This window comes from Pseudomonas sp. 65/3-MNA-CIBAN-0223 (genome assembly GCF_040310425.1).
Lineage (GTDB): Bacteria > Pseudomonadota > Gammaproteobacteria > Pseudomonadales > Pseudomonadaceae > Aquipseudomonas > Aquipseudomonas gregormendelii.
The window spans coordinates 1-226,895 of the sequence record NZ_JBEOPV010000007.1; the positions used below are offsets into that span (position 1 = coordinate 1).

General features: G+C 59.7%; 212 protein-coding genes, 4 tRNA genes and 3 pseudogenes (1 of these 219 running past the window's edge). 139 read left to right on the forward strand and 80 right to left on the reverse strand.

What is annotated here, in order from left to right; genetic code table 11:
* The first annotated feature begins 153 nt into the window (after positions 1 to 153).
* The 50 genes from birA (at position 154) to bfr (ending at position 36,720) form a co-directional block, all read left to right on the forward strand.
* The gene (birA, locus tag AAEZ09_RS09530) at positions 154 to 1,113 is read left to right on the forward strand and encodes a bifunctional biotin--[acetyl-CoA-carboxylase] ligase/biotin operon repressor BirA (protein ID WP_045057459.1); all 960 of its coding nucleotides are present in this window, start codon (positions 154 to 156) and stop codon (positions 1,111 to 1,113) included.
* Positions 1,103 to 1,852, forward strand: coding sequence for a pantothenate kinase (locus tag AAEZ09_RS09535; RefSeq protein WP_045057460.1), 750 nt, complete (start codon positions 1,103 to 1,105; stop codon positions 1,850 to 1,852). The genes birA and AAEZ09_RS09535 overlap by 11 nt, the downstream gene beginning before the upstream one ends.
* 7 nt (positions 1,853 to 1,859) lie before the next feature.
* The gene (locus AAEZ09_RS09540) at positions 1,860 to 2,300 is read left to right on the forward strand and encodes a hypothetical protein (RefSeq protein WP_045057461.1); all 441 of its coding nucleotides are present in this window, start codon (positions 1,860 to 1,862) and stop codon (positions 2,298 to 2,300) included.
* A gap of 142 nt (positions 2,301 to 2,442) precedes the next feature.
* Positions 2,443 to 2,527, forward strand: a tRNA-Tyr gene (locus tag AAEZ09_RS09545).
* 23 nt (positions 2,528 to 2,550) lie between these two features.
* A tRNA-Gly gene (locus AAEZ09_RS09550) sits at positions 2,551 to 2,624 on the forward strand.
* 26 nt (positions 2,625 to 2,650) lie between these two features.
* Positions 2,651 to 2,726 (forward strand) — tRNA-Thr (locus AAEZ09_RS09555).
* Positions 2,727 to 2,810: 84 nt separating this feature from the next.
* Positions 2,811 to 4,004 carry an elongation factor Tu gene (gene tuf, locus AAEZ09_RS09560; protein ID WP_007896619.1) on the forward strand — a complete coding sequence of 398 codons (1,194 nt, stop codon included), beginning with the start codon at positions 2,811 to 2,813 and terminating at the stop codon, positions 4,002 to 4,004.
* Between the two features lie 53 nt (positions 4,005 to 4,057).
* A tRNA-Trp gene (locus AAEZ09_RS09565) sits at positions 4,058 to 4,133 on the forward strand.
* A gap of 45 nt (positions 4,134 to 4,178) precedes the next feature.
* Complete coding sequence (secE, locus tag AAEZ09_RS09570; protein WP_009045851.1) at positions 4,179 to 4,547, forward strand: preprotein translocase subunit SecE; 369 nt, start codon at positions 4,179 to 4,181, stop codon at positions 4,545 to 4,547.
* Positions 4,548 to 4,556: 9 nt separating this feature from the next.
* On the forward strand, positions 4,557 to 5,090 hold the full coding sequence (gene nusG, locus AAEZ09_RS09575; protein WP_007896622.1) for a transcription termination/antitermination protein NusG: 534 nt from the start codon (positions 4,557 to 4,559) through the stop codon (positions 5,088 to 5,090).
* Between the two features lie 117 nt (positions 5,091 to 5,207).
* Positions 5,208 to 5,639 (forward strand): 50S ribosomal protein L11, encoded by a 432-nt coding sequence (gene rplK, locus AAEZ09_RS09580; protein WP_003210097.1) that lies wholly within the window; start codon positions 5,208 to 5,210, stop codon positions 5,637 to 5,639.
* Positions 5,639 to 6,334 (forward strand): 50S ribosomal protein L1, encoded by a 696-nt coding sequence (gene rplA, locus AAEZ09_RS09585; RefSeq protein WP_007896626.1) that lies wholly within the window; start codon positions 5,639 to 5,641, stop codon positions 6,332 to 6,334. Before rplK ends, rplA begins: the two co-directional genes overlap by 1 nt.
* 198 nt (positions 6,335 to 6,532) lie before the next feature.
* Positions 6,533 to 7,033: a 50S ribosomal protein L10 gene (gene rplJ, locus AAEZ09_RS09590; RefSeq protein WP_045057462.1), complete on the forward strand. Its 501-nt coding sequence runs from the start codon at positions 6,533 to 6,535 to the stop codon at positions 7,031 to 7,033.
* A gap of 80 nt (positions 7,034 to 7,113) precedes the next feature.
* Complete coding sequence (rplL, locus tag AAEZ09_RS09595; RefSeq protein WP_008145490.1) at positions 7,114 to 7,479, forward strand: 50S ribosomal protein L7/L12; 366 nt, start codon at positions 7,114 to 7,116, stop codon at positions 7,477 to 7,479.
* A gap of 220 nt (positions 7,480 to 7,699) precedes the next feature.
* Positions 7,700 to 11,773 (forward strand): DNA-directed RNA polymerase subunit beta, encoded by a 4,074-nt coding sequence (gene rpoB / locus AAEZ09_RS09600; RefSeq protein WP_045057463.1) that lies wholly within the window; start codon positions 7,700 to 7,702, stop codon positions 11,771 to 11,773.
* A gap of 64 nt (positions 11,774 to 11,837) precedes the next feature.
* On the forward strand, positions 11,838 to 16,037 hold the full coding sequence (rpoC, locus tag AAEZ09_RS09605; RefSeq protein ID WP_045057464.1) for a DNA-directed RNA polymerase subunit beta': 4,200 nt from the start codon (positions 11,838 to 11,840) through the stop codon (positions 16,035 to 16,037).
* Between the two features lie 216 nt (positions 16,038 to 16,253).
* On the forward strand, positions 16,254 to 16,625 hold the full coding sequence (rpsL, locus tag AAEZ09_RS09610) for a 30S ribosomal protein S12 (RefSeq protein WP_002555494.1): 372 nt from the start codon (positions 16,254 to 16,256) through the stop codon (positions 16,623 to 16,625).
* Between the two features lie 117 nt (positions 16,626 to 16,742).
* Entirely contained in the window at positions 16,743 to 17,213 is a 471-nt protein-coding gene (gene rpsG, locus AAEZ09_RS09615) for a 30S ribosomal protein S7 (protein WP_002555493.1), read from the forward strand.
* Between the two features lie 30 nt (positions 17,214 to 17,243).
* Positions 17,244 to 19,349, forward strand: coding sequence for an elongation factor G (gene fusA / locus AAEZ09_RS09620; protein WP_122838844.1), 2,106 nt, complete (start codon positions 17,244 to 17,246; stop codon positions 19,347 to 19,349).
* Between the two features lie 31 nt (positions 19,350 to 19,380).
* Positions 19,381 to 20,574, forward strand: coding sequence for an elongation factor Tu (gene tuf / locus AAEZ09_RS09625; protein ID WP_008145495.1), 1,194 nt, complete (start codon positions 19,381 to 19,383; stop codon positions 20,572 to 20,574).
* A 141-nt stretch (positions 20,575 to 20,715) separates the two neighbouring features.
* The gene (gene rpsJ, locus AAEZ09_RS09630) at positions 20,716 to 21,027 is read left to right on the forward strand and encodes a 30S ribosomal protein S10 (RefSeq protein WP_003186070.1); all 312 of its coding nucleotides are present in this window, start codon (positions 20,716 to 20,718) and stop codon (positions 21,025 to 21,027) included.
* A gap of 80 nt (positions 21,028 to 21,107) precedes the next feature.
* Positions 21,108 to 21,752 carry a 50S ribosomal protein L3 gene (gene rplC / locus AAEZ09_RS09635; RefSeq protein WP_205892759.1) on the forward strand — a complete coding sequence of 215 codons (645 nt, stop codon included), beginning with the start codon at positions 21,108 to 21,110 and terminating at the stop codon, positions 21,750 to 21,752.
* Positions 21,753 to 21,764: 12 nt separating this feature from the next.
* Entirely contained in the window at positions 21,765 to 22,367 is a 603-nt protein-coding gene (rplD, locus tag AAEZ09_RS09640; protein ID WP_007896707.1) for a 50S ribosomal protein L4, read from the forward strand.
* Positions 22,364 to 22,663, forward strand: coding sequence for a 50S ribosomal protein L23 (gene rplW, locus AAEZ09_RS09645; protein ID WP_002555488.1), 300 nt, complete (start codon positions 22,364 to 22,366; stop codon positions 22,661 to 22,663). Before rplD ends, rplW begins: the two co-directional genes overlap by 4 nt.
* 14 nt (positions 22,664 to 22,677) lie before the next feature.
* Positions 22,678 to 23,502: a 50S ribosomal protein L2 gene (gene rplB / locus AAEZ09_RS09650; protein ID WP_045057466.1), complete on the forward strand. Its 825-nt coding sequence runs from the start codon at positions 22,678 to 22,680 to the stop codon at positions 23,500 to 23,502.
* Between the two features lie 16 nt (positions 23,503 to 23,518).
* Positions 23,519 to 23,794: a 30S ribosomal protein S19 gene (gene rpsS, locus AAEZ09_RS09655; protein WP_003232420.1), complete on the forward strand. Its 276-nt coding sequence runs from the start codon at positions 23,519 to 23,521 to the stop codon at positions 23,792 to 23,794.
* Between the two features lie 11 nt (positions 23,795 to 23,805).
* Complete coding sequence (gene rplV / locus AAEZ09_RS09660; RefSeq protein ID WP_003103908.1) at positions 23,806 to 24,138, forward strand: 50S ribosomal protein L22; 333 nt, start codon at positions 23,806 to 23,808, stop codon at positions 24,136 to 24,138.
* A gap of 13 nt (positions 24,139 to 24,151) precedes the next feature.
* The gene (rpsC, locus tag AAEZ09_RS09665) at positions 24,152 to 24,838 is read left to right on the forward strand and encodes a 30S ribosomal protein S3 (RefSeq protein WP_003176422.1); all 687 of its coding nucleotides are present in this window, start codon (positions 24,152 to 24,154) and stop codon (positions 24,836 to 24,838) included.
* Between the two features lie 12 nt (positions 24,839 to 24,850).
* The gene (gene rplP / locus AAEZ09_RS09670; RefSeq protein WP_045057467.1) at positions 24,851 to 25,264 is read left to right on the forward strand and encodes a 50S ribosomal protein L16; all 414 of its coding nucleotides are present in this window, start codon (positions 24,851 to 24,853) and stop codon (positions 25,262 to 25,264) included.
* Complete coding sequence (gene rpmC / locus AAEZ09_RS09675) at positions 25,264 to 25,455, forward strand: 50S ribosomal protein L29 (protein WP_008030901.1); 192 nt, start codon at positions 25,264 to 25,266, stop codon at positions 25,453 to 25,455. Before rplP ends, rpmC begins: the two co-directional genes overlap by 1 nt.
* Before the next feature lie 2 nt (positions 25,456 to 25,457).
* The gene (gene rpsQ / locus AAEZ09_RS09680) at positions 25,458 to 25,724 is read left to right on the forward strand and encodes a 30S ribosomal protein S17 (RefSeq protein WP_003176419.1); all 267 of its coding nucleotides are present in this window, start codon (positions 25,458 to 25,460) and stop codon (positions 25,722 to 25,724) included.
* Positions 25,725 to 25,747: 23 nt separating this feature from the next.
* On the forward strand, positions 25,748 to 26,116 hold the full coding sequence (gene rplN, locus AAEZ09_RS09685; RefSeq protein ID WP_002555479.1) for a 50S ribosomal protein L14: 369 nt from the start codon (positions 25,748 to 25,750) through the stop codon (positions 26,114 to 26,116).
* 11 nt (positions 26,117 to 26,127) lie between these two features.
* The gene (gene rplX, locus AAEZ09_RS09690) at positions 26,128 to 26,442 is read left to right on the forward strand and encodes a 50S ribosomal protein L24 (protein ID WP_003176416.1); all 315 of its coding nucleotides are present in this window, start codon (positions 26,128 to 26,130) and stop codon (positions 26,440 to 26,442) included.
* 22 nt (positions 26,443 to 26,464) lie between these two features.
* Positions 26,465 to 27,004: a 50S ribosomal protein L5 gene (rplE, locus tag AAEZ09_RS09695; RefSeq protein ID WP_003176415.1), complete on the forward strand. Its 540-nt coding sequence runs from the start codon at positions 26,465 to 26,467 to the stop codon at positions 27,002 to 27,004.
* Between the two features lie 13 nt (positions 27,005 to 27,017).
* The gene (gene rpsN, locus AAEZ09_RS09700; RefSeq protein WP_003176414.1) at positions 27,018 to 27,323 is read left to right on the forward strand and encodes a 30S ribosomal protein S14; all 306 of its coding nucleotides are present in this window, start codon (positions 27,018 to 27,020) and stop codon (positions 27,321 to 27,323) included.
* Positions 27,324 to 27,531: 208 nt separating this feature from the next.
* Positions 27,532 to 27,924 carry a 30S ribosomal protein S8 gene (gene rpsH / locus AAEZ09_RS09705; protein WP_008065722.1) on the forward strand — a complete coding sequence of 131 codons (393 nt, stop codon included), beginning with the start codon at positions 27,532 to 27,534 and terminating at the stop codon, positions 27,922 to 27,924.
* A 12-nt stretch (positions 27,925 to 27,936) separates the two neighbouring features.
* Complete coding sequence (gene rplF / locus AAEZ09_RS09710; protein WP_003176412.1) at positions 27,937 to 28,470, forward strand: 50S ribosomal protein L6; 534 nt, start codon at positions 27,937 to 27,939, stop codon at positions 28,468 to 28,470.
* Positions 28,471 to 28,480: 10 nt separating this feature from the next.
* Positions 28,481 to 28,831 (forward strand): 50S ribosomal protein L18, encoded by a 351-nt coding sequence (gene rplR, locus AAEZ09_RS09715; protein ID WP_017341069.1) that lies wholly within the window; start codon positions 28,481 to 28,483, stop codon positions 28,829 to 28,831.
* Positions 28,832 to 28,834: 3 nt separating this feature from the next.
* Entirely contained in the window at positions 28,835 to 29,335 is a 501-nt protein-coding gene (gene rpsE, locus AAEZ09_RS09720; protein WP_003186035.1) for a 30S ribosomal protein S5, read from the forward strand.
* 2 nt (positions 29,336 to 29,337) lie between these two features.
* A complete protein-coding gene (rpmD, locus tag AAEZ09_RS09725; RefSeq protein WP_003186033.1) occupies positions 29,338 to 29,514 on the forward strand; it encodes a 50S ribosomal protein L30 in 177 nt (58 codons plus the stop codon).
* A gap of 3 nt (positions 29,515 to 29,517) precedes the next feature.
* Positions 29,518 to 29,955 carry a 50S ribosomal protein L15 gene (gene rplO, locus AAEZ09_RS09730; RefSeq protein ID WP_007896782.1) on the forward strand — a complete coding sequence of 146 codons (438 nt, stop codon included), beginning with the start codon at positions 29,518 to 29,520 and terminating at the stop codon, positions 29,953 to 29,955.
* On the forward strand, positions 29,956 to 31,284 hold the full coding sequence (gene secY / locus AAEZ09_RS09735) for a preprotein translocase subunit SecY (RefSeq protein ID WP_008073883.1): 1,329 nt from the start codon (positions 29,956 to 29,958) through the stop codon (positions 31,282 to 31,284). It abuts the gene before it with no gap.
* A gap of 27 nt (positions 31,285 to 31,311) precedes the next feature.
* The gene (gene rpmJ / locus AAEZ09_RS09740; protein ID WP_002555468.1) at positions 31,312 to 31,428 is read left to right on the forward strand and encodes a 50S ribosomal protein L36; all 117 of its coding nucleotides are present in this window, start codon (positions 31,312 to 31,314) and stop codon (positions 31,426 to 31,428) included.
* Between the two features lie 130 nt (positions 31,429 to 31,558).
* On the forward strand, positions 31,559 to 31,915 hold the full coding sequence (gene rpsM, locus AAEZ09_RS09745) for a 30S ribosomal protein S13 (protein ID WP_045057468.1): 357 nt from the start codon (positions 31,559 to 31,561) through the stop codon (positions 31,913 to 31,915).
* Between the two features lie 30 nt (positions 31,916 to 31,945).
* Positions 31,946 to 32,335, forward strand: coding sequence for a 30S ribosomal protein S11 (gene rpsK / locus AAEZ09_RS09750; protein WP_002555466.1), 390 nt, complete (start codon positions 31,946 to 31,948; stop codon positions 32,333 to 32,335).
* 18 nt (positions 32,336 to 32,353) lie between these two features.
* Positions 32,354 to 32,974, forward strand: a complete 621-nt coding sequence (rpsD, locus tag AAEZ09_RS09755; RefSeq protein ID WP_003210056.1) for a 30S ribosomal protein S4 — start codon at positions 32,354 to 32,356, stop codon at positions 32,972 to 32,974.
* Positions 32,975 to 32,996: 22 nt separating this feature from the next.
* Complete coding sequence (locus AAEZ09_RS09760) at positions 32,997 to 33,998, forward strand: DNA-directed RNA polymerase subunit alpha (protein WP_003186012.1); 1,002 nt, start codon at positions 32,997 to 32,999, stop codon at positions 33,996 to 33,998.
* A gap of 42 nt (positions 33,999 to 34,040) precedes the next feature.
* Positions 34,041 to 34,427, forward strand: coding sequence for a 50S ribosomal protein L17 (rplQ, locus tag AAEZ09_RS09765; protein ID WP_007896790.1), 387 nt, complete (start codon positions 34,041 to 34,043; stop codon positions 34,425 to 34,427).
* A gap of 224 nt (positions 34,428 to 34,651) precedes the next feature.
* Positions 34,652 to 36,106 carry a catalase gene (locus tag AAEZ09_RS09770; RefSeq protein ID WP_350599280.1) on the forward strand — a complete coding sequence of 485 codons (1,455 nt, stop codon included), beginning with the start codon at positions 34,652 to 34,654 and terminating at the stop codon, positions 36,104 to 36,106.
* 149 nt (positions 36,107 to 36,255) lie between these two features.
* The gene (gene bfr / locus AAEZ09_RS09775) at positions 36,256 to 36,720 is read left to right on the forward strand and encodes a bacterioferritin (protein ID WP_045057470.1); all 465 of its coding nucleotides are present in this window, start codon (positions 36,256 to 36,258) and stop codon (positions 36,718 to 36,720) included.
* Between the two features lie 135 nt (positions 36,721 to 36,855).
* Here bfr and uvrA read toward each other — a convergent pair whose 3' ends face one another.
* A complete protein-coding gene (gene uvrA / locus AAEZ09_RS09780; protein WP_045057471.1) occupies positions 36,856 to 39,690 on the reverse strand; it encodes an excinuclease ABC subunit UvrA in 2,835 nt (944 codons plus the stop codon).
* 191 nt (positions 39,691 to 39,881) lie between these two features.
* On the opposite strand from uvrA, the gene AAEZ09_RS09785 reads away from it, so the two are divergent.
* Positions 39,882 to 41,279, forward strand: coding sequence for an MFS transporter (locus AAEZ09_RS09785; protein ID WP_045057472.1), 1,398 nt, complete (start codon positions 39,882 to 39,884; stop codon positions 41,277 to 41,279).
* A 9-nt stretch (positions 41,280 to 41,288) separates the two neighbouring features.
* A complete protein-coding gene (locus AAEZ09_RS09790; protein ID WP_045057473.1) occupies positions 41,289 to 41,822 on the forward strand; it encodes a single-stranded DNA-binding protein in 534 nt (177 codons plus the stop codon).
* Positions 41,823 to 41,900: 78 nt separating this feature from the next.
* Here AAEZ09_RS09790 and AAEZ09_RS09795 read toward each other — a convergent pair whose 3' ends face one another.
* Entirely contained in the window at positions 41,901 to 44,105 is a 2,205-nt protein-coding gene (locus AAEZ09_RS09795; RefSeq protein WP_350599284.1) for an OsmC domain/YcaO domain-containing protein, read from the reverse strand.
* A 135-nt stretch (positions 44,106 to 44,240) separates the two neighbouring features.
* On the reverse strand, positions 44,241 to 44,795 hold the full coding sequence (locus tag AAEZ09_RS09800; protein WP_350599286.1) for a cysteine hydrolase family protein: 555 nt from the start codon (positions 44,793 to 44,795) through the stop codon (positions 44,241 to 44,243).
* Between the two features lie 101 nt (positions 44,796 to 44,896).
* Between AAEZ09_RS09800 and AAEZ09_RS09805 the strand changes: the two genes are divergently transcribed.
* From AAEZ09_RS09805 to AAEZ09_RS09815, 3 genes are all read left to right on the forward strand, one after another.
* Positions 44,897 to 45,883: a GlxA family transcriptional regulator gene (locus AAEZ09_RS09805; protein WP_350599288.1), complete on the forward strand. Its 987-nt coding sequence runs from the start codon at positions 44,897 to 44,899 to the stop codon at positions 45,881 to 45,883.
* A gap of 129 nt (positions 45,884 to 46,012) precedes the next feature.
* A complete protein-coding gene (locus AAEZ09_RS09810) occupies positions 46,013 to 47,122 on the forward strand; it encodes a DUF3182 family protein (RefSeq protein ID WP_350599290.1) in 1,110 nt (369 codons plus the stop codon).
* Positions 47,112 to 47,870 carry an alpha/beta hydrolase family protein gene (locus tag AAEZ09_RS09815; RefSeq protein ID WP_350599292.1) on the forward strand — a complete coding sequence of 253 codons (759 nt, stop codon included), beginning with the start codon at positions 47,112 to 47,114 and terminating at the stop codon, positions 47,868 to 47,870. Before AAEZ09_RS09810 ends, AAEZ09_RS09815 begins: the two co-directional genes overlap by 11 nt.
* A gap of 67 nt (positions 47,871 to 47,937) precedes the next feature.
* Here the strand turns inward: AAEZ09_RS09815 and AAEZ09_RS09820 are convergent, their stop codons facing one another.
* The 4 genes from AAEZ09_RS09820 to AAEZ09_RS09835 are packed head-to-tail and all read right to left on the reverse strand — an operon-like array spanning position 47,938 to position 51,917.
* Positions 47,938 to 48,924: a lysylphosphatidylglycerol synthase domain-containing protein gene (locus AAEZ09_RS09820; protein WP_045057479.1), complete on the reverse strand. Its 987-nt coding sequence runs from the start codon at positions 48,922 to 48,924 to the stop codon at positions 47,938 to 47,940.
* A complete protein-coding gene (gene clsB / locus AAEZ09_RS09825) occupies positions 48,911 to 50,203 on the reverse strand; it encodes a cardiolipin synthase ClsB (protein WP_205892767.1) in 1,293 nt (430 codons plus the stop codon). The genes AAEZ09_RS09820 and clsB overlap by 14 nt, the downstream gene beginning before the upstream one ends.
* Entirely contained in the window at positions 50,200 to 50,994 is a 795-nt protein-coding gene (locus AAEZ09_RS09830; RefSeq protein WP_502947570.1) for an endonuclease/exonuclease/phosphatase family protein, read from the reverse strand. The genes clsB and AAEZ09_RS09830 overlap by 4 nt, the downstream gene beginning before the upstream one ends.
* Complete coding sequence (locus AAEZ09_RS09835) at positions 50,991 to 51,917, reverse strand: DUF72 domain-containing protein (RefSeq protein ID WP_350599295.1); 927 nt, start codon at positions 51,915 to 51,917, stop codon at positions 50,991 to 50,993. The genes AAEZ09_RS09830 and AAEZ09_RS09835 overlap by 4 nt, the downstream gene beginning before the upstream one ends.
* A gap of 231 nt (positions 51,918 to 52,148) precedes the next feature.
* Between AAEZ09_RS09835 and AAEZ09_RS09840 the strand changes: the two genes are divergently transcribed.
* Entirely contained in the window at positions 52,149 to 54,272 is a 2,124-nt protein-coding gene (locus AAEZ09_RS09840) for a mechanosensitive ion channel family protein (RefSeq protein WP_045057483.1), read from the forward strand.
* A gap of 134 nt (positions 54,273 to 54,406) precedes the next feature.
* On the opposite strand, the gene AAEZ09_RS09845 is transcribed toward AAEZ09_RS09840, so the two are convergent.
* The gene (locus AAEZ09_RS09845; RefSeq protein WP_350599297.1) at positions 54,407 to 58,711 is read right to left on the reverse strand and encodes a DEAD/DEAH box helicase; all 4,305 of its coding nucleotides are present in this window, start codon (positions 58,709 to 58,711) and stop codon (positions 54,407 to 54,409) included.
* Between the two features lie 321 nt (positions 58,712 to 59,032).
* On the opposite strand from AAEZ09_RS09845, the gene AAEZ09_RS09850 reads away from it, so the two are divergent.
* Positions 59,033 to 59,917 carry a sugar nucleotide-binding protein gene (locus tag AAEZ09_RS09850; RefSeq protein WP_122838858.1) on the forward strand — a complete coding sequence of 295 codons (885 nt, stop codon included), beginning with the start codon at positions 59,033 to 59,035 and terminating at the stop codon, positions 59,915 to 59,917.
* Positions 59,910 to 60,839, forward strand: a complete 930-nt coding sequence (gene pgnE, locus AAEZ09_RS09855; RefSeq protein ID WP_350599300.1) for a UDP-N-acetylglucosamine epimerase PgnE — start codon at positions 59,910 to 59,912, stop codon at positions 60,837 to 60,839. Before AAEZ09_RS09850 ends, pgnE begins: the two co-directional genes overlap by 8 nt.
* A gap of 94 nt (positions 60,840 to 60,933) precedes the next feature.
* On the opposite strand, the gene AAEZ09_RS09860 is transcribed toward pgnE, so the two are convergent.
* From AAEZ09_RS09860 to AAEZ09_RS09880, 5 genes are all read right to left on the reverse strand, one after another.
* Complete coding sequence (locus AAEZ09_RS09860) at positions 60,934 to 61,632, reverse strand: OmpW/AlkL family protein (protein WP_350599302.1); 699 nt, start codon at positions 61,630 to 61,632, stop codon at positions 60,934 to 60,936.
* A 247-nt stretch (positions 61,633 to 61,879) separates the two neighbouring features.
* Positions 61,880 to 62,398: a DUF3299 domain-containing protein gene (locus AAEZ09_RS09865; RefSeq protein WP_350599305.1), complete on the reverse strand. Its 519-nt coding sequence runs from the start codon at positions 62,396 to 62,398 to the stop codon at positions 61,880 to 61,882.
* 11 nt (positions 62,399 to 62,409) lie between these two features.
* The gene (locus AAEZ09_RS09870) at positions 62,410 to 63,675 is read right to left on the reverse strand and encodes an ABC transporter permease (protein WP_350599307.1); all 1,266 of its coding nucleotides are present in this window, start codon (positions 63,673 to 63,675) and stop codon (positions 62,410 to 62,412) included.
* 1 nt (position 63,676) lies between these two features.
* Positions 63,677 to 64,387, reverse strand: a complete 711-nt coding sequence (locus tag AAEZ09_RS09875; RefSeq protein ID WP_045057489.1) for an ABC transporter ATP-binding protein — start codon at positions 64,385 to 64,387, stop codon at positions 63,677 to 63,679.
* 138 nt (positions 64,388 to 64,525) lie between these two features.
* Positions 64,526 to 65,128, reverse strand: coding sequence for a DUF2796 domain-containing protein (locus AAEZ09_RS09880; protein WP_350599308.1), 603 nt, complete (start codon positions 65,126 to 65,128; stop codon positions 64,526 to 64,528).
* Positions 65,129 to 65,256: 128 nt separating this feature from the next.
* Between AAEZ09_RS09880 and AAEZ09_RS09885 the strand changes: the two genes are divergently transcribed.
* Positions 65,257 to 65,601, forward strand: a complete 345-nt coding sequence (locus tag AAEZ09_RS09885; RefSeq protein WP_350599311.1) for a hypothetical protein — start codon at positions 65,257 to 65,259, stop codon at positions 65,599 to 65,601.
* Positions 65,602 to 65,697: 96 nt separating this feature from the next.
* On the opposite strand, the gene trxA is transcribed toward AAEZ09_RS09885, so the two are convergent.
* The 3 genes from trxA to AAEZ09_RS09900 form a co-directional block, all read right to left on the reverse strand.
* Complete coding sequence (gene trxA, locus AAEZ09_RS09890; protein WP_350599313.1) at positions 65,698 to 66,570, reverse strand: thioredoxin; 873 nt, start codon at positions 66,568 to 66,570, stop codon at positions 65,698 to 65,700.
* Positions 66,571 to 66,739: 169 nt separating this feature from the next.
* Positions 66,740 to 67,399, reverse strand: coding sequence for a class I SAM-dependent methyltransferase (locus AAEZ09_RS09895; RefSeq protein WP_350599314.1), 660 nt, complete (start codon positions 67,397 to 67,399; stop codon positions 66,740 to 66,742).
* A complete protein-coding gene (locus AAEZ09_RS09900; RefSeq protein ID WP_045057533.1) occupies positions 67,396 to 67,860 on the reverse strand; it encodes a YbaY family lipoprotein in 465 nt (154 codons plus the stop codon). Before AAEZ09_RS09900 ends, AAEZ09_RS09895 begins: the two co-directional genes overlap by 4 nt.
* A gap of 128 nt (positions 67,861 to 67,988) precedes the next feature.
* On the opposite strand from AAEZ09_RS09900, the gene nrdR reads away from it, so the two are divergent.
* The 12 genes from nrdR to AAEZ09_RS09960 all read left to right on the forward strand — a co-directional run bounded on the left by nrdR (position 67,989) and on the right by AAEZ09_RS09960 (position 76,776).
* The gene (gene nrdR, locus AAEZ09_RS09905) at positions 67,989 to 68,453 is read left to right on the forward strand and encodes a transcriptional regulator NrdR (RefSeq protein WP_003228656.1); all 465 of its coding nucleotides are present in this window, start codon (positions 67,989 to 67,991) and stop codon (positions 68,451 to 68,453) included.
* Positions 68,450 to 69,583: a bifunctional diaminohydroxyphosphoribosylaminopyrimidine deaminase/5-amino-6-(5-phosphoribosylamino)uracil reductase RibD gene (gene ribD / locus AAEZ09_RS09910; protein ID WP_350599318.1), complete on the forward strand. Its 1,134-nt coding sequence runs from the start codon at positions 68,450 to 68,452 to the stop codon at positions 69,581 to 69,583. Before nrdR ends, ribD begins: the two co-directional genes overlap by 4 nt.
* A gap of 46 nt (positions 69,584 to 69,629) precedes the next feature.
* A complete protein-coding gene (locus tag AAEZ09_RS09915) occupies positions 69,630 to 70,295 on the forward strand; it encodes a riboflavin synthase (RefSeq protein ID WP_045057495.1) in 666 nt (221 codons plus the stop codon).
* Between the two features lie 30 nt (positions 70,296 to 70,325).
* Entirely contained in the window at positions 70,326 to 71,417 is a 1,092-nt protein-coding gene (ribBA, locus tag AAEZ09_RS09920) for a bifunctional 3,4-dihydroxy-2-butanone-4-phosphate synthase/GTP cyclohydrolase II (RefSeq protein ID WP_045057496.1), read from the forward strand.
* A 91-nt stretch (positions 71,418 to 71,508) separates the two neighbouring features.
* Positions 71,509 to 71,985, forward strand: coding sequence for a 6,7-dimethyl-8-ribityllumazine synthase (gene ribH / locus AAEZ09_RS09925; RefSeq protein ID WP_003185938.1), 477 nt, complete (start codon positions 71,509 to 71,511; stop codon positions 71,983 to 71,985).
* The gene (nusB, locus tag AAEZ09_RS09930) at positions 71,982 to 72,482 is read left to right on the forward strand and encodes a transcription antitermination factor NusB (protein ID WP_045057497.1); all 501 of its coding nucleotides are present in this window, start codon (positions 71,982 to 71,984) and stop codon (positions 72,480 to 72,482) included. Before ribH ends, nusB begins: the two co-directional genes overlap by 4 nt.
* Before the next feature lie 18 nt (positions 72,483 to 72,500).
* Positions 72,501 to 73,466 carry a thiamine-phosphate kinase gene (gene thiL, locus AAEZ09_RS09935; protein ID WP_350599322.1) on the forward strand — a complete coding sequence of 322 codons (966 nt, stop codon included), beginning with the start codon at positions 72,501 to 72,503 and terminating at the stop codon, positions 73,464 to 73,466.
* On the forward strand, positions 73,463 to 73,966 hold the full coding sequence (locus tag AAEZ09_RS09940; protein ID WP_045057499.1) for a phosphatidylglycerophosphatase A family protein: 504 nt from the start codon (positions 73,463 to 73,465) through the stop codon (positions 73,964 to 73,966). The genes thiL and AAEZ09_RS09940 overlap by 4 nt, the downstream gene beginning before the upstream one ends.
* A gap of 23 nt (positions 73,967 to 73,989) precedes the next feature.
* Positions 73,990 to 74,715 carry a substrate-binding periplasmic protein gene (locus AAEZ09_RS09945; protein ID WP_350599325.1) on the forward strand — a complete coding sequence of 242 codons (726 nt, stop codon included), beginning with the start codon at positions 73,990 to 73,992 and terminating at the stop codon, positions 74,713 to 74,715.
* A 227-nt stretch (positions 74,716 to 74,942) separates the two neighbouring features.
* Complete coding sequence (gene ribA, locus AAEZ09_RS09950) at positions 74,943 to 75,560, forward strand: GTP cyclohydrolase II (RefSeq protein WP_045057501.1); 618 nt, start codon at positions 74,943 to 74,945, stop codon at positions 75,558 to 75,560.
* Complete coding sequence (locus tag AAEZ09_RS09955) at positions 75,557 to 75,976, forward strand: MFS transporter (RefSeq protein ID WP_350599326.1); 420 nt, start codon at positions 75,557 to 75,559, stop codon at positions 75,974 to 75,976. The genes ribA and AAEZ09_RS09955 overlap by 4 nt, the downstream gene beginning before the upstream one ends.
* Complete coding sequence (locus tag AAEZ09_RS09960; protein ID WP_350599328.1) at positions 75,976 to 76,776, forward strand: cobalamin-binding protein; 801 nt, start codon at positions 75,976 to 75,978, stop codon at positions 76,774 to 76,776. Before AAEZ09_RS09955 ends, AAEZ09_RS09960 begins: the two co-directional genes overlap by 1 nt.
* A 125-nt stretch (positions 76,777 to 76,901) precedes the next feature.
* Here the strand turns inward: AAEZ09_RS09960 and AAEZ09_RS09965 are convergent, their stop codons facing one another.
* The 5 genes from AAEZ09_RS09965 to AAEZ09_RS09985 form a co-directional block, all read right to left on the reverse strand.
* Positions 76,902 to 78,785 (reverse strand): TonB-dependent receptor domain-containing protein, encoded by a 1,884-nt coding sequence (locus AAEZ09_RS09965; protein WP_350599331.1) that lies wholly within the window; start codon positions 78,783 to 78,785, stop codon positions 76,902 to 76,904.
* A gap of 141 nt (positions 78,786 to 78,926) precedes the next feature.
* On the reverse strand, positions 78,927 to 80,825 hold the full coding sequence (dxs, locus tag AAEZ09_RS09970; RefSeq protein WP_350599333.1) for a 1-deoxy-D-xylulose-5-phosphate synthase: 1,899 nt from the start codon (positions 80,823 to 80,825) through the stop codon (positions 78,927 to 78,929).
* A 92-nt stretch (positions 80,826 to 80,917) separates the two neighbouring features.
* Positions 80,918 to 81,805: a (2E,6E)-farnesyl diphosphate synthase gene (ispA, locus tag AAEZ09_RS09975; protein ID WP_350599335.1), complete on the reverse strand. Its 888-nt coding sequence runs from the start codon at positions 81,803 to 81,805 to the stop codon at positions 80,918 to 80,920.
* Entirely contained in the window at positions 81,802 to 82,044 is a 243-nt protein-coding gene (locus AAEZ09_RS09980; RefSeq protein WP_003228627.1) for an exodeoxyribonuclease VII small subunit, read from the reverse strand. Before AAEZ09_RS09980 ends, ispA begins: the two co-directional genes overlap by 4 nt.
* Before the next feature lie 131 nt (positions 82,045 to 82,175).
* Positions 82,176 to 83,321: a Fic family protein gene (locus AAEZ09_RS09985; RefSeq protein ID WP_350599338.1), complete on the reverse strand. Its 1,146-nt coding sequence runs from the start codon at positions 83,319 to 83,321 to the stop codon at positions 82,176 to 82,178.
* A 276-nt stretch (positions 83,322 to 83,597) separates the two neighbouring features.
* On the opposite strand from AAEZ09_RS09985, the gene AAEZ09_RS09990 reads away from it, so the two are divergent.
* Genes AAEZ09_RS09990 through AAEZ09_RS10015 form a run of 6 tightly spaced genes read left to right on the forward strand, consistent with a single transcriptional unit; the run spans position 83,598 to position 93,766 of the window.
* Positions 83,598 to 84,389 (forward strand): YfaP family protein, encoded by a 792-nt coding sequence (locus AAEZ09_RS09990; protein ID WP_350599340.1) that lies wholly within the window; start codon positions 83,598 to 83,600, stop codon positions 84,387 to 84,389.
* A 51-nt stretch (positions 84,390 to 84,440) separates the two neighbouring features.
* A complete protein-coding gene (locus AAEZ09_RS09995) occupies positions 84,441 to 86,138 on the forward strand; it encodes a DUF2138 domain-containing protein (RefSeq protein ID WP_350599342.1) in 1,698 nt (565 codons plus the stop codon).
* A gap of 32 nt (positions 86,139 to 86,170) precedes the next feature.
* Positions 86,171 to 86,773: a DUF1175 domain-containing protein gene (locus AAEZ09_RS10000; protein ID WP_177328520.1), complete on the forward strand. Its 603-nt coding sequence runs from the start codon at positions 86,171 to 86,173 to the stop codon at positions 86,771 to 86,773.
* Positions 86,770 to 91,335, forward strand: coding sequence for an alpha-2-macroglobulin family protein (locus AAEZ09_RS10005; RefSeq protein WP_350599345.1), 4,566 nt, complete (start codon positions 86,770 to 86,772; stop codon positions 91,333 to 91,335). The genes AAEZ09_RS10000 and AAEZ09_RS10005 overlap by 4 nt, the downstream gene beginning before the upstream one ends.
* A gap of 1 nt (position 91,336) precedes the next feature.
* Positions 91,337 to 92,956: a DUF2300 domain-containing protein gene (locus AAEZ09_RS10010; protein WP_350599347.1), complete on the forward strand. Its 1,620-nt coding sequence runs from the start codon at positions 91,337 to 91,339 to the stop codon at positions 92,954 to 92,956.
* A 3-nt stretch (positions 92,957 to 92,959) separates the two neighbouring features.
* Positions 92,960 to 93,766, forward strand: coding sequence for a YfaP family protein (locus AAEZ09_RS10015; RefSeq protein ID WP_350599349.1), 807 nt, complete (start codon positions 92,960 to 92,962; stop codon positions 93,764 to 93,766).
* Between the two features lie 56 nt (positions 93,767 to 93,822).
* Here AAEZ09_RS10015 and AAEZ09_RS10020 read toward each other — a convergent pair.
* The 3 genes and pseudogenes from AAEZ09_RS10020 to AAEZ09_RS10030 form a co-directional block, all read right to left on the reverse strand.
* Positions 93,823 to 94,128 (reverse strand): annotated as a pseudogene (locus tag AAEZ09_RS10020) (DUF1016 N-terminal domain-containing protein); the annotation flags it as partial.
* A 196-nt stretch (positions 94,129 to 94,324) separates the two neighbouring features.
* Positions 94,325 to 95,398, reverse strand: a complete 1,074-nt coding sequence (gene darG, locus AAEZ09_RS10025) for a type II toxin-antitoxin system antitoxin DNA ADP-ribosyl glycohydrolase DarG (RefSeq protein WP_350599352.1) — start codon at positions 95,396 to 95,398, stop codon at positions 94,325 to 94,327.
* A pseudogene (locus AAEZ09_RS10030) lies at positions 95,395 to 95,574 on the reverse strand (DarT ssDNA thymidine ADP-ribosyltransferase family protein); the annotation flags it as partial. The pseudogene AAEZ09_RS10030 and the gene darG, both read right to left, overlap by 4 nt.
* A gap of 191 nt (positions 95,575 to 95,765) precedes the next feature.
* On the opposite strand from AAEZ09_RS10030, the gene AAEZ09_RS10035 reads away from it, so the two are divergent.
* A complete protein-coding gene (locus AAEZ09_RS10035) occupies positions 95,766 to 96,386 on the forward strand; it encodes a type I restriction-modification system subunit M N-terminal domain-containing protein (protein ID WP_350599354.1) in 621 nt (206 codons plus the stop codon).
* Between the two features lie 68 nt (positions 96,387 to 96,454).
* Here the strand turns inward: AAEZ09_RS10035 and AAEZ09_RS10040 are convergent, their stop codons facing one another.
* From AAEZ09_RS10040 to exaC, 9 genes are all read right to left on the reverse strand, one after another.
* A complete protein-coding gene (locus tag AAEZ09_RS10040; protein WP_350599356.1) occupies positions 96,455 to 97,207 on the reverse strand; it encodes a S24 family peptidase in 753 nt (250 codons plus the stop codon).
* 230 nt (positions 97,208 to 97,437) lie between these two features.
* Complete coding sequence (gene ppa, locus AAEZ09_RS10045; protein WP_045061525.1) at positions 97,438 to 97,965, reverse strand: inorganic diphosphatase; 528 nt, start codon at positions 97,963 to 97,965, stop codon at positions 97,438 to 97,440.
* A gap of 113 nt (positions 97,966 to 98,078) precedes the next feature.
* Entirely contained in the window at positions 98,079 to 98,891 is an 813-nt protein-coding gene (locus tag AAEZ09_RS10050) for a M90 family metallopeptidase (RefSeq protein ID WP_350599358.1), read from the reverse strand.
* Positions 98,892 to 98,897: 6 nt separating this feature from the next.
* Positions 98,898 to 99,554 (reverse strand): DedA family protein, encoded by a 657-nt coding sequence (locus tag AAEZ09_RS10055; RefSeq protein WP_350599361.1) that lies wholly within the window; start codon positions 99,552 to 99,554, stop codon positions 98,898 to 98,900.
* Between the two features lie 345 nt (positions 99,555 to 99,899).
* Positions 99,900 to 100,358, reverse strand: coding sequence for a GNAT family N-acetyltransferase (locus AAEZ09_RS10060; RefSeq protein WP_045061522.1), 459 nt, complete (start codon positions 100,356 to 100,358; stop codon positions 99,900 to 99,902).
* A gap of 118 nt (positions 100,359 to 100,476) precedes the next feature.
* Positions 100,477 to 101,301, reverse strand: coding sequence for an ethanolamine ammonia-lyase subunit EutC (gene eutC, locus AAEZ09_RS10065; protein WP_350599363.1), 825 nt, complete (start codon positions 101,299 to 101,301; stop codon positions 100,477 to 100,479).
* A gap of 8 nt (positions 101,302 to 101,309) precedes the next feature.
* Positions 101,310 to 102,704 carry an ethanolamine ammonia-lyase subunit EutB gene (locus tag AAEZ09_RS10070; protein ID WP_350599365.1) on the reverse strand — a complete coding sequence of 465 codons (1,395 nt, stop codon included), beginning with the start codon at positions 102,702 to 102,704 and terminating at the stop codon, positions 101,310 to 101,312.
* Positions 102,705 to 102,755: 51 nt separating this feature from the next.
* Positions 102,756 to 104,207, reverse strand: a complete 1,452-nt coding sequence (gene eat, locus AAEZ09_RS10075; RefSeq protein WP_045061519.1) for an ethanolamine permease — start codon at positions 104,205 to 104,207, stop codon at positions 102,756 to 102,758.
* 148 nt (positions 104,208 to 104,355) lie between these two features.
* Positions 104,356 to 105,876, reverse strand: coding sequence for an acetaldehyde dehydrogenase ExaC (exaC, locus tag AAEZ09_RS10080; RefSeq protein WP_350599367.1), 1,521 nt, complete (start codon positions 105,874 to 105,876; stop codon positions 104,356 to 104,358).
* A gap of 366 nt (positions 105,877 to 106,242) precedes the next feature.
* Between exaC and AAEZ09_RS10085 the strand changes: the two genes are divergently transcribed.
* The 4 genes from AAEZ09_RS10085 to AAEZ09_RS10100 all read left to right on the forward strand — a co-directional run bounded on the left by AAEZ09_RS10085 (position 106,243) and on the right by AAEZ09_RS10100 (position 110,591).
* A complete protein-coding gene (locus AAEZ09_RS10085) occupies positions 106,243 to 108,159 on the forward strand; it encodes a sigma-54-dependent Fis family transcriptional regulator (protein ID WP_350599370.1) in 1,917 nt (638 codons plus the stop codon).
* Between the two features lie 176 nt (positions 108,160 to 108,335).
* Positions 108,336 to 109,685 (forward strand): UDP-N-acetylmuramate:L-alanyl-gamma-D-glutamyl-meso-diaminopimelate ligase, encoded by a 1,350-nt coding sequence (gene mpl, locus AAEZ09_RS10090; protein ID WP_350599372.1) that lies wholly within the window; start codon positions 108,336 to 108,338, stop codon positions 109,683 to 109,685.
* Complete coding sequence (ubiX, locus tag AAEZ09_RS10095; protein ID WP_045061515.1) at positions 109,682 to 110,314, forward strand: flavin prenyltransferase UbiX; 633 nt, start codon at positions 109,682 to 109,684, stop codon at positions 110,312 to 110,314. The genes mpl and ubiX overlap by 4 nt, the downstream gene beginning before the upstream one ends.
* On the forward strand, positions 110,307 to 110,591 hold the full coding sequence (locus AAEZ09_RS10100) for a YceK/YidQ family lipoprotein (protein WP_350599374.1): 285 nt from the start codon (positions 110,307 to 110,309) through the stop codon (positions 110,589 to 110,591). The genes ubiX and AAEZ09_RS10100 overlap by 8 nt, the downstream gene beginning before the upstream one ends.
* A 52-nt stretch (positions 110,592 to 110,643) precedes the next feature.
* On the opposite strand, the gene AAEZ09_RS10105 is transcribed toward AAEZ09_RS10100, so the two are convergent.
* The 3 genes from AAEZ09_RS10105 to AAEZ09_RS10115 all read right to left on the reverse strand — a co-directional run bounded on the left by AAEZ09_RS10105 (position 110,644) and on the right by AAEZ09_RS10115 (position 113,600).
* Positions 110,644 to 111,285 (reverse strand): oxidoreductase, encoded by a 642-nt coding sequence (locus AAEZ09_RS10105; protein ID WP_122838921.1) that lies wholly within the window; start codon positions 111,283 to 111,285, stop codon positions 110,644 to 110,646.
* A gap of 27 nt (positions 111,286 to 111,312) precedes the next feature.
* Positions 111,313 to 113,031, reverse strand: a complete 1,719-nt coding sequence (locus AAEZ09_RS10110) for a C13 family peptidase (protein WP_350599377.1) — start codon at positions 113,029 to 113,031, stop codon at positions 111,313 to 111,315.
* Positions 113,032 to 113,144: 113 nt separating this feature from the next.
* On the reverse strand, positions 113,145 to 113,600 hold the full coding sequence (locus tag AAEZ09_RS10115; RefSeq protein WP_350599379.1) for a MaoC family dehydratase: 456 nt from the start codon (positions 113,598 to 113,600) through the stop codon (positions 113,145 to 113,147).
* Positions 113,601 to 113,796: 196 nt separating this feature from the next.
* Between AAEZ09_RS10115 and AAEZ09_RS10120 the strand changes: the two genes are divergently transcribed.
* The 3 genes from AAEZ09_RS10120 to AAEZ09_RS10130 are packed head-to-tail and all read left to right on the forward strand — an operon-like array spanning position 113,797 to position 115,474.
* Positions 113,797 to 114,159, forward strand: a complete 363-nt coding sequence (locus tag AAEZ09_RS10120; protein WP_045061510.1) for a CidA/LrgA family protein — start codon at positions 113,797 to 113,799, stop codon at positions 114,157 to 114,159.
* The gene (locus AAEZ09_RS10125) at positions 114,156 to 114,872 is read left to right on the forward strand and encodes an LrgB family protein (RefSeq protein WP_045061509.1); all 717 of its coding nucleotides are present in this window, start codon (positions 114,156 to 114,158) and stop codon (positions 114,870 to 114,872) included. Before AAEZ09_RS10120 ends, AAEZ09_RS10125 begins: the two co-directional genes overlap by 4 nt.
* Positions 114,873 to 114,883: 11 nt before the next feature.
* The gene (locus tag AAEZ09_RS10130) at positions 114,884 to 115,474 is read left to right on the forward strand and encodes an LON peptidase substrate-binding domain-containing protein (RefSeq protein ID WP_350599381.1); all 591 of its coding nucleotides are present in this window, start codon (positions 114,884 to 114,886) and stop codon (positions 115,472 to 115,474) included.
* Positions 115,475 to 115,499: 25 nt separating this feature from the next.
* Here AAEZ09_RS10130 and AAEZ09_RS10135 read toward each other — a convergent pair whose 3' ends face one another.
* Positions 115,500 to 116,816: a bifunctional DedA family/phosphatase PAP2 family protein gene (locus AAEZ09_RS10135; protein ID WP_350599383.1), complete on the reverse strand. Its 1,317-nt coding sequence runs from the start codon at positions 116,814 to 116,816 to the stop codon at positions 115,500 to 115,502.
* A 184-nt stretch (positions 116,817 to 117,000) separates the two neighbouring features.
* Positions 117,001 to 117,699, reverse strand: coding sequence for a DNA-3-methyladenine glycosylase (locus AAEZ09_RS10140; protein ID WP_350599386.1), 699 nt, complete (start codon positions 117,697 to 117,699; stop codon positions 117,001 to 117,003).
* Positions 117,700 to 117,869: 170 nt separating this feature from the next.
* On the opposite strand from AAEZ09_RS10140, the pseudogene AAEZ09_RS10145 reads away from it, so the two are divergent.
* From AAEZ09_RS10145 to AAEZ09_RS10205, 13 genes and pseudogenes are all read left to right on the forward strand, one after another.
* Positions 117,870 to 119,159: pseudogene (locus tag AAEZ09_RS10145) on the forward strand (glutamate-5-semialdehyde dehydrogenase); the annotation flags it as partial.
* A gap of 1 nt (position 119,160) precedes the next feature.
* Complete coding sequence (gene nadD, locus AAEZ09_RS10150; protein WP_177328597.1) at positions 119,161 to 119,850, forward strand: nicotinate-nucleotide adenylyltransferase; 690 nt, start codon at positions 119,161 to 119,163, stop codon at positions 119,848 to 119,850.
* Positions 119,851 to 119,922: 72 nt separating this feature from the next.
* Positions 119,923 to 120,417, forward strand: coding sequence for a ribosome silencing factor (gene rsfS, locus AAEZ09_RS10155; RefSeq protein ID WP_045062095.1), 495 nt, complete (start codon positions 119,923 to 119,925; stop codon positions 120,415 to 120,417).
* A gap of 12 nt (positions 120,418 to 120,429) precedes the next feature.
* Positions 120,430 to 120,897 (forward strand): 23S rRNA (pseudouridine(1915)-N(3))-methyltransferase RlmH, encoded by a 468-nt coding sequence (rlmH, locus tag AAEZ09_RS10160; RefSeq protein WP_003185785.1) that lies wholly within the window; start codon positions 120,430 to 120,432, stop codon positions 120,895 to 120,897.
* A 10-nt stretch (positions 120,898 to 120,907) separates the two neighbouring features.
* Positions 120,908 to 122,803: a penicillin-binding protein 2 gene (gene mrdA, locus AAEZ09_RS10165; protein WP_350599391.1), complete on the forward strand. Its 1,896-nt coding sequence runs from the start codon at positions 120,908 to 120,910 to the stop codon at positions 122,801 to 122,803.
* Between the two features lie 31 nt (positions 122,804 to 122,834).
* A complete protein-coding gene (gene rodA / locus AAEZ09_RS10170) occupies positions 122,835 to 123,938 on the forward strand; it encodes a rod shape-determining protein RodA (RefSeq protein ID WP_205893075.1) in 1,104 nt (367 codons plus the stop codon).
* A gap of 17 nt (positions 123,939 to 123,955) precedes the next feature.
* Entirely contained in the window at positions 123,956 to 124,966 is a 1,011-nt protein-coding gene (gene mltB / locus AAEZ09_RS10175; RefSeq protein WP_045062093.1) for a lytic murein transglycosylase B, read from the forward strand.
* Positions 124,966 to 125,979 carry a septal ring lytic transglycosylase RlpA family protein gene (locus tag AAEZ09_RS10180; RefSeq protein WP_045062092.1) on the forward strand — a complete coding sequence of 338 codons (1,014 nt, stop codon included), beginning with the start codon at positions 124,966 to 124,968 and terminating at the stop codon, positions 125,977 to 125,979. Before mltB ends, AAEZ09_RS10180 begins: the two co-directional genes overlap by 1 nt.
* Positions 125,980 to 126,159: 180 nt before the next feature.
* On the forward strand, positions 126,160 to 127,317 hold the full coding sequence (locus AAEZ09_RS10185; protein WP_045062091.1) for a D-alanyl-D-alanine carboxypeptidase family protein: 1,158 nt from the start codon (positions 126,160 to 126,162) through the stop codon (positions 127,315 to 127,317).
* Positions 127,318 to 127,403: 86 nt separating this feature from the next.
* The gene (locus AAEZ09_RS10190) at positions 127,404 to 127,679 is read left to right on the forward strand and encodes a DUF493 domain-containing protein (RefSeq protein WP_045062090.1); all 276 of its coding nucleotides are present in this window, start codon (positions 127,404 to 127,406) and stop codon (positions 127,677 to 127,679) included.
* A complete protein-coding gene (lipB, locus tag AAEZ09_RS10195; RefSeq protein ID WP_350599395.1) occupies positions 127,679 to 128,326 on the forward strand; it encodes a lipoyl(octanoyl) transferase LipB in 648 nt (215 codons plus the stop codon). The genes AAEZ09_RS10190 and lipB overlap by 1 nt, the downstream gene beginning before the upstream one ends.
* 1 nt (position 128,327) lies before the next feature.
* A complete protein-coding gene (gene lipA, locus AAEZ09_RS10200; RefSeq protein WP_045062088.1) occupies positions 128,328 to 129,350 on the forward strand; it encodes a lipoyl synthase in 1,023 nt (340 codons plus the stop codon).
* A gap of 172 nt (positions 129,351 to 129,522) precedes the next feature.
* Entirely contained in the window at positions 129,523 to 130,473 is a 951-nt protein-coding gene (locus AAEZ09_RS10205; protein WP_205893041.1) for a S66 peptidase family protein, read from the forward strand.
* A gap of 117 nt (positions 130,474 to 130,590) precedes the next feature.
* Here AAEZ09_RS10205 and AAEZ09_RS10210 read toward each other — a convergent pair whose 3' ends face one another.
* From AAEZ09_RS10210 to leuS, 4 genes are all read right to left on the reverse strand, one after another.
* Positions 130,591 to 131,913: a lytic murein transglycosylase gene (locus AAEZ09_RS10210; RefSeq protein ID WP_350599397.1), complete on the reverse strand. Its 1,323-nt coding sequence runs from the start codon at positions 131,911 to 131,913 to the stop codon at positions 130,591 to 130,593.
* 121 nt (positions 131,914 to 132,034) lie between these two features.
* Entirely contained in the window at positions 132,035 to 133,072 is a 1,038-nt protein-coding gene (holA, locus tag AAEZ09_RS10215; protein ID WP_045062085.1) for a DNA polymerase III subunit delta, read from the reverse strand.
* Positions 133,073 to 133,111: 39 nt separating this feature from the next.
* Positions 133,112 to 133,717 (reverse strand): LPS-assembly lipoprotein LptE, encoded by a 606-nt coding sequence (locus tag AAEZ09_RS10220; RefSeq protein ID WP_045062084.1) that lies wholly within the window; start codon positions 133,715 to 133,717, stop codon positions 133,112 to 133,114.
* Positions 133,718 to 133,804: 87 nt separating this feature from the next.
* Positions 133,805 to 136,411, reverse strand: coding sequence for a leucine--tRNA ligase (gene leuS / locus AAEZ09_RS10225; RefSeq protein WP_045062083.1), 2,607 nt, complete (start codon positions 136,409 to 136,411; stop codon positions 133,805 to 133,807).
* 279 nt (positions 136,412 to 136,690) lie between these two features.
* Between leuS and AAEZ09_RS10230 the strand changes: the two genes are divergently transcribed.
* Together AAEZ09_RS10230 and AAEZ09_RS10235 are read left to right on the forward strand one after the other, a co-directional pair.
* Positions 136,691 to 137,011 carry a hypothetical protein gene (locus tag AAEZ09_RS10230; RefSeq protein WP_045062082.1) on the forward strand — a complete coding sequence of 107 codons (321 nt, stop codon included), beginning with the start codon at positions 136,691 to 136,693 and terminating at the stop codon, positions 137,009 to 137,011.
* A gap of 106 nt (positions 137,012 to 137,117) precedes the next feature.
* Positions 137,118 to 137,879, forward strand: a complete 762-nt coding sequence (locus tag AAEZ09_RS10235) for a YdcF family protein (RefSeq protein WP_350599401.1) — start codon at positions 137,118 to 137,120, stop codon at positions 137,877 to 137,879.
* Between the two features lie 131 nt (positions 137,880 to 138,010).
* On the opposite strand, the gene lnt is transcribed toward AAEZ09_RS10235, so the two are convergent.
* From lnt to miaB, 5 genes are all read right to left on the reverse strand, one after another.
* Positions 138,011 to 139,534 carry an apolipoprotein N-acyltransferase gene (gene lnt, locus AAEZ09_RS10240; RefSeq protein ID WP_350599402.1) on the reverse strand — a complete coding sequence of 508 codons (1,524 nt, stop codon included), beginning with the start codon at positions 139,532 to 139,534 and terminating at the stop codon, positions 138,011 to 138,013.
* An 8-nt stretch (positions 139,535 to 139,542) separates the two neighbouring features.
* Positions 139,543 to 140,382, reverse strand: coding sequence for a CorC family transporter (locus AAEZ09_RS10245; RefSeq protein ID WP_045062079.1), 840 nt, complete (start codon positions 140,380 to 140,382; stop codon positions 139,543 to 139,545).
* A gap of 5 nt (positions 140,383 to 140,387) precedes the next feature.
* Positions 140,388 to 140,882, reverse strand: a complete 495-nt coding sequence (ybeY, locus tag AAEZ09_RS10250; protein WP_045062078.1) for an rRNA maturation RNase YbeY — start codon at positions 140,880 to 140,882, stop codon at positions 140,388 to 140,390.
* Positions 140,875 to 141,879 (reverse strand): PhoH family protein, encoded by a 1,005-nt coding sequence (locus AAEZ09_RS10255; protein WP_205893049.1) that lies wholly within the window; start codon positions 141,877 to 141,879, stop codon positions 140,875 to 140,877. The genes ybeY and AAEZ09_RS10255 overlap by 8 nt, the downstream gene beginning before the upstream one ends.
* A gap of 228 nt (positions 141,880 to 142,107) precedes the next feature.
* On the reverse strand, positions 142,108 to 143,436 hold the full coding sequence (miaB, locus tag AAEZ09_RS10260) for a tRNA (N6-isopentenyl adenosine(37)-C2)-methylthiotransferase MiaB (protein WP_177328596.1): 1,329 nt from the start codon (positions 143,434 to 143,436) through the stop codon (positions 142,108 to 142,110).
* 135 nt (positions 143,437 to 143,571) lie between these two features.
* On the opposite strand from miaB, the gene AAEZ09_RS10265 reads away from it, so the two are divergent.
* Positions 143,572 to 143,901 (forward strand): DUF1820 family protein, encoded by a 330-nt coding sequence (locus tag AAEZ09_RS10265; protein ID WP_045062075.1) that lies wholly within the window; start codon positions 143,572 to 143,574, stop codon positions 143,899 to 143,901.
* Between the two features lie 138 nt (positions 143,902 to 144,039).
* Here AAEZ09_RS10265 and AAEZ09_RS10270 read toward each other — a convergent pair whose 3' ends face one another.
* The 4 genes from AAEZ09_RS10270 to AAEZ09_RS10285 form a co-directional block, all read right to left on the reverse strand.
* A complete protein-coding gene (locus tag AAEZ09_RS10270; protein ID WP_045062074.1) occupies positions 144,040 to 144,588 on the reverse strand; it encodes a tetratricopeptide repeat protein in 549 nt (182 codons plus the stop codon).
* A gap of 224 nt (positions 144,589 to 144,812) precedes the next feature.
* The gene (gene hemL / locus AAEZ09_RS10275) at positions 144,813 to 146,096 is read right to left on the reverse strand and encodes a glutamate-1-semialdehyde 2,1-aminomutase (protein ID WP_350599407.1); all 1,284 of its coding nucleotides are present in this window, start codon (positions 146,094 to 146,096) and stop codon (positions 144,813 to 144,815) included.
* A gap of 31 nt (positions 146,097 to 146,127) precedes the next feature.
* The gene (thiE, locus tag AAEZ09_RS10280; RefSeq protein WP_045062072.1) at positions 146,128 to 146,751 is read right to left on the reverse strand and encodes a thiamine phosphate synthase; all 624 of its coding nucleotides are present in this window, start codon (positions 146,749 to 146,751) and stop codon (positions 146,128 to 146,130) included.
* A 32-nt stretch (positions 146,752 to 146,783) separates the two neighbouring features.
* The gene (locus tag AAEZ09_RS10285; RefSeq protein WP_045062071.1) at positions 146,784 to 147,581 is read right to left on the reverse strand and encodes a hydroxymethylpyrimidine/phosphomethylpyrimidine kinase; all 798 of its coding nucleotides are present in this window, start codon (positions 147,579 to 147,581) and stop codon (positions 146,784 to 146,786) included.
* 284 nt (positions 147,582 to 147,865) lie between these two features.
* On the opposite strand from AAEZ09_RS10285, the gene AAEZ09_RS10290 reads away from it, so the two are divergent.
* From AAEZ09_RS10290 to AAEZ09_RS10305, 4 genes are all read left to right on the forward strand, one after another.
* On the forward strand, positions 147,866 to 150,244 hold the full coding sequence (locus tag AAEZ09_RS10290) for a hybrid sensor histidine kinase/response regulator (protein ID WP_045062070.1): 2,379 nt from the start codon (positions 147,866 to 147,868) through the stop codon (positions 150,242 to 150,244).
* A gap of 75 nt (positions 150,245 to 150,319) precedes the next feature.
* Positions 150,320 to 151,969, forward strand: coding sequence for an acyl-CoA dehydrogenase family protein (locus AAEZ09_RS10295; RefSeq protein WP_350599410.1), 1,650 nt, complete (start codon positions 150,320 to 150,322; stop codon positions 151,967 to 151,969).
* A 129-nt stretch (positions 151,970 to 152,098) separates the two neighbouring features.
* Positions 152,099 to 153,598, forward strand: coding sequence for an AMP nucleosidase (amn, locus tag AAEZ09_RS10300; protein ID WP_177328595.1), 1,500 nt, complete (start codon positions 152,099 to 152,101; stop codon positions 153,596 to 153,598).
* A 71-nt stretch (positions 153,599 to 153,669) separates the two neighbouring features.
* A complete protein-coding gene (locus AAEZ09_RS10305) occupies positions 153,670 to 154,311 on the forward strand; it encodes a pseudouridine synthase (RefSeq protein WP_122838946.1) in 642 nt (213 codons plus the stop codon).
* Here the strand turns inward: AAEZ09_RS10305 and AAEZ09_RS10310 are convergent.
* The gene (locus tag AAEZ09_RS10310; protein ID WP_122838947.1) at positions 154,306 to 154,515 is read right to left on the reverse strand and encodes a DUF2788 domain-containing protein; all 210 of its coding nucleotides are present in this window, start codon (positions 154,513 to 154,515) and stop codon (positions 154,306 to 154,308) included. The two genes, AAEZ09_RS10305 and AAEZ09_RS10310, sit on opposite strands and share 6 nt — an antisense overlap.
* A 216-nt stretch (positions 154,516 to 154,731) precedes the next feature.
* On the reverse strand, positions 154,732 to 155,211 hold the full coding sequence (locus tag AAEZ09_RS10315; RefSeq protein ID WP_045062103.1) for an Lrp/AsnC family transcriptional regulator: 480 nt from the start codon (positions 155,209 to 155,211) through the stop codon (positions 154,732 to 154,734).
* Positions 155,212 to 155,625: 414 nt separating this feature from the next.
* On the opposite strand from AAEZ09_RS10315, the gene AAEZ09_RS10320 reads away from it, so the two are divergent.
* Positions 155,626 to 156,687: a DUF6515 family protein gene (locus tag AAEZ09_RS10320; protein ID WP_350599414.1), complete on the forward strand. Its 1,062-nt coding sequence runs from the start codon at positions 155,626 to 155,628 to the stop codon at positions 156,685 to 156,687.
* Here the strand turns inward: AAEZ09_RS10320 and AAEZ09_RS10325 are convergent.
* Together AAEZ09_RS10325 and pmcY are read right to left on the reverse strand one after the other, a co-directional pair.
* Positions 156,672 to 157,577: a cation diffusion facilitator family transporter gene (locus tag AAEZ09_RS10325; protein WP_205893052.1), complete on the reverse strand. Its 906-nt coding sequence runs from the start codon at positions 157,575 to 157,577 to the stop codon at positions 156,672 to 156,674. The two genes, AAEZ09_RS10320 and AAEZ09_RS10325, sit on opposite strands and share 16 nt — an antisense overlap.
* Positions 157,578 to 157,603: 26 nt before the next feature.
* On the reverse strand, positions 157,604 to 158,023 hold the full coding sequence (pmcY, locus tag AAEZ09_RS10330) for a periplasmic Zn2+ metallochaperone PmcY (protein ID WP_045062063.1): 420 nt from the start codon (positions 158,021 to 158,023) through the stop codon (positions 157,604 to 157,606).
* Between the two features lie 110 nt (positions 158,024 to 158,133).
* Here pmcY and hrpB point away from each other — a divergent pair, with 110 nt between their 5' ends.
* The 5 genes from hrpB to AAEZ09_RS10355 all read left to right on the forward strand — a co-directional run bounded on the left by hrpB (position 158,134) and on the right by AAEZ09_RS10355 (position 166,579).
* Complete coding sequence (gene hrpB / locus AAEZ09_RS10335) at positions 158,134 to 160,644, forward strand: ATP-dependent helicase HrpB (RefSeq protein ID WP_350599417.1); 2,511 nt, start codon at positions 158,134 to 158,136, stop codon at positions 160,642 to 160,644.
* Positions 160,645 to 160,703: 59 nt separating this feature from the next.
* Positions 160,704 to 162,167, forward strand: coding sequence for a site-specific integrase (locus AAEZ09_RS10340; protein ID WP_350599419.1), 1,464 nt, complete (start codon positions 160,704 to 160,706; stop codon positions 162,165 to 162,167).
* A gap of 208 nt (positions 162,168 to 162,375) precedes the next feature.
* Positions 162,376 to 164,106 carry a hypothetical protein gene (locus AAEZ09_RS10345; RefSeq protein ID WP_350599422.1) on the forward strand — a complete coding sequence of 577 codons (1,731 nt, stop codon included), beginning with the start codon at positions 162,376 to 162,378 and terminating at the stop codon, positions 164,104 to 164,106.
* Positions 164,103 to 166,151, forward strand: a complete 2,049-nt coding sequence (locus tag AAEZ09_RS10350) for an integrase (RefSeq protein ID WP_350599423.1) — start codon at positions 164,103 to 164,105, stop codon at positions 166,149 to 166,151. Before AAEZ09_RS10345 ends, AAEZ09_RS10350 begins: the two co-directional genes overlap by 4 nt.
* Positions 166,148 to 166,579 carry a hypothetical protein gene (locus tag AAEZ09_RS10355; RefSeq protein WP_350599426.1) on the forward strand — a complete coding sequence of 144 codons (432 nt, stop codon included), beginning with the start codon at positions 166,148 to 166,150 and terminating at the stop codon, positions 166,577 to 166,579. The genes AAEZ09_RS10350 and AAEZ09_RS10355 overlap by 4 nt, the downstream gene beginning before the upstream one ends.
* A gap of 355 nt (positions 166,580 to 166,934) precedes the next feature.
* Here the strand turns inward: AAEZ09_RS10355 and AAEZ09_RS10360 are convergent, their stop codons facing one another.
* From AAEZ09_RS10360 to AAEZ09_RS10370, 3 genes are all read right to left on the reverse strand, one after another.
* A complete protein-coding gene (locus AAEZ09_RS10360; RefSeq protein ID WP_350599428.1) occupies positions 166,935 to 167,849 on the reverse strand; it encodes a LysR substrate-binding domain-containing protein in 915 nt (304 codons plus the stop codon).
* 353 nt (positions 167,850 to 168,202) lie between these two features.
* Entirely contained in the window at positions 168,203 to 169,279 is a 1,077-nt protein-coding gene (locus tag AAEZ09_RS10365) for an endonuclease/exonuclease/phosphatase family protein (protein WP_350599430.1), read from the reverse strand.
* A 78-nt stretch (positions 169,280 to 169,357) separates the two neighbouring features.
* Positions 169,358 to 170,032, reverse strand: a complete 675-nt coding sequence (locus AAEZ09_RS10370) for a YciC family protein (RefSeq protein ID WP_350599501.1) — start codon at positions 170,030 to 170,032, stop codon at positions 169,358 to 169,360.
* A 178-nt stretch (positions 170,033 to 170,210) separates the two neighbouring features.
* Here AAEZ09_RS10370 and AAEZ09_RS10375 point away from each other — a divergent pair, with 178 nt between their 5' ends.
* The 6 genes from AAEZ09_RS10375 to rhlE1 all read left to right on the forward strand — a co-directional run bounded on the left by AAEZ09_RS10375 (position 170,211) and on the right by rhlE1 (position 175,999).
* Positions 170,211 to 170,957, forward strand: coding sequence for a DUF2076 domain-containing protein (locus AAEZ09_RS10375; protein WP_350599502.1), 747 nt, complete (start codon positions 170,211 to 170,213; stop codon positions 170,955 to 170,957).
* 188 nt (positions 170,958 to 171,145) lie between these two features.
* Positions 171,146 to 171,625 (forward strand): LabA-like NYN domain-containing protein, encoded by a 480-nt coding sequence (locus AAEZ09_RS10380; RefSeq protein WP_007946629.1) that lies wholly within the window; start codon positions 171,146 to 171,148, stop codon positions 171,623 to 171,625.
* Between the two features lie 22 nt (positions 171,626 to 171,647).
* A complete protein-coding gene (locus tag AAEZ09_RS10385) occupies positions 171,648 to 172,259 on the forward strand; it encodes a 3'-5' exonuclease (protein WP_045062060.1) in 612 nt (203 codons plus the stop codon).
* A gap of 593 nt (positions 172,260 to 172,852) precedes the next feature.
* On the forward strand, positions 172,853 to 173,371 hold the full coding sequence (locus AAEZ09_RS10390) for a BRO-N domain-containing protein (protein ID WP_350599433.1): 519 nt from the start codon (positions 172,853 to 172,855) through the stop codon (positions 173,369 to 173,371).
* Between the two features lie 301 nt (positions 173,372 to 173,672).
* Positions 173,673 to 174,599 (forward strand): drug/metabolite exporter YedA, encoded by a 927-nt coding sequence (gene yedA / locus AAEZ09_RS10395; protein WP_350599435.1) that lies wholly within the window; start codon positions 173,673 to 173,675, stop codon positions 174,597 to 174,599.
* Between the two features lie 65 nt (positions 174,600 to 174,664).
* Complete coding sequence (rhlE1, locus tag AAEZ09_RS10400) at positions 174,665 to 175,999, forward strand: RNA helicase RhlE1 (protein WP_045062058.1); 1,335 nt, start codon at positions 174,665 to 174,667, stop codon at positions 175,997 to 175,999.
* Between the two features lie 61 nt (positions 176,000 to 176,060).
* Here the strand turns inward: rhlE1 and AAEZ09_RS10405 are convergent, their stop codons facing one another.
* On the reverse strand, positions 176,061 to 177,302 hold the full coding sequence (locus AAEZ09_RS10405) for a TIGR03862 family flavoprotein (RefSeq protein WP_350599503.1): 1,242 nt from the start codon (positions 177,300 to 177,302) through the stop codon (positions 176,061 to 176,063).
* Between the two features lie 224 nt (positions 177,303 to 177,526).
* Complete coding sequence (locus tag AAEZ09_RS10410) at positions 177,527 to 178,447, reverse strand: histone deacetylase family protein (protein ID WP_205893058.1); 921 nt, start codon at positions 178,445 to 178,447, stop codon at positions 177,527 to 177,529.
* Positions 178,448 to 178,530: 83 nt separating this feature from the next.
* Between AAEZ09_RS10410 and AAEZ09_RS10415 the strand changes: the two genes are divergently transcribed.
* The 3 genes from AAEZ09_RS10415 (at position 178,531) to AAEZ09_RS10425 (ending at position 180,666) form a co-directional block, all read left to right on the forward strand.
* Positions 178,531 to 179,100 (forward strand): GNAT family N-acetyltransferase, encoded by a 570-nt coding sequence (locus AAEZ09_RS10415; protein WP_045062055.1) that lies wholly within the window; start codon positions 178,531 to 178,533, stop codon positions 179,098 to 179,100.
* 106 nt (positions 179,101 to 179,206) lie between these two features.
* Positions 179,207 to 180,076, forward strand: coding sequence for an acyl-CoA thioesterase II (gene tesB / locus AAEZ09_RS10420; RefSeq protein ID WP_205893059.1), 870 nt, complete (start codon positions 179,207 to 179,209; stop codon positions 180,074 to 180,076).
* Complete coding sequence (locus tag AAEZ09_RS10425; RefSeq protein WP_205893060.1) at positions 180,073 to 180,666, forward strand: HAD family hydrolase; 594 nt, start codon at positions 180,073 to 180,075, stop codon at positions 180,664 to 180,666. Before tesB ends, AAEZ09_RS10425 begins: the two co-directional genes overlap by 4 nt.
* A 28-nt stretch (positions 180,667 to 180,694) precedes the next feature.
* Here AAEZ09_RS10425 and AAEZ09_RS10430 read toward each other — a convergent pair whose 3' ends face one another.
* Both AAEZ09_RS10430 and ypfJ read right to left on the reverse strand, forming a co-directional pair.
* A complete protein-coding gene (locus AAEZ09_RS10430) occupies positions 180,695 to 181,654 on the reverse strand; it encodes an alpha/beta hydrolase (protein ID WP_350599439.1) in 960 nt (319 codons plus the stop codon).
* Positions 181,655 to 182,548 (reverse strand): KPN_02809 family neutral zinc metallopeptidase, encoded by an 894-nt coding sequence (gene ypfJ / locus AAEZ09_RS10435; RefSeq protein WP_350599441.1) that lies wholly within the window; start codon positions 182,546 to 182,548, stop codon positions 181,655 to 181,657.
* A 171-nt stretch (positions 182,549 to 182,719) separates the two neighbouring features.
* Between ypfJ and AAEZ09_RS10440 the strand changes: the two genes are divergently transcribed.
* Positions 182,720 to 183,499: an IclR family transcriptional regulator gene (locus tag AAEZ09_RS10440; RefSeq protein WP_045062050.1), complete on the forward strand. Its 780-nt coding sequence runs from the start codon at positions 182,720 to 182,722 to the stop codon at positions 183,497 to 183,499.
* A 141-nt stretch (positions 183,500 to 183,640) separates the two neighbouring features.
* On the forward strand, positions 183,641 to 184,525 hold the full coding sequence (locus tag AAEZ09_RS10445) for a DMT family transporter (RefSeq protein ID WP_045062049.1): 885 nt from the start codon (positions 183,641 to 183,643) through the stop codon (positions 184,523 to 184,525).
* A 42-nt stretch (positions 184,526 to 184,567) separates the two neighbouring features.
* On the opposite strand, the gene AAEZ09_RS10450 is transcribed toward AAEZ09_RS10445, so the two are convergent.
* The gene (locus AAEZ09_RS10450; RefSeq protein WP_236695888.1) at positions 184,568 to 185,869 is read right to left on the reverse strand and encodes an MFS transporter; all 1,302 of its coding nucleotides are present in this window, start codon (positions 185,867 to 185,869) and stop codon (positions 184,568 to 184,570) included.
* Positions 185,870 to 186,287: 418 nt separating this feature from the next.
* On the opposite strand from AAEZ09_RS10450, the gene quiC reads away from it, so the two are divergent.
* Positions 186,288 to 188,189 (forward strand): 3-dehydroshikimate dehydratase QuiC, encoded by a 1,902-nt coding sequence (gene quiC, locus AAEZ09_RS10455; protein ID WP_350599442.1) that lies wholly within the window; start codon positions 186,288 to 186,290, stop codon positions 188,187 to 188,189.
* 101 nt (positions 188,190 to 188,290) lie between these two features.
* Positions 188,291 to 188,968, forward strand: coding sequence for a TetR/AcrR family transcriptional regulator (locus AAEZ09_RS10460; protein ID WP_045062046.1), 678 nt, complete (start codon positions 188,291 to 188,293; stop codon positions 188,966 to 188,968).
* A 49-nt stretch (positions 188,969 to 189,017) separates the two neighbouring features.
* Here the strand turns inward: AAEZ09_RS10460 and AAEZ09_RS10465 are convergent, their stop codons facing one another.
* From AAEZ09_RS10465 to AAEZ09_RS10485, 5 genes are all read right to left on the reverse strand, one after another.
* On the reverse strand, positions 189,018 to 189,872 hold the full coding sequence (locus AAEZ09_RS10465; protein ID WP_205893063.1) for a shikimate dehydrogenase: 855 nt from the start codon (positions 189,870 to 189,872) through the stop codon (positions 189,018 to 189,020).
* 5 nt (positions 189,873 to 189,877) lie between these two features.
* On the reverse strand, positions 189,878 to 190,318 hold the full coding sequence (gene aroQ, locus AAEZ09_RS10470; protein WP_045062044.1) for a type II 3-dehydroquinate dehydratase: 441 nt from the start codon (positions 190,316 to 190,318) through the stop codon (positions 189,878 to 189,880).
* Positions 190,319 to 190,451: 133 nt separating this feature from the next.
* Positions 190,452 to 191,363 carry a LysR family transcriptional regulator gene (locus AAEZ09_RS10475; protein ID WP_350599444.1) on the reverse strand — a complete coding sequence of 304 codons (912 nt, stop codon included), beginning with the start codon at positions 191,361 to 191,363 and terminating at the stop codon, positions 190,452 to 190,454.
* A gap of 117 nt (positions 191,364 to 191,480) precedes the next feature.
* Complete coding sequence (trmA, locus tag AAEZ09_RS10480) at positions 191,481 to 192,560, reverse strand: tRNA (uridine(54)-C5)-methyltransferase TrmA (RefSeq protein ID WP_350599446.1); 1,080 nt, start codon at positions 192,558 to 192,560, stop codon at positions 191,481 to 191,483.
* Positions 192,557 to 193,852 carry an NCS2 family permease gene (locus AAEZ09_RS10485; protein ID WP_045062040.1) on the reverse strand — a complete coding sequence of 432 codons (1,296 nt, stop codon included), beginning with the start codon at positions 193,850 to 193,852 and terminating at the stop codon, positions 192,557 to 192,559. The genes trmA and AAEZ09_RS10485 overlap by 4 nt, the downstream gene beginning before the upstream one ends.
* 222 nt (positions 193,853 to 194,074) lie before the next feature.
* Between AAEZ09_RS10485 and AAEZ09_RS10490 the strand changes: the two genes are divergently transcribed.
* The 5 genes from AAEZ09_RS10490 to AAEZ09_RS10510 all read left to right on the forward strand — a co-directional run bounded on the left by AAEZ09_RS10490 (position 194,075) and on the right by AAEZ09_RS10510 (position 198,963).
* Entirely contained in the window at positions 194,075 to 194,521 is a 447-nt protein-coding gene (locus tag AAEZ09_RS10490; RefSeq protein WP_205893066.1) for a DUF4879 domain-containing protein, read from the forward strand.
* Positions 194,522 to 194,587: 66 nt separating this feature from the next.
* Positions 194,588 to 195,139 (forward strand): DJ-1 family glyoxalase III, encoded by a 552-nt coding sequence (locus AAEZ09_RS10495; RefSeq protein WP_205893067.1) that lies wholly within the window; start codon positions 194,588 to 194,590, stop codon positions 195,137 to 195,139.
* 106 nt (positions 195,140 to 195,245) lie between these two features.
* The gene (locus AAEZ09_RS10500; RefSeq protein ID WP_350599447.1) at positions 195,246 to 195,779 is read left to right on the forward strand and encodes a (2Fe-2S)-binding protein; all 534 of its coding nucleotides are present in this window, start codon (positions 195,246 to 195,248) and stop codon (positions 195,777 to 195,779) included.
* Complete coding sequence (locus tag AAEZ09_RS10505; protein WP_350599449.1) at positions 195,776 to 196,762, forward strand: FAD binding domain-containing protein; 987 nt, start codon at positions 195,776 to 195,778, stop codon at positions 196,760 to 196,762. The genes AAEZ09_RS10500 and AAEZ09_RS10505 overlap by 4 nt, the downstream gene beginning before the upstream one ends.
* Positions 196,762 to 198,963 (forward strand): xanthine dehydrogenase family protein molybdopterin-binding subunit, encoded by a 2,202-nt coding sequence (locus AAEZ09_RS10510; RefSeq protein ID WP_350599450.1) that lies wholly within the window; start codon positions 196,762 to 196,764, stop codon positions 198,961 to 198,963. Before AAEZ09_RS10505 ends, AAEZ09_RS10510 begins: the two co-directional genes overlap by 1 nt.
* On the opposite strand, the gene AAEZ09_RS10515 is transcribed toward AAEZ09_RS10510, so the two are convergent.
* Positions 198,960 to 200,198 (reverse strand): MFS transporter, encoded by a 1,239-nt coding sequence (locus AAEZ09_RS10515; RefSeq protein WP_205893071.1) that lies wholly within the window; start codon positions 200,196 to 200,198, stop codon positions 198,960 to 198,962. The genes AAEZ09_RS10510 and AAEZ09_RS10515 overlap by 4 nt on opposite strands.
* A gap of 482 nt (positions 200,199 to 200,680) precedes the next feature.
* Here AAEZ09_RS10515 and AAEZ09_RS10520 point away from each other — a divergent pair, with 482 nt between their 5' ends.
* From AAEZ09_RS10520 to AAEZ09_RS10530, 3 genes are all read left to right on the forward strand, one after another.
* A complete protein-coding gene (locus AAEZ09_RS10520; RefSeq protein ID WP_045059322.1) occupies positions 200,681 to 202,114 on the forward strand; it encodes a cytochrome ubiquinol oxidase subunit I in 1,434 nt (477 codons plus the stop codon).
* Positions 202,115 to 202,117: 3 nt separating this feature from the next.
* On the forward strand, positions 202,118 to 203,125 hold the full coding sequence (gene cydB / locus AAEZ09_RS10525) for a cytochrome d ubiquinol oxidase subunit II (protein ID WP_266011892.1): 1,008 nt from the start codon (positions 202,118 to 202,120) through the stop codon (positions 203,123 to 203,125).
* A gap of 94 nt (positions 203,126 to 203,219) precedes the next feature.
* Positions 203,220 to 203,387, forward strand: coding sequence for a DUF2474 domain-containing protein (locus tag AAEZ09_RS10530; RefSeq protein WP_350599452.1), 168 nt, complete (start codon positions 203,220 to 203,222; stop codon positions 203,385 to 203,387).
* A gap of 50 nt (positions 203,388 to 203,437) precedes the next feature.
* On the opposite strand, the gene AAEZ09_RS10535 is transcribed toward AAEZ09_RS10530, so the two are convergent.
* Positions 203,438 to 204,562, reverse strand: coding sequence for a methyltransferase (locus AAEZ09_RS10535; RefSeq protein ID WP_350599453.1), 1,125 nt, complete (start codon positions 204,560 to 204,562; stop codon positions 203,438 to 203,440).
* Positions 204,563 to 205,181: 619 nt separating this feature from the next.
* Between AAEZ09_RS10535 and AAEZ09_RS10540 the strand changes: the two genes are divergently transcribed.
* Complete coding sequence (locus AAEZ09_RS10540) at positions 205,182 to 205,958, forward strand: ferredoxin--NADP reductase (RefSeq protein WP_205893990.1); 777 nt, start codon at positions 205,182 to 205,184, stop codon at positions 205,956 to 205,958.
* Between the two features lie 33 nt (positions 205,959 to 205,991).
* On the opposite strand, the gene mscL is transcribed toward AAEZ09_RS10540, so the two are convergent.
* Positions 205,992 to 206,417 (reverse strand): large-conductance mechanosensitive channel protein MscL, encoded by a 426-nt coding sequence (gene mscL / locus AAEZ09_RS10545; protein ID WP_045059326.1) that lies wholly within the window; start codon positions 206,415 to 206,417, stop codon positions 205,992 to 205,994.
* A 427-nt stretch (positions 206,418 to 206,844) separates the two neighbouring features.
* Here mscL and radA point away from each other — a divergent pair, with 427 nt between their 5' ends.
* Positions 206,845 to 208,212 carry a DNA repair protein RadA gene (gene radA / locus AAEZ09_RS10550; RefSeq protein WP_045059327.1) on the forward strand — a complete coding sequence of 456 codons (1,368 nt, stop codon included), beginning with the start codon at positions 206,845 to 206,847 and terminating at the stop codon, positions 208,210 to 208,212.
* A gap of 32 nt (positions 208,213 to 208,244) precedes the next feature.
* On the opposite strand, the gene AAEZ09_RS10555 is transcribed toward radA, so the two are convergent.
* Complete coding sequence (locus tag AAEZ09_RS10555) at positions 208,245 to 208,613, reverse strand: PilZ domain-containing protein (RefSeq protein ID WP_045059328.1); 369 nt, start codon at positions 208,611 to 208,613, stop codon at positions 208,245 to 208,247.
* Between the two features lie 159 nt (positions 208,614 to 208,772).
* Between AAEZ09_RS10555 and AAEZ09_RS10560 the strand changes: the two genes are divergently transcribed.
* The 3 genes from AAEZ09_RS10560 to yjiA all read left to right on the forward strand — a co-directional run bounded on the left by AAEZ09_RS10560 (position 208,773) and on the right by yjiA (position 212,156).
* Positions 208,773 to 210,839, forward strand: a complete 2,067-nt coding sequence (locus tag AAEZ09_RS10560; protein ID WP_045059329.1) for a carbon starvation CstA family protein — start codon at positions 208,773 to 208,775, stop codon at positions 210,837 to 210,839.
* 15 nt (positions 210,840 to 210,854) lie between these two features.
* On the forward strand, positions 210,855 to 211,052 hold the full coding sequence (locus tag AAEZ09_RS10565) for a YbdD/YjiX family protein (protein ID WP_028620750.1): 198 nt from the start codon (positions 210,855 to 210,857) through the stop codon (positions 211,050 to 211,052).
* Between the two features lie 132 nt (positions 211,053 to 211,184).
* On the forward strand, positions 211,185 to 212,156 hold the full coding sequence (gene yjiA, locus AAEZ09_RS10570; protein ID WP_045059330.1) for a GTPase: 972 nt from the start codon (positions 211,185 to 211,187) through the stop codon (positions 212,154 to 212,156).
* Positions 212,157 to 212,288: 132 nt separating this feature from the next.
* Here yjiA and AAEZ09_RS10575 read toward each other — a convergent pair whose 3' ends face one another.
* The 5 genes from AAEZ09_RS10575 to AAEZ09_RS10595 all read right to left on the reverse strand — a co-directional run bounded on the left by AAEZ09_RS10575 (position 212,289) and on the right by AAEZ09_RS10595 (position 220,689).
* Complete coding sequence (locus AAEZ09_RS10575; RefSeq protein WP_205893988.1) at positions 212,289 to 212,978, reverse strand: GntR family transcriptional regulator; 690 nt, start codon at positions 212,976 to 212,978, stop codon at positions 212,289 to 212,291.
* 25 nt (positions 212,979 to 213,003) lie between these two features.
* On the reverse strand, positions 213,004 to 213,708 hold the full coding sequence (locus tag AAEZ09_RS10580) for a FadR/GntR family transcriptional regulator (RefSeq protein ID WP_045059332.1): 705 nt from the start codon (positions 213,706 to 213,708) through the stop codon (positions 213,004 to 213,006).
* A 67-nt stretch (positions 213,709 to 213,775) separates the two neighbouring features.
* On the reverse strand, positions 213,776 to 215,089 hold the full coding sequence (locus AAEZ09_RS10585; protein WP_045059333.1) for a C4-dicarboxylate transporter DctA: 1,314 nt from the start codon (positions 215,087 to 215,089) through the stop codon (positions 213,776 to 213,778).
* 257 nt (positions 215,090 to 215,346) lie between these two features.
* Positions 215,347 to 216,600 carry a serine hydroxymethyltransferase gene (gene glyA / locus AAEZ09_RS10590; RefSeq protein ID WP_045059334.1) on the reverse strand — a complete coding sequence of 418 codons (1,254 nt, stop codon included), beginning with the start codon at positions 216,598 to 216,600 and terminating at the stop codon, positions 215,347 to 215,349.
* A 240-nt stretch (positions 216,601 to 216,840) separates the two neighbouring features.
* Positions 216,841 to 220,689, reverse strand: a complete 3,849-nt coding sequence (locus AAEZ09_RS10595; protein ID WP_350599455.1) for a sensor domain-containing protein — start codon at positions 220,687 to 220,689, stop codon at positions 216,841 to 216,843.
* Positions 220,690 to 220,977: 288 nt separating this feature from the next.
* On the opposite strand from AAEZ09_RS10595, the gene ettA reads away from it, so the two are divergent.
* Together ettA and gdhA are read left to right on the forward strand one after the other, a co-directional pair.
* Positions 220,978 to 222,642, forward strand: a complete 1,665-nt coding sequence (gene ettA, locus AAEZ09_RS10600) for an energy-dependent translational throttle protein EttA (protein ID WP_045059336.1) — start codon at positions 220,978 to 220,980, stop codon at positions 222,640 to 222,642.
* Positions 222,643 to 223,013: 371 nt separating this feature from the next.
* The gene (gene gdhA / locus AAEZ09_RS10605) at positions 223,014 to 224,351 is read left to right on the forward strand and encodes an NADP-specific glutamate dehydrogenase (protein ID WP_350599457.1); all 1,338 of its coding nucleotides are present in this window, start codon (positions 223,014 to 223,016) and stop codon (positions 224,349 to 224,351) included.
* On the opposite strand, the gene AAEZ09_RS10610 is transcribed toward gdhA, so the two are convergent.
* The 3 genes from AAEZ09_RS10610 to AAEZ09_RS10620 all read right to left on the reverse strand — a co-directional run.
* Positions 224,348 to 224,842, reverse strand: coding sequence for a GreA/GreB family elongation factor (locus AAEZ09_RS10610; RefSeq protein ID WP_350599458.1), 495 nt, complete (start codon positions 224,840 to 224,842; stop codon positions 224,348 to 224,350). The two genes, gdhA and AAEZ09_RS10610, sit on opposite strands and share 4 nt — an antisense overlap.
* 70 nt (positions 224,843 to 224,912) lie before the next feature.
* A complete protein-coding gene (locus tag AAEZ09_RS10615) occupies positions 224,913 to 225,269 on the reverse strand; it encodes a hypothetical protein (protein WP_350599460.1) in 357 nt (118 codons plus the stop codon).
* 170 nt (positions 225,270 to 225,439) lie between these two features.
* Positions 225,440 to 226,895 carry the 3' portion of an Lnb N-terminal periplasmic domain-containing protein gene (locus AAEZ09_RS10620; RefSeq protein ID WP_350599462.1) on the reverse strand. The gene runs 398 nt beyond the window's last position, so only the last 1,456 of its 1,854 coding nucleotides appear in the window; its start codon lies beyond the right edge, outside the window; the stop codon is at positions 225,440 to 225,442.

Genomic DNA, 226,895 nt, shown 5'->3' on the forward strand with positions numbered 1-226,895 from the left:
TAGGTCATCGTCAAGATTAAATTCCGAAACCCCTATCTGCGTATGCAGGTAGGGGTTTTGTTTTTGTCCGCAGGAAAGTTCAGGCCTTCGTGTTTCTATGCAATCGCTCGGTGCATGGCTATCATGCGGGCCTCATTGTGAGGCGAGACTTGCATGCTGACGTTGTTGAAGCTTCTTAAGGATGGCCGGTTCCATTCTGGCCAGGCCCTTGGCATCGCCCTGGGTGTCAGTCGTAGTGCGGTTTGGAAACAGCTCCAGCTCCTGGAAGCTGAGTTGGGCTTATCCATCCACAAAGTGCGCGGTCGCGGTTATCAACTGGCTGCGCCATTGACGCTGCTCGACCCTGTCAGCATCCGCGAGGCGGCTCCTTCCTGCGAATGGCCCACCCTGGTCTTTGACTCCATAGACTCGACAAATGCCGAGGCCTTGCGCGCGATCGAGCGTGGCCAGGCCGCACCATTCCTGGTGGTTGCCGAACGGCAGACGGCCGGGCGAGGGCGTCGCGGACGCAAGTGGGTCAGCCCTTTTGCCGAAAACGTCTATTACAGCCTTGTGTTGCGCATCGACGGTGGAATGCGGCAGCTGGAAGGACTCAGTCTGGTTGTAGGCCTGGCAGTGATGCAGGCCCTGCGTGAGCTCGGAGTTTCGGCTGCAGGTCTTAAATGGCCAAACGACGTATTGGTCGGGCAGAAAAAAATCGCCGGCATACTTCTGGAGCTGGTGGGCGATCCCGCTGACGTATGCCACGTAGTGCTAGGCGTTGGAATCAATGTAAACATGCAGATGACTGATGAGGTTGATCAGCAATGGACGTCGATGCGTCTCGAGACCGGCAAGGTGTTCGATCGCAACCATCTCGTCGCAGCCCTGGGTTTGAAGCTGCAGGGTTATTTGCACCGTCATCAGACCGATGGGTTTGCTGCCATCCAGTCGGAGTGGGAGCAGAATCATCTGTGGCAGGGGCGCGCCGTATCGCTGATTGCCGGGGTCAACCAGATAGATGGCGAAGTGCTGGGTATCGATAAACAAGGTGCTTTGCGCTTGAAGGTGGGTGGTGTGGAAAAAGTCTTTAGCGGTGGTGAGCTCAGCCTGAGGTTGCGTGATGATTCTTGAGCTCGACTGCGGAAACAGTTTTATCAAATGGCGCGTGCTGGGTGTGGGCGGCGGTATGACGGTGGGAGAGGGGGTCGTTGACTCGGATCTGGCGTTGCTCGAGAGCCTGAATGCCATCGTGAGCCTGTCATTGACCTATTGCCGGCTGGTAAGCGTCAGGACCACCGAAGAAACCGGTGCATTGACCGCCTTGCTCAAGAGTGCTTATGGCGTGTCAGTTGCCTGCGCTGCGCCCTCTCGCGAAATGTCCGGTGTTCGTAACGGCTATGAAGAATACGAGCGCTTGGGGCTCGACCGTTGGCTGGCGATGCTGGGTGGATTCCATCTGGCGTCGGGCTCGTGTCTTGTGCTCGACTTCGGTACAGCCGTTACCGCTGACTTTATAGACAGCGACGGCGAGCATCTCGGTGGCTTCATCTGTCCGGGGATGCCCTTGATGCGCAATCAGCTGCGCACCCACACGCGCAAGATACGGTATGGCGACATCGCAGCCGAGCGCGCGCTGGAAAGCCTTGCTCCTGGTCGCACCACCGTCGAAGCGGTAGAGCGCGGCTGCTCGTTGATGCTCAGGGGATTCGTGCTTACGCAATTGGAGATGGCGCGCAGTTACTGGGGTGAAGACTTTGTGGTTTTTCTCACGGGTGGGGACGCAAGTCTTGTCTCGGGCGTCGTCCCTGAAGCCCGCGTGGTTCCAGATCTGGTGTTTGTGGGCCTGGCGATGGCGTGCCCTTTGAGTTGAGGTATTTATGCGTTGGTTGTTCCTGCTACTGCTAGTGCTCAATGTTTTCTATTACATCTGGCATCAACAAGAAGCCCCCTTGCGCGCCAAGGATGTGACGCCTTTGAGCCTGTATCGTGGTTCGCAGCAGGATATTCGCCTGCTGAGCGAATCCACCGATGCCGCGCGGGACAAGGCCAAGGCTGTTCAGCCTGATAGCGGGTGCCTGTATGTAGGCGGCTATTCGCGGCAGGACGTGGCTCAGGCCGTCGAGCGAAGATTGACTGGCATGGAGATCAAGTTCCAGGCCTTGCCGCGCGACCTCCCGGATGCGCCTGGTTACTGGGTGCGGATCGCACCTGAAAGCCGACGCTGGCTGGATGATGTGCAGTTGCAAAACCTTTCCAGAGAATTCAATGAGTTAAAACATAAAATAATGCCGTGCGAGGGGGTTGCACAGGCGGATTAGTTTGCATAGAATGGCGCCCGCTTCGCAGTGAAGACCTTTAAAGGTCAACGCAGCGGAACGAGGTCAACGCAGCTAACCTCAGGTTTTTAATGAGAAAATGCTTGACAGAAGGCTGGCATGATATAGAATGCCGGCTCGCTTAGGAGGGGTTCCCGAGCGGCCAAAGGGATCAGACTGTAAATCTGACGTCTACGACTTCGAAGGTTCGAATCCTTCCCCCTCCACCATTTTTAGCGAGAGTTGCAAGCTCGCGGGTATAGTTTAGTGGTAGAACCTCAGCCTTCCAAGCTGATGATGCGGGTTCGATTCCCGCTACCCGCTCCACGTTTGCAGATCTTGCACAGTGTTACGCTCTTGTAGCTCAGTTGGTAGAGCACACCCTTGGTAAGGGTGAGGTCAGCGGTTCAAATCCGCTCAAGAGCTCCATATAACAAGGCAGATATGAAAATATCTGCCTTTGTTTTAATGGCTTGTTTGACTTGTAACATTCTTCTCCTGAGGGTGATTTCGATGGCTAAGGAAAAGTTCGAACGTAATAAGCCGCACGTCAACGTAGGCACCATTGGTCACGTCGATCACGGCAAAACTACTCTGACTGCAGCCTTGACCCGCGTCTGCTCCGAAGTGTTCGGTTCGGCAAAGGTTGACTTCGACAAGATCGATAGCGCCCCAGAAGAAAAAGCTCGTGGTATTACCATCAACACCGCTCACGTTGAGTACGATTCGGCCGTGCGTCACTACGCACACGTTGACTGCCCTGGTCACGCCGACTACGTAAAAAACATGATTACCGGTGCTGCACAGATGGATGGTGCGATTCTGGTTTGCTCGGCCGCTGATGGTCCGATGCCGCAAACCCGTGAGCACATTCTCCTGTCGCGCCAGGTAGGCGTTCCGTACATCGTTGTCTTCCTGAACAAGGCTGACATGGTAGATGACGCGGAGCTGCTTGAGTTGGTTGAAATGGAAGTGCGAGACCTGTTGAGCACCTACGATTTCCCAGGTGATGACACTCCAATCATCATTGGTTCGGCGCTGATGGCGTTGAATGGTCAAGACGACAACGAGATGGGCACCACTGCCGTCAAGAAGCTGGTCGAGACTCTGGATAGCTACATTCCGCAGCCTGAGCGTGCTATTGATAAGCCGTTCCTGATGCCGATCGAGGACGTGTTCTCGATCTCCGGTCGCGGTACTGTTGTGACTGGTCGTGTTGAGCGTGGCATTGTTCGCATCCAGGAAGAAGTTGAGATCGTTGGTCTGCGTGACACGGTCAAGACTACGTGCACGGGTGTAGAGATGTTTCGCAAGCTGCTCGACGAAGGTCGTGCAGGTGAGAACTGCGGCGTATTGCTGCGTGGTACCAAGCGTGATGATGTTGAGCGTGGCCAGGTATTGGTCAAGCCCGGCACCGTCAAGCCGCATACCAAGTTCACAGCTGAAGTTTATGTTCTGAGCAAGGAAGAAGGTGGTCGTCATACGCCGTTCTTCAAAGGCTACCGTCCACAGTTCTACTTCCGTACGACTGATGTGACTGGTAACTGCGAGCTGCCAGAAGGAGTTGAGATGGTTATGCCGGGTGATAACGTTCAGATGACCGTTACCCTGATCAAAACCATCGCGATGGAAGATGGTCTGCGTTTCGCTATTCGTGAGGGCGGTCGTACCGTCGGCGCGGGTGTCGTGGCAAAAGTCATCGAGTAAGTTGTTGTAATGTCTTTTTCAGGCCGGCATAATGGTCGGCCTGATTTTGTTTTAGGTCAGTAGCTCAATTGGCAGAGCGACGGTCTCCAAAACCGTAGGTTGGGGGTTCGATTCCCTCCTGACCTGCCAGATTCACTTGGTGGGTTTGGCTTTCTTTTCACAGGATCTTCATAGATGACTCCTAAAGCTGAAGCTCAAGGCTCTCGCTTCGATCTGCTCAAGTGGCTAGTAGTAGTCGCTTTGGTGGTTGTTGGCGTTGTTGGCAATCAGTATTACTCTGCTTCGCCGATCCTGTACCGCGTACTGGCACTGCTTGCCATTGCTGCTGTAGCTGCCTTTGTAGGCCTGCAGACAGCTAAGGGCAAGTCTTTCTTTGTACTGGTAAAGGAAGCTCGCACTGAGATTCGTAAAGTCGTATGGCCAACTCGCCAAGAAACCACGCAGACCACGTTGATCGTAGTGGCTGTTGTTCTGGTTATGGCGTTGCTGTTGTGGGGTCTTGATTCCCTGCTCGGCTGGCTTGTTTCCTTGATTGTCGGCTAAGGGTGTCCCGTGGCTAAGCGTTGGTACGTTGTGCATGCTTACTCCGGTTACGAGAAGCATGTCATGCGCTCGTTGGTAGAGCGCGTAAAGCTGGCTGGCATGGAAGATGGCTTCGGCGAAATTCTGGTTCCCACTGAAGAAGTGGTTGAAATGCGTAATGGCCAGAAACGCAAAAGCGAGCGCAAGTTCTTCCCAGGTTATGTGCTGGTCCAGATGGACATGAACGAGGGTACTTGGCACTTGGTCAAGGATACTCCTCGGGTGATGGGTTTCATCGGCGGTACTGCTGATAAGCCTGCGCCGATCACCGATAAAGAGGCAGAAGCGATTCTGCGTCGCGTTGCTGATGGTAGCGACAAGCCGAAGCCGAAGACGTTGTTCGAGCCAGGCGAGTCGGTACGGGTCAACGACGGGCCGTTTGCTGATTTTACTGGCACGGTCGAAGAAGTTAACTACGAAAAGAGCCGGATCCAAGTGGCAGTGCTCATTTTCGGTCGCTCTACTCCGGTAGAGCTAGAGTTCAGCCAGGTCGAAAAGGTCTAGCTGGGCAAGCATCCCAACCCCGCAGCCTTAGGCTGTGGGGTTTTGTCGTCACTGGGATAAACGCGCAAGTAACCGGGGAGCCTTTCGAGGCGTTTGAACCCGTAATTGGAGTGCCTCATGGCCAAGAAGATTACCGCTTACATCAAGCTGCAAGTGAAGGCCGCTCAGGCTAACCCAAGCCCACCTGTTGGTCCTGCACTGGGTCAGCACGGCGTGAACATCATGGAATTCTGCAAAGCTTTCAACGCCCGTACCCAGGGTATTGAGCCAGGCCTGCCGACTCCAGTGATTATCACTGTCTACAGCGACCGTAGCTTCACTTTCGAAACCAAATCCACTCCTGCTTCGGTTCTGCTGAAGAAGGCGGCTGGTCTGACTAGCGGTTCCGCTCGTCCGAACACCGTTAAGGTTGGCACCGTGACTCGTGCTCAGCTGGAAGAAATCGCGAAAACCAAAAACGCGGATCTGACTGCAGCTGATATGGATGCGGCCGTGCGCACTATCGCCGGTTCTGCTCGTAGCATGGGCCTTAACGTGGAGGGTGTGTAATGGCTAAGTTGACCAAGCGTCAAAAGGCTATCGCCGGCAAAATCGAAGCAGGCAAGTCCTACAACTTTGTAGACGCTGCTGCTCTGCTGGCTGAGCTGTCGACTGTCAAGTTCAGCGAGTCGTTCGACGTTGCTGTGAACCTGGGCGTTGACCCGCGTAAATCCGACCAGGTCGTTCGTAGCGCTACTGTGCTGCCGCACGGTACTGGCAAGACCGTTCGCGTAGCTGTGTTCACCCAGGGTCCAGCTGCTGAGGCCGCTCTGGCTGCCGGCGCTGACCGTGTAGGTATGGACGACCTGGCTGCCGAAATGAAAGGCGGCGACCTGAACTATGACGTTGTTATCGCATCCCCGGATGCAATGCGCGTTGTTGGTCAGTTGGGTCAGATCCTCGGTCCACGTGGCCTGATGCCTAACCCTAAAGTCGGCACCGTAACACCAGACGTAGCTACCGCGGTTAAAAACGCCAAGGCTGGTCAGGTTCGTTATCGCACCGACAAAAACGGCATCATCCACACTTCCGTTGGCAAAGTCGGCTTCGACGCCGTCAAGCTGAAGGAAAACGTTGAAGCCCTGATCGCTGATCTGAAGCGTATCAAGCCAGCTTCCTCGAAAGGCATTTACGTCAAGCGCGTTACCCTGAGCACCACTATGGGCCCAGGTCTGGTCATCGACCAAGGCTCGCTCGACGCGTAAGACACAGGTTGGCGCAAGTGATTGCGCCAATTGAAAGATTGGGGTCCCTGCCTGGCGGGGGCTATCCAAGACCGTAGGCGACGCAAGTCTTAAACCTCAAGCCTACGCAGATGGTGCTCCCGGTTCCTTACCGAATCAGACACCAAAACGACATCCGGCCTCGGTTGGATGAAACGGTAACAAGCAGGAGTTAAACCCGTGGCAATTAAACTCGAAGACAAGAAGGCCATCGTCGCTGAAGTCAACGAGGCTGCCCAAGTTGCCCTGTCTGCTGTTGTGGCTGATGCCCGCGGCGTGACAGTTGGCGCTATGACCGGACTCCGTAAAGAGGCTCGTGAAGCTGGCGTTTACGTACGTGTTGTACGTAACACCCTGCTCAAGCGCGCCGTTGCTGGCACTCCATATGACGTGCTCAACGACGTGTTCACTGGCCCGACCTTGATTGCATTCTCCAAAGATCATCCGGGCGCTGCTGCTCGTATTTTCAAGGAATTCGCAAAAGGTCAGGATAAGTTCGAGATCAAGGCAGCTGCGTTCGAGGGCAAGTTCCTCGCAGCTAATCAGATCGACGTACTGGCAAGCCTGCCGACCCGTGACGAAGCAATTTCTCAGCTGATGAGCGTGATTCAAGGCGCAACCAGCAAATTGGCTCGTACTCTGGCGGCACTTCGCGACCAGAAAGAAGCAGCTGCAGCCTAAGGCTAAGCGACTCCTTTCAGCGTTTATTGTTTATTTCGATGGCCGCGTAGGCTGTCACCCCAATACAGGAATTTATAGTCATGTCTCTGACTAACGACCAAATCATCGAAGCAATCGGCGAAAAATCCGTTCTGGAAATCGTTGAGCTGATCAAGGCCATGGAAGAGAAGTTCGGCGTTTCCGCTGCCGCTGCTTCCGCTGGTCCAGCTGCTGTTGCTGCCGTTGTTGAAGAACAAACTGAATTCAACGTCATGCTGCTGGAAGCTGGCGAGAAGAAAGTTAACGTGATCAAGGCAGTACGTGAACTGACCGGTCTGGGCCTGAAAGAAGCCAAGGCAGTAGTTGACGGCGCTCCTGGCGTTGTTCTGGAAGCCGTATCGAAAGATGCAGCTGACAAAGCTAAAGCCACTCTGGAAGAAGCAGGCGCTAAAGTCGAGCTGAAGTAAGCATCGACCTTGCGTCTCCAGCCCGAGCGTTAAGCGAAAGGCTGATGGCTGGTGGCTCTTGCCACCGGCCTTTTTCCGTTATTGGCAACCGACTGGGTCGGTGCTGGTAACGAGCTGTAACCACCCGATGCGGTGGCGCAAACCATGGGGTTTGCACGATTTTCTGGCTGCTCCCGTCGGGAGGGGCCAAACAAGCAGGTGACCAAGCTGGGGAACGCTGATGGCTTACTCATATACTGAGAAAAAACGTATCCGCAAGGACTTTAGCAAGTTGCCGGACGTCATGGATGTGCCGTATCTCCTGGCAATCCAGCTGGATTCGTATCGTGAATTCTTGCAGGCGGGAGCGACTAAAGATCAGTTCCGCGACGTGGGCCTGCATGCGGCCTTCAAATCCGTTTTCCCGATCATCAGCTACTCCGGCAATGCTGCGCTGGAGTACGTCGGTTATCGCCTGGGCGAACCGGCATTTGATGTCAAAGAATGCGTATTGCGCGGTGTGACTTACGCCGTACCTTTGCGGGTAAAAGTGCGCCTGATCATTTTCGACAAAGAATCGTCGAACAAAGCGATCAAGGACATCAAAGAGCAAGAAGTCTACATGGGTGAAATCCCCCTGATGACTGAAAACGGTACCTTCGTAATCAACGGTACCGAGCGTGTAATCGTTTCCCAGCTGCACCGTTCCCCGGGCGTGTTCTTCGACCACGACCGCGGCAAGACGCATAGCTCCGGCAAACTGCTGTACTCCGCGCGCATCATTCCTTACCGCGGTTCGTGGCTGGACTTCGAGTTCGACCCGAAAGACTGCGTATTCGTGCGTATCGACCGTCGTCGCAAGCTGCCTGCATCGGTACTGCTGCGCGCGCTCGGCTATACCACTGAAGAAGTGCTCGACGCGTTCTACACCACCAACGTTTTCCACCTGAGCGGCGAAACCCTCAGTCTGGAACTGATTGCTTCGCGTCTGCGTGGTGAAATCGCTGTTCTTGATATTCAGGACGAGAAGGGCAAGGTCATCGTTGAAGCGGGTCGCCGTATTACTGCGCGCCACATCAACCAGATCGAAAAAGCCGGTCTCAAGACCCTGGAAGTGCCTCTGGACTACGTCCTGGGTCGCACTACCGCCAAGGCCATCGTGCATCCGGCAACCGGCGAAATCCTGGCAGAGTGCAACACCGAGTTGAACACCGAGATCCTGGCAAAAATTGCCAAGGCCCAGGTTGTTCGCATCGAAACTCTGTACACCAACGATATCGACTGCGGTCCGTTCGTCTCCGACACCCTGAAGATCGACTCCACCAGCAACCAATTGGAAGCGCTGGTCGAGATCTATCGCATGATGCGTCCAGGCGAGCCGCCAACCAAGGATGCAGCCGAGACCCTGTTCAACAACCTGTTCTTCAGCCCTGAGCGCTATGACCTGTCTGCGGTCGGCCGGATGAAGTTCAACCGTCGTATCGGTCGTACCGAGATCGAAGGTTCGGGCGTGTTGTGCAAGGAAGATATCGTCGCGGTTCTGAAGACTCTGGTCGACATCCGTAACGGTAAAGGCATCGTCGATGACATCGACCACCTGGGTAACCGTCGTGTTCGCTGCGTTGGCGAAATGGCCGAGAACCAGTTCCGCGTTGGCCTGGTACGTGTTGAGCGTGCGGTCAAAGAGCGCCTGTCGATGGCTGAAAGCGAAGGCCTGATGCCGCAAGACCTGATCAACGCCAAGCCTGTGGCTGCGGCGGTGAAAGAGTTCTTCGGTTCGAGCCAGCTGTCCCAGTTCATGGACCAGAACAACCCGCTGTCCGAGATCACCCACAAGCGTCGTGTGTCTGCACTCGGCCCTGGCGGTCTGACTCGTGAGCGTGCCGGCTTTGAAGTTCGTGACGTACACCCGACTCACTACGGTCGTGTATGCCCGATTGAAACGCCGGAAGGTCCGAACATCGGTCTGATCAACTCCCTGGCCGCCTATGCGCGCACCAACCAGTACGGCTTCCTCGAAAGCCCGTACCGTGTGGTGAAAGACGCTCTGGTCACTGACGAGATCGTGTTCCTGTCCGCCATCGAAGAAGCTGATCACGTGATCGCTCAGGCTTCGGCCACGATGAACGACAAGAAAATGCTGGTCGACGAATTGGTAGCTGTTCGTCACTTGAACGAGTTCACCGTCAAGGCGCCGGAAGACGTCACCTTGATGGACGTTTCGCCGAAGCAGGTAGTTTCGGTTGCAGCGTCGCTGATCCCGTTCCTCGAGCACGATGACGCCAACCGTGCGTTGATGGGTTCGAACATGCAGCGTCAAGCTGTACCAACCCTGCGCGCTGACAAGCCGCTGGTCGGTACCGGCATGGAGCGTAACGTAGCCCGTGACTCCGGCGTTTGCGTCGTGGCTCGTCGTGGCGGCGTGATCGACTCCGTTGATGCCAGCCGTATCGTGGTTCGTGTTGCTGATGACGAAGTTGAAACCGGCGAAGCTGGTGTCGACATCTACAACCTGACCAAATACACCCGCTCCAACCAGAACACCTGCATCAACCAGCGTCCGCTGGTACGTAAGGGTGATCGGGTTCAGCGCAGCGACATCATGGCTGACGGTCCGTCCACCGACATGGGTGAACTGGCGCTGGGTCAGAACATGCGCATCGCGTTCATGGCCTGGAACGGTTACAACTTCGAAGACTCCATCTGCCTGTCCGAGCGTGTTGTTCAGGAAGACCGCTTCACCACGATCCACATTCAGGAACTGACCTGTGTGGCACGTGACACCAAGCTTGGGCCAGAGGAAATCACTGCAGACATCCCGAACGTGGGTGAAGCTGCACTGAACAAGCTGGACGAAGCCGGTATCGTTTACGTAGGTGCTGAAGTAGGCGCAGGCGACATTCTGGTAGGTAAGGTCACTCCGAAAGGCGAGACCCAACTGACCCCGGAAGAAAAACTGCTGCGTGCGATCTTCGGTGAAAAAGCCAGCGACGTTAAAGACACCTCCCTGCGTGTGCCTACCGGCACCAAGGGTACCGTCATCGATGTACAGGTCTTCACTCGTGACGGCGTTGAGCGTGATGCTCGTGCACTGTCCATCGAGAAGACTCAGCTCGACGAGATCCGCAAGGATCTGAACGAAGAGTTCCGTATCGTTGAAGGCGCGACTTTCGAACGTCTGCGCTCCGCCCTGGTAGGCCACAAGGCTGAAGGCGGCGCTGGTCTGAAGAAAGGTCAGGACATCACCGACGAAGTACTCGACGGTCTTGAGCATGGTCAGTGGTTCAAACTGCGCATGGCTGAAGATGCTCTGAACGAGCAGCTCGAGAAGGCTCAGGCCTACATCGTTGATCGTCGCCGTCTGCTGGACGACAAGTTCGAAGACAAGAAGCGCAAACTGCAGCAGGGCGATGACCTGGCTCCAGGCGTGCTGAAAATCGTCAAGGTTTACCTGGCAATCCGTCGCCGCATTCAGCCGGGCGACAAGATGGCCGGTCGTCACGGTAACAAAGGTGTGGTCTCCGTGATCATGCCGGTTGAAGACATGCCGCACGATGCCAATGGCACCCCGGTCGACGTTGTCCTCAACCCGTTGGGCGTACCTTCGCGTATGAACGTTGGTCAGATCCTCGAAACCCACCTGGGCCTCGCGGCCAAAGGTCTGGGCGAGAAGATCAACCGGATGATCGAAGAGCAGCGTAAAGTTGCTGAACTTCGCACCTTCCTCGACGAGATCTACAACCAGATCGGCGGTCGTAACGAAGACCTGGACAGCTTCTCCGACCAGGAAATCCTGGATCTGGCGAAGAACCTGCGCGGCGGCGTTCCAATGGCCACTCCAGTGTTCGACGGCGCCAAGGAAAGCGAAATCAAGGCCATGCTGAAACTGGCAGACCTGCCAGAAAGCGGCCAGATGCAGCTGACTGACGGCCGTACCGGCAACAAGTTCGAGCGCCCGGTTACTGTTGGCTACATGTACATGCTGAAGCTGAACCACTTGGTAGACGACAAGATGCACGCTCGTTCTACCGGTTCGTACAGCCTGGTTACCCAGCAGCCGCTGGGTGGTAAGGCACAGTTCGGTGGTCAGCGTTTCGGGGAGATGGAGGTCTGGGCACTGGAAGCATACGGTGCTGCTTACACTCTGCAAGAAATGCTCACAGTGAAGTCGGACGATGTGAACGGCCGTACCAAGATGTACAAAAACATCGTGGATGGCGATCACCGTATGGAGCCGGGCATGCCCGAGTCCTTCAACGTGTTGATCAAGGAAATTCGTTCCCTCGGCATCGATATCGATCTGGAAACCGAATAACACGTGACGCGAATCGAGAGCGGGGCAGGATTGCCCGCTCTCTGCTCCGCCAGGAGGAAAGGCCTTGAAAGACCTACTGAATTTGCTGAAAAACCAGGGTCAAGTCGAAGAGTTCGACGCCATCCGTATTGGATTGGCATCGCCTGAGATGATCCGTTCGTGGTCGTTCGGTGAAGTTAAAAAGCCGGAAACCATCAACTACCGTACGTTCAAACCTGAACGTGACGGCCTGTTCTGCGCCAAGATCTTTGGCCCGGTAAAGGATTACGAGTGCCTGTGCGGTAAGTACAAGCGCTTGAAGCACCGTGGTGTGATCTGCGAGAAGTGCGGCGTTGAAGTCGCGCTGGCCAAGGTTCGTCGTGAGCGCATGGCGCACATCGAGCTTGCGTCCCCGGTGGCCCACATCTGGTTCCTGAAATCGCTGCCGTCGCGTATCGGTTTGCTGATGGACATGACCCTGCGTGATATCGAACGCGTTCTCTACTTCGAGAGCTATGTCGTTATCGATCCAGGCATGACCACCCTTGAAAAAGGTCAGCTGCTCAACGACGAGCAGTACTTCGAAGCGCTGGAAGAGTTCGGCGACGATTTCGATGCCCGCATGGGTGCCGAAGCTGTCCGTGAACTGCTGCACGCTATCGACCTGGAGCACGAGATTGGCCGCCTGCGTGAAGAAATTCCGCAAACCAACTCCGAAACCAAGATCAAGAAACTGTCCAAGCGTCTGAAGTTGATGGAAGCCTTCCAGGGTTCCGGCAACCTTCCAGAATGGATGGTGCTGACCGTTCTGCCGGTTCTGCCGCCAGATCTGCGTCCACTGGTCCCGCTGGATGGCGGTCGCTTCGCGACTTCCGACCTCAACGATCTGTATCGTCGAGTGATCAACCGTAACAACCGTTTGAAGCGCCTGCTTGATCTGTCCGCTCCGGACATCATCGTGCGCAACGAAAAGCGTATGTTGCAGGAAGCTGTCGATGCACTGCTCGACAACGGTCGTCGTGGCCGCGCTATCACCGGTTCGAACAAGCGTCCTCTGAAATCCCTGGCTGACATGATCAAGGGTAAGCAGGGTCGTTTCCGTCAGAACTTGCTCGGTAAGCGTGTTGACTACTCGGGTCGTTCGGTAATTACCGTAGGTCCGACCCTGCGTCTGCACCAGTGCGGTCTGCCGAAGAAAATGGCTCTCGAGCTGTTCAAGCCGTTCATTTTCGGCAAGCTGGAAATGCGTGGTCTCGCTACCACCATCAAAGCTGCCAAGAAGATGGTCGAGCGCGAGCTGCCTGAGGTTTGGGACGTTCTCGCTGAAGTGATCCGTGAACACCCGGTTCTCCTCAACCGTGCACCGACCCTTCACCGTCTGGGTATCCAGGCGTTTGAACCGGTACTGATCGAAGGTAAGGCTATCCAGCTGCACCCTCTGGTCTGTGCTGCGTACAACGCCGACTTCGACGGCGACCAAATGGCCGTGCACGTACCGCTGACGCTGGAAGCCCAGTTGGAAGCGCGTGCGTTGATGATGTCGACCAACAACATTCTGTCGCCAGCCAACGGTGAGCCAATCATCGTTCCGTCGCAGGACGTTGTATTGGGTCTGTACTACATGACTCGTGAAGCGATCAACGCCAAGGGCGAAGGTCGTGTGTTCGCGGATCTGCAGGAAGTTGACCGTGTGTTCCGTGCCGGCGAAGCCGCACTGCACGCCAAGGTCAAAGTGCGGATCCACGAAACCGTTAACGACCGTGATGGCGGCAGCGTCAAGAACACCCGTATCGTCGACACCACTGTCGGCCGTGCGCTGTTGTTCCAGGTTGTTCCACCTGGCCTGTCGTATGACGTCGTCAACCAGCCGATGAAGAAAAAAGCGATCTCCAAGCTGATCAACCAGTGCTACCGCGTGGTTGGTTTGAAAGAGACCGTGATCTTCGCTGACCAGTTGATGTACACCGGTTTTGCCTATTCGACCATTTCCGGCGTTTCCATCGGTGTTAACGACTTCGTTATCCCGGATGAAAAAGCCCGCATCATCAATGCTGCTACTGATGAAGTGAAAGAGATCGAAAGTCAGTACGCCTCCGGCCTGGTAACCCAGGGCGAGAAGTACAACAAAGTGATCGACCTTTGGTCCAAGGCGAACGACGAAGTTTCCAAGGCGATGATGGCCAACCTCTCGAAAGAGAAAGTCATCGACCGTCATGGCGTCGAAGTCGACCAAGAGTCCTTCAACTCGATGTATATGATGGCCGACTCGGGTGCACGGGGTTCTGCTGCGCAGATCCGTCAGCTCGCCGGTATGCGTGGCCTGATGGCCAAGCCGGACGGTTCCATCATCGAAACGCCGATTACTGCGAACTTCCGTGAAGGTTTGAGCGTACTTCAGTACTTCATCTCCACTCACGGTGCTCGTAAAGGTTTGGCGGATACCGCGTTGAAAACTGCGAACTCCGGTTACCTGACTCGTCGTCTGGTAGACGTGGCGCAGGATCTGGTTGTGACCGAGATCGATTGCGGCACCGAACATGGCCTGGTAATGACTCCGCACATTGAAGGCGGTGACGTTGTTGAGCCGTTGGGTGAACGCGTATTGGGTCGTGTCATTGCCCGTGACGTATTCAAGCCAGGTACCGAGGAAGTTATCGTTCCTGCCGGCACCCTGGTAGACGAGAAGTGGGTCGAGTTCATCGAGCTGAACAGCATCGACGAAGTGATCGTGCGTTCGCCGATCAGCTGCGAAACCCGCTATGGCATTTGCGCCAAGTGCTACGGCCGTGATCTGGCTCGTGGTCATCAGGTGAACATCGGTGAAGCGGTCGGCGTTATCGCTGCCCAGTCCATCGGTGAGCCGGGTACCCAGCTGACCATGCGTACGTTCCACATCGGTGGTGCGGCAAGCCGGACCTCCGCTGCTGACAGCGTTCAGGTGAAGAATGGCGGTACCGTCCGTCTGCACAACCTGAAGCACGTTGAGCGAGTGGATGGCTGCCTGGTAGCTGTGTCCCGTTCCGGTGAGCTGGCAATCGCTGATGACTTCGGTCGTGAGCGCGAGCGCTACAAGCTGCCGTACGGTGCCGTGATTTCGGTTAAAGAAGGTGACAAGGTCGACGCTGGCGCAATCGTGGCCAAGTGGGATCCGCACACTCACCCAATCGTTACCGAAATGAAAGGTACCGTGACCTACGTGGGCATGGAAGAAGGCATCACGATCAAGCGTCAGACTGACGAATTGACCGGTATGACCAACATTGAAGTACTCGACGCCAAAGACCGTCCAGCTGCCGGTAAAGATATCCGTCCTGCTGTGAAGATGGTTGATGACAACGGCAAGGACTTGTTGCTGCCAGGCACTGACGTTATCGCTCAGTACTTCCTGCCAGCCAACGCCCTGGTCGGTGTGGCGGATGGTGCGAAGATTGCGATCGGTGATGTTATCGCTCGTATCCCGCAAGAGACTTCGAAGACCCGTGACATCACCGGTGGTCTGCCACGTGTTGCCGACTTGTTCGAAGCACGTCGTCCGAAAGAAGCCTCGATCCTGGCTGAAGTCAGCGGCACCATCGCGTTCGGTAAAGAGACCAAAGGCAAACGCCGTCTGGTCATTACCCCGAACGACGGTACCGATCCGTACGAAGAGCTGATTCCGAAGTGGCGTCACCTGAACGTCTTCGAAGGCGAACAGGTAAACCGCGGCGAAGTTATCTCCGACGGCCCGAGCGATCCACACGACATCCTGCGTCTGCTGGGTGTGAGTGCGCTGGCCAAGTACATCGTGAACGAGATCCAGGACGTTTATCGTCTGCAAGGCGTGAAGATCAACGATAAGCACATCGAGACCATCCTGCGTCAGATGCTGCGTAAAGTTGAAATCGCTGAATCCGGCGACTCGACTTTCATCAAGGGCGACCAGATGGAGTTGACTCACGTTTTGGTAGAGAACGAGCGTCTGGCTGGCGACGAGAAATTCGTTTCCAAGTTCACTCGTGTGTTGCTGGGTATCACCAAGGCGTCGTTGTCCACCGAATCGTTCATCTCGGCGGCTTCCTTCCAGGAAACCACTCGTGTACTGACCGAAGCGGCGGTAACCGGCAAGCGCGATTACCTGCGCGGCCTGAAAGAAAACGTGGTCGTGGGTCGTCTGATCCCGGCGGGTACCGGCCTGGCTTACCACAGCGAGCGCAAGCGTCGTCGTGAAGCTGACAAGCCGTTGCGCGTAAGCGCCAGTGAAGTGGAAGCTGCACTGACCGAAGCGCTGAACTCTAGCGGTAACTGAGTTCTGCGATAAATGAGTGTGAGGCCCTGGTCGCTCCGTTCGTCGAATCGAGACAAATTGTCGAGATTGGATGAGCGGGGAGGTCGGGGCCTTGCCTTGACTGGGGACAAGATCCTCTTTAGACTCTTGTACCCCTAAATTTGGCGGGAATTCGTTCCTGCCATTTTGCTTTTCTTGCAAGACAATAGCGTCGCAAGACAACAGTGGAGCTAGTAGATGGCAACTATCAACCAGCTGGTACGTCAGCCGCGTAAGCGTATCGTCGAGAAATCCGACGTGCCTGCGCTGCAGAACTGCCCGCAACGTCGTGGCGTATGCACCCGTGTGTATACCACCACGCCGAAAAAACCTAACTCGGCACTGCGTAAAGTATGCCGTGTGCGCCTGACCAACGGTTTCGAGGTTTCCTCGTACATCGGCGGTGAAGGCCACAACCTGCAAGAGCACAGCGTGGTACTGATCCGCGGCGGTCGTGTAAAAGACTTGCCAGGTGTTCGTTACCACACCGTACGCGGCTCTCTGGATACTTCCGGCGTTAAAGGTCGTAACCAGGGTCGTTCGAAGTACGGTACCAAGAAGCCTAAGTAGTAGCGGCTTTTTGTAAAACTGATTTTCTATTTTTCTGAGTCGATAAGAGTAAGGTCGGAGGCGTCCCGAAAGGGCACCGATTCCGAGCGAACCTGAAGACCGTTTGAGGGCTTATCCATGCCAAGAAGACGCGTAGCAGCCAAGCGCGAAGTGCTTGACGATCCAAAATACGGAAGCCAAATCCTGGCGAAGTTCATGAACCACGTTATGGAAAGCGGCAAGAAAGCCGTTGCCGAGCGTATCGTTTATGGCGCGCTGGAAAAGGTTAAAGAACGCAAGAACAGCGACCCCCTGGAAATCTTCGAGAAAGCTCTCGACGCCATCGCTCCGCTGGTCGAAGTGAAGTCGCGCCGTGTAGGCGGTGCTACTTACCAGGTTCCGGTTGAAGTTCGTCCGTCCCGTCGTAACGCCCTGGCAATGCGCTGGTTGGTAGACTTCGCCCGCAAGCGCGGCGAGAAGTCTATGGCTCTGCGTTTGGCTGGCGAACTGTTGGACGCTGCCGAAGGTAAAGGTGCTGCAGTTAAGAAGCGTGAAGACGTGCACCGTATGGCTGAAGCTAACAAAGCTTTCTCGCACTACCGCTTCTAATTTTAGCGTCACTAATTTTGCGAGGGCTTTATGGCTCGTACAACACCGATTAATCGCTACCGTAACATTGGTATCGTTGCTCACGTGGATGCTGGTAAAACCACCACCACCGAGCGCGTCCTTTTTTACACTGGCAAAAGTCACAAAATGGGCGAGGTGCATGACGGCGCCGCGACCACAGACTGGATGGTTCAGGAGCAGGAGCGTGGTATTACCATTACTTCTGCTGCCATTACCGCCTTCTGGCAGGGTTCCGAGAAGCAGCACAAGGACCAATACCGCTTCAACGTCATCGACACCCCGGGTCACGTAGACTTCACTATTGAAGTTGAACGTTCCCTGCGTGTTCTCGACGGCGCGGTCGTTGTGTTCTGCGGCACCTCGGGTGTTGAGCCTCAGTCGGAAACCGTATGGCGTCAAGCCAACAAGTACGGCGTTCCACGTCTTGTTTACGTAAACAAGATGGACCGTGCTGGTGCCAACTTCCTGCGCGTGATCGGTCAGATCAAGCAGCGTCTGGGTCACACTCCGGTGCCAATCCAATTGGCCATCGGTTCCGAAGACAACTTCCAGGGCCAGATCGATCTGTTGGCTATGGAAGCTGTTTACTGGAACGACGCTGACAAAGGCATGGTTCCAGTTCGTAAGCCTATCCCTGCTGAACTGCAGGAACTGGCTGACGAGTGGCGCGGCAACATGGTTGAGGCTGCGGCCGAAGCCAGCGAAGAGCTGATGAACAAGTACCTCGAAGGTGAAGAACTCACCAACGCGGAAATCAAGGCCGCTCTGCGTCAGCGTACTATCGCTGGCGAAATCGTCCTGGCTGTTTGCGGTTCTTCCTTCAAGAACAAGGGCGTTCCCCTGGTTCTCGACGCCGTTATCGATTACCTGCCTGCTCCAACTGATATTCCTGCCATCAAGGGTACTGACCCTGATGACGAGGAAAAGCAGATGGAACGTCATGCAGATGACAGCGAGCCGTTCTCGGCTCTGGCTTTCAAAATCGCTACCGACCCATTCGTGGGTACCTTGACTTTCGTCCGTGTTTACTCGGGCGTGTTGGCATCCGGCGACGGCGTGATCAACTCGGTTAAGGGCAAGAAAGAGCGCGTGGGTCGTATGGTGCAAATGCACGCAAACGCCCGTGAAGAAATCAAGGAAGTACGCGCTGGTGACATCGCGGCCTTGATCGGCATGAAGGACGTCACCACTGGCGAAACCTTGTGCAGCGCTGACAAGCCAATCATCCTGGTTCGCATGGACTTCCCGGAGCCGGTTATTTCGGTTGCCGTTGAGCCTAAGACCAAGGATGACCAGGAAAAAATGGGTATCGCTCTGGGCAAGCTTGCTCAGGAAGATCCATCTTTCCGCGTCAAGACTGATGAAGAGACTGGTCAAACGATCATCTCCGGCATGGGCGAGTTGCACCTGGACATCCTGGTTGACCGGATGCGCCGTGAGTTCAACGTCGAAGCCAACATCGGTAAGCCTCAGGTTTCCTATCGTGAGCGCATCACGAAGAACTGTGAAATCGAAGGCAAGTTCGTTCGTCAGTCCGGCGGTCGTGGTCAGTTCGGCCACTGCTGGATCCGTTTTGCTCCTGCTGACGAAGGTCAGGAAGGTCTGCAATTCGTGAACGAAGTAGTGGGTGGTGTGGTTCCTAAGGAATACATCCCGGCTATCCAGAAGGGCATCGAAGAGCAGATGAAGAACGGCGTTGTTGCCGGCTATCCGCTGATCGGCCTGAAGGCTACTGTGTTTGATGGTTCCTACCACGACGTCGACTCCAACGAGATGGCGTTTAAGGTGGCTGCATCCATGGCGACCAAGCAACTGGCCCAGAAGGGCGGTGGTGAGCTGCTTGAGCCGATCATGGCGGTAGAAGTTGTTACACCTGAAGACTATATGGGTGACGTGATGGGCGACCTTAACCGTCGTCGCGGCATGATCCTGGGTATGGAAGATACGGTTTCCGGCAAAGTTATTCGTGCCGAGGTTCCGTTGGGTGAGATGTTCGGTTACGCAACCGACGTTCGCTCCATGTCCCAAGGTCGCGCAAGCTACTCTATGGAATTCAAAAAATACAATACGGCTCCGTCGCACATCGTCGAAACCGTTACCAAAAAACAAGGCTGATTCAGCCCCTTTAGGCTAGGAGTTAATTGTCGTGGCTAAAGAAAAATTTGACCGTACCCTCCCGCACGTCAACGTTGGCACCATCGGTCACGTCGACCACGGTAAAACCACGCTGACCGCTGCTCTGACTCGCGTCTGCTCCGAAGTTTTCGGTTCGGCCGTTGTTGCTTTCGACAAGATCGACAGCGCTCCGGAAGAAAAGGCTCGTGGTATCACCATCAACACCGCGCACGTTGAATACAACTCGCTGATCCGTCACTACGCTCACGTTGACTGCCCAGGTCACGCTGACTATGTGAAGAACATGATCACCGGTGCTGCGCAGATGGACGGCGCTATCCTGGTTTGCTCGGCCGCTGATGGTCCGATGCCGCAAACCCGTGAGCACATCCTGCTGTCCCGTCAGGTTGGCGTTCCGTACATCGTTGTCTTCCTGAACAAGGCTGACATGGTAGACGACGCTGAGCTGCTGGAACTGGTTGAGATGGAAGTGCGCGATCTGCTGAGCACTTACGACTTCCCAGGCGACGATACCCCGATCATCATCGGTTCCGCTCTGATGGCTCTGAACGGCCAAGACGACAACGAAATGGGCACCACTGCCGTTCGTAAACTGGTTGAGACTCTGGACAGCTACATCCCAGATCCAGTCCGTGTTATCGACAAGCCGTTCCTGATGCCAATCGAAGACGTATTCTCGATCTCCGGTCGCGGTACTGTTGTAACTGGCCGTATCGAGCGCGGTATCGTCAAAGTTCAGGATCCACTGGAAATCGTTGGTCTGCGTGACACTACCGTCACCACCTGCACCGGTGTTGAAATGTTCCGTAAGCTGCTCGACGAAGGTCGTGCTGGCGAGAACTGCGGCGTGCTGCTGCGCGGCACCAAGCGTGACGACGTTGAGCGTGGCCAGGTTCTGGTCAAGCCAGGTTCGGTTAAGCCGCACACTACCTTCGAAGCTGAAGTGTACGTGTTGAGCAAAGAAGAAGGCGGTCGTCACACTCCGTTCTTCAAAGGCTACCGTCCACAGTTCTACTTCCGGACCACTGACGTGACCGGTAACTGCGAACTGCCGGAAGGCGTTGAAATGGTAATGCCAGGCGACAACATCAAAATGGTTGTCACCCTGATCAAAACCATCGCAATGGAAGATGGTCTGCGTTTCGCCATTCGTGAAGGCGGTCGTACCGTCGGCGCTGGCGTCGTAGCCAAAATCATCGCTTAATAAGTGGTGACTTGAAAAAGCCCCCGCCTAGCGGGGGCTTTTTTATTGGGTTGACACTGTGGTAGCCCGTCTATAGAATTGCGCCTCCTTTTAACGGGCGTATTGCGCTCGCTGGGAATAGCAGCCGGAGTCTGAAATCCAATGCAAAATCAGCAAATCCGTATCAGGTTGAAGGCTTTTGACCATCGCCTGATCGACCAATCCACCCAGGAAATCGTGGAAACCGCGAAACGTACTGGTGCTCAAGTGCGTGGTCCAATTCCACTGCCTACCCGTAAAGAGCGGTTCACCGTTCTGGTCTCCCCGCACGTCAACAAAGACGCGCGTGACCAGTACGAGATCCGTACTCATAAGCGCGTACTGGACATCGTCCAGCCAACGGATAAAACCGTTGATGCTCTTATGAAGCTTGATCTTGCGGCCGGTGTGGAAGTACAGATCAGCCTCGGCTAAGACTCGGTCTTAGTCGTGTAACGCTCTGAAATGGGCGGCCATAGCGGGTGAAAGCCCCGTACACTCATGAGGTTTACAACATGGCTACCAAGAAAATTGGTGTAGTCGGTCGTAAATGCGGTATGACCCGTATTTTCACCGAAGAAGGTGTCTCCATTCCGGTTACGGTCATTGAGATCGAACCGAATCGCGTCACCCAGTTCAAAACTGAAGAAACCGATGGCTATCGTGCAGTGCAAGTCACTGTAGGCGAGCGTCGTGCATCGCGTGTTACAGCTGCTCAGGCTGGCCACTTCGCCAAGGCGAACGTTGCCGCTGGTCGTACCGTTCTGGAATTCCCTCTCGCAGAGGGTGAATACCAAGCCGGCGATCTGATCAACGCTGAAATCTTCGCCGCTGGTCAACTGGTTGATGTAACCGGTCAGTCCAAAGGTAAAGGCTTCCAGGGTACGATCAAGCGTTGGAACTTCCGCGGGCAAGATAATACCCACGGTAACTCCGTGTCCCACCGCGTTCCAGGCTCTATCGGCCAGTGCCAGACTCCTGGTCGTGTATTCAAGGGCAAAAAAATGTCCGGTCATATGGGCGCTGAGCGCGTGACCGTGCAGTCCCTCGAAGTAGTGCGCGTGGACGCTGAACGCAATCTGTTGTTGGTCAAGGGCGCTGTTCCTGGCGCTACTGGCGGCAACTTGGTTGTACGTCCAGCAGCCAAGGCTCGCGGTTAAGGGGAAGCTGACATGCAATTAAATGTAAATGACGCTCAAGCGATCGAAGTTTCCGAACTGACATTTGGCGGCGAATTCAACGAGACGCTGGTTCACCAAGCAGTCGTGGCCTACATGGCCGGCGGCCGTCAAGGTAGCAAGCAGCAAAAGACCCGTTCCGACGTTCGTGGTGGCGGTAAGCGCCCATGGCGTCAGAAAGGTACTGGCCGCGCGCGTGCCGGTACTATCCGTAGCCCAATCTGGCGTGGCGGCGGTACCACTTTCGCAGCTCGTCCTCAGGATCACACCCAGAAGCTGAACAAGAAGATGTATCGCGCAGCAATGCGTTCCATCCTTGCTGAGCTGGTGCGTACTGATCGTCTGGTTGTGGTTCAGGACTTCGCTGTTGATGCACCGAAGACCAAAGATCTGCTGAACAAACTGACCGGCATGGGCCTGACTGACGTCTTGATCGTGTCTGAAGTGGTTGATCAGAACCTGTACCTGGCTGCTCGCAACCTGCCACACGTTGATGTACGTGATGTGCAAGGTTCCGATCCAGTTAGTCTGATCGCATACGACAAGGTGTTGATCACCGTGTCGGCCGTGAAGAAATTCGAGGAGCTGCTGGGATGAACCAGGAACGCGTATTTAAAGTTCTGCTTGGCCCGCACGTTTCCGAGAAGGCTACGGTTCTGGCTGACAAGAAAGGCCAGTTCGTTTTCAAGGTTGCGACTGACGCAACCAAGCTGGAAATCAAGAAGGCCGTCGAAAGCCTGTTCAGCGTGAAAGTAGAGCGTGTTACTACCCTGAATGTTCTGGGTAAGAGCAAGCGCACTGCTCGCGGTCTGGGCAAGCGTAATGACTGGAAGAAGGCAGTTATCTCCCTTCAGCCAGGCCAAGATCTCGATTTCAGCAGCAGTGCTGAGTAAGGAAGGGGTGCATCATGGCAATCGTTAAATGCAAACCGACTTCCCCTGGCCGCCGTCATGTGGTCAAGGTGGTCAACCAGGAGCTGCATAAAGGCGCTCCTCACGCACCGCTGCTCGAGAAGAAATCGAAGACTGGTGGTCGTAACAACAATGGTCGTATTACCACTCGTCACATCGGTGGTGGCCATAAGCAGCATTATCGTCTGGTCGATTTCCGTCGCAACGACAAAGATGGCATTCCAGCCACTGTCGAGCGTATCGAATACGATCCAAACCGTACTGCTCACATTGCTCTTATGTTGTACGCAGACGGCGAACGCCGTTACATCATCGCCCCTAAAGGCGTGAGCGCTGGCGACCAGCTGATTTCGGGTGCTTTGGCTCCGATCAAGCCGGGCAACCAGTTGCAACTGCGCAGCATTCCAGTTGGTAGTACCGTACACGGCATCGAATTGAAGCCAGGTAAAGGCGCGCAAATCGCTCGTTCCGCTGGTGCTTCGGCTCAGCTGATCGCTCGTGAAGGTGTCTACGTGACCCTGCGTCTGCGTTCTGGTGAGATGCGTAAAGTGCTGGCTGAATGCCGCGCGACCCTGGGTGAAGTCTCGAACTCCGAGCACAGCCTGCGTTCGCTGGGTAAAGCTGGTGCCAAACGCTGGCGTGGCGTTCGCCCAACCGTTCGTGGTGTTGCCATGAACCCGGTTGACCACCCACATGGTGGTGGTGAAGGTCGTACCTCTGGTGGTCGTCATCCGGTATCGCCATGGGGCTTCCCGACTAAGGGCGCGAAGACTCGTGGTAATAAGCGTACCGACAAAATGATCGTCCGTCGTCGCAAGTAAATAGAGGGATACGACAGTGCCACGTTCTCTGAAAAAAGGTCCTTTTATTGATCTTCACCTACTGAAGAAGATCGAAGTGGCGGCGGAAAAGAACGATCGCAAACCAGTTAAAACCTGGTCGCGTCGTTCGATGATCCTGCCACAAATGGTCGGTCTGACCATCGCTGTACACAACGGTCGTCTCCACGTCCCAGTTCTCGTTAACGAAGACATGGTCGGCCACAAACTAGGCGAGTTTGCCGGTACCCGCACTTACCGTGGGCACGTGGCAGACAAGAAAGCCAAGCGTTAAGGGGTTAGGAAATGGAAGTAGCCGCTAAGTTGTCGGGCGCTCGAATCTCCGCCCAGAAAGCCCGCTTGGTCGCCGACCAGATCCGCGGGAAGAAGGTGGGCGAAGCGCTCAACCTGTTGGCTTTCAGCAGTAAGAAAGCCGCCGAGATCATGAAGAAAGTGCTGGAGTCGGCCGTAGCCAACGCCGAGCATAACGAAGGCGCAGACGTTGATGACCTTAAAGTCAGCACCGTTTTCGTCAACGAAGGGCGTTCGCTGAAGCGAATCATGCCACGTGCCAAAGGCCGTGCTGATCGCATCGTCAAGCGGTCTTGCCATATCACTGTCAAGGTTGCTGACAAGTAACGGAGTCGAAGAGATGGGTCAGAAAGTACATCCCATTGGCATTCGCCTGGGAATCGTCAAGGAGCACACCTCCGTCTGGTACGCAGACGGTCGGACTTATGCGGACTATTTGTTCGCTGATCTGAAGGTGCGTGAGTATCTCCAAGACAAACTAAAAAGCGCGTCCGTAAGCCGTATCGATATCCATCGTCCGGCTCAAACAGCACGTATCACCATCCACACCGCTCGTCCAGGTATCGTTATCGGGAAGAAAGGTGAAGATGTTGAGAAACTGCGTCAGGACCTGACCAAGCAAATGGGTGTGCCTGTGCACATCAATATCGAAGAAATCCGCAAGCCGGAACTCGACGGTATGTTGGTTGCGCAGAGCGTAGCTCAGCAGCTGGAGCGTCGCGTAATGTTCCGTCGCGCTATGAAGCGCGCTGTACAGAACGCCATGCGCATTGGTGCCAAAGGCATCAAAATCCAAGTGAGCGGTCGTCTCGGCGGTGCTGAAATCGCACGTACTGAATGGTATCGCGAAGGTCGTGTGCCACTGCACACCCTGCGTGCCGACATCGACTATGCCAACTACGAAGCTCACACCACTTACGGTGTGATCGGTGTAAAGGTTTGGATCTTCAAAGGCGAAGTAATTGGTGGTCGCCAAGAAGAACTGAAACCACAAGCACCAGCGCCTCGTAAAAAAGCTGCTAAGTAAGGGGTACGCCAAATGTTGCAACCAAAGCGTACGAAGTTCCGCAAGCAGATGACTGGCCACAACCGTGGCTTGGCTCAGCGCGGTAGCAAAGTCAGCTTCGGCGAATATGCGCTGAAGTCTGTAGCTCGTGGTCGTCTCACCGCTCGTCAGATCGAGTCAGCGCGTCGTGCACTGACCCGTCACGTTAAACGTGGCGGCAAGATCTGGATCCGTGTATTCCCGGACAAGCCGATCTCCAAAAAGCCCCTCGAAGTTCGGATGGGTAAAGGTAAGGGTTCTGTGGAGTACTGGGTTGCCCAGATTCAGCCAGGCAAAGTCCTGTATGAAATCGAGGGTGTTACTGAAGAGCTGGCGCGTGAGGCATTTGCCTTGGCTGCTGCAAAGCTGCCGCTCGCCACCGCCTTCGTTAAACGGACGGTGATGTGATGAAAGCGAACGAACTTCGTGAAAAAGACGCGCCGCAGCTTAACGAGCAACTGCTCGGCCTGCTGCGCGACCAGTTCAATCTGCGCATGCAGAAAGCAACTGGCCAGTTGGGGCAGTCTCACCTGCTCCGGCAAGTTAAGCGTGACATCGCTCGCGTGAAGACTGTGCTCAAACAGCAGGCAGGTAAGTAATCATGGCTGAAGCCGAAAAAACCGTCCGTACGCTGACTGGCCGTGTTGTCAGCGACAAAATGGACAAGACCATCACCGTTCTGATCGAGCGTCGCGTAAAGCACCCGATCTACGGTAAATACGTTAAGCGTTCGACTAAGCTGCACGCGCACGACGAAACCAATCAGTGCCACATCGGCGACAAAGTCACTATTCGTGAAACTCGTCCTTTGGCCAAGACCAAGTCTTGGGCGCTGGTTGATGTTCTCGAACGCGCTGTGGAAGTCTAAGGACTAGGGGTCGGAGAAATTATATGATTCAGACTCAATCCATGCTCGATGTGGCCGATAACAGCGGCGCACGCCGCGTTATGTGCATCAAGGTGCTGGGTGGCTCCCATCGTCGTTACGCTGGTATCGGTGACATCATCAAAGTTACCGTGAAGGAAGCAATTCCTCGCGGTAAAGTGAAAAAAGGCCAAGTGATGACTGCTGTTGTAGTCCGCACTCGTCACGGCGTACGCCGTGCTGATGGCTCCATTATCCGCTTTGATGGCAACGCTGCTGTTCTTCTGAACAACAAGCAAGAGCCGATCGGCACCCGTATCTTTGGGCCAGTGACCCGTGAACTTCGTACTGAGAAGTTCATGAAGATCGTCTCGCTCGCCCCAGAAGTGCTGTAAGGAGATCCGACATGCAAAAGATTCGTCGTGACGACGAGATCATCGTGATCGCCGGCAAAGACAAAGGTAAGCGCGGTAAGGTGCTTAAGGTTCTCGCTAACAACCGTCTGGTTATTGGTGGTCTGAACCTGGTTAAGCGTCATACCAAGCCTAACCCGATGTCGGGCGTGCAAGGCGGTATCGTCGAAAAAGAAGCTCCACTGGACGCTTCTAACGTCGCCATTTTCAACGGCGAAACCAACAAGGCTGATCGCGTTGGTTTCAAAGTAGAAGACGGCAAGAAAATTCGTGTCTTCAAGTCGACCCAAAAAGCGGTTGATGCTTGAACACTGCTAGGTAGATGAGACCATGGCACGACTAAAAGAGATTTACTGGAAAGAAATCGCACCGAAGCTTAAGGAAGAACTTAAGCTTTCGAACGTGATGGAAGTTCCACGCGTTACAAAAATCACCCTGAACATGGGTCTGGGCGAAGCGGTCGGTGACAAAAAAGTCATCGAGCACGCTGTTGCCGACCTGGAAAAGATCACCGGTCAGAAAGTCGTTGTGACTTACGCTCGGAAATCCATCGCTGGCTTTAAAGTCCGTGAAGGTTGGCCGATCGGCGTCAAAGTGACCCTGCGCCGTGAGCGTATGTACGAATTCCTGGATCGTCTGCTGTCGATCTCCCTGCCTCGGGTCCGCGACTTCCGCGGCCTGAATGCCAAGTCCTTCGATGGTCGTGGTAACTACAGCATGGGCGTTAAAGAGCAGATCATCTTCCCGGAAATCGACTACGACAAGATCGATGCTCTCCGCGGTCTGGACATTACCCTGACCACCACTGCCAAGAACGATGATGAAGGTCGCGCCCTGTTGCGTGCTTTCAAATTCCCGTTCCGCAACTGATTGGAGTAGGAAAATGGCCAAGATGAGCATGAAAAACCGCGAGCTGAAACGTCAGCTCACGGTTGCCAAGTACGCCAAAAAGCGTGCAGCACTGAAAGCTATCATCGTTGATCTGAACGCAAGTCCAGAAGCGCGTTGGGAAGCTACAGTAGCTCTGCAGAAGCAGCCACGTGACGCAAGCGCCTCGCGCATGCGTAACCGCTGCCGCCTGACCGGTCGTCCACACGGCGTTTACCGCAAGTTCGGCCTCGGCCGTAACAAACTGCGTGAAGCTGCAATGCGTGGTGACGTACCTGGTCTGGTTAAAGCCAGCTGGTAAGTACTTTCGAAGTCCAGGTGGCCAGAATCGCAAGAGACTGACCGCCGGTGACCTAGAATCTGGAACAAGCCCCTTTTGGGGCTTGTTTCATTTCCGGAGTATGTCTAAAATACGCGGCTCGCCTGAGCCCGTGTGTTTTAGGCCCGGAGATTCTCGGCGACATATGTAGCCGCAAGGCTAATTTTTTTGTATTAGGAGCGTCTAGCCCATGAGTATGCAGGACCCGTTAGCGGACATGCTAACTCGAATCCGTAATGCCCAGATGGCTGAAAAGTCCGTCGTAAGCATGCCTTCTTCCACGTTGAAGGTGGCTGTAGCTAAAGTCCTGAAGGACGAAGGTTACATCGCGGGTTATCAGATCAGCAGCGAAACAAAACCACTGCTGTCTATCGAGCTGAAATATTTCGAAGGCCGTCCGGTCATCGAAGAAGTGAAGCGCGTTAGCCGTCCAGGCCTGCGTCAGTACAAGTCCGTCGATGATCTGCCAAAAGTTCGTGGCGGTCTCGGTGTGTCTATCGTCTCCACCAACAAAGGTGTGATGACGGATCGTGCTGCGCGCGCTGCCGGTGTCGGCGGCGAAGTTCTTTGCACTGTGTTCTAAGGGGGGATAAGCATGTCACGCGTCGCTAAGAACCCCGTTAAGCTGCCAGCCGGTGTCGAAGTCAAATTCGCAGGCCAACAGCTTTCGGTGAAGGGTGCCAAGGGCACTCTCGAACTGAACATCCATTCGTCCGTTGAGATCGTTGAAGAAGCTGGTGAGCTGCGTTTCGCTGCTCGCAATGGCGATCAACAAACTCGCGCAATGGCTGGTACCACTCGTGCGTTGGTAAACAACATGGTCCAAGGCGTAAGCCAAGGCTTCGAGCGCAAGCTCCAGCTGGTCGGTGTTGGTTACAAAGCGCAAGCAAAAGGCACAGTGCTGAATCTGGCTCTTGGCTTCTCGCACCCAGTGGATTATGAACTGCCGGAAGGCATCACCGCTGAGACTCCTAGCCAGACCGATATCCTGATCAAGGGCATCGACAAGCAGCTGGTAGGTCAAGTGGCCGCCGAGATCCGCGACTTCCGTCCACCAGAGCCGTACAAAGGCAAAGGTGTGCGCTACGCGGACGAAGTCGTCCGTCGTAAAGAAGCCAAGAAGAAGTAGGGCATAGCAAATGACCGACAAAAAAGTTACTCGACTGCGTCGCGCTCGCAAAGCACGCCTGAAAATGCACGAACTCGAAGTCGTGCGTCTCTGCGTGTTCCGCTCGTCGCAGCACATTTACGCCCAGGTCATTTCGGCCGACGGCGCCAAAGTTCTGGCATCCGCCTCGACTTTGGATAAAGAACTGCGTGATGGTGCCACTGGCAACATCGACGCGGCCACTAAGGTTGGCCAGCTGGTCGCTACGCGTGCTAAGGCCGCTGGCGTCTCGCAAGTGGCTTTCGACCGCTCTGGCTTCAAGTACCACGGCCGCGTTAAAGCGCTGGCTGATGCTGCTCGTGAAGCTGGGCTGGAGTTCTAAGTTATGTCAAATAACGACCAAAAGCGCGACGAAGGCTACATCGAGAAGCTGGTTCAAGTTAACCGCGTAGCCAAAACCGTTAAAGGCGGCCGTATCTTCACTTTCACCGCGTTGACCGTGGTTGGTGATGGTAAAGGGCGCGTTGGCTTCGGCCGTGGCAAGTCGCGTGAAGTGCCTGCTGCGATCCAGAAGGCAATGGAAGCTGCTCGCCGCAACATGATCCAAGTTGACCTGAACGGCACCACTCTGCAGTACGCAATGAAGTCCGCTCACGGCGCTTCGAAGGTGTACATGCAGCCTGCTTCTGAAGGTACCGGTATCATCGCTGGCGGCGCTATGCGTGCTGTCCTCGAGGTTGCTGGCGTTCAGAACGTTCTGGCCAAGTGCTATGGCTCGACTAACCCGGTAAACGTGGTTCACGCCACTTTCAAAGGTTTGAAAGCTATGCAGTCTCCTGAATCCATTGCCGCCAAGCGTGGCAAAAGCGTCAAGGAGATCTTCTGATCATGGCTACCGTTAAAGTAACGCTGATCAAAAGCATGACCGGCCGCATCCCTAACCACAAACTGTGCGTTAAGGGTCTGGGTCTGCGTCGCATCGGTCACACTGTAGAAGTACTTGATACTCCCGAGAATCGCGGGATGATCAACAAGGCTTACTACATGCTGCGTGTCGAGGGTTAATCGATGAAACTCAATGATCTGAGTCCAGCGCCGGGTTCCCGTCGCGAAAAGCATCGTCCGGGCCGTGGTATCGGTAGTGGTTTGGGCAAGACCGGTGGCCGTGGCCACAAAGGTCAGTCCTCCCGCTCCGGTGGCACCATTGCTCCAGGCTTTGAAGGCGGTCAACAGCCGCTGCATCGTCGCCTGCCGAAGTTCGGTTTCGTTTCCCTGAAAGCCATGGACCGCGCAGAAGTGCGTCTGTCCGAGCTGGCTAAAGTGGAAGGCGACATCGTCACCGTGCAGTCCCTGAAAGATGCCAACGTGATCAACGTCAACGTTCAGCGTGTGAAAATCATGCTGTCCGGCGAAGTTACTCGCGCTGTTACCATCGGAAAGGGAATCGGCGCCACCAAAGGTGCGCGTGCGGCTATCGAAGCAGCTGGCGGCAAGTTCGAGGAATAAATGGCTAAGCAAGGTGCTCTCTCTGCGCTCGGCAAAGGCGGTATGTCTGAACTCTGGGCTCGTCTGCGTTTTCTGTTCCTGGCGATTATCGTCTACCGAATAGGCGCACACATCCCGGTTCCAGGTATCAACCCGGACCGACTCGCGGACCTGTTTCGACAGAATGAGGGGACCATTCTTAGCTTGTTCAACATGTTTTCCGGCGGCGCGCTGGAGCGGATGAGCATCTTTGCACTGGGGATCATGCCGTACATTTCGGCATCGATCATCATGCAACTGATGACAGCCGTCAGCCCGCAGCTGGAGCAGTTGAAGAAGGAAGGTGAAGCTGGGCGTCGCAAGATTGCCCAGTACACCCGCTACGGCACTGTCGTCCTCGCTCTCGTTCAGGCAATTGGCATGTCCATTGGTCTGGCGGGGCAGGGCGTATCGTTCACTGGTGACTTTGGCTTCCATTTCGTCGCGGTATCCACTTTTGTGGCTGGTGCGATGTTCATGATGTGGCTGGGTGAGCAGATTACTGAGCGTGGTGTTGGCAACGGTATCTCGATGTTGATTTTCGCAGGTATCGTCGCCGGTCTTCCGAGAGCGATCGGGCAGTCTTTCGAGTCTGCGCGTCAGGGTGATATCAACATTTTCGCCCTGGTTGCGATCGGTTTGCTGGCAGTAGCGATTATCGGTTTTGTGGTGTTCATTGAGCGTGGCCAGCGTCGTATTGCTGTTCACTACGCCAAGCGTCAGCAGGGCCGCAAGGTCTTCGCTGCGCAGACTAGCCACTTGCCGCTGAAGGTGAATATGGCCGGTGTTATTCCGGCTATTTTCGCGAGCAGCATTTTGCTGTTCCCGGCTTCGTTGGGTACCTGGTTCGGTCAGTCTGAAGGTATGGGCTGGTTGCAGGACATCTCGCAGTCGATCGCTCCTGGTCAGCCGTTGAATATTCTGCTGTTTAGTGCAGGGATTATTTTCTTCTGCTTCTTCTATACGGCGTTGATGTTCAATCCGAAAGACGTAGCGGAAAACCTGAAGAAGTCCGGTGCCTTTATTCCGGGCATCCGTCCAGGCGAGCAGTCGGCGCGCTACATTGATGGCGTTCTGACGCGTTTGACCCTGTTCGGTGCTCTATATATGACGGCCGTGTGCCTGCTGCCCCAGTTCCTGGTGGTTGCGGCAAACGTTCCGTTCTACCTTGGCGGGACCTCGTTGCTGATCGTCGTCGTGGTTGTGATGGACTTCATGTCCCAAGTACAATCGCACCTCGTTTCGCACCAGTACGAATCCCTGATGAAGAAAGCCAACCTGAAGGGTTACGGCAGCGGAATGTTGCGCTGAGTACCCATAAGGTTCGAGGAGTTGGTGATGAAAGTTCGTGCATCGGTGAAAAAGCTGTGCCGTAACTGCAAGATTATTCGCCGCGAAGGTGTTGTTCGAGTAATTTGCAGCGCGGAACCGCGTCACAAACAGCGCCAAGGCTGAGTGTGATTGTGCTTCAAGCCCGGTAGCTAGTGCGCTACCGGGTTGATTATTTGTTATTACAGCGATATTATCTCGCGCCCTATTTCTTGGCTTCCGGGGCGTAGGTAGCTGTCAATTGGAGTCCCACTGAATGGCCCGTATTGCAGGCGTTAACATTCCAGATAACAAGCATACTGTTATCTCGCTGACCTACATCTATGGTGTTGGTCGCACTACTGCGCAGAAAATTTGCGTGGTTGCTGGGGTAAACCCAGCCGCTAAGATCAAGGATCTGAGCGACGAGCAGATTGAATTGCTGCGTGGCGAAGTGGCGAAGTTCACCACTGAAGGTGACCTGCGTCGCGAAATCAACATGAAAATCAAGCGTTTGATGGACCTCGGTTGCTATCGCGGTCTGCGTCATCGTCGTGGTCTTCCAGTGCGCGGTCAGCGTACCAAGACTAACGCGCGTACCCGTAAAGGTCCGCGTAAGCCGATCCGCAAGTAATCGCCCCAGCGAATCGACAGGAAAATTATCATGGCAAAACCTGCTGCTCGTCCTCGTAAAAAAGTTAAAAAGACAGTGGTTGATGGCATCGCCCACATCCATGCTTCTTTTAACAACACAATCGTGACCATCACCGACCGTCAAGGTAACGCGCTTTCTTGGGCTACCTCCGGTGGTTCGGGTTTCCGCGGTTCCCGCAAGTCCACCCCGTTTGCTGCTCAAGTAGCTGCTGAACGTGCTGGTCAAGCTGCGCTGGAATACGGCCTGAAAAACCTCGACGTTAACGTCAAGGGTCCAGGTCCAGGTCGTGAGTCTGCTGTCCGTGCTTTGAACGGCTGTGGCTATAAGATCGCCAGCATCACCGACGTGACGCCAATCCCGCACAACGGGTGCCGTCCGCCGAAGAAGCGCCGCGTGTAATCCAGGAGATTGTAAAGAATGGCTCGTTACATTGGTCCAAAATGCAAACTCGCTCGTCGCGAAGGCACCGATCTCTTCCTGAAGAGCGGCGTGCGCGCGATCGAATCGAAGTGCAACATTGAAGCAGCACCTGGTATCCACGGCCAACGCCGCGGTCGCCAGTCCGATTACGGCACCCAACTGCGTGAAAAGCAGAAGGTCCGTCGTATCTACGGCGTTCTCGAGCGTCAATTCAGCGGCTACTACAAAGAAGCTGCTGGCAAGAAAGGTGCAACCGGTGAAAACCTGCTGCAACTGCTCGAATGCCGTCTGGACAACGTTGTATACCGTATGGGCTTTGGTTCGACTCGTGCCGAATCCCGTCAGCTGGTATCGCACAAATCCGTAAGCGTTAACGGTCAGACCGTAAACGTGCCGTCGTACCAGGTTCGTGCTGGTGACGTGGTCGCGATTCGCGAGAAAGCAAAGAACCAACTTCGCATTGTCCAAGCTCTCGATCTGTGTGCCCAACGTGGCCGCGTAGAATGGGTAGAAGTAGACACTGAGAAGAAGTCGGGCGTTTTCAAGAACGTTCCAGCTCGCAGTGATCTGTCCGCCGACATCAACGAAAGCCTGATTGTCGAGCTCTACTCCAAGTAAGGGCTAGAAAATAGGTGCATCCATGCAGATTTCGGTAAATGAGTTCCTGACACCCCGCCATATTGATGTGCAGGTTGTCAGTCCAACCCGCGCCAAGATCACTCTCGAGCCTCTCGAGCGTGGTTTCGGCCACACCCTGGGCAACGCGCTGCGACGCATCCTGTTGTCCTCAATGCCCGGCTGTGCAGTAGTCGAGGCCGAGATTGACGGTGTACTCCATGAGTACAGCGCCATCGAAGGCGTACAGGAAGACGTAATTGAAATCCTGTTGAACCTTAAAGGTCTGGCTATCAAGCTGCACGGTCGTGACGAAGTTACGCTGACCTTGTCGAAGAAGGGTTCGGGGGTGGTTACCGCTGCCGATATTCAGCTGGATCATGATGTCGAGATCGTTAACCCCGATCACGTAATCGCTAACCTGGCGTCTAACGGCGCCCTGAACATGAAGCTCACCGTAGCTCGTGGTCGTGGTTATGAACCGGCAGACTCGCGTCAGAGCGATGAAGACGAAAGCCGCAGCATCGGTCGCTTGCAGCTTGACTCTTCGTTCAGCCCGGTTCGCCGTATCGCATACGTGGTGGAAAACGCCCGTGTCGAGCAGCGTACTAACCTGGACAAGCTGGTTATTGATCTGGAAACCAACGGTACCCTGGATCCTGAAGAGGCTATCCGCCGTGCTGCAACCATCCTGCAACAGCAGTTGGCTGCGTTCGTCGATCTCAAAGGTGACAGTGAGCCAGTGGTTGTCGAGCAGGAAGACGAGATCGATCCGATCCTGCTTCGCCCGGTTGACGATCTGGAACTGACTGTACGTTCGGCTAACTGCCTTAAGGCGGAAAACATCTACTACATCGGTGACCTGATTCAGCGTACCGAAGTAGAGCTGTTGAAGACTCCGAACCTTGGCAAGAAATCCTTGACTGAAATCAAGGACGTTCTGGCCTCCCGCGGTCTGTCCCTCGGCATGCGCCTCGACAACTGGCCGCCTGCAAGTCTTAAGAAGGACGACAAGGCGACTGCCTGATCGTCGTAATCACCGAACGTTGTGTTTGGTAAGGAATGAACCATGCGTCATCGTAAAAGTGGTCGTCACCTGAGCCGCACCAGCTCGCACCGCAAGGCCATGTTTCAAAACATGGCGGTGTCGCTGTTCGAGCACGAGCTGATCAAAACTACACTGCCAAAAGCTAAAGAACTGCGTCGCGTTGCTGAGCCGCTGATCACTTTGGCCAAGACAGACAGCCTGGCTAACCGCCGTCTGGCTTTCGACCGTACTCGTTCGAAAGCTATCGTTGGTAAGCTCTTCAACGACCTGGGCAAGCGTTACGCTACCCGTGAGGGTGGCTACCTGCGCATCCTCAAGTGCGGTTTCCGCACGGGTGACAACGCGCCTATGGCGTACGTTGAGTTGGTTGATCGTCCAGTTGGCGGTGAAGCTGTATCCGCTGAGTAAGACGTCAGTCTGAAACGAAGAACCGGGCCTAGTGCCCGGTTTTTTGTGTCTGCAAGAAATGCATCGCTGTGGTGGTTACGGTCATTATTCGGTCGGGACCGTTGTTAGTATTTTTCTATTGATTGTCGCAAATTAATGAATTTGTAGATTAGGCGATCAACGGTAATACTCGTCTCAAGCCGATTAGCCGGCAAGATCCAGACCTGACATAGGATGAACACCGCATGAGCCAAACCAAAACGCTAACCACCGCCAGTGGCGCTCCTGTCGCTGATAACCAGAATTCCCGCTCTGCAGGCCCTCGCGGCCCGCTTCTGCTCGACGATTTCCATCTGATCGAGAAGCTCGCGCACTTCAACCGTGAAAACATCCCTGAGCGCCGCGTCCACGCCAAGGGTTCAGGTGCCTATGGCACCTTCACGGTAACTCGTGACATTACCGAGTACACCAGCGCCAAGCTGTTCGAAGCGGTCGGCAAGCAAACCCCAACCTTCCTGCGATTCTCTACCGTAGGTGGTGAGCGTGGTTCGGCCGATACCGAGCGTGACCCGCGGGGCTTTGCCCTGAAGTTCTATACCGAGGAAGGTAACTGGGACATCGTCGGTAACAACACGCCAGTGTTCTTTATCCGTGATCCACTGAAATTTCCTGACTTCATCCACACGCAAAAACGTCTGCCGCAGAGCAATCTCAAAAGCGCGCAGATGATGTGGGACTTCTGGTCCCACTCGCCTGAGGCGCTGCACCAGGTCACCATCCTGTTCTCGGACCGTGGTATCCCTGACGGCTACCGTCACATGCACGGCTTCGGTAGCCACACCTACAGCCTGCTCAATGCCAGGGGCGAGCGTCACTGGGTGAAGTGGCATTACAAAACCCGGCAAGGGATCAAGAACCTCGCGCCGGCAGATGCTGCACGCCTGGCGGGTACCGATCCAGACTACGCCCAGCGCGACCTGTTCGAAGCGATCGAGCGCGCAGACTTCCCGAAATGGCGCGTTTGCATTCAGATCATGACTGAAGCCCAAGCGGCTGATCATTACGAAAATCCTTTCGACGTGACCAAGACCTGGTCGCAGAAAGAGTTTCCGCTGATCGAAGTGGGTGAGCTTGAGCTCAACCGTAATCCGCTGAACTACTTCGCTGAAGTCGAGCAAGCGGCATTCGGGCCAAGCAACATGGTTCCAGGTGTTGGCTTGTCGCCGGACCGCATGCTCCAGGGCCGTGTATTCGCGTATGCGGATGCCCACCGCTACCGCATAGGTACCAATCACCAGCATCTGCCGGTGAATGCACCTCGCAGCCCTGTGAACACTTACCAGCGCGACGGCTCGATGGCATTTGGCAGCAATGGTGGTGCGGCACCCAACTATGAGCCGAACAGCTACGTGGACGCTCCGAAGCAGGCGCCTCGTTACGCCGAGCCAGCCCTGCAGCTGAGCGGCGCCGCTGACCGCTTTGATCATCGCGAAGACACCGACTACTACAGTCACGCCGGTGCGCTGTTTCGCCTGATGAACGACGAGCAAAAGCATCTGCTGGTCAGCAACATCTCTGGAGCGATGTCGGGTGTTTCCAGCGACGTGGTTGATCGTCAGCTGCAACATTTCTTCAAGGCCGATCCGGCGTATGGAGAAGCAATCGCAAAGGCACTCAACGTACAGATTAACGAAGTCTAAACGAGAAGCAGAACCGCCCTCATTTGGGCGGTTTTTGCGTTATTTAGGCCGGTTTTCTCTGAATATCTTCGCATTTATTGCGTCTGGCGAGTGACGTTCCGGGCATGTTGGTTCAAACTACAGACTTTCAAGCAGGGAGATGTAGGGCGATGCAAGGCCACCCAGATGTTATCGATTACCTCAACACGTTGCTGACCGGCGAACTCGCCGCGCGTGACCAGTATTTTGTTCACTCGCGGATGTATGAGGACTGGGGGTTCACCGAGCTCTACGAACGTATCAACCACGAGATGGAAGAAGAGGCGCAGCACGCTGACGCCCTGATGCGTCGCATCCTCATGCTCGAAGGCACGCCACGCATGCGTCCGGACGACCTGGATGTGGGCACCACCGTGCCGGACATGCTCGCCGCCGACCTGCGCCTGGAATACAAAGTCCGCGCCGCACTCTGCAAGGGCATCGAGCTCTGCGAGTTGCATAAGGACTACGTCAGCCGCGAGATCCTGCGTATTCAGTTGAACGACACCGAAGAAGATCACACCTACTGGCTCGAGAAGCAGTTGGGCCTGATCAAGTTGATCGGCCTGGAGAATTACCTGCAATCGCAGTTCTGATCCAAAAGATCGCAGCCTTCGGCAGCGCCTACAGGTGCGCGCATTCCCACGTAGGAGCTGCCGCAGGCAGCGATCTTCAATACGAAAAAGCCCCTGTCACCGACAAAGTGACAGGGGCTTTTTCATGGGCGCAGATCAGTCCCGGTCGCGAGCCAGCAACGGCTTGAGATAAAAACCGGTGTGAGACTGCTTCATCTCGGACACTTCTTCGGGTGTGCCCACTGCAATGATCTGCCCACCCTTGGAACCACCCTCCGGGCCAAGATCCACCAGCCAGTCAGCTGTCTTGATCACATCCAGATTGTGCTCGATCACTACCACGGTATTGCCGTGGTCGCGCAGACGGTGCAATACATCGAGCAGTTGCTGGATATCCGCGAAGTGCAAGCCGGTGGTCGGCTCATCGAGGATGTACAGGGTCTTGCCCGTGTCACGTTTCGACAGCTCGCGGGACAGTTTGACCCGCTGGGCTTCACCGCCGGACAAGGTAGTCGCCGACTGTCCGAGCTTGATGTAGGACAAGCCCACGTCCATCAGGGTCTGAAGCTTGCGCGCCAGAGCCGGAACCGCATCGAAGAATACCCGGGCTTCCTCGATAGTCATCTCGAGGGTTTCGTGAATGTTCTTGCCCTTGTACTTGATCTCCAGGGTTTCGCGGTTGTAGCGCTTGCTCTTGCAGACGTCGCACGGCACGTAGATGTCCGGCAGGAAGTGCATCTCTACCTTGATCAGGCCATCACCCTGGCACGCTTCGCAGCGGCCGCCCTTTACGTTGAAGGAGAAGCGACCCGGGCCGTAACCACGGGAACGGGACTCCGGTACGCCGGCAAACAATTCGCGAATCGGCGTGAACAGCCCGGTGTAGGTCGCCGGGTTGGAGCGCGGCGTACGACCGATCGGGCTCTGGTCGATGTCGACAACCTTGTCCAGATGCTCCAGCCCCTTGATGCTGTCGTGTGCGGCAGCTTCGAGTGTGGTTGCGCCGTTCAGCGCAGTGGCGCTCAGGGGAAACAGGGTGTTGTTGATCAGCGTCGACTTGCCCGAGCCGGACACGCCGGTCACACAGGTCAACAGGCCGATCGGAATCTCCAGGTCGACATTGCGCAGGTTATTGCCGCGAGCGCCCTTGAGAGACAACGACAGCTTCTTGTTGCGTGGGGTGCGCTTGGCGGGCACCGCGATCTTCACGCGTCCGGACAAATACTTGCCGGTCAATGAATCCGGGTGGGCCATGACCTCGGCGGGCGTGCCCTCGGCAACAATATGTCCACCGTGTACCCCGGCGCCTGGGCCGATATCCACTACGTAATCCGCCAGGCGGATCGCATCTTCATCATGCTCGACCACGATCACCGTGTTACCGATGTCGCGCAGGTGCTTGAGGGTGCCCAGCAGACGGTCGTTGTCACGCTGATGCAGACCGATTGAAGGCTCGTCGAGGATGTACAGCACGCCCACCAGGCCGGCGCCAATCTGGCTGGCCAGGCGGATTCGCTGGGCTTCACCGCCGGACAAGGTGTCAGCACTACGGTCCAGCGAGAGGTAGTCGAGACCCACGTTAACCAGGAACTGCAGGCGCTCGCGGATTTCCTTGAGGATTTTGTCGGCAATTTCACCGCGACGACCGGTGAGCTTCAGCCCACCGAAATATTCACAGGCGTCGCCAATCGGCAGGTTGGTCACTGCCGGCAGCGTCTTCTCGCCCACCCAGACGTGCCGCGCTTCGCGACGCAGGCGGGTGCCGCGGCAGTCCGGGCAAGGCTGGGTACTCAGGAACTTGGCCAGTTCTTCGCGCACCGACGCCGACTCTGTTTCGCGATAGCGACGTTCCAGGTTAGGCACGATGCCTTCGAATGGGTGCGAGCGTTTGACGATATCGCCACGGTCGTTCAGGTATTTGAAGTCGACGTTCTGCGAGCCACTGCCATGCAGAATGAATTTCTGCTGATCGGCGGGCAATTCGTTGAACGGCACTTCAAGGCTGAATTTGTAATGCGAGGCCAACGACCCGAGCATCTGGAAGTAATAGACGTTGCGCCGATCCCAGCCGCGTATGGCGCCCTCTGCGAGTGTCAGCTCGCCATTGACCAGTCGCTTGATATCGAAAAACTGTTTCACCCCCAGGCCGTCGCAGGTGGGGCAAGCGCCAGCCGGGTTGTTGAAAGAAAACAGCTTGGGCTCAAGCTCGCTGATCGCATGGCCGCAGATCGGGCAGGCGAAGCGCGCGGAGAAGATGATCTCTTCACCAGGCTCGTCGTCCATCGGCGCTACCAGGGCAATGCCGTCGGCCAGTTTCAAGGCGGTCTCGAAAGACTCGGCCAGGCGCTGTTGCAGATCGGCGCGAACCTTGAAGCGGTCGACCACGACATCAATCGAATGCTTTTTCTGCTTGTCCAGCTTCGGCAGTTCATCCAGCTCGCACAGCCGGCCGTTCACCCGGGCGCGCACGAAGCCCTGGGCGCGCAGTTCTTCGAAGACCGACAGGTGTTCGCCTTTGCGCTCGCGAATGACCGGGGCCAGCAGCATCAGCTTGCTGCCCTCCGGTTGAGCGAGGACCAGGTCGACCATCTGGCTGACGGTTTGCGCTTCCAGCGGGATATCGTGGTCCGGGCAGCGCGGGATACCAACGCGGGCGTACAGCAGGCGCAGGTAATCGTAGATTTCGGTGATGGTGCCGACGGTCGAGCGCGGGTTGTGCGACGTCGACTTCTGCTCGATGGAAATCGCTGGCGACAAGCCTTCAATGGTGTCGACGTCAGGTTTTTCCATCATCGACAGGAACTGCCGCGCATAGGCCGACAGCGATTCGACGTAGCGGCGCTGGCCCTCGGCGTACAGGGTGTCAAAAGCCAGGGAAGACTTGCCGGATCCGGACAGGCCGGTGATGACGATCAGTTTGTCCCGTGGCAGGGTCAGGTCGATGTTCTTCAGGTTGTGGGTTCGGGCCCCACGAATCAGGATCTTGTCCAAAGTGGCCTCGCTTGGCGGGCGTCGAAAACGTAGGAGTATACGGCCAAATACTGGATGGATGCACACTATCAAACGAGCGGGTTATTCTCTTACATGAAGAGTCTGACAGGTGAGCGCGGCAAAGCGTCGCGATATACCCTGTCAATCGATGGGACTGGTAGAATCGCCGCCGGTTCACATGAGGTTTTTCCATGCACGATCCCCACAGCGAACGCATGAGTGGCAGTGAGACCCGCGCAGCAAGCGGTCTGGCCCTGGTGTTCGCCTTCCGTATGCTTGGCATGTTCATGGTGTTGCCCGTGTTGGCGACCTATGGCATGGACCTGGCTGGCGCCACCCCGGCCCTCATCGGACTGGCGATTGGCGCTTACGGCCTGACCCAGGCGCTCTTCCAGATTCCGTTCGGCTTCATTTCCGATCGCATCGGCCGTCGCCCGGTGATCTACCTGGGGCTGATCATCTTTGCCCTGGGTAGCGTATTGGCCGCCAATGCCGATTCGATCTGGGGGGTGATTGCCGGGCGAATCCTGCAGGGTGCAGGCGCGATTTCCGCTGCGGTGATGGCACTGCTGTCCGACCTGACCCGCGAGCAGCACCGCACGAAAGCCATGGCCATGATCGGCATGACCATCGGTTTGTCATTCGCCGTCGCAATGGTCGTGGGCCCTCTGCTGACACGCGCCTTCGGCCTGTCCGGGTTGTTCCTGGCCACTGGCGCCATGGCGCTGCTTGGCATCGTCATCGTGATGTTCATGGTGCCCCGTGCCACCGGTCCGCTGCAGCATCGAGAATCCGGTGTGGCCCGCCAGGCGCTGCTGCCAACGCTCAAGCATCCGGACCTGTTGCGCCTTGACCTGGGCATTTTTGTGTTGCACGCCATGTTGATGTCCAGCTTCGTTGCCTTGCCCCTGGCACTGGTCGAAAAAGCCGGCCTGCCCAAGGAGCAGCACTGGTGGGTTTACCTCACTGCGCTGCTGATTTCCTTCTTCGCCATGATCCCGTTCATTATCTACGGCGAGAAGAAACGCAAAATGAAACGAGTTTTATTGGGCGCGGTGCTGACGCTGATGCTCACTGAGCTATTCTTCTGGCAGTTCGGCGATAGCTTGCGGGCTCTGGTAATCGGCACGGTGGTGTTCTTCACCGCGTTCAATCTGCTGGAAGCTTCGTTGCCATCGCTGATCAGCAAGGTTTCACCGGCAGGCGGCAAAGGCACGGCCATGGGGGTTTATTCCACCAGTCAGTTCCTCGGTTCGGCGTTGGGCGGGATCATGGGCGGGTGGATGTTCCAGCATGGCGGTTTGTCGGCTGTGTTCCTTGGATGCGCCGGGCTGGCTGCCCTCTGGTTGGCCTTTGCTGTTACCATGCGTGAACCACCCTACGTGACGAGCCTGCGCTTGCCGCTGTCGCCCGAGGCGATCCGCGAAGCGGGTCTGGTCGAGCGCCTGATGGCCGTCGTAGGGGTAACAGACGCAGTCGTGGTTGCTGATGAAGCAGCCATTTACATCAAATTGGACACCGAACTATTGGATCGCACCACCCTCGAGCGCCTGGTGAACAACCCGGCCCCGACAGCGTGCGAAGCCTAGGAGAACGTTATGGCCCGTGGGGTTAACAAAGTCATATTGGTCGGCACTTGCGGCCAGGATCCCGAAGTTCGCTACCTGCCTAACGGTAACGCCGTGACTAACCTGAGTCTGGCGACCAGCGAACAGTGGACCGACAAGCAAACCGGTCAGAAGGTCGAGAAGACCGAATGGCACCGTGTATCGATGTTCGGCAAGGTTGCCGAGATCGCCGGCGAATACCTGCGTAAGGGTTCGCAGGTGTACATCGAAGGCAAGCTGCAGACCCGCGAGTGGGAAAAAGACGGTATCAAGCGTTACACCACTGAAATCGTGGTCGACATGCAAGGCACCATGCAGCTGCTGGGCGGCCGTCCACAACAGGGCGACCAGCAAGGCGGGGGCAACAACTACCAGCAGTCCGCCCCGGCTCCACGCCAGCAGGCTCCACGTCCGCAATCGGCACCGCAACAGTCTGCACCGCAGCAGTCGCGTCCAGCCCCTCAGCAGGCAGCTGCGCAGCCAGCTCCGGATTTCGACAGCTTTGATGACGATATCCCGTTCTGATCCGCAGCTTGTTCAGAACCGCAAAACAAAAAAAGCGAAGCCATATGGCTTCGCTTTTTTGTGGGCGCCGTTAAAAGGTTAACGGGACAGAGCAGCCACATTGGCCCGCGCCGAGTGCAGTTTCTTGTAGCTGTCGATCAGCCGCAGATGCCGGTCCAGCCCCTCCAGCTTCATGCTGGTCGGCGTCAAGCCATGGAATCGCACGCTGCCGTCCACCGAACCAATCGCCGCATCCGTTCGCTCGTCGCCAAACATCCGGCGGAAATTAGCCTCGTAGTCTTCCAGTTCCAGGTCTTCGTCGAGTTTCATTTCCAGCACGACGTTGACTGCCTGATAGAACAGGCCACGTTCAACGGTGTTGTCGTTGTACTGCAGGAACATTTCCACGGCCTCTTTCGCCTCTTCATATTGCTGCAGGGCGAGATAAATCAGCAGCTTCAACTCCAGGATCGTCAACTGACCCCAAGCGGTGTTGTCATCAAATTCGATGCCGATCAACGAAGTGATGTCGGTGTAGTCGTCCAGCTCACTTTCCACCAGGCGCTCAACCAGTGCCTGCAGTTCCTCGTCGTCCAGGCGATGCAGGTTGAGGATGTCGGCGCGGAAGAACAGCGCCTTGTTGGTGTTGTCCCAGATCAGGTCGTCCGCCGGATAGATTTCCGAGTAGTCCGGCACCAGGATGCGGCACGCCTTGGCGCCGATATGCTCGTAGACCGCCATGTACACCTGCTTGCCCATGCCGTCGAGAATGCCGAACAAGGTTTCGGCTTCTTCGGCATTCGAGTTTTCGCCCTGGCCGGAGAAGTCCCACTCGACGAATTCGTAATCCGATTTGGAACTGAAGAAGCGCCACGACACCACGCCGCTCGAGTCGATGAAGTGTTCGACGAAGTTATTCGGCTCGGTGACCGCGTGCCCTTCAAAAGTCGGCTGGGGCAAGTCGTTGAGGCCTTCGAAGCTGCGACCCTGGAGCAATTCGGTCAGGCTGCGTTCCAGTGCCACTTCCAGGCTTGGGTGGGCGCCGAACGAGGCGAACACGCCGCCGGTGCGCGGGTTCATCAGGGTCACGCACATCACCGGGAATTCACCTCCCAGGGACGCATCCTTGACCAATACGGGGAACCCTTGCTCCTCCAGGGCCTGAATACCGGCCAGGATACCCGGGTACTTCGCCAGCACGTCGGCCGGCACATCAGGCAAGGCAAATTCGCCTTCGATGATTTCGCGTTTGACCGCGCGCTCGAAGATCTCCGACAGGCATTGCACCTGGGCTTCGGCCAGGGTGTTGCCGGCACTCATGCCGTTGCTCAGGAACAGGTTCTCAATCAGGTTGGAAGGGAAGTACACCACTTCACCGTCCGAACGCCGCACGTAAGGCAGCGAGCAGATGCCACGTTCTTCATTGCCCGAGTTGGTATCGATCAGATGGGAGCCGCGCAGCTCGCCGTCGCGGTTGTAAATCTTCAGGCAGTATTCGTCGAGAATTTCAGTCGGCAGCGCGTCTTTGCGGCCAGGCTTGAACCAGCGCTCGTCCGGGTAGTGCACAAACGCGGCGTTGGCGATGTCTTCGCCCCAGAACTGATCGTTGTAGAAGAAGTTGCAGTTGAGTCGCTCGATAAACTCGCCCAGCGCCGACGCCAGCGCGCCTTCCTTGGTCGCACCCTTGCCGTTGGTAAAGCACATTGGCGAGTGCGCATCGCGGATATGCAGCGACCACACATTGGGCACGATATTGCGCCACGAGGCGATTTCGATTTTCATGCCAAGCTTCGCCAGAATGGCCGACATGTTGGCGATGGTTTGCTCCAGCGGCAGGTCCTTACCGGCAATATAAGTGCTTGCCTGGGCGTTGGAAGCCGGCATCAGCAGCGCCTGGGCATCGGCGTCGAGGTTGTCCACTTCCTCGATCACAAACTCAGGGCCGGCCTGCACCACTTTTTTCACGGTGCAACGGTCGATGGACCGCAGGATGCCCTGGCGGTCTTTGTCGGAAATGTCGGCGGGCAGTTCGACCTGGATCTTGAAGATCTGGTTGTAACGGTTTTCCGGGTCGACAATGTTGTTCTGTGACAGCCGGATGTTGTCGGTAGGGATATTGCGGGTGCTGCAGTACAACTTTACGAAGTATGCCGCGCACAGCGCCGATGAAGCCAGGAAGTAGTCGAACGGGCCCGGTGCCGAGCCATCGCCCTTGTAGCGGATAGGTTGATCGGCCACCACCGTGAAGTCATCGAACTTGGCTTCAAGTCGAAGGTTGTCGAGAAAGTTGACCTTGATTTCCATGGGGGTTACCAGAATAGCGGGCTAGTCGATTTGGCCGCCATTATCCGGCATTTCAACGGTAAGTCTCCCCCGTCGGGCTGTTTTAGCCGGCAAAGCAAGGGCCAGCCGGAGGATTCGGCCTGGCCCTTTTCAAGGTCAGCGGCTGGCTGCGAGGAATTCCTCAGTCGAGATGACCTTCGCGTAGGCAAAGCCCAATGCCGACATGAAGGCGGCGTGAACCTGGGCGGCGGGCACTGTGACGCCGTTGAATTCCAGGTCGCGTGAGGCGCAAGCGTCGTGAATCACGGTGACGGTGTAGCCGAAGTCGGCAGCGGCGCGGGTAATACCGTCGATGCACATGTGGCTCATGCTGCCGACCACGACCAGTTCCTTGATACCTTGTTCGTCGAGGATCGACTGCAGCTCGGTTTCACGGAACGAGTTGACAAAGTGCTTGAGCACCACCGGTTCATCGGCGCGGTTCAGAACCTTGGGGTGCAATTTCGCGCCGTCGGAGCCTGGAGTGAAGAAGGGCGCTTCGTCGGAAGTGAACTCATGGCGAATATGCACCACCGAGTCACCGGCATCGCGAAAGGCCTTGAGCAGTCGTACGGCGTTGTCGGCAGCAGCGTCGGCGCCGACCAGCGGCCACTTGCCCTGGGGAAAGTAGTCGTTTTGGATATCGACTACGATGAGTGCTTGCTTGGCCATGACTGTTTCCTCTTGAAGTGTTTGGGTGTGCAATGGAGTATCGGGTGTGGCAGGCATTCCGAGGATTGGCCGCACCGACAATAGAAGGGGGAAAACTGACAATGAGTCTGCAAAGGACCGTCGCCGAGCTGGGCGTGCTGATCTATCCAGGCGCACAGATGGCAGCGGTACATGGCTTGACGGATCTGTTCGGGGTGGCCAACCGCATTGCTGCCGAACATCAGGCTGCACAACTGCCGCTGTTGCGGGTCAGTCATTGGCAAGTGACCGGCGATCTGCCCCCGACCCGGGTATACGACAGCCATCCCGCACCTGAACAATCCCTGGTGGCGATTTTGATCCCGCCGTCGATAGCCGGTTTTATCGAGGGCCAGGCCCCGCCGTCGTTGTTCCACTGGTTGCGTGAGCAACACGCCAGCGGTGCGACCCTGGGTGGCGTTTGCGTGGGTTCGATTCTGCTGGCCGAGAGCGGTTTGCTCGACGGCCGCAGCGCCACCACACACTGGACCTCGGCCAAGGGTTTCGCCGAGCGCTATCCTGCGATCAAGCTCAAGGCCGACACGCCGATTGTCGATGATGGCGACCTGATTACCACGGCCGGGTTGATGGCCTGGTCAGAGCTGGGCCTGCGGCTCGTCGACCGCCTGCTCGGGCCGAGCATCGCTACCGGCACCGCACGTTTTCTGGTGGTCGAGCACAGCGACAGTGCCAGCGAGTGCGGCAGCAACTTCTCACCTATTCTCAGTCATGGCGACGCGGCGATCCTCAAGGTTCAGCATTGGCTGCAAAGCACGGGCGCGACCGAGGTATCCCTGAGCGTAATGGCGCAACGCGCGGGCCTGGAAGAACGCACGTTCCTGCGTCGTTTTCGTGCCGCTACCGGGCTCAAACCGACCGAGTACTGCCAGCATCTGCGAGTCGGCAAGGCGCGGGAAATGCTTGAATTCACCAACGGCACGATCGATCACATTGCCTGGACGGTGGGGTATCAAGACCCGAGTGCGTTCCGGGCCACGTTCAGGAAAATTACCGGCTTGGCGCCGAGTGATTACCGCAGTCGCTTCGGCGTCGGCGCTGGCCAGAGTTGAACGCTCGAACCGGGGGAATGTCGGAGTGATTAACCGCAAGATTCACTGGCGGCATCCAGCAGGTGGCACCCGGCTTGATCAGAAGCCCTGACCTGCGACATCCACCAAACGCAGATTGAAGGGGGATGCATGACCCCAACAAACCGCAAGAAACTGGTCGTCGCGCACTCCGTGCGGGCCCAGGCACCTCAGCATGAGGTGGAGACCAACCGCGCGCTGGCTCGTTGGCTGGCGCAGATTCTCGGGCTCAAGTTTGGTGGCAGTTACGACGCGAGCGTACACGGCGGTCGCGAGCTGTATCTATTGCCAACCCAGACGCTGGTAGGCGTGGCGGCCGCTCGGGAACTGGGGGTTAGGGGACCGGAAGATTTGTGGGGCGGCTATGTCGACCACGATTTCATCTGCACCAAGGCCATCAGCCATGGCTTATTCAGTCGCGATGCCTATGCGCCTGAAGGCTGGTCACCGTTGTTTTCCGAGCGGGTGCGTAACGTGGTGCTGGACGGTCTGAGTGTCTTTTCCCTGGAAGACGCCCGTCCCGCAGCGGAGCACCTGTTGCAAAGCGGCCCGATCCGGTTAAAACCGGTGCACGCCTGCGCCGGTCGTGGCCAGGAGGTCGTCAAAACCCTCCAGCAATTCGACACCATTCTCGCCAGACCCGATGCCCAGTCCTTGTTCAGCGAGGGTGTGGTGCTGGAGCAGGATCTGCAAAACGTCATCACCCACAGCGTCGGCCAGAGCTTCATCGGCGACCAGGTGCTCAGCTACTGCGGTGATCAGTACCTGACCGAGGATGCTCACGGCGAGCAGGTCTACGGCGGTTCAAACCTGCTGGTCGTCCGGGGTTACTACGAAGACCTGCTGGAGTTGCCGTTGGCAGAAGATGTGCGGCTGGCGATTCGCCAGGCCCAGGTGTTCGATAGCGCCGCCGACGAGGCCTACCCCGGTTTCTACGCTTCGCGGCGCAATTACGATATCGCCCAAGGCCTGGACAGCGAAGGGCAGATGCGCAGCGGGGTGCTGGAGCAGTCCTGGCGCATGGGCGGCGCCAGCAGCGCTGAGGTGGCGGCCCTGCAGTCCTTCGTCAACGATCCGGCGATGCGCGCGATACGGGTGTCGTCGGTGGAAACCTACGTTGATCAGCCGTTGCCGGCGGACGCTATCGAGGTGTACCGCGGACCCGCGCAAAACAGTGACTTTCTTCTCAAGTACGTAACGGTCAAATCCTATGACGGCTAGAAGCGAAACCATTCAGATCGACATCGACGATGAACAGATGAGCGGGACTTTCCTGAGCCCCAAGTCGAAAGTGCCAGGCGTGCTGTTTGTGCACGGCTGGGGCGGTAGCCAGGAGCGCGACCTGGAACGGGCCATGGGCATTGCCGGGTTGGGTTGCGTGTGCCTGACCTTTGATTTGCGGGGGCACACCGGCGGCACTGGCATTCCCCTGACCCGGGTCACCCGTGAGGACAATTTGCGCGACTTGCTGGCCGCCTACGACCGGCTGCTGGCCCATCCGGCCCTGGATACTTCGGCGATTGCGGTGGTCGGCACCAGTTACGGTGGTTACCTGGCGTCGATCCTGACGTCATTGCGCCCAGTGCACTGGTTGGCCTTGCGAGTGCCGGCGCTGTATCGCGATGAGCAGTGGCACACGCCCAAGCGCGAGCTGGACAAGACTGATTTACGTGACTATCGCAGCACGCTGATCCGCGCCGACAGTAATCGCGCGCTGCACGCGTGTTCACAGTTCACCGGGGATGTCTTGCTGGTGGAGTCGGAGACTGATGATTTTGTCCCTCATGCGACCATCATGAGTTACCGCGCGGCGTGCCAGCAGACTCACTCGCTGACCCATCGGATCATCGATGGTGCGGACCATGCCTTGAGCGAGCCGGTGTCGCAGCAGGCGTACACCTCGATCCTGGTGGACTGGATTACCGAGATGGTGGTGGGCGAACGGCTGAGTATCATTCAATCGAAGTGAGAGGTGTGGCGTTCTTGAAACCATCGCGAGCAGGCTCGCGATGGCGTCATCTGTTTCACCAAATGGCTCAACCCGGCTTCTTGGCTATCCGCAGCGACTTGGCCTTGGCTTCCACCACCAGGTACATCACCAGCGTAATCAGCAGCGGCAAAATAAAGTAGATCGCCCGATACGCCAGCAACCCCGCCACCAGGCTGCCGCGCGAGGCTTCATGCTGCAGCAGCGCGACAAACACCGCCTCCAGCACCCCAAGACCGGCAGGTATGTGGGTAATCACCCCGGCGATGGCGCTGATCAGCAGTACACCCAGCACCAGTGGATAATCCAGCTTGCTGGGGAGCAAGGTAAAAATCACGGCTGCCATCAGCGACCAGTTCAACGCGCCCAACGCCAGTTGCAGGACCGCCATGCGCAGCGACGGTAGATTGATTTCCACCCCGCGAATCGACCACTCGCGACGTTTGGAAAACTGACACGCCGCCAGATACCCTGCGCTCACCAGCAACAGCAGCACCCCGACGCCCTGCAGGGCCGTGCTGCTCAGCTTCCAGCCCGGCGGCATGCGCACCAGTCCACTGCTGAACACCGCACCGGCAATCACCATATAGCCGAACCAGTTGGTCGCCAGGCTGAGGCCGAGGATCTTGGCGATGTTCGCCTTGCTCACGCCCAGGCGCGAATACAGGCGATAGCGCATGGCGATGCCGCCGACCCAGGCGCTGAGATTGAGGTTAAACGCATAGCTGATGATGCCCACCGGAAGGATCTGTTTCCAGGTCAGGTCCTGGCGTATGTAGGTGCGACCAATCAAGTCGAAACAGGCGTATACCAGAAAGCTCACCAGCGTCAGCCCTGAAGCAATGATCAAAGTGCGTACTTTGAAGTCCGCCAGGGTGTCGAACACTTCATTCCATTCGATGCGGCGGGCGAGCATCGTGAACAGCACGATCAGCGCCAGGAAAAACAGCATCGTCAGTGGCCGTTTCCAGCGACTCCAGCGGGATTTTCCCGGGCTCTCGGCGTGCGGCGCCGACTGTGTTTCAGCGCTGCTCATGGCGATCACTCCCGGTCGAATGGGTAAACAGTTTCAGGCGCGGCTTATGGGCCGGTAACCAACCGGCCCATGCAGGGAAGTGGCGCAGAAAGTGGAACACCAGAAAGCCCACGGTCATGTGCCAAATCCGCCCGCGTGGAGATTTCTCTACGGACATGGCCTTGCAGTGATTGTTGCTCAGGTCTTCAAGGCGCTCGAACAGTTGGCGATTGAAGGTGCGATCGCGAATCAGCACATTGGCTTCAAGATTCATCGACAGGCTCAGCGGGTCCAGGTTGCTCGAACCAACGGTGCTCCAGTCCTCATCCACCAGCGCCACTTTGCCGTGCAGCGGGCGTTGGCAGTACTCGTGAATCTGCACGCCGGACTTGAGCAGGTAGTCGTACGTCATGCGTGCAGCCAGCTTGGCGACCAGCATGTCCGGCTGGCCTTGCAGGATCAGTTTGACTTCCACGCCCCGGCGGGCCGCATTGCGGATCTCGCGCAGCAGGCGATAGCCCGGGAAGAAATAGGCGTTGGCGATCACCACCCGGCGCTGGGCACTGCGCAGCACCTGCCGATAGACCTCTTCAATATCGGTGCGATGGTCACCGTTATCGCGATACACCAGGCGCACCTGGCCATCGTGGTCGGTGAACGCCAGTTCCGAGCGCCGCTGCCGACGACGCTGCCACCAGTACTTGGCGCGGCCAGGGCGACCACTTTGCAGCAGGGCAAAGTGATGGATATCCGCCACTGCCGGCCCCTGGATCTCCACGGAATAATCCTGCTTGGCCTCAGGGCCGAAATCGAGCAGGTGATCGCCGGAAAAGTTGATGCCGCCGATAAATGCAATCGTGCCGTCCACCACCACAATCTTGCGGTGCAACCGGCGGAACCAGTTGGTGCGTACGCCAAGGCGCTTGGGGGCCGGGTCGAATATCTGCAGGTGCACACCGGCTTCGCTCAGCGCCGTGAGATAGCCCGTGCTGAGTTCGCCGCAGCCAAAACCATCGAGGCTGGCAGTGACGCGCACCCCGCGTCTGGCGGCGTCGACCAGCACTTCCTGCAATTCGTTACCGACCTTGTCTTCAAAGACGATGAACGTTTCCAGGAGGATTTCCGTCTTGGCCTGGCGCATCGCCTCGAACACCCTGGGGAAATATTCCTCACCGTTTTCCAGCAGTTCCACACGATTATTGCCTTGCCAGCCGTACTCGACATCAACGGCTGCAGGCTCGCGCACCGGGGGGACGGAAACGCTGTCCAGGGTGGTTTTATCCATCGACGGGATACTCATAGCTCGATCTCCACCGATAGCGGTGCGTGGTCGGAAAGATGGGACCAGGGCCGTGCAGCCAATACCTGCGGGCGGCTGGCCTTGAGGTTGCGGACATAAATGCGGTCCAGGCGCAGGACCGGCAAGCGAGCCGGAAAGCTGCGCGCGGGTTTGCCATGATGCTCGGCGAACACTTCGCGCAAACCGCACGGCTTGAGCAGCGCATCGGCGCGCTGGCGCCAGTCATTGAAATCGCCGGCGACTATCACCGGCGCATCCTTGGGCAGCTCTTCCAGACGCCGGGCCAGCAGGCCCAGTTGTTCGTTGCGGTGGGACTCGTGCAGGCCCAGGTGGACGCAGATCGCATGCACCTCCGGACCGTCGCCCGGCAGGCGTAGCACGCAGTGCAAAATTCCGCGGTTTTCATGGCCGCTGATGGACACGTCGAGATTGTCATGGCGGATGATCTGGAATTTCGACAGCAGCGCATTACCGTGATCGCCCTCGGGGTAGACCGCGTTGCGGCCATAGGCAAATTGTGGCCACAGGCTGTCGGCGAGGAATTCGTACTGCGGCATCGTCGGCCAGTTGTCGTAGCGCTGGGGATGTTGCTCGTGGGTGCCGTGGACTTCCTGCAAAAACACCACGTCGGCGGACACGGCGCGCACCGCTTCGCGTAACTCGGGCAGGATGAAACGCCGGTTGAGCGCGGTGAAACCCTTGTGAGTGTTCACCGTCAGCACGGTGAAACGCCGCACGGCCGCGAGGGGTTGCAATTGTTCTGGTGCCTCGGGCTGTTCAGACATGCTCATGACAGCACTCCTTCGGCTGCGGGCTCGCCGGGGGTAGTGGCCAGACTGTCTGCAAGATGGAAGCGCTCCAGCAGCCTACGCGCATCAAACGGCGCGCGAACCTTGATGTCGTTATCGAAATAGCAGAACACTTCGCGGGACTTGCGCGGCTGGGGTTTGAGCCGCGGAGCGATCAGCTGTGGATCCGCAGGTTGCTGCCCATGGTTCCAGGCATCGATCCGGTCGCCCCAGCGTTTCAGCGCCTGGGCCGTGTAGCCGCTGGCATACATTTCTTCGGCCCCGTGCAGGCGCAAGTAGACAAAATTGCTGGTGATGTCTTCGCGATAGGGCCATTTTCCCGCCGTGTCGGCGATCACCAGTGCCACGTTGTAGCGCTTGAGCAAGCGCACGAACGCCGGGTCGACGAAACTATCGTTACGGATTTCCACGGCATGGCGCAGCGGTCGTTTCCTGTAGGCCTTGATACTGGCATGCCCCGGTACATGGGAATCGTGCTGGCGGGCGAGGGCGGCGGCCTGCTGGGTGTTGTGGGGGAGCTGTTCGAGAAAGCTTTCGAACAATTCGGCATTGAATTTGAAGTTGGGCGGGAATTGCCAGAGGACCGGCCCCAGCTTTTCCTTGAGTTCCAGCACCCCGGAGGCGAAGAAATTGGCCAGGGGCTTATGCACGTCGCGCAAGCGTTTGACGTGGGTGATGAACCGTGGGGCTTTGACGCTGAAGACGAAATCCGCCGGGGTTTGGGCGTACCACTCGGCATACCGCTGCGGACGTTGCAACGCGTAGAACGATCCATTGATTTCGATGCTGTTGACCGCCCTCGACGCGAACTGCAATTCGCGTTTCTGGGTCAACCCCTTTGGGTAGAAATCCCCCCTCCAGGGCAAGTAGCGCCAGCCTGAAATACCAATATGAATCCCCGCCATGTCGCCTCCCGTCTTGTGGTCCTCGGTTTACCCCGTTCCATTGCTGACTGCGGGGCGATAGAGAAAGTTTCGAGCGGGCTACGGACGGTATCTCCCGTGGATAAGCGGCGAGGAGAGGGTTTTGCCAGTTATTGATGGGGCACTGCTGCCGCTATCTCGCGGCCAAAACCGAACTTGCACGGGATTTGTCGATCAGTTCCTCACAGATGCGTTTTCGAGGAGCTCCGCGTTTTGCTCAAGTTCAGGACCGCGATACTACTGGGGGCGTTGCTGATTTTTGCCAGCAACGCATTACAAGCCGCCGCGTTGCCGGGCCTTCCAGCCGCTGCCGAAGAGCCGGCCACGCCGGAGCCGCTGGTGCAGGGCGGTTTGCTCGGTGCCATCAGTTCCAGCATCGATAACGTGCAGGACAAACTCGACCTCAACGAAGACCTGGTGGACGCCTGGCGTTTGCGAGCTGATCGGGCAGCGGACGAAGTCGACAAGCTGGTCAACCAGCCCTCGGCGCGCTCGCCCATGAGCATCGTGGGTGACTTCCTGTTGTTGTCCGGGGTCTGGCTGGGCGCCTTTGCCTTGCTCACGGTGCTCGGTGGCCTGCTGGCCAAGCGGCTGAACCAGGGTCGCTGGCTGGGTACCCGCCAGCGCAGTCAGGACCTGCTCAGCTACGTATTGCCCTACACATTGCCCGCGATTATGTGTCTGCCGCTGACGCTGTCCATCAGCCATTTCCTGCCAGCCTCGGTAGGCCGGGCGTTGGCGCTGTGCTTTGCCTACGCCACCAGCAGCGGGATATTTTCCACTTCGATGCTGCTGTGTGTGATCGTCATGTTCAACACCGGGCACAAGCGTGCGGCGGTGCAGATCATCCGCGACTACTGTCCCAAGCCTCTATTCCTGATCGGCTTCCTCGCCGCGCTGAGTGACGCACTGACCAGCCCGCAGATCGCCCGGCAACTGGGCGGCAATATCACCAGCAGCATCGCGGTGTTCACCGGGCTGTTTGCGTCGATCATCTTTGGCTTGCTGGTGATCCGCCTGCGTCGTCCGGTGGCTCACCTGATTCGCAACCGACCCCTGGCGCAACGGCTCAAGCAGCCATCGCTGCAGGAGTCCCTGCGAATTTTCTCCGGACTCTGGTACTGGCCGATCCTGCTGATGGTCATGGTGTCAGCGATCAATTTGATCGGGGTGGGGGAGGATAATCAGAAAGCCCTGCGCTGTGCGTTGTTCACCACCATCCTGCTGATCGCCACGGTATTTCTCAGCACGGTATTCCAGCACCTGTTCAAGTCGCGAAAAGCCGAGGCGCTGCAGCGCAGCAGCGCTTACAAGGAGCGTTTTCTCAGCCTGCTGCACGCACTGGTGCGGATTGTGATGGCAGTGGCTTTTATCGAGATTCTGGGCCGGATCTGGGGAGTTTCGCTGTTCGAATTTGCCGAACGCAACTCGATCGGGCGGGCGATCAGCGACTCGCTGAGCCGCATCGGCCTGATCTTCCTGGTGACCTGGCTGTTCTGGGTGGTGCTCGACACGGCCATTCAGGAGGCCCTGAAGCCGCCCGTCAACAAGCGCTCATCGGCGCGTCAGCCCAGCACCCGGGTGAAAACCATCCTGCCGCTGCTGCGCAATGCGATGAAGATCATCCTGGTGGTGATCTGCGCGATTACCACCATGGCCAACCTGGGGATCAACGTGGCGCCACTGCTTGCCGGTGCCGGGGTGGTCGGTCTGGCGATCGGTTTCGGCTCCCAGCAGCTGGTGCAAGACGTGATCACCGGCCTGTTCATTATTATCGAAGACACGCTATCGATCGGCGACTGGGTGGTGCTCGACTCGGGCCACGCCGGCACTGTCGAGGGCCTGACCATTCGCACCTTGCGCCTGCGCGATGGCAAAGGCTTCGTGCACTCGGTGCCGTTCGGCCAGATCAAGGCGGTTACCAATCAATCTCGGCAGTTCGCCTATGCGTTTTTCTCGGTGCAGTTCACGTATGACACCGATGTTGATAAGGCCATCGAGCTGATCCGCGAGGCCGGGGAGTCGATCCGCGAAGATGCGTTCCTCAAGTACAACCTGCAGGGGCCGCTTGACGTGTTTGGTGTCGACAAGATGGACCTCAATGGCGTGGTGCTGACCGCACAGTTCCGCACGGTATCGGGTGGGCAATATGCGGTGAGCCGGGCGTTCAACCAACGCTTGAAAAAGCTTGTGGATAACAGCCCTTGGGTGCATTTCGCGCAGACTTATCCACAGCAGGTTTTGTTGCCCAAGCGGCAGGGTGACGAAGTTCTGGAGGATGGGCAGGCTCCACAGCATGGGGCTGTTTTGCTGCCGGATCCGCCGCGTAGTCAGTGATTTGTATGAGGGCTGCTGGCCCCTTCGCGGGCAAGCCCGCTCCCACAGGGGGTTTGTATTGATCAGAAAATCTCGTATCAACACGGTCCACTGTGGGAGCGGGCTTGCCCGCGAAGGGGTCAGCGCAGCCAGCCTCAATGCTGGATCAACCTGCTCCGTACCTCAGCACCCGCCTGGGAATCCAGCTCCAGCCAGATCTGCTGTTTGCCCGCAATCACCGCGGCAGCTGGTACTCCGTCGCGATACACCAGCCGATTGCTCGCCAGTGCCGGCACCTTCGCACCGGGTAACAGGGTGCCGGCGAGGTTCAGCGGGTCAACCCCGCACACCGCCACCAGGCTACCGTCATGCGGCCGTCGGCGTACCTCGCGCAACAAGGGTATGGCCTCGGGCAGGGCGAACTGTTCCCCGGCCAATCCGCTGACGAACCGTCCACCGCGAATCTCCCCGCGAGCCTCCAGTCGATGAAAAGTACGCAGCAACTCACGCCAGCTTGGCAACCAGTCTGCCTCTCGTTCCAGCAAGCGCCAGAACACCACGCCGTAGCGTCGAAGCAGCGTCATGGCAATGTGTTCCAGGGTGTCGACGGGTGTCGGCGCCGGACGTTTGTTATCCACAACCGGTGCGGCTAACCCTCGCTTCAGCAACGCCCAGCGCCCGGCATCATCCATCCCGCCAATAAAAGCCCCGCGCCCGCGCCGGCTGCTTCGAGCCTGGCGTCTGCTGGCCGGAGCGATTAGCGCCCGCAGGCCGGCAAAGCTGTCGGCGTTCACCAAGCCTGCGCCCACCAATTCCTGCAGGGCGATTTCCAGCTCGGCGCGCAGAAGATGGGCCTCATGAATCAGCTCATCAAAAAACAACGCGCCGTGTTGGCTGAGGGCGTCGTGGACCTTGCGCGCCTTGGGCGACAGTTGCGCTATCGGCGTCTGCTCTGCGAGGCTGCTCCACAACCCGACGCGGGTGCGCGGCAACAACAGGATCGGCGTGCTGCGCAACGCCGTGCTGGCGCCCTTGCCGCGTGTTGTCAGGCGCGTCCACACCCACTTGCCACTGCGACACAGATCATCCAGCCAACTCGGCGAATAGCCCTTGATGCGTGCCGGCAGCAGGTCACTGTCCCAGGCGGAAGCTGCGGCGGGGTAGCCTTCAAACTGACCGACAATCGCGGACAACACGGCGCTGCCCTGGCCTTGAGCGGCGGGGGACAGGTGTTGCCAGTCAAACAGGAACCGCATGAAATCCTGCAAAGCCACCGGCTCGATTTCCCGGCGCAGACGCTTGACCGTGTAGCGATGGATTCGCGCCAGAAGATGGCGTTCGCACCATTCTTCCTCGCAGGCGCCGCTGGAAAAATGCCCGCGCAGAACATAGCCTTCCCGCTCAAGGTGCGCCAGCGCCCCGGTGACCTCAGTGGCGGGCAGGCCGAGGGGGCCGGCAATCGCCGACAAGGGCAGCGGGCCAAACGCGCCCAGGCGTGCCCGCACCACTTCCAGCACGGCGTCATCGCGGTCCCAGGCTTCATCGAACCCGGGCAATGCGACCATCGGCGGCTGCACGGACGCCTGTGGATAAATCGCCTGCACACAGGTCAGGCGCTCCAGCGCGAACCACAGCGAATCGCCGATCCGGCTGGCCCGGCCGCCTTCGGCCAGTGCATTCAACCATTCTGACCACTGCGGGTTGGCCTGAGCTTCCTCTTCAGTGATACAGGCAAGACTCATCAGCGCCTCATGCATCTCATCGATGCGGGTGGGCGCCGGCCAGGCTTGCTCACGCACGGCTTGAATCGCGTCGGCGTCGAGGGCGCCAAGATCGTCGGTGGATTGCGCCTCGGTCCAGCGACGATTGAGCACCGCCTGGGTGCGGCGCTCTTCCAGCGGCGCATCGTCGAGAAAACTGTAGGGCCGCGCACTGAGGATTTCCGCCGCCAAGGGCGAGGGCGCTGGCAGGTCGCGGCTGATCAGGCGCACCTCGCCACGCTCCATGCGCCGCAACAGGTTCAGCCAGCCTTCGCTGTCCATGGCCTCATGCAGGCAGTCGTCGAGGGTCTGCTCCACCAGCGGGTGTTCGGGCACTTCACGCTCACCGGCGAGATTTTCCACGCAGGCAATCTGGTCGGGAAACACGCTGGCGATCAGGTCTTCGCTTTTCATGCGCTGGATCTGTGGCGCGACCTTGCGCCCGCCGGTGTAGCGCGGCAATGCCAGCGCGACTCCGGCATTCCAGCGCCAGCGCACGCCAAACAGCGGCGCCTCGAGAACGGCTTGAATCAGCAGGTGCTCGGCGCTGTTGCTGTGCAGGTAGCGCCAGACTTCATCGAGTTCGAAACTGTGGCTGCTGGATAGAGAAAGGACGATGGCGTCCTCGCTGGCGGCGGCCTGCAACTCGAAGTTGAACGTACGGCAGAACCGCTTGCGCAGTGCCATGCCCCAGGCACGATTGATCCGACTGCCAAAGGGGGTGTGAATGATCAGCTGGGTGCCGCCGGACTCGTCGAAGAACCGCTCCATCAGCAGCGTGTCCTGGGACGGCAGCGCGCCCAGGGCCAGGCGTGCGCGGGCCAGGTAGTCCACCAGCTGTTCGGCGCTGGCGAGGTTCAGGCCAAGGGTGTCGGTCAGCCAGTTCAGGGCCGGTTGCAGGTTGCCGGGTGTGGAACCCAGCAGGTCGTCGAGTCGGGCTTGCAAGCGAGCCACCGCGAATGACAATTCGGCACTGCGCCCCGGGGCCTCGCCGAGCCAGAACGGGATGGTCGGCGGCTGGCCCTGGGCATCTTCAACCCGGACCTTGCCGGCCTCGACCCGCAGGATTCGATAGGACGTATTGCCCAATTGGAAGACGTCGCCGGCGATGCTCTCGACCGCGAAGTCTTCGTTGACGCTGCCGATGTTCAGCGCCTGGGGTTCGAGCAACACGCTGTAGTCGGCATTGTCCGGAATCGTCCCGCCGCTGGTGACCGCCGTCAGCTTGCTGCCTCGGCGACCGCGTAATGTGCGGGTCAGAGCGTCGCGGTGCAGGTAGGCGCTGCGCATGCCCTGGCTTGAGTTGTAGCCTTCGGCGAGCATCTGCAGCAATTCCTGGTAATGCTTTTCGTCGAGTTCGGCGTAGGGCGACGCTTGGCGGAACAGGTCCAGCAGTGCCTGTTCCTGCCATTCCCGGCAACTGACCTCGGCGATGATCTGCTGCGCCAGCACATCCAGCGGCGCCTTGGGAATGTGCAGGGTATCGAGTTCACCCCGGCGTACACAGTCGAGCAGGGCGGTGCATTCGATCAGGTCATCGCGGGTGGTGGCGAACAGGCGACCCTTGGGTGTGCCGCCGACCTGGTGCCCGGAGCGGCCAACCCGTTGCAGAAAACCGGCGATCGAACGCGGCGAGGCAATCTGGCAGACCAGGTCGACGTCGCCGATATCAATCCCCAATTCCAGAGAAGCGGTGGCGATTAGCACTTGCAGCTCGCCGCGCTTGAGCCGTTGCTCGGCATCCAGGCGAAACTCCTTGGCCAGGCTGCCATGGTGCGCAGCTACCGCATCCTTGCCCAGGCGTTCGCTCAAGTGGCGGCTTAGGCGTTCGGCCAGGCGCCGGGTGTTGACGAAGATCAAGGTGGTGCGGTGCTCGCGGGCGAGGGCGGCGAGGCGGTCATAGACCAGTTGCCAGACGTCGTTGGCCATCACAGCCGACAACGGCACTGGCGGCACTTCGATGCCCAGGTCCCGCGGACGGGCATGGCCGATGTCGATGATTTCACAGGTGCGATCACGCCCTGCCAGGTAGCGTGACACCGCTTCGATGGGTTTTTGCGTGGCCGACAGGCCGATACGCGTCAGCGGCTCGCTACACAGGGCCTGCAGACGCTCAAGGCTTAGGGCCAGGTGGCTGCCGCGCTTGCTGGCGGCGATGGCGTGAATTTCATCGACGATCACTGTACGCGTGGAGCCCAGCATCTGCCGGCCCGAGTCTGAACCCAGCAGCACATAAAGCGATTCCGGGGTGGTGACCAGAATATGCGGCGGGGTCCTGCGCATTGCCGCACGGTCTTTTTGCGCAGTATCGCCGGTGCGTACGGCAGTGGTGATCTGCAAGGCCGGCAGCCCCATGAGCTGCAGCTGTTCGGTGATACCGGCCAGCGGGTTTTGCAGGTTGATCCGGATATCGTTGGACAGCGCCTTGAGCGGCGAAACGTAGACCACCAGAGTTTCGTCAGGCAAACCGCCTGGGGTCTCCAACCCTCGATGCACCAGGTCATCGATCACCGCCAGAAAAGCGGTGAGGGTCTTACCCGAGCCGGTGGGCGCCGCGATCAAGGTCGAACGGCGCTGGCGAATCAGCGGCCACGCCCGGGCCTGGGCGGCAGTCACCGTCGCGAACGTATTACGGAACCAGGCACTGACCGCAGGGTGGAAGCCCGCCAGGGCAGCGTCCGGGGGAATTGGCAGAGTCATGGAGCAATTTATGCTGCGCAGGTTGGGAAGATGCAAGCACCGCTTGAAATCTTCACAGACATGACCAGCCTCTTCGCGGGCAAGCCCGCTCCCACAGGAATAACGCTTGTTCGCAAAATGTGTAACCTCCGATGAGCCCTGTGGGAGCGGGCTTGCCCGCGAAGGGGCCATCGGCAACAGCACAATCCACGCAAATACACTTTACGGGTGACGGTTGCGTACTAAACCCGCAAAATGCAACGATTCCGGCAATTATCAATGGCATCACCCTGGGTGCTGTCTAACAGCCATCGTTCCAATCAGACTGGGCCTGCTGACTCTATGCGAATGCGCCTTATGTTACTGGGCGGCGGAAATGCCCTTGGGCAGGCGCTGATTCGCCTCGGTGCGGAGGAAGACATCGGCTTCCTCGCCCCCCGCCCGCCGCAAGACGGCTGGGATGCCGCGAGCCTGACGCAATTGCTCGACGACACCCGCCCGGACGCGCTGATCAACCTTGCGTACTACTTCGACTGGTTCCAGGCCGAGGCGGTCAGCGAGCAGCGTCTGGCCGGGCAGGAGCGCGCAGTCGAGCGCCTGGCCGAATTGTGCCAGCACCACAATATCGTCCTGCTGCAACCGTCGAGCTATCGGGTGTTCGACGGTTCCCGCGCCACGGCCTACAGCGAAAAAGACGAGCCGGTGCCGTTGGGCCTGCGTGGTCAGGCCCTGTGGCGCATCGAGCAAAGCGTGCGGGCCACTTGCCCGCAGCATGTGCTGCTGCGCTTCGGCTGGCTGCTCGATGACAGCGCCGATGGCGCCCTGGGGCGCTTCCTGGCTCGTGCCGAGCAGCCTGAAGAACTGCTGATGGCCGATGATCGCCGCGGCAATCCGACGCCGGTCGACGATGCCGCCCGGGTGATTATTTCGGTGCTCAAGCAACTTGATTGTGCAGCGCCGCTGTGGGGCACCTACCATTACGCAGGGCATGAGGCCACTACGCCGCTGGCACTGGGGCAGGCTATCCTGACCGAAGCGCGCAACCTGCACCCGCTGGCCATCGAAGCACCGACCGCCCAGGCTCACGCCGCGCGCCCTGACGCTGCCGACGAGCCGCAGCATGCAGTGCTGGCCTGCAAGAAAATTCTGCACACGTTCGGGATCAAGCCGCGTGCCTGGCGCGCGGCACTCCCGAGCCTACTGGACAGGTTCTATCGCCATGGCTGACGGCCCAATTCTCATCACCGGCGGTGCCGGTTTCATCGGCTCGCACCTGACCGATGCCTTGCTCGCCAAGGGCCATTCGGTGCGCATTCTCGACGACCTGTCCACCGGCAAGCGCAGCAACCTGCCGCTGGACAATCCCAAGGTTGAGCTGATTCTCGGTGATGTCGCCGATGCAGCGCTGGTGGCGCGCACGATGGTCGGCTGCAGCGCCGTGGCACACCTGGCGGCGGTCGCTTCGGTCCAGGCCTCGGTGGATGATCCGGTCAGAACCCACCAGAGCAATTTCGTAGCTTCGTTGAATGTGTGCGAAGCCATGCGCCAGGCCGGAGTCAAACGCGTGTTGTTTGCCTCCAGCGCGGCGGTCTACGGCAACAACGGTGAAGGCGAGTCGATCGACGAAGAAACGCCCAAATCGCCGTTGACGCCCTATGCCTCGGACAAACTGGCCAGCGAGCACTATTTTGACTTCTACCGGCGACAGCATGGCCTGGAACCGGTGGTCTTCCGTTTCTTCAACATCTACGGCCCGCGCCAGGATCCGTCCTCGCCGTACTCCGGGGTGATCAGCATCTTCAGCGAGCGGGCGCAGAAAGGCTTGCCGATCACCGTGTTTGGCGATGGCGAGCAGACTCGGGATTTTGTTTACGTTGAAGACCTCGTCGACCTGTTGGTGCAGGCCATCGAGAAGCCGCAGGTCGAGGTGGGCGCGATTAATGTTGGCTGGAACCAGGCGACTACGCTCAAGCAGATGCTGCAGGCGCTGGAAGTGGTGGTGGGTCAGTTGCCGCCGGTGAGCTACGCACCGGCGCGCTCCGGAGATATTCGTCATTCACGGGCGAACAATCGACGGCTGCTGGAGCGGTTTACCTACCCGGAGCAGACGCCGATGAGCGTGGGGTTGGCGCGGTTGTTGGGGCGCTGAGTCCTGCCGCAATGATAAAGGCGCCTCGAAGGCGCCTTTATCATTTCTGGACGGGTGTTGACCTTGCTCGCGAAAGCGTTCCGACCCAAGCGGTTTAGAACTTGTAACCCAGGCCAACCATGTAGATGAACGGATCCACATCCACGTCGACCTTGGCCCGGGTGCCCGGTGCCACTGCGTTGTTTTCCACGGTGGCGGTGGTGTCGATGTCGATGTAGCGCACCTGCGCGTTGAGCATGATGTTGTCGGTGATCATGTAGTCGGCACCCACCTGGAACGCCATGCCCCAGGAGTTTTCCGCCTTGAAGTTGCTGAAACCGTTGGCGCTGGCTTCACTGCCCACGTGTTCGTCGTAGATCCAGGTGTAGTTGATGCCGGCACCCACATACGGCTGGAATAGCGACTTGTGATCCAGCGGGTAGTACACCACGCTCAGCGTCGGCGGCAGGTGTTTGAGCGAACCGAGTTTGCCGTTGGCCGCGCCCAGGGCGGTGCCTTTGATCTTCACGTCGTGCTCGAACGGGGAGGCGGCGAGCAATTCGATACCCCAGTGGCTGTCGATCATGTACGCGAAGTTCAAACCCAGCTGCGTGTCGCTGCTCATGGTCGCCTTGCCACCCAGGTCGGCTCCGGCCAGTGGGCCCTGATCGACCTTGACGCTGGAGCTGTCGGCTGTCGGGTTGACGGTGATAGCGCCAGCGCGAACGATGATATCGCCAGCCTCGTGGGCATGGGCGAGCGGGGCTGCGAGCGCGAGGGCAAACAGCGAAGCGCAGAGCGCGGACTTGTGCATGAGGGCTCCAAAGGACGTTAATAATTTTCGATGTCCAATGGTAAGGCGGCTAACAATCAGGTCTTTTGATTCAGCTCAATGAAACAGTGAAGGGGTGGTTTTTCGTGGAACCTTTGAGGGCCCCATCGCTGGCAAGCCAGCTCCCACAGTGATCGAGTCGTTCACACTTTTTGTGTCACCGACGAAACCTGTGGGAGCTGGCTTGCCAGCGATGGGGCCCTTACAAACAGCCTAAAATTACCGGGGTTTACTCCGGCAGCTCATACGCATAAATCTTGTCCGCCTCCATCTGATACCCCGCATCCGCCAGTTCGCTGGTCGACGCCTTCACCTGCATCGCACCCTCGATCCAGTAAGGCTGATACAGCTCGTCCAGCTTCACGCCCAACTCGCTTTTCACATGCACGATCTGGTTCGACGGCGGTGGCGGTACGTGGATGCAGGCGCCGAAATACGGCACCAGCAGAAACTCCGTGGTGCGCCCTTCCTCACTCACTTCCAGTGGCACGATGTACCCCGGCAGGCGAATGTTCTGGCCGTCGAGTCCCTGCACCACGGGGGCATTGGGCATGTCCTGCTTCGCCGCTGGTGCCGATTCGGCCGACAGCGCACTGCTCATCTGCGACAGGTCATGCAGCGGCGTCATGTCCGGCACTTCCGGTGCTGCGTCCGGGGGGATCATCTCCGACCAGGTCAGGTCCTTGGGCTGGGCTGCCCACAGCGGCAGGGCGAACAGCATCAACAGCGCGAGCAGGACGCGGGGCATCTTCGACTTCCTCATAAACGGATCGACAGGCCATCGGCAAGGGATTGGCGATACGCACGCCAGGCCGGCACGCTGCCCATCAGTAATGCAGCGCACAGGATGCCACCGAGCAGCGTCCATTCATATTCACTTGGCCACGCCAACGGTAAATACAACCCGTAGTTGGCCTGCACGTAACCCTGGGCGCCTGCGATACACACGTACAACAGGGCCACGCCGGCAATCACCCCGGACAACGCCAGGGCAAACGCCTCCAGCACCAGCAGCGAGGCGATATGCCACGGGCGAGCGCCGACCGAACGCAGAATCGCCATCTCCCGCCGGCGTTCGTTGAGGCTGGTGAGAATCGCCGTGAGCATGCCGATCAACCCGGTCAGTACCACGAACAGCGACACCATGAACAAGGCTTTTTCCGCTGTGCTCATCAGGCTCCACAATTCCTGCAGGGCGACGCCGGGCAGGATGGCAAGCATCGGCTCACCGCGAAATTCATTGATCTCACGCTGCAGGGCGAAGGTGGAAATCTTGCTGTTCAGGCCCAGCATGAAGGCGGTGATCGCCTGCGGCGTCAGGTCCATGTTGCGCGCCTGATCGGCACTGATGCGCCCATTACCCCGGGCCGGCACGCCGTTGTGCCAGTCGACGTGAATCGCTTCCATACCACCCAGGCTGATGTGCAGCGTGCGGTCCACGGGCGTACCCGTGCGTTTGAGGACGCCGACCACAGTGAATGGTTTGTCGTCGTGCTTGACCAGGCTGATCACCGCGACGCCGTGGGCCAGGACCAGTTTGTCGCCGAGTTTGTAGTGCAGCGCATCGGCCACCTCGGCGCCGAGTACCACTTCGAACGGATCGGTGGCGAATGCGCGACCGTCGGCCAGTTTCAGGTGCTGCTGGCGGCCGTATTGATAGTGCTCGAAGTACGCCTCGGTGGTGCCCATCACCCGGTAACCGCGATGGGAGTCGCCGAGGGACATCGGGATGGCCCACTTCACTTTCGGGTTGTTGGCGAAGTGCTCGAAGCTGTCCCAGCGGATGTTGTTGGTGGCATTGCCGATGCGAAACACCGAGTACAGCAGCAGATTCACCGAACCGGAGCGTGCGCCGACGATGAGGTCGGTGCCACTGATGGTGCTGGCGAAACTCGCCTTGGCTTCGGTACGAACCCGTTCCACGGCCAGCAGCAGGCAGACCGACAAGGCGATGGCGAATGCAGTCAGGATCGCAGTAAAGCGACGATTAGCCAGGCTGGCCATGGCTAGACGAAACAGATACATCTCAAACCTCTTCGGACGTGGCGGCGCGGTTGAGTTCGGCCAGGGACAGATGGCGGTCGAACAGCGGCGCCAGGCTCTGGTCATGGCTGACGAACAACAGGCTCGATCCGGCTTCGCGGCATTCGGCAAACAGCAGGCGGATGAAGTTTTCCCGGGCGTCGTAGTCCAGCGCCGAAGTCGGCTCGTCGGCGATCACCAGTTCAGGCTGGCCGATCAGCGCACGGGCGGCGGCAACTCGCTGTTGCTGACCGATGGAAAGGGAGTCGGCGCGTCGGCTCAACAGGTTCTGATCTTTCAGGCCCAAGTGGGCAAGCAGGGTGACGGCAGCCTGGTCGACGCTGCCGTGACGCTGGATTGCCCGTTCGGCGCGCAACCTGGAGAAATGGCAGGGCAACTCGACGTTCTCGCGCACCGAGAGGAATGGCAGCAGGTTGAACTGCTGGAAAATGTAGCCGGTGTGATCGACGCGAAACGTGTCGCGCGCACCGGCGGACAGCTCGGTCAGCTCCTGGCCGAGCAGGCGGATGCTGCCGCGATCGGGCTTCTGCACGCCACCGAGCAGCCCCAGCAGAGTGGTCTTGCCGCTGCCACTGGGCCCCTTGAGAAACAAGCTCTCGCCGGCTTCCAGGCGAAACGCCGGGATGTCGAGCAAGGGCGGATGACCGGGCCAGCTGAAGCCCAGGTTGGACAGTTCGATGAGAGGTTGAGTCATAACACCGGTTTCGTAAGCGTGAATGCCCCCGTAGGAGCTGCCGAGTGCAACGAGGCTGCGATCTTTTGATTTTTCAAAGCAAGATCAAAAGATCGCAGCCTCGTTGCACTCGTCAGCTCCTACGGATTCAGGGTGGATTCAGAATTTCAGGGCAGCGGCCTTGGCCGTCACTTCAACGCCCTGCTGGCCGCTCGGGCCGATCAGTTGTACCTGAATTTTCTGGGTGGCCGGGAAGGTATTGAAGATATTCGCCAGGTCCAGGGACTTCAGTGCTGCCGGTGTCGAACAGGTGAAGTGGTAATGGGCGTGAATTTCGCTGTGATCGTGGTGATGCTCGCCCTTGGACGTCGCTTTGTGATCATCATCGGCGTCCGGTTTGTCACCGAACAGCGGGCTTTCCAGCGCTTGACTGGTTGCCACGCAGCCGGCAGCGGCTGGCAGGCTGAACAGGGCCAGGGGCTTTTCCAGCGCGGCCCGGGCAGCGGCGACCCTGGCTTTGTCGGCGTCGGTGGTGGCCTGGTGTTCGAAACCCACCAGGTTCATTGCCGGGCTTTGCAGTTCCAACTCCAGCGTCTGACCGTCCAGGGCCGCGTTCAAGCGGCCGACGCCATGCTCATGGGCCTCCAGGCTGCCATGCTCTTCGTTATGTTCATGGTCGTGATCATGTTCATGGGCTTGAGCGGCGTAAGCATCGGCCAGCGGCAACAGGGCGAATGGCAAAGCGAGCAACAGTCGACGCATGGGACTCTCCGGGCGGAAGGTAACGAAATGTTATGTGATCTTATAACGTGTGCAGAGTTTGACTGCCTGCTTGGCGTTGCACAAGTCCCGTGGGAGCATGCGCAGAAGAAAAATGCGGGAGTAGACTCATGTTGCGTATACGCGGAAGCATCGGCGCCTGGCCGGTGGATTTGACATTGGAGATGGACGACGCGGATTGGGCGCGGCTTGGCGCGCAGTTGCAGGTCGCTCCGGTAGACGCCAGCGCTACGCCTGCGGCGAAACCGGTCCCCCAGGACGATGCGCTGTGGCAGGTCGCCAAGGATCTGTTGCGCCAGGCCGGGCAGTTGAGCGGGCCGGATTTGCTGGAGCAGCTGGAAGGGCTGACTGGCAGCGCGGCAGCGGGCAAGCGCTTGCTGGTGCGCTTGCGCCATTGTGCGGACGTGAAGGTGGTCAGCGGCGCAGATACGCCGCTTTACAGCTGGGTCGATTGAAGATCGCCGCCTCGCTTCGCTCGACAGCTCCTGCAAGGAGTCACGTGCACCCCGTAGGAGCTGTCGAGTGAAACGAGGCTGCGATCTGTTGCTCTTTTAATAAAGAGCAGCAAACAACTTGCGACGGTACGTGGTCACCAGCGGGTGATCGTTGCCCAGCAGCTCGAAGACTTGCAACAAGGTCTTGTGCGGCAGGCCTTCGTTGTAGCTGCGATTGCGGATGAACAGCTTGAGCAATCCGTCCAGCGCCGCATCGTATTGCTGACGGGCCAATTGCTGGACGGCCAGTTGATAGACGGCCTCGTCGTCCAGAGGGTTCTTCGCCAGGCGCGCCTTCAGGTCTGCGGCATCCGGCAGGTCCTTGGCCTGGCCGAGGAACTGGATCTGCGCCTTGGCACCGGCCAGGGCGGCTTTGTGTTCGTCGCTCTTGACCGAGTCGAGTACCGATTGCGCATCAGCCAGCTCGCCACGTTCAGTCAGGCAGCGGGCGTAGAGAATCAGCGCCTTGGCGTTGGTATTGTCCTCACCCAGCAGCTCCTTGAGCACGCCTTCGGCATCGGCGAAGCGGCTGTCGTCGAACAACGCCTGAGCCTGTTCGAACGGATCGGCGGCGGCCGGCGGTGGCATCTGCACATGCGGCTCGAGCATGGTGCGTACGGCTGACTCCGGCTGCGCGCCGGCAAAGCCGTCCACCGGCTGGCCGTCCTTGAACAGCACCACGGTCGGCAGGCTGCGAATGCCAAAGCGGGCGACGATGTCCTGCTCCAGATCGCAGTTGACCTTGGCCAGCAACAGCTCGCCCTGATAGCTCTCGGCGATGGTCTGCAGCATCGGCATCAGCACTTTGCACGGCGCGCACCATTCGGCCCAGAAATCCACCAGGACGGGTTTGTGGAATGAGTTCTCGATCACCGACTGGTCGAAATCGGCGGTGGTGGCGTCGAAGATGTACGGCGTTTCCTGACTCATGGGGGATCTCGTAAAAGCGTGAATGGGGCCACTATAAGGCTTGGCGGGGGGTGGCCGGAAGCGGGGTGTGACCGGGAGAGTTGTATCGCCTGATCTGACGCTTCGCCAGCAGGCTGGCTCCCACCATGGAATGCGGTCAACTGTGGGAGCCAGCCTGCTGGCGATGGCGTCAGACAGGGCGCCGCGCGTGGTAGAGACTCACATGCCGAAACTCTTCCGGTTCGGCCAGATCCGGCAAGGTCATCGCTTCCAGCATCTCGATGCGCCGATACAACGGATGGCGAAAATCCCTCACCCGCGAATCCGCCACCAGCGCCTCGCGCCCACGACTCAGGAATTCATCGAGTAATGGCAGGTTCGCCCGGTCGTACAGGACGTCGGCCACCAGGATCAGGTCGAACCGGTCTGCTTCGGCGAAGAAATCTGTCGAATAGGCAAGGTGCACATCATTGAGCTCGGCATTCGCCCGGCACGCTGCGATCGCCAGCGGGTCGAGATCGCAGGCCACCACTTCCAGGGCCCCGGCCTTGACCGCAGCAATGCCCGCCACCCCGGAACCGGCACCGAAGTCCAGCACCCGTTTGCCGGCGACCCACTGCGGGTGTTCGGCGAGGTAGCGCGCCACCGCCAGGCCACTGGCCCAGCAGAAACTCCAGTACGGCGGCTCATGCAGGATCCGCCGGGTTTCCTCCGGGCTGAAGGCGCGGTCCATGTTGTCGCCGTCGATCAGCCAGAGCTTTAGCTGTGTTCCGGGCAACGCCACAGGCACCAGCTGCGCATCACCCAGCAATTGCCCCAGCGACTGCTGCAGGTCGAGCGGTGCAATCATGGTGCTTTGATAAATTGCAGCTGACCCATGGCCTGGGTCGTCGGTTGGGTAATGACCTGCGACGGCAGATGCAGAATCAGCTGCCCCGACTGGCTGGCGCGGCCTCGCAGTTCAACCCGCTGGCCCGCCGGAAAGGATTCCGGGTTGAACCGCAGGTGGAACGGCAGGACCTGATTGGTACCAATCAGGCTGGAACTGGCGAGCAACTGCTGCGGGCGGTCCTTGTCGTCGATTACCAGCAAAGCCAGTTCGACTTCGGCGCCGGCCGGTACGCCTTGCAGCGTGCCGCTCAGTTCGCGCTGGTAAGCGGGCAGTGGACCAAGCTGGGCCGACTCCCGGGCTTTTTTCTGCGCCTGTTGCGGTGCGGGGCCCGGGGTCGGCGGTTGCGGCTTGGGCGCATCAGTGCCGCAGGCCACCAGCAGGCTGAGAAGGCTGAGCAAAACGAGCGGTTTTAGTGGCATTTGCGGCTCCAGCAGGGTGAAATCCATGGATCGTTCGATATAGCCAGTCTGTATACCGCAAACCCTATGGCTTGTCTTGCCACGGGGATGCGCTACCATGGCCCTCCCTTTTTTTGTTGCCTGCCACCATGCACTGTCCCTTCTGCGGTGCCAACGACACCAAGGTCATCGACTCGCGTCTGGTCGCCGAGGGCGAACAGGTGCGCCGCCGGCGTGAATGCCTGGCCTGCGGCGAACGTTTCACGACGTTCGAGACGGCTGAACTGGTGTTGCCGCGCCTGATCAAAACCGACGGCAGTCGTCAGCCGTTCGACGAAGAAAAACTCCGCGCCGGCATGCAGCGTGCCCTCGAAAAGCGTCCGGTGAGTGTCGAACGCCTCGAATCGTCGTTGGTGCACATCAAACACAAATTGCGAGCCACCGGCGAACGTGAGGTCAAGTCTCTCGTGGTCGGTGAACTGGTGATGGCCGAGCTGCAAAAGCTCGACGAAGTCGCCTACATTCGTTTCGCCTCCGTGTATCGACGCTTCCAGGACCTCAATGAGTTCCGCGAAGAGATCGATCGCCTGGCCCGTGAGCCGGTGAAAGAATGAGCACATCCGCAGAGCAAGCCGTCCTCGACGCCCACTACATGGCCCGCGCCCTGGAACTGGCGCGCAAAGGTCACTACACCACCCACCCCAACCCGCGGGTCGGCTGTGTGATCGTGCGCGACGGGCAAATCGTCGGCGAAGGCTGGCACGAGCGCACCGGCGAGCCTCACGCCGAAGTCCACGCCTTGCGCGCCGCTGGCGACAAGGCCCGAGGCGCCACCGCCTACGTCACGCTCGAACCGTGCAGCCACCACGGCCGTACGCCGCCCTGCGCCGATGCGCTGGTGCATGCGGGCCTGACCAGGGTTGTTGCGGCCATGCAGGACCCGAACCCGGCGGTTGCCGGTCGCGGCATGCAGCGTCTGTCTCAAGCCGGTATTGCCACTGAAAGCGGCGTGCTCGAAGGCGAGGCGCGCAAGCTCAACGAAGGCTTTCTCAAACGCATGGAACACGGCTTGCCGTTCGTGCGGGTCAAGCTGGCGATGAGCCTCGACGGTCGCACGGCGATGGAAAGCGGCGAAAGCCAATGGATTACCGGCCCGGCAGCGCGTTCGGCGGTACAACGCCTGCGTGCCCAGGCCAGCGTGGTGCTGACTGGCGCCGACACGGTGCTGGCCGATAATGCCCGCTTGACCGTGCGCGCCGATGAGCTGGGCCTGGATGCCGAGCAAACCGCGCTGGCCATGAGCCGGCCGCCGTTGCGCGTGTTGATCGACGGGCGTCTGCGAGTGCCGCTGGACGCGCCGTTCTTCAAGGCCGGCCCGGCGCTGGTCGCTACGTGCATGGCGATCGAAGAGCAATATGCCAATGGCCCGGAGTGCTTGATCGTTGCGGGCGAGGATGGCTTGGTCGACCTGCGCAAGCTGCTGGTCGAACTGGCTGCCCGTGGGGTCAACGAAGTGCTGGTGGAAGCGGGGCCGCGTCTGGCCGGAGCTTTCGCGCAACAGGGGCTGGTGGACGAGTTCCAGATTTTCATCGCTGGCAAGTTCCTTGGTTCCTCGGCACGCCCCCTGCTGGATTGGCCACTGGCGCAGATGAAAGACGCGCCAGCACTCAAAATCACCGATGTTCGTGCGGTTGGCGATGACTGGCGGGTCACTGCCATTCCTGTGCCAGCAGCGAGCGTATAATTCCCGGCCATCGCCACAACGCTGGCCCGTTCTCGAGGAGGACTCCATGTTTACCGGCATCATCGAATCCATCGGCAGTATTCGTGCATTGACCCCAAAAGGCGGAGATGTGCGGGTTCACGTAGAAACCGGCAAGCTCGATTTGAGCGACGTCAAGCTGGGTGACAGCATCGCGGTCAATGGCGTGTGCCTGACCGCAGTTGAGCTGCCAGGCAATGGTTTTGCCGCCGACGTCAGTCGCGAAACCCTCGACTGCACCGCCATGAACGACCTCAAAAGCGGCAGCCCGGTCAATCTGGAAAAAGCCCTGACCCCGACCACCCGCCTTGGCGGTCATCTGGTCAGCGGTCACGTCGACGGCGTCGGCGAAGTGGTTGCACGCACCGAAAACGCCCGTGCCGTGGAGTTTCGCATCCGCGCCCCGAAGGAGCTGGCCAAGTACATCGCCCACAAAGGCTCGATCACCGTCGACGGCACCAGCCTGACCGTGAACGCGGTCGATGGCGCCGAGTTCATGCTGACGATCATTCCCCACACCCTGAGCGAAACCATCATGGCGTCGTATCAGCCAGGTCGCCGGGTGAACCTGGAGGTGGACTTGCTGGCCCGTTACCTGGAGCGCTTGCTGCTGGGCGACAAGGCCGCAGAGCCAGCCGCCGGCAGCACCATTACTGAAAGCTTCCTGGCCCAAAACGGCTACCTCAAATCCTGAGCTCTAATTTCGAAAGAAGGGGGGTGCCTTGTGGCGCTCAATAGCATCGAAGAACTGGTTGAAGACATCCGCCAAGGCAAGATGGTCATCCTCATGGATGACGAAGACCGCGAGAACGAAGGCGACCTGATCATGGCCGCCGAGTGCTGCCAGCCAGAACACATCAACTTCATGGCCAAGCACGCCCGGGGCCTCATCTGCATGCCGATGAGCCGCGAACGCTGCGAATTGTTGAAGCTGCCGTTGATGGCCCCGCGCAACGGTTCCGGTTTTGGCACCAAGTTCACCGTGTCCATCGAAGCGGCCACCGGCGTCACCACCGGCATCTCTGCCGCAGACCGTGCCCGCACCGTGCAGGCGGCTGCAGCAAAAGACGCCAGGGCGGAAGACATTGTCAGCCCCGGCCACATCTTCCCGCTGATGGCCCAGGCCGGCGGCACCCTGGCCCGTGCCGGCCACACCGAGGCGGCGTGCGACTTGGCGCGCATGGCCGGTTTCGAGCCGAGCGGGGTGATCTGCGAAGTCATGAACGATGACGGCACCATGTCCCGTCGCGCCGAGCTGGAAGCCTTCGCTGCCGAACACAACATCAAGATCGGTACCATTGCCGACCTGATCCACTACCGGATGATCCACGAACGTACCGTTCAGCGGATTGCCGAGCAGCCGCTGGACAGCGAACTGGGCCAATTCAACCTGGTGACCTATCGTGATTCCGTGGAAGGCGACGTGCACATGGCGCTGACCCTGGGCACCGTGTGCGCCGACGAGCCGACGCTGGTTCGCGTGCATAACATGGACCCGCTGCGTGACCTGCTGATGGTCAAGCAACCGGGCCGCTGGAGCCTGCGCGCTGCGATGGCGGCGGTTGCCGAGGCCGGCAGCGGCGTGGTGCTGCTGCTCGGTCACCCGCTCGATGGCGACGTTTTGCTGGCGCACATCCGTGAAACGGCGGACCAGACGCCTGTGAAAAAGCCGACCACCTACAGCATCGTCGGTGCCGGTTCGCAGATCCTTCGGGACCTTGGCGTGCGCAAAATGCGCCTGATGAGTGCGCCAATGAAATTTAATGCGATATCCGGTTTCGATCTGGAAGTTGTAGAATACGTGCCCTCCGAATAAAGACCGGTTGTTTCCAGTCCTTGATTCGCGGTTAACACATCACTGAGGGACGCGTAGAAAACGCGTCCCGGCTCTTTAAGAGATCTAACGAATGACCCTGAAGACCATCGAAGGTACCTTCATCGCCCCTAAAGGCCGCTACGCCCTGGTAGTCGGCCGTTTCAACAGCTTCGTCGTTGAAAGCCTGGTCAGCGGTGCAGTTGATGCCCTGGTTCGCCATGGCGTGAGCGAAAGCGACATCACCATCATCCGCGCCCCTGGCGCCTTCGAAATTCCGCTGGTTGCACAGAAAGTCGCCCAGAAGGGCGAGTACGCTGCAATCATCGCACTGGGCGCAGTCATTCGTGGCGGTACCCCGCACTTCGAATACGTCGCTGGCGAATGCACCAAGGGCCTGGCCCAGGTGTCCATGGAGTTCGGCGTACCGGTCGCTTTCGGCGTCCTGACCGTTGATTCCATCGAACAAGCCATCGAGCGTTCCGGCACCAAGGCCGGTAACAAAGGTGCTGAAGCTGCCCTGTCCGCCCTGGAAATGGTCAGCCTGCTGGCGCAGTTGGAGGCCAAGTGATTAGCGACGAAAGTGATCGTTTCAACCCGCGCGATCCAAAGCCTGCGGATGCCGGCAAGCCATCGAAAAGCGTCAAGCGTCGCGAAGCCCGTCAGCTCGCGACCCAGGCGCTGTACCAATGGCACATGGCCAGGCAGTCGCTGAACGAGATCGAAGCGCAGTTCCGGGTCGATAACGATTTCAGTGATGTCGACGGTGCCTACTTCCGTGAAATCCTGCACGGCGTTCCGGCACAAAGAGACCGCATCGATGCCGCACTGGCGCCTTGCCTGGACATCACCATCGAAGAGCTGGACCCGGTTGAACTGGCCGTGCTGCGCCTGTCCACCTGGGAGCTGCTCGAGCGCGTCGACGTGCCGTACCGCGTTGTGATCAACGAAGGTATCGAGCTGGCGAAGGTCTTCGGTTCCACCGACGGCCACAAGTTCGTCAACGGCGTACTCGACAAGCTGGCCCCGCGTCTGCGTGAAGCTGAAGTGAAGGCGTTCAAGCGCTAACCGGCGTTTGGTATCGCTATGGGCGAGTTTGAGCTGATCCGCAATTTCTTCGCCGCCGCGCCTTGTGCGCAAGGCGGCGAAGGCGTTGCTCTGGGAATCGGCGACGATTGTGCCTTGCTGGCTGTTTCCCCCGGGGAGCAGCTGGCCATTTCCACCGACACCCTGGTTGCAGGTGTGCATTTCGCAGATCCTTGCGACCCTTTTCTGCTCGGCCAGCGTTCGCTGGCGGTGGCTGTCAGCGATCTGGCCGCCATGGGCGCCACGCCGGTTGCCTTTACCCTTGCCCTGACCTTGCCGACGGTGACTGCCGATTGGCTGCAAAGCTATGCCCGTGGTTTGAACCTCATGGCCCAGGGCTGCGGCGTGGCGCTGGTGGGCGGGGATACCACCCGCGGCCCGCTGAGCCTGACCATGACCGTGTTTGGCCGAGTGCCCAGCGGTGAGGCCCTGGTGCGAAGCGGCGCGCAGCCAGGTGACCTGGTGTGTGTTGGCGGTGAGCTGGGCAACGCTGCCGGGGCCTTGCCGCTGGTGCTCGGCCAGCGAACGGCCGAACCGTCGATTGCCGATCCGTTGCTGGCACATTACTGGTCGCCCCAGCCTCAGCTGGCCCTGGGTCGAGCGCTAAGGGGCAAGGCGACCTCGGCGCTGGATATCTCCGACGGCCTGCTGGCGGACTGCGGTCACCTGGCGCTCGCCTCGAAGGTAGGCGTTCAGGTCGAGCAGAGTAAGCTGCCGGTCTCTGCGCCCCTGGTGGCCTTCCTCGGCCAGGCGGGCGCGCAAGAGGCGGCCTTGAGCGGTGGCGACGATTACGTGCTGGCCTTTACCCTACCGTCCGTCGAGTTACCCGGCCTGTTGGCCGACGGCTGGCCGATCCATGTGGTCGGACGTGTAGTCAGTGGTCAGGGCGTGACCCTGCTGGATGCCGACGGAAGAGACATCACCCCGCAAACCCGGGGCTACCAACATTTTCGGGAGACAACGTGACAGATCATCCCAAGCAGGTTCCGGCGGAATTCGTACCGCCGTCGGTCTGGCGCAATCCATGGCATTTCCTGGCCTTCGGCTTTGGCTCGGGCACCTTGCCAAAGGCGCCGGGCACCTGGGGGTCATTAGTTGCGCTACCTTTCATCCCCTTATGGCAGATGCTGCCCGATTGGGGTTACTGGCTGATGCTGGGCATCACCATGCTGTTCGGCTTCTGGCTGTGCGGCAAGGTGGCCGACGATTTACGCGTGCACGACCACGAAGGTATCGTCTGGGACGAAATGGTCGGAATGTGGATCACGCTGTGGCTGGTGCCGGAGGGCTGGTACTGGTTACTGGCGGGTTTCCTTGTGTTCCGCTTCTTCGACATTCTCAAGCCGTGGCCGATTCGCTGGATCGACCGGCACGTGCATGGCGGCGTCGGGATCATGCTTGATGACGTACTGGCCGGTGTGTTTGCCTGGCTGGCGATGCAGGGGTTGGTGTGGTTATTGGCTTGAGGGACTGACCGGGGGGACAGGGGATGGCTCGGCGTGGTTTGGCGGTAATGATTTTGGCGATGCTGTGCTCGTGGGTGCAAGCGGGTGCCCTGGCGCCACCCTCGGTGATTCATCTGGCCAGCGAAGAGTGGGAAGACTATACCGCTGCCGATGGCCATGGCCTGGCCTGGGACGTCTTGCGCGAAGTGTTCGAGCCGGCGGGCGTCAAGCTGGATATCCGTACCGAACCCTATACCCGCTCCATTGGCCTGGCCCAGCGCGGTGAAGTGGATGCCTGTGTCGGCGGCTATCGTGACGAAGTCAGCGACCTGCTTTATCCGCGGTGGAGCTACGACACCGATCACATCTATGCCTTGGGGCTGGCCAGTAATCCCGCGCCTACCCCCGATACCCTGGGCAACTACCGGCTGGCCTGGGTGCGTGGCTACCAGTATCAACTCTACCTGCCCAATGTCAGCCGCTATAACGAAGTGATCCGGCGCACCGGCATCCTGTCGATGCTGCTGCACAACCGTGCCGACTACTACATCGATGCCCTCACCGAGGTGGATTACGTGGTCAGCCGGGCCAAGGATCCTGCGCAGTTTCGCCGTACCCATGTCGCCGAGTTGCCGTTGTACCTGTGCTTTGCCGACAACCCCAGGGCGCGCGGGCTGATGGCGTTGTTTGATCAGCGCATGGAAGTGCTGGTGAAGAACGGCCAGTTGAAACCGATCTTCGAACGCTGGAAGCAACCCTACCCCTTCTAGCGTCCAGCCTTGTAGGAGCTGCCGCAGGCTGCGATCTTTCGATCTGGTTTTTGAAAGCAAGATCAAAGGATCGCAGCCTGCGGCAGCTCCTGCAGGGCTGATCGCACGACCGTTGATCAAACATTTTGATTGTTATGCCCCATAATTCAGCCTGAGCGTCTGCTGGAACCTGCTGTTACAATGCCGCGTCTGCGAATCTCCAGTACCTATAGATCAGGAGCACACCGGTGCCTGTCGTTTTTGTCGCCGCTTCCAAGCTGCCAACGCCTTTTGCGCAATTCACCATGCACGGCTTCCTCGACGAAGAGAACGGGCGCGAGCACGTAGTCCTGAGCCTGGGTGAGTTCGATGACGGTGCCCCGGTGCTGGGTCGCTTGCATTCCGAATGCCTGACCGGCGATGCCTTGTTCAGTCAGCGCTGCGACTGTGGTTCGCAGCTTGAGGCAGCCTTGCAGGCCATCGCCCGTGAAGGCCGTGGCGTATTGCTGTACCTGCGCCAGGAAGGTCGCGGCATCGGCCTGTTGAACAAGATCCGGGCCTATGAATTGCAGGACGGGGGCGCCGACACCGTCGAAGCCAACGAGCGCCTGGGCTTCGCCGCTGACCAGCGTGACTACGCCATGTGCCTGCCGATGCTGGAACACCTGGGAGTGAAGTCCCTGCGCCTGATGACCAACAACCCACGCAAGGTCAAAGCCTTGACCGACATGGGCATCGTGGTCGCCGAGCGCGTGCCGCTGCACACCGGGCATAACCCGCACAACAAACTGTACCTGGCCACCAAGGCGAGCAAGCTCGACCACATGATGGGCAACGAGCATCAGGGCGAGGCGGATCGGGCGTGACCCGAGGTCAGGTGCGGCGGCGACTGTCCGTTAACTGGTGGCAATACCTGGCGCTGGCGCTGGTGCCATTGTTCGTGATCAACGGCGTGTTCGGCCAAATGGAGCCCATCCTGCCGGTGTTGGCGATGCCTTTGTTCATTGCCGGCGTCGCCTCGATGTTTGTCAGCCTGAAATTCTTCGGAGCCTACAAGCACGCGCTGATCGCCACGCAAAAAGCCCTCGACACCCCTGAAGAGCCCGCCGCCTGGATCACCCTGGCCGCCAAGCGACGCACGGCGTTCCTGGTCGCCGGTTTGCCTGCCTGGATCGGCGCCCTGGCGGTGTTTGTCGGCCTGGAAGCGGTGCCGCTGTTTCTGCTGGCGCTGTCGACCGCCGTGTTGTTCTACCTCTACCGCATCCCGCGTCAGCTTGGCTGATGTGGCGTAATTGGCTGGCGGTACTGCTGCTGGCCGTGAGCGGCAACGCTGCGGCGGTCGAGCGGGTTGTCAGCCTGGCGCCATCCCTGACTGAAATCGTCGTTGAGTTGAATTCCGCAGATCTCCTCGTGGGCGTACTGGATGCCGGCGAGCGCCCCGCTGCACTGAATCATCTGGCTTCGGTCGGCCGCTACGGCCAGCTGGACATGGAGCGCCTGCTCAGTCTCAAGCCGGATTTGCTGTTGTTATGGCCCGGCAGCGTCGGCCCGGCCCAGCGCGAACAGCTCAAGCGCCTGAATATCCCCACTTATGTTGCCGAACCGCATGACCTGCAACAACTTGCGGCACAGATCGAAGCGATAGCCCGCCAGCTCGGGCGACCGGAGCGGGGTCTGGCGCTGGCTGCAAGTCTGCGAGCTCGCCTGGCTGAGTTGCGCCAGCGATACCGAAGGGATGAACCGTTGCGGGTGTTCTATCAGGTCTGGGATCGACCGCTGTATACCGTGGGTGGCGGGCAGATCATCAGTGATGCGCTTGAGGTGTGTGGGGCGCGCAATGTGTTTGCCGACCTGCAGCTGCCGGCGCCGCAGGTGAGCGTGGAGGCGGTGCTGCAGCGCAATCCCGAGGTCATTCTGGCCGGGGATCAGGCACAGCTTGAGGCATGGAGGGGCTGGCCCCAGGTCGCGGCCGTGGCGCACGGGCGGTTGTTGCGCGTGGTGGATAAGGGGCTGGAGCGGCCTAGCGGGCAGATGGTCGAGGCGACGGCCGCATTGTGTCGGTTAATTGCGCCGGAGCGCTAAACCGAGTCGCCTGCATCGCGGGCAAGCCACGCTCCCACAGGTTTTGTGCCTTACCTGAAACCTGTGGGAGCGGCGGTTCGACGGTTCGACTTGCCCGCGATGAGGCCAGCCCAGGCAACGTTGGGTCAGAGCTCCGGCGTCCAGCTCACCCCGAACATCCACGCCCGGCCTTCCTCGCGATACCCGTATTGACTCCCGTCATAGCTGTACAGCACCCGGCTGTAACCCTTGTCCAGCAGGTTATCCACCTTCAGTTCAAGCCTGATCTCGCGATTCAACTCCCAGCTGCTGCGCAACCCCAGCAGCGCATAACCGCCTAAGGGCTGCTGGTTAGTCTCGTCGTCGTAACTGCTGCTCACGGCCTGCCAGCTGGCGCCGACGCCCAGCCGGTCAAACTGTCGATCCAGGTCCAGGCTCAGGGTGCGTCGAGCGCGGCGGGCCAGGGTATGGCCGGTGTCGCGATCCTGCGGATCAATGATCGCTAGGCCCAGGTTGCCTTGCCAGCCGAACAGTTCCTGCTTCAACGCAGCCTCGAACCCGTTGATGCGCGCCGATGCGATGTTCTGCGGGCGTGAATTGCTGCCGAAAATGATCGCGTCTTCCAGGTCGGTGCGATACAGCGACGCCTCCAGGCGACTGGTGTCGCTTAACTGGCTGCGCCACTGCAGCTCGTAGCTCTTCGAGGTTTCCGGCTTGAGATCCGGGTTGCTAAAATCCGGGTAATACAGGTCGTTGAAGGTCGGTGCGCGGAAACCTTCGCTGTAGCTCAGCAACAGGTCATTGTCCGGATTCAGCGGCAGGGTAAAGGTGCCACTCCAGCTGTTCTGGCCGCCAAACTGCTGGTTCTGGTCCCGGCGCAAGCCCAGCTCCGTGGAAAAACTCTGCGCCTGGTAGCGGTGCTGAATGAACGCAGCACGATTCCAGCGACTGTCTTCATCGAACGGCGTGCTGCTGTTGATCCGGTCTTCATACCAGTCGCCGCCAAGGATCAGGCTGTTGCGGTCATTGAGCGTCAGGTCGTTCTGCCAGTTCACCGAGTCGCGGTAGGTGTTGAAGACGCTGCGCTCGTCGCTGAGCTTGTCGAGCGTCTTCTCGCGGTTCTCGCTGTGCCCCAGTTCGACCCGGGTTTTCCAGCGGTCGTTGACCCGGGCATCGACGTAGCTGCTGAAGCTGCTGACGGCAAAGTCGCTGTAGGGTTGCTGTTGAAATGATTCAAACGTGTCCAGGTCGAAGCGGCCAAACGGGTTGTCAAACGCGCTTTTGCCGCGGTTATCCAACAGGTTGGCGCCGACTTCGATGTCATCGGTCAGCGCATGGCTGAGGCTCATGCTCACCGACTTGTTACGGTACTCATCATGGTCGCCATCGCTGGGGTACGACTCGTGGGTGCGATCGATGCCGGCCGTCTCATCGAGACTGGCCCCGAGGTCGAAACGGGTTTTCTCGTCACCGCCAGACAAGCCAAGGCTGCGTTCCCAGGTCTGATTGCTGCCAAAGCCGGCATGCAGGCGCGCCTTCAGGCCCGGCTCGCCGCCGCGGCGGGTGAAAATCTGGATCACCCCGCCAATGGCATCGCTGCCGTAAATCACCGACCGGGAGCCACGCAACACTTCCACTCGCTCAACCTGCTCGATGTTGATGTGCTGCAGGTTGCTGTCGCCGGAAGTCGAGTTGCCGATGCGCTGGCCATCCACCAGCACCAGGCTCTGCGCCGACCGGGTGCCGCGAATGTAGATCCCCGGCAGGCTGCCGCGCCCGCCGGTTTGTCCGACCTGTACCCCCGGCACGCGCCGCAGCAGGTCGGTGACACTGGCCGGTTGCAGGCGGTCGATATCTTCGCGGGTGAACACAGTGTTGGCGGCGCTGCTGTCGTTGCGCGCTTCGACCTGGCGGTTGGCGCTGATCAGCACGTCGGGAAGCTTCAGGGCCTGGTCGCGTTCAAAGGTGTCGGCCAGGAGCGGACCGGCTGGCAGGAGGGTCAGCGCCAGGGCGAGCGAGGAGAGTTTCATGGAGGATCCGAGGTGATGCGGCACAACGCCCTGTAGGAGCTGCCGAAGGCTGCGATCTTTTGATTGTGTTTTGGCAGATCAGGAGCTGGCGAAGGGCAAGATCAAAGGATCTCAGCTTTCGGCAGCTCCTACGCGGGGTGGTTACAAATTGAACAACTGCAGGCGCTGGCGAATCGAAGCTTCGATCCCGGCCTCATCCAGTCCACACTCAGCCAGCATCTGCGCCGGCTTCGCGTGCTCAACGTAAAGGTCCGGCAAGCCCAGGTGCAGCATGGACTTGAGGATATTTTCCCGAGCCAGAAATTCGCTGACCGCGCCGCCAGCGCCGCCCATGATCGCGTTTTCCTCGACGGTCACCAGCAAGTCGTGATGGCCGGCAATTTCACGGACCAGGGCTTCATCCAGTGGCTTGACGAAACGCATGTCGACCACGGTTGCATCCAGCGTCTCGGCGACCTTTAACGCTTCGGCCAGTTGCACGCCAAACACCAGCAGGGCGACCTTGCTGCCCTGGCGGCGAACGATGCCCTTGCCGATGTCGATCGGCTCCAGGGTTTTTTCTATCGCAGCATTCGGGCCAGTGCCACGTGGGTAGCGCACTGCTGCCGGACCGTTGTACAGGTGGCCGGTGGTGAGCATCTTGCGCAGTTCGTTTTCGTCGCTCGGTGTCATTACCAGCATGCCGGGAATGCAGCGCAGGAACGACAGGTCGAAGCTGCCCGCGTGGGTCGGACCGTCTTCGCCCACCAGGCCGGCACGGTCGATAGCAAACAGTACGTCGAGGTTCTGCACCGCCACATCATGCACGAGCTGGTCGTAGCCGCGTTGCAGGAAGGTCGAGTAGATCGCCACCACCGGTTTGGCACCTTCGCAAGCCATGCCTGCCGCCAAGGTCACGGCGTGCTGTTCGGCAATCGCCACGTCGAAATAGCGCTCCGGGAACCGTTCGCTGAACGCCACCAGGTCCGAGCCTTCCTTCATGGCCGGAGTGATGCCGACCAGTCGCGGGTCTTCGGCGGCCATGTCGCACAGCCACTCGCCGAATACGCCCGAATACTTGGGGCCGCCGGCTTTCTTCGGGGCCGCCGCCGGTGCGTCGACCGGCTCCAGCTTGGTGATCGCGTGATAGCCGATCGGGTCGACTTCTGCCGGAGCGAAGCCTTTGCCTTTCTTGGTGACCACGTGCAGGAACTGCGGGCCCTTGAGGTCGCGCATGTTGCGCAGGGTCGCGATCAGGGTCGGCAGGTCGTGGCCGTCGATCGGTCCGATGTAGTTCCAGCCCAATTCCTCGAACAACGTACCGGGGACCAGCATGCCCTTGGCATATTCCTCAGTACGACGAGCGATTTCCCAGGCACCGGGCAGGCGCGACAGGACCTTCTTGCTGCCTTCACGCATGCTCGCGTAAGTGCGGCTCGACAGGATCTTCGCCAGGTAATTCGACAGGCCGCCGACGTTGCGCGAAATCGACATGTCGTTGTCGTTAAGAATCACCAGCATGTCGGCGTTCACTTCCGGCGCGTGGTTCAGCGCTTCGAAGGCCATGCCGGCGGTCAGTGCGCCGTCGCCGATCACCGCGATCGCCTTGCGATCACTGTTCTGCAGGCGGGCGGCGATGGCCATGCCCAGCGCGGCACTGATCGAGGTGCTGGAGTGGCCGACACCAAAGGTGTCGTACTCGCTTTCGGAGCGACGCGGGAACGCAGCAACGCCGTCCTTCTGGCGCAAGGTGGCCATGCGCTCGCGGCGGCCGGTGAGGATTTTGTGCGGATAAGCCTGATGACCCACGTCCCACACCAGCCGGTCATCCGGGGTGTCGAATACGTAATGCAACGCGATGGTCAGCTCGATGACGCCCAGGCCGGCACCGAAATGCCCACCGGTCTGTCCGACCGTATAGAGCAATTCCAGGCGCAACTCATCGGCCAGGGTTTCCAGCTCGGCTTCGCCTAACCGGCGCAGGCCGTCCGGCGTGTTGGCACGGTCGAGCAGGGGCGTGGTCGGGCGCTTGCGGGGAATCTCATGAAACGTCGTGGGCATCAGGCGAATCGTTATAGGTATAGAAGATGCGGCAGTTTACCTGATGCATCGCCCCCTGCCCACGCGTTGGTTTTAACTTGGCGGATACGCCTTCAGCTGCGGCGCTCGACAATATAGCGGGCCAGGTCGCGCAACGGCTCCGCTGCCGCGTCAAACGGTCGCAGGGCCTGCAGGGCCTGATCGCGCAGTTCCAGGGCGTAAGCCTTGGCCGCGTCGAGGCCGAGCAGGGCGGGATAGGTCGGTTTGTCGCGCGCAATATCGGCGCCCTGGCGTTTGCCCAGGGTGGCGGTATCACTTTCTACGTCAAGAATGTCGTCCTGCACCTGAAACGCCAGGCCGATGGCCTGTGCATAAGTCTGCAGGAAATTCAGTTTGTCCTTTTCGGCACGACCGCTGGCCAGGGCGCCAAGCTTGACGCTGGCTTCGATCAACGCGCCGGTCTTGTGCCGGTGCATGTATTCGAGCGCCTTCTGATCGAGCTTCAGGCCGACCGAGCCGAGGTCGATGGCCTGGCCACCCACCATGCCGGCCGGGCCTGCGGCCAACGCCAGGGCGCTGACCATCTGCAGGCGGATGTCAGCATCGGCGCTGCTCAGCTGCGGATCGAGCAGGGCGCTGAACGCCAGGCTCTGCAAGCCGTCACCGGCCAGAATGGCGCACGCTTCATCGAACTTCTTGTGCGTAGTCGGCTGGCCGCGACGCAGATCGTCGTCGTCCATGGCCGGCAAATCGTCGTGCACCAGGGAGTAGGCGTGGATCAGCTCAACCGCACAGGCCGCACCATTGGCCTGCTCGACCTTGCCACCCAGTGCTTCGCAGGCGGCATAGGCCAGCAATGGGCGAACGCGTTTGCCGCCGTTCATCACGCTGTAACGCATGGCTTCGTACAAACGCCCGAGTTCGGGGCTTGGGGCGATGAACAAGGTATCCAGTGCCGCATTGACACGCGCCTGGCTGTTGGCCGAATAGGCGGCAATCATTCCGGTTGTTCCGCGTCGAAGGGTTCCTCGGCGAGTTCGCCATCGCGCTCAAGCAGCACCTGCACCTTTTGCTCGGCCTGAGCCAGCGCCGCCTGGCAATCGCGAGTCAGCCCGATGCCCTGCTCGAAAGCCGTCAGCGAATCTTCCAGCGACAACTCGCCGTTCTCCAGTCGCTCGACCAGTGTTTGCAGGTCAGCGAGGGATTGTTCGAAATCCAGTGCAGCTTTTTTGCGGGCCATGGCGGCTATTTCCGGTTGACGTTAAACCGGCGCGACACTAGCAGACATGGGGGTTATGGGCAAATGAACGGGGGTTTTATGCCCTGTTTCAGGGGCATTGCCACACTCCCACAGGAGTGTGTTTCAACAGGTCATTGTGTTGAAGGGTCTGGAAAATTGATTTGATATCGAGTGTTACGCCCGCCGCCGGGCAGTCGCCTCAGATAACCCCTCTCCAGCAGTTCGGATAGGTGACGAGTGGCAGTCGCCTTGGACACCTTCGCCACAGCCTGATACTGCGCCGCGCTAATCCCGCCTTCGAAACCGTGCTCCCCACCATCGAGCAAACGGTTCAATACCTTGGTTTGTTCTACCGTCAGTGCAGACTCCCGGTGCGCCTGCCAGAACCGCGCCTTGCCCAGCACCGATTCGATCCTCACCATGGCCTGCCGCAAGCTGCGCAACAGGGTTTTCAGAAACCACTCCAGCCACTCTGTGATATCAACCGTCGCCTTCTGGCTGTTTTCCAGTACCCGGTAGTACCCCGAACGGTCTTCAAGAATGCTCGCTGACATCGCATAAAACCGAATGGCCTGCGCCTCACCCTGGGCCAGCGCAAGATCGGTGATCGTTCGCGTCAGCCGACCGTTACCGTCGTCGAAGGGATGCAGAGTGACAAACCAGAAGTGCGCAATGCCCGCCCGCAGTAGTGGATCGAGATTCGCTTGGCTACGGCTGGCTTCAAACCACGCCAGGAAAGTCTGCAGATGCTGTTCAAGACCGAGCCTGGGCGGAGCTTCAAAGTGCACGGTGGGCCTGTCGATTCGTCCTGACACCACTTGCATCGGGTCATCGCCGCGTAACGCGCCGACACGGATCGGTCGGGCGGACAGGTTGGAGTCCTGCTCGGGAAATAGCCACTGGTGCCAATCAAAAAGGCGTGCCAATGTCAGCGGCTGGTCAAAATGCCGGGTGGCATCAAGCATCAGTTGCGCCAAGCCTTCACTGCGCTGGCTCACGTTATTGCCGTCGATCAACTCCAGCCCCAAGCGTCGCGCCAGCGACGACCGTACCGACCCGACATTCAGTTGCTCACCCTCAATGGCGGAAGAGGTGACGATGTTTTGCAGCAAAGCATCCAGTTCGCTCTGCGCGCTCAGCGAATGACTCACCGAGCTCGACATGCCCATCAACTGTCCTTGCACCTGGACGCAGTCGCGCAGCAAAGGTGCGAGGCGTTCGGTTTGCCAGTTGAAGTCAGGCCAATCCGGCTGCTGCCAGATCCAGTTCAGGGCCATAATCCGGTCCTTTTGAGATGTGTGAGCCGATTAGATAGTCTATTCGGCTCATCTGATGAGCCGAATATGGCGTTTATTCGGCTCACCGTCCACCCCTTGGTCGCGATTCCTACTGCAAATCAGCCGGACCTGATTGTTAAAAACTGCCCGACTGTCTAACCTCGCGCCATCCTTGACCCGATATTCGCGGGTCATTCTGACGAAACGCAATTTTTGGATCTTTAACGCACCGAGGATCGGGTGCCAGGTTTCGTTATGCATGGCAGGAGGCGTCACATGCGTTGTTTTCTTTCACTGCTGATGCTGCTGGGCTGGGCCTGCGCTGCCTTGGCCGAGCCGACGGCGCAATTGTCAGAACCGGTCGGTGGCTGGCGCTACAACGGCTTGCTCGATCGCAGTGAATACCCTCAGGTTGCCTATCCGACGCCACCCATCGACCGGGGCGTGCAGCGCAATCGCACCATGATCCAGGGCCAGCTCAAGGCCATCGGCACCCAGCGCGGGCCGCATACCCTGGCGGTCAACGGCAATCCCCTGAATCTGTACACCGACGACCAGGGCCGCTTCGCCCGGCCCTATGCGTTCGGTGCCGGCTCCAATAGTGTCGAAGTGCGCAGCGCCGAAGGCAAATCCCTCAAGCGCGTTCAATTCTATGAGGCCAACAGCCTGCGCACCCCGGCGCAGATTCGCGTGGTGCTGGGCTGGGACGATCCGAAAGCCGAGCTCGACCTGCACATCGTCACACCCGATGGCCAGCATGCATTCTGGTCGCATCCGGCGTTATCCAACGGGGGCGGCCTGGACCCGGACGGGGTGGACGGTCCCGGCCCGGAAATGTTCACCATGACCGCGCCGATCCGTGGCACCTATCTGGTTTACGTCAACTATTGGGGCAACTTCGGTAGCGGCGGCTATAACTTCGATGAGACCAGTAACCAGAACGAGGTCATCACCTCGCAAATCAACCTGGTGCTGAACGAGAACACCGTCAACGAAAAACGCGAAACCTTCATCGTGCCCCTGCGCGCGATTGGTGACCTGCTGCTGGTCAAGACTTTCAACTATTAAGCATCCCGCTCCACGGATGAACAGCTGAGCCTCGGGAACATGAGCGTGAATATGAGCGATAACACTGTACCTGCGTCAGCCAATCCCCCGCGTCGCTGGCCGGCACTGTTGATCGGGCTGTGCGTAGTGGCTGGCGTGGCCGGCGCCATGGGTTGGTTCATGTACAAACCCAAGGCGCCGATGGCGCTGCTGGCCAGCGACAAGCTGGGGATGAGCCGGCCGGACGGCCTGCTCGAAACCCATTCCCTGAGTCAGTTGCCCAAAGACCTGCTGGCCGTGCCGTTCCTCAAGGAAACCCTGACTGAGGATTTCGTCTTCTATTACGAGACCCATGCCGATCGCCTGGGCGTGATCGGCAGCCTGCGGCGGATCATCTACGAGCATGACCTTAAATTACAGGACAGCCTCATCGAGCAGCTGTTCGATCAGCCGGCAGACGTTGCACTGTGGCGCGGGGCAGATGGTCGCCTGAAGGATTTTCTGCTGGTGATGGATCGTGGAGGCCTGGCCAAAGTGCTGGAGCCGCTGGCCAAGGTGGCGCTGGATGATACCCAGTTGAGCAAGGTCGCCGAGGTGAAAGTCGGCGCCGACGACGTCGCGCTGTACCAGCTGACCTATAACGCTACCAAGGCGTTGCTGTTCGCTTCTCATGGCGACAAATTAGTGGTGCTGTCCAATCCGATCCGCCTGCAAGACCCAGAAGCTGGCGCAGCGCCAGAGCCGGGCAGTGTTTCCAGCCAGGCCATCGCGGCCTTGCTCAACGGCGAAAAACTGTTCCCCGAGGCCTTTGGCCTGCAACCCCGAGCCCCGGAGGTGAAACAGCGGCTGTCGGTGAATTCCAGTGTTTTGGCCATGGGCTACCAGCGCTTCATCCCCAACTTTGCCGGGCTTCGCTTCGACATGGACGACAAGGGCTGGCACAGCTTCCTCGCCATGGACGAACTGGACAACCAGCCAGACTTCGATTTCAAGCCGATCTGGCAGGCCATGCCCATGGGCGCCAGCGCCTGCGTGGCTTTGCCGCTGGCCGCCGAGCAACAGCAACCCTTACTGGTGAAGCTCGGTGCCGACGACAAGGTAGCCCAGGCGTTGACCGAACACATGGCCGGTGCTGCCGGCCTGTGCTGGTACGCCGATTCGCGGCTGTACACGCCGCTGCTGGTGGCGAGCCTGGACGATGATGACAGCGCCAGGCTCGACGGCGACCTGGGCACTTTGTTCGGCTCGATGGTCGGTGCCTATGAAGGCAAGGTCGATGAGCATGCTTTCCCTGTGGTGGAAAAACTGCAGGGTGAAACCCGCCAGTGGCAGCGTCAGGTCAGCTCCAACTTCGGCCCCTATGCAGCCAGCGAGGCCGAGCAACCGGCGGCGATCACCGGCAAGGCGTTCATGCGGGTGAGTCTGGCGCGCCATGGTTCGACGCTGCTGTTCTCCCTCGACGACAAACTCGTCGACAAAGCCCTCGACACCCTCGACAAGCGTTTTCCGCCGATGGCCGACCTGGTGCCCAAAGACCTGTTGATGCCGGTGTATTTCGGCCCCGATGCCATGGCGCAACTGATGCAGCAGGAAACCCTCGACAGCCTGCCACAGGACATGGAACCGGTGTTTTACAACGCCGCCCAGACTTACCTGATGCCCAAACTGCGCACGCTGGGCGGCTACGGTAAATACGCCCTGACCTTGCCCGAAGGCAGTGAGCCCAACGGCCATTGGCAGTGGCTGCCGCTGCAGTGGAAAGCCCTGTGACCTTGCTTGTCCGCAGCCTTGGCCTGGTGGCGATGCTCTTGGGCACTCACGTGTTCGCCAGCGACGCGGCTTCGCTCGATCCACAGCAATCCCAAGTGTTTCGCGCCTGGTTCGTACGCATCGCCCAGGAACAGTTGGTGCAGGGCCCAAGCCCCCGTTGGTATCAGCAGGACTGCGCCGGGCTGGTTCGATTTGCCGCCAACGAAGCCCTGAAGGTGCATGACGACAAATGGCTGCGCAGCAATGGCCTGTCCAATCGCTACCTGCCGCCGGAATTGCAACTGAGTGAGGCGCAACGTGGCCTGGCCCGACAGTGGCAGCAAGGTGGCGGCAAGGTCGGGCCCTACGTCAACGCGATCAAGCTGATCCAGTTCAACAGTCATCTGGTTGGCCGTGACGTGGCTCAGGCCCGGCCCGGCGACCTGATGTTTTTTGATCAGGGTGACGACCAGCACCTGATGATCTGGATGGGCCGCCACATTGCCTATCACACTGGCACCACCACCCCGACTGACAACGGCATGCGCTCCGCGAGCCTGCAGCAACTCATGACATGGAAGGACACCCGATGGATACCCGACGCAGCCAATCCCAACTTCATCGGCGTCTATCGACTGAATTTTCTCTCCCAATGATCGGTGCCCGCATGCTGCGCTTTCTGCCTTTGCTGTTGGTTGTGATGCTGCCTTTCCCGGCGGCTCATGCTGAAGACAGCGTCGAGCCAAGTGGCTACACGCCGGTGGCCGGCGAAAGTTTTTTCCTGCTGGCCGACAGCAGTTTTGCCAGCGACGAACCCGCAGTGGTTCGGCTCGAAGCTCCCGGGCGCGATTATCGCCGGTTTCGCATGGAGCCCTATGGCGGCGCGGATATCCGGGTGTATCGCATCGACAAGCCGCTGGACTTTCTCAAGCGCCAGAAGAACCTGCACCGCGTGGTCAGCGATGGCCAGTTCAAGGGCGAAGGCCTGTCGAACACCCTCGCGTACCTGTGGGATAACTGGTATCGCAAGTCCCGTCGGGTGATGCAGCGAGCGTTTTCCTACGAGTCGCGTAAACAGGTCACCGAGCAAGTACCGGAGCTGAAGATGGGCGCCGCCATGGCTGCGCCCACGCCCTACGATGCCCAGCCGCAGTTCGCCCTGATTCCGGGCTTGCCGGTGGTCAGCCAGTTCCGCTATCCGCTGTGGGAAGCCAAGCCGATCCAGCCGCCGCCAGGCGTGAACCTGGCCGGTTCCTCCAGCGATTTTGTCAGCGTCGCTACGGGCAACGTCTACATCCCGCTGGGTCATTTGAAGCCGGGTCTTTACCTGGTGGAGGCGCTGATCGGCAAGTACCGCGCAACCACCATGGTGTTCGTCTCCAACACCGTGGCGGTGAGCAAAATTGCCGGTGATGAATTGGTGGTCTGGGCGGCGCGCAAACACGAAGGCAGCTCGGTGCCGAAGGTTAACGTGCTGTGGACCGATGGCCTCGGCGTGATGAGCAGCGGCGCTACCGACACCGACGGTTTGCTGCGCCTGAAACACGTCAGCCCTGAGCGTTCGTTCGTGATCGGCGAGGACGAGGAGGGCGATGTTTTCGTCTCCGAGAACTTCTATTACGACAGCGAAATCTACGACACCAAACTCTATGCGTTTACCGACCGGCCGCTTTACCGGCCAGGGGATTGGGTGTCGCTGAAAATCGTCGGCCGCGAGTTCAAGAACGCCCGGGATTCTCTGGCGCCGACTGCTGCCGACGTCAACGTGACCGTGCTCGATGCCACCGGCACGGCGCTGCAATCGCTGGCTCTGAAGCTCGACTCCAAATCCGGTACCCAGGGCCGTTTCCAGCTGCCGGAAAACGCAGTGGCGGGCGGTTATGAATTGCGTTTCAGCTACAAGGATCAGGCCTACAGCAGTGCCTTTCGCGTCGCCGAATACATCAAGCCGCACTTCGAAATCTCGCTGAACCTGGCCAAGCAGGATTACCGCACGGGCGAGCCGGTGAAGGGCAGTCTCGTGCTGTTGTACCCGGACGGCAAGCCGGTGGCCAACGCCAAGTTGACCCTGAGCCTGCGCGCCCAGCAGTTGTCGATGGTCGACAACGAGCTGCAATACCTCGGGCAATTCCCGATTGAGCTGACCAGCACCGAACTGACCACCGATGCCAAGGGCAACGCGACCCTCGACCTGCCGGCCGCCGACAAACCGAGCCGCTACATGCTCACGGTGTTCGCCAGCGATGGCGCGGCGTATCGGGTCAGGACCACCAAGGAAATCCTCATCGACCGTGGTGCTGCAAGTTTCAGCTTGCGTGCACCGCAGCGCTTCAGCGCAGTCGGCGACAAGGTTGCCTTCGGCTACGCCAACGAAAGTGCTGGCGAGCAAAGCAAAGCCGTGACCCCGAGCAGCTACAGCTGGGTGCGACTGGAAGACCAGACCACCGGCGACGGCAAACTCGGCGCCAAAGACCAAGGCTTCACTATCGCTTTCGACCGTCCGGGCACCTACAACCTGACGCTGAAGGATGCGCATGGCCGCGTCGTCGGCGCCACCGGTCATTCGGTCACCGGCGAGGGCGTCAAAGCCGTGCCGGGCACTGTGGAAATTGTCCTCGATAAACCCGAGTACAAGACCGGCGAAGAAGCCCTCGCCTTGATCACCTTCCCGGAACCGGTCAGCGATGCACTGCTGTCCCTGGAGCGTGACAAGGTCGAGGCCACCGCGTTGCTGTCCCGGGGCGGTGACTGGCTGAAGATGGAAAAACTCAGCGAGACCCAGTACCGCGCGCGTATCCCGGTGAAGGATAACTTTGCACCGAACCTGACATTCTCCGTGCTCTACACCAAGGGCGGTCAGTACAGCTTCCAGAACGCCGGCATCAAAGTGGTGACGCCGCAAATCGACGTGGCGATTGCCACCGATAAAGAGACGTACCAGCCGGGCGATACCGTGTCGGTTGACCTCACCACGCAGTTCGCCGGCAAGCCAATTGCGGCGCACCTGACGGTCAGCGTCGTGGATGAAATGATCTACGCGCTGCAACCGGAAGTCGCGCCGACCATCGACCAGTTCTTCTATCACCCACGCCGCAACAACGTGCGTACCAGCGCCAGCCTGTCGTTCATCAGCTACGACGTGGCATTGCCCGGCAGCCCAGGCGCGCCGGGCAAAGCCAACCGCAGCGAACGCGGGGTGAAAGTGCTGGAGCGCCCGCGTCGTGAAGACGTCGACACGGCCGCCTGGCAGCCTGAATTGGTGACCGATGCCAGCGGCAAAACCCGTTTCACCTTCAAGATGCCGGACTCGCTGACTCGCTGGCGTATCACCGCCCGGGCCATCGCTGATGACGGGCAGGTCGGGCAAAAGAAACAATTCGTGCGCTCGGAAAAACCGCTGTACCTGAAGTGGAGCGGCCCGGCCCGATTCCGTACCGGCGATAAACCGGATCTCGGTGTGTTCGCCTTCAGCCAGGCCGAAAAACCGGTCAAGGCTGAGCTGGTGATTCATTACGGCGGCGCCGACCAGCGCGTGCCGGTGACCCTGAACAACGGCATCAACTACATCGCGTTGCCGGCGTTTGCGCTTGTGAATGGCGACTGGACCGCCGAACTGGTGCAGGACGGTAAAACCGCCGACGCCCTGGCGGTGCGCCTGACCGCGACCGGTGAAGGTTGGCAGGTCACCCAGAGCCAGGTCGTGGACGCGCTCAGCGGTGATACAGCGCTGACCTTGCCGGCGGACGCGACGGATATTCGCCTGCGCCTGGATGACAGTCCGCAGGCGTTGTTCCGCTCGGCGCTCGATGATTTGTTGAGTTATCCGTACGGCGGCGTCGAGCAAACCGCCAGCCAGTTGTTGCCATTGAGCATCGCCTATCCATCGCTGTCGTCGAACCCTCAGGTCCGGGATCGCTTGCGCCTGATCATGCAAAACAGCCGTCTGCGCCTGGTGCAAATGGCCGGTCCTTCGGCGAGTTTCACCTGGTGGGGCCAGGACGGGGAGCCGGACGCCTTTCTTACCGCTTACGCCTATTACGCCGACTGGTACGCCAGCAAAGCGCTGGAACTGACCCTGCCGCCGGAGCATTGGCAGCGGGTGCTTGAGGTTTACGCCAAGCAAGCGAAGAACACGCCACTGCTGCAGCGGGCGCTGATTCTGGCTTTCGCCAAGCAGATGCAATTGCCGGTGAACACCTTGCTCAGCGGGTTGCTGGAAGACCTGACACAAGCAGGCGAGGGGCCGGCAGCGAACATGCTCGACGACGCTCAAGACAGCCTGGTCATGGGCGATCCGGATTCGGCGTTGGGCCTGTCGGTGGCTCGAGTGCTGGCGGCGTCCCTGGCCAACCAGCTGAAGGTCAGCCTGCCGGAGGCGTTCAATCGTCAGCTGGCGGACTCCCGGCAGCGCCTGGAGGTCAGTTCACAACCCTTTGTCGAAGCATTGAACCTGTCGCTGCAACCCTTCGATCAGGCCCAGGCGCAAGCCTTGCTGCAACGCCTGCTGCCGCAACAATCCACCCTGGAACGCGCTTTGGCGCTGACCTGGCTGGCGCGCAGCATTGAACAGGCCTCGCCCACCATCGCGCTGGCACCGGGAGACGGCTGGAAGAAACAGCATGGCGCTACCGGTGAGCTGTACTGGACGTGGCAGGGCGCTACGCCGGTGCCGACAGTGCTGACGTTGTCCGGGACACAGGAGCGGCCGTTAAAAGCCGCGCTGAGTTTCCAGACGCGGCAGCCGCCAGCCGATCCATTGGCCGTGACCGTTACCCGCCGTTTGTCACGACTGGTGCCCGGTGACGAAGCCTTCACCTTCAAGCTCGAGCCGGTGAACGGCAAGCCGTTGTCCAGCGACAGCCTGTACCTGGACGAAGTGATCATCACCAGCAAAGCGTCGAAACCGCTGCGCTACGGCATGATCGAAGTGCCGCTGCCGCCGGGCGCCGATGTCGAGCGCACCACCTGGGGCATCAAGTTGATGGGCAAGGCCGGCACCGAACCGACTTCGCTGGAGAAGGCGCGTTTCGAACCGGGGCAAATGGCTTACGCGATTCCGGTGGATGCCTTGAGCGGCGAATTGCGCGTGCGTCACCTGGTGCGCTTCTCGCAGAAAGGCCAGTTCAACCTGCCGCCAGTGCGGTTCATCCAGATCTACGCGCCACAGCACCAGGCCCAGGAACAGAAACCGGCGCTTGGCCAGGTCATGGTCCACTGACATGACCCGGCCTCTGGTCTGGCTACTGCTGTGTTTGCTCCCTGCGCTGGCGACAGCGCAGGACGAACCGCTGCGGCTGGGCTTCAAAGGTGACTTGCTGTCGTTGAGCCGGACGCAATTGATCTCCCGCGAGCCGTTGCCTTCAGATCTGCAGACGCCGTTAGGCAGTGTGTGGAAGCTATTTGTCTACGCCTGGCTGGTGGATACCGGCGCCCATGAATCACCTTATGAATGTCGCGGGCAGTCGAAGGAAGAAGTGTATTGCTGCACGGCTGGCGGCAAGATCGGGCGTGATCAGGCGTTGGTGAAGTCCTGCGGGCTGTACTTTGAGCCTGCGCGGTTGGGCATTGCGGGCGCTGAATGGCGCACGTATTGGCAGGCACGGCAGGCACCCCAGTGGTTGCTGAACTTGCCGTCGTTGCAGCCTTCGACCCGGGTTCCGGTCGTTGACTTGCTGCGGATGCTGGCCGTAATGCCCGCGCAGGATCAGGCGCGGCGGGTGTTGCTCGATGTGGTGTTGAACGCGGCGGACGGCAATGTCGTCGGTGAACTCGGCGGCCGGTTGCGGGTGAAAACCTGGAGCTGGCTGGGCGATCAGGATCCGTCGTCGCGCCAGGGTGGTTTTGCCGGATGGACAGTGGATGGCACGCCGATCTGGGCCGGTGGGCGCGGCACCAGTCAGATGGTTCTGCGCAAACATGGCCAGGCCCTGGCCGCAGTGTTGCCGGTGGGTTGGCCGTTGGATGCGGGACGTTGCGTTGAGGTTGGTCTGTTTTCACGCTATCCGATCGGGCGCGTTCTGGCGGCGGATCGGGTGGTTGCCGATGGGCCATTGCAGGGCGACTATCGCGTGGAGTTCGCTAATGGCAATCAGCTGGATATCCACAGCGACGGCGAGCTGTTTCTGCTCAAGGACAAACTCGTTGCGCGCCTGGACCGCGAAGAATACGTCGCCCGTGTCCTGCAACGAGAAGCCAAGTCCGAACCGGTTGAGGCTGCCAAAGCCCTGGCCATCGCGATCCGCACCTACTTGCTGCAAAACGCCACCCGCAGCGGCGACTGCCTGAGCATCGACGACAGCAGCACCCGTCAACGTGTCGCCCCACGCCCGGCCACCGCCGAATCGCGCAACATCGCCGCGTGGACCAGCGACCTGGTCCTGGCCGGCAGCACCATCACCTATCATTCTGACCAACCGGGCCCGGACAAGCTCTCCTGGCAACAAGCCGTCGAACAAGCCAACGCCGGCCAGCGCTACGACGCCATCCTGCTGCACGCCTACCCGCGCGCCAGCCTCAGCCGCTGGGACAACCCGGTCGCGTCCTGTGAAGCCCTGCCCGCCGCCCAGGACTGGCTGCAAAAACAGCGGCGAGGCTGGCGTGCGCGGCTGGACAGCGAGGTCGGCTACAACGAAGTCAGCACTTTCGCCGTCTGCCGCCTGGCGTTCGGCCGCCCCTACGTCGACCGCGAACGCCAGCGGCTCTATGTGCGCGGCGTGCTCTCGCTGCAGGATCGTCTCGACCTGACTCATGAATACCTGCACCTGGCCTTTGAAGCACATCCCAACGGCCAGGACGAAACCTACATCGAAGGGCTTGCCCGTCACCTGCTGCTGGAATAGGCCATGAAACTCCGTTATTCACCGATCATCCTGTTCCTCTGCCTGTTGCCGACATTTGTGGCGGCCCAGAGCGCCGTGAAACTCGACACCCCCGTCGGCGGCTGGCGCACCGGTGCGCCCGAGGGGGAGGGCGAGCGTTTCCGCCAGACCGTCAACTACCCGGCTTCGTCGGTCAACACGCCAGCCGGCCAGGCCAACACCGCCCGCATCAGCGGCCAGATCAAGGCCACCCCCAAATCCACCGAGCCAGGCCGCCTGATCGTCAACGGCGTCAGCATGCCCCTGAAGATCGACGACGCCGGCCGCTTCGATCGCCCGTTCTCATTCCCCAGCGGCAGCAACAGCGTCGAAGTCCGCAGCCCCGACGGCCAGCATCGCCACCGCACTCAATTCCTCAACACCAGCGGCGGCGCCACCCCGGCCAAGCTGCGGGTGCTGCTGGCATGGGACAGCGACAACACTGACCTGGACCTGCACCTCATCACCCCGGACGGCGCCCACATCTGGTACGGCGACCGCGCCGTCCCGAACGGCGCGGCGCTCGACGTCGACGTTACCACCGGCTACGGCCCGGAAATCTTCGCCATGCCGGCACCGATCAAGGGGCAATACCTGGTGTACGTGAATTACTTCGGCGGCGGGTACCGCAGCGATGACGAAGGCCAGGAAGATGCCGTGCAGCCGCTGACGACGGCGCAGGTGACGGTGATTACGGAGGAGGGCACGCCGAACGAGAAGATGGAGACGTTTGTAGTGCCGATGCGGGCGGTGGGGGAGTTGACGCTGGTTAAGGGGTTTAGTTATCCGTGAGGCTCGGATAGTGCAACCGCAGTGTTTACAGGCGTTTGCGCCTACCAAATATATAAGTCAAACGTCCGGCCCAGGAAGTCGAAACGGTAAGGGTTTTTCAGTGATTCGCGGGCAAGGTCGGATTGCGCTTGGCAATTTGTCCAGCAGGGCTACCTGGTGATACCAAGGCAATTGTGCAAGCCCCCCTTGCACAAATTCCGCGTCGGGATACGCCTCGGCAAGGCGCGCATGTATTCGAGATTACGTGAAGAAAACCCCTTCCTATCAAGAAAGGCTGCGCGCAAGTCGTGAGCCAAGCGGTCGACCACTTTGGTGCCCCAGCCCTGTTGCGGGCCCAATTGTGCAGCAGGCTGCTGCACAATTGATTAATCCGTGCCCATTTACTAGAGGCCTGAAAAATTGAGGCTTCGGGGCTACAGAATCAATGGATTAAGCTTTATTTGTAGCTCTTGGGCTACAACATGCCGTTCGCTGAGAGCTGGCCATGAGCGCACGGTTGAGGACATCCTCGCCGAACAGCGTTCCGCAGTTGCGGGCTCATGATCCTGGAAGTTCACGTCAGTGGGAAAAGCTACTGGAGGTCAGGCGTTTGAGTGCGATATCAAGTGCCGAGTCGTCGAACAGCCTAATTTTACGAGCGGCAGCACCGGCTCCGCCATCCCAATCCTTTAACGCTTCGCGCACAGCAGGAACTGTCGGGGATACTCCCTCCTGACTTAGCAGCCAATCGACTGTCGCCAGCAATTCCATGCCGAATGGCGACTCGAAGCCGTCGATCAACTTAGCAGTTTGCTCCAGGGCTTGGGAATATTCCTTGGCCTCGGTCTTGAGGTAGGTTTGCAAAAAGGCTTTGCGCTCTTGGTCAAACCAGATCACATCGCTGATACCCGCATCACTGATGCGCTTGTCGCAATGTAGATAGCTGCCATCCAGGTTATTGAGCAGATGCTCCAGCCGATTGGCATACGGTCCGTATTGATGAGCAACGAACTTAAGATCCAGCGGGTTTTTGGTGTCTGGCAGCTTCTCAATCGCACGCTCCAGAAACCAGGCCAGTTTCTGAATCTCAAGCAGGCTGCATTCCATACCTAAAACCCAGTAGCGGCGTACCAGTTCGGCGATGAGCGCGCGAGCAGGCGTCAGTTTTTCCACGCCGCTACGCTTGGCGACATTCAGATACTGATTTGAAGGCTCGAATACCAGAACATCGACATCCAGATCACTCAAGACATCAACAATCTGTTCGCGAACTTCTGGCCATTTCAAACCACCGTTACCGGCACCTAGCGGTGGAACAGCTATGGACCGCACGTCGTTTTCAATCAGGAAGCGACGTAGATCGTGTAAACCTTCTGTTATCCATGTCATCTGCGACGGCGATCGCCAGTGACGCTTGGTAGGGAAGTTTACGATCCAGCGAGGACCTTCGAGTTCATTGACTGCCGTTACATGAACCTTGCCCGTCTCTACCTCGCCAGCCTTGCAGGCGGCCGAATACAGACGGTAATTCTCCGCAAAGCGCTCTTTGAACATCAGCGCGATACCTTTGCCCATCACGCCTACGGTATTCACCGTGTTGACGAGGGCGTCGGTGTTGGCTTCCAAAAGGTTGCCTTGGGTAAATCTGATCATTGGAAATACCATCCCGGACGCGCATGAACAGACAACGTCAGGCCTCTAGCGGCCACGTCCTGCTCTATGCGTTCTTTCATTGCATCGGTGTAGCACATGATGCCAAGGAGTCCTGTAATCGGTAGGTGGTGGTGAATCAGCGCTTCGGCCTAATAACGCTCCATCTTTCGAGGGTCACATGATCCATCATCAGATGCACCAACCGCGTAGCCGCTGGCGCTGATAAAACGTAAGCCACTGTGTATAGAAAGGCCTTTGTCCTACAGAATATCCCTGCGCATTAAATTCCATCGTCTGACATACGCAAGCTTTGCTCTGGCGTTATCATCCTCCACTTTTTAGCGCCTGCTCTGCGGGCGCGTGAGCTATGGAGCAACACGCGGTGATCACCGGCGAACTCAAGAGCAAAATCGACGCTATCTGGAATGCTTTCTGGTCGGGGGGCATTTCCAACCCGATGGAGGTCATGGAACAGCTGACGTACCTGCTGTTCCTGCGTCGCCTGGATGAGTTGCACACCCTGGAAGAGAACAAAGCCAATCGCCTGAAGCAGCCGATCGAGCGGCAGATTTTCCCGCAAGGCCTGGACCCGCGTGGCTGCAATTACAACGACTATCGCTGGTCGCGCTTCAAGCATTTGGCCCCGGCGGCCATGTTTGAAGTGATTGCCGACCACGTGTTCCCGTTCCTGAAAACCATCGGCAGCGACGACTCCACCTACAGCCACCACATGCGCGATGCGCGCTTTACCATTCCCACGCCCGCGTTGCTGGCCAAAGTGGTGGACCTGCTCGACGGCATTCCGATGGACGACCGCGACACCAAGGGCGACGTCTACGAATACATGCTCGGCAAAATTGCCAGCGCCGGGCAGAACGGCCAGTTCCGTACGCCACGGCACATCATTCAGTTGATGGTTGAACTGACTGCGCCCAAGCCCAATGACGTGATCTGCGACCCTGATTTTTTTGGGCAATTCCCAGTGTGATGTGGCCGGTAGAGCGTTTCGGTGTGTAGCAGCTAACTGCGCAACTGCTATAGGTCAGGTCGTCAGGTTTACAGGAACGGCACGATCGGCCGGCGTTTGCTGAGGGTGGACCACCAGAAGACCCAGCCGAGCACGCGGATGTTTTGTTCTTCGATTTGCGCCGGGCGGAAGACTTCGTCGGGGTATTGGGCGTTGTTGTGGCTGCGCATACGGATGGCGTTGCCGGGTACGCGGTGCAGGTATTTGATCAGGAGCATGCCATCGTGTTCGACGGCGTAGATCTCGCCGTCGATGATTTGAGTGAGCCCGCGATCGATGGCGAGCAGGGAGCCGTCTTCGATTTTCTCGGCCATGCTGTTGCCCATCATTCGTGCGCAAATGGCGTCGGAATATTTGATTTCCAGGGAGTCGAGGTCGCAGCGGGACAGGCGGATGAAGTTCTCCGGGTCCTTGCCGACGTGGGTTTTGCTGGAGCCGGGTGTAATGGGCATTTCCTTGTAGAAGGGCACTTCGACATCCGTCGGCTCGATCACCTGGTAGGTGCCGCGGATGGCATGGGCGTCGAAGACGTTACCGGTGTTTTCGATCAGGCGCGTTTGCGTGGCGTCCTTGGGGCCTTCGCCGATTTTCAGCCAGGCGCTGTTGATGGACAGAATCCTGGCGACTTCTTCCATGCGGTACTCGGGCACGCCCCGGGTGTACCAGTTATGGACGTTTTGTGCATTGGGGATCTGCAGGAAGTCGGCGAATGCCGTCGTCGTGATGTTCGACTCCTTGAGGACTGCCTTGAATCGTTTGCCGCAGGTTTTGTTCTTTTTCATAAACGCGAGTTTAATGCGGCGGGCCAAGGCTTTGAATCAACGAGCCGTTCAAATATCGCCTGATTTTTGCCACTGGATGTAAGACGCTTTGTAGGAAAATTAAACAAAGAAAAACCAATTTGGCCTGCTGTTAAACACATCGTTTAAGGCGCTTTTTCAGCGCCCACAAAAAACCCCGGATCTCCGGGGTTTTTCTTGAAGCTGCAAGCTTGAGGCTTGAAGCGGCTTCTTTAGCCTTTATAGGCCGCAACCGACTTCATGATCTCGGTGCGCGCTGCTTCTGCGTCGCCCCAACCTTCGATCTTCACCCATTTGCCTTTTTCGAGGTCTTTGTAGTTCTCGAAGAAGTGCTTGATCTGTTCCAGCAGCAGGGCTGGCAGATCGGTGTATTCCTTCACGTCGACGTACAGCTGGGACAGCTTGTCGTGTGGGACTGCGATGACTTTGGCATCGCCGCCGCCGTCGTCGGTCATGTGCAGGATGCCGACCGGACGAGCGCGGATCACCGAGCCTGGAGCGACCGGGTAAGGGGTCACGACCAGCACGTCGAGGGGATCACCGTCGTCAGCCAGGGTGTTCGGGATGAAACCGTAGTTGGCCGGGTAGAACATCGGGGTGGCCATGAAACGGTCAACGAACAGGCAATCGCTGTCTTTGTCGATTTCGTACTTGATCGGCGCGTGGTTGGCCGGAATCTCGATCGCGACGTAGATGTCGTTCGGCAGGTCTTTGCCAGCCGGAATCTTGCTGTAGCTCATTGGGCGGTGCCCCCGTTAGTTGACCAAAAACACTTGGCCGGATTGACCAAAAAGTGGCGGCGATTATAGGCATATTCCGCCGTCGATGCCACGTACCAAGGGTCGTAGAGACCTTAGTCGTGTGCCTGATAGACCGGGTCTTCGGCTTGAAGTTGCCGCAGCCGGGCGAGCGGGTCCTGCCGGTAAAACAGCTTCAGCTGCTCGTAGACCTGAGGATACGCCTCGTGCAGCAAATCCGGGGCGCTGAAGAAGTATTCGCTGGTGACGGCAAAAAACTCCGCAGGATTCTCTGCGGCGTACGGGTCAATGGCGGTCTGGGCGTCGGGATCGTGGTCCAGTTGCCGGTCGAGGTCGTCGTACGCCTGCTGCATGACCCGGGCCCAGTCGCTGACCCGCATGTCGGCATGCAGCGGCGGCAGGCCGTTGGCGTCGCCGTTGAGCATGTCGAGTTTGTGCGCGAGCTCGTGGATGACCAGGTTGTAGCCTTCCCAGCCGCCGCTGGCCATCACGCCCGGCCAGGCGAGGATGATCGGGCCTTGCTGCCAGGCTTCACCGCTGTGTTCGCCATCCCACTCATGCTCGACGCCGCTCGCGTCGCGATGGCGCTGTGGGCTGAGGAAGTCATCCGGGTAGAGAACGATTTCGTGAAAACCCTGATACCAGTTCAGCTCGCCCAAGTGCATCAGTGGCAATTGCGCCTGGACGGCCAGCAGCAGGCGCTGTTCCTGGTGCAGTTCGACGCCGGGCAGGGCGGTCAGGTGTTTATCGTCGAGGAACAGCACGCTGGCTTCACGCAACCACTGGTCTTCCTCGGCGCTGATGCCGTCGAGGAAGCTCAAATGATGGCGCACCCGTTGCCACAGGTCGTCGGCAATCGGGTGTTTGGCCAGGATGCGCTGGCGCCGCCAGGCGCTCAGGGACCACATGGCCGGTCAGTGTTGGGCGGTTTTGGAGCTGGAGCCGCCCATGCGGCTGCGCACGATGCCGATGATCATCGGAATCAGCGACAGCAGGATGATGCCGACCACCAGCAACGACAGGTTGCTCTTGATGAACGGTACGTTGCCGAAGAAGTAGCCCAGCGTCACCAGCCCGCCGACCCAGAGGATGGTGCCCAGTACGCTGAAAAAGAAGAAGCGCGGGTAAGGCATCCGGGCAACGCCGGCGACGAACGGTGCGAAGGTGCGGATGATCGGCAGGAAGCGCGCCAGGGTCACCGTTTTGCCACCGTGCTTGTCGTAGAAGTCGTGGGTCTGCTGCAGGTAGTCGCGACGGAAGATCTTCGAGTTCGGGTTGCTGAACAAGCGCTCGCCCGCCGTTCGTCCGATCACGTAGTTGGTGCTGTCGCCGAGTATGGCCGCCAGCATCAACAAGCCTCCCAGCAGTACCGGGTCCATGCCACCACCGGCGGCTACGGCACCGGCGATGAACAACAGGGAATCGCCCGGCAGGAAGGGCATGACCACCAGGCCGGTCTCGCAGAAGATCACCAGGAACAGAATGGCGTAGATCCATGGCCCGTAGTTGTTGACCAGCAAATCGAGGTAGACGTCGAGATGCAGGATAAGGTCGAGCGGGTTGAAATCCATGGAAAGCACCTGTGGTGACGGCCCGACTCAGCAAGCCTGTGCGAATGACTGTGCGAAAAGGCCTACAGGGGGATGTAGTTTTTCTTACGAGCCGAAAAGGTCGGCATTATACGAGCTGACAACTGAAAAGCCCGTTGAGTTTGTAGCGGGGGATGTCGGGGAGACCGGCGGTGTATTCGGCAGGGTTTTGTGTGGGCTGCTCGCGATCTGGTGTGTGATGCAGCAACTGAGGTGAATGTGCCACCGCTATCGCGAGCAAGCTTTGCTCCCACAGTAGAAGGTGAGCTTTGCTCCCACAGTAGAGGGTGAGCTTGCACCCTCAGTCGCGAGCTCCGGGTGTACCGCTCAGAGTTCGTCGCTGATCGGTAGCACGTAGTTCTTGAACTCGGTGTCTTCCTTGAAGCCGATGGACTCGTAGGTTTTCTGCGCGACTTCGTTATCACTGCTGGTGGAAACGCGCATGCGCACGGCGTTGGTGTCCTTGGCCATCTTCTTCGCAGTGCGGATCAGATTGTCGGCCACCAGTTGGCGCCGGGCATCTTCGGCGACGTAGATGTCGTTAAGGATCCACACGCGTTTGAGCGACAGCGAAGAAAAGCTTGGGTACAGCTGGCAAAAGCCCATCAGCTTGCTGTCGTCATCGGAAACCGCCAGGTAAATCACCGACTCCTTGCGACGCAGGCGTTTTTCGAGGAACGCCCGGGATGAGTCCGGATAAGGCAGGGAGCCATAGAACTCGCGGTATTTGACGAATAACGGGGTCAGCATGTCCAGGTGTTCGAGGGTCGCTTGAATAATCCGCATCGATAGGTCTCGTCTTCAAGTGGCTGTCTTCACGTGCTCTGACGGCGAACGGTTCTCACTCGGCAGCCGTGCGTCGATCCTGCCTGAAACCGCAGGCCAAACGCAATGCGGAAACGGTTCAGGCTTCTGGTGGGCTGAGCAGGAAGTTGCCTTTCATCTCAACGTCCGGGTCCGCTTCGAGGGTTTGCACCTGGGCCTCATCCTTCAGATTGACCCCGGATAACTGCCGCCGACAGGCCTCGCGCATCAGGTACAGCAAGCGATGGGCCGCCATGCCGTAGCTCAAGCCCTCGAGACGAACGTTGGAAATACAGTTGCGGTAGGCATCGGTCAGTCCGACCTTGGGGTTGTAGGTGAAGTACAGCCCCAGGCTGTCCGGCGAGCTGAGGCCGGGGCGTTCGCCAATCAGGATGACCACCATCTTTGCACCCAGCAGCTCGCCGATTTCGTCCCCTACGGCGACTCGACCCTGTTCCACCAGGATCACCGGCGACACTGACCATCCTTCGGCCTGGATCTGCTCTTCCATGCGTTCCAGGAAAGGCAGGGTGTGCCGATGCACGGCCAGCGCCGACAGACCGTCAGCCACCACGATGACCAGGTCCACGCCGCCGGGGTTGGCTTGTGCGTGTTGGCGCAGGGTCTGGGCCGACTCGTCGCTCAATTTCCGGCCAAGATCAGGGCGTTGCAGATAGCTGTGGCGATCGGTGGCGGCACTGCGCAGCAGCAGGCTTTGACGTGCGCGTTGATCGAGTTGTGCACTGATAGCGGCGTGATCAAACGGCAGATGCACCGCGTCCCGCGCCTGGGCGTGGGCCAGCTGGAAGTCCAGCTGGGCACGGGTGGGCATGCTGGTGCCGGTTCGTCCGAGGGCGATCCGCGCCGGCGTCAGGCGGCGCAGTTCCAGCCAGGGGTTTTGCGGATCAACAGGTGGTTTGTCCATATCAACATTCATCCCAATTGCGCCAAGGCCTGGCGGAAAGCCGGGGGCAGGTTGTTGCCGAAGAGGACCTTGCCGTCCGCCTGGGTGAAGATGCCCATCCTGGCCAGCCACTGTTCGAATTCCGGCGCGGGTTTCAGGCCCAGGGTCTGCCGGGCATAGAGCGCGTCATGGAACGAGGTGGTCTGGTAGTTGAGCATGATGTCGTCGGAGCCGGGGATGCCCATGATGAAATTGATCCCGGCAACACCCAGCAAGGTCAGCAGGGTGTCCATGTCGTCCTGGTCGGCTTCGGCGTGGTTGGTGTAGCAGATGTCGCAGCCCATGGGCACGCCCAGCAGCTTGCCGCAGAAGTGATCCTCGAGGCCGGCGCGGATGATTTGCTTGCCGTTGTACAGGTATTCGGGGCCGATAAACCCGACCACCGTGTTCACCAGGAACGGTTTGAAATGTCGCGCAACGGCGTAGGCCCGGGTTTCACAGGTCTGTTGATCGACCCCGTGGTGGGCGTTGGCGGACAACGCGCTGCCCTGGCCGGTCTCGAAATACATCAGGTTCTGCCCCAGAGTGCCGCGATTCAGGCTTAGCCCGGCGTCGTAGCCTTCCTGCAGGACATTGAGGTTGATACCGAAACTGGCATTGGCCGCTTCGGTGCCGGCGATGGACTGGAACACCAGGTCCAGGGGAACGCCGCGATTGACCGCTTCGATGGAGGTGGTGACATGGGTCAGCACACAGGCCTGGGTCGGGATGTCATAGCGCTGGATGATGGCATCGAGCATTTCCAGCATCGCGCAGATGGAGGCGATGCTGTCGGTGGCCGGGTTGATCCCGATCATGGCATCGCCGTTGCCATACAGCAGGCCATCGAGAATGCTCGCGGCAATGCCGGCGGGTTCGTCGGTGGGGTGATTGGGCTGCAAGCGCGTGGAGAGCCGGCCGCGCAAGCCCATCGTGCCGCGGAACCGGGTGACCACGCGGATCTTCTGCGCGACCAGCACCAGGTCCTGTACGCGCATGATCTTCGACACGGCGGCGACCATTTCCGGGATCAGGCCCGGTGCGAGGGCGCGCAGGCTCTGTTCGTCGGCATGGTCGCTGAGCAACCAGTCGCGAAAACCGCCGACGGTCAAGTGGCTGACTACCGCGAAGGCCTGCTTGTCATGGGTGTCGATGATCAGCCGGGTGACTTCATCGGCTTCGTAGGGGATCAGTACTTCCTGCAGGAAGTGGGTCAGCGGGATGTCGGCCAGCGCCATTTGCGCGGCCACCCGCTCGCCGTCGTTGAGCGCGGCAACGCCGGCCAGGAAGTCCCCGGAGCGTGCCGGGCTGGCCTTGGCCATGACGTCCTTGAGGCTGTCGAACCGATAGACCTGGGCGCCGACGGTGTGAGCAAAACTAGCCATACAGATTCTCCGTGACGGCGCAGGCCGGGCCTGCGCCGTGGTTTGCGGCGGTCAGTGCAAGGCTTTTTCAGCGGCCTGAATCGCCGCGAACTCTTCTTCGGGCGTGCCTGCTACCAAGTGATGCCGACTGTAGAACGCAAAGTAAGCAATTAATACTCCATAGATGATCGCTGCGCCGATGACCACCCGCGGATCCACCAGGAAGCCCGCCACTACCGCGATGCAGGCCAGTACCAGGGCCACGCCGGAGGTGAAGATGCCGCCCGGCGTACGGTATGGCCGATCCATTTTGGGGCGACGAATGCGCAGGGTGATGTGGGCGGCCATCATCAGGACGTAGGAAATGGTCGCGCCGAACACTGCCACGAGGATGAGCAGGTCACCCTGGCCGGTCAGCGACAGGCCAAAACCGATAATCCCTGGAATGATCAGCGCCAGCACCGGTGCTTTGCTTTTATTGGTTTCAGACAGTTTGCGCGGCAGGTAGCCGGCGCGGGACAGGGCGAAAATCTGCCGCGAATAGGCATAGATGATCGAGAAAAAGCTGGCGATCAGGCCTGCAAGGCCCACCAGGTTTACGAAGCCACCCATCCAGGTTGAACCGCCATACGCCTTGCTCAAGGCTTCGACCAGCGGGTTGCCCGAGGTCAGCAGCGCGTTGGCACCTGCACCACCGGGCCCGATGACCAGGATCAGCAGGGCAAAGCTCACCAGCACCAGCATCGCGCCGATCAGGCCGCGGGGCAGGTCGCGTTTCGGGTTCTTGGTTTCTTCTGCCGCCAGCGGCACACCTTCGACCGCGAGGAAGAACCAGATCGCGTAGGGAATCGCGGCCCACACGCCGACGTAACCAAAGGGCAGGAAGCTGCTCGCGCCCTTGGCGTCCGTTACGGGAATGTCCAGCAGATTGGCGACGTTGAAGTGCGGCACCATCGCCACCAGAAACACGCCCAGGGCCAGCGCGGCAACGGCGGTGATGATAAACATCAGCTTCAGGGCCTCACCGACACCGAAGATGTGGATGGCGATGAAGATGATGTAGAACGCCAGGTAGATCATCCAGCCGCCAATGCCGAACAATGACTCACAGTAGGCGCCGATAAACACCGCGATCGCTGCGGGTGCGATGGCGTACTCGATCAGAATCGCTGTCCCGGTCAGGAATCCGCCCCAGGGGCCGAATGCGCTGCGGGCAAAACCGTAACCGCCACCAGCGGTAGGAATCATGGAAGACAGTTCGGCCAGTGAAAAGCACATGCACAGGTACATGGTGGCCATCAGCAATGTGGCGAGGAACATGCCACCCCAGCCACCTTGGGCGAGGCCGAAGTTCCACCCGGCGTAATCGCCGGAAATGACGTAGGCCACGCCGAGGCCGACCAGCAGGACCCAGCCGGCGGCGCCTTTTTTCAGTTCACGTTGCTGGAAGTATTGCGAGTCGACTTTTTCAAAGTCCACGGAAGAGCCGGTCGCCGGGACGCCCGAAGGGGATTCGCTAGGCATAGGGTTCACCATTCTTATTGTTTTGGGTGGGCCATGTGGGGTGTGAGCCTGCTCGCGATCGTGGTGGATCATTCAACTGATGCGTTGAAAGGGTGAACCGCTATCGCGAGCAGGCTCGCTCCCACAGGGGGAGCAAGTGCTGCGAGTTTTAGAAGAAGCCCAGCGGATTGATGTCGTAGCTCACCAGCAGGTTTTTGGTCTGCTGATAATGGTCGAGCATCATTTTGTGGGTTTCACGACCGACGCCGGATTTTTTGTAACCGCCGAACGCGGCGTGCGCCGGGTACAGGTGGTAGCAGTTGGTCCATACGCGACCGGCCTTGATGGCGCGGCCCATGCGGTAGGCGCGGTTGATGTCGCGGGTCCAGAGGCCCGCACCCAGGCCGAACTCGGTGTCGTTGGCGATGGCCAGGGCTTCGGCTTCGTCCTTGAAGGTGGTGATGCTCACCACCGGGCCAAAGATTTCTTCCTGGAACACGCGCATTTTGTTGGTGCCCTTGAGCAGGGTCGGCTGGATGTAATACCCGGTCGCCAGGTTGCCCTCGAGTTTTTCCACCTTGCCGCCAGTCAGCAGCTCCGCGCCTTCGCCCTTGGCAATTTCCAGGTACGAAAGAATCTTGTCGAACTGCTGCTCGGACGCCTGGGCGCCGACCATGGTGTCGGTGTCCAGCGGGTCGCCACGCTTGATCTGCAGGACTTTTTTCATCACCACTTTCATGAAGTCGTCGTAGATCGACTCCTGTACCAGTGCGCGGGACGGGCAGGTGCAGACTTCGCCCTGGTTGAAAAACGCCAGCACCAGGCCTTCAGCGGCCTTCTCAATGAAGGTTTCTTCGGCGTCCATGATGTCGGCGAAGAAGATGTTCGGCGACTTGCCACCCAGTTCCACGGTGGACGGGATGATATTTTCGGCGGCGCATTTCATGATGTGCGAGCCCACCGGGGTCGAGCCGGTGAACGCGATCTTGGCGATGCGTTTGCTGGTGGCGAGCGCTTCGCCGGCTTCTTTGCCGAAACCCTGGACCACGTTCAACACGCCGGGCGGCAGCAGGTCGCCGATCAGCTCCATCAGCACGGTGATGCCCAGTGGCGTCTGCTCGGCTGGCTTGAGCACTACGCAATTACCGGCGGCCAGCGCCGGGGCGAGTTTCCAGGCGGCCATCAGGATCGGGAAGTTCCACGGGATGATCTGCCCGACCACGCCCAGGGGCTCATGGATGTGATAGGCCACAGTGTTGCCATCGATCTCGGCAGCGCTGCCTTCCTGGGCGCGCAGGCAACCGGCGAAGTAGCGGAAATGGTCGGCCGCCAGCGGAATGTCCGCATTCAGGGTTTCGCGCACGGCCTTGCCGTTGTCCCACGACTCGGTGATCGCCAGGACTTCCAGGTTCTGCTCGATACGATCGGCAATTTTCAGCAGTACCAGCGAACGGGCCTGGGCAGAAGTGCTGCCCCAGGCGTCAGCGGCGGCGTGTGCAGCGTCCAGCGCCTTGTCGATATCTTCGGCGGTGGAACGCGGGAATTCGGCGATGGGTTGGCCATTGACTGGCGAGGTATTGGTGAAGTACTGACCTTTGACAGGCGCGACGAACTCGCCGCCGATGTAGTTACCGTATTTGCTTTTGAACGAAACGATAGCGCCTTTAGTACCGGGGTGAGCGTAACGCATGATGGTTCTCCTTGGCTTTTATGCTTATTGAGGGAGTGGCGCATGTGCGCTTGCCATAAGCGTAGAGCAAAGGTTGGGCCACTGCCTTGCAAGGCAGGGGAATCAAGGGGTTGCGCGGTTTTTCTCGGACGGGTGGGCAGGCGCTGTGACGGTATCGGTACGGCGTGGGTGACAGTTTGTACCGAATTTGCCACACCTTGTTACTGGGCAGTCTTGCCAGCATTGCAATGCGCGGGAGCCTGGAGGATGCTCAGTGGGCGTGATGGACCGCGTAGGACCTGCCGAAGGCTGCGATCCATCAAGATCAAAAGATCGCAGCCTTCGGCAGCTCCTACGGGGGAGGACCTCTCGGGAGAATAATAAGAGATGCAAGACAACCATTTGAGCCGTCATGCCCAGCAGGTCATGACCGTCACCCAGGGCAAATCACACCTGCAGGGTCCTGGCAGTGATCCGTCCATCGCCCGTTCGTGGCTGCGTTGTCTTGAGGATTATCACCTTGACCCTTCCCTGACGATGGCGCCCACGGTGCTGGAGCACGGCCGCGTGCTGGAAAGTCGCGAGCGCTTGCAGCAAGTGCTGCATATCGCCGGTACTGAAATGACCAGCCTGCACCAGCAATTGTCTGGCGCCGGTCATGCCGTGCTGCTGACCGATGCCCGGGGGGTGATTCTCAACTGTGTCACGGCGCCTGCCGAACGCAAGATCTTCGAGCGTGCCGGCCTCTGGCTGGGCGCCGACTGGAGCGAAGCGTGCGAAGGCACCAATGGCATCGGCACCTGCCTGGTGGAGCGTCAGTCGCTGACCATCCACCAGGATGAACATTTTCGCGGGCGTCACACCGGCCTGACCTGTTCGGCAAGCCCCGTGTTCGACCCGCATGGCGAGCTGCTGGCGGTGCTCGACGTGTCCTCGGCGCGCCACGATGTATCGCGCCAGAGCCAGTTCCACACCATGGCCCTGGTCAACCTCTCGGCGAAGATGATCGAGAGCTGTTACTTCCTGCGCTATTTCGACAATCAATGGCTGCTGCGCTTTCACCTGCAAGCCGAATCCGTCGGGCTGTTCAGCGAGGGCTTGCTGGCATTTGACGGGGAAGGGCGGATCAGCGCCGTCAACCAGAGCGCCCTGAATCTGTTGGGGCACATTCGCGGCGGGCTGCTGGGCAAGCCCGTCGAGGCATTTTTCGACTGTTCGCTGGACGAGTTGCTCGGTCGTGCAAGTATCAATGCCAGCGCCAGCTGGCCTCTTCGCACCCGTGACGGGCGCAACCTGTTTGCCTTGTTGCGCGGGCAGTCGCGCAGTATGGCGGCACCACTGGTAAATCACCCGATAGCGCCGCAACAATCGCGTCCTGCCGGCATTTGCCTGGGTGATACGTCGCTGCAGGAGGATTTTCGCAAGTCCTTGCGAGTCTTCGAGCGTGACGTGCCGCTGTTGATCAACGGCGAGACGGGCTCGGGCAAGGAGGCCTTTGCCAAAGCCGTGCACAACGCCAGCCAGCGCTGTGAAAAAGCATTTGTCGCGCTCAATTGTGCGGCCATCCCCGAAAGCCTGATCGAAAGTGAATTGTTCGGCTATCGCGGCGGCAGTTTCACCGGGGCACGCAAGGAAGGCATGCGAGGCAAACTGCAGCAAGCGGATGGCGGCACCCTGTTCCTGGATGAGATCGGTGACATGCCCCTGGCATTGCAAACCCGCCTGCTCAGGGTGCTGGAAGATCGCCAGGTGGTGCCGATCGGCGGTGAACCGGAGGCGGTGGATGTACGCATCATCAGTGCGACTCACCGTAACTTGCTGGGGCGGGTGCAGGACGGCAGTTTCCGCGAAGACTTGTATTACCGGCTCAATGGACTCGAAGTGGCCTTGCCGGCGCTGCGCGAGCGCACTGACAAATCGCAGTTGCTCGATTTCCTGCTGGCCGAGGAGGCCGGCTCGGATACTGTGCTGATTGAAGAGCCTGCGCGCCAGGCGCTGCTCGGGTTTGCCTGGCCGGGTAATGTGCGCCAACTGCGCAATGTGCTGCGCACTTTGGCGGCGTTGTGCGACGGCGGGCGGATCGGTCTTGCGGACTTGCCGGCAATGATTCGCCAGGCGCTGCCGCAAACGGATATCGCCCCCGTACCCTCGGAGCATCCGCTGGAGGATGCCGAGCGGTTGGCCTTGCTCAATGCGCTGGAGCAAACGCGCTGGCACATGACTCACACGGCCGAGCAACTGGGTGTCAGCCGAAATACCCTGTATCGCAAACTTCGCAAGCACGGCCTAAGCCGATCCCTGTAGGAGCGAGCTTGCTCGCGAAAAACCTGAGAACAATGTGCTCATTCAGAATACACGCGTCATCGTTGACGTTTTTCGCGAGCAAGCTCGCTCCTATAGGGTAGGCGGTGATCTTGAAACACAGGGTGCGAATTTTGCCTCCCTAGGCTAACCTGCGGCCATGTTTTACGAGGTCGACTATGCACATTCATATTCTTGGTATCTGCGGCACTTTCATGGGTTCGATGGCGGTCCTGGCCAAAGAGCTGGGCCATCGCGTCACGGGCTCCGATGCCAACGTCTACCCGCCAATGAGCACTCAGCTTGAAGCTCAGGGCATTGAGTTGACCCAGGGTTACGATCCCGCGCAACTGGACCCGGCGCCGGATCTGGTGGTGATTGGCAACGCCATGTCCCGCGGTAACCCGGCAGTCGAATACGTCCTGAACAAAGGCCTGCCGTATGTCTCCGGCCCGCAGTGGCTGGCGGACCATGTGCTGCAAGGCCGCTGGGTGCTGGCTGTCGCCGGGACCCATGGCAAGACCACCACCAGCAGCATGCTCGCCTGGGTGCTGGAACACGCGGGCATGAGCCCGGGTTTCCTGATCGGCGGCGTGCCGCAGAATTTCTCGGTGTCGGCGCGTCTGGGTGATACGCCGTTCTTCGTCATCGAAGCAGACGAATATGACAGTGCCTTTTTCGACAAGCGCTCCAAATTCGTTCATTACCGTCCGCGCACCGCGATCCTGAATAACCTTGAGTTCGATCATGCGGACATCTTCCCGGATCTGCCGGCTATCGAACGCCAGTTTCACCATTTGGTCCGAACCATCCCGAGTGAAGGCCTGGTGATCCATCCGACTACCGAGCCTGCCCTGCACCGGGTGATCGACATGGGTTGCTGGACGCCTGTGCAGACCACCGGTGCCGGCGGCCAGTGGCAGGCCAGGCTGCTCAGCGAAGACGGCTCGAAATTCGAAGTGATGTTCGAAGACCAGGTCCAGGGTGTGGTGGAGTGGGACATGACCGGTCAGCACAACGTTGCCAATGCCTTGGCAACCTTGGCGGCGGCGCGACATGTCGGCGTGTTGCCGTCCATGGGCATCGCAGCCCTGAGCGCCTTCAAAAGCGTGAAGCGGCGGATGGAGAAAGTGGCGCAAGTTCGCGGCATCACCATCTATGACGACTTCGCTCACCACCCGACGGCTATCGCCACGACGCTCGACGGCCTGCGCAAGCGCATCGGCGACGCGCCGCTGATTGCGATCATCGAACCGCGTTCCAACTCCATGAAACTTGGCGCACACCGTGATGGCCTGCCGGAAAGCGTGGTCGATGCCGACCAGGTGATCTGGTATGCCCCCGCCAATCTTGGCTGGGACCTGGGCGCCACTGCCGCGCTGTGCACGGTCCCGTCGATTGTCAGTGATTCCCTGGAAGGCATCATCGAGCGCGTGAAAAGCCAGGCCCAGCCCGGCACTCACGTGGTGATCATGAGCAACGGCGGCTTCGGCGGCCTGCACGGCAAACTCGCCGAGGCGCTGCAATGAACAACGGTCCGGAACGCATCACGCTGGCGATGACCGGCGCTTCGGGCGCCCAATACGGCTTGCGCCTGCTGGACTGCCTGGTGCGCGAAGACCGCGAGGTGCACTTTCTGATCTCGAAGGCGGCGCAATTGGTGATGGCCACCGAGACTGACGTTTCGCTGCCGCCGAAAACACAGATGATGCAGGCGTTCCTGACCGAATACACCGGCGCTGCCGCCGGGCAGATTCGCGTCTATGGCAAGGAAGACTGGATGTCGCCGGTGGCTTCGGGCTCCGGTGCTCCGGCGGCGATGGTGGTGGTGCCCTGTTCCACCGGGACTCTGTCGGCCATCGCCACCGGGGCCTGCAACAACCTGATCGAACGCGCTGCGGACGTGACCTTGAAAGAGCGTCGCCAGCTGATCCTGGTGCCCCGTGAAGCGCCTTATTCGAGCATTCATCTGGAGCACATGCTCAAGCTGTCTAACATGGGCGTGACCATTCTGCCGGCATCGCCGGGCTTCTATCATCAGCCGCAGACGATTGATGACCTGATCGATTTTGTCGTGGCCCGGATTCTCAACCTGCTGAACATTCCCCAGGACATGCTGCCGCGTTGGGGCGAACATCACCTGACCAGCGATGAATAAGCTGCTGGTGATCGTCCTTGCGCTGCAACTGGCCGGCTGCGCTACCGCACGCACGCTGGATGCTGCCAAGCCCGGGGCCCCCGTGGTTTATTCGGGGACTCGTCTGGATTTGTATGCCTTGAACGGAGGGTGCTGCGCCATGGATCGCTTTGGGGCTGAGGCTCCGAGTTATCCAGGGTTGGACCTGCCGGCGAGTGCGTTGCTGGATACGCTGTTGTTGCCGTTGTCGTTGTTGACGGTGATTGGCGTGGGGTTTCAGGCGACTGGGGGATTGTGAAAGTCAAAAGATCGTCCGATCGCGGCCCGAGCGATCGGACGATCTTTTGATCTTATTTACCTAACTTACGCAATTCATCCGACTCAACCACCCGAACCCCATCCTGCTCCTCCAGCGCCAGTCGCCACATCGCCCGTGCCAGTTGGCAGGCTTCGATCCCGTGGTACTTGCCCGGAATCAACCGGGATAACGGCCCGGCGACTTTCTCAGCCAGGCGTGGCTCAACTCGATCACCCAGCAGCAGAGAAGGGCGGCAGATGGTCAATTGCGGCCAGTCCTGCGCGCGCAAGGCTTGTTCCATCTCGCCTTTGACCCGGTTATAGAACACCGACGACTTCGGATCCGCCCCCAGCGCGCTGACCACTATCAGGTGCCGAGCGCCCATTTCCCGTGCGCGTTTGGCGAATGCCACCACCATGTCCAGGTCCACGGCGCGGAACGCCTGTTCCGAGCCGGCCTGCTTGATGGTGGTGCCGAGGCAGCAGTAGGCAATGTCCACGCGGCCGTTGAGTTGCGGCAGAAACACCGCCGGGTCGCCGACAGGGTTTTCCAGGTGGGGGTGCTCGGCCAATGGCCGGCGTGAGGGCGCCAATACCCGGGTAATCGTGGGTTCATTAAGCAGGCGGTCAAGCAAGTGTTCACCGGTCAAACCGGTAGCTCCGGCAAGCAATACGTGCTGAGGCGTCAAGTACATAGTGTTTCTCCCTTGATACTGTTCAGCTTAGTTGCTCTTTGCATCCTTGCTGTCGACAGACACACTTTGCAGCGCTTTGCGTGCCTGCTGCTTGCGCAATAATTGCCAGTGCGACAGGACGGTTTTGGGCGCCCAGATCTGCGGTTCGGATGCTTCAAAGTTGTCAGCCAGCTCGCGCTCGGCCACGGTCGCCCTGGCCAGCTTGAAGGCTTGTTCCAGGTCATCGGTCTGGTTCAGCGCCTGGGCGAACAGGGCATCGCCGAAATAGGTGAAGTTGGCTTCCTCGGAGCAGCCGAACGACACGCGATCAGCCCGTGAGGCGGTCATGATCAGGGTGCGTTCATCCTTGAGGGTAGGGATGAAACCACCGGAGTAGCACGCGGAAATCACGATGACCTTGTCGCGATTTTTCAGCGGGGCCAGCACTGCGGCAAGCTCGTCTGCCGGCAGGTCTGACAACTCCATGCGCGGCTGGTCCAGGACCAGTTCATGTTCGCTGGTGCCGTGGCTGGTCAGGTAAATGAAAATAAGGTCTTCCGGCCCGCTGCGCTCGGCCAGGGTCGCCGCGGCGCGACGCAGGTTTTCCCGGGTGGCCATCGGTCGATCCACCAGATGGTCGCGATGATTGACCAGGCGGATCTGGCCAAACGCACCGAAACGGCTGCTGAGCATGTTGCTGACGTAATCGGATTCGCGCAGGAACACGCTCTGCTTGCCATCCCCCCCAAGAGTCAAGGTGTAGAGCTCGACGGCTGGCGTCGAGGCGGGCACGCTCGCCAGCGCGTCGTCCAGCAACCGGCCCTGGGCCAGCAGGCCAAGCTCAAGGCTGTCAGGCAGCAGCTTGCCTTCAGCATCGCGAACCCGCTGGCCAGCGATCCAGGTGCCGCTTTGCACGGTGCCGTCAGTCAACACCAGCGTGCCGCGACCCGAGTAGCTGTCATTGTCGAAGTGGCCAATATAGAAACTGCCGTCCGCAAGGTTCAATCGACCTGGGCCGCTGAAGCGCCAATCGCTGAACTGACCCACGTAATGGCTGCCATCGGCGCCGATCAGTTCGCCTTTGCCATTGAGCGACCCTTCCTTGAACTGACCGAGCCAGACATCGCCGTCGGCGTTCTCGTAGCGACCCTTGCCGTGCAGCTGGTTGTTCTTGAAGCTGCCGACATAGATGTCGCCATCGGCACTGTTGAAGGTCCCGTTACCCTCCAACTGGCCGTCGACGAAATTGCCGGTGAACTGGTTGCCACTGGCATCGCCGCGCTGGCCTTCACCGTTAGGTTTGCCATGGGCGAACTGGCCCTGATACGAACTGCCGTCATCGAGCTCGAGGCGACCCAGTCCTGAGTATTGATCGGACTTGAACTCGCCGCGATAGGTCATGCCGTTTTCTTTGAGGGTGCCTTCGCCGTCCCGTCGACCGGCCTTGAAACCGCCGGTGTAGCTGCTGCCATTAGTGGTCAGCGTACCCTGGCCGTCGAACAGGCCCTGGTTGAATTGTCCGCGATACACTTCGCCATTGCTGCCGTGCCACTCGCCCTGGCCATGCCATTGGCCTTTGTCGAACTCGCCGGCATACCAGCTGCCGTTCGGATAATCGACGCGGCCCTGGCCCTGCAGCAATCCGTCTACCAGTTCGCCGCGATAGCGTCCGCCGTCCGGCAGGCGCGCGTCAGGGGGCAGCAGCGATTCGCCGTCTCCGCAAGCGGTCAGCAACAGGGTCAACGCGAGGAGGGCAATCGAGCGCATAGCGGGATCCGGGCAATTAGGCGACCGAGTATGCCGCAGCTCCATGACCTTATATAGCCAGGAAAGCAGGAGAAGGCGCGAAACAGCATGAGCTGCTTCGCATCCAGGATCATTTACACGAAGCAGAGCGACAGGGGTTCGGCAACGTAGGCCGGTTTGTCTGAGCCCTCGATCTCCAGCGTGGCAGTGGCCTTGAGGAGCCATTGGCCGGGCTTTTTCTCGGTGACTTCGGCCAGGTCGACCTTGAGGCGGACCCTGGAATTGACTTTGACCGGCTGAATGAACCGCACGCTGTCGAGGCCATAATTGACCACCATCTTCAGGCCTTCAGGCAGTATGAGGATGTCTTCCATCAGCTTGGGAATCAGCGACAGCGACAGGAAGCCGTGGGCAATGGTGCTACCGAATGGCGTTTGCGCGGCTTTGACCGGGTCAACGTGGATGAACTGGTAATCCCCGGTGGCTTCGGCGAACAGGTTGATGCGCTCCTGGTCGATGGTGAGCCATTCGGAACTTCCAAGTTCCTTGCCGACATAATCTTTGAGCTCTGCAACTGGAACATAGGGCATTGAGACTCTCCTTGGGTTCATCGGTTTTATAATTTTGAGGTGGGGGGCTCAGACCTCCCGAATTACCACTTTAGATCACCATGGCCGTTTACTGCGGTCAACTGACCATGCTTTTGGCGAATGCCGGTCCATAGCGTGGGCATGCTTATAATGCTCGGCCCGCCATTGCGGGTGACAGGTTTGGCGGGAGGCCAGGATGTTGTTACGAGGTTTGACATGGCTGGTGCTGTTCCAATTGCTGGGAACAGCGATCAATCACCTGTTTCTGCCAGTGTTGCCGGGGCCCATCGTCGGGCTGCTGCTGTTGCTGGCTTATCTGATCAGTCGCGGGCAGGTGGGCGAGCCACTGAGCCTGGCGGCGGGCAGCCTGCTGCGTTACCTGCCGCTGTTGCTGGTGCCGCCAGCCGTGGGCGTGATGGTGTACGCCAAGGATATTGCCGCAGACTTCTGGGCCATTGTTGGCGCGCTGGTGCTGTCGCTGCTGCTGTCGATGGCGTTCGCCGGGGTGCTGATGCAGCGTTTGGTCAAGCGTCACGCGCCGCCTGAGGACAGCCAATGATCTTTGACTGGCAGGGCGCCTGGACGTCCGTGATCCACCATCCATTGTTCGGCATCGGCATTACGCTGGGCGCCTACCAGCTGGTGCTGGCGGCGTTCGAGAAAACCCGCTGGGTCTTTTTACAACCGGTACTGGTGTCCATGCTGTTGGTGATCGCAGTGCTGGCAGGTTGCGGCATTACTTATGCCGAGTATCGCAAGAGCACCGAGATCCTCAGCATCCTCCTGGGGCCGGCGACTGTGGCGCTGGCCGTGCCGCTCTACCTGAACCTGCGACGCATTCGGCAGTTGTTCTGGCCGATATTTACTACGCTGGTGATAGGCGGCGTGGTCGCTACCGGTCTTGGAGTGTTGCTGGGTTGGTCGTTCGGCGCAGAGCACATGATCCTGATGACCATGGCCCCCAAGTCCGTGACCTCGCCGATTGCGATGCTGGTCGCGGAACAGATTGGTGGGGTGGCCGCGCTGGCGGCGGTGTTCGTGCTCATAACCGGCGTGATCGGGGCGATTTTCGGGCCTGGCCTGTTGAATCGGCTCGGCGTGCACAGCCCTGAGGCGCGAGGCATGGCGTTGGGCATGACGGCCCATGCGGTGGGCACTTCGGTGGCCCTCCAGGAAAGTGAAGAGTGCGGCGCCTTTGCGGCGCTGGCAATGAGTCTGATGGGCGTGGCCACGGCGGTATTCCTGCCGTTGGCGGTGTCGATGGTGGTGTAAGGAAAATGTCTATGAGCTTGCCGCTTTTTCCACTGAACACAGTGCTGTTTCCTGGCTGCATCCTCGACTTGCAGATTTTTGAGGCGCGCTACCTGGACATGATCAGCCGTTGCATGAAGCAGGGCGGCGGGTTCGGCGTGGTGTGCATCCTTGATGGCGAAGAGGTCGGCCTTGCTCCGCAGGGTTATGCGCTGGTGGGCTGTGAAGCGTTGATCACCGACTTCAAGCAGCAGGCCAATGGTTTGCTGGGCATTCGCGTCCAGGGCGGCAGGCGCTTCAATGTGCTGCGCACCGAGATCCAGCGCGATCAGTTGACGGTGGCCGAGGTCGAGTGGCTGGAAGACGAGCCGGAGCAACCGCTGCAGGACGAAGACGCGGATCTGGTGGCCTTGCTCAAGGCATTGGCCGAGCACCCGATGGTCGAGGCCTTGAACATGGGTACCGAAGCGACCGGGCAGCAGTCGTTGGCCAATCAGCTGGCGTATCTGTTGCCGTTCGCCGAAGTGGACAAGATCGATTTGCTGCAACTCGATGATCCGCAGCAGCGCCTGGATGCCATCCAGGCGCTGCTCGATGAACTGCAAGGCGAGTTGTTCGCCTGATCACCACGCCAATGCGCGCTGCGCCTCAGTAGGCGTAGCGCAGCATGGCATGCGGCAAGTGGCGCAGGGCGAAGAAGCCGAACAGCGCCACCATTGCGGGCAATACCAACCACCAGACCCTGGGTGGCATGGCCTTCAATTCGTCACCGCGCTGTATTGTCCACAGGCTTGCCGCACAGACACAGGCCGCCAGCATGGCCCCTGCCGTAATGTCGGTCGGCCAGTGCGCACCCAGGTAGACCCGCGACAATGCAATCGCCAGCGCCGGCAGGCATCCCACCAGCAGCCAGGTCAGGCGCATGCGTGGGGGTTGCCCGCGACCGGCCAGCACCGCCAGGGTCAGGAACAGCGCAAATGCCCCGGAGGCATGGCCGCTGGGCATGCTGTAGCTGGTCAGTGGGTCGCTGAGAATTTCCGGACGTACCCGGGCGAAGAACTGCTTGGTCCCGGTATTGGCCAGTGCCGTGATCAACAAGGTTGCGCAGGCAAATATTGCCTGGCGCCACTGACGCATCACCAGCAGCAAGGTCACAAGCAGTGCGCTGAACAGCAGCATGTTGCGGAATTCGCCGATAATCGTCAGCGTCACGGCGACTTCATCGAGTGTCGGGCTGCGATGTTCCTGTACCAGCGTCATCACCCCCTGGTCGAGTGCGGTCAGGTGCGGATAGCCGATAAACAACCCGGCCAGAATCAGCAGGCTCATGCTGGCAATCAACACAGTCGCCTTGCGATGGCGACGCATGCTGCTGGTGATGCTCAAGCCGACCATTACCGCAATGCTGCCCGCCACGATGCCGGCTTCCGGCCAGAAACCTTCCGGCAAAGGCAGGCGAATCGCCGCGCCGGTGGCCCAGCCAGGCAGGAGGTAGGCGACGCTCCAGCCAGCTGCAGCCAACAAGCTTACGGCGGCAAAGCGCGGGAAGGGCATGTCGAACATTCCCGCGACCATGGGCAGCATGGGACGCAGCGGGCCGATGAAGCGGCCAACCAGCAAACTGGCAATGCCATAACGCTGGAAGTACGATTCTGCACCGGCAATCCATTCCGGATGATGGCGCAAGCCGGGCAGGCGACGGATGTTCTGGTGAAAATGTCGCCCGATAAAGTACGACACGATATCGCCCGATATGCCGGCGATAAATCCCAAGAATAACGTCTCGCTCAAGGATAGCGCGCCACTGCCGGCCAGCACTGCGACGGCAAACAGCAATACGGTACCGGGGACAATCAGTCCTGCAATCGCCAGGCACTCGACGAAGGCCACTATGAATACAGCCGCGGCCAACCACTGCGGGTTAGCCGCAAGCCATCCGGTCACGCTATCGAGCCATGGGCCCATAAAAACTACTCCATCGAATTTTTATAAGCGTCCGCAGTGGACGAACGCAGGCTTCAACACACCACCGAACCCTGTAGGAACGAGCTTGCTCGCGATGGTCGCTAACGATAGCGAGTGCTTTAGATCAGCGCGGCGCTCTGGAAAACATCGCGAGCAAGCTCGCGCCTACAGGGGGCTCGATTAATCAATTCAGCAAAATATAATCCCGCCCTTCGACCTGCCCGCGTCGCAGCGGGTTCCGCGTGCAATAGGGCGCATAAGCAGCATCGACGAAGCGGTACATCAGGTGTTCATCCCGTCCTTGGGGAATTCCCAGTCGAGTGGTCTGGATCACATGAGCCGGTGCCGCTCCCACGTCTTCCACCAGCAGCACCTCATGGTCAAAGCGCTTGGCGTCCCACATTGGCACTTTCAGGCCCAGCGCCTTGCACAGCAAGGTCTGCCCGGCGCAGAGCTTCTGCGACGGGCGAGGGCGTCCTTGGCCATCGGGGTTGTTCAACAGCATTTGCGCGAGGCTGGCCGGGCCGCTCAGTTCGTCGACCCAGGGGTAGGCCGACTTGATCAACACGGCATTGCCCGGCCCGAGGGCGCTGAAGTTCAGGGAGTCACCGCCGCGGGCGTAATACATATAGATGTGGCCGCCATCCAGAAACAAAGCCTTACGCTTTTCTGTATAGCCTAGGGAGGCGTGGCTGCCTTTTTCTTCGAAGTAATAGGCTTCGGTCTCGATGATTCTGGCGCTGAGCCACAATCCACCGACCCGGTGCCGGATAACTTTGCCCAGCAGATCCCGCGCCAGCGTCTGTGCGTCGCGGTCGAAAAAAGCGTCCGCAAGCCCGTGGGGCTTGAGGGCGGCGACGGATGGGGCAGTCAGGTTAGTCATGATGAACAGCGTTTATCAGGGCTGATTGAGCCGTGATGATAACAATGTGCACCTTAATTACGGCTGAACGTCGGCAAATTGAAGTCCATTTCGACCATCCGCCCGTCACCGCTGTTAGTCACGGGTCGCGACAGCTATAATCTGCCGCTTTACTCTTTAACAAGACCAAGCAAAGACCACTCCAGACCATGACTGAGTCCGTTCTTGACTACATGACCCGCCTGGGTCGCGCTGCCCGCGAAGCTTCTCGCGTCATTGGCCGTGCCAGCACCGCGCAGAAAAACCGCGCCCTGCAGGCTGCTGCCAATGCGCTGGACGCGGCGCGCGTCGAGCTTGCCGCTGCCAATGAGCTGGATCTGGCGGCCGGTCGTGCCAATGGTCTGGAGCCTGCGCTGCTGGAGCGCCTGGCCCTGACGCCGGAGCGTATCGACGGGATGATCGTCGGTCTGCGCCAGGTCGCGGCCTTGCCCGACCCTGTGGGCGCCATTCGCGACATGAGCTTTCGGCCTTCAGGTATTCAGGTCGGCAAGATGCGTGTGCCCCTGGGGGTGATCGGGATCATCTACGAGTCGCGTCCCAATGTGACCATCGACGCCGCCAGCCTTTGCCTCAAGTCGGGTAATGCGACCATTTTGCGTGGCGGCTCCGAGGCGATTCACTCCAATCGCGCCATCGCTGCGTGCATCCAGCGCGGCCTGGCCGAGGCCGAGTTGCCTGCCGCCGTGGTGCAAGTGGTCGAAACCACTGACCGTGCAGCAGTCGGCGCGCTGATTGCCATGCCCGAGTACGTCGATGTCATCGTGCCCCGTGGCGGCCGTGGCCTGATCGAACGGGTCAGCCGCGATGCGCGAGTGCCCGTGATCAAGCATCTTGACGGTATTTGCCACGTTTACGTCAGCGCTCACGCCGACCTGGCGAAAGCCCGGCGCATCGCCTTCAACGCCAAGACCTACCGGTATGGCATCTGCGGTGCGATGGAAACCCTGCTGGTGGATGAAACCGTTGCCAGGGATTTCCTGCCGTCGATGGCCGCCCAGTTCCGCGAGAAAGGCGTTGAACTGCGCGGCTGCGCCCGGACCCGGGCGATCATCGATGCGGCCGTGGCCACCGAAGACGACTGGAACACCGAATACCTGGCGCCGATCCTGTCGATCCGCGTAGTCGATGGGCTGGACCAGGCCATCGAACATATCAACCAGCACGGTTCCCATCACACCGACTCGATTGTCAGCGAAAGCCTCGCCGACACGCGACGTTTCGTCGCCGAAGTCGATTCGGCATCGGTGATGATCAACACCCCGACCTGCTTCGCCGACGGGTTTGAATATGGATTAGGTGCCGAGATCGGCATTTCTACTGATAAGCTGCACGCCCGCGGACCTGTGGGTCTGGAAGGCCTGACCTGCGAGAAATATATCGTGGTCGGCGATGGCCAGTTGCGCGGCCAGGCGTCGGTTTGACTTGGGCGACCTCGACCTGACAGCGCCGGTCACTCCCGACGAGCCTGCCCCGCGACGCATAGGCGTACTGGGCGGCACGTTCGATCCGGTGCACATCGGCCACTTGCGCGGTGGGCTGGAAGTCGCTGAATCCCTGGCGCTGGACGAATTGCGCCTGACACCCAGCGCCCGACCGCCTCATCGCGGTACGCCGCAGGTGTCGGCGAAGGACCGGTTGGCAATGGTCGAATGCGCGGTGGCCGGTGTGGCACCGTTGGTGGTGGACGCTCGCGAATTGCAGCGGGACAAACCGTCCTACACTATCGACACCCTGGAGCTGATGCGCGCCGAGCTGGCCGCTGAGGACCAGGTTTTTCTACTTTTGGGCTGGGACGCATTTTGCGGCCTGCCCACTTGGCATCGCTGGGAAGAGTTACTCCAGCATTGCCACATCCTGGTGCTGCAACGCCCGGATGCCGACAGCGAACCGCCGGATGCCTTGCGCAACCTGCTGGCAGCGCGTTCGGTGAGCGACCCGCTGGCCCTGAAAGGGCCGAGCGGACAGATTGCATTCGTCTGGCAGACGCCGCTCGCGGTATCCGCCACCCAGATCCGTCAACTGCTGGCCAGCGGTAAGTCGGTACGTTTCCTGGTGCCCGACGCGGTCCTGGCCTACATCGATGCGCACGGACTCTACCGTGCGTCGAACTGAAAAACGGCGAGCTTCAAGGCACGTGATCACGTGTAGCGAAGCGCCCGAACATACGAGCAAAACGAGTTTTATATGACTGACAAAGACGTAGCTAAAGTAAAGCGCAAAGGCACATTCAAGAGCGCCCCTCTGCCAGTAGAGGCGCCAACCGGGCCGGAGTTGCGCGGTGAAGAGCTGGTCAAGGTTGCCGTTGCAGCCCTGGAAGACGTGAAGGGCCAGGACATCCAGGTCATCGACGTTCGTGAAAAGCAGAGCATCACCGATTTCATGATCATCGCCACCGGTACTTCGAACCGCCAGATCGGCGCGATGCTGGACAAGGTCCGCGAAGCCGTCAAAGCCCTGGGCGTCAAGCCATTGGGTGAAGAAGGCAAGGGCGACAGCGACTGGGTATTGCTGGACATGGACGACGTCATCGTACACATGATGACTGCCTCGGCACGTCAGTTCTATGACCTGGAACGCCTGTGGGCCGGTGCCGAGCAAAGTCGTTCGGCCAGCGCTGCACACCACAGCCCAGAGAACACCCATGAGCACTTCACCAAGCTCAACAAAGACCAGCAATAATAAGGGACCGCTGTGCGACTGCGACTGATCGCCGTCGGTTCACGCATGCCCAAATGGGTGGAAGAAGGCTGGCATGAATATGCCAAGCGTCTTCCATCCGAGCTGGCGCTGGAACTGGTGGAAATACCGCTCAATACCCGTGGCAAGAACGCCGACGTGGCACGCTTCATCCGACAGGAAGGCGAAGCCATGCTGGCTAAAGTCGGCCCGAACGAGCGGATTGTCACTCTCGAAGTCCACGGCAAGCCCTGGAGTACAGAGCAGTTGGCGGTCGAACTCGATCGCTGGCGCCTGGACTCGCGTACGGTGAACTTCATGGTCGGTGGCCCCGAAGGGCTGGCGCCGGAAGTCTGTGCCCGGGCAGATCAGCGCTGGTCGCTCTCGCCGTTGACCCTGCCGCACCCCCTGGTGCGGATCCTGATCGGCGAACAGCTGTATCGTGCCTGGACAGTGCTGTCCGGCCACCCTTACCACAAGTAGCTTTGCCCTCATGCCCCAGCCAATCCGCATCAAGGACCACGAAAAAGACGCCCGTCTGGTGCGTGGCCGCGTCGTGTTCGGGGCAATTGCGGTGGTGACGCTGATTTGTGTGCTGATTGCGCGGCTGTATTTCCTGCAGGTGATTCAGTACGAGTATCACTCGACCCTGTCGGAAAACAACCGGGTGCATGTGCAGCCGATCCCTCCGACTCGCGGGTTGATCTTCGACCGCAATGGCGTCGTTGTCGCCGACAACCGGCCCAGTTTCAGTCTGAGCATGACCCGCGAGCGTTCCGGCGACTGGCAGCAGGTGCTCGATGTGATCGTCGAAGTCCTGGAGCTGACGCCGGACGATCGGGTGATATTCGAAAAGCGCATGAAACAGGGGCGCCGGCCGTTCGAGCCGGTGCCGATCCTGTTTGAACTCTCGGAAGAACAGATCGCCCGGATCGCGGTCAACCAGTTCCGCCTGCCCGGGGTGGAAGTGGTTGCGCAACTGGTGCGCCACTACCCGCAGGGCGCGCACTTCGCGCACTCGGTGGGTTACATGGGGCGGATCAACGAGAAAGAGCTCAAATCCCTCGATCCGGTCAATTACAGCGGCACCCATCACATTGGCAAGACCGGTATCGAACGATTCTACGAACCCGAACTGCACGGCCAGGTGGGTTACGAAGAGGTTGAAACCAACGCGCGAGGCCGTGTACTGCGGGTGCTCAAGCGTACCGATCCGATTCCCGGCAAGGACATTGTCCTGAGCCTGGACATCAAATTGCAGGAAGCTGCCGAAGCGGCACTCGGCGGGCGGCGGGGCGCCGTGGTGGCATTGGACCCGGCCACCGGCGAAGTGCTGGCGATGGTCAGCCAGCCGAGTTTCGACCCTAACCTGTTCGTCACCGGCATCAGCTTCAAGGCCTATGCCGAGTTGCGCGATTCCATTGACCGGCCGCTGTTCAACCGCGTGTTGCGCGGCCTGTACCCGCCGGGCTCGACCATCAAGCCTGCCGTGGCCATTGCCGGCCTGGATTCAGGCGTGGTGACCGCATCGACCCGGGTGTTCGATCCGGGTTACTACCAGCTGCCAAACTACGACCACAAGTACCGCAACTGGAACCGTTCCGGTGACGGCTTCGTCGATCTGGACACGGCAATCATGCGCTCCAACGACACCTATTTCTACGATCTGGCGCACAAGCTGGGGATCGATCGGCTGTCGGCCTATATGGGCAAGTTCGGCATCGGCCAGAAGGTCTCGCTGGACATGTTCGAAGAATCGCCGGGGCTGATGCCGTCCCGCGAGTGGAAGCGCGCCACCCGCCGTCAGGCGTGGTTCCCTGGCGAGACATTGATCCTGGGGATCGGCCAGGGGTACATGCAGTCGACACCGCTGCAACTGGCGCAAGCCACGGCACTGGTGGCGAACAAGGGCGTCTGGAATCGTCCGCACCTGGCCAAGACGGTCGAAGGCGAGAGACCCAAGGACGAAAACCCGATGCCGGATATCATCCTGCGCGATCCGTCGGACTGGGCCAAGGTCAACCACGGCATGCAGCAGGTGATGCACGGTGCCAGGGGCACTGCGCGCAAGGCAGCCATTGGTGCGCAATACCGCATTGCCGGCAAAAGTGGTACGGCCCAGGTGGTCGCGATCAAGCAGGGCGAGAAGTACGACCGCTCCAAGGTTCAGGAGCGTCACCGCGACCACGCCCTGTTCGTCGGCTTCGCGCCGGCCGAGAACCCGAAAATCGTCGTGTCGGTAATGGTCGAGAACGGCGAGTCCGGTTCCGGCGTAGCGGCACCAGTGGTCCGTCAGATCATGGATGCCTGGCTCCTTGGCCAGGACGGTCGGCTGAAAGCCGAGTACGCCAGCCCTACCAGTGCGGAGGCTACGGCCCGTGAAGAGTAATTTCGATCGCATCCTCTCCAGTGAAGATGTGATGCGTCGCCGTGCGACGCTGCTGCAACGCATGCATATCGACGGTCCGTTGCTGATCCTGCTGTTGACCCTCGCGGCCGGCAGCCTGTTCGTGCTGTATTCGGCCAGCGGCAAGAGCTGGGATCTGCTGGCCAAGCAGGCCACCTCGTTCGGCATCGGCCTGGTGTCGATGGTCGTCATCGCCCAGTTCGAGCCGCGCTTCATGGCCCGTTGGGTGCCGGTAGGTTACGTGCTGGGCGTGCTGTTGCTGGTGGTGGTCGACATCATGGGCCACAACGCCATGGGTGCCACGCGCTGGATCAACATTCCCGGGGTCATCCGCTTCCAGCCTTCGGAGTTCATGAAGATCCTGATGCCGGCGACCATCGCCTGGTACCTGTCCAAGCGCACCTTGCCGCCGCAGCTCAAGCACGTGGCGGTAAGCCTGTTCCTGATCGGTTTGCCGTTCATCCTGATCGTGCGCCAGCCCGACCTCGGCACTTCGCTGCTGATTCTGGCGGGGGGCGCCTTCGTGTTGTTCATGGGTGGCCTGCGCTGGCGCTGGATCCTCAGCGTGCTTGCGGCCGCGGTGCCGGTATCGGTCGCCATGTGGTACTTCGTGATGCACGAATACCAGAAACAGCGCGTGCTGACCTTCCTCGACCCTGAGAGCGATCCGCTGGGCACCGGCTGGAACATCATTCAATCCAAAGCCGCCATTGGTTCCGGCGGGGTGTTCGGCAAGGGCTGGCTGCTGGGTACCCAGTCGCACCTGGACTTCCTGCCGGAAAGCCACACCGACTTCATTATTGCGGTGTTGGGCGAAGAGTTTGGCCTGGTGGGCATCTGTGCGCTGCTGCTGATCTACCTGTTGCTGATTGGCCGGGGCCTGGTCATTACTGCCCAGGCCCAGACATTGTTCGGAAAATTGCTCGCCGGTGCCCTGACCATGACGTTTTTTGTTTACGTTTTCGTCAACATCGGTATGGTCAGTGGCCTGTTGCCGGTTGTGGGGGTGCCGTTGCCGTTCATTAGCTACGGAGGAACTTCGCTGGTGACACTGCTGTCAGCGTTTGGGGTTTTGATGTCGATCCATACCCATCGTAAGTGGATCGCGCAAGTTTGAATAAGGTGAAGATTTCAATGCAAGAAATGCGTGGCTGGGCGACTCGATACGCGCCGTGGGTCGGCCTGGTAGGCATCCTTGGCACAGCGCAGCAAGCGCTGGCCGGCGATTACGAAGGCACTCCGCAGGTGGCCGAGTTCGTCGGTGAAATGACCCGCGACTACGGTTTCGCCGGTGAGCAGCTGATGGGCGTGTTCCGCGAAGCCGAGCGCAAGCAGTCGATTCTGGACGCGATCTCGAAACCTGCCGAGCGGGTCAAGCAGTGGAATGAGTATCGCCCGATGTTCATCTCCGACGCGCGCATTGCCCGCGGTGTGGACTTCTGGCGCCAGCACGAAGCCGTATTGGCGCGTGCCGAACAGGAATACGGGGTACCAGCCCAGGTGATTGTGTCGATTATCGGCGTTGAGACCTTTTTCGGCCGTAATACCGGTAATTTCCGGGTGATCGATGCCTTGTCCACCCTCGGTTTCGACTATCCTCCCCGTGCCGAATTTTTCCGCAAGGAATTACGCGAGTTTCTGCTGCTGGCCCGGGAAGAACAGGTCGATCCATTGACCCTCAAGGGCTCGTACGCCGGGGCCATGGGGCTGCCGCAGTTCATGCCGAGCAGTTTTCGCGCCTATGCAGTGGATTTCGACGGTGATGGTCACATTAATATCTGGACCAACCCGGACGACGCAATCGGCAGCGTCGCCAGTTATTTCAAGCGTCACGGCTGGGTGGCCGGAGAACCCGTGGTCAGTCGCGCCGATGCGCGTGGCGACCAGGTGGACGAGGGTTTGACCACGGGCATCGAGCCGACTAAAACCGTCGGGGAGTTGCGAGCGTTGGGGTGGTCGAGTCATGATGCGCTGCGCGATGATATGCCGGTCACGGCTTTCCGCCTGGAAGGTGACCAAGGTCCTGAATACTGGATGGGCCTGAAGAATTTTTACGCGATCACGCGTTATAACCGCAGCGTGATGTATGCCATGGCCGTACATCAACTGTCTGAACAGCTGGTCCAAGCACGGGGCGTCAAGTAATGCGGGCATTGCCTATGAATAAACCCCTGAAGCTGATGGCATTCGGTGCCTTGGCGGTGCTGGTCGCCAGTTGTTCGACCAGCCGTTCTCCTACGCAAAAACCTGCGACCACGGCTGTGCGCACCATGCCGGGCCTGGACATCAACCGCGCTCACAAAGACGGCGCGCCATGGTGGGATGTCGACGTATCGCGCATTCCGGATGCCACGCCGACCCTGCATACCGGTCCTTACAAAGCCAACCCCTACACCGTGCTGGGCAAGACCTACTTTCCGATTCAGGAATCGAAGAGCTACGTGGCATCGGGCACAGCGTCCTGGTATGGCACCAAGTTCCATGGCCAGAACACCGCCAACGGCGAAGTCTATGACTTGTACGGCATGAGTGCCGCCCACAAGACCTTGCCACTGCCAAGCTACGTTCGGGTGACCAACCTGGACAACAACAAATCAGTGGTGCTGCGAGTCAACGATCGTGGGCCGTTCTACTCCGACCGGATCATCGACCTGTCCTATGCGGCAGCCAAGAAGCTCGGTTATGCCGAAACCGGGACCGCGCGCGTCAAGGTCGAGGGTATCGACCCGCAACAATGGTGGGCCGCCAAGGGGCGTCCGGCGCCGTTGATGCTCAATGAACCGCAGATCGCCCAGAACAAGGCACCGGTCATCACAGCTTCGGCCGGTACGGTGGAGCAATGGACTCCGCCGCCACAGCAACACGCGGCGGCCGTAGTGCCCGTGCAGATCGATGCAAAAAAAAACGCTTCTGCACCAGCCTCTGGCCAGTATCTGCAGGTGGGCGCGTTCGCCAACCCGGACGCTGCAGAGCTCCTGAGATCGAAGCTGAGCGGAATGGTGAGCGCTCCGGTGTTCATCAGTTCGATAGTGCGCAATCAGCAAACCCTGCACCGGGTGCGCCTGGGGCCAATGGGCTCGCCGGGTGAAATCCAGCAGGTGCAGAACAGCGTGCGACTGGCCAATCTCGGTTCGCCGAGCCTGGTCACCGCCGAGTAATACGTAGTACTTGATTGAAGGCTCACTTGCGATTTGGGGGTGAGCCTGGTTGTTGGCTCGATGAAGAACAAAAGCCCGGCAAGGGTTATGAGTGAACAACTGAACACGCGACAGCTCGTTAGAGTGCTGTCTGATTAGTTTTGCCTTTGGGCAGTTCCCATTAGCGATTTCGAGAGACGGATGAACATCACCACCTTTGCCAAACGCCTTTGCCTGCTAGTCCCGCTGCTCATCTCGCCTGCCGCTTTCGCGGTCGAGATGATGCCGTCGCCACCTCAACTGGCGGCTAAATCCTATGTACTCATGGACGCCAGCAGCGGCAACGTGCTGGTCGAGAACAACGGTGACCAGCGTCTGCCTCCGGCCAGCCTGACCAAGCTGATGACCGCGTACATCGCGACCCTGGAAATTCGTCGTGGCCAGATCGGCGAAAACGATCCGGTGACCGTCAGCGAAAACGCCTGGCGCACCGGCGGTTCGCGGATGTTCATCAAAGTCGGCTCCCAGGTAACGGTCAGTGACCTGCTGCACGGCATCATCATCCAGTCGGGTAACGACGCCAGTGTTGCGCTCTCCGAGCACATCGCCGGCAGCGAAGACGCCTTCGCCGACATGATGAACAAAACCGTGGCCGACCTTGGCATGACCAACAGCCACTTCATGAATCCGACTGGCCTGCCGAACCCGGAGCACTACTCGTCGGCTCACGACATGGCCGTGCTGGCTCGCGCAATCATCCACGAAGACCCTGCTCACTATGCGATCTACTCGCAGAAAGAGTTCTTCTGGAACGGCATCAAGCAACCTAACCGCAACCTGCTGCTGTGGCGCGACAAGACCGTGGACGGCCTGAAAACCGGTCACACCGACGAAGCCGGCTACTGCATGGTGTCTTCGGCTGTACGTGACGGCATGCGCCTGATCGCCGTGGTCTTCGGCACCAACAGCGAAGTGGCTCGCGCCTCTGAGACCCAGAAGCTGCTGACTTACGGTTTCCGCTTCTTCGAAACCCAGACCTTCTATCAGAAAGGCGCCGAGCTGGCCCAGGCTCCAGTCTGGAAAGGCACCACCAACCAGGTCAAGGCCGGCCTGGCTCAAGACCTGACCATGACCCTGCCAAAAGGTCAGCTGAAGAAGCTCGCCGCCAGCATGACCATGAACCCGCAACTGATTGCGCCAATCGCCAAAGGCGACGTGATCGGTAAAGTCGAAGTGAAACTGGACGACAAGGTTGTGCACAGCGCAGACCTGATCGCACTGGACGCGGTCGACGAGGGTGGTATCTTCCGTCGCATGTGGGATAGCATCCGTCTATTCTTCTACGGCTTGTTCAACTGATTTAGTGTGGACCTGCATGGCCCCGTTCCAATCCGGTGCGGGGCCATGTTCGTTACCACGGCTTACGCTTACGAGGCCGTTACGCCATGACCGATACCGAAGTAAAGGCGCCAAAGATCGAATTCCCCTGCGCGGATTATCCTATCAAGGTGATCGGCGATACCGGCGTAGGTTTCAAGGACAGGATCATCGCGATCCTTGAGAAGCACGCCACTGTTGACCTCAAGACGTTCGCCGAACGCCAGAGCACCAACGGCAAGTACACGACCATCCAGCTGCACATCATCGCTACCGGTCAAGAGCAGCTGTACGACATCAACAGCGAATTGCGCGCTACCGGTTTTGTGCACATGGTGCTGTGATGTCTGGCACGCTGGGCTTTCGCGAGCTTGGCCAGATGGCTTACGAGCCGGTCTGGCATGCCATGCAACGCTTTACCAACGAACGTGGCTGCAATGCCGCGGACGAGATCTGGCTGGTCGAGCACCCACCGGTGTTCACCCAGGGCCAGGCCGGCAAGGCTGAACATCTGCTGCTGCCGGGTGATATTCCGGTGGTGCAGGTCGACCGTGGTGGCCAGGTGACTTATCACGGCCCCGGCCAGTTGGTCGCCTACCTGTTACTCGATGTACGCAAACTCGGTTTTGGTGTGCGTGACCTGGTCACGCGCATGGAGCATTGCCTGATCGAGCTGCTGGCGAGCTACGGCGTTAGCGCTGCAGCCAAGCCGGATGCACCGGGTGTGTATGTAAACGGGGCAAAAATTGCCTCCCTGGGTTTGCGCATTCGCCACGGCTGTTCTTTTCATGGCCTGGCCCTGAACGTGGACATGAACCTGGAGCCGTTTCGACGGATTAATCCCTGCGGCTACGCCGGGCTGGCGATGACCCAGCTCAGCGATCACGCAGGATCGATTGAATTTGCCGAGGTAAGTGCCCGGCTGCGCGCGCAGCTCGTCAAACACCTCGACTATGCTGAGCAGACGACCCTAACGGGCGGAATCGACTGATATGACTACTGATGCAGTGCAAACCATGATCCCGACGCTGGATGTTACCGAGCGTCCGGCCCCGCGTGCCAAGGTTGAAGCCGGCGTCAAGCTGCGCGGCGCCGAGAAGGTTGCACGCATCCCGGTAAAGATCATTCCGACCACCGAACTGCCGAAGAAGCCCGACTGGATTCGCGTGCGCATCCCGGTTTCCCCGGAAGTCGACCGCATCAAGGCGCTGCTGCGTAAACACAAGCTGCACAGCGTGTGCGAAGAGGCGTCCTGCCCGAACCTGGGCGAGTGCTTCTCCGGCGGCACGGCGACCTTCATGATCATGGGTGACATCTGCACCCGTCGTTGCCCGTTCTGCGACGTGGGCCACGGTCGTCCGAAGCCACTGGACGTCAATGAGCCGCAAAGCCTGGCCATCGCCATCGCTGATCTGAAACTAAAATACGTGGTGATCACCTCGGTTGACCGCGATGACCTGCGTGACGGCGGTGCCCAGCACTTCGCCGACTGCATCCGCGAAATTCGCAAGCTGTCGCCAAATGTGCAGCTCGAAACCCTGGTCCCGGATTACCGTGGACGCATGGACGTGGCGCTGGAAATCACTGTGGCTGAGCCGCCTGATGTGTTCAACCACAACCTGGAAACCGTGCCGCGCCTGTACAAGGCTGCGCGTCCGGGCTCGGACTACCAGTGGTCGCTGACCCTGCTGCAACGCTTCAAGCAGATGATGCCGCACATTCCGACCAAGTCCGGCCTGATGCTGGGGCTGGGTGAAACCGATGAAGAAGTCATCGAAGTGATGAAGCGCATGCGCGAACATGACATCGACATGCTGACCCTGGGCCAGTACCTGCAGCCGTCGCGCAGCCACTTGCCAGTCCAGCGCTTCGTGCACCCGGACACCTTCGCCTGGTTCGCCGAGGAAGGTTACAAGATGGGCTTCAAGAACGTCGCATCCGGCCCGCTGGTTCGCTCTTCGTATCACGCTGACGAGCAGGCCAAGCTGGTCAAGGCCGAGCTGATGTCGTCCTGATCAACTGCTGGTAAAACAGCCCGCAAGGCTTGTCCGGCTTGCGGGCTGTTTTTTGCCTGGCCTAAGGCACACCGCGATTTTTTCCTGCAATTGGAGGGCGCTGTCCCTCTTCTGTTTGTGCCCGTTCCTGACTACTGTGGTGCAAGACGCCTTCACACCGGGAGATTCATGGATGACCGTTAAACCAACCCACGTTCTCAGCCCGCACGCTCCTGTCCCGGCGCTGCCTGCCGAGGGCCTGATCGGCGTCATCGCTCCCGCCGGCCCTGCGCCTCTGGACACCGACAAAGCCACCGCCTGGATGCGTGCTCGCGGGTATGCGCTGCGGATTTTTCCCGGGGTCTACGAGAAGGAGGGTTACCTTGCCGGCAGCGACGAAAGGCGGCTGGCGGATTTGCACGCCGCGTTTGCCGATCCGCAAGTCGATGCGATCATTTGCTTGCGTGGCGGTTACGGCACCCCGCGCTTGCTCGATCGCATTGATTTCGACCTGTTGCGCAACAATGCCAAGCCATTCATTGGCTATAGCGACATCACCGCGCTGCATCTGGCGATCAGTCGATACGCGGGGTTTGTGACCTTTCACGGGCCGCTGCTCAATGCCGACCTGCTGGGTGACCGGAAGCGGCCGACCGAGTCCTCGTTTTTCAACATGCTTAGAGGGCAGGTGAAGGCGGGGAGTGTACTGACTCACCCGGTGGCCTACCCCTTGATCACGATCGAGCCAGGCATTGCCCACGGGCGCTTGCTCGGCGGCAACTTGTCGATGATCGCGGCCGTCATGGGCACGCCCTACGCGATCGATGCCGAGGGCGTCATCCTGTTTATCGAGGACATCAACGAGCCGCTGTACCGTATTGACCGGCTGCTGACGCACCTGCGCCTGGCGGGCACGCTGGGCCAGCTGCGCGGGGTATTGGTTGGCGATGTGGCGGGGGTGGAGACGGCTGCGCTTGAGCGGTTGCTCAAGCAGACTTTCGAGCCTTTACGCATTCCGGTACTGGCCGGTTGGCGCAGCGGGCATTGTGATCCGAACCTGACGCTGCCGATGGGGGCGTTGGTGAAGCTCGATGCGGGGGGCAAGGCGTTGGTGTTGGAGCAGGATGTTGTAATCAAGTCTTAGATCATCACGGACTGATAGTCAGTCATCGCGGGCAAGCCCGCTCCCACAAGTACCAGGTTGAATGCGAATGTTGCGTACGCCCTGGATCCTGTGGGAGCGGGCTTGCCCGCGAAGCTTTTAGCGGTTACGCAAACCTTCCAGCAACTTGTGCGTCGGATACCCATCCGCCGGCCAGCCAAACGACTGTTGGGCACTGCGTATCGCCTTGCGCGTATTGGCGCCTATGATCCCGTCGGCGGTGCCCGCGTCGTAGTTCTGTGCACTCAGCAGGCTTTGCAATTCAATGCGCTCGGTACGACTCAGCGGCATGTCATCTTTGGGCCAGGTACCACTGATCAGGCCACCACCGCTGAACCGCTCTGACAGCAGGCTGACGGCCAGGGCGTAGGACGACGAGTTGTTGTACTTGAGAATCGCGCGGAAGTTATCCAGCACCAGGAAGGCCGGGCCACGGTAACCTGCCGGCAGCAGCAGGGCGGCAGACAGGTGCTCTGAGCCTGCTGGAACCTGGGCACCACCGGGCAGGGTTACGCCCAGCTGCCGCCATTCGGCGACACTCTTGCGCAGCGTGCCGTCTGCCAGGACGTAGTTGAAACCGGTCGGCAGCTGAACTTCAAAGCCCCAGGGCTGGCCTTTCTGCCATCCCGAGCTTTGCAGGTAGTGCGCGGTGGAGGCCAGCGCGTCGGCGGAGCTGCCCCAGATGTCACGGCGCCCGTCGCCATCGAAGTCCACGGCGTGGGTGTTGTAGGTCGTCGGGATGAACTGGGTCTGGCCCATGGCCCCGGCCCAGGAACCAAGCATTTTCTCGGGTTCGATATCACCCTGTTGCAGGATTTGCAGCGCGGCGATCAACTGCGCCTGGGCGAAGCCCGGACGGCGGCCTTCGTAGGCCAGGGTTGCCAGGGAGTTGATGACCGATTTACTGCCCTGGAACTGCCCGAAGTTGCTCTCCATGCCCCAGACCGACACCAGTACCTGCCGGTCAACGCCATAGCGCTGCTCGATGCTTTGCAGGATGTCGGCGTACTGGCTGACCAGCGCCTGGCCCTTGCGCACCCGCAGGGGCGAAAGCGCGCCATCGAGGTATTCCCACACCGGGCGGGAAAACTCCGGCTGGCTGCGGTCGGCGCGAATGACACTGGGGTCCAGGCTGACATTGGCGAACGTGCGATCGAACAGATCGGCACGGATCCCGGCGGCGAGTGCTTCCTTGCGGAAACCGGCCTGCCAGTCGGCAAACGTCTGCGTGGGCTGGAGGTCAAGATTTTCACCGGTCGGGACAACCGGCGGAATGACCGCAGGGGCTGTTGCGACAGGGACGGTCTGGAGCGGTTGAGCGTCGGCGGCGGTGGGTTTTTCCGCGCAAGCGACAAGCATAACGAGGCTGGAGGCAGCTAGCAGTTGGCGCAGGGGCCAACGACGGGAAAGACTAAGGGGCATGCACAGGTCCAGGGAAAAACGAGTCAGGTGCAGACCTTAACATGTTGAGCGGTTGGTTGCCTTTCAGGCCGCCCGAAAGTAACAACCCGTAGGAGCTGCCGAAGGCTGCGATCTTTTGATCTTATTCCGCAGGCAACGACAATCTCTGCCCAGCCATCAACAACGATAACCGACTCAAACTCATCCATGGCGAGCCCGCTGCCTGACCTTTGATCTGCGCATCAATACGCTGCGCTTCGAGCAACAACTGCGCCCAGCGTTGCGCCGAGTAGCGTTGCAGGGCCTTGCTCATGAGCGGTTTGCGCTTGTCCCAGACCGGTGGTCTTGCCGAGCTGAATGCCTTGTCCAGTGGTACGCCCTGGCTGTATTGCAGCGACAGGTTGGCGAGCAAACGCAGCTCCCGCGCCAGGGCCCAGAGAATGACCGGTGGCTCGACGCCTTCACCGCGCAGGCCTTCAAGCATTCGCAGTGCGTGGGCCGCTTCGCCGTTGAGAATCGCATCGGTCAGGCCAAAAACGTCGAAACGCGCGCTGTCGGCCACCGCCGCTTGCACGGTTTCCACCGTGATCTGCCCACCCTCGGCCATCAGCTTGAGCTTTTCGATTTCCTGGGCGGCAGCCAGCAGGTTGCCTTCGACCCTTGCGGCAATCAGTTCGACCGCGTCCTGGCTGGCGGAGAGCCCGGCCTGCGACAGACGCTGGCGGATCCAGCTGGGCAGCTGGTTGGCATCCACCGGCCAGATCTGCACGAACTGGGTGTGCTGGCCTTCGACCAACGCCTTGCCCCACTTGGTTTTCTGTGCGCTGCCGTCCAGCTTGGGCAGGCTGATCAGCAGTACTGTGTCTTCGGCAGGTCGCGAGCAATATTCGATGAAAGCGGCAGCGCCCTTGTCGCCGGGTTTACCCGACGGCAGGCGCAGTTCAAGCAAGCGTTTTTCAGCGAACAACGACATGCTGGCACCTGCTTGCAGCAAGGTGCCCCAGTCGAAACTGGCGTCGGCGGCGAATACCTGGCGCTCATCAAACCCCTGTTGGCGAGCCGCAGCGCGGATGGCGTCGGCGGCTTCCTGGCACAGCAGCGGGTCGTCGCCGCTGATGATGTAGACCGGCGCGAGGTTGCCTTGCAGGTGTTTGGCGAGTTGGGCGGGGGCGAGTTTCATGGGAAAGGGCGAGCGGGGCGCCTGGGCGCCCCGCAGGTCTTACTGCTGCGGCAGTTCAACGGGCGATTGACGTGGCGTCTCCGCCTCGGCTTTCTGCGCCGCTTCCATGGCGGCGGCCTCAGCCTGGGCCTTGGCGTCCGCAGTCTGCTGCATCTTATCCAATTGGGCCGGGGTGAGTTGTTGCAGGCGCAACATCATGCGCTGGACCAGATCGCGACGGATTTCCTTGCGCGCATCATCGGCTTCCAGCTCGGAGCCCACCAGGTTGTTGCCGTCGTGGATGAACACCTTCTGCACTTCGATCTTGTCGCTCAGCAGCTCGCGATCACGCTGGCCACGGATATCGTACTCAAGCACGGTCGTCAGCTGGTACTCGCCAGTGCGGCCGGCACCTGCATAGCTGAGAGTGCGCTGGCTCTCCTGCTCGTTGGTCAGGATCAGCTTGTACGGCGCGCCGGCGATAACCTTGACGCCGCTGCTTTCGAGCACCTGGCGCATCTGGGTCACGGTAGGGCCGTAGGCATTACGTGCGCTCAGGTCGAGTTCCTTGATCGCCAGCTCAGTCGTACCAGTACCACGCAGCTGGAAACCGCAGGCGCTCAACAGGACCGCAAGGCCCATCACCAGCAAATTGCGTTTGATCATCTTGTTGTTCCCCTTGAAACCAGGTGGGCCGACTGTGCGGCCCGAAAGGTTTTACTCGGCGCCAGGCTCACCTGGCGCCTGGTCCAATTAGCTGGCGACGATATTGACCAGTTTCCCGGGCACTACGATCACTTTACGAATAGTCAGGCCGTCAACGAAGCGCAGCACGTTCTCGTTGGTGCGGGCAGCGGCTTCGACTTCTTCGCGAGTCGCGCTGGCCGGCATTTCGATCTGCCCACGCAATTTGCCGTTGACCTGGATAACCAGCGTCAGGCTGTCCTGCACCAGCGCGGTTTCGTCCAGCACCGGCCAGCCGGCGTCGATCACCGCATCCGGGTGACCGAGCTGATTCCACAGCTCGTGGCAGATGTGCGGAGTGATTGGAGCCAGCAGCAGGGTCACGGCTTCCAGGCCTTCCTGCACCAGGGCGCGATCCTGCTCGGTCACTTGCGGGGCTTTTTCCAACACGTTCATCAGCGTCATCACCTGGGCGATGGCGGTGTTGAATTTGTGGTTCTGGCCGACGTCGTGGCTGGCCTGCTTGATAGCCAGGTGGATCGAGCGGCGAATGACCTTCTGCTCGTCGTTCAGGCCGGCGACGTCCAGTTTGCCCGGCAAGCCTTGAATGACATGGCCTTGAGCCAGGCGCCAGACGCGCTTGAGGAAGCGATGCGAACCTTCCACGCCAGAGTCGGACCATTCCGCGCTCATGTCGGGTGGCGAGGCGAACATCATGAACAGGCGGCAGGTGTCTGCGCCGAACTGGTCGATCATCGACTGTGGGTCGACGCCGTTGTTCTTCGACTTGGCCATCTTCTCGGTGCCACCGATTTCCACCGGCAGGCCATCGGCGATCAGCTTGGCGCTGATAACCTTGGCCTTGCTGTCGCGCTCGAGTTCGACGTCCGCCGGGTTGAACCAGGTGTAGGCACCATTGGCTTCGCGACGATAGTAAGTCTCGGCGATCACCATGCCCTGGGTCAGCAGGTTCTTGAACGGTTCGTTGGAGCTCACCAGGCCTTCATCACGCATCAACTTGTGGAAGAAGCGCGCGTACAGCAGGTGAAGGATGGCGTGCTCGATGCCGCCGATGTACTGATCCACCGGCAACCAGTGGTCAGCGGCGGATTTCTCCACCAGGCCGCCTTCATAGTGCGGCGAGGCGTAGCGGGCGTAGTACCACGAGGACTCGACGAAGGTGTCCATGGTGTCGGTTTCGCGCTTGGCCGGCTGGCCGCATTTCGGGCAGTTGCACTCGTAGAACTCGGGCATGCGCGCCAGAGGTGAACCTGCACCATCCGGGACCACGTCTTCGGGCAATACGACAGGCAGTTGATCTTCCGGGACCGGCACGTCACCACAAGACTGGCAGTGGATGATCGGGATCGGGCAGCCCCAGTAGCGCTGACGGCTGATGCCCCAGTCGCGCAGGCGGAACTGGGTGCGCGAGGCACCGAGGTTTTTCTTGATCAGCGCGACTTCGATGGCGTCAAACGCGCCCGGGAAGTCCAGGCCGTCGAACTCGCCGGAGTTGATCAGCATGCCGTGCTCGCCGTAGGCGTCCTGCCATGGCGCCGGGTTGGTGTCGCCGGAACTGGTGCGCACCACGGACTTGATAGGCAGGTTGTACTTGGTCGCGAACTCGAAATCACGCTCGTCGTGGGCCGGAACAGCCATGACCGCACCGTCGCCGTAGTGCATCAGCACGTAGTTGGCGACCCATACCGGGAGTTTCTCACCGGTCAGCGGGTGCTCGACGAACAACGAGGTCGGCAGGCCTTTTTTCTCCTGGGTGGCGACGTCGGCTTCGGCCACGCTGCCGCCTTTGCATTCGGCGATGAACGCCTGCAGCTCAGGGTTGTTCTGTGCCGCCAGGGTCGCCAGAGGGTGTTCGGCGGCCACGGCCACGTAGGTTGCGCCCATCAGGGTGTCCGGACGGGTGGTGAAGACTTTCAACGCGCCGGTTTCGCCGATGGAGTCGACGTTGTAAGGGAACTGCACTTCCATGCCGCGGGATTTGCCGATCCAGTTGCGCTGCATGGTCTTGACCTGTTCAGGCCAGCCAGTCAGCTCGTCGAGGCTCTCGAGCAGTTCATCCGCGTAGGCGGTGATCTTGAAGTAATACATCGGGATTTCGCGTTTTTCGATCAGCGCGCCGGAACGCCAGCCGCGACCGTCGATCACCTGTTCGTTGGCCAGGACGGTCTGGTCGACCGGGTCCCAGTTCACTGTGCCGCTTTTCTTGTAGATCACGCCTTTTTCGAACAGGCGGGTGAACAGCCATTGTTCCCAGCGGTAGTAATCGGGCTTGCAGGTGGTCACTTCACGCGACCAGTCCACCGCCAGGCCCAGGCTGCGCAGCTGGTTCTTCATGTAGGCGATGTTTTCGTAGGTCCACTTGGCGGGAGCCACGTTGTTCTTCATCGCGGCGTTTTCCGCCGGCATGCCGAAGGCGTCCCAACCCATGGGTTGCAGGACGTTCTTGCCTTGCATGCGCTGGTAGCGGGAGATCACGTCGCCGATGGTGTAGTTGCGCACGTGCCCCATGTGTAGCTTGCCGCTAGGGTAAGGGAACATCGACAGGCAGTAGAAAGTCTCCTTGCCTGGCTGTTCACTGACTTCAAAGGACTTTTGCTCGTCCCAGAATGACTGGGCGGCGGCTTCGATTTCACGGGGCTGATATTGTTCGTGCATGGCTACTTTTGAACTGAATAGGGGTGGCCTAATCCTCTTCGTTGCAATGCTGGACGGTGAACGCGCCAATTCGACGTTTCGCTGTCCAGGCGAGCTGGAAGTGGAGTTACAGGAAGCGCCGTAGCATACATGACCGCGCTCTGCCGAGGGAAACCCTGATTGCACGCAGGCGCCGCCCGATTTGCCCGGCGAGGGCCGTTGGTCGCGGCGCTTAGCCGGTTTGGTGATGGAAGCTAAGCTCTAAATGGGGAGCAAGACTTATCTTCAATGAGGTGAGGGATGGTTGAGTCACAGCAAAAAGTCACGAAACCGCAGCTGTATGAACGACTGATCGATCGTCTGGGGATCGCCCTGGACGCTGCTAAAACCGCTGACCGGCTGCGCGATGAGCGCCCCCTCGAGTTGGAACTGCGTGGCCTGAGCCCCGCAGAATTTGCCTTGGTAAAAGCGTATCTGGACCGCAGTGAACGTGAAACACACGGATGCCTGTCAGAAGCAGTGAAGCAGCTTGACGCACCGCGCTCGGCCAAAATCATCTGGCTCAAGGACAAGGTACCTGGCAGGGACGCGGTAAAGGTCCGGTCGCTGCAATTCAAATAGATAAGGCTCCGGCCGCATTTCAGGCAATGAAGCAGTCTAGTCCTTTCGATTTAGTTGTCGCATTGCGTCAACCCTCTTAGGCTTCGGGCATCTCTGGAGATGCTCGATGCCTTTTCGTTATTTCGTGAAACAACTTCTCTTGCCGCCCGGCATCCTGTTGCTTTTGCTGGCCCTTGGCTGGTGGCTGCGCCGCACCCGGCCACGACTGGCTGGCCTGTGCTTTGCGTTGGGCCTGGGGGGCTTCTGGCTGATGAGCCTGCCGATTGTCGTGCAGTGGAGTGCCAATGCCCTGGAGCGCGTGCCGCCGCTGGCACGTGAAGAGTGGGCGACACTTGACCAGCGTGCCGATGCCATCGTGGTTCTGGGTTCAGGGCGCGAGCGTGGTGACCCGGCATGGGGCGCCGATCAGCCGACAGGTATCGGGCTGGAGCGGCAACGTTATGCCGCGCGCCTGGCCAAGGCGTCGGGGTTGCCGGTGCTCACCAGCGGCGGCTTGCATTACGGCACCCCACCTTCCGAAGCCAGGTTGATGGCGGATTCGATGCTGGACGATTTCGGGGTGACCGTACGCTGGCAGGAAGGACTCAGCCGCACGACCTGGGAGAACGCGCAGATGAGCGCCAGCATGTTGCTGCCCCAGGGGATCAAGCGCGTGGTGCTGGTAACCCAGGCGGCCCACATGCCGCGGGCGGTCTGGAGTTTCCAGAAAGCCGGCTTCGAGGTGGTGCCTGCGCCGGTGGGGTTTCTCGGTGGGGATAACGCGCGACCGCTGGGTGGCTGGATGCCGGAGTTCAAGTCGATCTGGCAGAGCGGGCAGTTGATGAACGAGGCGGTAGGACAGGTGGGGTATTCGTTGTTTTACCGATAAACCGTGCTTAGGCATTCCGCGCTCTCTGTAGGAGCGAGCTTGCTCGCGAAAAACTTAACGACACCGCGTTCATTCAGAATGCCCGCGTTATCGTTAGCGTCCATCGCGAGCGAGCTCGCTCCTACAGACAATCAGACGGTTTTTGCCATCCGGTTCGCCACCAGGGCCCAGCCAAACAACAACACACACACCACGATCAACGGCCACGAACGCCATTGCAGGTACGGCGTCAGGTTATGCATCGGCACCACTTCGCCATACAGGATGCCGCGCTCGAACTGCGGAATCTGTGCGGTGATCTGGCCGAATGGGTTGATCAGCCCGGTGACGCCATTGTTGGTCGCGCGAATCATCCAGCGACCGGCCTCCAGTGCGCGCATCTGCGCCATCTGCAAGTGTTGCAGCGGGCCGATTGACGTGCCAAACCAGGTGTCGTTGCTGATCGTCAGCAGCAGGTCGCTGCGCGCCGACAGGTCGGCGGCGAAGTCTGGATACACCACTTCGTAGCAAATGAACGGCGCAATCTGATAACCCTTGGCTTGCAGCAGTGGCTGATCGGCCGGGCCGCGTGCGAAGTCGGACATCGGCAGGTCGAAGAACGCGATCAACCCGCGCAGGATGTCCTGCAGCGGCACGTATTCACCGAACGGGACGAGTTTCTGCTTGAGGTAGGTCCCGTCGCCTTCACCGACCACGGTAATGCCGTTGTAAAAGCGTTTCTGGTGGTGAACTTCCTGACGGATCGGCACGCCGGTAATCAGCGCAGAATCACGCTCGGCCGCGAATTTGCCAATCATGTTCAGGTAGCCTTCGGCGGATTCCTTGAGCACCGGAACCGCAGTTTCCGGCCAGATCAGCAGGTCGACCCGCTTGGAGCTGAGGCTCATGTCGCGATACAGGGCAAGCTGAGCGTTCAGCTGCGCCGGGTCCCACTTCATGCTCTGTTCGACGTTACCCTGGATCGCGGCAACACTCAGCGGCGCGCCCGAGGGGCTGGTCCAGGCGTGTTCCTTCAGCGCAATGCCTGCCACCCACGGGCCGGCCAGCAGTAATACGCCCACCGCCATGAAACCTTTGCGTCCAGTGCGCACCAGGCGCAGGCCGTTACAGATAAGCGCCGCCGTGAGGGCCAGGGCAAAGGAGATCAGCCACATCCCGCCCACAGGTGCGAGCCCGGCCAGAGGCCCGTCGAGCTGGCTGTAACCGGAGTAGAGCCACGGGAAACCGGTGAGGAACCAGCCCCGGAAGGCTTCCTGGGCGACCCACAACGCGGCGAATGCCAGGGCGTCAGCCAGCGGCGCCTCATTACGGCGCAGCCAGCGCGCCCAGATCCACGCGGGCAGCGCGAAGAACCAGGCGATCGCCGCCGTGAAGATCAGCATCAGAAAACCGGCGAGCAGCACCGAGGCGCCACCGAAGTGGTGGATGCTGTAATAGATCCAGCTGGTACCGGCACCGAACAGGCCAAAACCGAAGCACCAGCCACGGCCCAAGGCCTGGCGTGGAGTCAGTTGGCGTAAGCCGGCGTAGAAAAAGCCGACCGCCAGCAATGCCAGCGGCCAGATATCGAACGGCGCCAGGGCCAGGGTGGTGAGTGCACCGGCCGCCACGGCCAGCAGGTTACCGGGCCAGCCGGGGGCGGTCAGACGGCGCATTTCAATCCTTAGCGAGCAATGGGTGTCAGGCGCAGCAGGTGAATCCGACGGCTGTCGGCGTTCAGGATGCGGAAGCGGTAAGGGCCGATTTCAGTGATTTCGTTGCGTTTTGGCAAGTGCCCGAACGCGCTCATCACCAGGCCGCCGACGGTGTCGAACTCGTCATCGGAGAACTCGCTGTCGAAGAACTCGTTGAAGTTCTCGATCGGCGTCAGGGCCTTGATCAGGAAGTCACCGCTGGGCAGTGGCTTGATGTAGCTGTCTTCTTCGACGTCGTGCTCGTCTTCGATGTCGCCAACGATCTGTTCCAGCACGTCTTCGATGGTCACCAGGCCCGCGACACCGCCGTATTCGTCGATCACGATGGCCATGTGATTGTGGTTGGCGCGGAATTCGCGCAGCAGCACATTAAGGCGCTTGGACTCCGGCACGAAAGTGGCCGGGCGCAGCAGATCCTTGATGTTGAAGCTGTCGCCGTTCTCCTTGAGGATCAACGGCAGCAGGTCCTTGGCCAGCAACACGCCCATCACGTCATCGTGGCTTTCGCCGATCACCGGGTAGCGGGAGTGGGCCGAATCGACCACGGCAGGCAGGAACTCGCGGGGTGTCTGGGTCGCCTTGATGCTGATCATCTGCGAGCGCGGGACCATGATGTCCCGTACCTGCAGGTCAGCGACCTGGATGGCGCCTTCGACAATGGCCAGCGCTTCGCTGTCCAGCAACTTGTTCTGATGGGCATCACGCAGCAGCTCCAGGAGCTCCTGGCGGTTTTTCGGCTCGTGGGCAAAAGCCTGGGTGAGCTTACCCAGCCATGACTTCTGCCCGTTGCTCGATCGATCTTCGCTCATAGCGATTACTCTGAATCCTTTGTTGTAACGATAGGGGATGTTTGTGTTTCGTCGTCCGCGTACGGGTCCGGATGACCCAACTCGGCAAGCAACGTTCGTTCCAGTGCTTCCATTTCTTCGGCTTCGTCGTCATCTATATGGTCGTAACCCAACAGATGCAAGCAGCCATGAATCACCAGATGCGCCCAGTGGGCCTTTAGTTCCTTGCCTTGTTCAGCGGCCTCGCGCTCGACCACCGCCACGCAGATCACCAGATCGCCCAGCAGCGGTATATCGAGGAACTCGTCAGGCACGTCAGCCGGAAACGACAGCACGTTGGTGGCATAGTCTTTCTGCCGCCAGGTGTGGTTCAGCTCGCGCGCCTCTTCCTGGTCAACCAGGCGAATGGTCATTTCGGAATCGGCAGTGCGTTGGCGCAGGGCCAGCTCGCACCATTGGCGGAACTCGGCTTCGCTGGGAACAGGCGCCTGGGTAGCCAGCTGCAGATCAAGCTCAAGCATCGCGGCGGCTGTCCTTCGGTGCTTCGTCGGCCACACGGTTTTCAAAGCGCTCGTAGGCTTCGACGATGCGTTGCACCAGCGGATGGCGCACGACGTCCTTGGGCATGAAATGGGTAAAACTGATGCCTGGCACGTCCTTGAGCACCTCGATCACGTGGTGCAGCCCGGATTTGGTGCCCTTTGGCAGGTCGACCTGGGTGATGTCACCGGTGATGACTGCCGTGGAGCCGAAGCCGATCCGGGTCAGGAACATCTTCATCTGCTCGACGGTGGTGTTCTGGCTTTCGTCGAGGATGATGAAGCTGTTATTGAGCGTGCGGCCACGCATGTAGGCCAGCGGTGCGACTTCGATTACCTGGCGTTCGATCAGCTTGGCCACGTATTCGAAGCCGAGCATTTCGTACAGCGCGTCGTACAGCGGGCGCAGGTAAGGGTCGATCTTCTGCGACAGGTCGCCGGGCAGGAAACCGAGCTTTTCGCCCGCTTCAACCGCCGGACGAACCAGCAGGATGCGGCGGATCTGCTCCCGTTCCAGCGCATCTACTGCGCAAGCAACGGCCAGGTAAGTCTTGCCGGTACCGGCGGGGCCGATGCCGAAGTTGATGTCGTTGCCGAGGATTTCCTTCACGTAGCGCAACTGATTCAAGCCGCGAGGGCGAATCATGCCTTTTTTGGTGCGCAGGGCGACGGACGGTTCGGACGGGGACACGTTATCCAGCTCTGCGACGGCCGATTCCTGCAGGAACAGGTGGACCATGTCTGGCGACAGCTCGGTACCCTTGGTTTCCCGGTACAGGCGGCGCAGCAGGTTTTCCGCAGAGGTGGTGTGTTTAGGGTCGCCGATCAGCTCGAACTGGTTCCCGCGGTTGCGGATCTCGATTGTCAGGCGCTGTTCGATCAAGCGCAGGTGCTCGTCGAATTGCCCGCACAGATTGGCGAAGCGGCGAGCCTCAAAGGGCTCGAGGATAAAGCGATGTGGTTCGATAGGTGCGTTCAAGGTCGTATTTAGCCGCCCTGGGGCAATTAGGATGAAATCAAGGATAACGCCAGTGGGCTGGGTGCGAAAGCTCTTAAATGGATGAGCTCATTCTTATGATCAACTCGGTCCACTGTAGGAGCTGGCTTGCCAGCGATGAGGCCATCAAGTCCAGCGAAGATGTTGCCAGTTACGCCGCTATCGCTGGCAAGCCAGCTCCCACAAAGTCTTCAATGCCTCGGGTATTTGCTACTGGATCAACGAGCCCCGCAGTGAGTGCGGCTGGGCGGCATCGATGTGCACGTCGGCAAACTGGCCAATCAGGGTTGGATTGTCGCAACGGAAGTTGACGATACGATTATTTTCGGTGCGGCCTTGCAGTTCGCCAGGGTCCTTTTTCGAATAATCGGTGACCAGGATCCGCTGGATCGAACCGACCATTTGTCGGCTGATTTCGAAACCTTGCTGGTTCAGGCGATGTTGCAAAGCGTTCAGGCGCTCTTTTTTCAACGCTTCCGGCGTCTCGTCCGCCAGGTCGGCTGCCGGCGTGCCCGGGCGCTGGCTATAGACGAACGAGTAGGAGAAGTCGAAACCGACGTCCTCGATCAGCTTCATGGTCTGCTCGAAATCTTTTTCGGTTTCGCCCGGGAAACCGACGATAAAGTCCGAACTGATGCAAATTCCCGGGACGGCTGCACGCAATTTGCGCAGCTTGGATTTGTACTCCAGCGCCGTGTGGTTGCGCTTCATCGCCGAAAGAATCCGATCGGAACCCGACTGAACCGGCAAATGCAGGTGTTTGACCAGTTGCGGTACTTCGGCGTGGGCCTGGATCAGGCTGTCGGAGAACTCCAGCGGGTGTGAAGTGGTGTAGCGGATGCGGTCGATGCCATCGACAGCCGCAACTACTCGGATCAGCTCGGCCAGGTCGGCCAGGCGTCCGTCGTGAGTGGCTCCACGATAGCCGTTGACGTTCTGGCCCAGCAGGGTCACCTCACGCACGCCATTTTCGGCCAGGTGGATGATTTCGGCGATCACGTCGTCGAACGGGCGGCTGACTTCTTCGCCGCGGGTGTAAGGCACCACGCAGAAAGTGCAGTACTTGCTGCACCCTTCCATGACCGACACGTAGGCGCTTGGGCCGTCGATGCGCGGCTCGGGCAGGTGGTCGAATTTTTCGATTTCCGGAAAGGAGACGTCGACTTGCGGCAACTTGGTAGCACGCGCGGCGTCGATCATTTCTGGCAGGCGGTGCAATGTCTGTGGTCCGAACACTACGTCGACATAGGGCGCGCGGTCGCGAATGGCCGCACCTTCCTGGCTCGCCACGCAACCGCCCACGGCGATCACCATGTCCGGGTTGGCCAGTTTCAATTCGCGCCAGCGGCCGAGCTGGGAGTACACCCGGTCCTGGGCACGTTCGCGGATCGAGCAGGTATTGAGCAGGATCACGTCGGCATCTTCAGCGCGAGCGGTGACTTCCAGGGCCTGGTGTTCACCCAGTAAGTCGACCATGCGCGAGCTGTCGTACTCGTTCATCTGGCAACCGTGGGTTTCGATGTAAAGCTTCTTGGCCATGGACAGAGTCATCACGTGATTCAAAGAACCGCGCATTATAGGGAACATGGTCCCATGTTCCTACCGCTGTGCGTCCGGCGGCTATGCTATAGTTCGCGCCCTCATTTTTATCCCCCGATGTGTTGCTCGCCCACCATGACCAAACGTGAAGCTCCAATCTACAAGGTGATTTTCCTCAACCAGGGCCAGGTGTACGAAATGTATGCCAAACAGATCTACCAAAGTGATCTGTGGGGTTTCCTGGAAGTGGAAGAATTCGTCTTTGGCGAGCGCACGCAAGTGGTCGTCGATCCGAGCGAAGAGAAGCTCAAGGCTCAGTTCGAGGGTGTGGTGCGCAGTTTTGTGCCGATGCATTCGATTGTGCGCATCGATGAAGTGGAGCGCCTGGGTACGCCAAAAATCAGCGAAGCCCGTGGCGCGGTCGGCAATGTGATGCCGTTTCCGATGCCGATGCCGGACAAGTAAGCCTTCGAGACCGCGTCGACCCTATCGCTGGCAAGCCAGCTCCCACAGTAGATCTGCGGTGTTCACATTATTTGTGAACGACAGCGCCCCTGTGGAAGCTGGCTCGCCAGCGATGGGGTCGTCAGATCGAAGCAAAAACTAGGGAAGTGGCGAAAACGGCGTACGCCCATCCGCGCTTTGCAATTCCATCAAGTACTTGCGGAAAATCTGCCCGAGCACCTGAGTGGCCACCTCAAGCTCTTCACGCGGCATCTTCTCGGCCACCTCGTCGGCAGTGTCCAGCGCATCCTCCGCGCCATTGACCGCCGCCATCTTCAGCACGATATACGCCTGGACATTGTTGGCCGGCACACCTTCGCCGTGGAAGAACATGGTGCCGAGCTTGAATTGCGCCTGGGCGTGGCCTTGCAGTGAGGCTTTTTCGAAGTAGCTCAGGGCTTGATTGAGGTCGCGCGGCGCATTTTTGCCGTCGTAGTAGAACTCACCCAACTCGTATTGCGCCTGTGCATCCCCTTCATCCGAGGCTTTCTGGCAGGCAGCAAGCGCCTGGGCCAAGTCCTGCGGCTGAGTATTGAGGGTGCAGCGACCCATCGCTGGGATTAACAACGAGTTGCCGCCTGCTTGTACAAGCAAGGGCTGAAGGAGCAACAGGCAGCCCAGTGCAAGGGCGCGGCCGGTGCGGTTCATGGGAATCGACTTACCTCTGAAGGGCGCGCGGACCCATCGAGGGGATCCAATAAGCGCGCATTATGAAATAAGCAGGGCCATCCTTACAAAGTCTTTACTCGTTTTTCTGCTGCGAGGGAAATATATAACCCACTTTGCGGGAAAAACCTGGCAGATGAGCAGGAAAAGGGGCGCGGATGCAGGGAATACTGACGCTGGCAATCGCCAACGTCAGCGGCACGGCATTACTTCAAGGCAGCGAATGCACGTTCAGCGGCATCCAGCGTCAGTTTCAACTCGGCTTCGCCATGGGCGATGGAGGTGAAACCGGCTTCGAATGCGCTTGGCGCCAGGTACACGCCGCCTTCGAGCATCAGGTGGAAGAAACGCCCGAACAGTTTGGCATCGCTGGCCATTACGTCGTCGAAGGTCACGATGTCATCGGCACCACTGAAGTACAGGCCGAACATGCCGCCGGCCTGGGTGGTCACGAACGGGATACCGGCTGCATCGGCGCGTTGTTGCAGGCCATCGAGCAGGCGACTGGTGTAGTCGGTCAACTCGGCATGGAAGCCAGGACGGCTGATCAGGCGCAAGGTGGTCAGGCCCGCCGCCATTGCCAGCGGGTTACCCGACAGCGTACCGGCCTGGTAAACAGGCCCCAGTGGTGCAATGTGCGACATGATTTCACGCTTGCCGCCGAAGCAGCCAACCGGCATGCCACCACCAATGATCTTGCCGAAGGTGGTCAGGTCCGGGTTCACGCCGTAATGCGCTTGTGCACCGCCCAGTGCCACGCGGAAACCGGTCATCACTTCGTCGAAAATCAGCACCACGCCGTGCTTGTCGCACAGGGTCCGCAGGCCTTCGAGAAAGCCCGGTGCCGGAGGAACGCAGTTCATGTTGCCGGCCACCGGCTCGACGATGATGCACGCGACGTCCTGGCCCACTTCAGCCAGCATGGTTTCGACGGCGTCGATGTCGTTGAAGGGCAAAGTCAGCGTGTGTTTGGCAAATGCCGCCGGTACACCTGCCGAACTCGGCACGCCTTGGGTCAGGGCGCCGGAACCGGCCTTGACCAGCAGGCTGTCGGAGTGACCGTGATAGCAGCCTTCGAACTTGATGATGCTGTCGCGACCGGTAAAGCCGCGGGCCAGGCGAATGGCACTCATGGTCGCTTCGGTGCCGGAGCTGACCATGCGCACCATTTCCATTGAAGGCACGAGCGAGCACACCAGATCCGCCATCCGGGTTTCCATCTCGGTCGGTGCGCCATAGGACAGGCCGTGCTCAAGCTGCTTGCGCACGGCGTCCAGAACGTCCGGGTGGCTGTGGCCGAGGATCATCGGGCCCCACGAGCCGACGTAATCAACGTAGCGCTTATTGTCTTCGTCGGTGACGTAGGCCCCTTCAGCGTGTTTGAAAAACAGCGGCGTACCGCCAACGCTCTTGAACGCGCGCACTGGCGAGTTCACACCGCCGGGGATGTGTTTCTGGGCATTGGCAAATAGCGTTTCGGAACGAGACATGATCGGACTCTCAAATCAGATTTTAAGCGACTTAAATGGAAAGCAGTTCGTTGAATGCGCGGGCGCGGCGTGTGACTTCAGCCGTGCTTTGGGCGCCAAACAGGCCGTGGACCACCGCCAGCAGATCGACCCCGTGGGCCACCAGCGGCTCCGCGTTTTCCAGGGTGATGCCACCGATTGCGCAGATCGGCAAATGCAATGTGCTGCGAGCCTGATCCAGCAGTTCGAGGCTGCAGGTCGGCGCGCCGGGTTTGGTGCTGGAATTGAAGAAGCGACCGAAGGCAACGTAACTGGCGCCTTCTTTGGCGGCCTGCTCGGCAAGGTTGATCTGCGCGTGGCAGGTCGAACCGATGATCGCCTGGCGGCCCAGCAATGCGCGGGCCGGGGTCAGCGGGCCGTCGGTCTGGCCGAGGTGTACGCCAACGTTCAGGCGCGCAGCCAGCTCGGCATCGTCATTGATGATCAGCCGGGTCTTGTAGCGGTCGCACAGATCCCGCAGGGTTTCGGCCTCGCGCAGGCGCCGCGCTTCGTCCGTACTCTTGTCGCGGTACTGCAGCAGGGTGACGCCACCTTCCAGCGCCGCCTCCACGTACGAGAGGAATTTACCGGCCAGCAACTGGCTGTCGGTGATGGCGTAAAGGCCACGTAGTTTCATCGGACAAGCCTCACCGCATGACTAATGGGAAGTTACGAACAGAAATCCAGCGGCAGGCGGCGTGGCACAAATTGACCTTTACCCAGCTGCTCGGCATCACGCAGGGTGCGCCATGTGTAGTTAAGCGCGGTCTGCACAGCACTGACGAGGTTTTCACCCTGCGCCAGACGACCGGCCAGGGCGCTGGCCAGGGTGCAGCCGGAACCGTGGTAACTGCCGGGCAAACGCTGGCAGGTGAAGGTTTCGCGGCGACCGTCGCGTGTGTACAGGCGGTTGTGAATTTCCTGCTCGTCGCCGTGACCGCCGGTGATCAGCAGATGCTTGACGTAGGGCAGCAGTTTTTCCGCGCATTGGTCTGCCGTGCCTTCGGGGAGCTCGGCGAGGATGCGCGCTTCGGGCAGGTTGGGGGTGGCAATGATCGCCAGTGGGAGCAGGCGTTCGCGCATCGCGTAGCCGACTTCGTCCTTGCCCAGGCGTCCGCCGCCGCCCGCACGCAGTACCGGGTCGCAAACCATCGGCAAGTGCGGATGCGCCTGCAGCAGCTCGACCACGGTGTCGACCATTTCCAGCGAACCGAGCATGCCCAGCTTGACGGCGGCGACTTCGGAATCGTTAAGCACGGCGTTGGCCTGGGCCAGTACCCACGCTCGGTCGAGTACGCGGAAATCAGTGACGTTGACCGTGTCTTGCACAGTCAGCGCGGTGACGGCCGGAGCCGCATGACAACCCTGGGCGAGCAGGGCTTCGATATCTGCCTGCAAGCCGGCGCCACCACTTGGGTCGTGGCCGGAGAGACAGAGGACAACGGGGCGGGAGCTGTAGATATTCATGGTGCGCGAGCTTACCACCAGTCACTCGACTCATGACAGTGGACTCTGTAGCAGCAGGGCCGCTCCCACAGTCGGCATGAGGGGGGCAACCGCTCTAGCTCAATAGATAGCGCTGCAAAGCCCGTACTAGAGCCTTTCGAGTATATTTTTCAATGGTGTTCATTGGCCACTAACGGCTATGCTAGAGTGGATCCAAATCAATAACAGGTAATACCGGTTTTACGTCTACTCAAAGGGAATGAGGGGCTTCCTGAGATAACCGGACCGGCCACGCTGGGGCTTAGATGCGCTATTTGCTGATGTTGCTGCTCTGCTTGCCCCTTTTGGCGAGCGCAGTCGAATTCGACGAGAACACTCAAAGCCTGCCATTGGGCCGAACCCTGCAAGTGTTCGAAGACGCGGGCGGGCAAGCGACCATTGCCGACGTCCGCGCCGAGGATGCCGCAGGACGGTTCAAGCCCCACGATAATGCCACCCTCAACGCCGGCTATTCGCGTTCAGCGTTCTGGCTGAAAATCGACTTGCACTATCGTCCGAAGAATCCAGCGGCGCAAAGAACCTGGCTGCTGGAACTGGCCTACCCGCCCCTCGATCATCTGGATCTGTATTTACCCGACGCTGCTGGCGAATACCGACTGGTGCGCCAGACCGGCGATGCCTTGCCTTTCTCCACCCGCGAAATTCGCCAGAACAATTACCTGTTCGATCTCGATTTCACCCCCGACCAGGCGCAAACCCTGTACCTGCGCCTGCAAAGCGAGGGGTCGATCCAGGCGCCGGTGACCTTGTGGTCCAGTACCGCGTTCCTCGAAGAGCAACCGCTGCGCCTGTACGTGCTGGGCCTGATCTACGGTGTGTTGCTGGGGATGCTGGTCTACAACCTGTTCATCTACCTGAGCGTGCGGGACACCAGCTACCTCTATTACATCTTCTATATTGCCTCGTTCGGCTTGTACCAACTGTCGGTGAACGGTGCGGCCGTGCAATATTTCTGGCCGGACAGTCCATGGTGGGCCAATGCCGCCACGCCGTTCTTCATCGGCTGTTCCGGGTTGTTTGGCAGTCAGTTCGCCCGCAGCTTCTTGCAGACGGCCACCCACAGTCGCTGGCTCGATCGCTTGTTGCTGGCGCTGGTTGTGTTTGGCGCAGTGGTCATTGGTTTGTCCCTCATGACCAGCTACGCCCTGGCCCTGCGCCTGGCCACGGCCCTGGCGCTGACTTTCACCGTGGTGATTTTTGCCGCAGGGATCTTCGCCTGGCTGCGCGGTTTGCGCGTGGCGCGGTATTTCATCATTGCCTGGTCGGCCTTTTTGCTCGGCGGCATCATCAACACACTGATGGTCCTGGGTTACCTGCCAAACGTGTTCCTGACCATGTATTCCAGTCAGATCGGTTCGGCCATCGAAGTGGCACTTCTGTCCCTGGCGCTGGCCGACCGCATCAATGCCATGCGCGAGCAGCAGGCGCAGACCCTGTTTGATGCCGGGCAGAAGCTCGAAGTGCTGAACCAGCAACTGGCCCACAGCAACCGGCTCAAAGACGAATTCCTCGCCACCCTGACCCACGAGTTGCGCACGCCCATGAACGGGGTCATCGGTTCGCTGGAGCTGATGCAAACCGTCGAGATGGATCCGGAGCTGGAGCAGTACCAGCAAACAGCGGCGGGATCTGCCCGGGACATGATGCGCATGGTCAACGGCATCCTCACGTTGACCGAGTTGCAGGCCGGCAGGCTTTCGGCCAGCGCGGCGTCGTTCAGTTTGCGCAGCGTGATCGAAGCCTTGCGCGTGCAGTTCGAGGGCAATGCCCTGAGCAAGTTGCTGGACTTCAAGGTCGATGTGACACCCGGCCTTCCGGACCGCCTGCACGGTGATAGCGCCAAGCTGACGCAATGCCTGGAATGCCTGCTGGACAATGCGATCAAGTTCACCCGGGTCGGCGGGCTGGCGCTGCGCGTCACAGGCAAACCCGCGCAACCTGGAAGAATGGCGCTGTGTTTTGCGGTGATTGATACCGGTATCGGTTTTACCGACCTGGGGGAGGCGACCATGTATCAGCGCTTCTTCCAGCTCGATGGCTCAATGACCCGCGAGTATGGCGGGCTGGGCGTGGGTCTGGCCATTTGTCGGCAGCTGGTCGAGTTGCTTGGGGGTCGACTGACGCACCGTTCCGAGCCCGGTCGCGGCAGTCGGTTCCAGCTGGATGTCGAATTTGAACTGTCAATAACGCAATCCCCGCCTCGCACCTCACAGCATTACTCGCGCCTGCGCCAGCCGCGAGATTGCAAGGTGCTGCTGGTGGATGAGAACACCGTCAACCAATTGGTTATCCGCGGCATGCTGCTCAAGCTCGGGTACCAGGTGCGCACGGCCGACAGCGGGTCCGCGGCACTCGATTACCTGCAGCGGGAGGCGTTTGATGCGGTATTGCTCGACTGCCAATTGCCGCCATTGAACGGCATGTCTGTCAGTAGCCAGATCCGTACGCTGGCGGGCTGCGCCGAGCTTTCGGTCTTCATGATTGCCTTGAGCATTGATCGCGAGCACTGCACCGGCGCCAGTTTCATCGACTACTTGAGCAAGCCGGTGAAGTTCGAGGATTTGCAGGCAGCACTGCAACGCCGGGTGCTGGGTTTTGAGCAGGGCGAAAGCGCCGCCAATTAGGCAGGTATGACACTTTGAACGGTCAGGGGGCAGTGCTTAACTGAAAACCCCTTGGCCGACCAAAGGAGCCCCGTCATGAACCTGCATCAGTTCGCCGAAACCCACGAAGTCACCAACCAGCCACCGTCGCTGGATGGCGCCAACCTGTACCGCGTGGATTTGCCGCTGCAGCAATGGTCGCGGCATTTTGGCGCCGGCTGGGCCGAATCGCGCATTGATGCCTACGGTGCGTTGGCCGGTGGGCCGCTGATGGCAGCCGGGTTCCTGGCCAACGAGAACAAGCCGGTATTTTCCAGCCACGACCGATACGGCCATCGCATCGACCTGGTGGAATTTCACCCGGCCTATCATGAGTTGATGCGCACGGCGGTCGAGCATGGCCTGACGTCGTTGCCCTGGGCGCAGCCGCAGCCGGGAGCGCACGTTGCCCGCGCTGCCATGACCTATCTGCATAGCCAGGCCGAAGCCGGTAGCGGTTGCCCGCTGACCATGACGTTTGCCAGCGTGCCGGCCCTGCGCCTGCAGCCAAATCTGGCTGACATCTGGCTGCCGAAAATCCTCGCCACCGAATACGATCCACGCAACATCGGCATGGCGCACAAGGCGGGCGTCACCATCGGCATGGCCATGACCGAGAAACAGGGCGGCACCGATGTTCGGGCCAACACCACCAAGGCTTATCCGGTTGGCGCCAGTGGGCCGGGCCAGGCGTACGAACTGGTGGGTCACAAGTGGTTCTGCTCGGCGCCGATGTGCGATGCGTTCCTGACGCTGGCCCAGACCGACAAAGGCTTGACCTGCTTCCTGTTGCCGCGCCATCGCCCGGACGACACTCGCAACCAGTTCTACATCCAGCGCCTCAAAAACAAGCTCGGCAACTGCTCCAATGCCTCCAGCGAAGTAGAGTTTCGCGGCGCGCTGGCGTGGATGGTCGGCGAGGAAGGGCGCGGGGTGCCGACCATCATCGAGATGGTGGCCATGACTCGCTTTGATTGCATGGTCGGTTCCAGTTCGCTGATGCGCCAGGCCTTGACCCAGGCGAGCCATCACTGCGCGCATCGCAGCGTCGGGGGCAGGCTGCTGAATGAGCAACCGCTGATGCAGAATGTGCTGGCGGACCTGGCCCTGGAAAGCGAAGCGGCCCTGGCCTTGAGCCTGCGCATGGGCCGCGCCCTGGATCATTTGGCTGACGATCATGAAGCAAAATTCGCCCGGCTGGTGACCGCCGTGGGCAAGTACTGGATCTGCAAACGTGCACCGGCCATGATCAACGAAGCCGCCGAATGCATGGGCGGTGCGGGGTATGTCGAGGACAGCATCCTGCCGCGCCTGTACCGCGAGGCGCCGGTGAACTCAACGTGGGAAGGCTCCGGCAACGTGCAGTGCCTCGACGTGCTGCGGGCGTTGTCGAAAGAGCCCGGCGTGCTCGATGTGCTGTTCAATGAATTGGGCGATGGCCATGGCGACAAGCGCCTGGCGGCGCATATCCAGCGGCTGCACGCAGCATTCAAGGACACGCGCGATATCCAGTACCGAGCCCGCCAGCTCACCGAGGACATCGCCCTGGGTTTGCAGGCCAGGTTGTTGCTGGAGGCGGGTAATGCTGCCGTCAGTGATGCGTTCATCGCCAGCCGACTCGGCTCGAACGGCCGCGTGTATGGTGCGCTGCCACGCGGCCTGGAGGTAGAAGCGATCGTCGCCCGATCAACCCCGCAGATGATTTGAAGGGTAAAAGATCGTCCGAATGCGGCCCGAGCCTTCGGCAGCTCCTGCGGGGATTCGCGATTCTTCAAGGAGCTGCCGAAGGCTGCAATCTGTTTTTCACTGTTCCCGTCCGACGACGATGCAGGCAAGATGAAGCTCTGCAAGTCAGAACACAGGATGCTGATCGTGACCGAAGCTTTTATTGTCGTTCAAACCGCCGAGCAAGCCGTGGATCGGCTTGCGCTCTTGCACGAACGTGCAACCACTGCGCTGAATCAGGCGCTCAAGCGTTACCTCAAGGATCGTATAGAACCGGACGCCGAACAGCGTGCGATGTTTCGTTATCCCGAACTGCGTCTGACCTATCACTGCCAGGGCGAAGTGCCGCAGACCACCCGCGCCTACGCCAAGGTTCAACTGCCGGGCACTTACAGCGTCACCGTCACTCACCCTGCGGCGTTTCGCAAATACCTGCTCGAACAGCTGGTGCCGCTGATGCATGACTTCACCGTGACCGTGGAAGTCGGGATCAGCCAGCAGAACATTCCTTATCCGTACGTGGTCGAGCAAGGCGACGAGCTGGCGGGGTCCGGGGTAACGGCTGCCGTCCTGGCACGCGTCTTCCCCAGTACCGACCTGTCCGCCGCCACCGATGGCATTGCCGACGGCCTGTACGACTGGGAAAACACCGACCCGCTGCCACTGGCCCTGTTCGACGCCGCACGGGTGGATTTCTCCCTGCGTCGCCTGGTGCACTACACCGGCAGCGACTGGCGCCATGTGCAGCCGTGGATCCTGCTGACCAACTACCACCGCTACGTCGACCAGTTCATCGTGCATGGCCTTGAGCAGTTGCGCAGCGACCCGCGTTTCGTGCGCATGGTACTGCCGGGCAACGTGATCATTGAAAAGAGCATGGACCACGGCGAGGCATCGGCCATTGCCGCAGGCGTGGTGTGGCATCGCTACCAGATGCCGGCCTATCACCTGATCGCCAGCGATGGTCATGGCGTGACCCTGGTGAATATCGGCGTCGGCCCCTCCAACGCCAAGAACATCACCGATCACCTGGCGGTACTGCGCCCGCATTGCTGGCTGATGATCGGCCACTGTGGCGGCCTGCGTCAGTCCCAGACCATCGGCGACTACGTGCTGGCTCACGCCTACATGCGGCGCGACGGCATTCTCGACCGGGTGGTGCCACCGAATATCCCGATTCCGGCCCTGGCAGAAGTGCAGATGGCCTTGCAGCAGGCGGCGGCGAACATCACTGGCGAGAAGGGCGACGAGCTGAAGAAGCGTCTGCGCACCGGTACCGTACTGACCTACGACGACCGTAACTGGGAACTGCGCTGGGCCCAGGAGCGTCCGCTGATCAACCTGTCCCGCGCCGTGGCGGTGGACATGGAAAGCGGCACCATTGCCGCCCAGGGCTATCGCTTGCGGGTGCCGTACGGCACGTTGCTGTGCGTTTCTGACAAGCCGCTGCACAGTGAAATCAAGCTGCCGGGCTCGGCGAACGCGTTCTACGAGCGTGCGGTCAGCCAGCACTTGAAGATTGGCATCGAAGCGGTGGACCTGTTGCGCACCGAACTCAATTCGCTGCACTCGCGCAAACTGCGCAGCTTCGACGAGCCGCCGTTCCGCTGATTGTTCTCATGGTCATTTGGCGGTCAGGGCACTAGCATTAGCAGCCCTGACCGTTAGATGTTCTCTTCGCCATGTCTCGTCCCCCACGTCCTGCTTCCCGCCGCCCCGGTGCGAACCTTGCGCCATCGGCTTCGGCCCCGCGCCGGGTCGCCAAAGCGCCGCCTGCCGAACCCCGGCTGATCCTGTTCAACAAGCCATTCGATGTGCTGACTCAATTCAGCGACGGCGAAGGGCGGGCGACGCTCAAGGATTACATCGAGATCCCCGGCATATACCCGGCCGGACGTCTGGATCGCGACAGCGAAGGCTTGCTGTTGCTGACCAATGACGGACAGCTGCAGGCGCGCATCGCCGACCCGAAACACAAGCTGGCCAAGACCTACTGGGTGCAAGTGGAAGGCGAGCCGAACGCTGTGCAGCTGCAGCGCTTGCGCGATGGCGTCGAGCTCAATGACGGCATGACCTTGCCCGCCGAGGCGCGGCAGCTGGAAGAGCCGCAGCTTTGGCCGCGCAACCCACCCGTGCGTTTTCGCAAGAGTGTGCCCACCAGTTGGCTGGAACTGGTGATTCGCGAGGGCCGCAACCGCCAGGTGCGGCGCATGACGGCTGCCGTGGGTTTGCCGACCTTGCGTCTGGTGCGCGTCAGAATTGGCGACTGGTCGATCGAAGGGCTCGATCAAGGCCAGTGGAAGGAAGTGCCAGCGCGTTTATAAGGCGCCGGATTCGATCAGGCCGATCACCACGCTCTTGATGATGAACGCGGCCACACCCAGGCCCAGCACGAAGAACAGAATCATTGAACCGAAGCGGCCGGCCTTGGATTTCTTCGCCAGATCCCAGACGATGAAACCCATGAATATGATCAGGATGGTGACCAGTCCGGTCATCATCCACTCTTCGAATACGGCAGGATCCATCGAAACTCTCCGGCGTGGGCGCGGCTAAAATTGCGGGGGGGCGAGTATACGCCACGCAAGGTTCGCGCAGCATTGACCTGCGTCGGTGTGCCGCAGTGATTGGTCGCCTTCGCCGGCCCTATCGCTGGCAAGCCAGCTCCCACAGGGTTTGTGCTCGCTCACAATCGTGAGTTCAACACAAAACCTGTGGGAGCGGGCTTGCCCGCGATGGCGTCTTCAGCTGCGCAGATGTGTAAGCGGCAACTCGGTGCTGTTCAACACCTGGTTCAACACAAAACTCGAGCGCACACTCGTCACCCCGTCAATCCGGGTCAAGTGCCCCAGCAGCAGCTTCTGGTAGTGATCCATATCCGGCACCACTACCTTGAGCTGATAGTCGGCGTCCATCCCCGTCACCAGGCTGCATTCGAGCACCTGGGGCAAAGTGCGGATCGCCGCTTCGAAGTTCTCGAAGCGTTCCGGCGTGTGCCGGTCCATGCCGATCAGCACGTACGCGGTCAGGCTCAGGCCGAGCATCTTGCGATCCAGCAGGGCCACCTGGCGGGTGATGTAGCCGTCGTCCTCCAACTGCTTGACCCGACGTGAGCAAGGGGAAGGCGACAGGCCTATGCGTTCGGCAAGCTCCTGATTGGAGATGCGCGCATCACGCTGCAATTCCGCCAAAATGCTCAAGTCGTATCGGTCGAGTTTGCTCATCATTCAGGCCTTTATCATAACTATTGCGGCGGATTATCTATCCAGGGTTAAAAATTGCGCAAGTGATGTTTAATTCAGCAATCTTCGCAATCCTCTGCCGCAGCCTCAAGCCTATTCTTATTACCAGAATCACTGCTCGGACAAACAGTCCACTGCAGCTCGCCCAATCAGGCCAGCTGCGGCCGCCACCCCACCGGGGATGTGCCGGCCTCCGAGCTGCACACTGTCCAGAAGACGGCGTGAGGTGAGCCGACGTCATAAGCGTCGAGCACGGACGAAGTTCTCAAGGGGAGGCCGACGGGTCTCCCTTTTTTAATGCCTGCGAAAAATACTGCGCGACTGATAACCTGTTGCAGAACCGGCCTGTGCTTTCCCAGTCTTACGTACAAGCCCTGAGCTACTGTGAGGAAAAGCATGAAGTCGCGCGTCTGGCGTTTGGCCGGTGTTGGTTTGCTGTGCATCAGTGTCACCACCCAGGCGCTGGCTGACGAGCCGCACAATCGGGGGCCTGACGGTGGACAGCAAGGTGAGGGTCACCAGGGGAACAATCCGGGGCGCGGTGGCAACGATCATGCGCAGCGCCCGCAGAATGCGCCTCAGCAGAATAATCAGCCCCGCGGGCAGGGCAACGACATCATTCGTGGCGACAACAGCCGACAGTTCGAGCAGAACGGACACAATCGCAACGGGCAAAGCCGCCCGCCACCGGATTACAACAGCCCGGTGCGGCCACCGCCGCCTCCACCCCAGTTACCCGCCAATGACCTCCCGATCCAGGGTCGCCCCGACAGCGTGCGCCAGACCCAGCAACCTCAGCGGGGCTATTATCAGGATGTGCCACGGCGCAACGACGGTAACCCGCAGTGGCAAGTCGGCGGGCCGGGGGCGCGTCCCGATGACCATCGTGATGACAATCGCTGGCCCGGTCGCCCGCCTGGGCACGGTAATGGCTGGGGGCCAGGGCCGCAGTATCGTCCAGGGCACGTGATCGACCGCTTCCCGGACCGTGATTATCGTGTGCCCTACGGTGGCCGCGATTACTTCTACTCGGGCGGCTACTGGTACCGTCCACAGGGGCCACGTTATGTGGTGGTGCAACCGCCGCGCAGGATTCGCGTGGGCTACCTGCCCGATTACGCACGCGAGGTGTGGCTCGGCGGTTCGCTGCTGTTCCTGGCGGCCGGTTCGTACTACGCCTATCAGGAAAGCACCCGGGATTACGTGGTGGTCGAGCCACCGGGACAACCGCTGCCGCAGTCGGCCAGCAACGGTTACGACGTTGAAGCTTATCCGGCCAATGGACAGTCGCCGGAGCAGGTCAATCAGGACGGCTACGACTGCTACCGCTATGCAGTCGAGCAGAGTGGTTTCGATCCACGTGCCGACACTTATCAGCCGGACCCCTCGGTGGTGCAGATCTACCGTCAGGCCCAGGGCAACTGCCTTGGCAGTCGCGGTTATCAGGTCAAATTCTGAGCGCGGGCCGCTTGCACCACTTCCTGCGGGTCGGCGTGCACCAACACCTCGGCCCGTGGGTAGGCGGCGTGGATGGCATCGGCGGCCTGGTCGCTGATGCCGTGGGCCACTGACAGGGTCAGGTCGCCGGGCAGCTCCAGGTGTAACTGCACAAACCACTGGTTGCCCGAGACCCGAGTGCGCAAGTCATGCGCGCCTAGCACGCCCGGTACACTGCAGGCCAGTTCAAGCATGTGCTGGCTGACATCCAGTGGTAGTTCTTCATCCATCAGCACGGTAAAACTCTCCCGGGCGATCTGGATGGCGCTCCACAGGATGTAGGCGGCGATGCCCAGCCCGAACCACGCATCCAGCTGATGCCAGCCGAACGCCGCCAGCACCAGTGCCACCAGGATGCTGCCGTTGAGCAGCATGTCCGAGCGATAGTGCAGCGAGTCGGCGCGCACTGCATTGGAGCCGGTGGCCTTGACCACGCGATGCTGCAGCATCAGCAGCGCCAGGGTCAGTGCCAGGGAGAACAGGATCACCCCTATGCTGATCCAGGCTGCGCCTATCGGTTCGGGGTGCTGCAGCCTGTCAAACGCCTGCAGGGCGATCAGCACCGCACTCCCTCCAATGAACAACGCCTGGGCCATACCGGCCAGCGACTCGGCCTTGCCATGGCCGTAGCGGTGATCGTCATCGGCCGGGCGCAGGGCGTAATGCACCGCCAGCAGGTTGAGCATCGAAGTGACGCCGTCCAGCGTCGAATCGGTAAGCCCGGCGAGCATGCTGACCGAGCCGCTCAACCACCAGGCAATGGCTTTGGCGACGATCAGCGTACAGGCCACCGCCACCGAGGCACGGGTCGCCAGCCGCAGCAGGCGGGCGTGTTCGGAGCTTGAGATCATAGGTGCGGCGGTTCCTTGCAACAGGTTTATGCAGCGGGTTGCAGGCCGAACATGGCCAACTGCTGGGTGCTGCCCTTGTGCTGGATCAGGCGTGGATCATCCAGCGGGAAGCTGCGGCCCAGTTCGGTTTCCAGGATGGTCTGCAACTTGCGGTTGTCGACCTTGCCGTCGGCGCCAATCGCTTCCTGGAGCTTTTCCGGAGCGACCTGGGCGGTCTTCCCCGGTTCGAAGTAGATCGCGCCAGTGGCGAAGTCCACGGCGAAGGCGATCAGGCCCGGGACGATGTAGAACAGCAGGCCCACGGCATCGAGCACGGCAATGGCCGGATCGATCTTGCCATCGATCTGACCGCGGCGATCAGGGTAGAAGATCGATCCGCAGGCGGTCACTTGAGTCAGCAGGGTCGCAACTAGAACACCACCAATCAGGCGAAAGGGAGCACGCATATGAATCTCCTTGAGTCATCTGGAAAACGAAGCGTCGTCGGTATGAATTAGGACCGTGAGAAACGCCAGGCAGTTCGCCGTTATACTCGCGCCTCTGTTTGGGAGCCAGCATGATTTCTTTACCGATCGATGAAGTTTTACCCGCCCTGCGTGAAGCCCTGGCCGCACGTCATGAAGCGGTGCTCGAAGCACCGCCCGGCGCGGGCAAGACCACTCGGGTGCCACTGGCCTTGCTCGACGAGCCCTGGCTGGCCGGTCAGACCATCCTCATGCTCGAACCACGACGTCTGGCCGCGCGAGCGGCGGCGGAGCGCCTGGCCAGTGAGTTGGGCGAGAAGGTCGGGGAAACCGTGGGCTATCGGATTCGCCTGGACAGCCGGGTGGGGCCCAACACCCGTATCGAAGTGGTAACCGAAGGTATCCTCACCCGACGCCTGCAGGATGACCCGGCCCTGGAAGGCGTGGGCCTGTTGATCTTCGACGAATTCCACGAGCGCAGCCTGGATGCCGATCTGGCCTTGGCCCTGAGCCTCAACGGCCGGGAGCTGTTCCGGGAAGACCAGCCGCTGAAAATCCTGCTGATGTCGGCCACCCTCGAAGGCGAGCGCCTGGCCGGCTTGCTCGATGATGCGCCGATACTGCGCAGCGAGGGGCGCATGTACCCGGTGGCGATGCGCTGGGGCAGGCCGTTCCAGGCGGGTGAATTCATCGAACCGCGGCTGGTGCAGACAATACTTGAAGCCTTGAACGATGAAGCCGGCAGCGTCCTGGTGTTCCTGCCCGGGCAGGCGGAAATTCGGCGGGTGCATCAACAGCTGGCCGATGCGCTGGGCGACAGTTCCCAGGTTCTGCTCTGCCCGCTGCATGGCGAGCTGGACCTTGGCGCCCAGCGCGCGGCTATTGAGCCGGCTCCTGCGGGCAAGCGCAAAGTAGTGCTGGCCACCAACATCGCCGAGACCAGCCTGACCATCGACGGTGTGCGTGTGGTGATCGATGCCGGGCTGGCGCGGGTGCCGCGCTTCGATCCCGGCAGCGGCATGACCCGCCTCGACACCCAGCGAATTTCCCGTGCCAGTGCCACCCAGCGTGCGGGCCGGGCCGGGCGCCTGGAGCCGGGGGTGTGTTATCGCCTGTGGTCCCAGGATCAGCACGAACAGCTGGCGGCCTATGCCAGTGCGGAAATCCTCTCGGCTGACCTTGCCAGCCTGGCCTTGCAACTCGGTCGCTGGGGCGTAACGCCCGGGCAACTGGTCTGGCTCGACATCCCGCCGGCCGCCGCCTATGCGCAGGCGCAGGATCTGCTGCAACGCCTGGGCGCGCTGGATGGCGAGACGCTGACCCGCCACGGCCAGGCCATGGCCGAGCTGCCGGCGCATCCACGTATTGGCCATTTACTGTTGCGCGGCCAGGACCTGGGGTTGGCAGACATGGCCTGCGACGTCGCGGCTCTGCTGGGGGAGCGCGATATCCTGCGCGGCGCCGGTGCCGATCTGCATAGCCGGTTGGTCCTGTTGTCCGGCGCAGAACGCGCCGCGCGTGGCGCCCAGGGCGGCGTCCAGCGAGCGCGGCAACTGGCACGGCAGTATCGCGGCTACCTGCGGGGCAAGGCGACGCAGGCGGTCAGTGATCCCGAACATCCACGCTGGCTGGGCGCGTTGTTAGCGCTGGCCTATCCCGACCGCGTGGCTCAGCAACGCCGTGCCGGCGGCGCCGAGTATCGCCTGGCCAACGGCCGGGCGGCGCTGTTCGCCGAAGCGGACAGCCTGATGAAACAAGCGTGGCTGGTGATTGCCGACCTGGGCAGTCGCCAGGGCCAGCGAGAGGAACGGATTTACCTGGCGGCGGATTTTGATCCGGCGCTGTTCGACTCCGTGCTGTGCGAGCAAGTGCGCGTGGTCGACCAGCTTGACTGGGATGAGCGCGAGGGCGTGTTGCGCGCCGAGCGCCAACGCAAGGTTGGGGAACTGATCCTCAGCCGCGAGCCGTTGACCGGCCTGGATGAAAGCGCCCGAAGTCAGGCGCTGGTCAACCTGGTGCGGCGCAAGGGCCTGGAGCTATTGCCCTGGACCCCGGAGCTGCGCCAGTGGCAAGCGCGAGTGGCGCTGCTGCGCCAGCTGGATCTGGCGGGGAAGGGCGAGAGCGAATGGCCGGACGTCAGCGACGCCGCATTGCTAAAAAGCCTTGAACACTGGCTGATGCCGTATCTGGGCAAGGTTTCGCGGCTGAGCCATTTCAGCAACCTGGACCTGTCGAGCATCGTCCACAACCTGTTGCCCTGGCCGCTGCCGCAACGCCTGGACGAGCAGGCGCCGCATCACCTGAGCGTGCCATCGGGCTCGTCGATCCGCCTGGATTACAGCGAGCAGCCACCGATCCTGGCGGTACGCTTGCAGGAATTGTTCGGCCTGTCGGACACCCCGCGCGTCGCCGGCGGCAGGCAGGTGGTTAAACTGCACCTGCTATCCCCGGCGCGCCGGCCGGTGCAGGTGACCCAGGACCTGGCGAACTTCTGGCGCAGTACCTACGCCGAGGTGAAGAAGGACTTGAAAGGACGATACCCCAAGCTATTCCATAAGCTTGACCCTTGGGTTGAATCGTTTAACAAGAAAAAGGTTGACTGATCTCGTTGCAGATACATCTCATAATCTCTAGGATCTGGCTCATTTCCTTAGGATGAGTCATGTCTTACACCAATCCACGGTACGAGAGTCGCCTGATTCTCATCCACTGTTTGCGTGACGCCTTTGCCTGCCTCCACGTTAGCGGGGCACCTCCTGGGTCAACTACTCACGAACTCGAAGGTGATAGCTCTCGAATTATTTACCAGGTTGATGAAGTCGGTGGCGAAGGCGCGCGGGACCTATTCAACTTCCCTTTTATATTGCACGCAAATGGTGAACCTTGGCACGAAGCAAATGATTACCTGCTAAGCCTAATGCGTGACAAAGCTCCAGCAAATTTGCGGACAGATGATATCCGGCGCCGCGCCAGTAAATTGCTAGATTATCTTTTATACTGTGAAGACAATTACCTAGACTGGCTGGATTTTTCTGGTGCTCGGCCTGCACTCAGGCCAACATATAAATATTTCTATCATCTGATTAGCGAAGGGCTTCGCGGCAATCAGGTTATTAATCAGTACACTTCTGCAGTCTATCATTTTTATAAATACGTAGCTGAGCATTGGCACTCGTTGGATATGAAGCGGGTCGATACGATTAAGCACGTACGGATACTGGTGGGAACTCGTAACGGTTCTAAAATTATTGACGCGGAAAAAAGAAGTCAGACCCGGCGCACCGCACCTGTAAAACCAGTACCGCTCGGATTTGTGCGTGAAGATGGCGAGGATCTTAGGCCGTTGTCGAATCAAGAGCTCCGTTTGTTTCTGGCCATTATTAGAACAGAAAAAGAGTGGTCTACAGTTGAGCGGTTGATTTTATTCACTTCGCTAATGACTGGCGCGAGAAAGCAAAGTGTACTGACAATTCGTTTGAAGCACTTGGTTGGGTTTGCCGGCGATCGTTTGAGAAAGGACGGGACCTATGAATTGCGTGCTGGCCCTCACACCGGTATTGATACAAAATTCGACAAGGTACAAACTCTGTATTTCCCCAAACAGTTGGCAGACGAATTGGTGGCTCTAGCAGGCAGTCCATTAATGAAGAGACGGCGCGCCAAATTTCAAGCCCGGCTCGGTATTGAATATCCTGGATTGGCCATGGATAAGGACGATATGTATCTATTTCTCTCTGATCAGGGAAATTGCTATTATATGGCGACCAGCGATCCTCGATATCCGGTCGTCAAGTCGCCACAGGCTGGACAGGTCACCGACACTATTAAACACAAGCTAATTGATAAAGCCCCCGCTCCTTTTCCTAAAGACTTCACATATCATTGGTTGCGAGCTACTTTTGCTTACCAACTGTATCAACGCTTGCAAGTTTTAGTTAAAAATGGAGTGTTGCAACCAGGAGAAGATATTGATTTTATCCAGCATCGGATGCATCACGAGTCTAGGCAGACGACCGAAAACTACTTAAAACTGTTTAAAATGACCCAAGATAAGGTGATAGCTCAGGAGATATGGGAGGGACTCCTGTTCAGTGGTAGCTACGATATACTGGTGTTGGAGGTTTAAAATCAGTAATAATGGAGAATTCGAACATCGTTCCAACACATTGGCGATTACGCTAAGTGAGTTAAATTCGGAGTTTCCCGAGCCAGAGCTCATTCATTTGCGGCTGTCGATAAAGCGTCGAAAGAAGCCGTTAGATGTTGGCAGCTTCGCTTATTCACTTAGGCGAAAGAATGAAAAGGCTGCTGATGGCCGAGGAACTCCAGTTGTAGTGGAATCATTCGATGAATCTCGTCGCGATCTTATTAAGGGGCTTTTGGAGTCTTTCATAGGCCGACGCGACGAAACCGTGCTATTGAGATTCAATCACACGGAACGGTTTATAGACTGGGTAGACAACGAAGGCTATAAAAATACCTTTACAGATGAGGTGCAAGCGCAGAACGCATATAGAGACTACACGGCGCTTCTTAATCATCAGATAGCCCATCAGCTGTTAAAACCAACAACAGCTTTTCAGATTCAGTCTGTAGCCGCAAAGCTAATCGAGATTGTTTTTCCTGATGCTTATCATAATATACTTGCAGGCGCGATAAAAATAAAGCCGGAGCGGGGGTCGGAATCTGCAAGCGGAGCTCATGTCGCGTTATATACCGACGCTTGTTTGGCAATTGCAGAACAGTGTGGTGACTTTGTTCTAGAAAATAGGCCGTACCCCTGCGTGGTGATCCAGAAGAATCATGACGTTGTCATATTTCCTTCGTTTCACGGTGCGGTAGGGCCATATAGGGCATCTGCACTTTCCTATAACGGTGCCGAGCGAAGAGTTTCGACAGTTGATGAGTATATTTCATCATGTACAAGCCGTGGCCGAAAACCTTCGAATAGGGGGCAAATCGCGGCGGATCTTGCAGGTACTCAAGCGCATATTGACCTTGCTAACGAAGACGATCGTCATTGGCATAGGCTGCATATGGCCTATTTTTCGGCAAAGGCATACATGTGCCTATTTCTTTTAATTACAGGTGCTACACCATCAGAGCTTGCGCAGTTCACCTACGAAGATGCGCAGGGAGTCGAAAAATCTCCACTTAAGAAAGAGCTATCCGCCGTCAAATTCCGAGCCAGCGAGAGGGCTACCGCATATAATATAGGCAGAGACACAGGTTTGCCGTTGCTGAAAAAGTATCTAAAGCTTCGCGATTGGATTCTGAATGGATCGACGCATGATAGACTATTTTTTTCTTTCCCTGACGTAACAAAAAGAAGAGACTTTCACGGAGGATTTTCCGAGATTGCCGTAACTCAGGCGGTAAGTAAATTTTACAAATCTATTAGTGGTGTGTTTCTAGATCCGAGAGTGCCCATGATCTCGGCGCGTAAAATGCGCAAGCATAAGAATAATGGGATGTACGCAGCGCGTATATCACCGTCAACGGTCGCGGCGGCCATGAATCACACTGAGGCTGTAAACCTATCTACTTACGCTGATGCAACTCCTGAGCAACTGGACACAGAATTTGGGAGATTTTGGCAGTCTATGCGCCATGCAGCCAATGTCGTGCGTGAGCGCAGCCGAGCGAGCAGTGAGAACGAGATTGAGACATCTACAGCGGCTGGCCATTGTGATGCATTCAACAAGCCGAAGCCTGTAGTAGGCGTTCAAGTCAATGTAGAACTTAACTGTCGCACGCAATTCGGCTGTCTATATTGCGAACACTATGTGTGTCACAGTGATCAAGAGGATGTTCACAAGTTGATGAGCCTTCAATACGTTATTGATGCTGTGCGCAGGTCAGCTCCCGACATGGCCCATGCTGAGGAACTGTACAGGGATCTGTCTATTCGTATTGACTTTGTTGTCGAAGCGCTTTCAGAACGCTCGGGAGTCATGAAGCAGGTGGTTGAAGACATCAAGATCAGGGTGTTCCAGTACGGTGAATTAACACCTTTTTGGGAGAATCGCTTGAGCCGCTATGAAAAGCTAGGAGTATCGTTTTGAGCGCTGAAACCAAGTCTATAGGATGCCTCTTCGCCGGCGGAGATTTTCCTACTGATTCCGAGCCAGATAATGCTGTACATTTATATGGTGCACCTAATTCCAATTTCGTGTTGTGCCGCGACGAGAAAGGTAATGCGACGGCGGTATACGGCGAAGCAGTTTGGGATTTTAATCCATATAGATTAAGTGCTAAAAAGGTCAACAAAATCAATTTTGATACAGTTTTTGATTATGTAGGGCAAGAGCAGAAAGCTCTAATCGATGAAGTTAGACATTTACTATATTGTCTCATCTACTTTGCGGGAGGAGGGCGGCGCGGGACATTAAGCGTATCGACCTTGGGGCAATATTGGATGGTCATTCGAATGGCCATGAAGTTTTGCTATGCACAGAAGAGTAAGCCGCTAGTCGGGATGCTAACCTTAGAACAGGTTTTTACAGTTCCTGTATACTTTGCAGCCTTTATACATGAGCAAGATCCAGTAAGAAAGGTTCTGGCGGGGGTTGTGCGAGCCCTGGTTAGCGTCGGCGAGTCTCGGTTGGGATATGCGGTGTTAAATCCGAGTACGTTCTATCTTAAGGGGCCAGAGTCTAAACAGCATCCGGTCATTCCCACTCGGATATATCTCAATCTGATTAACGTCACTGGCGACTTGGTTGAGCAGCTTTACCCTGCTGTAGGGCGATTCGAATTATTTTTGAAATGTTTTGCCGACAAGCAGTACGGGCGCACTCGTAAGAGGAAAAAAGATGTTGGCAGCAAGTCAAAAATGCCTCCGGACATGTGCCAGGCGCTCAAAGATTATGATTTAACTGAAGTGTTTTCCGGTGAGTATGCTTGCCCCCACAAAAGACAATTGCAGACGGTTTTGTTGAAGATGCAATATGCGTTGGCGACGGTGATTCATATGTACACCGGAATGCGCGATCAGGAAGTGATGAGGATGTCCTATAATTGCTTGACTGATCAAGTGGTACGAAAATCAGCTATTGATGATGATGGCGTTACGCGTGATGACTGTCAGTCAGTAACCGTATTGTCGACTAGTACAAAGTTTACTGGCTACAAAAAAGTGGGTGCATGGTTCGCACCTAATGAAGTCGTAAAGGTCATCGAGATCTCTAGAGCCATATGCCGCGGTCTTGCCCAGCTCTATATGATCGAGACGGATGATCGCTGCCCGTTGTTCCTGAATCCATCAATATTAAGCTTCACACGGGGCAAGCCAGAGGTCGGAGTTTCGAATTTCTCGTTTAGGTCGACGCAAGACAGCATATTGCGTTCGCTAGAGATTCAGCCAGGTGACTTAGACGAATTGTCGCTGAGCGATCCGACGAGGGACTTTCGAAATGATCCGGATTTCGAAATCGGCAAGCACTGGCCGCTTACCACTCACCAGTTTCGACGATCGTTAGCATTTTATGGCAGTAGCAGCGGGTTTCTTTCATTGCCGACACTGCGCAAGCAGTTTAAGCATATGAGCATCCAAATGGCACGTTACTACGCTAATAATTTCGAAAATTTGCGGACGATATTCGGATATTATGACGAGACTAAAAAATCATTCATCTTGCCAGGTAATCACTTTGCTTTCGAATACCAGATGGCTATACCAATGTCCGTTGCCAATCAGCTAATCGCCGATCTGCTGTTTAATGGGGAACCTTTGTTTGGCGGCACCGGCTCGTATATGGAAAAGCAAAAAGAGCGTGTAACGGCCGGCGAAGTCCGAATCGAAGATGTTCGAGCTGATACAGAACGGCGGGTGAAAAGCGGGGCTATTAGCTATAAACCGACACTGCTTGGTGGCTGCACGAAGGTCGGTCGCTGCGATTCGTTTCTCCTAGGCGATTATACTGATTGCTTGTCTTGCGAAGGAGCGATTATTAAGCCATTTAAAGTGAGTGCTGCCATCACTGAAGCGATGATCGAGTTGCAGAGTTATCCAGAGGGTTCTGGCGAATACCAAATTATTAAGGGTGATATAGATCGCCTAACGGCATTCAATTCACGATTGATACCGGCGATGGAGGTGTCTTTATGAGCAGCGAGTCTACTGTTAATGGACTGGCTATCTGTGAAAAGGCTTTAGACCGCCTTGTCGGAGGAAACTCCATCGTTCCGGCTCACGTCAGTCTAGACCTGTCGAAGCTAACAGCGAGTATAGTCAGCCTGGAAGCTGGATTTGATCGGGGATATTTGAAAAAGTCTAGAAAGTCGCACCTGCCTTTGCTTGCTAAAATCGAAGCAATCCGTGCATCGGGTGTTAAAGGAACGACATCAAGGAGTAAACAGCTTAGGCAGATAGAGGACCAGTTGAAAAAGCTCGAAAATGAGCTGTCAGTTGCTCAATCTAATCGCGATAAAGCACTTGCGCAGAACATTAAGCTATGGGAACGAGTTCGAGAGTTGGAGCTATTATTAGAGACTAGCGTCTCGGCGAAGGTAGAGCATTTTAGGCGACCGCGCTAACCGGCTTGCCACCTCCGACCAGATGACTTCAGAGGTGTCGAATTTTGCTGGATCGTGCGAAGGTAAGTGTCAAACGCTTTAGCGGATCTCCCTTTTTTTAGTCAATCATTGGCCCCAGATTGACTGTCAAAGCATTCTTGCCGAATTCGGCGAGAGCCAGTAAATACGGGCGTTAGCCGGTGTCAAACGCACGTCGGGTATTTGATACAGCATATTACTGGCCGGATGATCCGTTGGTGGCGGAGGCGACGGCGCGCATAAAACCGCGCAAAAGCTGAGGATCAAAAGTTCGCAGGCTGCGCCAGTTCCTGTGTTGGCGGGCATTCCAATGCGGGAGCCTGCGATCTTTTGACGTTCAAGAGGCCGCCTTGGCCGTCAGCTGCTCCCGACAGTAATCGGCAAACAACTGCGCCGGCTTGGTCAACTGCCCGCGCTTCAACCACGCCGCCACCAGCCCGGAGCCGGTGACTGCCTCGGCGATGTCCACGCACACCACCTTCTTGCCGTCATAAGTGCATTCCGAGTGCGGCCGGGTTACCAGGATCGAGAAGCCGAATCCTTGCCCGACCATGCCCCGGACCATCTCGATCGACGGCGAGCTGAAAGCGATGTGCGGTGTCAGTTCGAGCTCTTCGAACAGGCTGACGAAGTAAGTTCGACTGGGCTGCACGTCCAGCAGAATCATCGGCTCCAGGCACAGGTCCCGCAGCGACACCTGCTTGAGCCGGGCGAAACGATGATCCTCTGGCAGCAATGCATAAGGCCGCTGCGCCGGCATCAGCGGTTCGGTTTCGATGGTCGCATCCAGGTCGTGTTCGTACAGGATCGCCAGGTCGAAAGCGCCTGAGGTCAGACCCTGCACCAGCTCTTGCTGCTCGCCGTCGCGAATGCGGATTTTCACACCGGGGTATAGCGCAGAGAAGCCGGCGATCAACTGCGGCAGGTACAGCGGTGCAACTGTTTCAAAGCAGCCGATATCGATTTGCCCGGCCACCACGTCGTTATCGGCCAGGGCGTTCTGTTCGAACTCCTTGGCCATGCGCAGCAGTTCCTGGGCCTTGCGATAGAAGCGGCCACCGCTGGGCGTCAATGACACGCCCTGAGCGTGATGGCGAATCAGCAACTGCACGCCGAAGCTGTCTTCCAGGCCTTTGATAGCCGTGGAAATCGCGGGCTGGGCGATATACAGCTTGCGTGAAGCCTCGGCGACGCTGCCGCATTCGACGGTGGTGATGAAGTATCTCAGTTGACGCAGATTGTACGCAGCCACGGCAAACCTCGGATTGGATGGGTACGACATCCAGGCAATTTTTGCGCCGACTGCTTCCGTTCTGACGACGGTGTTGTTGTGCCCGAACAATAACCACATAGGGCGTCACCGGGGAGATGGGTTGCCCAGTTTTTTCATGGTCTGCGAAGACATTTTTACTATTTTGGCTCGACACGGGCCTGGGCCACCATCCAAAGCACTGGAAAGCCCATGGAGCATCTGAACCTGCTCCAGACAGCCGCTCATGAGAAAACGGACTGCCCAGCAGTACGGCGTGCTCTGATACCGCAGGCAGGTCCTGCGGACGCTATCGCGAGCAGAGGCTCACTACCAGATTCTGTATCCAGGTTGGATTAAGGCGATGCGGGCAGCAGAAACCGCGCAATCACCGGTAAGTGATCGGAGATGCGCAACGTGTCGTCCTGCCTCACCATCGCTTCGACCCGCTTGATTCGCGGGCTGTAGAACAGGTAATCAACCGTGCGGTCCGGCCCGTTCAGGCCCGGATCATTCGGGTAGTGGGTCAGCCAGAGCGCCCGGTCGGCTCCACTGGCTTCATTGTTGGTCGGGATCATCGGGTACCTGTCCCACAGCACGTGCAGCGCGCTGTCGGCTGAGTAGGGGGTGCGTTGCTCGTTGGGCAGGCGCTGGAATTGACCCAGCGGCAGCAGGTTGAAATCACCGCCCAACAGCCACGGCGTGCCTCGGCTTTCGTAGCGGTCGAGCACCTTGCCCACGGCGCTGACTTGATTCTGCAGGGTTTCGTCAGGCTGGCTGGCGCGGTCCAGGTGCGTGTTGAGCAGGGCGATCTGACCACCGTCGCTCAGCGGCAGATAAGTCACCAGCAGGGCGTTTTTCGGCTCGAACTGGCGGCTGATGAAATTGGCTGGCGCGATGGGCAATTGCAGGCGTTCGGCGTGCTCGATCTGATAACGGCTCAGGGTCGCGAGTTGGCGGCCAACGCTGCCGTAAATATGCGGGTCGGGAACAAATTCGGCTTTCCAGTCGAAGGCGTGGGCGCTGCAGGGGTACAAATCGGCAAGTCGTTCCTGCAACAGTTTGAGCTGGTTCTGGTAGTCGCTGGCTTTGGCGCCATCGTCCAGCTCTTGCAGCAGCACCACATCCGGGAGCTCGTCGCGGATCACCCGGGCCACCTCGTCCAGGCTGAAGGCCATGTCTTCCAGCGTCGGGCCTTCGTCTTCGCCCTGGGCCAGGTCGTTCCAGAACACGTAGCGTTTACCTGCCAGGTACTGCACGTTCCACGTCATCACCTTCAGCGCCTGACCGGGCACCAGCGTGGGGGCCTGGGCATTGCAGCTGACCGGCAACACTTCCTTGGCATCGGGGCGCCAGGTCAGGTTGGCAATCAGGGCGGCCAGGCCGATCAACAGCAGCAGGCCCAGCAGGGTGTAGCGCAGTAGACGGGTCATGGCTCGGCTTTTATCGCGTTACATAAGTTGAGCCCGAGCATAACCGAGCGCAGCAGGTAACCCCAAGGCCCGCGACAGTCAAAGCGGCCCATCGATTTTTTCGGGGGCATCGCTGATCAGCATGAACAAGCGGAACAGCACCACGCTGGTGAACAGTTGCAGGAAGCTGTGGGCACTGTCGATCAGCAGTGAGATCACCGGGTTCTGCGGCTCGGGATAAACCGCCAGGGTCGCGCCCTTGAGGATCCACAACGGGCCCATCACACACAGGATGCACACCAGGATGCGCAGGAAATTGCCGCGGGTCAGGCGCAGGCTTTCCTTCATCGCGGCCAGCGGCGCCAGTCCGCGCAGCACCAGCAGGTACTCGCCAAACGCCAGGGTCACCATCAGCCAGATGCCCGGCAGGAAATACAGCGACAGGCCGAGCAGGATCAACAGGGTGTTTAGTGCGGTGAGCAACGCAAAGCGCGGCCACAAGGTGGCCGACATGGCCAGCAGGTCGCGGGTGCGGGGTGATTCACCCCGGCTGCGCGCGTCCAGAAACAGGATCAGGGCCGCGGTGTAGAGCGGGTAGATCAACAGGCCGACAATCACGCTGATGCCCGGGAAACTGTCCGGCTCGGTGGAGTGGTCGACCACTTGCTGCAGCAGCGCCTCGAAAATCACCAGGGGCAGGCACAGCTGCACGATCTGGCCCAGATTGCGTTTGAAGAAGTACAGGGAGTCACGCAGTACATCGAAGGAATTCATCAGTCGGTATCGCAGGTTGAAAGCAGTGGCCCACTTTAACCGATGATGCGCTTTGCGACGCAAACGTAAACGTTCGGTAAAGGTCATTGAAACATCCTGCATCAGCCTCCATTACCGTCAGGCACCCCATCCACGGCGGATGAGGACGATGAAATTCCCGGCAATCTACGAGGTCGCCATGAACAACGAAGAACAAACCCTGATCGATGGCCTGTTTTCCCGGCTGCAAGAGGCCCAGGCGCAATCTGCCCCGCGTGATGCCCAGGCCGAGGCGCGCATCAATGAGCACCTGGTTCGCCAGCCTGCGGCGGGTTATTACATGGCCCAGTCGATTCTGGTGCAGGAGGCTGCGATCAAAAGCCTCGACCAGCAGAACAAGGACCTGACCCGGCAAGTGCAGCAATTGCAGGCTGAACTGCAGTCGGCCAAAGCGCAGGCGCCGGCGCCGGCGCCGGCCAGCGGTGGCTTTTTATCGAATATCTTTGGCGGCGGTTCCCGTGATCCGCTGCCGGCATCATCGGCGCCTGCCTCCAGCGGTGGCGGCTGGCGCGAGCCCGCCCGGCCGTCGTTCAACGCGCAACCGTCACAGCAGAACTTCGGTGCAGCCCCGCCCCAGCAGAACTATGGCGCGCAGCAGCCTGCCGGCAACAGTTTTCTCGGCGGCGCCCTGAAAACGGCGGCGGGAGTGGCGGGCGGTGTCATGCTGGCGCAGGGTATCAGCAGCCTGTTTCATCACAACCAGCAGCCTGAAGTGGTTGAAGTGATCAAGGAAGAACCGGCCCAGGTCAACGATCAGGGCGATAGCGGCAATGGCTGGGGCGATGAACAGCGGGTGGCTGACAACAATGACCAGGGCGGCTTCAGCGACGCCGACTACAGTGACGACAGCTCGTCGTTCTTCGGCGACGACGACTCCTTCGTCTGACCCTGCGGCGAGGGGCCGGCTCGCGCTGGACTGCGCAGCCGTCCCCCAAGCCAGCCCGAGCGCGACCCTGCGCCCGCGCCACATGGCCGATTATTCGCGGAATACGCCTGCGGGCTGGCATACTGGGCCACTTTTCGGGCCTGCGGCCCGATCCAGCCCGCGCCCTTGTGCGCGAAAGAGGATGCCCGGTGAAAAAAATCGCAGTGTTCGCCGATGTCCAGAACCTCTACTACACCGTGCGTCAGGCCTATGGTTGCCATTTCAACTACGCCGCGTTGTGGGCTGATATCAGCAAGCAGGGCGAGATCGTCGAAGCCTACGCCTACGCCATCGATCGTGGCGACAGCAAGCAGCAGCAGTTCCAGCAGATCCTGCGCAACCTGGGCTTCACCGTGAAACTCAAGCCTTACATCCAGCGCAGCGATGGCTCGGCCAAGGGCGACTGGGACGTGGGGATCACGCTGGACATCATGGACGCTGCCGATCATGTCGACGAGGTGGTGCTGGCGTCCGGGGACGGGGATTTTGACATGTTGCTGGAGCGCATCATCAGCAAACATGGGGTACAAGCGGTGGCTTACGGCGTACCGGGACTCACCGCCAACTCGCTGATCCGCGCCGCCAGCCGCTACGTGCCGATCGAAGGCGCGTTGCTGCTCAAGAATTGATTTTTACGGAGTTGAAACAGGTTTGGAACGCATAGCAGTCATCGACTTTGAAACCACCGGGATCTCCCCGAGCAGCAGCTGCCGGGCCACGGAAATTGCCGTGGTGATCCTTGAACAGGGGCGCATCGTCGAGCGTTACCAGAGCCTGATGAATGCCGGCGTACGAGTGCCGCCCTTCATCGAACAACTGACCGGCATCAGCAACGCCATGTTGCGCACTGCACCCTCGGCGGAAAAAGTGATGAACGAGGTCAACGAGTTCGTTGGCATCACGCCGTTGCTGGCGCACAACGCCGCGTTCGACCAGAAGTTCTGGGACTTCGAGCTGGGGCGCATCAAGCGCACCCGCCTGCAGAACTTCGCCTGCTCGCTGCTGCTGGCCCGCCGCCTGATGCCCGCTGCGCCGAATCATAAGCTGGGCACGCTGACCACCTTCGCCCAACTGCCCCACACCGGCCAGGCTCACCGGGCCATGGCCGACGCCGAGATGGCCGCCAACCTGACGGCACATCTGGCGCAGGAGTTGCGGCAAAAGCATGGGTTGCGAGAGTTGACCCATGATTTGCTGGTGAGCTTGCAGAAAGTGCCGGCGGCGAAGATCAATGAGCATCTGAAGCGTCATCGCGGGTTCTAGGAACAGCGCGGATCTCCCGTAGGAGCTGCCGAGAGAAACGAGGCTGCGATCTTTTGATCTTGATCGGATTGGGCTCTGAATCTCATCCTGGCAGGGCTGCGGCCGCCCACTCTACAATCGATCTGCAAAGATTCTTATGTTGCTTTGAGCGCTCTTCAGCAATTAGCGCCTCTCTGACTTTTCGTAATTTAGTCTTGTGGCCTCGTATACCAGACTGAACAAGGCTAATAAGTAAGTCGGCCCGATTGTATGTTGATTCACTTTGTTTAAGGCAGCCTCCTGCTTTGACGAACGATCCTACAAAACAATAAGGCTTTACTGCCTTGCTGCCCTGCGATGGGACCGTTAACCTCTGGGATGTCGCTCCAATTCAGCGACCGGGACTGCAAGCCCGCCGAAAGTTTGTTAGGCGCATACAACCGCACCTATAATCGCGTCGCGTTATCTAGCGACCATCGATTTATGGTAGCTGTGTGCGGGAGACCCTTGGGTCTGCCGAGGTGCCTAACACTCGGTCTTGCAGGCCTGCACATCGCTGCCACCCATCATCTGCAAGTGATGCTGGTAGCTCCGACTTTTGTTAGGAGATTCACATGGTCAAAGTCACCCCCAATCCGCCTGTCGACTCAGGTCAGTCCTGCGCTATGGAAATCGCCGCGTGGAGACCCGAATTTGTACCCCGCAGCTTCATTCGCCATCACATCCAACTCCGAGCTTTTTTGGTGGACTCAGAGGCTTGGTTCTGTGCCCGAGATATCGGTCGATTAATGGGCGTGGATGTATCTGGAAAAAAAGCGCTCAAGCTCGATGCGGATCAGCGACAAATAATTTGTTTGTCTGAGGGCGATGGGTCCGAGGGGACTCTGGTGCTGAGTGAGTCGGGCGTCTATGCGATGTTGGTATACCATTACTGCCCGGAAAATCGGCAATTAAGGCGTTGGCTGACTCAACATGTGGTGCCGACGTTGCGAGAGGATGCCGGCCCCGTTTCGACTCAAGTGCCGCATATGCAGGCTATGGACTGGGGTGGTGGAACCTTGAACTTGCTTCATTGGAGGAGAGAACCTTGGATTCGCCTGCGTGATATGCCGGGATTTTTGTCCGCCAACTGATGTGGTGTTTGCTCCGCCAATACGCGGGTTCTAGGAACAGCGCGGATCCCCCGTAGGAGCTGCCGAGAGAAACGAGGCTGCGATCTTTTGATCTTGATCTTGATCTTGATCTTAGAAGCGAAAAGATCGCAGCCTCGTTTCACTCGACAGCTCCTACACAGCTCCTACACAGCTCCTACGTAGCGTCTGTGCTCACTCATTTTTGAAAGTGTACCGGCGCTAAAAATCGCTTTTGTAACTTATTTTTACCCGCTCGCTTTCCTAGAATGCCTGTTCTCCCGTCCTGCCCGCGAGCCTCCCAATGTCTGCTCCACGTCGCTTTCCCTTACCGTTGATCGCCGCTTTTTTTGCGTTGTACGTGATTTGGGGCTCGACCTACCTGGTGATTCGCATCGGCGTGGAATACTGGCCGCCGCTTCTGCTCGCCGGGATCCGCTTCGTCATCGCGGGTTCATTGATGTACGCCTTTCTACGCTGGCGCGGGGTCCCGGCGCCGACGTGGACACAGTGGAAGGCGGCGGGAATCATCGGGATTTTGCTGCTGACCTGCGGTAACGGCGCAGTCAGTGTCGCCGAGCACACCGGGGTTGCCTCGGGCGTGGCGGCCCTGGCGGTGGCGACGGTGCCGTTGTTTACCTTGCTCTGCGGCTATTTCTGGGGCGCGCGTAACACGCGTCTTGAATGGGCCGGGATCCTGCTCGGGTTGATCGGCATCGCCATGTTAAATCTGGGTTCCAACCTGCAATCGAGCCCGCTGGGCGCCGCCCTGCTGATCTTCGCGGCAGCGGCCTGGGCCTTCGGCTCGGTGTGGAGCAAGCATCTGCCGCTGCCCCAGGGCGCGATGGCCAGCGCCGTGGAAATGCTGGTCGGCGGCGTGGCGTTGTTAATCGCCAGTGCACTCAGCGGTGAACACCTGGACAGCCTGCCACCGATCGAAGGCTGGGCCGCGCTGGCCTACCTGACGTTCTTCGGCTCGATCATCGCGTTTAACGCCTACATGTACCTGTTGAAAAATGTCCGTCCCGCTGCCGCAACCAGTTATGCCTACGTCAACCCGGCCGTCGCGGTGTTGCTGGGCATCGTGTTTGTGGGCGAGACCATCGGAATAGAGGAGGCGCTGGCGATGGCTGTGATCATCAGTGCGGTGGTATTGATCGGCTTGCCGCAGTGGCGCCGCCCGCCAGTCAAACCCGCTGCAGCGGTGCCGACAGAATCCCGAGTGAATTAGGGTAAACTGCGCGGTATTGCACACTCGTTTTGCACAACCGCGCTGAATTTTCCTACGGTAATCCCATGACTTTCGCCTCCCTTGGCCTGATCGAACCCTTGCTGCGCTCTTTAGAGACGCTCGGCTACCAGACTCCTACGCCGGTTCAGGCGCAAGCCATTCCGGCGGTGCTGGCCGGTCGCGACCTGATGGCTGCGGCCCAGACCGGCACTGGCAAAACGGCCGGTTTCGCCCTGCCGCTCCTGCAACTGCTGGCCATGGAAGGGCCGAAAGTCACGGCCAACTCGGTACGCGCGCTGATCCTGGTGCCGACTCGCGAACTGGCGGAGCAGGTTCACGAGGCCGTGCGTCAGTACGCCGAAAACCTGCCGTTGAGTACGTATGCCGTGTACGGCGGCGTCAGTATCAACCCGCAGATGATGAAGCTGCGCAAAGGCGTGGACCTGTTGGTCGCAACACCGGGCCGTTTGCTGGACCTGTTCCGCCAGAACGCGCTCAAGTTCAACCAGCTGCAAACCCTGGTGCTGGACGAAGCCGATCGCATGCTCGACCTCGGCTTTTCCGAGGAGCTGGGCAACATCTACAAAGCGTTGCCGAAGAAGCGCCAGACGCTGCTGTTCTCCGCGACCTTCTCGGATGCAATTCGCACACTGGCCGGGCAAATGCTCAACGACCCGCTGCTCATCGAAGTCAGCCCGCGCAACGTGGCGGCCAACACGGTCAAGCAATGGGTGGTGACGGTCGACAAGAAGCGCAAGCCGGAGCTGTTCATTCATTTGCTGCGCAAGGGCAAGTGGAAACAGGTGCTGGTGTTCGCCAAGACCCGTAACGGTGTTGACGCGCTGGTGGAAAAACTCCAGGGCCTGGGCGTCAACGCCGACGGTATCCACGGCGACAAGCCGCAAGCGACCCGCCAGCGCGCGCTGGACCGGTTCAAGGCCAGCGAAGTGCAGATCCTGGTGGCCACCGATGTCGCGGCCCGTGGCCTGGACATCGAAGACCTGCCGCTGGTGGTCAACTTCGACCTGCCCATCGTTGCTGAAGACTATATTCACCGCATCGGTCGTACCGGCCGTGCGGGTGCGACCGGGCAGGCCATTTCCCTGGTCTGCGCCGATGAAGTGAATTTGCTGTCGGCCATCGAGACGTTGACGCGTCAGACGCTGCCACGGCAGATGGAGCATGATTTCGAACCGGAGCATCGCGTGCCGGACACCGATGCCAGCGGCCAGGTGGTCAAGAAGCCGAAAAAGCCGAAGAAGCCCAAGACTTCCGGCGGCGGCAAACGCAATCTGGGCAAGTGGGTCGAGAGCGGAGAAGCATCGACGCCAGAGCCTTCGATCAAGCCTGTGCGCAAGGTGCCGGTGTTTAATACCGGGCCGCGCAAGAAGAAACCTTAACGGGTGCGGTGTTAGTCAGGCCGCCATCGCGAGCAGGCTCGCGATGGACGCGCCTCGGTCTTCAATACTTGCGCTGCAACCACTCCAGCATCCCCAGCCCCGCCGCGCGGCCGCTGGCGAAGCACGCGGTCAGCAGGTAGCCGCCAGTCGGCGCCTCCCAGTCCAGCATCTCACCGGCGCAAAACACCCCGGGGAGTTGCTTGAGCATCAGTCGCTCGTCCATCGCTTCGAACCGCACGCCACCGGCGCTGCTGATCGCCTCGTCCAGCGGACGGGTTTTCACCAGGGTCACGGGCAGCGCCTTGATGGCCTGGGCCAGCCGCGCAGTGTCGGCAAAATCCACAGCGGCAACCTGCTCTCGCAGCAATGCCGCTTTCACCCCATCGATCCCCAGCTGACTGTGCAGGTGCTTGGACATGGAGCGCGAGCCGCGGGGTTTATCCAGTGCTGCCTGGATTTTATCCACAGGCCGTCCCGGCAGCAGATCAATATGCACAGTGGCCGCGCCATCTCGATTGATGGCCTGGCGAATCGGCGCTGACAGGGCGTAGATCAGGCTGCCTTCAATTCCGGTCGCCGTGATCACGCATTCGCCCAGGCGCGGCACGTCGTCATCCAGGCCAATGGCGATGTTTTTCAGCGGCGCGCCGGCGAATTTACTGACCATCAAATCGCTCCAGGCCTGCACCTCGAAGCCGCAATTGCTCGGTTGCAACGGTGCCAGTTGCACCCCGCACTGTTCCAGCGGCAGCATCCAGGCGCCATCCGAGCCGAGTCGCGCCCAGCTGCCACCGCCCATGGCGAGCAGCGTAGCGTCTGGCGTAATGGTTTTTTCGCCCTCGGGGCTGTCGATGCGCGATCCACCCTGCGCATCCCAGCCGAGCCAGCGGTGGCGGGTGTGGATAACTACGCCGGCTTCGCGCAGACGTTTGAGCCAGGCGCGCAGCAGCGGGGCGGCTTTCATGTCTGTGGGAAATACTCGGCCGGAGCTGCCGACAAAGGTCTCAATGCCCAGGTCATGTATCCATTGGCACAGCGCGTCGGCGCCAAATGCGCGCAGCAGTGGTGCGATTTGCGGAGCGCGTTCGGCATAGCGCGACAGAAAGGCCGGATAGGCTTCGGAATGGGTGATGTTCATGCCCCCGACCCCGGCCAACAGGAATTTGCGCCCCACCGACGGCATGCCGTCGTACAGGTCGACCTTGCAACCGGCCCGGCTCAACATTTCGGCGGCCATCAAGCCGGCGGGGCCGCCGCCGATGATGGCGACTTGCGGGGGGAGGGTGGTCGAGGGTTGGGTCATCTTCAACGCTGCGCAGTGGCGGGATAGGGCGGGCATTCTACCAGCCCGACACACGCTCTTGTGGGCCCGGGCCAAGCCCGCTTGCACGGGCGATTAATTGTGTGTTCGAGAGTGGTCAAAAAACAACCAGGGCTTTGCGCGCCATAGCCAGTATGGCTTGCAGCGCCTTTCACTCAGGTTATCCACAGGCAGTTCCACAGGCATTGTGGGTAACCAGCCACACCTCAGTGACAACCTGATGACTGCCAGACCCGCTGGGCGCTGTGATGCAGAATCCCATGGCGCCGCGCCAGGGCCTTGCGGTCTTTGCTGTAGCCCCCACCAATGACTCCGACCACGGGAATGTCCCGGCCCAGGCAGTGGCGCATCACGCTTTCGTCGCGGGCGGCGACGCCTTCGTCCGTCAGCTTCAGGTAGCCAAGGGCGTCGTCCTTGTGCACGTCGACCCCGGCGTCATACAGCACCAGGTCCGGCTGGTAGAGCGGCAGCAGATAATTGAGCGCATCGTCCACGACCTTCAGGTAAGCGGCATCGCCCATGCCCATCGGTAATGGAATGTCCCAGTCACTTTCGGCTTTGCGTGCAGGAAAATTCTTTTCGCAGTGCAGGGAAACAGTGACCGCATCCGGGGTGTTGTGCAGGATGCGTGCAGTCCCGTCGCCCTGGTGTACGTCGCAATCGAAGATCAGCACCCGATTCACCCGGCCACTTTCCAGCAAATAGCGGCTGATAACCGCCAGATCGTTAAAAATGCAGAATCCGGCTGGATAATCGTAGTGCGCATGGTGGGTGCCACCGGCCAGGTGGCACGCGAGCCCGTGTTCCAGCGCCTGCTCCGCTGCCAGCAGCGAACCGCCGACTGCCCGCACGGTGCGCCGGGCCAGGGCTTCGCTCCAGGGCAGGCCAAGGCGGCGCTGGTCTTCGCGGGACAACTCGCCTTCCATGTAGCGCGCGATGTATCCGGGGTCATGTGCCAGGGCGAGAATTTGCGACGGGCACAGTTGCGGGCGCAGCAGGTCGGCGTCCCGGGTCAGGCCGCTGTCCACCAGGTGGTCACGCAGCAAGCGGAACTTGTCCATAGGGAAGCGGTGGTCCGCCGGGAAGTCGGGGCTGTAGTCTTCGTGGTAGATCAACGGCAGCGGCATGGCGGTTTTATCTGGAAGGAACGCAGGAAAGAATCAGGGATCCTACCAGCGATCTAGACTTGCGACATGGAAAGGGGAGCACGATGGAGCCGATACTGGAACTCGAGAGCGCGCGACTGTTGTTGCGACAATGGAGCGATGCGGATTTGCCTGAGTTTGCGGCCATGTGCGCCGATCCGCAGGTGATGCGCTATTTTCCGGCGCCGTTGAGCCGTCTGGAAAGTGCGTCGCTGATCGGGCGCATTCGTGGCCACTTTGCCGAGCACGGGTTCGGCCTGTGGGCGCTGGAGCGCAAGGACACCGGTGCGTTTATCGGCTTTACCGGCCTGGGCGTGGTGGGTTTCGATGCGCCATTTACCCCGGCGGTCGAGATAGGCTGGCGCCTGGCGCGTGAACATTGGGGGCTGGGTTACGCCAGCGAAGCGGCCTGGACCGCTCTGCGCTGCGGCTTTGACCGCCTCGGGCTGAACGAGGTGGTGGCGTTTACCGCGCAAGCCAATCTGCCGTCGGAGAAAGTCATGCAAGCCATCGGAATGCACCATGATTCAGCCGATGACTTCGATCATCCCAAGCTCGCCGCCGGACATCCACTGGAGCACCATGTGTTGTATCGCATCAGCCGTGAACAATGGCTGCAAACCCTGCATGGCTAAGCCGGCGCGGACGTTTACAATGGCTCCCATGATGGCGCTGGCCAGAAATTGAATTGTTCGTCGCAGCCAAGACTGCGCGGCATTGTGTTGTGTTAGGAGAGTCTGAATGAGCCAAGTGTTGGATGATCTGGTCGACCTGTTGACCCTGGAATCAATCGAAGAAAACCTGTTTCGCGGCCGCAGCCAGGATTTGGGTTTTCGCCAGTTGTTCGGCGGCCAGGTCATCGGGCAGTCCCTTTCGGCAGCCAGTCAGACAGTGGAAGAGGCGCGCCATGTGCACTCGATGCACGGTTACTTCCTGCGCCCGGGGGACTCTGCGCTGCCGGTGGTGTATCAGGTCGATCGAGTGCGTGATGGCGGCAGTTTCAGCACCCGCCGGGTGACGGCAATCCAGAAGGGCAACCCGATTTTCACCTGCAGCGCCTCGTTCCAGTACGACGAAAAGGGCTTCGAGCACCAGGCACAGATGCCGGTGGTGGTCGGCCCGGAAAACCTGCCGTCGGAGCTCGAACTCACCCAGCAGCGTGCTCACCTGATTCCGGAACACATGCGCGAAAAGCTGCTGTGCCCAAAGCCCATCGAATTTCGTCCGGTGACCGAGGAAGACCCCTACAACCCGCAACCCTCAGATCCCGTCAAGTACGTCTGGTTTCGCGCCGACGGCGCCTTGGCCGACACCCCGGCGCTGCATAAATATCTGATGGCCTACGCCTCGGATTTCGGCTTGTTGACCACCTCGATGCAGCCCCATGGCAAGTCGGTGTGGCATCAGGACATGCAGGTGGCCAGCCTTGATCACGCGCTGTGGTTCCACGCCGACCTGCGTGCCGATGACTGGCTGCTGTACGCGATGGACAGCCCTTGGGCGGGCAATTCCCGCGGTTTCTCCCGGGGCAGCGTGTTCAATCGCGCCGGGCAACTGGTGGCCTCGGTGACCCAGGAAGGCCTGATCCGTCACCGCAAGGACTGGGCATGAGCCTGGCGGCGGTGCGGCACTGGGTGTTCGACATGGACGGCACCCTGACGGTGGCCGTGCATGACTTCGCGGCTATCCGCGTGGCATTGGCCATCCCCGCCGAGGACGACATCCTGACTCATCTCGCGGCGCTGCCGGCGCAGGAAGCCGCCGCCAAGCACGCGTGGTTGCTGGAGCACGAGCGCGACCTGGCCCTGGGTTCGAAACCGGCACCGGGTGCCGTGGAACTGGTGCGCGAGTTGGCCGGACGCGGCTATCGCCTGGCTATCCTGACGCGCAATGCCCGCGAGCTGGCGCACGTCACGCTGGAGGCGATCGGCCTGGCCGACTGCTTTGCGGTCGAGGATGTGCTGGGGCGCGACGAAGCGCCGCCGAAACCTCATCCAGGAGGCCTGCTCAAATTAGCCGATGCGTGGAAGGTCCCGACAAGCGAGATGGTGATGGTTGGCGATTACCGGTTTGACCTGGATTGTGGGAGAGCGGCCGGAGCGCGCACGGTGCTGGTGAACTTGCCGGATAATCCGTGGCCGGAGTTGACCGATTGGCATGCGGTGGATTGTGTGGCGTTGCGCGAAATGCTTTCGGCTTGAGGTGCCCATCGCGGGCAAGCCTTGCTGCCTACTGACCAAAGAGCGCTTTGCGCCCCTCAGGCGAGGTAAACATCCCATCCCCATCATGCCCGACGCCGGGCACTTCGATCAGTTGCTGATTCAAACCCTGGGGATGGTCGCGCTTCAAATACTCAAAATAACTGCGCCCGCGCGCCAAACGATTCGCACCCTGGGCTTTGGCTTCGCAGCTTTTATCCAGGGCTGGATGATTCGGATCGATATCCTGCTGGCCCAGCAAGTAAATGACATCGCGTTTGACGTAACTGGCCTCCAGCGTCGCGGGCGTCTGGCCCTCGGCATACGCGGGCAGATCCGCCAGCCCGTATTTCCAGCGATTGTAATCCGCACAGCCGGCGTGGCTGAACGCCACCGGCCGACGTTCATCGAAATAGGCGTAGGAAGACGGGTTGGCAATCACATAACGCACCCGAACTCCGGCGGCGTCGAGTTCCGGCTGATCATGACCCAGCAGCGCATAACGCTGGACCACCTGAGCCCCGCCAGAGTGTCCGGCGACCACCACTTCCTTGAGCGCCGGAAACTGTTGCCGGTCAGCGAACCGGCCAATGATCTGGTCCATTGCCCCGTACGAACTGAGGGCAAAAGGCGCCGTGGACAATCCACCGGCCATCCATTCATTGCCTTGCCAACGCAAAACCGTGTCGGCCAATGGATGTAGCGCGACGTCGGATTCATTGAGAAATTGCGGGGCGATCACCAACGTGGTCGACGCCTGTCCCGCTTGCTCGGCCGCGTGTTCAGCGGTTTTGCGGTAAGTTTCGGCGTTGCGTAGCCGGCCATGGACGATGATCAGCACGCGCTCGATGGTCGCCGGTGCCGGGCCGATACCGACTGCCATTTCGCCTTCCTTCAACAACAGGCGACCGGGGCTGATGTCTCGCACACCGTGGTCGGCAGCCTGGGAACTGGTGCAGGTGATCAACAGGACCAGCCACCACTTGTTCATCTACAGGTTTTTCGCGGCGAAGGTGTCGCACTGGCTGATCTGGCCCCGGGCGAACCCGGTTTTGAACCAGCGTACCCGTTGCGCCGAAGTGCCATGGGTGAACGAGTCCGGAACCACGCGACCCTGGCCGCGCTGTTGCAGGCGGTCGTCGCCAATGGCGTTGGCCGCATTCAAGGCTTCTTCGATGTCGCCGGGTTCGAGCCAGTTCAGCCGTTGCTGGGCATTATTGGCCCACACGCCGGCCAGGCAATCGGCCTGAAGTTCCTGGCGTACCAGCAAACCGCCATCGCCTTCCATTTGCCGCCCTTGCTGGCGAGCAGCCTGGATTTTTGCCGAGACGCCGAGCAGGGTCTGCACATGGTGGCCAACTTCGTGAGCGATCACATAGGCCTGCGCAAAGTCACCGGCTGCGGAAAAACGCTGCGACATTTCCTGGAAGAAGCTGGTGTCCAGATAGACCTTCTGATCCGCCGGGCAATAGAACGGCCCGGTGGCCGAGGTGGCCATCCCGCAGGCAGAGTTGACCCTGCCGCTGAACATCACCAGGGTCGGATCCTTGTACTGCCGGCCGGCCTGCTGAAAAATCTGGCCCCAGGTGTCTTCGGTATCGCCGAGAATCGAGCGTACAAATTCGGCGCCTTCGTCATTGGCCGGTGGCGCATTGCGGCTCTGGTTGGTGGCGGGTGCCGACTGTTCGCTCATCTGCCCGGTCAATTGCCCGAGAATCTGCAGTGGGTCCTGGCCGGTGATCCAGCCTATGCCGACAATCAGGATGATCGCCGTCAGGCTCAGCCCTTTGCCGCCACCGAAGCGCATCCCACCGCCACCACCGCCCACGTCATCTCCACGGGCGTCGACCACATTGTCGCTGCGCCGGCCTTTTTTCCATAGCATGGGTGAGCCCTCTTTCCTTAATCTGATGAAGATGCGTGGTGATGAGTGTTGCTGGTGTGCAGGAGCCGCGCCAGTCCAGTCGTCTGACAGCTCCGGGCAGAACCGGTTCCAGATTTCGCATTCGCAGCATTGTCTTTTAGAATCGATAAAACCTTTCTCGTGGAACCTCTCATGGCCGGCAGTCAGATCGAACGCGTTTTCAGCGTGCTGGAAACCCTTACCGGTGAACCCAAGGGCGTACCGATGCAGGTATTGGCCGAACAGCTGGGAATTCCCAAGAGTGCCACCCACCGTTTGCTGACCGAGCTGATCCGCCTGGGTTATGTGCGGCAGAATCCGGATAACCTGCGCTATCACTTATCGACCAGGCTGGTCGCCATGGGCTTTCGCTACCTGTCTCGCAGCGGCGGCGATATCGTCCAGCCGGTACTCGATCGACTGGCCGAGGAAACGGGCGAACTGGTTCGCCTGGGTGTGATCTCGGGGGAGCGACTGACCTGGATCGCCAAATCCCAGGGCGCTCGTTCCGGCTTGCGTTATGACCCCGACATGGGGCGCGATGCCCCACTGTTCTATACCGCCTCGGGGCATGCGTGGCTGGCGAGCCTGTCCGATGCCGAAGCCCTGGCGCTGGTCGAGCGCCAGGGCGGCGACACATTGCCAGCACCCGGGCCGAACGCGCCGCGTTCGAACATTGAACTGCTGGAGCGTCTGCGCCAGGGACGCGAACAGGGTTATGCCTGGGTAGAGGAGAGTTCGGGGGTGGGGACCTCGGCCATTGCCGCAGTGGTGCGCCATCCGCTGGATGCGCGGGTGATAGGCGTGCTGAGTCTTGCCGGCCCCAGCGCTCGGTTGCCAGGTGCGCGGTTGCACGATCTGGCGCCGCTGCTGTTGCAGTTCACCGAAGAGCTGTCGGCGGCCAGCCAGGCGTCGGAGTTTTTCAACGGTTGATTGTTCCAGGCGAGCGCAATGGCCGTAATGGAAAAACTGTACGCTGTTCGCACGCTTTCTCGGCCTGTTAGTTTGAAAAAATGGAACAAGGTTCTAGAATATTGATCCATTGGCTTGTTATTCCTTTCAGAGAGTATCGCCTTGACGTCACGTATCAGCACTCCGCTCTCCGGCGTCAACCAACCCTTCAAGGGCATCTTGCTGATCGTTGTCGCGACCTTCCTGTTTTCCAGTCACGACGCGTTGTCAAAATACCTGTCGGGTTTCTATCCAATCGTCATGGTGGTGTGGGCCCGTTATATGGTGCACACCTTGTTGATGGCGGGGATCTTCCTGCCGCAGTCGGGCTTGCGCGTGCTGCGTACCAAACGCCCGCTGCTGCAGCTGGTCAGGGCCTTGTGCCTGCTCGGCACCAGTCTGTTTTTTACCACCGGCCTGCAGTACATCCCCCTGGCGGAAGCTACGGCAGTCAACTTTCTGGCCCCGGTGCTGGTCACGGCACTGTCGGTACCACTGCTGCGCGAGCACGTGACCCGCGGCCAGTGGATCGCGGTGATCTGCGGATTCATCGGCGTGTTGATCATCGTTCACCCGGGTGGTGAGCTGTTCACGCCGGCGGTGCTGCTGCCCTTGTGCTCGGCGCTGTTTTTCTGTTTTTACCAGTTGTTGACCCGCAAGCTCAGCGAGATCGACAGCCCGACCACCAGCAACTTCTTCGCCGGTTTGTGTAACACCCTGGTGATGAGCGCGCTGGTACCGTTTTTCTGGCAGGTACCGACCCTGGGTCATGGGTTGCTCATGGTGGCGCTGGGGGCTTGCGGGATGACCGCGCACTTGTTCCTGACCCAGGCATTCCGCTACGCGGCCCCGGCGTTGCTGGCGCCTTTCGGTTATTGCCAGATCGTCTTTGCCGGGTTGCTGGGCTGGCTGCTGTTCTCCCACACACCGACCCTGACCACGATCATCGGGATTGCGGTGATCTGTTGCAGCGGGTTGGCAGCGGTGTGGCAACAGAGTCGCCGCTAGAGAGCGTGGGCAGGCCTGGAATCAGGCCTGCCGCGGGAGATTTCAGTCGATAACGGAAGGGATCTTGCGCGGCGCCATGAAGTACATCCAGATCAGCGCGATGAAGTACATCGCCGGAATCATGGTGAACAGTACGGTGTAGTTGTTGTTGGTGATGGTCAGGATATGGCCGACCAGCTGGGTCATGAACATCCCGCCAATCGCGGCGCACATGCCGCCGAAACCGAACACGGTACTCATCATGTGCTTGGGCGTGTAGTCCATCACCAGGCTCCAGATATTCGCCGTCCAGGCCTGGTGCGCGCCGATGGCCAGCGAGATCGCGGCTACGGCAACCCACAAACTGCTGGAACCTGCCGCCATGACCACGCCGACGATGCAGCAGGCAAACAGGAACATGGACATCAGTCGCGCCTTGATCGGATTGATCCCGCGGCCAATCAGGAACGAAGACAGGATCCCGCCGCCGACGCTGCCGAAGTCAGCCGTCACATAGATGATGATCAGCGGGATGCCCATCTGGGTCACGTTGATCCCCAGGTTGTATTGCTGGTTAAGGAACGGTGGCAGCCAGTACAGGTAGAACCAGAACACCGGCGCGGTCATCGAGTAAGCGAGGGCGAAGGCCCACGTGCCGCGCATGCGCAGGATTTTCGAGAAGGGCACGCGGGTTTGTTCCGGCTCGACCTCCTGCTGGATGTAGTCCAGTTCCGATTGTCTGACGCCTGGATGATCTTCCGGGTTGAAGTACTTCAAACCCCAGAACAACAACCAGATCCCGCCCAGTGCCGACATGCACAGGAATGCGGCCTGCCAGCCCCACACGTGCAGAATCAGCGGCAGCAGCATCGGGGTGAACATCGCGCCGACGTTGGTCCCGGCATTGAAGATCCCGGTGGCCACGGCGCGTTCGCCGGCGGGAAACCACAGCCGGGTGGTCTTGACGCAGGCCGGATAGTTGGCGGCTTCGGTTAGCCCGAGGATGAACCTGCAGACCATGAAGCCGACCGCCGAAGTGGCCAGGCCATGCGCGCCGGTCGCCAGGCTCCACAACAGGACGGCGCAGAAGAACACCCGTTTTACGCCGACCCGATCAATCAACCGGCCCTGCAGGACAAAGCCGATGGCGTAGCCGACCTGGAACCAGAAGTTGATGTTGGCGTAATCCATCGCCGTCCAGCTCATCTCCTTGGCCAGGATCGGCTGCATGACGCCCAGTGCGGCGCGGTCGATATAGTTCAGCGTTGTAGCGAAAAACACCAGTGCCAGCATGCCCCAGCGGGTCTTGCCGACTGCCATGGCGCCTCGAACCTTGTCGCCAATGCCACCGGTGGCAGGAATCATGGAGGAACGCTCCACGGAAGAGCTTTGAGAAGGAGTCATTTAAGCCACCGATTATTTTTATGTGGTGTTTTGAATCTATGTTCATCGGGCCGACCTGTGACCGCACCCAATGTGGAGTCGATGTTGGGCAGTGGACGAAAAATCGTCAATTCGCCAAGCGGCATTTTGTTCGATAATCGCACATAAAACTAACCGGATAGTACACTTTGAATTGCTGTGCGAGACTGCCAGCCTAATAATTCCCCTCAACAGAAATATACGGTCTCCCTGTAGGAGCTGCCGAGTGAAACGAGGCTGCGATCTTTTGAATTTGTTTTGATCGCCAGATCAAAAGATCGCAGCCTCGTTTCACTCGACAGCTCCTACGCTGGGAGCATGCAATACCCCCAATAAGATCTCCACCACCGGGAGTCGAAAGATGCAGCGTTCCATTGCCACCGTGTCCTTGAGCGGTACCCTGCCGGAAAAACTCGAAGCCATTGCCGCCGCCGGCTTTGACGGGGTGGAGATTTTCGAGAACGACCTTCTCTACTACGACGGCAGTCCGCGGGAAATTAAACAGATGTGTGCCGATCTCGGCATCGCCATCACACTGTTCCAGCCTTTTCGCGACTTCGAAGGATGCCGCCGCGACCGCCTGCCGCGCAACCTGGAGCGGGCCGAGCGCAAGTTCGACCTGATGCAGGAACTGGGTACCGACCTGGTGCTGGTGTGCAGCAACGCCTCGGCCGACTCCCTGGGTGATGAACAGATTCTGGTCGACGACTTGCGCCTGCTGGCCGAGCGCGCAGGTGCCCGAGGCCTGCGCATCGGCTACGAAGCGCTCGCCTGGGGACGGCACGTCAACACCTGGCAGCAGGTCTGGAACATTGTGCGTCAGGCCGATCATCCGAGTCTCGGCGTGCTGCTTGACAGCTTCCACACCCTGTCACTCAAGGGTGATCCTGCGGCGATCGCGCAGATTCCCGGCGACAAGATCTTCTTTGTGCAGATGGCCGACGCGCCGATCCTGGCCATGGATGTGCTGGAATGGAGCCGGCACTTCCGTTGCTTCCCAGGCCAGGGTGAATTCGATCTTCCCGGCTTCCTCGCACCGATCATCAAGAGCGGTTACACCGGGCCAATTTCGCTGGAAATTTTCAACGACGGCTTCCGCGCCGCGCCACCTCGGGCCAACGCCGCCGATGGCCTGCGCTCGCTGCTGTATCTTGAAGAGAAAACCCGCGAGCGCCTCTCGCAGGAGGCCAAGCCGGTGGCCAGCCCTGAAATTTTGTTCGAAACGCCCAAGGCCAGCGAGTACAACGGCATCGAATTTCTCGAATTCGCCGTGGACGAAAGCCTTGGCGCCAAGCTTTCCCATTGGCTGGAGCGGCTGGGCTTCGTCAAGGCCGGGCAGCATCGCTCCAAGAGCGTGAGCCTGTTGCGTCAAGGCGACATCAACCTGATCCTCAACTCCGAGCCTTACTCCTTCGCCCACAGTTTTTTCGAAGCCCACGGCCCTTCGCTGTGCGCCACCGCCGTGCGGGTAAAAGACAGCGGCAGTGCCCTGGCTCGCGCGGTCGCCTACAAGGGCCAGCCCTATCGTGGGCTGGTAGGCCCCAACGAACTTGAACTGGCCGCAGTGCGCGCGCCGGATGGCAGCCTGATCTATCTGGTCGACCAGCATGCCGACGTCTATGGCACCGACTTCAACCTGCAACCGGTCGCCCAGGCGAGCGGCGGGCTCAAGCGTATCGACCATATGGCCATGGCGCTGCCGGCTGACAGCCTCGACAGCTGGGTGCTGTTCTACAAGAGCCTGCTGGATTTTGAAGCGGACGACGAAGTGGTGCTGCCCGATCCTTATGGCCTGGTGAAAAGCCGGGCATTGCGCAGCCGCGACAGCTCGATCCGTCTGCCGCTCAATATCTCCGAGAACCGCAACACCGCGATCTCCCACGCTTTGTCGAGTTATCGCGGTTCCGGTGTGCATCACATCGCGTTTGACTGCGATGATATTTTTGCTGAGGTCAGTCGTGCGAAAGAGGCCGGGGTGCCGCTGCTGGATATTCCGCTCAACTATTACGATGACCTGGCTGCGCGCTTCGATTTCGACGACGAATTCCTCAGCGAACTGGCGTACTTCAACGTGCTGTACGACCGTGATGCCCAGGGTGGCGAGCTGTTTCACGTGTACACCGAGCCGTTTGAAGGGCGATTTTTCTTCGAGATCATCCAGCGCAAGAACGGCTATGCCGGATACGGCGCGGCCAACGTCGCCGTGCGTTTGGCTGCCATGGCCAAGTCGCGCAGCGGGGCCGTGCGTCAGGCAAAGTTGTAGGAAATTGGTAAGCCCCAGTGCAAACCCATGCCGTGCGGCTTCCTTCGCCGTGCGGCGCGGCCCATAATCGCCGCCTGTGCAGTGATGGCCGTGAGCCCGCGATGACAATAACTTCAGAACTCTCCGCAGCGCCTGACAAATCCCTTGCCGAGCCGCGCAAGAGCCGAAAGAACAACCCGGAAAAGACCCGCGAGAACATTCTTCAAGAGGCCATTGTCGAGTTCGTGCAGCAGGGGCTTTCCGGTGCGCGAGTCGATGCGATCGCCGAGCGCATCCACACCTCCAAGCGCATGATCTATTACTACTTCGGGAGTAAGGAACAGCTCTACGTCGAGGTGCTGGAAAAGTTGTACGGCGACATCCGCAGCACTGAAAACCGCCTGCACCTGACCGAACTGCCCCCGGTGGAAGCGATCCGGCGCCTGGTGGAGTTCACGTTCGACCACCATGACCGCAACGTCGATTTCGTGCGCATCGTGAGCATCGAGAACATTCACAACGCCGAATACGTGAAGCGCTCCGATGCGATCAAGACCATGAACAACACGGTGCTCGATTCACTGGGCGTCATTCTGCGCCGTGGTGCCGAGGAGGGGGTGTTCCGTGCGGGTCTCGACCCGCTGGACGTGCATCTGCTGATGAGTTCGTTCTGCTTCTACCGAGTGTCGAACCGCCATACTTTCGGCGAGATTTTCCAGATCGACCTGCCGGATGAAGGCATCAAGCAGCGCCATCGGGAAATGATCTGCGAGTCGGTCCTGCGCTACCTCAAGGCATGAACCCAGGATCGCAGCCTCTGCCGAACGCTGCGATCTGTTCTTCCTGTGTCTATCCGACCATCCCCTGGAAATGCGCCAGCATCCGCTGCGCATCGGGCGCCACGCCACTGAACAGCTCAAACGCCTTCACCGCCTGAAACACCGCCATGTTGCCGCCGTCCAGGGTCCGGCATCCCAGGGCGCGGGCCTGGCGCAGCAGTTCAGTCTCCAGCGGGAAGTATACGATCTCCGCCACCCACAATTCCCGGCGCAGCAATTCCACCGGCACCGGCGTGCCCGGCAGTTTTTTCATGCCCATGGGCGTGGTGTTCACCAGGCCGTCGGCCACGGCGAGGGCGCCAGGTAAATCTTGCCCGGCAACTGCGCGGCCAGCACCGAAATGCTGGTTGAGATTATCTGCCAGCGCTTGGGCGCGACGGATCTCCACATCAAAAATGCTCAGCAGCTGTGCGCCTTCGCTCAGCAGCGCGTGGGCCACCGCCGCACCGGCTCCGCCAGCACCCATCTGCACCACGCGTGCCACGCCAACGTCCGGCAAGCCGCGGCGAAAACCTTCGGCAAATCCCAGGCAGTCGGTGTTGTGGCCGATGCGTTTACCTTCCTTCAGCACCACTGTGTTTACCGCGCCAATTCCCCGGGCTTCCGGCGACAGTTCGTCGAGCAGGGGAATGATGGTTTGCTTGCAGGGGAAGGTGATGTTCAGCCCCGTGAAGTTCATGCGCTCGGCGGCCAGCAGCAAGTCGGGCAGGGCGCCGCTGTCGAGTTGCAACTGGTCGAGATCGATCAGGCGATAGAGGTAGCGCAAGCCCTGGGCATCGCCCTCCTGTTCGTGCAGCGCCGGGGTGCGCGACGCCTGGATGCCAGCGCCGATCAGGCCGGCCAGTACCACGTTATGCGGGTCCATGGTGCTCACCCTTTCAACTGCTGGCGAAAGTGCTCCAGTGCCAGGCGATAACCATGGCTGCCGAAACCGGCCATCACCGCCATGGCCACCGCAGAGACGAACGAGTGGTGACGAAAGGGTTCACGGGCATGAACGTTGGACAGATGAACCTCGATCACTGGCAATTCACTGGCTACCAGGGCATCACGGATCGCGACCGAGGTATGGGTCCAGGCTGCCGGATTGATCACGATGCCTGCGCAGCGCCCGCGGGCGGCGTGAATCCAGTCCAGCAGTTCACCTTCATGATTGGTCTGGCGGAATTCCACTCGCAGTCCGAATTCTTCTGCGGCGCGACCGCACAGCGCGGAAATGTCTGCCAGGGTCTCATGGCCATAGGTGGCCGGTTCGCGGGTGCCGAGCAGATTCAGGTTTGGGCCGTTAAGCACCAGGACGATAGGGTCCATGGGTATCTCCACTTATTATTGTTGGCGTTGGCCGATGGTCTCAGCCTGTGGAGATAAAATGTACTAGATGGTTAATTTGGTCAATTGACGAGGTGCGCCCGTTAGCATTTGTGTGCGGTGATCGGACGACTTTTCATCGCGGCAGCTGCTCCACCAGGAAATCGATGAACGCCCGCAGCCGCAGTGGTACATGGCGGCTCTGGGGATAGAGCAGGGTAAACGGCCTTGAACGTCCACCGAAGGGTTTGAGCACTTCCACCAGCGAGCCGTCGGCCAACTCCTTTTCAACGATAAAGCGATAAGTCTGAAACAACCCCGCGCCGTGTTTTGCCAGGGTCACGCCGCCCAGCACGTCGTCGGAGCAACTGAGATTGCCTTGGGCCAGAAGCTCGACAGGCGTGCCACCGTCATTGAACAACCAGGCAATGCGCCGGCCGCTGCTGGGTAATTCGTACTGAATGCATTCGTGCCGTGACAGGTCGTCCAGGGTCTGCGGCACGCCCGCCTGCTTGAGGTAGTCGGGGCTGGCAATCATCACCAGGGCGGCATCTTCAAGTGGTCGGGCGATCAGGCCGGAGTCCGGGATGGCCCGCACGCGAATCGCCATGTCATAACCTTCTCCTACGAAATCGATATTGCGGTTACTGATGTGCACTTGCACCTTCACATCGGGAAAGCGCGCTCTGAAGGCTGGCAGTAACGGCAGGATGCGGTGATGGCCATACGTGGTGGGAATGCTGATGCGCAACGTGCCTGAAGGTTGCTGCTGCTGGCCCATGACCTCGCGCTGCGCCTCAACAAGCTGTGCCAGCGCCTGGCGACATTCTTCGTAGTAGCGCCGGCCGCTGTCGGTGAGCTTGACGCTACGAGTGGTACGCGCGAACAACCGCACCCCAAGGCGCTCTTCCATGCGCGACACCGAGCGACTCACCGCCGCCGGCGTCACCCCCGCCACCAGCGCCGCCGCGGTAAAACTGCCAGCCTCGGCAGCCAGGCAAAACAGCTCAATGCTGCCCAACTGGAGATCGTCAAAGAGTCGCTGCATGGTTAATTACACCGTGGATCAAGTGAAGCTGATTCTGTACCGATCATGCTGGGGGGTGAAAGGACTGGCACAAAAAAGCCGTCACAATGACGGCTTGTTTGATGTTGGCTGTTGAACTCAGCGCCGGGTCAGCATGACGCCGGATTCCATGTGATGGGTCCATGGGAACTGGTCGAACATTGCGCAACGGGTGATGCGGTGCGTGTCGTGCAACTGGGCGATGTTGGCTGCCAGGGTTTCCGGGTTGCAGGAAATGTACAGAATGTTGTCGAAACGCCGAGTCAGTTCGCAGGTGTCCGGGTCCATGCCGGCGCGCGGCGGGTCGACGAAGACACTGCCAAATTCGTAACTCTTGAGGTCGATGCCTTGCAGGCGACGGAATGGCCGCACTTCGTTCAAGGCTTCGGTCAGTTCTTCGGCAGACAGGCGCACCAGGGTGACGTTATCCACCGCGTTTTCGCTGAGATTGCTCAGTGCCGCATTGACTGAAGACTTGCTGATTTCGGTCGCCAGTGCCTTGCGCACGCGGGTCGCGAGGGGCAGGGTGAAGTTGCCGTTGCCGCAATACAGTTCGAGCAAATCGTCCGGGCGATCGCCCAGGGATTCATACGCCCAGTTGAGCATCTTCTGGTTCACGGTGCCGTTGGGCTGGGTGAATGCGCCTTCGGGCTGGCGGTAGCTGAAGGTGCGACCGCCCACTTCGAGCTTCTCCACCACGTAATCGCGACCAATGACTTCGCGCTTACCCTTTGAGCGGCCAATCACACTGACATTCAGGTCGGCTGCCAATTTCGACGCGGCGGCGTGCCAGTGCTCGTCCAGCGGACGGTGATAACACAGAGTGATCATCGCGTCGCCGGCCAGGGTGGTCAAAAACTCCACCTGGAACAACTTGTTACTCAAGGGCGCGCTGGCTTGCCAGGCGGCTTTAAGTTGCGGCATCAGTTGATTGATGCGCAGGCTGGCGATCGGAAAGGCTTCGATCAGGATCGGCGTGCGTTTGTCTTCCGGGGAAAACATGGCGTAATGACGTTCGCCGGCTTCGCGCCACAAGCGAAACTCGGCACGCAGCCGGAAGTTCTGCAGCGGCGAGTCGAACACGGTCGGTTCAGGTGCATCGAACGGGGCCAGCAGGTCACGCAGGCGTGTGACCTTGTCTTCGAGCTGAGCAGCGTAGGCCTGGGAATCAAAAGTCATGCGTTGAACCAACCCAACTTGATCACGAACAGAATCGACAGAATCACCAGCGCCGGATTGAGCTCACGGGCGCGGCCGGACAGCAACTTGATCGCGGTCCAGGAGATGAAACCGAAGGCGATGCCGTTGGCGATGGAATAAGTGAACGGCATGGCCAGGGTGGTCACCACGACCGGTGCCGCTACGGTGATGTCGTCCCAGTCTATTTCGGCCAGGCCGGATGTCATCAGCACTGCGACGAACAGCAGTGCCGGAGCGGTTGCGAACGCCGGAACGCTGGCGGCCAGTGGCGAGAAGAACAGCGCCAGCAGGAACAGGATCGCCACCACCACGGCCGTCAGGCCAGTACGGCCACCAGCACTCACACCGGCTGCGGATTCGATGTAGCTGGTGGTCGTCGAGGTGCCCAGCAGCGAACCGGCCATGGCCGCGGTGCTGTCGGCGATGAGCGCACGGCCCATCTTCGGCATGTGGCCGTCTTTGCCCATCAGGCCGGCGCGCTTGGCGACGCCGATCAGGGTGCCGGAGTTGTCGAACAGATCGACGAACAGGAAGGCGAAAATAACGCTGACCAGACCGATGTCCAGTGCGCCCTTGATATCCAGTTGCAGGAAGGTTGGCGCCAGGGATGGCGGCATCGACATCACGCCACCAAAGGGCGTGAACCCCAAGGCGATGGAGGCGATGGTGACCACCAGGATGCCGATCAGCACCGCGCCACGGATTTTCAGGGCTTCGAGGGCAACGATCAGGGCAAAGCCCAGGGTCGCGAGAATCGGTGCCGGCTGCTTCAGGTCGCCAAGGCCGACCATGGTCGCCGGGTTACTGACCACGATGCCGGCGTTATGCAGGGCAATCAACGCCAGGAACAGGCCGATGCCGGCGGCAATGGCTGAACGCAGTGGCAACGGGATGCTGTTGATGATCCATTCGCGGATGCGGAAGATCGACAGCAGGAAGAACAGCACCGCCGAGATGAATACCGCGCCCAACGCCACTTGCCAGGTGTGGCCCATGTGCAGCACGACGGTATAGGTGAAGAAGGCATTCAGGCCCATGCCCGGTGCCAGCGCGATCGGGTAGTTGGCGATCAGGCCCATCACGGTGGAGCCGATGGCTGCGGCCAGGCAGGTCGCGACGAACACCGCGCCCTTGTCCATGCCGGTCTCGCCGAGAATGCTCGGGTTGACGAACAGGATGTAGGCCATGGCCAGGAAGGTCGTGATGCCCGCAAGAATCTCGGTCCGCACGTTAGTGTTGTGTGCCTTGAGTTGAAACAGCCTTTCCAGCATGTCTGCTCCCCGTGGCGCGCCGGGCGCCGTGAATGTATCGACCTCAACAGCAAAGCACAGACCGTGAAAGGGGCCCGTTAATTTTCTGTGGGTCGGAAAAAGCCGCGCATCATACCAGCAGTGTGGGGCTGTGGCTGCTTATGGCTGCGATCGTCGTCGATGTTTTGCGTTCAGGCCAAGTGCGCCATACTGCGCGCCGGCATTCGGGACAATGGGACTTGCATGAACAGGCGTCTGGCGGGGGTATTCGCGATGGTCATCGCCTCTTTGGCGGGGGGGCAGGCGGTGTGGGCTGCTTCGGCGCCGGCGCTGAGCCAGGTCAAGGTGGTCAAGGTCGAGTCGCCGGCCTGTGGCTTTGAAGACATTGCACCCGGCCAGGAACAGACCCGCTGTAATCACAGCGGGCCGAGCATCAAGGTGTATGTGCTGGAAGTCGGCTACGGACGCGCGGCGCGGGTCGGTCTGGACGGGTTTGATCTCAACGGTACCCGTACGCCGGTCTGCGCCTTTGATAACGGCAACCTGACAGAATGCACCGTCGGCAGGAAAACCGTAGGCTACCTCTACGTCTTCGATCTGGCGGGCAAGCAGGAGGGAACGTTCACCTTTAGCAACACCTCAATCAACGCGCCGGGCAATACCCTGGCGACGCAGCTTTACATCAAGTAACCGCCCGCCCAGACAGCAGGCGCGAAAGCTGACTACGCTCTAAAGATCTTTCAGTGGATGTCGCCCATGACCTTTAGAACCCTGATTACCCTCGCCGAGGGCATCGATGATCTGCAAGCAGTGACGTTGGTCGATGTGCTGCGCCGCGCCAAGGTGGAAGTGGTGGTGGCCAGTATCGAGGGCCGGCGCATGCTGACCTGTGCCCGTGGTACCCGCTTGACCGCCGATGCCATGCTGGTGGATTTGCTCGCGCAGCCCTTCGACCTCATCGCACTGCCCGGCGGCGCGGTGGGCGCGCAGCATCTGGCGGCCCATCAGCCCCTGCAACAACTGATCAAGGATCAGGCGGCCGCCGGTCGCCTGTTCGCCGCTATTGCCGAGTCTCCGGCGCTGGCGCTGCAAAATGCGGGGGTGTTGCGACAGCGCCGTATGACCTGCCTGCCCTCAGCCAGCCATCAATTGTCGGGCTGCAATTTTGTCGATCAGCCGGTGGTGGTCGACGGTAACTGCATCACCGCCCAAGGGTCGGGCGCGGCGCTGGCATTTGCCCTGGCCCTGGTGGAGCAGCTCTGTGGCAAGGCCATACGCACGGCGGTGGCGGCAGAATTGCTGGTTTGACACCGCAGATCAATCCCCTTGAACGCTGTTCGCCACGCGAAGTCGTACCCCTTATGACGGCGGTTTGCCAAAACGCCGCGACTAGACGACCAATCGTGAGGTGTATATGAGCGCAACCAATGACGACGCCACGCCAGCGTCATATGCCCGCCATCCACTGGGTTTGACGCTCAATGGCCAGGCGCGTCAGCTTGAGGTCCTGCCCTGGACCACCTTGCTGGACCTGCTGCGGGAACAACTGGACCTGATCGGCACGAAAAAAGGCTGTGACCACGGCCAATGCGGTGCCTGCACCGTATTGCTCAACGGCAAGCGGGTGAATGCCTGCCTGACGTTGGCGGTGATGTGCGACGGTGCCGAGTTGACCACTATCGAAGGCCTTGCCGAGGGTGAACAGCTGCATCCGATGCAACAGGCGTTCATCAAGCACGATGCCTTCCAGTGCGGGTATTGCTCGCCAGGGCAGATCTGCTCTGCCGTCGGGCTGGCCAACGAAGGACGGGCCAACAGCCAGGCAGACATCAAGGAGTTGATGAGCGGCAACCTGTGCCGCTGCGGCGCCTACAGTAATATTCGCGATGCCATCGAAGAGGCGCTTCCTGTCTGCCGCGCCAACGCCGGGCAAGGGGGTGGCCAATGAATCCCTTCCAGTACAGCAAGCCTGAATCGGTGCAGGACGCGGTGTATCTCGCCGGTCCCGCATCCCGCTTCATTGCCGGCGGCACCAACCTGCTGGACCTGATGAAAGAAAACGTCACTCGTCCCGAGCACCTGATCGACATCACCGGCCTGCCACTGCGCGAAGTGCGCGAAACGGCTGGAGGCGGGCTGATGATTGGCGCGCTGGTCAGCAATGCCGACCTGGCCTGGCACCCGTTGATCGAACAACGTTACCCGCTGTTGTCCCAGGCGATACTGGCCGGGGCATCGCCGCAGTTGCGCAACATGGCCAGCACGGGTGGCAACCTGCTGCAGCGCACGCGCTGTTATTACTTCTACGATGCCAGCGTGCCGTGCAACAAGCGCGAACCCGGCAGCGGCTGTCCGGCGCGGGACGGGTTGAACCGTATCCATGCGATCTTCGGTGCCAGCGCCCAGTGCGTCGCTACTCACCCGTCGGATATGTGCGTGGCATTGGCGGCACTGGAAGCCGTGGTGCATGTGCAGGGTCGTGGCGGGCCGCGCACGATCGAATTTGCCGACTTCCACCGCCTGCCAGGCGATGCGCCCGAGCGCGACAATCAACTGGCCGACGATGAATTGATCACGAGCATTGAACTGCCTGCCACCGGATTCGCCGACTGCAGCCATTACCTCAAGATTCGCGACCGCGCCTCCTATGCTTTTGCCCTGGTTTCGGTGGCCGCTGCACTGGAGCTGGACGGGCCGGTCATTCGTCAGGCACGCCTGGTGCTGGGCGGCGTGGCGCACAAGCCGTGGCGCGACAAGTCGGTGGAAAACGCCCTGGTGGGCAAGACCGTCAGCCGCGAAACCTTCACCGCTGCCGCCGATACGCTGCTGCGAAACGCCGAACCGCTTGAGCACAACGCTTTCAAAGTCAAACTGGCGCGCCGGGCGATTGTCCGTGCGCTGAGCGACGCCGCGCTGGGAGGGCAAGCTTGATGAATACTTTCACTCAACCGATGGGCCAGCCGCTGGACCGGGTCGATGGCCACCTCAAGGTCACCGGCCAGGCACGGTATGCCGGGGAGTTTCCCGAGCAGGGCCTGCTGCATGGGAGCGTGGTCTCGAGCCCTGTCGCTTGCGGGCGCGTGCTGACGATTGATGCGTCGGCAGCCCTGGCATTGCCCGGCGTCGTTGCCGTGATCGATCATACGAACCGTCCCCAAATAGCCAGCTATGACAAGGATTATGAGGACGCGGACTCCGCCGAAGGCTCACCGTTTCGTCCACTCTACAACGATCAAATCCTCTACAGCGGTCAGCCGCTCGCGCTGGTGATAGCCGACAATCTGGAACTGGCGCGACATGCCGGTTCGCTGGTGCGGATCGAATATGAGAGCGCGGGCCATCAAACCGATCTCCTGTCGATGCAGGGTGAAGCTCATCCTGCGCCCGCCGAGTTGCCCAAGCCCCGCGGGAATTTCCAGGCGGAGTTCGCCGGTGCGGCGCTGAGTCTCGACCTGCACTACAGCACGCCGATAGAGCATCACAACCCGATGGAGCCGCACGCCAGTACCGTGCTCTATCAGGCCGATGGCACCCTGCACATTCACGACAAGACCCAGGGGCCGCAGAACTGTCAGTCCTATGTGCAAAAAGTCTTTGACCTGGAAAAAGAGCAGGTGCGGATTTTCGCCGCCTTTGTCGGTGGTGCCTTTGGTTCGGGCTTGCGTCCGCAATACCAATTGCCACTGGCTGTGATGGCCGCGCTCAAACTCAAGCGTTCGGTACGCGTGACCCTGACTCGCCAGCAGATGTTCACCTTTGGCTACCGGCCTCGCACCTTGCAGCGCCTGCAACTGGGTGCTGCGGCTAACGGCCGTTTGTTGGCCGTGGGGCACACTGCAATCGGCCAGACCTCGCGCTTTGAAGACTTCACCGAGCACGTGGTGGAGTGGAGCGGCATGCTTTATCACTGCGACAACGTGCAGCTGACTTACAAGCTGGTGCCACTGGATGTCTTCACGCCGCTGGACATGCGCGCCCCAGGCGCGGCACTCGGCCTGATCGGCCTGGAGTGCGCCATGGACGAGCTGGCCTGCGCCCTGGCGATCGACCCGGTACAGCTGCGGTTGATCAACTATGCAGAGCGCAACCAGAACGAAGATAAGCCGTACTCGAGCAAGGAGCTGCGTGCCTGCTACGAGCAGGGTGCCGAACGCTTCGGCTGGAACCAGCGCAACCCCGAACCGCGCAGCATGCGTCACGATCGGCAGTTGGTCGGCTGGGGCATGGCCGGGGGTGTCTGGGAAGCCATGCAACAGAAAGCCAGCGCCAAGGCCAGTATCGACCACAACGGCAAGCTGACCGTCAGCAGCGCAACCACTGACATCGGTACCGGGACCTACACCGTCATGACTCAGATCGCCGCCCAGGCCTCAGGTGTTGCGGTGCAGGACGTCACCTTTGTGCTCGGTGACTCTTCACTGCCCACCGCGCCACTGCAGGGCGGCTCCTTTACCGTTTCCTCGGTCGGCACAGCGGTTCAGCAGGCGTGCGCGGCACTGCAGGAAAAACTGCTGGCAGTTGCCCGGCAGACCCATCCGGCATTCGCTGCCGTCACTTCTGAACAGGCCGTGTTCGAAGCCGGGCAGTTGCGTTATGGGGAGTCGCGCACCTCCCTGGCCGAGCTGGTGCGCAGCAGCGGCGAAGCGACCCTGGAGGTCCAGGTGGATGCCGAGCCCGACAAGAAGCGCGAAGCGTACGCCACGGCCACGCATTCGGCGGTGTTCGTCGAAGTATTGGTCGATGAAGACCTGGGCACCGTGAAGGTCAATCGCGTGGTCAGTGCCATCGCCGCCGGCCGGGTGGTGAACCCGAAAATGGCCCGCAGCCAGATCCTCGGCGGTGTGGTCTGGGGGATCGGCATGGCGCTGCACGAGGAAACCCAGACTGATCATGCACTGGGTCGGCACATGAACCACAGCCTCGCCGAATACCACATTCCGGTGAATGCCGACATCGGTGACATCGACGTACTGTTCGTCGAAGAGCACGACGAGATCGTCAATGCCCTGGGTTCCAAGGGCGTGGGGGAAATCGGCATCGTGGGTGTCGCGGCAGCGGTGGCCAACGCGATTTACCATGCCACGGGCAAAAGGGTGCGCGACTTCCCCATCACCCTCGACAAGCTGCTCTAAACCCTGGCCTCTTGCGCCGGTACATGCATGCGGTCGCGGTTGGCCAGGGTCGGGAACAGTTTGATCCAGACCCCGGTCACCACCAGCGTACCGATTCCGCCCATGACCACGGCGGGAACGGTGCCGAACCAGTGAGCTGTGAGGCCGGATTCGAACTCGCCCAACTGATTCGAAGCGCCGATGAACAACCCGTTCACGGCGCTCACCCGGCCGCGCATTTCGTCAGGGGTTTCAAGCTGTACGAAGGAAGCGCGGATGACCATGCTGATCATGTCCGCTGCGCCGAGCACCACCAGTACAGCCAGGGAAAACCAGAATGAGGTCGACAGGCCGAAGGCTATGGTGGCGACGCCAAACACGCCCACCGCCGTGAACATCACCCGGCCAACCTGGCGATCCACGGAAAACCGTGCGAGCCACAGCGACATCAGCAGCGCGCCCACCGCCGGCGCAGAGCGCAACAGGCCCAAGCCCCAGGGCCCGGTCAGCAGGATGTCCTTGGCAAATACCGGTAGCAGGGCGGTCGCACCTCCAAGCAGCACGGCAAACAGATCCAGGGAAATCGCCCCGAGGATGTCCGGTCGACTGCGAATGAAACGAATACCCGCCAATAACGAGTCGAGTGTCGCCTTGCCCTTGTTCAGTGGAGTCTGCCGGGCCGGCAGGTTGAGCATCAGGGCGCAGGCAATGATGTACAGGATAACCGTGGGGCCATAGACCCAGACGCTGCCGAACGCGTACAGCAAGCCGCCCAGCGCGGGAGCGACGATGGTTGCCGATTGCTGCGCCGACTGGGCGGCGGCCACCGCGCGGGGAAACAGCGCGCTGGGCACGATGCTTGGCAGCAGCGCCTGGGTCGTGGGCATTTCGAAGGAGCGGGCGGCGCCCAGCAGGAACGCCAGTATGAAGATCATTTCCCGGGTGACATGCCCGGTCGCACTGCTGATCGCCAGCGCCAGGGCGATCAATGCCTGCAACGACTGACAGAGTGCGGCCACCTTGCGCCGGTCGTAGCGATCGGCGACGTGCCCGGTGTGCAACATGAACAGCACCCGCGGGGCGAACTCCACCAGGCCCACGAGGCCGAGGTCAAGTACGTTGCCGGTGAGCTGGTAGAGATTCCAGCCGATGGCCACGGTCAGCATCTGGAAGCCGCTGGCGGTGAAGATCCGGGCCAGCCAGAACGCGATGAACGGGCGATGGTGACGTAACAGCAAGGGCGGTTGGCTGGGCATCTGGCGGCGTATCTTGAACGGGGATAACGTCGAGACTACCACCAACCTGTAACCAGAAGTTGCAGGCCCGGAAAATTAGTTAGCTAGACACCAATCGCTCAGGCAGTCCCATTCATGTGGGAGCGAGCCTGCTCGCGATGACTGCGTGTCAGTAGAAGACAAAGTGACCTGGCTAACCGCTATCGCGAGCAGGCTCACTCCCGCCACGAATGTGTTACGGCTGATTGCCATGCCTGTGAGGCAACCTGTCACGCGGCAAAAGACCACACCGGTTACCTGCAAAAATGGGACTACTCTTTCAATCATGCTTGATCCAGATCAAAACCTTTCGTGGAGATGATCCGGCGGCCAATTGGCCAGACTCCCTACGTGTGATGCAGGTAAAAAAAGAACGAATTTGAATTCGCCACACTCCATATCCGTGGGGGCAGTGGGTGCAGGCCGCAGGCCTTCAGCCGGAATTACCTGACAGAGGAAGACTTATGTTCGGTTTGGAGGCGCTTGATCTCGCCCGAATTCAGTTCGCGTTCACCATTTCATTCCACATTCTGTTCCCGGCCATCACCATCGGCCTGGCGAGTTACCTGGCGGTGCTTGAAGGCTTGTGGCTGAAAACCAAAAACGACACTTACCGCGATCTGTACCACTTCTGGTCGAAGATCTTTGCCGTCAACTTCGGTATGGGCGTGGTCTCCGGGCTGGTCATGGCTTATCAGTTCGGCACCAACTGGAGTCGTTTCTCGGACTTCGCCGGTGCCGTGACGGGTCCTTTGCTGACGTACGAAGTGCTCACCGCCTTCTTTCTGGAAGCCGGCTTCCTCGGGGTCATGCTGTTCGGCTGGAACAAGGTCGGACGCAACCTGCACTTCTTTTCAACGGTGATGGTGGCCATTGGCACGCTGATCTCAACGTTCTGGATCCTCGCATCCAACAGCTGGATGCAGACCCCCCAGGGCTTTGAAATCATCAACGGCCAGGTGATTCCCACTGACTGGTTTGCGGTCATCTTCAACCCGTCATTCCCGTACCGCCTGGCGCACATGGCAACGGCAGCGTTCGTCGCGACGGCGTTTTTCGTCGGTTCCTCGGCTGCCTGGCACTTGCTGCGGGGCAAGGACAACCCGGCCATTCGCACCATGCTGTCGATGGCCATGTGGATGGCGTTGATCGTTGCGCCCATCCAGGCCGTGATCGGCGATTTCCATGGCCTGAATACGCTCAAGCACCAGCCGGCGAAAATTGCGGCAATTGAAGGTCACTGGGAAAATCATGGCGATGAACCGACCCCGCTGATCCTGTTCGGCTGGCCGGACATGAAAGCTGAAAAAACCAAATATGCGGTCGAAATTCCCTATCTGGGCAGCCTGATCCTCACCCATTCGCTGGACAAACAGGTCCCGGCGCTCAAGGATTTTCCGCCTGAAGATCGGCCCAATTCAACCATCGTGTTCTGGTCGTTCCGGATCATGGTCGGCCTGGGTTTCCTGATGATCTTCACCGGTTTGTGGAGCCTGTGGCTGCGCAAGCGCGACAGGCTGTACACCTCGCGTCCGTTCCTCTATCTGGCACTGTGGATGGGGCCTTCGGGTCTGGTCGCGATCCTTGCGGGTTGGTTCACCACGGAAATCGGCCGCCAGCCTTGGGTGGTCTACGGATTGATGCGCACGGCGGATGCTTCCTCAAACCACAGCTTCATGCAGATGAGCATTACCCTGATCATGTTCGTCGTGGTGTATTTCGCCCTGTTCGGTGCCGGCCTTGGCTACATGATGCGCCTGGTGCGCAAAGGGCCGAAGATCGACGAAGGCAAGGAAACCAACGACGGTGGTCCTGGCAAGCAGCGCACCCCGGCGCGTCCGCTGTCGGCAGCTGACGACAGTGCCGACAACGACCACAGCCTGACCAAGGAGATTTGAGTCATGGGTATTGATCTTCCGCTGATCTGGGCCGTGATCATCATCTTCGGCATCATGATGTATGTGGTCATGGACGGGTTCGACCTGGGAATCGGCATTCTCTTCCCCTTTATCCCGGGCAAGACCGACCGCGATGTCATGATGAACACCGTTGCACCGGTCTGGGACGGCAACGAAACATGGCTGGTCCTGGGCGGGGCCGCCTTGTTCGGCGCCTTTCCCCTGGCGTACTCAGTGGTGTTGTCGGCGCTGTACCTGCCGCTGATATTCATGTTGATCGGCCTGATCTTCCGCGGCGTGGCGTTCGAGTTTCGCTTCAAGGCCAAGGATGACAAGCGCCACCTCTGGGACAAGGCGTTCATCGGCGGTTCGGTGGCGGCCACCTTCTTCCAGGGGGTGGCACTCGGCGCGTTCATCGATGGGTTACCGGTGGTTAACCGGCAATTCGCCGGTGGCTCGCTGGACTGGCTGACTCCGTTCACCCTGTTCTGTGGCGCCGCACTGGTCGTGGCCTATGCGTTGCTCGGTTGCACCTGGCTGATCATGAAGACCGAGGGCAAGTTGCAGGAGCAGATGCATAACCTCGCGCGCCCCTTGGCTTTCGTGCTGCTGGCGGTGATCGGTATCGTCAGTATCTGGACGCCGCTGGCGCATCCGGAAATTGCCTCGCGCTGGTTCACGTTGCCAAACCTGTTCTGGTTCCTGCCGGTGCCGATCCTGGTGCTGGTAACGATGTACGGACTGATTCGTGCCGTGGCGCGCAATGCCAACTACATGCCCTTCCTGCTGACGCTGGTCCTGATTTTCCTGGGCTACAGCGGTCTTGGAATCAGCCTGTGGCCGAACATCGTGCCACCGTCGATCTCGATCTGGGACGCTGCCGCACCGCCGCAGAGCCAGGGCTTCATGCTGGTGGGTACGCTGTTCATTATCCCTTTCATCCTGGGGTACACCTTCTGGAGCTATTACGTGTTCCGCGGCAAGGTCACCCACGAGGATGGCTATCACTAGGGCTACGCGCGTGTGAAAAGCCTGTGGGAGCAAAGCTTGCTCGCGATGGCGTCGATACAGGCGCCATCAACCTAGAATAGGAGGGTAGAAAGTCATGGCCGGTAAACATTCATTGCAGGAAATCGAAGCCGCAGAGAAGAAGCCGCTGTGGCAACGCGTTGGCTGGCTGGCAATGATCTGGGTCGGCAGCGTCGGCGCATTGTTCATCGTCGCCAGCCTGATGCGCATGTTCATGAACGCAGCAGGCCTGAGCACGCATTGAGATGGGCCCATAAAAAAACCTCCTGGAAGGGAGGTTTTTTTTTGCCTGGATTATTTTCGCGCTTTGAGAATCACGAACTTCGGCGTCGCCGCCACCTGTTCGACGCCGCGAAACAGCCGCGCGAGTTTGCTGTGATAGCCCAGGTGACGGTTGCCCACGATGTACAGCGCACCACCGACCACCAGCGCTTCACGGGCCTGTTGGAACATGCGCCAGGCGAGGAAGTCGCCGACGACTTGCTGCTGGTGGAACGGTGGGTTGCACAGCACTACATCCAGCGACTGCGCGGCCTGTTCGGCCAGGCCATCACCGGCGCGCACCAGGACTTCCCGGTCACCTAGCGCTGCGCGCCAGTTTTCGCTCGCCGATTGCACCGCCATGAACGACTCGTCGACCAGCGTGTAGTGCGCCTCAGGGTTCTGCAGCGCGCTGGCGATCGCCAGCACGCCATTGCCACAGCCCAGGTCTGCGACCCGCGCTGTGCCGAGATCGTTCGGCAAGTGCGCAAGAAAAGCCCGGGTGCCGATGTCGAGGCCTTCGCGGCAGAACACGTTGGCGTGATTGAGCAACTCGATGGCCGGTGCATCCAGCTGATAACGGGTCGGGTAGGGCGACACCGCCGCAGGCTTGGGTTCGGCAGTGGCGATCAACAACCGGGCCTTCTTGACCGCCAGCGAGGCCTGTACCGGGCCAATGTAACGTTCGAGCAGATCACCCGCAGCGCGGGGCAGATGCTTGATCATGGCGGCGGCCACCACCTGGGCGCCGGGCGCCAGTTGCCCTTGCAGGCGGATCAGTTGCTCTTCCAGCAGGGCCAGGGTTTTCGGGACCCGGATCAACACCTGATCGAACGGGCCGGCAAAAGACTGATGGGCGGGTACTGTCGGCACTGCATCGAAGGCATGGCCATTGCGGACCAGATTTTTTTCCAAGCCCTGGAATGCCAGGAACGAGTCGCCACTGCTGGTGACCTGAACTTTACCGGCCAGGCTCGCAGCCAGTGCCCCAAAGCTGTCATTAAGCACCAGAACCCGCGTCTGAGCGGCCGGTTGCAGCTGCGCCAGGTGATTGAGCAAGTACTCGTCGGCGGCATCAAATGCCTGCAGCGGTTCATTCGACTGTTCGGGTTGGCGGATCAGGTCGAGGCGGGCGAAGGGTGTTTCGAGCAAAGGCATGGAGTGTGGCTCTTGGTAATCAACGGGGTTCCCGCCGCCAAGGGCCTGTTGCGGGCTGATCCGGCCGAGTGCACTGCGTCATGCGGGAGGGCATGTCATCACTCAGGAAGGACCGCAAATGGTACTTTTTTTTCTTAAGGATTACTCGCGGCATTTTTCAACGAACAGCCGAAGGCGCGAGAAACCCCGCAGTACTCCCTGCAATCAGTGTCCCATGACCATGGACTGCGGGAAAAAAGCTCCACGGTTCTTGCCATGGGTAACATTGCGCAATTGCAATATGCCACTATTGGGTCACGGTCTTCTGCTCTTTCCTTATCGCATCTAGTCCCAGCTTGTGGGGTAGCCGAGGTCCAGCACGTTGCAGGGTGTAGGGTGTAGGATTATTACCTCAGAAGTTTCACTATTATGTCGGCGCAATTACACATATTTCAAACGGTAGGTTCTAAGACAATTTGGATTGTGCAAAGGAGGTTTAGATGCTGCGTTTAATACGAGGCGTGACTAACGAACCGGTTAAACATTCTGTTGGTGCTCCGTTTAAAGCCATTACCCATCGTCGGTGTTTAATTTTGCGTTTTTGCGGGAAACTGCAAGCCTCTGTTTAATGGAGCGACCCATGACTGCCAGTGCAGAAAAATTTACCCGCCAGACCTTGCTCGACGTTCAGCCCCTGACGCCGAACCTGTTCACCTTGCGCACTACAAGGGATCCCGGGTTCCGCTTTCGCGCGGGCCAGTTTGCGCGCCTGGGCGTTACCAAAGCCGACGGCAGCACGGTGTGGCGTGCGTATTCGATGGTCTCCTCGCCCCATGACGAGTTTCTCGAATTCTTTTCCATCGTGGTGCCCAATGGCGAATTCACCAGCGAGCTGAGCCGGCTGGTCAAAGGAGACTCGCTGCTGATAGATCGCCAGGCATTCGGTTACCTCACACTCGATCGTTTTGTGGACGGCCGTGACCTTTGGTTACTGGCCACCGGTACCGGCGTCGCGCCGTTCCTGTCGATCCTGCAGGACTTTGAGGTGTGGGAGCGGTTCGAACGCATCATCCTGGTCTACAGCGTGCGAGAAGCTGCAGAGTTGGCGTATCAGGAGCTGATCGCCGGGCTGGCGCAGCGCGACTACCTGGCCGAGCATGCGCACAAGCTACAGTTCATCCCCATTGTCACGCGCGAGTCTCACGCGGGTGCCCTGAATGGACGAATCACCACACTGATAGAAAACGGCGACCTGGAGGGCGCGGCGGGGCTGACTCTCACGCCGGAACATTCGAGGGTGATGCTGTGCGGCAACCCGCAAATGATCGATGACACGCGTCAACTGCTGAAGCGCAGGGGCATGCACCTGAGTCTCAGCCGCCGCCCCGGGCAAGTGGCGGTGGAAACCTACTGGTGAGAAAACGGCGCCGAAAAGGCGCCGTTTTTCTGGTTATTCCAGGTTCCGCGGCCGCTCGTTCTGCACCTTCAGGAGGTCGCGAATTTCCCCCAGCAACACTTCTTCCTTGGTCGGAACAGGCGGCACGGTCGGGGCAACGGCTTCTTCGCGCTTGAGGCGGTTGATGGCTTTCACACCCATGAAGATCGCGAAGGCGACGATGATGAAGTCGATCACGCTCTGAATGAACTTGCCGTAGGCCAGCATCACGGCCGGGGTGGTTCCCTCTCCAGCCTTCAGGGTGACGGCCAGGTCACTGAAATCAACACCCCCGATCAACAGGCCGAGCGGCGGCATGATCACGTCGCCGACGAACGACGAAACGATCTTGCCAAAGGCCGCACCGATGATGATGCCGACCGCCATGTCGACCACATTTCCCTTGACCGCGAAGGCCTTGAACTCACTGATCACGCCCATTGGTTGATTCCTTGTACGGATTGGTTGGTAGCCGCAGTGTAATTCAGTAATTCGGTTTTTGCTCGAAACGGCTGCTTTAGAGCTTGCCAGCAGTCGACCCGGCTGCCGGCGAAAAGTTTACAAAAACCTCATGATTGTTGGGCGCTCGGCGTGTTTTAGCGAACTACTGTTTCAGTGAGTTACTTCTGAAAGTGCATGTTGGGTTAGTAGATGGTGATTTTCCTTGTTGGCGATGGTGCTGATGTTTTGAGTATTAATTAGGACGCGGCGGATACTGATCAGGAGGTCTGGTACAAGTTAATAGATTGCAGTTGGATGGCAGTCGGGTAACTTGTCCAAAGGCAACTAAGGCTCTCGACTGTTCCGTATTGCTGCGCGCGTATCCGTTCCAGCTGCGCTATCATCCCGGTTTTTGCCGGGAGTCAAGATGGCCAAGGCCAAACGCATGTACGGCTGCACCGAGTGCGGCTCAACTTTCCCCAAGTGGGCCGGACAGTGCGGCGAGTGCGGCGCTTGGAACACCTTGACTGAAACCATGGTCGAGAGCGGTGGGGCGGCACCTCCCAGCGGTCGCACCGGCTGGACTGGCCAGCAAGCGCAAATCAAGACGCTGGCCGAAGTCAGCGTTGAAGAAATCCCGCGGTTCTCCACTGCCTCCAGTGAACTCGATCGAGTCCTGGGCGGTGGTCTGGTCGACGGTTCGGTGGTGCTGATCGGCGGTGACCCGGGGATCGGCAAGTCGACCATCCTCCTGCAGACCCTGTGCAATCTGGCCAAGAGCATGCCGGCGCTGTATGTCACCGGTGAGGAATCGCAGCAGCAAGTGGCCATGCGTGCCCGGCGCCTGGGATTGCCCCAGGACCAGCTACGCGTGATGACCGAGACCTGCATCGAAACCATCATCGCCACGGCGCGGGTGGAAAAGCCCAAGGTCATGGTAATCGACTCGATCCAGACGATTTTCACCGAGCAGCTGCAGTCGGCCCCGGGTGGTGTGTCCCAGGTCCGGGAGAGCGCCGCGTTGCTGGTGCGTTATGCCAAGCAGAGCGGCACGGCGATCTTCCTGGTCGGCCACGTCACCAAGGAAGGCGCGCTGGCGGGGCCGCGGGTGCTCGAGCACATGGTCGACACCGTGCTGTATTTCGAGGGCGAATCCGATGGCCGCCTGCGGCTGTTGCGTGCAGTGAAGAACCGCTTTGGCGCGGTCAATGAACTGGGCGTGTTCGGCATGACGGACAAAGGGCTCAAGGAAGTCTCCAACCCTTCGGCGATTTTTCTCACGCGTGCCCAGGAAGAAGTACCGGGCAGCGTGGTCATGGCGACGTGGGAAGGCACCCGGCCGATGCTGGTGGAAGTCCAGGCGCTGGTAGACGACAGCCATCTGGCTAACCCGCGCCGGGTGACCCTGGGCCTGGATCAGAACAGGCTCGCAATGTTGCTCGCCGTGCTGCACCGCCATGGTGGTATTCCAACCCACGACCAGGATGTGTTCCTCAACGTGGTAGGCGGCGTGAAAGTGCTGGAAACCGCGTCGGACCTGGCGCTGATGGCGGCGGTGATGTCCAGCTTGCGCAATCGTCCCTTGCCCCATGACCTGCTGGTGTTCGGTGAAGTTGGGTTGTCCGGTGAAGTACGTCCGGTGCCCAGCGGTCAGGAACGCTTGAAGGAAGCGGCCAAGCATGGCTTCAAACGCGCCATCGTGCCCAAGGGGAATGCGCCCAAGGAAGCACCGGCAGGGTTGCAGATAATTGCAGTGACGCGGCTGGAGCAGGCGTTGGATGCGTTGTTCGAGTGATTTTTGGCAGTTGGGTCTTCCCTGTGGGAGCGTCAGACTTCAATCAGTGCGCCCAGCTCCCGCTCCAGCTCCTGCGGGTCTCCCAGGTTGAACTCGATCAACCGCCGCAGGCGCTCGATGGATTCCAGGCTGATGTGGCGGCAGACAAACCCCAGTTGGCCGCGCTCCTGATGGGTGAGCTGCACATCCATCTTGATCTCGACCTCATCGGTCAGGTGAATTTCGACGGAAAAATCCTGTTGTGCATCACCCAGCCATGGTTCAGGACGCTCGATCAGCAGCCCCTTGAGTGAAAGATCGATCAGCTTTACTGGCCAGATGGACTGCCCTTGGCCCAGCTCGGTTCTGGCATCGAACGCAATACGTGTGAAGCGGCGGCGTTCGGCGGGTTGCTGGCTCATGGCGCGTTCCTCGAAATGTTTGCTGACTATAGACCCGCAGGGTGCGCGGCCGCCAGCAGGGACATGGCTCTAGACCAATGTCGGGGTATGGCCTTTGCCGTCAGGCCAGCTAAACTCGGGGTGGCTGTCTTTCTTGTCCACCCTGGCTGGAATCATAAAATGAAAAATAATAATAGCCTGCTACGCCACATACCCTGGCTGCTGCTGGCGATCGTAGGAGCGTGCGCCCTGGGCGTAGTGGCATTGCGTCGAGGCGAGGCGATCAACGCCTTGTGGATTGTGGTCGCGGCAGTGGCCATCTATCTGGTCGCGTACCGTTACTACAGCCTGTTCATCGCTAATAATGTGATGCAGCTTGATCCGCGACGGGCCACCCCCGCCGTGCTCAACAATGACGGTCTGGACTACGTCCCTACCAACAAACACATCCTGTTTGGTCACCACTTCGCGGCCATCGCCGGCGCGGGGCCTTTGGTCGGTCCAGTCCTGGCGGCGCAGATGGGCTATTTGCCCGGTACCCTGTGGCTGATCGCCGGGGTGGTGCTGGCCGGTGCGGTGCAGGACTTCATGATCCTGTTCCTGTCCACCCGTCGTAACGGCCGCTCCCTGGGGGATATGGTCCGTGAAGAGATGGGCCGCATACCGGGAACCATCGCACTGTTCGGCTGCTTCCTGATCATGATCATCATCCTCGCGGTGCTGGCGCTGATCGTGGTCAAGGCCCTGGCCGAGAGCCCTTGGGGCATCTTCACGGTGATGGCGACCATCCCGATTGCGATGTTCATGGGCATCTACATGCGCTACATCCGCCCCGGTCGCATCGGTGAAATTTCCATCATCGGCGTGCTGTTGCTGCTGGGGTCGATCTGGCTCGGCGGGCAGATTGCTGCCGATCCGTTCTGGGCCAAGGCGTTTACCTTCACCGGGATCCAGATTACCTGGATGCTGATTGGTTACGGTTTTGTCGCTGCGGTGCTGCCGGTGTGGCTGATCCTGGCACCCCGTGACTACCTGTCGACCTTCCTGAAGATCGGCACCATCATTGCCTTGGCAATCGGCATCCTGGTCACCATGCCGGATCTGAAAATGCCGGCATTGACCCAGTTCATCGATGGCACCGGCCCGGTGTGGAAGGGCGGTCTGTTCCCGTTCCTGTTCATCACCATTGCCTGTGGCGCGGTCTCGGGTTTCCACGCGCTGATCTCTTCCGGCACCACGCCGAAGCTGTTGGCGAATGAAAGCCATGCCCGCTACATCGGTTACGGCGGCATGCTGATGGAATCCTTCGTGGCAATCATGGCGATGGTTGCCGCCTCGGTGATCGAACCGGGTGTGTACTTCGCCATGAACAGCCCGGCGGCCATCGTCGGTTCGGATGTGGTCACCGTCGCGCAAACCGTCAGCAGCTGGGGTTTTGCGATCACGCCGGAAGCCTTGCAGGCGGTAGCCAAGGACATTGGTGAAACCACCATCCTGGCACGTGCCGGTGGTGCGCCGACCCTCGCGGTGGGTATCGCGCAAATCCTGCACAGTGTGCTGCCAGGTGAAAACACCATGGCGTTCTGGTACCACTTCGCGATCCTCTTCGAGGCGCTGTTCATCCTGACGGCCGTGGATGCCGGTACCCGTGCCGGACGCTTCATGCTGCAGGATCTGCTCGGCTCATTCGTGCCGGCACTGAAGCGCACCGAGTCCTGGACCGCCAACCTGATTGCCACCGCCGGCTGTGTGGCGATGTGGGGGTATCTGCTGTACCAGGGCGTGATCGATCCACTGGGCGGCATCAACACCCTGTGGCCGCTGTTCGGTATCTCCAACCAGATGCTGGCGGGTATCGCGCTGATGCTGGCGACGGTCGTGTTGATTAAAATGAAACGTCAACGCTACATCTGGGTGACCATGCTGCCAGCGGTCTGGCTGCTGATCTGCACCGTGACCGCAGGTTTCATCAAGCTGTTTGATGCCAACCCGGCGATCGGTTTCCTGTCCCTGGCGAAAAAATACAGCGATGCGTTGGCCAACGGCCAGATCCTCGCACCAGCCAAGGACATCAACCAGATGCAGCACGTGATCTACAACGCATACACCAACGCAACGCTGACGGCATTGTTCCTGTTCGTGGTATTCAGCATCCTGTTCTATGCCATCAAGGTCGGTATTGCCGCCTGGGGTAAAAAGGAACGTACGGATAAAGAAGCGCCATTCCAGGCCCTGCCGGATGCGTAATCGAGGATTGCAAACATGTTCAATGACCTGAGTCGCCTCGGTAAATACCTCGGTCAGGCCGCGCGCCTGATGGTCGGCATGCCCGACTACGACAACTACGTCGAGCATATGCAAACCAATCACCCGGACAAGCCGGTGATGAGCTACGAGATGTTCTTCAGGGAACGTCAGGAAGCGCGTTACGGCGGCAAGGGTGGGCCGAAGTGCTGTTGATGCACAGGGTCTAGGCAACACACACACACACACACTGTGGGAGCAAGGCCTGCCCGCGATGGCGATCTTTCGGACGCCATCGCGGGCAAGCCTTGCTCCTACAGTTTTTTTTCGAGTCCGGGAGACCTTATTTTGTCAGCCCCTATCCCAGTCACCATCCTCAGCGGCTTCCTCGGCGCCGGGAAGACCACACTTTTGCGCCACCTGCTCAAAACCGAGCACGGTCTGAAAATCGCCGTGATCGAGAACGAATTCAGCGATGCCGGCATCGACACCCAGCTGCTGGGCGAGGAGCCGGTGCAAGTGATGACGCTGTCCAACGGCTGCGTCTGCTGCACTATCCACACCGATCTGACCAAAGCCCTGTTCCTGCTGCTTGAACGCCTGGACAGTGGTGAGATCGCCTTCGATCGCCTGGTGATCGAATGCACCGGGCTCGCCGATCCGGCACCTGTGGCGCAAACTTTCTTCATCGATGAAGAGCTGCGCGAGCGCTACATTCTCGACGGCATTATCACCCTGGTGGATGCAGCCCACGCCGATACGCACCTGGCCCAGACTATCGCCCAGGCGCAAATCGGGTTTGCCGACCGTCTGCTGGTGAGCAAGCGAGACCTCGTGGACGAGGCAACTTTCACCGCGTTGAGCGAACGCCTGACCCGCATCAATCGTCGTGCACCCATTCGCCTGGTCGACCACGGCAAGATCGACCTGGCTGAACTGCTCGACGTCCGGGGCTTCAATCTCAATGCCGACCTCGGCAGTGGCTTGAGCCTGCGCCCGGTGAGCAAGGCCCCCTCCATCGACCGCATTTCCAGCCTGGTCCTGCGGACCGACAAGCCGCTGGATATCGACAAGCTCAGCGAGTTCATGAATGAACTGCTGGAAGCGCATGGCAAGCAATTGCTGCGTTACAAAGGCGTTTTGAGCATCGCCGGCGAACCGCGGCGGATGGTGTTCCAAGGGGTGCTGAAGTTGTATGGCTTCGACTGGGACACCGAGTGGGCGCCTGGTGAGCCGCGCGAAAGCGTGATCGTCTTTATTGCGGATGATCTGCCGGAAGAGAAGATTCGGGAAGGATTTGCGCGGGTGGCGGCGGAGTAAACACAGTGATCTTCAGCGTGTTTGCGGGCCTGTTCGCGAGCAAGCCCGCTCCCACATTCTGACCTGTGTCTGCCACAAGCTTTGGGTCATGCACGCATCCCCTGCAGGAGCGGGCTCGCTCGCGAAGGCGGCCTAACCGGCAGCGCGATTGCGGCCGGTCATGGAGGGCATGTTCATCAAAAGCTCCTCCAGTTGATCCAGGTGTCGGTTCAGCAGTGTCGTCGCCATCGTTTCATTCCCGCACTCCACCGCGTCCAGGATTCCCTGATGTGCCTGCCAATCGCAACAATTCGCTGGGTGTGCATCAGCCTGTGCAATCGCCAGCGAGGTCAAGGGCACCAGACTGCCCAGGAAATGCGCCAAAGGTGCATTCCCCGCCATCTCTGCCAACAGCAAATGAAACTCTCCTGACAGCCGAATAGCTGGAGCCTGTTCGGTACAGCTGTGCTCCTGTTCGAGCAGCGCGTGCAACCGTTTGAAATCCTGGCGGCCACTGTTCCGACAGGCGAGTTGCACCAGCGTGGTTTCCGTCAACCGCCGTGCATGCAAAGTCTGGCGGATCTGTTCGCGATCGAGCAAAGCGACCCGAGGCCGATGATTGGGCCGCAGAATAATGATCTGCTGATGCGAAAGGCCGCTCAGCACACCACGAATGTCGCTGCGACGGGCGCTGAACATTTGCGCCAGGCTGTCTTCAGTAAACCGACTGCCCGCATTGATGCGCTGGTCGAGAATGGCATCGAACACCCGCGCATAAAGATCATTGAGCGGCAGGGCGCAGGGCAGGGCGCCGAGATTCTGAGGTGAAGCGAAGCTGTTCATGGCCGGTCTCCAGTTCCAGGCGTGTTCAACTGCGAAGGTTGTCGTCTGGAATATTCAATTCGATGCCCATGCGCTGACCTTCCCGAAGAATGTGACGACGCATCTCGGCACTGGCCTGGGCGCTGTTCTTGCTGCGGATCGCCCGCACCACGGCTTCGTTCTCTTCGAGACGTTCAGCCAGGTGTTCCGGGGAATTGCGCAGCACCTCGGCGCTTTGCTTGAGGGCGTTGCTGGTTTGCTGCACCACACTCTGGAAAATCGGATTCGACGTCAGGGTGAACAGCTCTTCATGGAACGCGATGTAGGCATTCACCCCGGCTTCGCTGTCGTTGGCTTCCAGGGCTTCGCGCATGTCCATCAGCGTGAGACGCAACTGCCCGACTTCCTTGCTGCTGATGGACTGCGCGACCAGCCCGACAATGAACGGCTCAAGGGTGTAGCGCAGTTGCAGCACGTCTTCCAGGCTCGCCCCCGCCACCGCACTGTCATGGGACTGGCTGTCGCTGAGATTAGCCTCCAGGACCACAACACCCTTGCCCGGCATGGACCGCACCAGACCTAGCGTTTCCAGGACGATGACGGCCTCACGCAAACTCGGGCGGCTGATGCCCAATTGTTCTGCCAGTTCCCGTTGCCCCGGGAGCATTTCGCCGGAGCGCCACTGGCCGCGGGCCAGAGCGGCCCGAAGTTTTTCCACGACTGAGTTCACAACGGTCGACGAGGTAATCACTGTTCGCTCCATGAGCATTCAAAACGTTTGATGACCGTGCCCGCCCCTGGGCGGGCACGGCAGTGATTCAAAATTCCTGCTGGTGCGCGGGACCGACTGGTTTTCTCGGCTGGAAGGTATAACCCACCTGGCCGGAAAGCACCTTGTTTGCGCGCTGGATATCGATGTCTTTTTCCCAGCGGGCAATGGCCACTGTTGCCACGCAATTGCCGATCAGGTTGGTCAGGGCTCGGCCGATCCCCATGAACCAGTCGACCGCGAGGACGAGCACCAGACCCACCACCGGAATCGCCGGGATCGCCGTGAGTGTTGCCGCCAGGATCACCAGCGCCGAGCCGGGTATCCCGTGGGCACCTTTGGAGGTGATCAGCGAGACCAGCAGAATCGTCAGCAGATCGGTCATTGCCAGTGGCGTGCCGGTCGCATTGGCAATAAAGACGATGGCGAGGGTCAGGTAGATCGAGAAACCGTCGAGGTTGAACGAGTAACCCGTAGGGATCACCAACCCTACCGTCGAGCTGCCGATGCCCAGGTGCTCGAGCTTGCGCATGATCTGCGGCAGTACGGCGTCGGAGGAGGCGGTGCCCATGACGATCAGCAGTTCTTCACGCAGGTACTTGAGCAGCGGCCACATCCGCAGGCCGGACACGCGCATCACCAGGCCGAGGATCAGCGAGACGAAGGCCACGCAGGTCAGGTAGAACAAACCCACCAGGCTGCCCAGATGCTGCAGGGAGTCCAGGCCGTATTTGCTGGTGGTGAACGCGATGGCGCCGAACACGCCGATCGGCGCCAGGCGCACGATCATGCCCATGATGCGAAAGATCACATGGCTCAGCTCGTTGATCAGCCGGGAGATGCCCGACGCCGCTTCACCCACCAGGTTGAGTGCGCTGCCAAACAGAACCGAGAACAGCAGCACTTGCAGGATGTTGTTGTCGGCAAAGGCACCTACCACCGACGTGGGAATCAGGTCCATCAGGAACTGCGTGGTGGTGTGCATATGCTCGCCGCGCTGGGCGATGTCACCCATGTCGGCGGCGGAAAGCTGATCCAGGTGAATGTTGGCGCCGCTGCCAATGCCGGTGCTGAAGGCGAATACCAGGCCGATGACCAAGGCGATGGTGGTCAGGATTTCGAAGTAGATCACCGATTTGAGGCCAATGCGTCCGACCTTCTTCAGGTCGCCGGCACCGCTGATGCCACTGACCACCACGCAGAACACGATCAGGCCGATGAGCATCTTGATCAGTTTGATGAAACCATCGCCCAGCGGTTTGAGCTGTGCAGAGTATTCAGGGAGGGTCAGCCCGCAGACGATGCCGAGCACCAGTCCGAGAACCACTTGGAGGAAGATTGAACGCGAGCACCATCTGAGCATGGGAGGAATCCTGGTCGGTGTCCTGGCTGCCGGCGCTTGGGCGCTCAGATTCAGGACTTAATTATTGTGGTCTTACCGGTATGTCCAGTGCAGGCGCAGTCTACGCTGGGTTTTTTCGTGAATACAAGTGGAAATAGCAAAATTGGCATGACCGGTCTTACCAGCGGCGTAAGCCGCGCTACGGGGGAATATCGGGGGCGAAAAAAAACCGGCCAATCACTTGGCCGGTTTTTCATCCTGCGGGTTTAACGTCGCAATTAAGCGCCGTACACCGGCAGCTTCTTGCAGATGGCCTTGACCTTCTCACGAACGGAGTCGATCACCGCTTCGTTGTTCAGGTCTGCCAGGATGTCGCAGATCCAGCCGGCCAGTTCCTTGCACTCAGCTTCCTTGAAGCCGCGAGTGGTCACGGCCGGAGTGCCGAAGCGCAGGCCGGAAGTGACGAACGGGGAGCGTGGATCGTTAGGCACGGAGTTCTTGTTCACGGTGATGAAAGCCTTGCCCAAAGCGGCGTCGGCATCTTTACCGGAGATTTCCTGCTTGATCAGCGACAGCAGGAACAGGTGGTTTTCAGTACCGCCCGATACCACGTCAAAACCGCGCTCGATGAACACGCCGGCCATGGCCTTCGCGTTCTTCACCACTTGTTGCTGGTAGGTCTTGAACTCAGGCTGCAACGCTTCCTTGAAGCAAATCGCCTTAGCGGCGATCACGTGCTCCAGCGGGCCACCCTGGGCGCCCGGGAATACCGCGGAGTTGAGCTTCTTCTCGATGTCGGCGTTGGCGCGAGCCAGGATCAGGCCGCCACGTGGACCACGCAGGGTCTTGTGCGTGGTGGTGGTCACCACGTCGGCGAATGGCACCGGGTTCGGGTAGACGCCAGCGGCGACCAGACCGGCCACGTGAGCCATGTCAACGAACAGGTAGGCGCCAACCTTGTCGGCGATCTCGCGGAAACGCGGGAAGTCGAGGATCTGCGAGTAGGCGGAGAAACCGGCCACGATCATTTTAGGCTTGTGTTCAACGGCCAGGCGCTCGACTTCGTCGTAGTCGATCAGGCCATTGGCGTCGATGCCGTACTGAACGGCGTTGTACAGCTTGCCGGAGGAAGAAACGCTGGCGCCGTGGGTCAGGTGACCACCGTGTGCCAGGCTCATGCCCAGGATGGTGTCGCCCGCTTGCAGCAGAGCCAGGTAAACGGCGCTGTTGGCTTGCGAACCGGCGTGTGGCTGAACGTTGGCGTAATCAGCGCCGAACAGTTCCTTGGCGCGATCGATAGCAAGCTGCTCGACCACGTCGACGAACTCGCAGCCACCGTAGTAGCGCTTGCCCGGGTAGCCTTCGGCGTACTTGTTGGTCAGTACCGAGCCTTGAGCTTCCATCACCGCAGGGCTGGTGTAGTTTTCCGAAGCGATCAGCTCAATGTGCTCTTCCTGGCGCTGAGCTTCTTGCTCCATGGCGGCAAAGAGATCGGCGTCGTACTTGGCAATAGTCAAATCACGGCTGAACATGGCGGTCCTCAAGGATCGGGGCAGAAAAGGGGGGCATTCTAACCTAACGAGTTTTAGATGGCATATGAAAGGACATCATGTCGCAGACAAGTGGGCTTCATGACGGGATCAGCGGTGATCGTGCGGCCCCATCGCCAGCAGGCTGGCTCCCACAGTAATTGCGATAGCCTGCAAACTTCCTGACCGACCACAAATTCTTGTGGGAGCCAGCCTGCTGGCCATGGCCTCCCTGCAAAAATCTCAGTCGAACTCGAACAACGCCTCGCGCCCAAACTGCGCCTCAAACCCGCTGGCCGGCATCGGCCTCCCGAACAAATACCCTTGAACTTCATCGCACCCATGCTCACGCAGGAAATCCAGCTGCTCCTGGGTTTCCACGCCTTCGGCGATCACCGCCAGGTTGAGGCTGTGGGCCATGGCGATGATCGCCCGGGCAATCTGTGCGTCCTGTTCGCCGGACGGCAGGCCATCGACAAACGTGCGGTCAATTTTCAGCACGTCGATCGGGAATTGCTTGAGGTAGTTAAGCGATGAATAGCCAGTGCCGAAGTCGTCGACCGCAATGCTCAGGCCGAGATTCTTCAAGCCGTCGAGGATCTGCATCGCCTCGCTGACTTCGCGCATCAGAATACTCTCGGTCAGTTCCAGCTCCAGGCACGCCGGGGGCAGGCCGGTTTCCTTGAGGATGTTGGCGATGCGCGTGCCCAGTTGGCCGTCGGAGAACTGCCGCGCCGAGATATTCACCGACACTTTTGGCACGCGAACCTTGGCCAGGTGCCAGGACTTGAGCTGGCGGCAGGCTTCGCTGATGACCCAGTCGCCGACATCAACCACCAGGCCAAGCTCCTCGAGCACCGGAATGAAATCTCCCGGCGGTACCAGCCCGCGTCGAGGGTGGCGCCAGCGCAGCAAGGCTTCGGCGCCCGTCAGGCGCTTGCCGTCGCCGCTGAACTGCGGCTGGTAATACAACACGAATTCGTCTTGCTCCAGGGCATGGCGCAAATCGCTCTCGAGCTCCAGGCGCTCCAGGGCACTGGCGTTCATGTCGGCCTGATAGAACTGGAAGTTGTTCTTGCCGCGCTCCTTGGCGTGGTACATCGCGGTGTCGGCGTTTTTCATCAGCTGACTGAGCTCGTTGCCGTCTTGCGGGCTCAGGGCGATGCCGATACTGGCGGTGACGAAAAACTCCCGGCCTTCAAGCACGAAGGGTTTCACCAGGCTGCCAAGAATCTGTTCGGCCACATGAATCGCCCGGTTCAACGCCATCTCGCGGTTGGCCCGCGGTTGCAGGAGCAAGGTGAACTCGTCGCCGCCCATGCGGGCCACAGTGTCATCATCGTCGACGCAGCCGAGCAGGCGCGTGGCCATTTCCTTGAGCATGCGATCGCCGGCCGCATGGCCCAGGGAGTCGTTGATCGGCTTGAACCGGTCGAGGTCGAGGAACATCAGCACCACCCAGCCTTTCTGCCGTTCCGCCGATTGCAGAGCGGTGTGCAGGCGATCCTGGAACAGCGTGCGGTTGGGCAGGTGAGTCAGGGCGTCGTAGTAGGCGAGGCGATGGATTCGCTGCTCGCTGGCCTTGCGCTCGCTGATGTCGCTGAAGAAGCACACATAGCTGGCCAGGTCGCCTTCGTCATCCAGCACGGCGGTGATGCCGACCCAGGCCGGGTAATGCTCGCCGTTACGCCGCTTGAGCCACACTTCGCCTTCCCAGGTGCTGTGCTGGTTAAGCTGTTTGAGCACGTAGCGCAGGTGCGCGTCCTGTTGCTCGTCGACGGTCAGCATGTTCGGCAACTGGTCGAGCACTTGTTCGACCGCGTAACCGCTGACCCGGCTGAAGGCTTCGTTGGCCTGCACGATGTAACCGGCTGGGTCGGTGATCAGGATGGCCGAGGTCGAGTGCTCGAACACCGTCGCCGCCATGCGTAGATCTTTCTCGGCGCGGCGTTGCTGACTGATGTCGCGACCGACCCCCAGCAAGCCTTCGAAGGCTCCCTGGTCGTCCCAGACCAGCACCAGGCGCAGCTCGATGGGGACCTTGCGACCGTCGGCGCGCAGGCAGTCGAACAGGAACAGTTGGGTTTGCACCTGGTCGCGCAACAGCGCCAGTCTGTCAGGTTTGTTCAGCGCCTTGCTGATCCGGTCCATCAGGCTGTAGATACCGGTCAGTTGCTGCGGGTTGGCAATGGTCGATTGCCAGCCGTTCTGGAAGATCCATTCGACGTCATAGCCCAGCACGGCATGCACCGAGGGGCTGACGTAATTGAGTGCCATTGCGCTGTCGGTGGAAAAAATCACGTCGCTGATGCTTTCGGCGAGCATGCGATAACGCTGCTCGCTGTCGCGCAGGGATTCGCTGGCTTCGATCTGCTCGGTGATGTCCTTGGCCACGCCGATGATGCGCGTGACCTGGTCATGTTTGTCCCGCGCCAGGGCTTGTTCGCGCACTTCGAACCGGCGCCATTTGCCGTCCCGGTGGCGAAAGCGTAACTGGCATTGCATCAGCTGGCTGTAACCGCCGTGGCGCTGGGCCTGGCGCGATCGATGATACACGTCGGCATCATCGGCGTGCAGCAGGACTTCCCAGAAGTAATCGCCCATCTGGTGCAGCTCGGTACGGTTGTAGCCGAGGGTCTGGCCCAGATGGTGGTTGCTGAAGATCATTCTCTGGCTGATGACGTCTTGCACATACAGGTGATCCGGAACCGTGCGTACCACATCGGACCAGAATCCTTCACGTTCCAGCAGCGACAGCTCGATAAGCTTGCGGCTGGTGACGTCCGTGATGCTCAGGATCACTGCCTTATAGTCGCTCTGGTCCTCGGGCAGGCGCAGCACCAGCCACAAGTGCTGATCACGGCCGCTGGCGTCCTGCAGGCGGATCTCCAGTTCGAGCTGTTTGTGCCGCTGCAGAACGGCTTCGAGTATGGGCTGGCCGATGGCCGAGCTGGTCAGTGGATTACCGTCGATCAGGCGCTTCCAGGCCTCCTCCGGAGCATTGACGTCCAGTAGCAGAAGGGCTACCTCATTGACTTCGGTGATGCGCATTTCGCGCAGCAGCTGTTCACGTTGCGTTGGCACTGCCAGCCAGCTTTGCAACTGTTCGGTGTCAAGGATGCGGGCCTTGTCGAATGCACTCTTGAGCCCGGACAGATCCAGTACGCACAGGGCGACCCCGGTGCCTTCGAAGATGTCCTGATAGCGTCGACGCCCCTCATGCAACTGGCGCTGGCGGCGGCGCATGTTCAGCAGCGCGATGAAGGGCAGCAGGGAAAAGGCCAGCCCGAGCAGGCATTTGCCGATGAATGCGGGCAACAAATGCTCGATCACGCGCTGGCGGTCGAACAGCCCGCGCAGTTGCCAGTCGCTGCTGCTCAGAGGCACCGTCAATACGCTGTTGGCCAGGTCCTCTGCCGTCAGTTCACTTGGCTCCGACACCGGCACGGCGTTATCGCGGCTGACAATTTGCCGATTGATGCGGTTTTCCACCAGCCACAGTGGGCGGATGCCGGCCTCATTTTGCTTGGCCAGCGATGCGAAGAAGGCCGGAGACAGGCGCAGCGCCCAGTAACCGCGAGTGCTGCCGCTGGGCTGGTGCAGCAGCAAATGGACCACCGAGCCGTCGTCGGCATTGCTGAAATAGTGCGCCTGGGCGCGGCTGCGCTGAACCAGCTGGCTCAGGTAGTCGGCATCGTTACTGTCCACGGCGCTGTCGCTGAGCACTTTCCCAGACGGACTGAGCAGTGCCAGGCTGCGTACATCAGGCAGCGACTGCTGGATTTTGCGCAGCAGCGCCTGCTGTTCTTCGCGAGTCTGTGGCTGCTCGACGATCGGCAGCAGGTTCAGGGCGATCTGCGCGTTCAGCGCCATATTCAGGCTGATTTGAGAAGCCAGGTCGGCGGTGAAGTCGATGGTGTACTGGCGCTGGTTCTTCTGGGTTTCGCGCAGTTGGTCGAGCAGTTGCCAGAAGAGTAGGGCCAGCAGCAGTAATGCGAGTGTGGCCAGCCCACCTTTTAACGTCCCGCGCAGGGGAGAGCCGGCCGCAGAACGGGCATCGTTCACAGAAGACGGTGGAGGCACGTTAGTCAAGCTGTGTAATCCTGCGCAAGGGCTGGGCTGGCGCGACGCGCACTATAAGCCGGACGCCCGAAGGGCGGCTAGCATGCCTTGAGTTGTGGCAAAGTGCCAGTCCCGCTCGGCTGGACTGCCATCCATCATTAAGGTAGCTTTGCCGGTTACGTGGGAGCGTTCCAGCTCCTAGAATCAGACTTTCTTCAGCGCGCACGCATTGGTCCCTATCAAGCGGTCAGCGCGCACGGTCTGGCCGGGCCTCGCCCGCGCTCCAATCATTCATCTGTCACTGACCCAAGGTTCTCCATGGCTCAATACGTCTTCACCATGCATCGGCTGGGAAAAGTTGTTCCGCCGAAGCGGGAAATCCTGAAAAACATTTCGCTGTCTTTCTTCCCTGGCGCCAAGATCGGCGTGCTCGGCCTCAACGGTTCGGGTAAGTCCACGCTGCTGAAAATCATGGCGGGCGTCGACACCGAATTCGAGGGCGAAGCCCGTCCGATGCCGGAACTGAACATCGGCTACCTGCCGCAGGAACCGATCCTGGATCCGACCAAGACTGTGCGCGAAGTGGTCGAGGAAGCGGTCAGCGTGATCAAGAACGCCCAGGCTCGCCTGGACGAGGTCTACGCCGCTTACGCCGAGGAAGATGCCGACTTCGACAAGCTGGCTGCTGAACAGGCCAAGCTCGAGGCGATTCTGCAGGCCAGCGATGGTCACAACCTGGATCGTCAGCTGGAAGTGGCGGCCGATGCACTGCGTTTGCCCGCCTGGGACGCCAAGGTCGAATTCCTCTCCGGTGGTGAAAAACGTCGTGTGGCGCTGTGCCGCCTGCTGTTGTCGGCTCCGGACATGTTGCTCCTGGACGAACCGACCAACCACCTGGACGCCGATTCCGTCGCCTGGCTGGAGCACTTCCTCCATGACTTCCCGGGCACCGTGGTAGCGATCACGCACGACCGGTACTTCCTGGACAACGTTGCCGGCTGGATTCTCGAACTCGACCGCGGCGCCGGTATCCCGTACGAGGGCAACTATTCGGGCTGGCTTGAAGCCAAGTCCAATCGTCTGGCTGCAGAATCCAAGCAGCAGTCGGCCCATGAAAAAGCCATGAAGGAAGAACTGGAGTGGGTGCGCAAAGGCGCCAAGGCCCGCCAGTCCAAGTCCAAGGCTCGTCTGCAACGCTTCGAAGAAATGCAGTCGCAGGAATTCCAGAAGCGTAGCGAAACCAACGAGATCTACATCCCGGCCGGTCCGCGCCTGGGTGACAAGGTCATCGAGTTCAAGAACGTCTCCAAGGGTTACGGCGATCGCGTGCTGATCGACAACCTGTCGTTCTCCATGCCCAAAGGCGCCATCGTGGGTGTGATCGGCGGTAACGGCGCGGGTAAATCCACGCTGTTCCGCATGTTGATGGGCAAGGAGACTCCGGATTCGGGCACCATCGAAGTCGGGGAAACCGTGCAACTGGCTTGCGTTGACCAGAGCCGTGAGGACCTGGATGGCAGCAAGACGGTATTCCAGCAAATCTCCGACGGTTCCGACCAGATCCGCATCGGCAACTACGAGATCCCGTCGCGTACCTACGTGGGTCGCTTCAACTTCAAGGGTGGCGATCAGCAGAAGTTCGTCAAGGACCTGTCCGGTGGTGAGCGCGGTCGCCTGCACCTGGCCCTGACCCTGAAGGAGGGTGGCAACGTCCTGCTGCTCGACGAACCGTCCAACGACCTCGACGTTGAAACCCTGCGCTCCCTGGAAGAAGCCCTGCTGGACTTCCCGGGCGCCGCCATTGTGATCTCTCACGATCGGTGGTTCCTGGACCGCGTGGCGACGCACATCCTTGCGTACGAAGATGACTCGCAAGCAGTGTTCTTCGAAGGTAACTACACCGAGTACGAAGCCGATCGCAAAAAGCGTCTCGGCGAAGCAGCTGCCCAGCCGCATCGTGTACGGCACAAGAAACTGGCCTGATTCTGGGTTGGTTGCATGAAAGAACGGAGCCTTCAGGCTCCGTTTTTTTTTGCTCTGTTTTTCAGGGATACCGAGTGGAATTCATCGCCGGCAGGCCAGCTCCCACAAAGTTTTGTGCAGGCAATAAATCTCGATTCACCACCCATCCCCTGTGGGAGCTAGCCTGCTAGCGATGGCGGTATAACTGTTGGTGCATTTCGTCGAGTCGATCTCCCTATTCAGGTGCAAAATCGGCCGAAAAACAGGCTTATTTATATCCTGTGCACCATTTAATTTCATAAAGGCGACATGTTGCGCTGTTCCTGTGCGCGATTCGTTTGTTAAAGTCCGGCTCAATCTCTCCAACGACAATAAATTTGCCGAGACTTTCCATGATCGAATCCGTTGAATCCTTCCTTGCCCGCCTGAAAAAACGTGACCCCGACCAGCCCGAGTTTCATCAGGCTGTGGAAGAAGTCTTGCGCAGCCTCTGGCCGTTTCTGGAAGCCAATCCGCGCTACCTGACTTCCGGCATCCTGGAGCGTATCTGTGAGCCGGAGCGGGCGGTTGTGTTTCGTGTGTCATGGGTCGACGATCACGGCAAGGTGCAGGTCAATCGGGGCTTCCGCATCCAGATGAACAGTGCCATCGGTCCGTACAAGGGCGGTCTGCGCTTCCATCCGTCAGTGAACCTGGGCGTGCTGAAATTCCTCGCGTTCGAACAGACGTTCAAGAACTCCCTGACCTCGTTGCCCATGGGGGGCGGCAAGGGCGGCTCGGACTTCGACCCCAAAGGCAAAAGCGATGCTGAAGTCATGCGCTTCTGCCAGTCCTTCATGAGCGAACTGTACCGGCACATCGGTGCAGACGTTGACGTGCCGGCGGGCGATATCGGCGTCGGTGCCCGGGAGATTGGCTTTTTGTTCGGCCAATACAAGCGCCTGAGCAACCAGTTCACCAGCGTGCTCACAGGCAAGGGCCCGAGCTACGGCGGCAGCCTGATTCGCCCCGAAGCCACCGGTTTCGGCTGTGTCTATTTCGCCGAGGAAATGCTCAAGCGCCAAGGCGCAACCGTCGAAGGCAAGCGCGTGGCGATCTCGGGTTCTGGCAACGTCGCGCAGTACGCGGCCCGCAAGGTCATGGACCTGGGCGGCCAGGTCATTTCGCTGTCGGACTCCGAGGGCACGCTGTACTGCGAAGCTGGTTTGACTGAAGAGCAATGGCTGGCGGTACTGGAACTGAAAAACGTCCAGCGCGGGCGAATCAGTGAGTTGGCTGCGCGCTTCGGCCTGGAGTTCCGCGCCGGTCAGAGCCCATGGGATCTGGCCTGCGACATCGCGCTGCCATGCGCAACGCAGAATGAACTCGATGCCGAGGCCGCCCGCGCATTGCTGCGCAACGGCTGCATCTGCGTGGCCGAAGGCGCCAACATGCCGACCACGCTGGAAGCCGTGGACCTGTTCATCGAGGCAGGGATTCTGTTTGCGCCAGGCAAGGCGTCCAACGCTGGCGGCGTCGCCGTAAGTGGCCTGGAAATGTCGCAGAACGCCATGCGCCTGCTGTGGACCGGCGGCGAGGTGGACAGCAAACTGCACGCCATCATGCAGTCGATTCACCACGCTTGCGTGCACTACGGCGAAGAGGATGGCCGGATCAACTACGTCAAAGGGGCAAACATCGCCGGCTTCGTCAAAGTCGCCGATGCCATGCTCGCCCAAGGTGTGGTCTAAGCCGGTTCGATGCGGATGATCTCGATCAGTTGATCGCCGGCCGGGCGTTGCCACAGCACCTCATCCCCGAGTTGCGCCCCAAGCAGCGCCCGGCCCAGCGGCGAGCCCCAGTTGATCAGGCCCGCCGATGCGTCCGCCTGATCCTCGCCCACCAGCTGGACGGTCTGTTCGGCGTTGTGCTCGTCGGCAAACGTCACTCGACTGCCAATCTGCACCTTTTGCGTCGAGCTCGCGGGTGTGATCACTTGCGCGCTGAGCACGCGCTGGTTGAAATAGCGTAAATCCCGTTGCAGATCCGCCTGGCGCTGCTTATCCGCCTGTTCTCCCTTGGCCGACTCAGCGCTTAGCTGCTGCTGCAGTTCGGCAACCTTGGCCTGCAACTGGATCAGTCCAGTGGGTGTGACGTAGTTGGGCTGCGCGCTGACCTGCCGTTCGACAGGCTGATCGGCTTGCGCAGCGGCGTTATCTTCATTGACGAAGGCGCGACTCATGGTTTTCTCCCGTAATAGGGTTTGGGCCATGGTCGCAGGCATTTAGTTTCGACGGATGCCCGTGAGCGATTCATTGCGAGCGATAGGCGTGCGCCGCATCCTGGTCCTTCTGTTGTTGCCAGGCCTTATCGCGGTCATCCCAATGGTGGCTGCGATAGTCTGCGCGCTCCTGATTTTCCAGCATCGCCTGGCATTGGCGAAAGCCATCGCTCCAGCCTTCGGCATAGTGCGGGTCCTTGAGATAGCGCGGGACGTTTTTGCGAAATTCACCGGTGATCGCCCCGGCCGCCTGGCGACCACTGACGCAACCGTCATCGAAACCGTCGGCGAAGGCCGGCGGATAGCCCTTGGCGATCAGGTCTTCGTGGGTCGACTGGCAACCCGCGCACAACAGCAGCAATCCCAACATACCTGCGCAACGCCACATCTCAGACTCCTGACCGTTCGACGGCCTATGCAGTCAGTCTAGAAGTCGAGTCGTTGTCGGGATGTGAAAGGAAGATCAAAAGATCGTCCGAACGCGGCTCGAGCCTTCGGCAGCACCTACAGGTGTGCGCGATCGAATGTAGGAGCTGCCGAAGGCTGCGATCTTTTGATCTAGTAGTGATACCACTTCACTTCAAGCATCACCTCATTCTCAGGCGATGCCATGTGGCTGAACTCGCGCTGCGCACTCAGGCGCAGCCCCAGGTTTCGCGACAGCTCCCACTGCTGATTCAAGCTCACACTGCGCCGCACCTCGCCATTGGTGAAAAAATCACCTTTGGTTTCCAGGCTGAAATTACCCAGCGGGTTTTTCCACAGCACCCCGGTATTAAATCCGGCGGCGGGGGCGATGAATTCGGCGAAGTCATTGTTGTGCTCAACCCGCACGGTGCCCATGACAAACCCGAGCATGTCTTCGCTCAATTGCCATGTCCCACCGCCACCACCGTTGACGTGACTGACCAGGTTCTCGTCATCGTGCTTGCCCGGAACGCGTTCCAGGCCGCCGGTGACTTGCCAGGACAATGGTTGCAGCAGCTCGTTGCGCGGGGTCAGCGATCGAATCGTCGCCAGGTCCAACTGCTGGAACTGCCAGCGGTTGCCTTCGTACTGGCGCAATTTCATCTGCAGAATTTCGATCTGCGCGCCCAGGGGGAAGCTTTCGGCGTTGTCGTTGAGGTCATGGTAGGCCATGCGCAAGCCGTACTCGGCGAAGGCTTCATCGCCCCGAGTGCCGATGCCGGCCTGCCAGGTGCGCGATTCATGACCGTCCTCGGGCAGGCCCGGTCGCGCAATATCAAGCGCCGGCGCCGGGTTCTGATTGATCGCCCGCAGCAGTTCGAAACTGCGCTGGGAGCGCTCAGGGTCACGTTCCTGGCCGTTGGCGCGGTAACGTTCCAGGCGATACGCGGCGTCGATGACCAGCGCCTGGCGATCGCGCGGCAGTGCCTTGAAATCTGCGCTCTGAAGCTGCTTCTGATCGGCGCTGACTTTCAGTACCCATTGCTGCTCTTCATCAGTCAGCGGCTCGGCACGGCTCAGCAGCTCACGCTCCCTGGACGGACGATACTGGATGGACTCGACCAGGCCGGCCTCTTTCACGGCCTTGACGGTGTCGGTAGGGATGGCCGTGAGGGGGAATTGTTCGGTCAGGCGCAGGCTCGGTCGCGCCACTTGCAGCAGCTCAAGCAAGCGATAGGAGCAGTTTTCGTCGAAGAAAAAATAGTCGAACTGGATCTGTTTCAGTTCCCAGACGTGCTCGACCATGCGCGCTGTTTCTGCCTGGGTAAGGTTCAGCCGGTATTCCCACAGGTCGCGGTTCTCCAGACTGCGGTATTCCGAGAGCTTTTCCTGGTAGGGCACCAGCGCAAACAGCCCCGGGTAGCCCCCCATAAGGCCTTTCCAGGCGTAAAGGATGCTGTTGTCGGCACCTTCGATGTAGGCGCCGAAGTTGATCGCATAACTGAGCAGTGAAGTCTTGTCGCTCTGCACGCCAGCCTGGTCAATGCGCAGCAGGGTGTGACCAAACATCGACGACGGGCTGTTCAGGTAGGCCGCTGGAAAGATC

Coding starts and splice junctions, on each gene's coding strand:
- birA (WP_045057459.1), top strand. CDS start 154: ATGCTGACGTTGTTGAAGCTTCTTAAGGATGGCCGGTTCCATTCTGGC.
- AAEZ09_RS09535 (WP_045057460.1), top strand. CDS start 1,103: ATGATTCTTGAGCTCGACTGCGGAAACAGTTTTATCAAATGGCGCGTG.
- AAEZ09_RS09540 (WP_045057461.1), top strand. CDS start 1,860: ATGCGTTGGTTGTTCCTGCTACTGCTAGTGCTCAATGTTTTCTATTAC.
- tuf (WP_007896619.1), top strand. CDS start 2,811: ATGGCTAAGGAAAAGTTCGAACGTAATAAGCCGCACGTCAACGTAGGC.
- secE (WP_009045851.1), top strand. CDS start 4,179: ATGACTCCTAAAGCTGAAGCTCAAGGCTCTCGCTTCGATCTGCTCAAG.
- rplK (WP_003210097.1), top strand. CDS start 5,208: ATGGCCAAGAAGATTACCGCTTACATCAAGCTGCAAGTGAAGGCCGCT.
- rplA (WP_007896626.1), top strand. CDS start 5,639: ATGGCTAAGTTGACCAAGCGTCAAAAGGCTATCGCCGGCAAAATCGAA.
- rplL (WP_008145490.1), top strand. CDS start 7,114: ATGTCTCTGACTAACGACCAAATCATCGAAGCAATCGGCGAAAAATCC.
- rpoB (WP_045057463.1), top strand. CDS start 7,700: ATGGCTTACTCATATACTGAGAAAAAACGTATCCGCAAGGACTTTAGC.
- rpsL (WP_002555494.1), top strand. CDS start 16,254: ATGGCAACTATCAACCAGCTGGTACGTCAGCCGCGTAAGCGTATCGTC.
- rpsG (WP_002555493.1), top strand. CDS start 16,743: ATGCCAAGAAGACGCGTAGCAGCCAAGCGCGAAGTGCTTGACGATCCA.
- fusA (WP_122838844.1), top strand. CDS start 17,244: ATGGCTCGTACAACACCGATTAATCGCTACCGTAACATTGGTATCGTT.
- rpsJ (WP_003186070.1), top strand. CDS start 20,716: ATGCAAAATCAGCAAATCCGTATCAGGTTGAAGGCTTTTGACCATCGC.
- rplC (WP_205892759.1), top strand. CDS start 21,108: ATGGCTACCAAGAAAATTGGTGTAGTCGGTCGTAAATGCGGTATGACC.
- rplD (WP_007896707.1), top strand. CDS start 21,765: ATGCAATTAAATGTAAATGACGCTCAAGCGATCGAAGTTTCCGAACTG.
- rplW (WP_002555488.1), top strand. CDS start 22,364: ATGAACCAGGAACGCGTATTTAAAGTTCTGCTTGGCCCGCACGTTTCC.
- rplB (WP_045057466.1), top strand. CDS start 22,678: ATGGCAATCGTTAAATGCAAACCGACTTCCCCTGGCCGCCGTCATGTG.
- rplV (WP_003103908.1), top strand. CDS start 23,806: ATGGAAGTAGCCGCTAAGTTGTCGGGCGCTCGAATCTCCGCCCAGAAA.
- rpsC (WP_003176422.1), top strand. CDS start 24,152: ATGGGTCAGAAAGTACATCCCATTGGCATTCGCCTGGGAATCGTCAAG.
- rplP (WP_045057467.1), top strand. CDS start 24,851: ATGTTGCAACCAAAGCGTACGAAGTTCCGCAAGCAGATGACTGGCCAC.
- rpmC (WP_008030901.1), top strand. CDS start 25,264: ATGAAAGCGAACGAACTTCGTGAAAAAGACGCGCCGCAGCTTAACGAG.
- rpsQ (WP_003176419.1), top strand. CDS start 25,458: ATGGCTGAAGCCGAAAAAACCGTCCGTACGCTGACTGGCCGTGTTGTC.
- rplN (WP_002555479.1), top strand. CDS start 25,748: ATGATTCAGACTCAATCCATGCTCGATGTGGCCGATAACAGCGGCGCA.
- rplX (WP_003176416.1), top strand. CDS start 26,128: ATGCAAAAGATTCGTCGTGACGACGAGATCATCGTGATCGCCGGCAAA.
- rplE (WP_003176415.1), top strand. CDS start 26,465: ATGGCACGACTAAAAGAGATTTACTGGAAAGAAATCGCACCGAAGCTT.
- rpsN (WP_003176414.1), top strand. CDS start 27,018: ATGGCCAAGATGAGCATGAAAAACCGCGAGCTGAAACGTCAGCTCACG.
- rpsH (WP_008065722.1), top strand. CDS start 27,532: ATGAGTATGCAGGACCCGTTAGCGGACATGCTAACTCGAATCCGTAAT.
- rplF (WP_003176412.1), top strand. CDS start 27,937: ATGTCACGCGTCGCTAAGAACCCCGTTAAGCTGCCAGCCGGTGTCGAA.
- rplR (WP_017341069.1), top strand. CDS start 28,481: ATGACCGACAAAAAAGTTACTCGACTGCGTCGCGCTCGCAAAGCACGC.
- rpsE (WP_003186035.1), top strand. CDS start 28,835: ATGTCAAATAACGACCAAAAGCGCGACGAAGGCTACATCGAGAAGCTG.
- rpmD (WP_003186033.1), top strand. CDS start 29,338: ATGGCTACCGTTAAAGTAACGCTGATCAAAAGCATGACCGGCCGCATC.
- rplO (WP_007896782.1), top strand. CDS start 29,518: ATGAAACTCAATGATCTGAGTCCAGCGCCGGGTTCCCGTCGCGAAAAG.
- secY (WP_008073883.1), top strand. CDS start 29,956: ATGGCTAAGCAAGGTGCTCTCTCTGCGCTCGGCAAAGGCGGTATGTCT.
- rpmJ (WP_002555468.1), top strand. CDS start 31,312: ATGAAAGTTCGTGCATCGGTGAAAAAGCTGTGCCGTAACTGCAAGATT.
- rpsM (WP_045057468.1), top strand. CDS start 31,559: ATGGCCCGTATTGCAGGCGTTAACATTCCAGATAACAAGCATACTGTT.
- rpsK (WP_002555466.1), top strand. CDS start 31,946: ATGGCAAAACCTGCTGCTCGTCCTCGTAAAAAAGTTAAAAAGACAGTG.
- rpsD (WP_003210056.1), top strand. CDS start 32,354: ATGGCTCGTTACATTGGTCCAAAATGCAAACTCGCTCGTCGCGAAGGC.
- AAEZ09_RS09760 (WP_003186012.1), top strand. CDS start 32,997: ATGCAGATTTCGGTAAATGAGTTCCTGACACCCCGCCATATTGATGTG.
- rplQ (WP_007896790.1), top strand. CDS start 34,041: ATGCGTCATCGTAAAAGTGGTCGTCACCTGAGCCGCACCAGCTCGCAC.
- AAEZ09_RS09770 (WP_350599280.1), top strand. CDS start 34,652: ATGAGCCAAACCAAAACGCTAACCACCGCCAGTGGCGCTCCTGTCGCT.
- bfr (WP_045057470.1), top strand. CDS start 36,256: ATGCAAGGCCACCCAGATGTTATCGATTACCTCAACACGTTGCTGACC.
- AAEZ09_RS09785 (WP_045057472.1), top strand. CDS start 39,882: ATGCACGATCCCCACAGCGAACGCATGAGTGGCAGTGAGACCCGCGCA.
- AAEZ09_RS09790 (WP_045057473.1), top strand. CDS start 41,289: ATGGCCCGTGGGGTTAACAAAGTCATATTGGTCGGCACTTGCGGCCAG.
- AAEZ09_RS09795 (WP_350599284.1), bottom strand. CDS start 44,105: ATGGAAATCAAGGTCAACTTTCTCGACAACCTTCGACTTGAAGCCAAG.
- AAEZ09_RS09800 (WP_350599286.1), bottom strand. CDS start 44,795: ATGGCCAAGCAAGCACTCATCGTAGTCGATATCCAAAACGACTACTTT.
- AAEZ09_RS09805 (WP_350599288.1), top strand. CDS start 44,897: ATGAGTCTGCAAAGGACCGTCGCCGAGCTGGGCGTGCTGATCTATCCA.
- AAEZ09_RS09810 (WP_350599290.1), top strand. CDS start 46,013: ATGACCCCAACAAACCGCAAGAAACTGGTCGTCGCGCACTCCGTGCGG.
- AAEZ09_RS09815 (WP_350599292.1), top strand. CDS start 47,112: ATGACGGCTAGAAGCGAAACCATTCAGATCGACATCGACGATGAACAG.
- AAEZ09_RS09820 (WP_045057479.1), bottom strand. CDS start 48,924: ATGAGCAGCGCTGAAACACAGTCGGCGCCGCACGCCGAGAGCCCGGGA.
- clsB (WP_205892767.1), bottom strand. CDS start 50,203: ATGAGTATCCCGTCGATGGATAAAACCACCCTGGACAGCGTTTCCGTC.
- AAEZ09_RS09830 (WP_502947570.1), bottom strand. CDS start 50,994: ATGAGCATGTCTGAACAGCCCGAGGCACCAGAACAATTGCAACCCCTC.
- AAEZ09_RS09835 (WP_350599295.1), bottom strand. CDS start 51,917: ATGGCGGGGATTCATATTGGTATTTCAGGCTGGCGCTACTTGCCCTGG.
- AAEZ09_RS09845 (WP_350599297.1), bottom strand. CDS start 58,711: ATGACTCTGCCAATTCCCCCGGACGCTGCCCTGGCGGGCTTCCACCCT.
- AAEZ09_RS09850 (WP_122838858.1), top strand. CDS start 59,033: ATGCGAATGCGCCTTATGTTACTGGGCGGCGGAAATGCCCTTGGGCAG.
- pgnE (WP_350599300.1), top strand. CDS start 59,910: ATGGCTGACGGCCCAATTCTCATCACCGGCGGTGCCGGTTTCATCGGC.
- AAEZ09_RS09860 (WP_350599302.1), bottom strand. CDS start 61,632: ATGCACAAGTCCGCGCTCTGCGCTTCGCTGTTTGCCCTCGCGCTCGCA.
- AAEZ09_RS09865 (WP_350599305.1), bottom strand. CDS start 62,398: ATGCCCCGCGTCCTGCTCGCGCTGTTGATGCTGTTCGCCCTGCCGCTG.
- AAEZ09_RS09870 (WP_350599307.1), bottom strand. CDS start 63,675: ATGTATCTGTTTCGTCTAGCCATGGCCAGCCTGGCTAATCGTCGCTTT.
- AAEZ09_RS09875 (WP_045057489.1), bottom strand. CDS start 64,387: ATGACTCAACCTCTCATCGAACTGTCCAACCTGGGCTTCAGCTGGCCC.
- AAEZ09_RS09880 (WP_350599308.1), bottom strand. CDS start 65,128: ATGCGTCGACTGTTGCTCGCTTTGCCATTCGCCCTGTTGCCGCTGGCC.
- AAEZ09_RS09885 (WP_350599311.1), top strand. CDS start 65,257: ATGTTGCGTATACGCGGAAGCATCGGCGCCTGGCCGGTGGATTTGACA.
- trxA (WP_350599313.1), bottom strand. CDS start 66,570: ATGAGTCAGGAAACGCCGTACATCTTCGACGCCACCACCGCCGATTTC.
- AAEZ09_RS09895 (WP_350599314.1), bottom strand. CDS start 67,399: ATGATTGCACCGCTCGACCTGCAGCAGTCGCTGGGGCAATTGCTGGGT.
- AAEZ09_RS09900 (WP_045057533.1), bottom strand. CDS start 67,860: ATGCCACTAAAACCGCTCGTTTTGCTCAGCCTTCTCAGCCTGCTGGTG.
- nrdR (WP_003228656.1), top strand. CDS start 67,989: ATGCACTGTCCCTTCTGCGGTGCCAACGACACCAAGGTCATCGACTCG.
- ribD (WP_350599318.1), top strand. CDS start 68,450: ATGAGCACATCCGCAGAGCAAGCCGTCCTCGACGCCCACTACATGGCC.
- AAEZ09_RS09915 (WP_045057495.1), top strand. CDS start 69,630: ATGTTTACCGGCATCATCGAATCCATCGGCAGTATTCGTGCATTGACC.
- ribH (WP_003185938.1), top strand. CDS start 71,509: ATGACCCTGAAGACCATCGAAGGTACCTTCATCGCCCCTAAAGGCCGC.
- thiL (WP_350599322.1), top strand. CDS start 72,501: ATGGGCGAGTTTGAGCTGATCCGCAATTTCTTCGCCGCCGCGCCTTGT.
- AAEZ09_RS09945 (WP_350599325.1), top strand. CDS start 73,990: ATGGCTCGGCGTGGTTTGGCGGTAATGATTTTGGCGATGCTGTGCTCG.
- AAEZ09_RS09960 (WP_350599328.1), top strand. CDS start 75,976: ATGTGGCGTAATTGGCTGGCGGTACTGCTGCTGGCCGTGAGCGGCAAC.
- AAEZ09_RS09965 (WP_350599331.1), bottom strand. CDS start 78,785: ATGAAACTCTCCTCGCTCGCCCTGGCGCTGACCCTCCTGCCAGCCGGT.
- dxs (WP_350599333.1), bottom strand. CDS start 80,825: ATGCCCACGACGTTTCATGAGATTCCCCGCAAGCGCCCGACCACGCCC.
- ispA (WP_350599335.1), bottom strand. CDS start 81,805: ATGATTGCCGCCTATTCGGCCAACAGCCAGGCGCGTGTCAATGCGGCA.
- AAEZ09_RS09980 (WP_003228627.1), bottom strand. CDS start 82,044: ATGGCCCGCAAAAAAGCTGCACTGGATTTCGAACAATCCCTCGCTGAC.
- AAEZ09_RS09985 (WP_350599338.1), bottom strand. CDS start 83,321: ATGGCCCTGAACTGGATCTGGCAGCAGCCGGATTGGCCTGACTTCAAC.
- AAEZ09_RS09990 (WP_350599340.1), top strand. CDS start 83,598: ATGCGTTGTTTTCTTTCACTGCTGATGCTGCTGGGCTGGGCCTGCGCT.
- AAEZ09_RS09995 (WP_350599342.1), top strand. CDS start 84,441: ATGAGCGATAACACTGTACCTGCGTCAGCCAATCCCCCGCGTCGCTGG.
- AAEZ09_RS10000 (WP_177328520.1), top strand. CDS start 86,171: ATGCTCTTGGGCACTCACGTGTTCGCCAGCGACGCGGCTTCGCTCGAT.
- AAEZ09_RS10005 (WP_350599345.1), top strand. CDS start 86,770: ATGATCGGTGCCCGCATGCTGCGCTTTCTGCCTTTGCTGTTGGTTGTG.
- AAEZ09_RS10010 (WP_350599347.1), top strand. CDS start 91,337: ATGACCCGGCCTCTGGTCTGGCTACTGCTGTGTTTGCTCCCTGCGCTG.
- AAEZ09_RS10015 (WP_350599349.1), top strand. CDS start 92,960: ATGAAACTCCGTTATTCACCGATCATCCTGTTCCTCTGCCTGTTGCCG.
- darG (WP_350599352.1), bottom strand. CDS start 95,398: ATGATCAGATTTACCCAAGGCAACCTTTTGGAAGCCAACACCGACGCC.
- AAEZ09_RS10035 (WP_350599354.1), top strand. CDS start 95,766: ATGGAGCAACACGCGGTGATCACCGGCGAACTCAAGAGCAAAATCGAC.
- AAEZ09_RS10040 (WP_350599356.1), bottom strand. CDS start 97,207: ATGAAAAAGAACAAAACCTGCGGCAAACGATTCAAGGCAGTCCTCAAG.
- ppa (WP_045061525.1), bottom strand. CDS start 97,965: ATGAGCTACAGCAAGATTCCGGCTGGCAAAGACCTGCCGAACGACATC.
- AAEZ09_RS10050 (WP_350599358.1), bottom strand. CDS start 98,891: ATGTGGTCCCTGAGCGCCTGGCGGCGCCAGCGCATCCTGGCCAAACAC.
- AAEZ09_RS10055 (WP_350599361.1), bottom strand. CDS start 99,554: ATGGATTTCAACCCGCTCGACCTTATCCTGCATCTCGACGTCTACCTC.
- AAEZ09_RS10060 (WP_045061522.1), bottom strand. CDS start 100,358: ATGCGGATTATTCAAGCGACCCTCGAACACCTGGACATGCTGACCCCG.
- eutC (WP_350599363.1), bottom strand. CDS start 101,301: ATGGACAAACCACCTGTTGATCCGCAAAACCCCTGGCTGGAACTGCGC.
- AAEZ09_RS10070 (WP_350599365.1), bottom strand. CDS start 102,704: ATGGCTAGTTTTGCTCACACCGTCGGCGCCCAGGTCTATCGGTTCGAC.
- eat (WP_045061519.1), bottom strand. CDS start 104,207: ATGCCTAGCGAATCCCCTTCGGGCGTCCCGGCGACCGGCTCTTCCGTG.
- exaC (WP_350599367.1), bottom strand. CDS start 105,876: ATGCGTTACGCTCACCCCGGTACTAAAGGCGCTATCGTTTCGTTCAAA.
- AAEZ09_RS10085 (WP_350599370.1), top strand. CDS start 106,243: ATGCAAGACAACCATTTGAGCCGTCATGCCCAGCAGGTCATGACCGTC.
- mpl (WP_350599372.1), top strand. CDS start 108,336: ATGCACATTCATATTCTTGGTATCTGCGGCACTTTCATGGGTTCGATG.
- ubiX (WP_045061515.1), top strand. CDS start 109,682: ATGAACAACGGTCCGGAACGCATCACGCTGGCGATGACCGGCGCTTCG.
- AAEZ09_RS10100 (WP_350599374.1), top strand. CDS start 110,307: ATGAATAAGCTGCTGGTGATCGTCCTTGCGCTGCAACTGGCCGGCTGC.
- AAEZ09_RS10105 (WP_122838921.1), bottom strand. CDS start 111,285: ATGTACTTGACGCCTCAGCACGTATTGCTTGCCGGAGCTACCGGTTTG.
- AAEZ09_RS10110 (WP_350599377.1), bottom strand. CDS start 113,031: ATGCGCTCGATTGCCCTCCTCGCGTTGACCCTGTTGCTGACCGCTTGC.
- AAEZ09_RS10115 (WP_350599379.1), bottom strand. CDS start 113,600: ATGCCCTATGTTCCAGTTGCAGAGCTCAAAGATTATGTCGGCAAGGAA.
- AAEZ09_RS10120 (WP_045061510.1), top strand. CDS start 113,797: ATGTTGTTACGAGGTTTGACATGGCTGGTGCTGTTCCAATTGCTGGGA.
- AAEZ09_RS10125 (WP_045061509.1), top strand. CDS start 114,156: ATGATCTTTGACTGGCAGGGCGCCTGGACGTCCGTGATCCACCATCCA.
- AAEZ09_RS10130 (WP_350599381.1), top strand. CDS start 114,884: ATGAGCTTGCCGCTTTTTCCACTGAACACAGTGCTGTTTCCTGGCTGC.
- AAEZ09_RS10135 (WP_350599383.1), bottom strand. CDS start 116,816: ATGGGCCCATGGCTCGATAGCGTGACCGGATGGCTTGCGGCTAACCCG.
- AAEZ09_RS10140 (WP_350599386.1), bottom strand. CDS start 117,699: ATGACTAACCTGACTGCCCCATCCGTCGCCGCCCTCAAGCCCCACGGG.
- rsfS (WP_045062095.1), top strand. CDS start 119,923: ATGACTGACAAAGACGTAGCTAAAGTAAAGCGCAAAGGCACATTCAAG.
- mrdA (WP_350599391.1), top strand. CDS start 120,908: ATGCCCCAGCCAATCCGCATCAAGGACCACGAAAAAGACGCCCGTCTG.
- rodA (WP_205893075.1), top strand. CDS start 122,835: ATGCGTCGCCGTGCGACGCTGCTGCAACGCATGCATATCGACGGTCCG.
- mltB (WP_045062093.1), top strand. CDS start 123,956: ATGCAAGAAATGCGTGGCTGGGCGACTCGATACGCGCCGTGGGTCGGC.
- AAEZ09_RS10180 (WP_045062092.1), top strand. CDS start 124,966: ATGCGGGCATTGCCTATGAATAAACCCCTGAAGCTGATGGCATTCGGT.
- AAEZ09_RS10185 (WP_045062091.1), top strand. CDS start 126,160: ATGAACATCACCACCTTTGCCAAACGCCTTTGCCTGCTAGTCCCGCTG.
- AAEZ09_RS10190 (WP_045062090.1), top strand. CDS start 127,404: ATGACCGATACCGAAGTAAAGGCGCCAAAGATCGAATTCCCCTGCGCG.
- lipB (WP_350599395.1), top strand. CDS start 127,679: ATGTCTGGCACGCTGGGCTTTCGCGAGCTTGGCCAGATGGCTTACGAG.
- lipA (WP_045062088.1), top strand. CDS start 128,328: ATGACTACTGATGCAGTGCAAACCATGATCCCGACGCTGGATGTTACC.
- AAEZ09_RS10205 (WP_205893041.1), top strand. CDS start 129,523: ATGACCGTTAAACCAACCCACGTTCTCAGCCCGCACGCTCCTGTCCCG.
- AAEZ09_RS10210 (WP_350599397.1), bottom strand. CDS start 131,913: ATGCCCCTTAGTCTTTCCCGTCGTTGGCCCCTGCGCCAACTGCTAGCT.
- holA (WP_045062085.1), bottom strand. CDS start 133,072: ATGAAACTCGCCCCCGCCCAACTCGCCAAACACCTGCAAGGCAACCTC.
- AAEZ09_RS10220 (WP_045062084.1), bottom strand. CDS start 133,717: ATGATCAAACGCAATTTGCTGGTGATGGGCCTTGCGGTCCTGTTGAGC.
- leuS (WP_045062083.1), bottom strand. CDS start 136,411: ATGCACGAACAATATCAGCCCCGTGAAATCGAAGCCGCCGCCCAGTCA.
- AAEZ09_RS10230 (WP_045062082.1), top strand. CDS start 136,691: ATGGTTGAGTCACAGCAAAAAGTCACGAAACCGCAGCTGTATGAACGA.
- AAEZ09_RS10235 (WP_350599401.1), top strand. CDS start 137,118: ATGCCTTTTCGTTATTTCGTGAAACAACTTCTCTTGCCGCCCGGCATC.
- lnt (WP_350599402.1), bottom strand. CDS start 139,534: ATGCGCCGTCTGACCGCCCCCGGCTGGCCCGGTAACCTGCTGGCCGTG.
- AAEZ09_RS10245 (WP_045062079.1), bottom strand. CDS start 140,382: ATGAGCGAAGATCGATCGAGCAACGGGCAGAAGTCATGGCTGGGTAAG.
- ybeY (WP_045062078.1), bottom strand. CDS start 140,882: ATGCTTGAGCTTGATCTGCAGCTGGCTACCCAGGCGCCTGTTCCCAGC.
- miaB (WP_177328596.1), bottom strand. CDS start 143,436: ATGGCCAAGAAGCTTTACATCGAAACCCACGGTTGCCAGATGAACGAG.
- AAEZ09_RS10265 (WP_045062075.1), top strand. CDS start 143,572: ATGACCAAACGTGAAGCTCCAATCTACAAGGTGATTTTCCTCAACCAG.
- AAEZ09_RS10270 (WP_045062074.1), bottom strand. CDS start 144,588: ATGAACCGCACCGGCCGCGCCCTTGCACTGGGCTGCCTGTTGCTCCTT.
- hemL (WP_350599407.1), bottom strand. CDS start 146,096: ATGTCTCGTTCCGAAACGCTATTTGCCAATGCCCAGAAACACATCCCC.
- thiE (WP_045062072.1), bottom strand. CDS start 146,751: ATGAAACTACGTGGCCTTTACGCCATCACCGACAGCCAGTTGCTGGCC.
- AAEZ09_RS10285 (WP_045062071.1), bottom strand. CDS start 147,581: ATGAATATCTACAGCTCCCGCCCCGTTGTCCTCTGTCTCTCCGGCCAC.
- AAEZ09_RS10290 (WP_045062070.1), top strand. CDS start 147,866: ATGCGCTATTTGCTGATGTTGCTGCTCTGCTTGCCCCTTTTGGCGAGC.
- AAEZ09_RS10295 (WP_350599410.1), top strand. CDS start 150,320: ATGAACCTGCATCAGTTCGCCGAAACCCACGAAGTCACCAACCAGCCA.
- amn (WP_177328595.1), top strand. CDS start 152,099: ATGAAGCTCTGCAAGTCAGAACACAGGATGCTGATCGTGACCGAAGCT.
- AAEZ09_RS10305 (WP_122838946.1), top strand. CDS start 153,670: ATGTCTCGTCCCCCACGTCCTGCTTCCCGCCGCCCCGGTGCGAACCTT.
- AAEZ09_RS10310 (WP_122838947.1), bottom strand. CDS start 154,515: ATGGATCCTGCCGTATTCGAAGAGTGGATGATGACCGGACTGGTCACC.
- AAEZ09_RS10315 (WP_045062103.1), bottom strand. CDS start 155,211: ATGAGCAAACTCGACCGATACGACTTGAGCATTTTGGCGGAATTGCAG.
- AAEZ09_RS10320 (WP_350599414.1), top strand. CDS start 155,626: ATGAAGTCGCGCGTCTGGCGTTTGGCCGGTGTTGGTTTGCTGTGCATC.
- AAEZ09_RS10325 (WP_205893052.1), bottom strand. CDS start 157,577: ATGATCTCAAGCTCCGAACACGCCCGCCTGCTGCGGCTGGCGACCCGT.
- pmcY (WP_045062063.1), bottom strand. CDS start 158,023: ATGCGTGCTCCCTTTCGCCTGATTGGTGGTGTTCTAGTTGCGACCCTG.
- hrpB (WP_350599417.1), top strand. CDS start 158,134: ATGATTTCTTTACCGATCGATGAAGTTTTACCCGCCCTGCGTGAAGCC.
- AAEZ09_RS10340 (WP_350599419.1), top strand. CDS start 160,704: ATGTCTTACACCAATCCACGGTACGAGAGTCGCCTGATTCTCATCCAC.
- AAEZ09_RS10355 (WP_350599426.1), top strand. CDS start 166,148: ATGAGCAGCGAGTCTACTGTTAATGGACTGGCTATCTGTGAAAAGGCT.
- AAEZ09_RS10365 (WP_350599430.1), bottom strand. CDS start 169,279: ATGACCCGTCTACTGCGCTACACCCTGCTGGGCCTGCTGCTGTTGATC.
- AAEZ09_RS10370 (WP_350599501.1), bottom strand. CDS start 170,032: ATGAATTCCTTCGATGTACTGCGTGACTCCCTGTACTTCTTCAAACGC.
- AAEZ09_RS10375 (WP_350599502.1), top strand. CDS start 170,211: ATGAACAACGAAGAACAAACCCTGATCGATGGCCTGTTTTCCCGGCTG.
- AAEZ09_RS10390 (WP_350599433.1), top strand. CDS start 172,853: ATGGTCAAAGTCACCCCCAATCCGCCTGTCGACTCAGGTCAGTCCTGC.
- yedA (WP_350599435.1), top strand. CDS start 173,673: ATGTCTGCTCCACGTCGCTTTCCCTTACCGTTGATCGCCGCTTTTTTT.
- rhlE1 (WP_045062058.1), top strand. CDS start 174,665: ATGACTTTCGCCTCCCTTGGCCTGATCGAACCCTTGCTGCGCTCTTTA.
- AAEZ09_RS10405 (WP_350599503.1), bottom strand. CDS start 177,302: ATGACCCAACCCTCGACCACCCTCCCCCCGCAAGTCGCCATCATCGGC.
- AAEZ09_RS10410 (WP_205893058.1), bottom strand. CDS start 178,447: ATGCCGCTGCCGTTGATCTACCACGAAGACTACAGCCCCGACTTCCCG.
- AAEZ09_RS10415 (WP_045062055.1), top strand. CDS start 178,531: ATGGAGCCGATACTGGAACTCGAGAGCGCGCGACTGTTGTTGCGACAA.
- tesB (WP_205893059.1), top strand. CDS start 179,207: ATGAGCCAAGTGTTGGATGATCTGGTCGACCTGTTGACCCTGGAATCA.
- AAEZ09_RS10425 (WP_205893060.1), top strand. CDS start 180,073: ATGAGCCTGGCGGCGGTGCGGCACTGGGTGTTCGACATGGACGGCACC.
- AAEZ09_RS10430 (WP_350599439.1), bottom strand. CDS start 181,654: ATGAACAAGTGGTGGCTGGTCCTGTTGATCACCTGCACCAGTTCCCAG.
- ypfJ (WP_350599441.1), bottom strand. CDS start 182,548: ATGCTATGGAAAAAAGGCCGGCGCAGCGACAATGTGGTCGACGCCCGT.
- AAEZ09_RS10440 (WP_045062050.1), top strand. CDS start 182,720: ATGGCCGGCAGTCAGATCGAACGCGTTTTCAGCGTGCTGGAAACCCTT.
- AAEZ09_RS10450 (WP_236695888.1), bottom strand. CDS start 185,869: ATGATTCCTGCCACCGGTGGCATTGGCGACAAGGTTCGAGGCGCCATG.
- quiC (WP_350599442.1), top strand. CDS start 186,288: ATGCAGCGTTCCATTGCCACCGTGTCCTTGAGCGGTACCCTGCCGGAA.
- AAEZ09_RS10460 (WP_045062046.1), top strand. CDS start 188,291: ATGACAATAACTTCAGAACTCTCCGCAGCGCCTGACAAATCCCTTGCC.
- AAEZ09_RS10465 (WP_205893063.1), bottom strand. CDS start 189,872: ATGGACCCGCATAACGTGGTACTGGCCGGCCTGATCGGCGCTGGCATC.
- aroQ (WP_045062044.1), bottom strand. CDS start 190,318: ATGGACCCTATCGTCCTGGTGCTTAACGGCCCAAACCTGAATCTGCTC.
- AAEZ09_RS10475 (WP_350599444.1), bottom strand. CDS start 191,363: ATGCAGCGACTCTTTGACGATCTCCAGTTGGGCAGCATTGAGCTGTTT.
- trmA (WP_350599446.1), bottom strand. CDS start 192,560: ATGACTTTTGATTCCCAGGCCTACGCTGCTCAGCTCGAAGACAAGGTC.
- AAEZ09_RS10485 (WP_045062040.1), bottom strand. CDS start 193,852: ATGCTGGAAAGGCTGTTTCAACTCAAGGCACACAACACTAACGTGCGG.
- AAEZ09_RS10490 (WP_205893066.1), top strand. CDS start 194,075: ATGAACAGGCGTCTGGCGGGGGTATTCGCGATGGTCATCGCCTCTTTG.
- AAEZ09_RS10495 (WP_205893067.1), top strand. CDS start 194,588: ATGACCTTTAGAACCCTGATTACCCTCGCCGAGGGCATCGATGATCTG.
- AAEZ09_RS10500 (WP_350599447.1), top strand. CDS start 195,246: ATGAGCGCAACCAATGACGACGCCACGCCAGCGTCATATGCCCGCCAT.
- AAEZ09_RS10505 (WP_350599449.1), top strand. CDS start 195,776: ATGAATCCCTTCCAGTACAGCAAGCCTGAATCGGTGCAGGACGCGGTG.
- AAEZ09_RS10510 (WP_350599450.1), top strand. CDS start 196,762: ATGAATACTTTCACTCAACCGATGGGCCAGCCGCTGGACCGGGTCGAT.
- AAEZ09_RS10515 (WP_205893071.1), bottom strand. CDS start 200,198: ATGCCCAGCCAACCGCCCTTGCTGTTACGTCACCATCGCCCGTTCATC.
- AAEZ09_RS10520 (WP_045059322.1), top strand. CDS start 200,681: ATGTTCGGTTTGGAGGCGCTTGATCTCGCCCGAATTCAGTTCGCGTTC.
- cydB (WP_266011892.1), top strand. CDS start 202,118: ATGGGTATTGATCTTCCGCTGATCTGGGCCGTGATCATCATCTTCGGC.
- AAEZ09_RS10530 (WP_350599452.1), top strand. CDS start 203,220: ATGGCCGGTAAACATTCATTGCAGGAAATCGAAGCCGCAGAGAAGAAG.
- AAEZ09_RS10535 (WP_350599453.1), bottom strand. CDS start 204,562: ATGCCTTTGCTCGAAACACCCTTCGCCCGCCTCGACCTGATCCGCCAA.
- AAEZ09_RS10540 (WP_205893990.1), top strand. CDS start 205,182: ATGACTGCCAGTGCAGAAAAATTTACCCGCCAGACCTTGCTCGACGTT.
- mscL (WP_045059326.1), bottom strand. CDS start 206,417: ATGGGCGTGATCAGTGAGTTCAAGGCCTTCGCGGTCAAGGGAAATGTG.
- radA (WP_045059327.1), top strand. CDS start 206,845: ATGGCCAAGGCCAAACGCATGTACGGCTGCACCGAGTGCGGCTCAACT.
- AAEZ09_RS10555 (WP_045059328.1), bottom strand. CDS start 208,613: ATGAGCCAGCAACCCGCCGAACGCCGCCGCTTCACACGTATTGCGTTC.
- AAEZ09_RS10560 (WP_045059329.1), top strand. CDS start 208,773: ATGAAAAATAATAATAGCCTGCTACGCCACATACCCTGGCTGCTGCTG.
- AAEZ09_RS10565 (WP_028620750.1), top strand. CDS start 210,855: ATGTTCAATGACCTGAGTCGCCTCGGTAAATACCTCGGTCAGGCCGCG.
- AAEZ09_RS10575 (WP_205893988.1), bottom strand. CDS start 212,978: ATGAACAGCTTCGCTTCACCTCAGAATCTCGGCGCCCTGCCCTGCGCC.
- AAEZ09_RS10585 (WP_045059333.1), bottom strand. CDS start 215,089: ATGCTCAGATGGTGCTCGCGTTCAATCTTCCTCCAAGTGGTTCTCGGA.
- glyA (WP_045059334.1), bottom strand. CDS start 216,600: ATGTTCAGCCGTGATTTGACTATTGCCAAGTACGACGCCGATCTCTTT.
- ettA (WP_045059336.1), top strand. CDS start 220,978: ATGGCTCAATACGTCTTCACCATGCATCGGCTGGGAAAAGTTGTTCCG.
- gdhA (WP_350599457.1), top strand. CDS start 223,014: ATGATCGAATCCGTTGAATCCTTCCTTGCCCGCCTGAAAAAACGTGAC.
- AAEZ09_RS10610 (WP_350599458.1), bottom strand. CDS start 224,842: ATGAGTCGCGCCTTCGTCAATGAAGATAACGCCGCTGCGCAAGCCGAT.
- AAEZ09_RS10615 (WP_350599460.1), bottom strand. CDS start 225,269: ATGTGGCGTTGCGCAGGTATGTTGGGATTGCTGCTGTTGTGCGCGGGT.